218 protein-coding genes, 1 tRNA gene, 13 pseudogenes and 1 riboswitch (2 of these 233 only partly in view) are annotated in these 230,686 nt (G+C 53.6%); of the genes and pseudogenes, 99 read left to right on the forward strand and 133 right to left on the reverse strand.

From position 1 onward, the window contains the following. The 7 genes from HV334_RS20355 to merR form a co-directional block, all read right to left on the reverse strand. Positions 1 to 195, reverse strand: the 5' end (the start) of a protein-coding gene (locus HV334_RS20355) for a Dps family protein (RefSeq protein WP_000043177.1). The gene continues 282 nt to the left of window position 1, outside the view; 195 of the gene's 477 nt are visible here — the first part of the coding sequence; its start codon is at positions 193 to 195; its stop codon lies off the left edge, out of view. A gap of 114 nt (positions 196 to 309) precedes the next feature. Beyond that, on the reverse strand, positions 310 to 570 hold the full coding sequence (locus HV334_RS25390) for a hotdog domain-containing protein (protein WP_017901299.1): 261 nt from the start codon (positions 568 to 570) through the stop codon (positions 310 to 312). Positions 571 to 907: 337 nt separating this feature from the next. Beyond that, positions 908 to 1,369 (reverse strand): NifB/NifX family molybdenum-iron cluster-binding protein, encoded by a 462-nt coding sequence (locus HV334_RS20365; RefSeq protein ID WP_000626969.1) that lies wholly within the window; start codon positions 1,367 to 1,369, stop codon positions 908 to 910. Next, the gene (locus HV334_RS20370) at positions 1,344 to 1,664 is read right to left on the reverse strand and encodes a DUF134 domain-containing protein (RefSeq protein WP_001137910.1); all 321 of its coding nucleotides are present in this window, start codon (positions 1,662 to 1,664) and stop codon (positions 1,344 to 1,346) included. The genes HV334_RS20365 and HV334_RS20370 overlap by 26 nt, the downstream gene beginning before the upstream one ends. A 215-nt stretch (positions 1,665 to 1,879) precedes the next feature. Beyond that, positions 1,880 to 3,277: a DUF4158 domain-containing protein gene (locus HV334_RS20375; RefSeq protein ID WP_174501489.1), complete on the reverse strand. Its 1,398-nt coding sequence runs from the start codon at positions 3,275 to 3,277 to the stop codon at positions 1,880 to 1,882. A 2-nt stretch (positions 3,278 to 3,279) separates the two neighbouring features. Continuing rightward, on the reverse strand, positions 3,280 to 3,837 hold the full coding sequence (locus tag HV334_RS20380) for a recombinase family protein (protein WP_001162010.1): 558 nt from the start codon (positions 3,835 to 3,837) through the stop codon (positions 3,280 to 3,282). Positions 3,838 to 4,037: 200 nt separating this feature from the next. After that, positions 4,038 to 4,472 carry an Hg(II)-responsive transcriptional regulator gene (gene merR, locus HV334_RS20385; RefSeq protein WP_036991831.1) on the reverse strand — a complete coding sequence of 145 codons (435 nt, stop codon included), beginning with the start codon at positions 4,470 to 4,472 and terminating at the stop codon, positions 4,038 to 4,040. A gap of 71 nt (positions 4,473 to 4,543) precedes the next feature. On the opposite strand from merR, the gene merT reads away from it, so the two are divergent. The 6 genes from merT to merE are packed head-to-tail and all read left to right on the forward strand — an operon-like array spanning position 4,544 to position 7,691. Continuing rightward, positions 4,544 to 4,894, forward strand: coding sequence for a mercuric ion transporter MerT (gene merT / locus HV334_RS20390; protein ID WP_001294667.1), 351 nt, complete (start codon positions 4,544 to 4,546; stop codon positions 4,892 to 4,894). A gap of 15 nt (positions 4,895 to 4,909) precedes the next feature. Further along, the gene (gene merP / locus HV334_RS20395) at positions 4,910 to 5,185 is read left to right on the forward strand and encodes a mercury resistance system periplasmic binding protein MerP (protein ID WP_000735441.1); all 276 of its coding nucleotides are present in this window, start codon (positions 4,910 to 4,912) and stop codon (positions 5,183 to 5,185) included. Positions 5,186 to 5,187: 2 nt separating this feature from the next. Then, entirely contained in the window at positions 5,188 to 5,433 is a 246-nt protein-coding gene (gene merF, locus HV334_RS20400) for a mercury resistance system transport protein MerF (RefSeq protein ID WP_000654684.1), read from the forward strand. After that, complete coding sequence (merA, locus tag HV334_RS20405; RefSeq protein WP_023628935.1) at positions 5,430 to 7,076, forward strand: mercury(II) reductase; 1,647 nt, start codon at positions 5,430 to 5,432, stop codon at positions 7,074 to 7,076. Before merF ends, merA begins: the two co-directional genes overlap by 4 nt. A 16-nt stretch (positions 7,077 to 7,092) precedes the next feature. After that, positions 7,093 to 7,458 (forward strand): mercury resistance co-regulator MerD, encoded by a 366-nt coding sequence (gene merD, locus HV334_RS20410; protein ID WP_003465059.1) that lies wholly within the window; start codon positions 7,093 to 7,095, stop codon positions 7,456 to 7,458. Beyond that, a complete protein-coding gene (merE, locus tag HV334_RS20415) occupies positions 7,455 to 7,691 on the forward strand; it encodes a broad-spectrum mercury transporter MerE (protein ID WP_063255707.1) in 237 nt (78 codons plus the stop codon). Before merD ends, merE begins: the two co-directional genes overlap by 4 nt. Before the next feature lie 52 nt (positions 7,692 to 7,743). Here merE and HV334_RS20420 read toward each other — a convergent pair whose 3' ends face one another. The 18 genes from HV334_RS20420 to pcoA all read right to left on the reverse strand — a co-directional run bounded on the left by HV334_RS20420 (position 7,744) and on the right by pcoA (position 25,360). Next, complete coding sequence (locus tag HV334_RS20420; protein ID WP_000904941.1) at positions 7,744 to 8,358, reverse strand: recombinase family protein; 615 nt, start codon at positions 8,356 to 8,358, stop codon at positions 7,744 to 7,746. 60 nt (positions 8,359 to 8,418) lie between these two features. Continuing rightward, on the reverse strand, positions 8,419 to 9,636 hold the full coding sequence (locus HV334_RS20425; protein ID WP_036991834.1) for a TniQ family protein: 1,218 nt from the start codon (positions 9,634 to 9,636) through the stop codon (positions 8,419 to 8,421). After that, positions 9,633 to 10,541, reverse strand: a complete 909-nt coding sequence (locus HV334_RS20430) for a TniB family NTP-binding protein (protein WP_000393453.1) — start codon at positions 10,539 to 10,541, stop codon at positions 9,633 to 9,635. The genes HV334_RS20425 and HV334_RS20430 overlap by 4 nt, the downstream gene beginning before the upstream one ends. A gap of 2 nt (positions 10,542 to 10,543) precedes the next feature. After that, entirely contained in the window at positions 10,544 to 12,226 is a 1,683-nt protein-coding gene (locus HV334_RS20435; RefSeq protein WP_045291308.1) for a DDE-type integrase/transposase/recombinase, read from the reverse strand. Positions 12,227 to 12,400: 174 nt separating this feature from the next. Further along, positions 12,401 to 12,586 carry a TolC family protein gene (locus HV334_RS25395; RefSeq protein ID WP_249415036.1) on the reverse strand — a complete coding sequence of 62 codons (186 nt, stop codon included), beginning with the start codon at positions 12,584 to 12,586 and terminating at the stop codon, positions 12,401 to 12,403. Position 12,587: 1 nt separating this feature from the next. Continuing rightward, positions 12,588 to 13,865, reverse strand: coding sequence for an efflux transporter outer membrane subunit (locus HV334_RS20440; protein WP_249415037.1), 1,278 nt, complete (start codon positions 13,863 to 13,865; stop codon positions 12,588 to 12,590). Further along, positions 13,852 to 14,325, reverse strand: a complete 474-nt coding sequence (locus tag HV334_RS20445; RefSeq protein ID WP_016236502.1) for a cytochrome c — start codon at positions 14,323 to 14,325, stop codon at positions 13,852 to 13,854. Before HV334_RS20445 ends, HV334_RS20440 begins: the two co-directional genes overlap by 14 nt. 28 nt (positions 14,326 to 14,353) lie before the next feature. Next, entirely contained in the window at positions 14,354 to 15,064 is a 711-nt protein-coding gene (locus tag HV334_RS20450) for an ABC transporter ATP-binding protein (protein ID WP_004393997.1), read from the reverse strand. 1 nt (position 15,065) lies between these two features. Continuing rightward, on the reverse strand, positions 15,066 to 16,271 hold the full coding sequence (locus tag HV334_RS20455) for an ABC transporter permease (RefSeq protein WP_022652303.1): 1,206 nt from the start codon (positions 16,269 to 16,271) through the stop codon (positions 15,066 to 15,068). Continuing rightward, the gene (locus HV334_RS20460; protein ID WP_022652304.1) at positions 16,268 to 17,419 is read right to left on the reverse strand and encodes an efflux RND transporter periplasmic adaptor subunit; all 1,152 of its coding nucleotides are present in this window, start codon (positions 17,417 to 17,419) and stop codon (positions 16,268 to 16,270) included. Before HV334_RS20460 ends, HV334_RS20455 begins: the two co-directional genes overlap by 4 nt. Next, on the reverse strand, positions 17,416 to 18,024 hold the full coding sequence (locus tag HV334_RS20465; protein ID WP_004393990.1) for a TetR/AcrR family transcriptional regulator: 609 nt from the start codon (positions 18,022 to 18,024) through the stop codon (positions 17,416 to 17,418). Before HV334_RS20465 ends, HV334_RS20460 begins: the two co-directional genes overlap by 4 nt. A 486-nt stretch (positions 18,025 to 18,510) precedes the next feature. Beyond that, positions 18,511 to 18,945, reverse strand: a complete 435-nt coding sequence (gene pcoE / locus HV334_RS20470) for a copper resistance system metallochaperone PcoE (RefSeq protein WP_038633679.1) — start codon at positions 18,943 to 18,945, stop codon at positions 18,511 to 18,513. Between the two features lie 215 nt (positions 18,946 to 19,160). Beyond that, positions 19,161 to 20,561: a copper resistance membrane spanning protein PcoS gene (gene pcoS / locus HV334_RS20475; protein WP_006785898.1), complete on the reverse strand. Its 1,401-nt coding sequence runs from the start codon at positions 20,559 to 20,561 to the stop codon at positions 19,161 to 19,163. Then, positions 20,558 to 21,238 carry a copper response regulator transcription factor PcoR gene (gene pcoR / locus HV334_RS20480; RefSeq protein WP_001188930.1) on the reverse strand — a complete coding sequence of 227 codons (681 nt, stop codon included), beginning with the start codon at positions 21,236 to 21,238 and terminating at the stop codon, positions 20,558 to 20,560. The genes pcoS and pcoR overlap by 4 nt, the downstream gene beginning before the upstream one ends. 54 nt (positions 21,239 to 21,292) lie before the next feature. After that, positions 21,293 to 22,171 (reverse strand): copper resistance inner membrane protein PcoD, encoded by an 879-nt coding sequence (gene pcoD / locus HV334_RS20485; protein ID WP_229692861.1) that lies wholly within the window; start codon positions 22,169 to 22,171, stop codon positions 21,293 to 21,295. 55 nt (positions 22,172 to 22,226) lie between these two features. Continuing rightward, positions 22,227 to 22,607: a copper resistance system metallochaperone PcoC gene (gene pcoC / locus HV334_RS20490; RefSeq protein ID WP_000025662.1), complete on the reverse strand. Its 381-nt coding sequence runs from the start codon at positions 22,605 to 22,607 to the stop codon at positions 22,227 to 22,229. Positions 22,608 to 22,646: 39 nt separating this feature from the next. Next, positions 22,647 to 23,537, reverse strand: a complete 891-nt coding sequence (pcoB, locus tag HV334_RS20495; RefSeq protein WP_001378118.1) for a copper resistance outer membrane transporter PcoB — start codon at positions 23,535 to 23,537, stop codon at positions 22,647 to 22,649. Between the two features lie 5 nt (positions 23,538 to 23,542). Beyond that, positions 23,543 to 25,360, reverse strand: coding sequence for a multicopper oxidase PcoA (pcoA, locus tag HV334_RS20500; protein ID WP_000925242.1), 1,818 nt, complete (start codon positions 25,358 to 25,360; stop codon positions 23,543 to 23,545). A gap of 234 nt (positions 25,361 to 25,594) precedes the next feature. On the opposite strand from pcoA, the gene HV334_RS20505 reads away from it, so the two are divergent. Then, a complete protein-coding gene (locus tag HV334_RS20505; RefSeq protein WP_001023257.1) occupies positions 25,595 to 26,044 on the forward strand; it encodes a copper resistance protein in 450 nt (149 codons plus the stop codon). A 288-nt stretch (positions 26,045 to 26,332) separates the two neighbouring features. After that, positions 26,333 to 27,070: a peptidoglycan DD-metalloendopeptidase family protein gene (locus HV334_RS20510; protein ID WP_000287502.1), complete on the forward strand. Its 738-nt coding sequence runs from the start codon at positions 26,333 to 26,335 to the stop codon at positions 27,068 to 27,070. Between the two features lie 98 nt (positions 27,071 to 27,168). Here HV334_RS20510 and HV334_RS20515 read toward each other — a convergent pair whose 3' ends face one another. The 9 genes from HV334_RS20515 to silC all read right to left on the reverse strand — a co-directional run bounded on the left by HV334_RS20515 (position 27,169) and on the right by silC (position 39,217). After that, complete coding sequence (locus tag HV334_RS20515) at positions 27,169 to 28,704, reverse strand: IS66 family transposase (protein ID WP_001000406.1); 1,536 nt, start codon at positions 28,702 to 28,704, stop codon at positions 27,169 to 27,171. 49 nt (positions 28,705 to 28,753) lie between these two features. After that, positions 28,754 to 29,101: an IS66 family insertion sequence element accessory protein TnpB gene (gene tnpB / locus HV334_RS20520; protein ID WP_000609174.1), complete on the reverse strand. Its 348-nt coding sequence runs from the start codon at positions 29,099 to 29,101 to the stop codon at positions 28,754 to 28,756. A 459-nt stretch (positions 29,102 to 29,560) separates the two neighbouring features. Then, positions 29,561 to 29,746, reverse strand: a complete 186-nt coding sequence (locus HV334_RS20530) for a DUF2933 domain-containing protein (protein WP_181220836.1) — start codon at positions 29,744 to 29,746, stop codon at positions 29,561 to 29,563. A 40-nt stretch (positions 29,747 to 29,786) separates the two neighbouring features. Further along, entirely contained in the window at positions 29,787 to 32,234 is a 2,448-nt protein-coding gene (gene silP, locus HV334_RS20535; protein ID WP_181220837.1) for an Ag(+)-translocating P-type ATPase SilP, read from the reverse strand. Positions 32,235 to 32,360: 126 nt separating this feature from the next. Beyond that, the gene (locus HV334_RS20540; protein WP_000758228.1) at positions 32,361 to 32,801 is read right to left on the reverse strand and encodes a DUF411 domain-containing protein; all 441 of its coding nucleotides are present in this window, start codon (positions 32,799 to 32,801) and stop codon (positions 32,361 to 32,363) included. An 86-nt stretch (positions 32,802 to 32,887) separates the two neighbouring features. Beyond that, on the reverse strand, positions 32,888 to 36,034 hold the full coding sequence (gene silA / locus HV334_RS20545) for a Cu(+)/Ag(+) efflux RND transporter permease subunit SilA (protein WP_022630602.1): 3,147 nt from the start codon (positions 36,032 to 36,034) through the stop codon (positions 32,888 to 32,890). Positions 36,035 to 36,044: 10 nt separating this feature from the next. After that, positions 36,045 to 37,337, reverse strand: a complete 1,293-nt coding sequence (silB, locus tag HV334_RS20550) for a Cu(+)/Ag(+) efflux RND transporter periplasmic adaptor subunit SilB (RefSeq protein ID WP_115625902.1) — start codon at positions 37,335 to 37,337, stop codon at positions 36,045 to 36,047. Between the two features lie 113 nt (positions 37,338 to 37,450). Next, entirely contained in the window at positions 37,451 to 37,804 is a 354-nt protein-coding gene (gene cusF, locus HV334_RS20555) for a cation efflux system protein CusF (RefSeq protein WP_001246155.1), read from the reverse strand. A 27-nt stretch (positions 37,805 to 37,831) separates the two neighbouring features. Then, the gene (gene silC, locus HV334_RS20560) at positions 37,832 to 39,217 is read right to left on the reverse strand and encodes a Cu(+)/Ag(+) efflux RND transporter outer membrane channel SilC (RefSeq protein WP_000475509.1); all 1,386 of its coding nucleotides are present in this window, start codon (positions 39,215 to 39,217) and stop codon (positions 37,832 to 37,834) included. Positions 39,218 to 39,406: 189 nt separating this feature from the next. Between silC and silR the strand changes: the two genes are divergently transcribed. The 5 genes from silR (at position 39,407) to HV334_RS20585 (ending at position 43,421) form a co-directional block, all read left to right on the forward strand. Next, positions 39,407 to 40,087 carry a copper/silver response regulator transcription factor SilR gene (gene silR / locus HV334_RS20565; RefSeq protein WP_115625903.1) on the forward strand — a complete coding sequence of 227 codons (681 nt, stop codon included), beginning with the start codon at positions 39,407 to 39,409 and terminating at the stop codon, positions 40,085 to 40,087. After that, positions 40,080 to 41,555 carry a copper/silver sensor histidine kinase SilS gene (silS, locus tag HV334_RS20570; protein WP_032433718.1) on the forward strand — a complete coding sequence of 492 codons (1,476 nt, stop codon included), beginning with the start codon at positions 40,080 to 40,082 and terminating at the stop codon, positions 41,553 to 41,555. The genes silR and silS overlap by 8 nt, the downstream gene beginning before the upstream one ends. A 250-nt stretch (positions 41,556 to 41,805) precedes the next feature. Then, the gene (gene silE / locus HV334_RS20575; protein ID WP_000790483.1) at positions 41,806 to 42,237 is read left to right on the forward strand and encodes a silver-binding protein SilE; all 432 of its coding nucleotides are present in this window, start codon (positions 41,806 to 41,808) and stop codon (positions 42,235 to 42,237) included. A gap of 143 nt (positions 42,238 to 42,380) precedes the next feature. After that, the gene (locus HV334_RS20580; RefSeq protein WP_181220838.1) at positions 42,381 to 42,695 is read left to right on the forward strand and encodes a DUF305 domain-containing protein; all 315 of its coding nucleotides are present in this window, start codon (positions 42,381 to 42,383) and stop codon (positions 42,693 to 42,695) included. 28 nt (positions 42,696 to 42,723) lie between these two features. Next, positions 42,724 to 43,421, forward strand: a protein-coding gene (locus HV334_RS20585; RefSeq protein WP_095033700.1) for an IS1-like element IS1B family transposase whose coding sequence is annotated in 2 segments (ribosomal slippage) — positions 42,724 to 42,973 and positions 42,973 to 43,421 — 699 coding nt in all. Because the reading frame shifts where the segments join, the coding sequence is not laid out codon by codon here. Positions 43,422 to 43,431: 10 nt separating this feature from the next. On the opposite strand, the gene HV334_RS20590 is transcribed toward HV334_RS20585, so the two are convergent. The 11 genes and pseudogenes from HV334_RS20590 to HV334_RS20640 form a co-directional block, all read right to left on the reverse strand. Then, on the reverse strand, positions 43,432 to 44,079 hold the full coding sequence (locus HV334_RS20590; protein WP_181220839.1) for a hypothetical protein: 648 nt from the start codon (positions 44,077 to 44,079) through the stop codon (positions 43,432 to 43,434). Positions 44,080 to 44,550: 471 nt separating this feature from the next. Further along, positions 44,551 to 45,198 carry a hypothetical protein gene (locus tag HV334_RS20595; protein WP_181220840.1) on the reverse strand — a complete coding sequence of 216 codons (648 nt, stop codon included), beginning with the start codon at positions 45,196 to 45,198 and terminating at the stop codon, positions 44,551 to 44,553. Between the two features lie 76 nt (positions 45,199 to 45,274). Next, positions 45,275 to 47,899, reverse strand: coding sequence for a type VI secretion system ATPase TssH (tssH, locus tag HV334_RS20600; protein WP_181220841.1), 2,625 nt, complete (start codon positions 47,897 to 47,899; stop codon positions 45,275 to 45,277). A 161-nt stretch (positions 47,900 to 48,060) separates the two neighbouring features. Continuing rightward, positions 48,061 to 48,552: a type VI secretion system tube protein TssD gene (gene tssD / locus HV334_RS20605; RefSeq protein WP_003024437.1), complete on the reverse strand. Its 492-nt coding sequence runs from the start codon at positions 48,550 to 48,552 to the stop codon at positions 48,061 to 48,063. 16 nt (positions 48,553 to 48,568) lie between these two features. Beyond that, positions 48,569 to 50,233 carry an OmpA family protein gene (locus HV334_RS20610; RefSeq protein ID WP_181220842.1) on the reverse strand — a complete coding sequence of 555 codons (1,665 nt, stop codon included), beginning with the start codon at positions 50,231 to 50,233 and terminating at the stop codon, positions 48,569 to 48,571. Between the two features lie 3 nt (positions 50,234 to 50,236). Next, positions 50,237 to 50,878: a type VI secretion system protein TssL, short form gene (gene tssL / locus HV334_RS20615; protein WP_049283263.1), complete on the reverse strand. Its 642-nt coding sequence runs from the start codon at positions 50,876 to 50,878 to the stop codon at positions 50,237 to 50,239. 5 nt (positions 50,879 to 50,883) lie between these two features. Beyond that, a pseudogene (gene tssK / locus HV334_RS20620) lies at positions 50,884 to 52,219 on the reverse strand (type VI secretion system baseplate subunit TssK). Between the two features lie 23 nt (positions 52,220 to 52,242). Continuing rightward, positions 52,243 to 53,772 (reverse strand): type VI secretion system contractile sheath large subunit, encoded by a 1,530-nt coding sequence (gene tssC / locus HV334_RS20625; protein ID WP_181220843.1) that lies wholly within the window; start codon positions 53,770 to 53,772, stop codon positions 52,243 to 52,245. Between the two features lie 65 nt (positions 53,773 to 53,837). After that, positions 53,838 to 54,335, reverse strand: coding sequence for a type VI secretion system contractile sheath small subunit (gene tssB, locus HV334_RS20630; RefSeq protein ID WP_181220844.1), 498 nt, complete (start codon positions 54,333 to 54,335; stop codon positions 53,838 to 53,840). A 471-nt stretch (positions 54,336 to 54,806) separates the two neighbouring features. Continuing rightward, the gene (gene gss / locus HV334_RS20635; protein WP_181220845.1) at positions 54,807 to 56,669 is read right to left on the reverse strand and encodes a bifunctional glutathionylspermidine amidase/synthase; all 1,863 of its coding nucleotides are present in this window, start codon (positions 56,667 to 56,669) and stop codon (positions 54,807 to 54,809) included. A 153-nt stretch (positions 56,670 to 56,822) separates the two neighbouring features. Next, the gene (locus HV334_RS20640) at positions 56,823 to 59,111 is read right to left on the reverse strand and encodes an FdhF/YdeP family oxidoreductase (protein ID WP_181220846.1); all 2,289 of its coding nucleotides are present in this window, start codon (positions 59,109 to 59,111) and stop codon (positions 56,823 to 56,825) included. A 219-nt stretch (positions 59,112 to 59,330) separates the two neighbouring features. Between HV334_RS20640 and yghU the strand changes: the two genes are divergently transcribed. Next, complete coding sequence (gene yghU, locus HV334_RS20645; protein WP_103767113.1) at positions 59,331 to 60,197, forward strand: glutathione-dependent disulfide-bond oxidoreductase; 867 nt, start codon at positions 59,331 to 59,333, stop codon at positions 60,195 to 60,197. 50 nt (positions 60,198 to 60,247) lie between these two features. Here the strand turns inward: yghU and hybG are convergent, their stop codons facing one another. The 11 genes from hybG to yghX form a co-directional block, all read right to left on the reverse strand. Further along, the gene (gene hybG, locus HV334_RS20650; protein ID WP_003024459.1) at positions 60,248 to 60,496 is read right to left on the reverse strand and encodes a hydrogenase maturation factor HybG; all 249 of its coding nucleotides are present in this window, start codon (positions 60,494 to 60,496) and stop codon (positions 60,248 to 60,250) included. Positions 60,497 to 60,526: 30 nt separating this feature from the next. Continuing rightward, complete coding sequence (gene hypA, locus HV334_RS20655) at positions 60,527 to 60,868, reverse strand: hydrogenase maturation nickel metallochaperone HypA (protein WP_016157467.1); 342 nt, start codon at positions 60,866 to 60,868, stop codon at positions 60,527 to 60,529. Next, positions 60,861 to 61,349, reverse strand: coding sequence for a hydrogenase-2 assembly chaperone (hybE, locus tag HV334_RS20660; protein WP_016154490.1), 489 nt, complete (start codon positions 61,347 to 61,349; stop codon positions 60,861 to 60,863). The genes hypA and hybE overlap by 8 nt, the downstream gene beginning before the upstream one ends. Further along, entirely contained in the window at positions 61,342 to 61,836 is a 495-nt protein-coding gene (locus HV334_RS20665) for a HyaD/HybD family hydrogenase maturation endopeptidase (RefSeq protein WP_181220847.1), read from the reverse strand. The genes hybE and HV334_RS20665 overlap by 8 nt, the downstream gene beginning before the upstream one ends. Next, positions 61,836 to 63,539, reverse strand: a complete 1,704-nt coding sequence (gene hybC, locus HV334_RS20670) for a hydrogenase 2 large subunit (RefSeq protein WP_003024476.1) — start codon at positions 63,537 to 63,539, stop codon at positions 61,836 to 61,838. Before hybC ends, HV334_RS20665 begins: the two co-directional genes overlap by 1 nt. Further along, positions 63,536 to 64,714, reverse strand: a complete 1,179-nt coding sequence (hybB, locus tag HV334_RS20675) for a Ni/Fe-hydrogenase cytochrome b subunit (RefSeq protein ID WP_016154492.1) — start codon at positions 64,712 to 64,714, stop codon at positions 63,536 to 63,538. The genes hybC and hybB overlap by 4 nt, the downstream gene beginning before the upstream one ends. Further along, positions 64,704 to 65,690 (reverse strand): hydrogenase 2 operon protein HybA, encoded by a 987-nt coding sequence (hybA, locus tag HV334_RS20680; RefSeq protein ID WP_003828357.1) that lies wholly within the window; start codon positions 65,688 to 65,690, stop codon positions 64,704 to 64,706. Before hybA ends, hybB begins: the two co-directional genes overlap by 11 nt. A gap of 2 nt (positions 65,691 to 65,692) precedes the next feature. Further along, positions 65,693 to 66,811 carry a hydrogenase 2 small subunit gene (hybO, locus tag HV334_RS20685; RefSeq protein ID WP_016154493.1) on the reverse strand — a complete coding sequence of 373 codons (1,119 nt, stop codon included), beginning with the start codon at positions 66,809 to 66,811 and terminating at the stop codon, positions 65,693 to 65,695. Positions 66,812 to 67,000: 189 nt separating this feature from the next. After that, a complete protein-coding gene (locus HV334_RS20690) occupies positions 67,001 to 67,288 on the reverse strand; it encodes a DUF2623 family protein (protein WP_016154494.1) in 288 nt (95 codons plus the stop codon). An 85-nt stretch (positions 67,289 to 67,373) separates the two neighbouring features. Beyond that, positions 67,374 to 69,014, reverse strand: coding sequence for a methyl-accepting chemotaxis protein (locus HV334_RS20695; RefSeq protein WP_181220848.1), 1,641 nt, complete (start codon positions 69,012 to 69,014; stop codon positions 67,374 to 67,376). A gap of 214 nt (positions 69,015 to 69,228) precedes the next feature. Next, complete coding sequence (yghX, locus tag HV334_RS20700; protein WP_181221926.1) at positions 69,229 to 70,116, reverse strand: YghX family hydrolase; 888 nt, start codon at positions 70,114 to 70,116, stop codon at positions 69,229 to 69,231. A 155-nt stretch (positions 70,117 to 70,271) separates the two neighbouring features. On the opposite strand from yghX, the gene HV334_RS20705 reads away from it, so the two are divergent. Beyond that, positions 70,272 to 71,312 (forward strand): aldo/keto reductase, encoded by a 1,041-nt coding sequence (locus HV334_RS20705; protein WP_016154497.1) that lies wholly within the window; start codon positions 70,272 to 70,274, stop codon positions 71,310 to 71,312. 68 nt (positions 71,313 to 71,380) lie between these two features. Here the strand turns inward: HV334_RS20705 and HV334_RS20710 are convergent, their stop codons facing one another. After that, positions 71,381 to 71,884 carry a hypothetical protein gene (locus HV334_RS20710; RefSeq protein WP_016154498.1) on the reverse strand — a complete coding sequence of 168 codons (504 nt, stop codon included), beginning with the start codon at positions 71,882 to 71,884 and terminating at the stop codon, positions 71,381 to 71,383. A gap of 104 nt (positions 71,885 to 71,988) precedes the next feature. On the opposite strand from HV334_RS20710, the gene HV334_RS20715 reads away from it, so the two are divergent. Continuing rightward, on the forward strand, positions 71,989 to 72,393 hold the full coding sequence (locus HV334_RS20715) for a hypothetical protein (protein WP_137351820.1): 405 nt from the start codon (positions 71,989 to 71,991) through the stop codon (positions 72,391 to 72,393). Position 72,394: 1 nt separating this feature from the next. Then, positions 72,395 to 72,802 (forward strand): hypothetical protein, encoded by a 408-nt coding sequence (locus tag HV334_RS20720; protein WP_016154500.1) that lies wholly within the window; start codon positions 72,395 to 72,397, stop codon positions 72,800 to 72,802. A 71-nt stretch (positions 72,803 to 72,873) separates the two neighbouring features. Here the strand turns inward: HV334_RS20720 and exbD are convergent, their stop codons facing one another. Beyond that, positions 72,874 to 73,299: a TonB system transport protein ExbD gene (gene exbD, locus HV334_RS20725; protein WP_016154501.1), complete on the reverse strand. Its 426-nt coding sequence runs from the start codon at positions 73,297 to 73,299 to the stop codon at positions 72,874 to 72,876. A gap of 6 nt (positions 73,300 to 73,305) precedes the next feature. Further along, on the reverse strand, positions 73,306 to 74,040 hold the full coding sequence (gene exbB, locus HV334_RS20730) for a tol-pal system-associated acyl-CoA thioesterase (protein ID WP_016154502.1): 735 nt from the start codon (positions 74,038 to 74,040) through the stop codon (positions 73,306 to 73,308). Between the two features lie 250 nt (positions 74,041 to 74,290). Between exbB and metC the strand changes: the two genes are divergently transcribed. Both metC and yghB read left to right on the forward strand, forming a co-directional pair. Further along, positions 74,291 to 75,478, forward strand: a complete 1,188-nt coding sequence (gene metC / locus HV334_RS20735; RefSeq protein ID WP_016157474.1) for a cystathionine beta-lyase — start codon at positions 74,291 to 74,293, stop codon at positions 75,476 to 75,478. Positions 75,479 to 75,609: 131 nt separating this feature from the next. Further along, positions 75,610 to 76,269, forward strand: a complete 660-nt coding sequence (gene yghB, locus HV334_RS20740) for a DedA family general envelope maintenance protein YghB (RefSeq protein WP_016154504.1) — start codon at positions 75,610 to 75,612, stop codon at positions 76,267 to 76,269. A gap of 77 nt (positions 76,270 to 76,346) precedes the next feature. Here the strand turns inward: yghB and HV334_RS20745 are convergent, their stop codons facing one another. Next, positions 76,347 to 77,246 carry an AraC family transcriptional regulator gene (locus HV334_RS20745; protein ID WP_029139662.1) on the reverse strand — a complete coding sequence of 300 codons (900 nt, stop codon included), beginning with the start codon at positions 77,244 to 77,246 and terminating at the stop codon, positions 76,347 to 76,349. A 194-nt stretch (positions 77,247 to 77,440) separates the two neighbouring features. On the opposite strand from HV334_RS20745, the gene yqhD reads away from it, so the two are divergent. The 3 genes and pseudogenes from yqhD to HV334_RS25400 form a co-directional block, all read left to right on the forward strand. Then, positions 77,441 to 78,604, forward strand: a complete 1,164-nt coding sequence (gene yqhD, locus HV334_RS20750; protein WP_003838168.1) for an alcohol dehydrogenase — start codon at positions 77,441 to 77,443, stop codon at positions 78,602 to 78,604. 306 nt (positions 78,605 to 78,910) lie between these two features. Then, positions 78,911 to 79,738 carry a 2,5-didehydrogluconate reductase DkgA gene (gene dkgA / locus HV334_RS20755; RefSeq protein WP_016154506.1) on the forward strand — a complete coding sequence of 276 codons (828 nt, stop codon included), beginning with the start codon at positions 78,911 to 78,913 and terminating at the stop codon, positions 79,736 to 79,738. Positions 79,739 to 79,808: 70 nt separating this feature from the next. Beyond that, positions 79,809 to 79,949, forward strand: a pseudogene (locus tag HV334_RS25400) (hypothetical protein); the annotation flags it as partial. Between the two features lie 85 nt (positions 79,950 to 80,034). On the opposite strand, the gene HV334_RS20760 reads toward HV334_RS25400, so the two are convergent. Continuing rightward, positions 80,035 to 82,206: a YgiQ family radical SAM protein gene (locus HV334_RS20760; protein ID WP_141875654.1), complete on the reverse strand. Its 2,172-nt coding sequence runs from the start codon at positions 82,204 to 82,206 to the stop codon at positions 80,035 to 80,037. A gap of 199 nt (positions 82,207 to 82,405) precedes the next feature. Between HV334_RS20760 and HV334_RS20765 the strand changes: the two genes are divergently transcribed. Beyond that, positions 82,406 to 83,881: a TrkH family potassium uptake protein gene (locus HV334_RS20765; RefSeq protein ID WP_047358642.1), complete on the forward strand. Its 1,476-nt coding sequence runs from the start codon at positions 82,406 to 82,408 to the stop codon at positions 83,879 to 83,881. 16 nt (positions 83,882 to 83,897) lie between these two features. Here HV334_RS20765 and ftsP read toward each other — a convergent pair whose 3' ends face one another. The 4 genes from ftsP to HV334_RS20785 all read right to left on the reverse strand — a co-directional run bounded on the left by ftsP (position 83,898) and on the right by HV334_RS20785 (position 89,087). Next, complete coding sequence (ftsP, locus tag HV334_RS20770) at positions 83,898 to 85,310, reverse strand: cell division protein FtsP (protein WP_181220849.1); 1,413 nt, start codon at positions 85,308 to 85,310, stop codon at positions 83,898 to 83,900. 71 nt (positions 85,311 to 85,381) lie between these two features. Continuing rightward, positions 85,382 to 86,119 (reverse strand): 1-acylglycerol-3-phosphate O-acyltransferase, encoded by a 738-nt coding sequence (gene plsC, locus HV334_RS20775; RefSeq protein WP_016154509.1) that lies wholly within the window; start codon positions 86,117 to 86,119, stop codon positions 85,382 to 85,384. Between the two features lie 195 nt (positions 86,120 to 86,314). Then, a complete protein-coding gene (gene parC, locus HV334_RS20780; RefSeq protein WP_016157479.1) occupies positions 86,315 to 88,573 on the reverse strand; it encodes a DNA topoisomerase IV subunit A in 2,259 nt (752 codons plus the stop codon). A gap of 118 nt (positions 88,574 to 88,691) precedes the next feature. Then, entirely contained in the window at positions 88,692 to 89,087 is a 396-nt protein-coding gene (locus tag HV334_RS20785; RefSeq protein ID WP_016154511.1) for a YgiW/YdeI family stress tolerance OB fold protein, read from the reverse strand. A gap of 152 nt (positions 89,088 to 89,239) precedes the next feature. On the opposite strand from HV334_RS20785, the gene qseB reads away from it, so the two are divergent. From qseB to HV334_RS20810, 5 genes are all read left to right on the forward strand, one after another. After that, positions 89,240 to 89,893, forward strand: a complete 654-nt coding sequence (gene qseB, locus HV334_RS20790) for a quorum sensing response regulator transcription factor QseB (protein ID WP_181220850.1) — start codon at positions 89,240 to 89,242, stop codon at positions 89,891 to 89,893. A 3-nt stretch (positions 89,894 to 89,896) separates the two neighbouring features. Further along, on the forward strand, positions 89,897 to 91,246 hold the full coding sequence (qseC, locus tag HV334_RS20795) for a quorum sensing histidine kinase QseC (protein WP_181220851.1): 1,350 nt from the start codon (positions 89,897 to 89,899) through the stop codon (positions 91,244 to 91,246). A 348-nt stretch (positions 91,247 to 91,594) separates the two neighbouring features. Further along, positions 91,595 to 92,776 carry a DUF2169 domain-containing protein gene (locus tag HV334_RS20800; protein WP_181220852.1) on the forward strand — a complete coding sequence of 394 codons (1,182 nt, stop codon included), beginning with the start codon at positions 91,595 to 91,597 and terminating at the stop codon, positions 92,774 to 92,776. Next, positions 92,773 to 97,362, forward strand: coding sequence for a PAAR-like domain-containing protein (locus HV334_RS20805; protein ID WP_249415038.1), 4,590 nt, complete (start codon positions 92,773 to 92,775; stop codon positions 97,360 to 97,362). Before HV334_RS20800 ends, HV334_RS20805 begins: the two co-directional genes overlap by 4 nt. 32 nt (positions 97,363 to 97,394) lie before the next feature. Continuing rightward, positions 97,395 to 97,652, forward strand: coding sequence for a hypothetical protein (locus HV334_RS20810; RefSeq protein ID WP_249415039.1), 258 nt, complete (start codon positions 97,395 to 97,397; stop codon positions 97,650 to 97,652). 67 nt (positions 97,653 to 97,719) lie between these two features. Here HV334_RS20810 and HV334_RS20815 read toward each other — a convergent pair whose 3' ends face one another. Continuing rightward, positions 97,720 to 98,031, reverse strand: coding sequence for a SymE family type I addiction module toxin (locus tag HV334_RS20815; protein ID WP_181220854.1), 312 nt, complete (start codon positions 98,029 to 98,031; stop codon positions 97,720 to 97,722). Positions 98,032 to 98,334: 303 nt separating this feature from the next. Here HV334_RS20815 and HV334_RS20820 point away from each other — a divergent pair, with 303 nt between their 5' ends. Beyond that, positions 98,335 to 98,916, forward strand: a complete 582-nt coding sequence (locus HV334_RS20820; RefSeq protein WP_019077693.1) for an NAD(P)H-dependent oxidoreductase — start codon at positions 98,335 to 98,337, stop codon at positions 98,914 to 98,916. A 30-nt stretch (positions 98,917 to 98,946) separates the two neighbouring features. Next, positions 98,947 to 99,261, forward strand: coding sequence for a putative quinol monooxygenase (locus HV334_RS20825; protein ID WP_016154515.1), 315 nt, complete (start codon positions 98,947 to 98,949; stop codon positions 99,259 to 99,261). A gap of 100 nt (positions 99,262 to 99,361) precedes the next feature. Here the strand turns inward: HV334_RS20825 and parE are convergent, their stop codons facing one another. The 5 genes from parE to nudF are packed head-to-tail and all read right to left on the reverse strand — an operon-like array spanning position 99,362 to position 103,767. Then, on the reverse strand, positions 99,362 to 101,254 hold the full coding sequence (gene parE / locus HV334_RS20830) for a DNA topoisomerase IV subunit B (RefSeq protein ID WP_003024571.1): 1,893 nt from the start codon (positions 101,252 to 101,254) through the stop codon (positions 99,362 to 99,364). Positions 101,255 to 101,282: 28 nt separating this feature from the next. After that, positions 101,283 to 101,864, reverse strand: coding sequence for an esterase YqiA (yqiA, locus tag HV334_RS20835; protein WP_003024575.1), 582 nt, complete (start codon positions 101,862 to 101,864; stop codon positions 101,283 to 101,285). Beyond that, positions 101,864 to 102,691, reverse strand: coding sequence for a 3',5'-cyclic-AMP phosphodiesterase (cpdA, locus tag HV334_RS20840; RefSeq protein WP_016154517.1), 828 nt, complete (start codon positions 102,689 to 102,691; stop codon positions 101,864 to 101,866). The genes yqiA and cpdA overlap by 1 nt, the downstream gene beginning before the upstream one ends. Before the next feature lie 24 nt (positions 102,692 to 102,715). After that, on the reverse strand, positions 102,716 to 103,138 hold the full coding sequence (locus HV334_RS20845; RefSeq protein WP_181220855.1) for a DUF1249 family protein: 423 nt from the start codon (positions 103,136 to 103,138) through the stop codon (positions 102,716 to 102,718). Further along, positions 103,135 to 103,767, reverse strand: coding sequence for an ADP-ribose diphosphatase (nudF, locus tag HV334_RS20850; protein WP_016154519.1), 633 nt, complete (start codon positions 103,765 to 103,767; stop codon positions 103,135 to 103,137). Before nudF ends, HV334_RS20845 begins: the two co-directional genes overlap by 4 nt. A gap of 199 nt (positions 103,768 to 103,966) precedes the next feature. Between nudF and tolC the strand changes: the two genes are divergently transcribed. The 3 genes from tolC (at position 103,967) to HV334_RS20865 (ending at position 107,436) form a co-directional block, all read left to right on the forward strand. Next, positions 103,967 to 105,445: an outer membrane channel protein TolC gene (gene tolC, locus HV334_RS20855; protein ID WP_100250039.1), complete on the forward strand. Its 1,479-nt coding sequence runs from the start codon at positions 103,967 to 103,969 to the stop codon at positions 105,443 to 105,445. 147 nt (positions 105,446 to 105,592) lie between these two features. Next, on the forward strand, positions 105,593 to 106,270 hold the full coding sequence (locus tag HV334_RS20860; RefSeq protein ID WP_181220856.1) for a DUF1190 family protein: 678 nt from the start codon (positions 105,593 to 105,595) through the stop codon (positions 106,268 to 106,270). Positions 106,271 to 106,275: 5 nt separating this feature from the next. Continuing rightward, positions 106,276 to 107,436 (forward strand): glutathionylspermidine synthase family protein, encoded by a 1,161-nt coding sequence (locus tag HV334_RS20865; protein WP_016154522.1) that lies wholly within the window; start codon positions 106,276 to 106,278, stop codon positions 107,434 to 107,436. A gap of 87 nt (positions 107,437 to 107,523) precedes the next feature. Here the strand turns inward: HV334_RS20865 and ygiD are convergent, their stop codons facing one another. Continuing rightward, on the reverse strand, positions 107,524 to 108,312 hold the full coding sequence (gene ygiD, locus HV334_RS20870) for a 4,5-DOPA dioxygenase extradiol (protein WP_016154523.1): 789 nt from the start codon (positions 108,310 to 108,312) through the stop codon (positions 107,524 to 107,526). 147 nt (positions 108,313 to 108,459) lie between these two features. Between ygiD and zupT the strand changes: the two genes are divergently transcribed. After that, entirely contained in the window at positions 108,460 to 109,233 is a 774-nt protein-coding gene (gene zupT / locus HV334_RS20875) for a zinc transporter ZupT (protein ID WP_016157488.1), read from the forward strand. Between the two features lie 65 nt (positions 109,234 to 109,298). Here zupT and HV334_RS25465 read toward each other — a convergent pair whose 3' ends face one another. Continuing rightward, positions 109,299 to 109,475 (reverse strand): hypothetical protein, encoded by a 177-nt coding sequence (locus HV334_RS25465; RefSeq protein WP_072033368.1) that lies wholly within the window; start codon positions 109,473 to 109,475, stop codon positions 109,299 to 109,301. A 397-nt stretch (positions 109,476 to 109,872) separates the two neighbouring features. On the opposite strand from HV334_RS25465, the gene HV334_RS20880 reads away from it, so the two are divergent. From HV334_RS20880 to dsbI, 3 genes are read left to right on the forward strand one after another with little or no spacing between them, the layout of a single operon-like run. Further along, entirely contained in the window at positions 109,873 to 111,669 is a 1,797-nt protein-coding gene (locus tag HV334_RS20880; protein ID WP_016157489.1) for an aryl-sulfate sulfotransferase, read from the forward strand. A gap of 23 nt (positions 111,670 to 111,692) precedes the next feature. After that, positions 111,693 to 112,361 (forward strand): thiol:disulfide interchange protein DsbA/DsbL, encoded by a 669-nt coding sequence (locus HV334_RS20885; RefSeq protein ID WP_049283280.1) that lies wholly within the window; start codon positions 111,693 to 111,695, stop codon positions 112,359 to 112,361. Positions 112,362 to 112,375: 14 nt separating this feature from the next. Then, positions 112,376 to 113,053, forward strand: a complete 678-nt coding sequence (gene dsbI / locus HV334_RS20890; RefSeq protein ID WP_049283281.1) for a protein-disulfide oxidoreductase DsbI — start codon at positions 112,376 to 112,378, stop codon at positions 113,051 to 113,053. Between the two features lie 83 nt (positions 113,054 to 113,136). Here the strand turns inward: dsbI and ribB are convergent, their stop codons facing one another. Then, positions 113,137 to 113,790 carry a 3,4-dihydroxy-2-butanone-4-phosphate synthase gene (ribB, locus tag HV334_RS20895; protein ID WP_016154529.1) on the reverse strand — a complete coding sequence of 218 codons (654 nt, stop codon included), beginning with the start codon at positions 113,788 to 113,790 and terminating at the stop codon, positions 113,137 to 113,139. A 106-nt stretch (positions 113,791 to 113,896) separates the two neighbouring features. Beyond that, positions 113,897 to 114,046, reverse strand: a riboswitch (FMN riboswitch). 132 nt (positions 114,047 to 114,178) lie between these two features. Here ribB and ubiK point away from each other — a divergent pair. Continuing rightward, a complete protein-coding gene (gene ubiK / locus HV334_RS20900; RefSeq protein ID WP_003024618.1) occupies positions 114,179 to 114,475 on the forward strand; it encodes a ubiquinone biosynthesis accessory factor UbiK in 297 nt (98 codons plus the stop codon). A gap of 34 nt (positions 114,476 to 114,509) precedes the next feature. Here the strand turns inward: ubiK and glgS are convergent, their stop codons facing one another. The 4 genes from glgS to HV334_RS20920 form a co-directional block, all read right to left on the reverse strand. Next, positions 114,510 to 114,716 carry a cell surface composition regulator GlgS gene (glgS, locus tag HV334_RS20905; RefSeq protein WP_019077704.1) on the reverse strand — a complete coding sequence of 69 codons (207 nt, stop codon included), beginning with the start codon at positions 114,714 to 114,716 and terminating at the stop codon, positions 114,510 to 114,512. 307 nt (positions 114,717 to 115,023) lie between these two features. Continuing rightward, a complete protein-coding gene (gene hldE, locus HV334_RS20910; RefSeq protein ID WP_016154530.1) occupies positions 115,024 to 116,457 on the reverse strand; it encodes a bifunctional D-glycero-beta-D-manno-heptose-7-phosphate kinase/D-glycero-beta-D-manno-heptose 1-phosphate adenylyltransferase HldE in 1,434 nt (477 codons plus the stop codon). Between the two features lie 59 nt (positions 116,458 to 116,516). Then, on the reverse strand, positions 116,517 to 119,357 hold the full coding sequence (gene glnE / locus HV334_RS20915) for a bifunctional [glutamate--ammonia ligase]-adenylyl-L-tyrosine phosphorylase/[glutamate--ammonia-ligase] adenylyltransferase (protein WP_181220857.1): 2,841 nt from the start codon (positions 119,355 to 119,357) through the stop codon (positions 116,517 to 116,519). A gap of 125 nt (positions 119,358 to 119,482) precedes the next feature. Next, complete coding sequence (locus HV334_RS20920) at positions 119,483 to 120,784, reverse strand: inorganic triphosphatase (protein WP_181220858.1); 1,302 nt, start codon at positions 120,782 to 120,784, stop codon at positions 119,483 to 119,485. Between the two features lie 241 nt (positions 120,785 to 121,025). Here HV334_RS20920 and HV334_RS20925 point away from each other — a divergent pair, with 241 nt between their 5' ends. Together HV334_RS20925 and HV334_RS20930 are read left to right on the forward strand one after the other, a co-directional pair. Next, entirely contained in the window at positions 121,026 to 121,646 is a 621-nt protein-coding gene (locus tag HV334_RS20925; protein ID WP_016154533.1) for a TIGR04211 family SH3 domain-containing protein, read from the forward strand. 61 nt (positions 121,647 to 121,707) lie between these two features. Continuing rightward, positions 121,708 to 122,943, forward strand: a complete 1,236-nt coding sequence (locus HV334_RS20930; protein WP_047414044.1) for a multifunctional CCA addition/repair protein — start codon at positions 121,708 to 121,710, stop codon at positions 122,941 to 122,943. A gap of 52 nt (positions 122,944 to 122,995) precedes the next feature. Here the strand turns inward: HV334_RS20930 and bacA are convergent, their stop codons facing one another. Together bacA and folB are read right to left on the reverse strand one after the other, a co-directional pair. After that, a complete protein-coding gene (bacA, locus tag HV334_RS20935) occupies positions 122,996 to 123,814 on the reverse strand; it encodes an undecaprenyl-diphosphate phosphatase (protein WP_016154535.1) in 819 nt (272 codons plus the stop codon). 86 nt (positions 123,815 to 123,900) lie between these two features. Continuing rightward, entirely contained in the window at positions 123,901 to 124,269 is a 369-nt protein-coding gene (gene folB, locus HV334_RS20940) for a bifunctional dihydroneopterin aldolase/7,8-dihydroneopterin epimerase (protein WP_003828442.1), read from the reverse strand. Between the two features lie 106 nt (positions 124,270 to 124,375). Here folB and plsY point away from each other — a divergent pair, with 106 nt between their 5' ends. Further along, a complete protein-coding gene (gene plsY, locus HV334_RS20945) occupies positions 124,376 to 124,993 on the forward strand; it encodes a glycerol-3-phosphate 1-O-acyltransferase PlsY (protein ID WP_016154536.1) in 618 nt (205 codons plus the stop codon). Between the two features lie 31 nt (positions 124,994 to 125,024). On the opposite strand, the gene HV334_RS20950 is transcribed toward plsY, so the two are convergent. After that, complete coding sequence (locus HV334_RS20950; RefSeq protein WP_181220859.1) at positions 125,025 to 125,966, reverse strand: LysR family transcriptional regulator; 942 nt, start codon at positions 125,964 to 125,966, stop codon at positions 125,025 to 125,027. Positions 125,967 to 126,178: 212 nt separating this feature from the next. Here HV334_RS20950 and ttdA point away from each other — a divergent pair, with 212 nt between their 5' ends. The 10 genes from ttdA to ureG all read left to right on the forward strand — a co-directional run bounded on the left by ttdA (position 126,179) and on the right by ureG (position 134,254). Next, positions 126,179 to 127,087 carry a L(+)-tartrate dehydratase subunit alpha gene (gene ttdA / locus HV334_RS20955; protein WP_016154538.1) on the forward strand — a complete coding sequence of 303 codons (909 nt, stop codon included), beginning with the start codon at positions 126,179 to 126,181 and terminating at the stop codon, positions 127,085 to 127,087. Beyond that, positions 127,084 to 127,689, forward strand: a complete 606-nt coding sequence (gene ttdB / locus HV334_RS20960) for a L(+)-tartrate dehydratase subunit beta (protein WP_047499219.1) — start codon at positions 127,084 to 127,086, stop codon at positions 127,687 to 127,689. Before ttdA ends, ttdB begins: the two co-directional genes overlap by 4 nt. Before the next feature lie 48 nt (positions 127,690 to 127,737). Then, the gene (locus HV334_RS20965) at positions 127,738 to 129,201 is read left to right on the forward strand and encodes an anion permease (RefSeq protein ID WP_181220860.1); all 1,464 of its coding nucleotides are present in this window, start codon (positions 127,738 to 127,740) and stop codon (positions 129,199 to 129,201) included. A gap of 123 nt (positions 129,202 to 129,324) precedes the next feature. After that, complete coding sequence (locus tag HV334_RS20970; RefSeq protein WP_219916544.1) at positions 129,325 to 130,149, forward strand: urease accessory protein UreD; 825 nt, start codon at positions 129,325 to 129,327, stop codon at positions 130,147 to 130,149. A gap of 10 nt (positions 130,150 to 130,159) precedes the next feature. Next, a complete protein-coding gene (locus HV334_RS20975) occupies positions 130,160 to 130,462 on the forward strand; it encodes an urease subunit gamma (protein WP_016154542.1) in 303 nt (100 codons plus the stop codon). A 9-nt stretch (positions 130,463 to 130,471) separates the two neighbouring features. Continuing rightward, the gene (locus HV334_RS20980; RefSeq protein ID WP_016154543.1) at positions 130,472 to 130,792 is read left to right on the forward strand and encodes an urease subunit beta; all 321 of its coding nucleotides are present in this window, start codon (positions 130,472 to 130,474) and stop codon (positions 130,790 to 130,792) included. Then, the gene (ureC, locus tag HV334_RS20985; RefSeq protein WP_181221930.1) at positions 130,785 to 132,488 is read left to right on the forward strand and encodes an urease subunit alpha; all 1,704 of its coding nucleotides are present in this window, start codon (positions 130,785 to 130,787) and stop codon (positions 132,486 to 132,488) included. Before HV334_RS20980 ends, ureC begins: the two co-directional genes overlap by 8 nt. Before the next feature lie 9 nt (positions 132,489 to 132,497). Continuing rightward, entirely contained in the window at positions 132,498 to 132,956 is a 459-nt protein-coding gene (gene ureE / locus HV334_RS20990) for an urease accessory protein UreE (RefSeq protein WP_049283286.1), read from the forward strand. After that, positions 132,956 to 133,627, forward strand: coding sequence for an urease accessory protein UreF (locus HV334_RS20995; protein WP_049283287.1), 672 nt, complete (start codon positions 132,956 to 132,958; stop codon positions 133,625 to 133,627). The genes ureE and HV334_RS20995 overlap by 1 nt, the downstream gene beginning before the upstream one ends. A 9-nt stretch (positions 133,628 to 133,636) precedes the next feature. Further along, entirely contained in the window at positions 133,637 to 134,254 is a 618-nt protein-coding gene (ureG, locus tag HV334_RS21000) for an urease accessory protein UreG (protein ID WP_016154547.1), read from the forward strand. 48 nt (positions 134,255 to 134,302) lie between these two features. Here the strand turns inward: ureG and tsaD are convergent, their stop codons facing one another. Further along, positions 134,303 to 135,316 carry a tRNA (adenosine(37)-N6)-threonylcarbamoyltransferase complex transferase subunit TsaD gene (gene tsaD, locus HV334_RS21005; protein WP_003024694.1) on the reverse strand — a complete coding sequence of 338 codons (1,014 nt, stop codon included), beginning with the start codon at positions 135,314 to 135,316 and terminating at the stop codon, positions 134,303 to 134,305. 235 nt (positions 135,317 to 135,551) lie between these two features. Here tsaD and rpsU point away from each other — a divergent pair, with 235 nt between their 5' ends. From rpsU to rpoD, 3 genes are all read left to right on the forward strand, one after another. Further along, the gene (rpsU, locus tag HV334_RS21010; RefSeq protein WP_001144069.1) at positions 135,552 to 135,767 is read left to right on the forward strand and encodes a 30S ribosomal protein S21; all 216 of its coding nucleotides are present in this window, start codon (positions 135,552 to 135,554) and stop codon (positions 135,765 to 135,767) included. Between the two features lie 240 nt (positions 135,768 to 136,007). Continuing rightward, positions 136,008 to 137,753: a DNA primase gene (dnaG, locus tag HV334_RS21015; protein ID WP_019077713.1), complete on the forward strand. Its 1,746-nt coding sequence runs from the start codon at positions 136,008 to 136,010 to the stop codon at positions 137,751 to 137,753. Positions 137,754 to 137,917: 164 nt separating this feature from the next. After that, positions 137,918 to 139,762: an RNA polymerase sigma factor RpoD gene (rpoD, locus tag HV334_RS21020; RefSeq protein WP_016154549.1), complete on the forward strand. Its 1,845-nt coding sequence runs from the start codon at positions 137,918 to 137,920 to the stop codon at positions 139,760 to 139,762. A 45-nt stretch (positions 139,763 to 139,807) separates the two neighbouring features. Here rpoD and mug read toward each other — a convergent pair whose 3' ends face one another. Further along, positions 139,808 to 140,314: a G/U mismatch-specific DNA glycosylase gene (gene mug, locus HV334_RS21025; RefSeq protein ID WP_103767095.1), complete on the reverse strand. Its 507-nt coding sequence runs from the start codon at positions 140,312 to 140,314 to the stop codon at positions 139,808 to 139,810. Positions 140,315 to 140,439: 125 nt separating this feature from the next. Between mug and HV334_RS21030 the strand changes: the two genes are divergently transcribed. After that, positions 140,440 to 140,515 (forward strand) — tRNA-Ile (locus HV334_RS21030). Positions 140,516 to 140,676: 161 nt separating this feature from the next. On the opposite strand, the gene HV334_RS21035 is transcribed toward HV334_RS21030, so the two are convergent. The 11 genes and pseudogenes from HV334_RS21035 to HV334_RS21085 all read right to left on the reverse strand — a co-directional run. Continuing rightward, entirely contained in the window at positions 140,677 to 141,018 is a 342-nt protein-coding gene (locus HV334_RS21035; RefSeq protein WP_181220861.1) for a TA system toxin CbtA family protein, read from the reverse strand. A gap of 20 nt (positions 141,019 to 141,038) precedes the next feature. Next, a complete protein-coding gene (locus HV334_RS21040; RefSeq protein ID WP_006812013.1) occupies positions 141,039 to 141,356 on the reverse strand; it encodes a type IV toxin-antitoxin system YeeU family antitoxin in 318 nt (105 codons plus the stop codon). Between the two features lie 19 nt (positions 141,357 to 141,375). Next, complete coding sequence (locus HV334_RS21045) at positions 141,376 to 141,597, reverse strand: DUF987 domain-containing protein (RefSeq protein WP_001548171.1); 222 nt, start codon at positions 141,595 to 141,597, stop codon at positions 141,376 to 141,378. An 8-nt stretch (positions 141,598 to 141,605) separates the two neighbouring features. Then, positions 141,606 to 142,082 (reverse strand): RadC family protein, encoded by a 477-nt coding sequence (locus tag HV334_RS21050; protein ID WP_000811693.1) that lies wholly within the window; start codon positions 142,080 to 142,082, stop codon positions 141,606 to 141,608. A 15-nt stretch (positions 142,083 to 142,097) separates the two neighbouring features. Further along, positions 142,098 to 142,556 (reverse strand): antirestriction protein, encoded by a 459-nt coding sequence (locus tag HV334_RS21055; RefSeq protein ID WP_001548150.1) that lies wholly within the window; start codon positions 142,554 to 142,556, stop codon positions 142,098 to 142,100. 97 nt (positions 142,557 to 142,653) lie between these two features. Further along, the gene (locus HV334_RS21060) at positions 142,654 to 142,893 is read right to left on the reverse strand and encodes a DUF905 family protein (protein WP_000194654.1); all 240 of its coding nucleotides are present in this window, start codon (positions 142,891 to 142,893) and stop codon (positions 142,654 to 142,656) included. A 76-nt stretch (positions 142,894 to 142,969) separates the two neighbouring features. Further along, on the reverse strand, positions 142,970 to 143,437 hold the full coding sequence (gene ykfB / locus HV334_RS21065; RefSeq protein ID WP_001547765.1) for a protein YkfB: 468 nt from the start codon (positions 143,435 to 143,437) through the stop codon (positions 142,970 to 142,972). 22 nt (positions 143,438 to 143,459) lie between these two features. Beyond that, entirely contained in the window at positions 143,460 to 143,903 is a 444-nt protein-coding gene (locus HV334_RS21070) for a YfjS/YafY family lipoprotein (protein ID WP_181220862.1), read from the reverse strand. Beyond that, positions 143,903 to 144,139: a protein YpjK gene (ypjK, locus tag HV334_RS21075; RefSeq protein WP_001144031.1), complete on the reverse strand. Its 237-nt coding sequence runs from the start codon at positions 144,137 to 144,139 to the stop codon at positions 143,903 to 143,905. The genes HV334_RS21070 and ypjK overlap by 1 nt, the downstream gene beginning before the upstream one ends. A 40-nt stretch (positions 144,140 to 144,179) precedes the next feature. After that, positions 144,180 to 144,881, reverse strand: a complete 702-nt coding sequence (locus tag HV334_RS21080; protein WP_181220863.1) for a WYL domain-containing protein — start codon at positions 144,879 to 144,881, stop codon at positions 144,180 to 144,182. A gap of 216 nt (positions 144,882 to 145,097) precedes the next feature. Continuing rightward, a pseudogene (locus HV334_RS21085) lies at positions 145,098 to 145,787 on the reverse strand (DUF932 domain-containing protein); the annotation flags it as partial. A gap of 581 nt (positions 145,788 to 146,368) precedes the next feature. Here HV334_RS21085 and ltrA point away from each other — a divergent pair. Next, the gene (gene ltrA / locus HV334_RS21090; protein WP_001618784.1) at positions 146,369 to 148,078 is read left to right on the forward strand and encodes a group II intron reverse transcriptase/maturase; all 1,710 of its coding nucleotides are present in this window, start codon (positions 146,369 to 146,371) and stop codon (positions 148,076 to 148,078) included. Between the two features lie 72 nt (positions 148,079 to 148,150). Here the strand turns inward: ltrA and HV334_RS21095 are convergent. Beyond that, positions 148,151 to 148,282 (reverse strand): annotated as a pseudogene (locus tag HV334_RS21095) (DUF945 domain-containing protein); the annotation flags it as partial. A 91-nt stretch (positions 148,283 to 148,373) separates the two neighbouring features. Further along, positions 148,374 to 149,237 (reverse strand): GTPase family protein, encoded by an 864-nt coding sequence (locus HV334_RS21100; protein ID WP_016154552.1) that lies wholly within the window; start codon positions 149,235 to 149,237, stop codon positions 148,374 to 148,376. A gap of 1,121 nt (positions 149,238 to 150,358) precedes the next feature. On the opposite strand from HV334_RS21100, the pseudogene HV334_RS21110 reads away from it, so the two are divergent. Then, positions 150,359 to 150,928 (forward strand): annotated as a pseudogene (locus HV334_RS21110) (IS5 family transposase); the annotation flags it as partial. A 224-nt stretch (positions 150,929 to 151,152) separates the two neighbouring features. Here HV334_RS21110 and HV334_RS21115 read toward each other — a convergent pair. The 15 genes and pseudogenes from HV334_RS21115 to HV334_RS21185 all read right to left on the reverse strand — a co-directional run bounded on the left by HV334_RS21115 (position 151,153) and on the right by HV334_RS21185 (position 164,791). Next, the gene (locus HV334_RS21115) at positions 151,153 to 152,304 is read right to left on the reverse strand and encodes a trypsin-like peptidase domain-containing protein (protein WP_000323729.1); all 1,152 of its coding nucleotides are present in this window, start codon (positions 152,302 to 152,304) and stop codon (positions 151,153 to 151,155) included. A 24-nt stretch (positions 152,305 to 152,328) separates the two neighbouring features. After that, a pseudogene (locus HV334_RS21120) lies at positions 152,329 to 153,298 on the reverse strand (zinc metalloprotease HtpX). Continuing rightward, positions 153,276 to 153,773, reverse strand: a complete 498-nt coding sequence (gene psiE-GI, locus HV334_RS21125) for a heat resistance protein PsiE-GI (protein WP_016154556.1) — start codon at positions 153,771 to 153,773, stop codon at positions 153,276 to 153,278. The pseudogene HV334_RS21120 and the gene psiE-GI overlap by 23 nt, the downstream one beginning before the upstream one ends. Then, positions 153,770 to 155,485, reverse strand: coding sequence for a heat resistance system K+/H+ antiporter KefB-GI (gene kefB-GI, locus HV334_RS21130; protein WP_039185889.1), 1,716 nt, complete (start codon positions 155,483 to 155,485; stop codon positions 153,770 to 153,772). Before kefB-GI ends, psiE-GI begins: the two co-directional genes overlap by 4 nt. A gap of 3 nt (positions 155,486 to 155,488) precedes the next feature. Continuing rightward, entirely contained in the window at positions 155,489 to 155,929 is a 441-nt protein-coding gene (trx-GI, locus tag HV334_RS21135; protein WP_000786816.1) for a heat resistance system thioredoxin Trx-GI, read from the reverse strand. Then, complete coding sequence (locus HV334_RS21140; protein ID WP_045282331.1) at positions 155,919 to 157,064, reverse strand: hypothetical protein; 1,146 nt, start codon at positions 157,062 to 157,064, stop codon at positions 155,919 to 155,921. The genes trx-GI and HV334_RS21140 overlap by 11 nt, the downstream gene beginning before the upstream one ends. A gap of 79 nt (positions 157,065 to 157,143) precedes the next feature. Next, positions 157,144 to 157,755: a heat resistance membrane protein HdeD-GI gene (gene hdeD-GI, locus HV334_RS21145; RefSeq protein WP_001090779.1), complete on the reverse strand. Its 612-nt coding sequence runs from the start codon at positions 157,753 to 157,755 to the stop codon at positions 157,144 to 157,146. A gap of 89 nt (positions 157,756 to 157,844) precedes the next feature. Beyond that, the gene (yfdX2, locus tag HV334_RS21150; RefSeq protein ID WP_004118195.1) at positions 157,845 to 158,732 is read right to left on the reverse strand and encodes a heat resistance protein YfdX2; all 888 of its coding nucleotides are present in this window, start codon (positions 158,730 to 158,732) and stop codon (positions 157,845 to 157,847) included. Between the two features lie 102 nt (positions 158,733 to 158,834). Further along, on the reverse strand, positions 158,835 to 159,749 hold the full coding sequence (gene yfdX1 / locus HV334_RS21155) for a heat resistance protein YfdX1 (protein ID WP_181220864.1): 915 nt from the start codon (positions 159,747 to 159,749) through the stop codon (positions 158,835 to 158,837). A gap of 22 nt (positions 159,750 to 159,771) precedes the next feature. Then, positions 159,772 to 160,231: pseudogene (gene hsp20-GI / locus HV334_RS21160) on the reverse strand (small heat shock protein sHSP20-GI). An 87-nt stretch (positions 160,232 to 160,318) separates the two neighbouring features. Further along, positions 160,319 to 160,462, reverse strand: coding sequence for a hypothetical protein (locus tag HV334_RS21165; protein WP_181221950.1), 144 nt, complete (start codon positions 160,460 to 160,462; stop codon positions 160,319 to 160,321). After that, positions 160,459 to 163,308, reverse strand: coding sequence for a heat shock survival AAA family ATPase ClpK (gene clpK / locus HV334_RS21170; protein WP_016154561.1), 2,850 nt, complete (start codon positions 163,306 to 163,308; stop codon positions 160,459 to 160,461). The genes HV334_RS21165 and clpK overlap by 4 nt, the downstream gene beginning before the upstream one ends. Before the next feature lie 105 nt (positions 163,309 to 163,413). Beyond that, a complete protein-coding gene (gene hsp20 / locus HV334_RS21175; RefSeq protein ID WP_000350435.1) occupies positions 163,414 to 163,983 on the reverse strand; it encodes a small heat shock protein sHSP20 in 570 nt (189 codons plus the stop codon). A gap of 34 nt (positions 163,984 to 164,017) precedes the next feature. Further along, complete coding sequence (locus HV334_RS21180) at positions 164,018 to 164,299, reverse strand: helix-turn-helix domain-containing protein (protein ID WP_000643630.1); 282 nt, start codon at positions 164,297 to 164,299, stop codon at positions 164,018 to 164,020. Between the two features lie 228 nt (positions 164,300 to 164,527). Continuing rightward, complete coding sequence (locus HV334_RS21185) at positions 164,528 to 164,791, reverse strand: hypothetical protein (protein ID WP_001295708.1); 264 nt, start codon at positions 164,789 to 164,791, stop codon at positions 164,528 to 164,530. A gap of 14 nt (positions 164,792 to 164,805) precedes the next feature. Between HV334_RS21185 and HV334_RS21190 the strand changes: the two genes are divergently transcribed. From HV334_RS21190 to HV334_RS21210, 5 genes and pseudogenes are all read left to right on the forward strand, one after another. After that, positions 164,806 to 165,069, forward strand: a complete 264-nt coding sequence (locus HV334_RS21190; RefSeq protein WP_001247776.1) for a transposase — start codon at positions 164,806 to 164,808, stop codon at positions 165,067 to 165,069. After that, positions 165,014 to 165,178: pseudogene (locus tag HV334_RS21195) on the forward strand (transposase domain-containing protein); the annotation flags it as partial. The gene HV334_RS21190 and the pseudogene HV334_RS21195, both read left to right, overlap by 56 nt. A gap of 188 nt (positions 165,179 to 165,366) precedes the next feature. Then, a pseudogene (locus tag HV334_RS21200) lies at positions 165,367 to 165,609 on the forward strand (transposase); the annotation flags it as partial. Between the two features lie 230 nt (positions 165,610 to 165,839). Next, on the forward strand, positions 165,840 to 167,180 hold the full coding sequence (locus HV334_RS21205; RefSeq protein WP_008786676.1) for an IS110 family transposase: 1,341 nt from the start codon (positions 165,840 to 165,842) through the stop codon (positions 167,178 to 167,180). 28 nt (positions 167,181 to 167,208) lie between these two features. Beyond that, positions 167,209 to 168,102: pseudogene (locus HV334_RS21210) on the forward strand (IS3 family transposase); the annotation flags it as partial. 23 nt (positions 168,103 to 168,125) lie between these two features. On the opposite strand, the pseudogene HV334_RS25405 reads toward HV334_RS21210, so the two are convergent. Further along, a pseudogene (locus tag HV334_RS25405) lies at positions 168,126 to 168,260 on the reverse strand (EAL domain-containing protein); the annotation flags it as partial. Positions 168,261 to 168,304: 44 nt separating this feature from the next. Here HV334_RS25405 and HV334_RS21215 point away from each other — a divergent pair. The 4 genes from HV334_RS21215 to HV334_RS21225 are packed head-to-tail and all read left to right on the forward strand — an operon-like array spanning position 168,305 to position 173,090. After that, positions 168,305 to 169,285 (forward strand): IS5-like element ISKpn26 family transposase, encoded by a 981-nt coding sequence (locus tag HV334_RS21215; RefSeq protein ID WP_181220865.1) that lies wholly within the window; start codon positions 168,305 to 168,307, stop codon positions 169,283 to 169,285. Further along, on the forward strand, positions 169,267 to 169,479 hold the full coding sequence (locus tag HV334_RS25515) for a hypothetical protein (RefSeq protein WP_320157006.1): 213 nt from the start codon (positions 169,267 to 169,269) through the stop codon (positions 169,477 to 169,479). The genes HV334_RS21215 and HV334_RS25515 overlap by 19 nt, the downstream gene beginning before the upstream one ends. After that, the gene (locus tag HV334_RS21220; RefSeq protein ID WP_181220866.1) at positions 169,409 to 172,561 is read left to right on the forward strand and encodes a type I restriction endonuclease subunit R; all 3,153 of its coding nucleotides are present in this window, start codon (positions 169,409 to 169,411) and stop codon (positions 172,559 to 172,561) included. Before HV334_RS25515 ends, HV334_RS21220 begins: the two co-directional genes overlap by 71 nt. 34 nt (positions 172,562 to 172,595) lie before the next feature. Further along, positions 172,596 to 173,090, forward strand: coding sequence for a hypothetical protein (locus HV334_RS21225; protein WP_006809979.1), 495 nt, complete (start codon positions 172,596 to 172,598; stop codon positions 173,088 to 173,090). A 148-nt stretch (positions 173,091 to 173,238) separates the two neighbouring features. On the opposite strand, the gene HV334_RS21230 is transcribed toward HV334_RS21225, so the two are convergent. Further along, positions 173,239 to 173,936 (reverse strand): IS1-like element IS1B family transposase gene (locus HV334_RS21230; RefSeq protein WP_095033700.1). Its coding sequence is split into 2 segments (ribosomal slippage): positions 173,239 to 173,687 and positions 173,687 to 173,936, totalling 699 coding nucleotides; the frame shifts between segments, so codons are not numbered across the junction. Positions 173,937 to 174,336: 400 nt separating this feature from the next. On the opposite strand from HV334_RS21230, the gene HV334_RS21235 reads away from it, so the two are divergent. The 3 genes from HV334_RS21235 to HV334_RS21245 are packed head-to-tail and all read left to right on the forward strand — an operon-like array spanning position 174,337 to position 175,561. Further along, positions 174,337 to 174,819 carry an Hcp family type VI secretion system effector gene (locus HV334_RS21235; protein ID WP_047499203.1) on the forward strand — a complete coding sequence of 161 codons (483 nt, stop codon included), beginning with the start codon at positions 174,337 to 174,339 and terminating at the stop codon, positions 174,817 to 174,819. Then, positions 174,816 to 175,295 carry a DUF2778 domain-containing protein gene (locus tag HV334_RS21240; RefSeq protein WP_047499201.1) on the forward strand — a complete coding sequence of 160 codons (480 nt, stop codon included), beginning with the start codon at positions 174,816 to 174,818 and terminating at the stop codon, positions 175,293 to 175,295. The genes HV334_RS21235 and HV334_RS21240 overlap by 4 nt, the downstream gene beginning before the upstream one ends. Then, on the forward strand, positions 175,295 to 175,561 hold the full coding sequence (locus HV334_RS21245; protein WP_047499199.1) for a hypothetical protein: 267 nt from the start codon (positions 175,295 to 175,297) through the stop codon (positions 175,559 to 175,561). The genes HV334_RS21240 and HV334_RS21245 overlap by 1 nt, the downstream gene beginning before the upstream one ends. Positions 175,562 to 176,044: 483 nt before the next feature. On the opposite strand, the gene HV334_RS21250 is transcribed toward HV334_RS21245, so the two are convergent. From HV334_RS21250 to HV334_RS21270, 5 genes are all read right to left on the reverse strand, one after another. Further along, positions 176,045 to 176,368, reverse strand: coding sequence for a DUF1889 family protein (locus tag HV334_RS21250; RefSeq protein WP_071524484.1), 324 nt, complete (start codon positions 176,366 to 176,368; stop codon positions 176,045 to 176,047). Positions 176,369 to 176,481: 113 nt separating this feature from the next. Continuing rightward, positions 176,482 to 178,293 (reverse strand): diol dehydratase reactivase subunit alpha, encoded by a 1,812-nt coding sequence (locus HV334_RS21255; protein WP_181220867.1) that lies wholly within the window; start codon positions 178,291 to 178,293, stop codon positions 176,482 to 176,484. 10 nt (positions 178,294 to 178,303) lie between these two features. Then, entirely contained in the window at positions 178,304 to 178,732 is a 429-nt protein-coding gene (locus HV334_RS21260; RefSeq protein ID WP_016154578.1) for a diol dehydratase small subunit, read from the reverse strand. Positions 178,733 to 178,734: 2 nt separating this feature from the next. Then, positions 178,735 to 179,319 (reverse strand): propanediol/glycerol family dehydratase medium subunit, encoded by a 585-nt coding sequence (locus tag HV334_RS21265; protein WP_016154579.1) that lies wholly within the window; start codon positions 179,317 to 179,319, stop codon positions 178,735 to 178,737. Positions 179,320 to 179,330: 11 nt separating this feature from the next. Continuing rightward, positions 179,331 to 180,998 carry a propanediol/glycerol family dehydratase large subunit gene (locus tag HV334_RS21270; protein ID WP_016154580.1) on the reverse strand — a complete coding sequence of 556 codons (1,668 nt, stop codon included), beginning with the start codon at positions 180,996 to 180,998 and terminating at the stop codon, positions 179,331 to 179,333. A gap of 391 nt (positions 180,999 to 181,389) precedes the next feature. Here HV334_RS21270 and HV334_RS21275 point away from each other — a divergent pair, with 391 nt between their 5' ends. The 4 genes from HV334_RS21275 to HV334_RS21290 are packed head-to-tail and all read left to right on the forward strand — an operon-like array spanning position 181,390 to position 183,905. After that, on the forward strand, positions 181,390 to 181,818 hold the full coding sequence (locus tag HV334_RS21275; RefSeq protein ID WP_019077737.1) for a heme-binding protein: 429 nt from the start codon (positions 181,390 to 181,392) through the stop codon (positions 181,816 to 181,818). 22 nt (positions 181,819 to 181,840) lie between these two features. Further along, positions 181,841 to 183,004, forward strand: a complete 1,164-nt coding sequence (dhaT, locus tag HV334_RS21280) for a 1,3-propanediol dehydrogenase (RefSeq protein ID WP_016157511.1) — start codon at positions 181,841 to 181,843, stop codon at positions 183,002 to 183,004. 16 nt (positions 183,005 to 183,020) lie between these two features. Further along, the gene (locus tag HV334_RS21285; protein WP_016154583.1) at positions 183,021 to 183,374 is read left to right on the forward strand and encodes a glycerol dehydratase reactivase beta/small subunit family protein; all 354 of its coding nucleotides are present in this window, start codon (positions 183,021 to 183,023) and stop codon (positions 183,372 to 183,374) included. Then, the gene (locus tag HV334_RS21290) at positions 183,375 to 183,905 is read left to right on the forward strand and encodes a cob(I)yrinic acid a,c-diamide adenosyltransferase (RefSeq protein WP_181220868.1); all 531 of its coding nucleotides are present in this window, start codon (positions 183,375 to 183,377) and stop codon (positions 183,903 to 183,905) included. Here HV334_RS21290 and dhaR read toward each other — a convergent pair. Together dhaR and HV334_RS21300 are read right to left on the reverse strand one after the other, a co-directional pair. Next, positions 183,883 to 185,808 (reverse strand): dihydroxyacetone kinase operon transcriptional regulator DhaR, encoded by a 1,926-nt coding sequence (gene dhaR, locus HV334_RS21295; protein ID WP_047499188.1) that lies wholly within the window; start codon positions 185,806 to 185,808, stop codon positions 183,883 to 183,885. The genes HV334_RS21290 and dhaR overlap by 23 nt on opposite strands. Before the next feature lie 92 nt (positions 185,809 to 185,900). Then, a complete protein-coding gene (locus HV334_RS21300; RefSeq protein ID WP_016154586.1) occupies positions 185,901 to 186,998 on the reverse strand; it encodes a glycerol dehydrogenase in 1,098 nt (365 codons plus the stop codon). A gap of 561 nt (positions 186,999 to 187,559) precedes the next feature. Between HV334_RS21300 and HV334_RS21305 the strand changes: the two are divergent. Continuing rightward, positions 187,560 to 189,202, forward strand: a pseudogene (locus tag HV334_RS21305) (glycerone kinase). Between the two features lie 65 nt (positions 189,203 to 189,267). Here HV334_RS21305 and cfa read toward each other — a convergent pair. Continuing rightward, entirely contained in the window at positions 189,268 to 190,422 is a 1,155-nt protein-coding gene (gene cfa / locus HV334_RS21310) for a cyclopropane fatty acyl phospholipid synthase (protein ID WP_019077741.1), read from the reverse strand. Positions 190,423 to 190,489: 67 nt separating this feature from the next. Here cfa and HV334_RS21315 point away from each other — a divergent pair, with 67 nt between their 5' ends. After that, positions 190,490 to 191,338 (forward strand): helix-turn-helix transcriptional regulator, encoded by an 849-nt coding sequence (locus tag HV334_RS21315; RefSeq protein ID WP_047358672.1) that lies wholly within the window; start codon positions 190,490 to 190,492, stop codon positions 191,336 to 191,338. On the opposite strand, the gene HV334_RS21320 is transcribed toward HV334_RS21315, so the two are convergent. Next, positions 191,339 to 192,112, reverse strand: coding sequence for a siderophore-interacting protein (locus tag HV334_RS21320; protein ID WP_049040510.1), 774 nt, complete (start codon positions 192,110 to 192,112; stop codon positions 191,339 to 191,341). 235 nt (positions 192,113 to 192,347) lie between these two features. Here HV334_RS21320 and HV334_RS21325 point away from each other — a divergent pair, with 235 nt between their 5' ends. Beyond that, entirely contained in the window at positions 192,348 to 193,022 is a 675-nt protein-coding gene (locus HV334_RS21325; RefSeq protein ID WP_181220869.1) for a PadR family transcriptional regulator, read from the forward strand. Between the two features lie 53 nt (positions 193,023 to 193,075). On the opposite strand, the gene HV334_RS21330 is transcribed toward HV334_RS21325, so the two are convergent. Next, a complete protein-coding gene (locus HV334_RS21330; RefSeq protein WP_016154592.1) occupies positions 193,076 to 194,596 on the reverse strand; it encodes a PAS domain-containing methyl-accepting chemotaxis protein in 1,521 nt (506 codons plus the stop codon). Between the two features lie 430 nt (positions 194,597 to 195,026). On the opposite strand from HV334_RS21330, the gene ygjG reads away from it, so the two are divergent. Then, on the forward strand, positions 195,027 to 196,406 hold the full coding sequence (gene ygjG, locus HV334_RS21335; RefSeq protein ID WP_049259762.1) for a putrescine aminotransferase: 1,380 nt from the start codon (positions 195,027 to 195,029) through the stop codon (positions 196,404 to 196,406). Between the two features lie 90 nt (positions 196,407 to 196,496). Here the strand turns inward: ygjG and HV334_RS21340 are convergent, their stop codons facing one another. Next, the gene (locus tag HV334_RS21340) at positions 196,497 to 196,829 is read right to left on the reverse strand and encodes a tRNA-binding protein (RefSeq protein WP_016157522.1); all 333 of its coding nucleotides are present in this window, start codon (positions 196,827 to 196,829) and stop codon (positions 196,497 to 196,499) included. A 209-nt stretch (positions 196,830 to 197,038) separates the two neighbouring features. Here HV334_RS21340 and ebgR point away from each other — a divergent pair, with 209 nt between their 5' ends. The 4 genes from ebgR to HV334_RS21360 all read left to right on the forward strand — a co-directional run bounded on the left by ebgR (position 197,039) and on the right by HV334_RS21360 (position 203,266). After that, positions 197,039 to 198,022: a transcriptional regulator EbgR gene (ebgR, locus tag HV334_RS21345; RefSeq protein ID WP_047499182.1), complete on the forward strand. Its 984-nt coding sequence runs from the start codon at positions 197,039 to 197,041 to the stop codon at positions 198,020 to 198,022. Positions 198,023 to 198,228: 206 nt separating this feature from the next. Then, entirely contained in the window at positions 198,229 to 201,321 is a 3,093-nt protein-coding gene (gene ebgA / locus HV334_RS21350; protein ID WP_181220870.1) for a beta-galactosidase subunit alpha, read from the forward strand. After that, on the forward strand, positions 201,318 to 201,767 hold the full coding sequence (locus tag HV334_RS21355) for a beta-galactosidase subunit beta (protein WP_016154597.1): 450 nt from the start codon (positions 201,318 to 201,320) through the stop codon (positions 201,765 to 201,767). The genes ebgA and HV334_RS21355 overlap by 4 nt, the downstream gene beginning before the upstream one ends. Positions 201,768 to 201,832: 65 nt before the next feature. Next, positions 201,833 to 203,266, forward strand: a complete 1,434-nt coding sequence (locus tag HV334_RS21360; RefSeq protein WP_181220871.1) for an amino acid permease — start codon at positions 201,833 to 201,835, stop codon at positions 203,264 to 203,266. A gap of 211 nt (positions 203,267 to 203,477) precedes the next feature. Here HV334_RS21360 and HV334_RS21365 read toward each other — a convergent pair whose 3' ends face one another. From HV334_RS21365 to HV334_RS21385, 5 genes are read right to left on the reverse strand one after another with little or no spacing between them, the layout of a single operon-like run. Further along, positions 203,478 to 204,536, reverse strand: a complete 1,059-nt coding sequence (locus HV334_RS21365) for a glycoside hydrolase family 130 protein (RefSeq protein ID WP_181220872.1) — start codon at positions 204,534 to 204,536, stop codon at positions 203,478 to 203,480. After that, the gene (locus HV334_RS21370) at positions 204,520 to 206,103 is read right to left on the reverse strand and encodes an alpha-glucosidase (protein ID WP_181220873.1); all 1,584 of its coding nucleotides are present in this window, start codon (positions 206,101 to 206,103) and stop codon (positions 204,520 to 204,522) included. Before HV334_RS21370 ends, HV334_RS21365 begins: the two co-directional genes overlap by 17 nt. Positions 206,104 to 206,114: 11 nt before the next feature. Then, the gene (locus HV334_RS21375) at positions 206,115 to 206,942 is read right to left on the reverse strand and encodes a carbohydrate ABC transporter permease (RefSeq protein ID WP_016154601.1); all 828 of its coding nucleotides are present in this window, start codon (positions 206,940 to 206,942) and stop codon (positions 206,115 to 206,117) included. After that, positions 206,943 to 207,809 (reverse strand): sugar ABC transporter permease, encoded by an 867-nt coding sequence (locus HV334_RS21380; protein WP_181220874.1) that lies wholly within the window; start codon positions 207,807 to 207,809, stop codon positions 206,943 to 206,945. A gap of 9 nt (positions 207,810 to 207,818) precedes the next feature. Continuing rightward, the gene (locus tag HV334_RS21385; RefSeq protein ID WP_230851712.1) at positions 207,819 to 208,946 is read right to left on the reverse strand and encodes an ABC transporter substrate-binding protein; all 1,128 of its coding nucleotides are present in this window, start codon (positions 208,944 to 208,946) and stop codon (positions 207,819 to 207,821) included. Between the two features lie 483 nt (positions 208,947 to 209,429). Here HV334_RS21385 and HV334_RS21390 point away from each other — a divergent pair, with 483 nt between their 5' ends. From HV334_RS21390 to HV334_RS21405, 4 genes and pseudogenes are all read left to right on the forward strand, one after another. Then, complete coding sequence (locus tag HV334_RS21390; RefSeq protein WP_181220875.1) at positions 209,430 to 210,476, forward strand: LacI family DNA-binding transcriptional regulator; 1,047 nt, start codon at positions 209,430 to 209,432, stop codon at positions 210,474 to 210,476. A gap of 25 nt (positions 210,477 to 210,501) precedes the next feature. Beyond that, positions 210,502 to 211,890: a phosphomannomutase CpsG gene (locus HV334_RS21395; RefSeq protein WP_181220876.1), complete on the forward strand. Its 1,389-nt coding sequence runs from the start codon at positions 210,502 to 210,504 to the stop codon at positions 211,888 to 211,890. Continuing rightward, positions 211,887 to 212,953, forward strand: a pseudogene (ugpC, locus tag HV334_RS21400) (sn-glycerol-3-phosphate ABC transporter ATP-binding protein UgpC). Before HV334_RS21395 ends, ugpC begins: the two are co-directional and overlap by 4 nt. Before the next feature lie 141 nt (positions 212,954 to 213,094). Next, complete coding sequence (locus HV334_RS21405) at positions 213,095 to 215,113, forward strand: NADPH-dependent 2,4-dienoyl-CoA reductase (protein WP_181220877.1); 2,019 nt, start codon at positions 213,095 to 213,097, stop codon at positions 215,111 to 215,113. Positions 215,114 to 215,169: 56 nt separating this feature from the next. On the opposite strand, the gene rlmG is transcribed toward HV334_RS21405, so the two are convergent. Beyond that, positions 215,170 to 216,306, reverse strand: coding sequence for a 23S rRNA (guanine(1835)-N(2))-methyltransferase RlmG (gene rlmG / locus HV334_RS21410; protein ID WP_181220878.1), 1,137 nt, complete (start codon positions 216,304 to 216,306; stop codon positions 215,170 to 215,172). An 83-nt stretch (positions 216,307 to 216,389) separates the two neighbouring features. On the opposite strand from rlmG, the gene HV334_RS21415 reads away from it, so the two are divergent. The 4 genes from HV334_RS21415 to sstT all read left to right on the forward strand — a co-directional run bounded on the left by HV334_RS21415 (position 216,390) and on the right by sstT (position 220,687). Then, a complete protein-coding gene (locus tag HV334_RS21415; protein WP_016157533.1) occupies positions 216,390 to 216,890 on the forward strand; it encodes a M48 family metallopeptidase in 501 nt (166 codons plus the stop codon). 72 nt (positions 216,891 to 216,962) lie between these two features. Continuing rightward, entirely contained in the window at positions 216,963 to 217,961 is a 999-nt protein-coding gene (locus tag HV334_RS21420; protein WP_181220879.1) for a Gfo/Idh/MocA family oxidoreductase, read from the forward strand. Between the two features lie 270 nt (positions 217,962 to 218,231). Then, on the forward strand, positions 218,232 to 219,200 hold the full coding sequence (locus tag HV334_RS21425; protein WP_016154611.1) for a TerC family protein: 969 nt from the start codon (positions 218,232 to 218,234) through the stop codon (positions 219,198 to 219,200). A 242-nt stretch (positions 219,201 to 219,442) separates the two neighbouring features. After that, the gene (sstT, locus tag HV334_RS21430; protein WP_049283300.1) at positions 219,443 to 220,687 is read left to right on the forward strand and encodes a serine/threonine transporter SstT; all 1,245 of its coding nucleotides are present in this window, start codon (positions 219,443 to 219,445) and stop codon (positions 220,685 to 220,687) included. Between the two features lie 14 nt (positions 220,688 to 220,701). Here sstT and HV334_RS21435 read toward each other — a convergent pair whose 3' ends face one another. The 3 genes from HV334_RS21435 to uxaC form a co-directional block, all read right to left on the reverse strand. Beyond that, positions 220,702 to 221,256 (reverse strand): YgjV family protein, encoded by a 555-nt coding sequence (locus HV334_RS21435; protein ID WP_016154613.1) that lies wholly within the window; start codon positions 221,254 to 221,256, stop codon positions 220,702 to 220,704. A 206-nt stretch (positions 221,257 to 221,462) separates the two neighbouring features. Further along, positions 221,463 to 222,950: an altronate dehydratase family protein gene (locus HV334_RS21440; protein WP_016157534.1), complete on the reverse strand. Its 1,488-nt coding sequence runs from the start codon at positions 222,948 to 222,950 to the stop codon at positions 221,463 to 221,465. Positions 222,951 to 222,965: 15 nt separating this feature from the next. Then, positions 222,966 to 224,378: a glucuronate isomerase gene (gene uxaC / locus HV334_RS21445; RefSeq protein WP_047499643.1), complete on the reverse strand. Its 1,413-nt coding sequence runs from the start codon at positions 224,376 to 224,378 to the stop codon at positions 222,966 to 222,968. A gap of 473 nt (positions 224,379 to 224,851) precedes the next feature. Here uxaC and HV334_RS21450 point away from each other — a divergent pair, with 473 nt between their 5' ends. From HV334_RS21450 to yqjG, 10 genes are all read left to right on the forward strand, one after another. Further along, positions 224,852 to 226,153, forward strand: coding sequence for an MFS transporter (locus HV334_RS21450; RefSeq protein ID WP_181220880.1), 1,302 nt, complete (start codon positions 224,852 to 224,854; stop codon positions 226,151 to 226,153). A 134-nt stretch (positions 226,154 to 226,287) separates the two neighbouring features. Beyond that, complete coding sequence (gene exuR / locus HV334_RS21455) at positions 226,288 to 227,064, forward strand: transcriptional regulator ExuR (protein ID WP_047499647.1); 777 nt, start codon at positions 226,288 to 226,290, stop codon at positions 227,062 to 227,064. A 348-nt stretch (positions 227,065 to 227,412) separates the two neighbouring features. Then, complete coding sequence (yqjA, locus tag HV334_RS21460) at positions 227,413 to 228,075, forward strand: DedA family general envelope maintenance protein YqjA (protein ID WP_003024820.1); 663 nt, start codon at positions 227,413 to 227,415, stop codon at positions 228,073 to 228,075. A gap of 18 nt (positions 228,076 to 228,093) precedes the next feature. Next, positions 228,094 to 228,462 (forward strand): EnvZ/OmpR regulon moderator MzrA, encoded by a 369-nt coding sequence (gene mzrA / locus HV334_RS21465; RefSeq protein ID WP_029139667.1) that lies wholly within the window; start codon positions 228,094 to 228,096, stop codon positions 228,460 to 228,462. Positions 228,463 to 228,609: 147 nt separating this feature from the next. Then, positions 228,610 to 228,978, forward strand: coding sequence for a DUF1090 domain-containing protein (locus tag HV334_RS21470; RefSeq protein WP_016154619.1), 369 nt, complete (start codon positions 228,610 to 228,612; stop codon positions 228,976 to 228,978). Between the two features lie 33 nt (positions 228,979 to 229,011). Then, entirely contained in the window at positions 229,012 to 229,317 is a 306-nt protein-coding gene (locus HV334_RS21475) for a YqjD family protein (protein WP_003024832.1), read from the forward strand. Positions 229,318 to 229,319: 2 nt separating this feature from the next. Then, positions 229,320 to 229,715, forward strand: coding sequence for a phage holin family protein (locus tag HV334_RS21480; RefSeq protein ID WP_016157537.1), 396 nt, complete (start codon positions 229,320 to 229,322; stop codon positions 229,713 to 229,715). Continuing rightward, the gene (locus tag HV334_RS21485; protein WP_003024845.1) at positions 229,715 to 230,014 is read left to right on the forward strand and encodes a YqjK-like family protein; all 300 of its coding nucleotides are present in this window, start codon (positions 229,715 to 229,717) and stop codon (positions 230,012 to 230,014) included. The genes HV334_RS21480 and HV334_RS21485 overlap by 1 nt, the downstream gene beginning before the upstream one ends. A gap of 174 nt (positions 230,015 to 230,188) precedes the next feature. Further along, positions 230,189 to 230,581 (forward strand): DoxX family protein, encoded by a 393-nt coding sequence (locus HV334_RS21490; RefSeq protein WP_003024847.1) that lies wholly within the window; start codon positions 230,189 to 230,191, stop codon positions 230,579 to 230,581. Between the two features lie 72 nt (positions 230,582 to 230,653). Further along, positions 230,654 to 230,686, forward strand: partial view of a glutathionyl-hydroquinone reductase YqjG gene (yqjG, locus tag HV334_RS21495; protein ID WP_047499648.1) — the beginning only. It continues 954 nt past the right edge of the window; 33 of the gene's 987 nt are visible here — the first part of the coding sequence; it begins with the start codon at positions 230,654 to 230,656; the stop codon falls past the right edge of the window.

The raw sequence follows: 230,686 nt of genomic DNA on the forward strand, positions 1-230,686 counted from the left end.
GGCAGTGGCCAGCTCATTGTATTGATTTTCAAACATTAAATGTAAGCTGTTAAACATGGGGCCAGTTACATTCCAGTGATAGTAATGTGTTTTTATATACAGGGTATAGGTGTCAGCAAGAAGCCGGGACAGGCCGTCTGCAATCTCCACCCGGGATGATTCAGCAATACCAATATCAATGATTTGTTTACTCATAACTACCTCTTACACGGTTTCAGTGGAATATACGATATGCGATTATTCTTTCCGGTCTGAGCAAAACACGCCTCAAATTTTTATAATAACCAGGTACACCTGTCGTCTGTCACACTAGCGATGCGCCAGAGCAATATCCTGCGACGGAACAATGAATTTCGCCGTGGCACGTGCCACTGTCTGCTGTCCTTTTGTCAGCCATGCTTCAAGCAGGTAAATCCCCCTGCGTTGCCCAAGCAGTCTGGCACATACCATCAGTTTGTCTCCGGTACAAACGGGTGAAATGAATCTTACCGTCAGTTCAGCCGTCAGGGCTTGCACACCCTGCATGAACAAACAATGAGTCATTGCTGCATCCAGCAGGGTACTCGTCATTCCGCCATGTAAAAGACCCGTATACCCCTGATGCCTGTGATTGGCCTTGTAGTCCGCACATACAGAGCCATCCGGGTGCTCTGAAAACATTAAGTTCACCGTATCAGGGTTGTTGTCGCGGGAACTACAGACCATACAACAGGTATGGGCCTTTCTGGCATCAAGATAACAATTCATCTGTTTCTGCTCAGCGTCCGGTTGTACTGATGGGAGGCATCCGGAATTCAGTCAGCTGAGGGGCTCCCCCGGCATCATTACTGCCTCCTCCACACATTCCGGCTCCTGGTTTATACACAATACGGGTCTGATAAAAATCACCGCCCGTGATGAAATAAACTCATGAATGGCAACAGCGCCCGTTTCCGTGATGATGCTGACGCCCACCCTGGCACGCATTTTCTGCTGTGTTCCCGTCAGAGTGACAGCATTTTTTCCCTTTCGCCTCATGATGAAAGGACTGGCGTCCCTGCTCCGGCTTATTCAGTTCAGTCAGAACACGGGTATCCGGATCACACAGTTCAGTGAACAAACGACGACCACAGTCAGTCTGGTACACCGCGATCTGATGCCCCAGTAATTTACCCAGCATCCGTTCCCCGATGTTACGGACCACAACGCGGCTGACTTGCTGTTGAACCAGCAGGTCAACCAGCTTCCGTTTACCTGAACAATCTGCGCCCAGCGCGGGATTTTCTGTCCGGCTGAGCTCCACACCGCGCTCATCCACCAGGACAAGGTGACTCGCTTTGGTAAAATGATTTGCTACCCGGTCGTCATTCACTGGAATGGCTGTGATCATCTTGTGTAACTCCTTCCCTTTCAGAGTGCATTATTAAGGCCTTGCCCTGAGTGAGACAGTCCACAACCTTAAAACGGGCTGCTTTCAGGACATTGGCCAGTGTCTGCCTTGAAACCCCCATTGCAACAGCCGCTTCCTGCTGTTGCATGCCCAGTAAATCGACCAGCCGTAACGCTTCAAACTCATCTTCTTTTAAATGAACATGTTCAAGCTGGCTCATCGGTCGCGCATTGGGCTTAAAACAGGTATCCGCAGGGCGGCCACAGATGTTACGGGGAATTCTGGGTCTTGGCATGAAGGCTCCTTATTGGCATATGCTATATATACACTCATAAACTGGCATATGCAATATACTCTGCTCACCGGTGGAGAATTTTTTGCTTTACCCTGGAGTCTGTAAGTGGGCAGCAGGTCATGAGAGATGAAGAGAAAGAAAACAGATACTGTATGAGACTCAATTTAAAGTGCTGCCATAAGGGGGTCGTCTCAGAAAACGGAAAATAAAGCACGCTAAGCCGGTGGCAGCGGTCGCAATGGCCTGAACTTCCCCGCACCGACCTTGGCACTGCTGCGCCATAGGTAATCGCCGGTCAGGTTGATATGCTCCCACCCCAGCGGGGACAGATATTGCAGCAACGTGTCGTCCAGCGCCTTGCCGTGGGCACGCAAAGCACTGGTGGCACGCTCCAGATAGACCGTGTTCCACAACACGATGGCCGCCGTCACCAGATTGAGGCCGCTGGCCCGGTAGCGCTGCTGCTCAAAACTGCGGTCGCGGATTTCACCCAATCGGTAGAAGAAGACCGCCCTGGCCAGCGCGTTGCGCGCCTCGCCCTTATTCAGCCCCGCATGGACGCGGCGGCGCAGCTCCACGCTTTGCAGCCAATCCAGAATGAACAGCGTGCGCTCGATGCGCCCATACATCCGCACCTTGTCGTTGATCGCCTTGCCGGAAGCCTGGAACTGCTGTTGATGCTTGTTCTTGGCCGCATTGAACAGCTTGCCGATGATACGGTCGTGAAGGTCGATGATTTCATCAGTGACGGTGGCCATGCCCTCGATGGCCAGTGCTACCAAGGTGGCGTAACGCCGCTGCGACTCGAACTTGGCCAGGTCGGCGGGCGTCATCTGGCCGCCTTCGCGGGCGATCTTGAGCAAGCGGTTTTGGTGTACCTGCCGTTCGATGCCAGCAGGTAGGTCAAGCGCCTGCCAGGCTTTGAGGCGTTCGATGTGTTCAAGCATGTGGCGCGAGTTCGGCTTGGCGGGCGATTGGCGCAGCCACGCTAGCCACGTCATTTTGCTACCATCCTTGCGCTTGAGCAGTTCGTCCAGGCGCTGGCGATGGACAGGTATCAAGGAATCGGCCAATGCCGCATGGATGCTTCGGTTGGCACGGGTAATGGCCTCGGCGCTTGCGCGCTCGATGGCATTCATGGCGGGTAGGATGATGCTCTGCCGCCGCAGGTTTTCAACAAGGGTGCTGGCCAGCACAATGCCTTTGTCTGTTTGCAAGGCCAGTTCGGTCAATGTATGCACGGCTTGCCGGTAATGACTCATGGTGAAGGGCTTGAATCCAAACACCGTTTGCAGCTCGACCAAGTGCTCCCGCCGTGTCTGCTCGCGCTGGCCGTAATGGTTCCAGCTTTCCACCGGCACCTTGAGTTGTGCGGCCACCATGCGCAGCAGGGGCAGAAATGGAGGATCATCGACGCCCAAGAAGATGCCAGGGAATCGCAAGTAGCAAAGCTGCACGGCGAAGCCCAATCGATTCGCGGCGCCGCGACGCTGACGGATCACCGACAGGTCGGTTTCGTTGAACGTGTAGTGCCGTATCAGTTCGTCTTTGGCATCTGGCAGTGTCAGCAGACTTTCGCGCTCGGTGGCGGACAGGATTGAGCGGCGTGGCATGGTCAGTCTTCCCGCAGGTACTGGTACAAGGTTTCGCGGCTGATGCCGAAGTCACGGGCCACCAAGGTTTTCTGGTCGCCTGCCGCAACTCGCCGTTTCAACTCGGCAATTTGTTCGCTGTTCAGCGATTTCTTTCGTCCCCGGTAGGCCCCGCGCTGCTTAGCCAGCACGATTCCCTCGCGCTGACGTTCGCGGATCAGAGCGCGCTCGAACTCAGCAAAGGCTCCCATGACCGACAGCATCAGATTGGCCATCGGTGAGTCCTCGCCGGTGAACGTTAGCCCTTCTTTGACGAACTCCATGCGCACGCCCCGTTGTGTCAGCCCTTGGACGATGCGGCGCAGGTCATCAAGGTTGCGTGCCAACCTGTCCATGCTATGCACCACCACGGTGTCGCCCTCGCGGACGAAGGCCAGCAGCCTTTCAAGTTCGGGACGTTGTGTGTCCTTGCCTGAAGCCTTATCGGTGAATACCTTGCCGACTTCTATTTGTTCCAGTTGTCGATCAGGATTCTGGTCGAAGCTGCTGACGCGAACGTAGCCGATACGTTGACCTTGCAAGATGCCTCCAAAGGTAAAAATGTCAGGATGAAATCTATTACCCTTGGCTGAATGTGTCAATAAATATAAATTAATACCCTACTCTGACGTTGTTTGTGCTCAACTGTCATTTTCAGAAGGTGACTGCACGGAATATCAAGAGTCGGCTGCACAGTCTTTTCTGATCTGTGGTCGTCTCAGAAAACGGAAAATAAAGCACGCTAAGCTGTGGAAGCCCCTGCCAAGCTCGTTCCACCTTGCAACGACGCAATCAGCGGACACGAAACATTCCCCTGCCGCGAATGGCAGGCGCACACCAGGTCAGACAGCACAGCCTCCATGCGCGCCAGGTCAGCCATCCTCTCGCGCACGTCCTTGAGCTTGTGCTCGGCCAGGCTGCTGGCTTCCTCGCAATGGGTGCCATCCTCCAGCCGCAGCAGCTCGGCGATCTCATCCAGGCTGAAGCCCAACCGCTGGGCTGATTTCACGAAGCGCACCCGCGTTACATCCGTCTCGCCATAGCGGCGAATGCTGCCGTAAGGCTTGTCCGGTTCCGGGAGCAAGCCCTTGCGCTGATAGAACCGGATGGTCTCCACATTGACCCCGGCCGTCCTGGCGAAAACGCCAATGGTCAGGTTCTCCAAATTGTTTTCCATATCGCTTGACTCCGTACATAACTACGGAAGTAAGCTTAAGCTATCCAATTCAGATTCGAAAGGACAAACGTATGTCTGAACCTCAAAACGGGCGCGGCGCGCTCTTCACTGGCGGGCTGGCCGCCATCCTCGCCTCGGCTTGCTGCCTCGGGCCGCTGGTTCTGATCGCCTTGGGGTTCAGCGGCGCTTGGATCGGCAACTTGACGGTGTTGGAACCCTATCGCCCCATCTTTATCGGCGTGGCGCTGGTGGCGTTGTTCTTCGCCTGGCGGCGCATCTACCGGCCGTCAGCCGCCTGCAAACCGGGTGAGGTTTGCGCGATTCCCCAAGTGCGAGCTACTTACAAGCTCATTTTCTGGGGCGTGGCCGTGCTGGTTTTGGTCGCGCTCGGATTTCCCTACGTCGTGCCATTTTTCTATTGATCACAGGAGTTCACCATGAAAAAGCTGCTTTCCGCCCTTGCCCTCGCTGCCGTTGTTGCCCCCGTGTGGGCCGCCACCCAGACCGTTACGCTGTCCGTACCGGGCATGACCTGCTCGGCCTGTCCGATCACTGTCAAGAAGGCGATTTCCAAGGTCGATGGCGTCAGTAAAGTTGACGTGACCTTCGAGACGCGCGAAGCGGTGGTCACCTTCGATGATGCCAAGACCAGCGTGCAGAAACTGACCAAGGCTACCGAGGATGCGGGCTACCCATCATCAGTCAAGAACTGATCATGAAAGACCCGAAGACACTGCTGCGGGTCAGCATCATTGGCACAACCCTCGTGGCGCTGTGTTGCTTCACCCCTGTTCTGGTCATTTTGCTCGGTGTGGTCGGCTTGTCCGCGCTGACCGGCTATCTGGACTATGTGCTGCTGCCTGCGCTGGCGATTTTCATCGGCTTGACCATCTACGCCATCCAACGAAAACGCCAAGCCGATGCCTGCTGCACCCCGAAATTCAATGGAGTAAAAAAATGACCGAAATCACCGTGAATGGCATGACCTGCACATCCTGCGCCACCCATGTCAAAGATGCTTTGGAAAAGATTCCCGGCGTGAATGCCGCTGTGGTGTCCTATCCAGAAAGCCGCGCGCAAGTCATGGCAGACACCGCCGTGAGCCACAACCAACTGCTGGCCGCCATCGCCGCATTGGGTTATCAAGGCTCGATCCGGGTTGGTGATTTCAAAGATGAACCAAAAATCCGTGATGCACTTGAGGGCGCCGGTTTGCATATCGCCATCATTGGCAGCGGCGGGGCCGCGATGGCGGCGGCGCTGAAGGCCGTCGAGCAAGGCGCGACGGTCACGCTGATCGAACGCGGCACCATCGGCGGCACCTGCGTCAATATCGGCTGTGTACCGTCCAAGATCATGATCCGCGCTGCCCATATTGCCCATCTGCGCCGGGAAAGTCCGTTCGACGGCGGTATTGCGGCAACTGTGCCTGCGATTGACCGCAGCAAACTGCTGGCCCAGCAGCAGGCCCGTGTCGATGAACTGCGGCACGCCAAATACGAAGGCATCCTGGACGGCAATCCAGCCATCACCGTTTTGCACGGTGAAGCGCGTTTCAAGGACGACCAGAGCCTGGTCGTCCGTTTGAACGAGGGTGGCGAGCGCGAGGTAACGTTCGACCGCTGCCTGGTCGCCACCGGTGCCAGTCCGGCCGTGCCGCCGATTCCGGGCCTGAAAGAGTCACCCTACTGGACTTCCACCGAAGCGCTTGTCAGCGACACCATTCCCGCACGCCTGGCCGTGATCGGTTCGTCGGTGGTGGCGTTGGAACTGGCGCAAGCCTTTGCCCGGCTCGGCAGCCAGGTCACGATCCTGGCACGCGGCACCTTGTTCTTCCGGGAAGACCCGGCCATCGGCGAGGCCGTGACAGCCGCTTTCCGCGCCGAGGGCATCGAGGTGCTGGAGCACACGCAAGCCAGCCAGGTCGCCCATGTGAACGGCGAATTCGTGCTGACCACCGGACACGGTGAATTGCGCGCTGACAAGTTGCTGGTTGCCACCGGTCGGGCACCGAATACGCGCAGCCTCGCGCTGGACGCGGCGGGGGTCACTGTCAATGCGCAAGGGGCCATCGTTATCGACCAAGGCATGCGCACGAGCAACCCGAACATCTACGCGGCCGGCGACTGCACCGACCAGCCGCAGTTCGTCTACGTGGCAGCGGCCGCCGGCACCCGTGCCGCGATCAACATGACCGGCGGCGACGCAGCCCTCAATCTGACCGCGATGCCGGCAGTGGTGTTCACCGACCCGCAAGTCGCCACCGTGGGCTACAGCGAGGCGGAAGCGCACCACGATGGCATCGAGACCGACAGTCGCACGCTGACACTCGACAACGTTCCGCGAGCGCTTGCCAACTTCGACACACGCGGCTTCATCAAGCTGGTCATCGAGGAAGGTAGCGGACGGCTCATCGGCGTGCAGGCGGTGGCCCCGGAAGCGGGCGAACTGATCCAGACGGCGGTGCTCGCCATCCGCAACCGCATGACGGTGCAGGAACTGGCCGACCAGTTGTTCCCCTACCTGACAATGGTCGAGGGGTTGAAGCTTGCGGCGCAGACCTTCAACAAGGACGTGAAGCAGCTTTCCTGCTGCGCTGGATAAAAAAAGGAGGTTTTCAATGAGCGCCTACACCGTGTCCCGGCTGGCCCTTGATGCCGGGGTGAGCGTGCATATCGTGCGCGACTACCTGCTGCGCGGATTGCTGCGTCCGGTGGCGTGCACCCCGGGCGGCTATGGCCTGTTCGATGATGCCGCCTTGCAACGGCTGTGCTTCGTGCGGGCGGCCTTCGAGGCGGGCATCGGCCTGGACGCGCTGGCGCGGCTGTGCCGGGCGCTGGATGCTGCGGACGGCGATGAAGCGGCCGCGCAGCTTGCCGTTCTGCGCCAGTTCGTCGAGCGTCGGCGCGAAGCGTTGGCCGATCTGGAGGTGCAGTTGGCCACCATGCCGACCGAGCCGGCACAGCACGCGGAGAGTCTGCCATGAACAGCCCCGAGCGCTTGCCGTCCGAGATGCACAAACCGATCACCGGCTACCTGTGGGGCGCGCTGGCCGTGCTCACCTGTCCCTGCCATTTGCCGATTCTCGCCATTGTGCTGGCCGGCACGACGGCCGGCGCGTTCATCGGAGAGTACTGGGGTATCGCAGCCCTCACGCTGACCGGTTTGTTCGTCCTGTCTGTGACACGACTGCTGCGGGCCTTCAAAGATCGATCATGAGCGCTTCCCATTGAGACAAACCACGCTGTCGCTACGTTGCCTCATGCCGGCATCAAATTCGGCTGAGTAGCTTCTCGCCATCTGGACGTAGCTCACCCTTGGGTGAAACATGCCGATACAGGGTCTGCCGCGTGACGCCAAGTTCCTGGCACAGGTCGCCGACCTTGGTCTCTGGCTGACCCATTGCCGCCATCGCCAGCCGCAGCTTGGCGGCGGTCATCTTGAACGGCCGGCCGCCTTTCCGCCCGCGCGCGCGGGCCGAGGCTAGGCCGGCAATCGTGCGCTCCGCGATCAACTCGCGCTCGAACTCGGCCAGGGCGGCGAAGATGCCAAAGACCAGCTTGCCGGCGGCGGTCGTGGTGTCGATGGCCGCGCCGTGCCCGGTTAATACCTTCAAGCCGATGCCGCGCCCAGTCAGGTCGTGCACGGTGTTGATGAGATGTCGCAGGTCGCGTCCGAGCCGATCCAGTTTCCACACGACCAGTGTGTCGCCAGTTCGCAACGCCTTCAGGCAGCTCGTCAAGCCGGGCCGATCCTCGCGCATGCCGGATGCCTGGTCCTCGTAAAGATGTACTGGATCGACCCCGGCGGCAATCAGCGCGTCGCGCTGCAAATCGGTAGCCTGGGAGCCGTCCGCCTTCGATACCCGCATGTAGCCTATCAGCATGTCGTACCTGTCACATATACGTTCGATTATGTGACAGTGTGAGCCAGAAAGTTCTCGCCGTCAAAAACTGTCACTTAACCCGTCATTTAGTCTAAGACCTGCAAACGGCCATTCAGGCTCGTAATGTGACAAAAACTCCGGCGGGATGCCCTCCTTGGTGAACGTGGCGCGCAAACGTTCCAGGGATTCGGGGTCGCGTCGCCCGTAGGACGCCAGTGTGAACAGCAAGCGGGCCGTCTCCGGGTTGTGTCGCGCTTCAATGATGGCCTCATCGATGGCCTGGGCTGCTCGTTGCCAGTGGTTGATGGGTTCCGGCTTCGGCACCTTCGCCGGCAGGCCGTTGGTGAAACCAGTGTGCGGCTCCGTCTGAAACAGCGCGGCCTGTTCCCCGCGCGGGATCAGCGCCTTTGACTCGATCAGCGTGATGGCGGTGGCCGCCGCCTCCAGCATCTGCCACTGCACCGCCGGGGCCAGAATCTCGTAGGGACGCCACAGACTCTGCCCGGCGCGCAGCGGATGGCCGCAGCGCTCCCAGACATGGCGGATGCTCGCCGAGCAACTGCCGCAGTGCGAGAGCGGCGTGTTCAGCTCATCAAGCAGGGTGCGCAGCAGCCGGAACCACAAGCCGGCGTGGACACGCCGACGCGGCAGCTCCACAAAACCCGTCGTCAGCGCCTGCCAGGTGCGCCGGTCCATGCAGGCGATTGCGTCATCGGCAGGGCGCGGCGCAGCATCGGCGATTTCCCACTGAAGATACCGGCCGGGCATGCCCCAGTAGGACTCCAGCCAGCAGCCATGCTGCGGGCAGCTCAGCATCAAGGGGAGCTGCCAGACGAGTAGCACAGCTTGATTCGTTGGATCGTTCAGACACTGCGGACACGCCCGGCGAATCGTCTGGCTCGGTAGCCAGGCACGCCAGCGAGTGATGGACCGCACCTTGCGGGTGCGCTTGGGCAGGAGCACCGCGCATTGGAATGTATAGGTTTCCAAGGCTGCTGGTACCGAATCGTCGAGACTGTCGAGCAGCCACGGCACCCAGCCTGCAAGACTCATGCTGCGCAACCGCTCCAGCTCGACGCCACTGCGCTGGCAGAGCGCCGTCAGCAACGACAAGGATGGTGCGGTATCCAGGTCATCAAGTTGGCTGTGACCAAGATCGTGGGCCAGCAGCTCGTGCACGTCCATCTGGTAGCAGGCGGCGACCCGGTTGAGCCATGAGGACAGGGCTTCGCCTTCCTTGGGTGCCGGATGCAGTGGCCAGTGTGGCGCTGGCTTCACATCAGTTCCCGCTCGAATTGCCGCCGCCGCTCGCTGGGACCGGTGTAATCGGCCATGCTGAGCGTGCGATGGTTGATCGCTTCCTCACCGCTCTCCACGGCAGCGACGGCCGCCGCCATCAACAGGTGCGCCAGCTCGCCGATGGTGCCCTCGCTGCGCGTGAGCAGGTAGCGGGCCATATCCAGCGTGGCAATCGACGAGGGTCGCCGCAGCGGGAGCGAAGCCGCGAAGCTGGCCAGCAGTGAGCAGCAATCGTCGTTGGCCTCCCACACCGGCAGCATCATCGGCTCGAAGCGGTTTTCCAACTGGTCGTCCGAGCGGATCGCCAAGTAGGCATCGCGTGTGCCGACCCCGACCAGCGGGATGCGCAGCTCGTTGCCGAGGAAACGCAGCAGGTTGAGGAATTCCCGGCGGTTGACGCTGTTGCCGGCCAGGACGTTGTGCAATTCGTCGATCACCAGCATGCGCACGCCGACCTTGCGTAGCAGTGCCAGCGCCAATTGCTCCATTTCCGGCAGCCGTGGGCGCGGGCGCAATGGCGCGCCCATCGCGGCAAGTAGCGCGACGTAGAAGCGGATTACCGACGGTTCGGATGGCATCTGCACGACCAGTACCGGAATGTGCTCCTGGTCGGCGTCGGAGCTGGCCGGGTGGGTGCGGCGGAATTTCTCGACGATCATCGACTTGCCGTTGTTGGTTGGACCGACCAACAGCAGGTTGGGCATGCGTTGTTTGTTCGGCCACGCATACAGGGCTTCCAGCCGATTCAGCGCCTCGACTGCTCGCGGATAGCCGATCCAGCGGTCAGCGCGAAGGCGATGGATGCGTTCGTCCGCCGGAAGACGGGCCAAGCCCTGGGCCACCGGCATCAGGTGGGACAAGTCGATGATGGGATATTCTTCCACGGCTACCACTCCTCAATCTGGTCGAACGGTTTGGCAGGTGGCTGGTTGTCTGCCTGCGGGTCAGCCATGTCCGCGTCCGGTGGTGGCGTGGTTTTGAAAAGAACTGCCGTTGCCTTGAGATGCTGGCGTCGATCCGCGTCGCGCCGCGCCTTGCGCGTAGCTTTCTGCGCGGTGGACACGATTTCGCGCATCTGGCCGATCATGCGAAACAGCGCCGACTCATCCACCTGTTCGCGCCCTTGCTGCCGCAATTTCGCCAGCGCCTGTCGTTGTTCCCAGAGGGTGACAGCCGGGTGCGACAAGGTGCGGTATGGAATTTCCAGATAGTGCTGCCCCTCCGGCTCCAGCACCCAAATGCGGCTGATGTCGCGCGGGTCGCGCCGGATCAGGAACGCAGGCAAGCGGTCGCGCCGAGCTATCCACGGCTTGAGCGCATCGGCGTAGTAGTGAATGTGGTCGATGACAAAGCCGGTGCGAGTCAGAGTACGGCGAATGATGGGCAGGAAATCGACCAAAAAAGCCAAGGCGCGGGTGACGACAGCCGGTACACCGACACGCGCCACGGCTTCTGACCAGCGCGCCGCCGGCGGCTGAAGCAGGCCGTTGTGCACAGAGCCGTGATAGGTGCCCACCGCCAACGTGAGCCAGCGCTCCAGCTCACGCAATGTCAGGGCGGCCTTGTTTTCGGAATCGTAGTCCCCGCGCTGGTCAGGGTTGGAGAAGGTCGTCCCTGGCAATTCATCGTGGATCATCTGCATCGCCGTACCGATGATCCGTTCCACGATGCCGCCGTAGTGCGGCTGCCCTGGCGGACGATAGTCCAACCGGATGCCGTGCTGCTCGCAGCCACGGCGCAGCGCCTCGCTCTTGAACTCGGCCGCGTTGTCCAAGTAGAGCAGCCTGGGCTTGCCGCTCATCGGCCAATCCATTTCTATATTCAGACCCTCCAGCCAGGGACGCTTGTCGCAGGCGACATGCACAAGGCACAGGCCGACCGAAACAGATGACGGCGCTTCCAGCGTGACGACCATGCCGAGCACGCAGCGGGTAAACACGTCGATGGCGATGGTCAGATACGGACGGCCAATCGGTTGCCGGTCGCGCTCGTCCACCACGATCAGGTCGATGACCGTGTGATCAATCTGCACTTGTTCCAGTGGCGCGGTCACGGCGGGAGGCTCACCACCGACACCTTGCAGGCTGCGGGACGCATCCTGACCTTCCCGGCGGCGAGTGGCCTTGAGCGGGTCGAGGCCGGCGATCCGCAGGGCCAAAGTGTTGCGCGCCGGCACCCGTAGCTTTTGCGCTTTGCAAGCCTGCGCGACCTCGCGGTGGAACGCCGCCAGGCTACGCTTCTGCTTGGTCAGGAAGCGCTTTTGCAGCAACTCGCGGATGATGCGCTCAACTGATTCCGGCAAGCGTCCCTTGCCTTTTCCGCCGCCGGACTGGCCGGGAACCAGGTCCGTCACAAACCCAGCACCTTGCCGGGCACGCCGGATCAGGACATACACCTGCCGCCTGGATAGGCCCAGCGCTTGAGCAGCGGCATCGGCGGCTTCATGCCCAACCACTTCAAGCGCTGCCAGCGGCCCGATGATTTCGGTCCGGTGCCGGGCCTGTGCCCATGCCGCATCGGGCAGGGTGGCCACGCCCTGCTCGGCAATTGGTAATGTGTCTGACGCCATGCTCACACCTCGCTTTGGTGCACACGAGTATTGAGCATAGTCGAGATTGGTGCAGATGACTTCTGATATTGCGTGGTCAGGAGCCGACTGCACACCTGGCGTTACGCCCCGTCAATTGGTGCAGTCGTCTTCTGAAAATGACATCAACATCTGACATCAGGTTAGGGTATAGTCTTAACTGACACCACCTCCCAGGGCCTGATATAAAACAACACTATCGACTAGGCGTTGTGCCTGGACCGCAACCATATTGATCCGGATTGACTGTGCCTGTTGCTGCGCGATGAGCAGTTGCAGGTAGCTGGCCGCGCCCAGCCGGTATTGCCGCTCGACCGACTGCAAGGAGGCCTGTGCAGCCATATCAGCGGCAGCGAGGGCAGTCAAAGTTTGTGCATCGCTTTCCACCGCGCAGGGTGTCGGCGACGTTACGCAAAGACTCCAATACGACGCTCTGGTAATTGGCTACGGCGGCATCAAAAGCGGCGAGCGCCGCTCTTTTTTCAGCGGGTAGCCCTGGATTAAAAAGAGGCTGGGTGAGCTGCGCAACCAGGCCCCACACTGCCGAGCCACCACCGAACAGGGCACCGGTGGTCAGCGCCTGAGAACCAAGGTTGGCGCTCAGGTTGATCTGTGGGTAGAGCTTGGCGACAGCCACACCATAGTCTGCATTGGCCGCATGCAACAGCGCCTCTGACGCCTGGATATCCGGTCGGCGGCGCACCAGTTCTGAGGGCACGACGAGCGGCATCTCGACGGGTAGAGTGAAATCGGCCAGAGTGAAGGCCGGGATGCCACCCGTGCCTGGGGCACGACCGGCTAGCACCGCCAGTAGATGTTCGGTTTGTTGCAGTTGTTTACGCAGCGCAGGCAGTTCTGCCCGCGTTTGCTCCGCCTGAGCTTGTAGGCTCAACGCTTCATCAGGTGAGGCCTGACCGATACGCACGCGTTCATGGGCTAGGCGCAGTTGCTCATCCTGCACGCGCAAAATGGCAGTAGTGGCTTCTAGTTGCGCGGCGAGGCGTGCTCGGGTAATGGCAGCGGTTGCCATGTTGCCGGCAAGGGCCAGGCGCGCAGCATTCAGTTCGAAGCGACGGTAGTCGGCGCGAGCAGCCAAGGCTTCGAGTGCGCGCCGGTTGCCGCCAGCCAGATCGAGGTTGTAATGCACGCCAACGCTGGCGTTGTAGAGGCTGAATTGACGTGCGTCTCCGCTCAACCCTTGGCTACTGGGACTCATTTGCTGGCGCTGAGATCCCAGTGCGACATCTACCTGTGGATATTGCGTCGAGCCCGCCTGTGCGGCAAGAAGCTCCTGCGCCTGTCGCAAATTGGCGCTGATGCTCGCCAGCGTCGGGCTGACATGGAAAGCTTCGTTTATCAGTCCGTCGAGTGCGGATGAACCCAAGCTTTGCCACCATTGCGTTTCGATCGGAAGCCCTTCGACTAGACGTTGTGTTTCGCCGAACTGCGTGGGAGCGGACACGGTTCTATCAGCTACCGGTGTTGCAGTGTAGCGAGCCACATCGGGTGCGGTGGGACGCTGAAAATCAGGGCCGGCGGTGACCAGACCAGCTACCAGGTAAGTTGCCGCAAGCCGTCTTTCGAGGCTGATGGGGCGCTGGCATGTTTTAGCGTGCTCCATAAAAATGCTCCACGAAAGGTTTACGGAAAGCTTGGTGGCAGCCCAAGCAGCTTTCCTGCACGTGGGCGAATGATTGGGTCACCGCCTTGCCGTCGCTGCTCGCAGCAGCCAGCTTCATGGCCAGCGCCGCCTCGTGAGTCTGCGCGTCAAAGTTTCTGAACTTGGTCGCATCAGCGCCGAGGTAAGCAAGGATGCGCATTTTTTCAGTAAGCGGTGGCTCGGGGTGTGCAGCAACTTTTGGGGCGAGCTGAACGACCTGAACCCATTCCTCCTGCGAAATCGCACCGGTAATAGCCTGCATGTTGCGCCCGAGTTCCTGCATGATCTTGCGTAGCGCCAGTGGCTCAACCTGGGTAGCGTCACCAGCCCAAGCTGGCAACTGAAAACCCCATAAAAGCAGGCAGGCCGTAACGGTCAGGGTGATAGTTCCAAATGCGTGGCTGTGTTTGCGGTGGGTCATGAAATTCTCCTGTAATTCAATCGTTCTCTCATTCGAACTCCCGCCCTTCGCCAGCTTCCTCATGGGTCACGCCGTCGCGGATGTGGTAGATGCGCTTGAATGTGGGGATGATCTTTTCGTCATGGGTGACGACGATGATGGCGGTCTCGAACTTCCGGGCCATGTCGTTGAGGATGCGGATTACAGCCATGGCGCGCTCGGAATCCAGCGGCGCAGTGGGTTCATCGGCCAGGATCACCGGCGGACGATTGACCAGTCCGCGCGCGATGGCGACCCGTTGCTGCTCGCCACCGGAGAGTTGCGAGGGCATTGCGCGAGCTCGGTGTTGCACATCAAGCGCTGTGAGCAATTCCAGTGCCTTCGCGCGCGACTCTCCATTCGCGACGCCTGCAAGCATCGGCAGCAGCGCCACGTTGTCGGTGACATCGAGAAACGGAATCAGGTACGGCGCCTGGAAAACGAAACCGATCTTGTCACGCCGTAAGGCGCGCAGGTCGCGGACTTTCCAGCCATCGGCGTAGATCACTTCATCGCCCAGCGTCATGCGACCGGCGGTCGGTTCGATCACCGCACCCAGACACTTGAGCAGCGTGCTCTTGCCGGACCCGGAAGGGCCGATCAGTCCCACCACTTCACCAGGCGCAACATGCATATTCACGTCTCTCAAGGCAAAGACAGCGGTGTCACCATCGCCATACCGCTTGCTTAAACTTTCGATGTGTATCCCTTTGCCACTCATCTCAACCTCCAATGGCTTCGGCCGGATCGACCTTGAGTGCTATGCGAATGGCGACGAGGCTAGCTAGAACGCAGATCACGAGCACGGCAAAAAAACCGGCGACAGAATCCATTGGCGTGAGCAGGACATATTTTGGAAAAGCCGGTGCTGAAAAGGTGGCTGTGATCTTGCCGACCACGAAGCCAATCACGCCCAGGGCGAGCGCCTGCTGCATGATCATCGCGGCGATGGTTCGGTTGCGTGTGCCGATGAGCTTCAACACCGCGATCTCACGGATTTTGTCCATCGTCAGCGAATAGATGATGAAGGCAACGATGGCCGCGCTAACGATGGCCAGAATCACAAGGAACATGCCGATCTGCTTGGCCGAGGTGGCGATCAGCTTGCCGACGAGGATGTCTTCCATCTGTGCCCGGGTGTAGACCGTCAAACGCTTCCAGCGCTGGATGGATTCGGCAACCTCGTCCGGCGCATGACCAGGTTTCAGAGTGACCAGCACGGCATTGACGAACGCGTTGCTGCTCTGTGAAGCAATCACGGCATCCAGCAAACCTGGATCACCGGGTCGATTGAAGACCGGGTTGGCTTCGGTGCGACGCCGGCTTTGCCAGATGGCATCGTTGTCCTTGAGGAACTGGGCCTCCTGGGCATCTTTGAGCGGAATGAATACCATCGGGTCGCCGCTGGACGACACCATGCGCCGTGTCAGCCCCACGACGGTGTAATGATTGCGGCGAATGGCAAGACGATCTCCCAGTTTGAAGCCGGTGGCGATGTCGGCCACAGCCTCGTAGTGACCGCGCGTGATCTGGCGTCCAGCGACGAGATAAGGAGGCCATCCGGGTGTAGCCCCCAACGCACCGGGCGCGATGCCGACCACCATGGTGCGTACATCACTCTCGCCCTTGCGTACCTGCATGGTCAGGTAGGTCGCGTTCGCTGCCTGTGAGACTCCCGGCATGGCGAGAATGGCGCGATACACGTCATCGTTGAGGCTGGACGACTCCGCATAAGGACCCAGAGTATCCTTTTGCACCACCCAAAGGTCAGCGCCACTGTTGTCGAGCAACGCCTTGCCGTCGTCCACCATGCCTCGGTACACCCCAGCCATGACTAGGGTGACGCCGATCAGCAGACCCAGACCGATGCCGGTGAAGACGAATTTCCCCCAGGCATGGAGAATGTCGCGGCCGGCCAGGCTGATCATCGTGAAACTCCCGGGATATGCTCGACCACATGGATGCGGCTGCGCGCCGTCAGTGCCTTTTCGCTATAGGTCACAACCTGGTCCCCATTCTTGAGCCCTTCGCGCACCTGCACGTAACCATTGAGGTCGGAAGTGCCGAGCTTGACCGGGGAGAAATGCAGATCACCATCCACGATTTGCCAGACACCAACTTTATCGCCTTCACGCTGGACGGCAGCGTTGGGGATCAGTGGAGCGGCCGGGAGCGCCGGCAAGTCAACCGTGACTTCGGCCAGTTCACCCACTGGTGGCAAAGGTTCTGGTTTGTTATCGAATGTCACCTTGGCAAGCGTTTCCTCGGTTACCGCGTCGGCCTTGGGTTCCACCCGCAGCACGCGACCTTTCAAGGTCTGGCCACCACGCGAACGCAGGACGATATGAGCCGGCAGCCCCCCAGCCAGCCCCGATGCGCTGATCTGGTCGAAGCGCACATTGATCCACAAACTCTTGGGGTCGATCACTTCCACCACGGCCTGGCCCGCGACGATGGTCGTGCCGGGATCGGCATCGCGCACGGCGACTACACCGTCGACCGGCGCGATCAGGCGCAGATTGCTCCGCTGCGCGACGAGTGCTTCGCGGTCGGAGCGTGCCCGGGCAATATCTTCCCGAGCGGCGGATAGGGCGGCATCGGCGATCTGCAGTTCCTGCCGCTTGGTGGTGACGATTTCCTCGCTGGTCGAGCGCACCGCAAACAATTGCTCATAGCGGCGCGCCTGGGTTTGCGCGTAGGCTTGCCGGGCTTCTGCCTCGCGCAAAGCCGCTTCCGCCCGCTTGAATACAGACTCCTGTGAGCGCACCCGATCATCAAGGTCGACCGGCTCCATCTCGCCGAGCACCTGTCCGGCCTTGACCTGGTCGCCTACATGCACCTCCAGGCGTTTGACGCGCCCGGCAAACGTCGGTCCGATCTTGTAGGTGTAGCGCGCCTCCACCGTGCCGATGCCGAACAGCGCCGGTGTGATAGCCTGTGATTCCACGCTTGCCACCGTCACAGCGACCGGGGCGAGCGGCCCTGATCGCAGACCGACATAAATAAAAAGCACCAGCAAAGGAATGATGACGGCAAGCAGTGCCAGGGTGCGGCCTTGCAAGGGTAACTTTTTCATTGCGCACTCCTTATGCCACGCCGATAAATTGCAAAGACGCGCGGCGCATCGCGGTGCATACGTCCCACATCACCCGCCAACAGCGATTGCATGACCAAGCCCTGGATCGTGCCAATGAACAGCGTTGCCGCCGCCTCGTTGTCAAGCGAGGGAGACAACTCGCCGCTGGCCTTGCCTTTCTCGATGAGACGATGCAAACGTTCGCCGTAGCGCTGAATCAAGGTTTGCACCATGCGCTTGGCCGGTGTCGATTCGGCACGCTGAAGCTCACCAAACATCATTCTTGGCACGCCTGGGTGCTCAGCTACGAATTCGATATGACTCATGAACATCGCCTCCATGGCTGCCAAGGGCGACTCGATTCCTTGTGCGGATCGATCGATTCTGGCTAATAGGCGCTCTGCTACCCACTCCATGACCGCCTGCCAAATGGCTTCCTTGTTCGGGAAGTGCCGAAACAGCGCACCCTGGGTCAAGTTCATGTGTTTAGCGATAGCCGCAGTGGTTATCTCGCTTGGGTTTTGTGAACCGGCAAGCGCCACGACGGACTCGACAGTTACGGCACGACGTTCATCGGCCGGCAGATGCTTTGGATGGGTGTCCACGAGCACTCCTGGTAAGATAGTAATTGATTACTATCTTACCACAAGAGGCAACTCAAACAAGAGAAAACCCGACGTACTCGTCAATATCTAGAGTCTGCAATGGGCTTAACGTGCTTTATTTTCCGTTTTCTGAGACGTCCCCAGTATGGCAACCACGATCAGTTGTGTAGAGACATTAAAGTTGTATCCTTTAACCTGAAAAAGACTTTAAAGTTGTAAACTTTTAAAAAAAACACATACAAAACATGATACTAAGTGTGTATCACACGCTGTTCCAACATTATGCCTTGATGTTCTTGCAGGAACTGCAATTTACAGGAGGAAAAAGGTGTTTTTGTAGTTATCTGGCGTTACGTGACAGTGTTGGTCAGATACTTCCACCTCTTCAGAGTTAAAGTTTGATATATGGGAAAAAAACGCTCCCGGACGGGAGCGTAAGCCAGTGACTTCGGCGTCAAATGAGGGTCTAACAAGTGGAGCTGCGGGTTAATTCTGGGTGATCTGGCTGCGATGCTTTTCAGCCTGCTGCTGATGAATAACGGAAGATTGACCATTATTCGCCTTCTCATGCATAACAGCGGCTTTCTCATGCTCGTTCATTTCGGAAAATGATTTTGCTGTTTCGTTAGAAGCTGCTGGCTTGGATTTCATCATTTTTTTATGCATTTCAGCCATGTCCTGATGGGCAGCAGAATTGCCGTTTTGCATCATTTCATGGGACATTGCGGCCTGATCGTGACCGCTCATATCCATCATTTTCATGCTCTCCCCCTGAACTGCACTTTTTTCAGCGGATGATTGCATCTGATGGGCAGGCGCCTGGGCATTATTTACCTGGTCATGCATGTTCATTGTCTCTGCAGCCCAGGCAGATGAAGCGACAGCCATCATGGCAATAAAGGATACAAGGATCTTTTTCATGGTTGGGTCTCCGGTGTTTTCATACCCGAACAATCAATGCTTATAACAGAGAAAGCATTTGATCTCAGGGCTGGTTGATCATCACGCCAGGAACCGGGCGATTGAATTATCACGCTGTCCTGATTTATGGCTGATTATAAAAAACCGCCTCTGTTTATCGCGTGACTGAACGATGACATTTTTGTCACCTTCCGGGTTTCTCCTGAATAACGGTATTAATCCATTAACAGACGCACACTGAACACAATTTCCCGCCCCTGCTGTTCTGCTGACAGCTCGCCGCCGTGAGCATGAATGATCGACCTTGTAATTGATAATCCCAGCCCCGCGCCTTCCGTGTTGTAGAACCTTGATGAGTCTGCGCGATAGAACCGGTCAAACAAACGTTCCAGATTAGCGGGAACCTGGCCGGATATCGTATTCGTAATCATCACGTTCACACAGTCACTGTCACGCTCAAGGTGTATCGCTGTACAGGTGTTATCGGGAGAATACTTGATTGCATTGGAAAGCAGGTTACTGAAAGCACGTCGGAGCATATCGCTGTCTCCGGCAACAACGCCCTCTCCTTCAACCGTGATTGTCTTTCCTGTTTCGTCTGCCAGGGGCTCGAACAACTCACGTAATTCATTCAGTTCGGCTGCCAGATCCACATCATGTTTATCCAGCCGCAGCAGACCATGCTCTGAACGTGCCAGAAAAAGCATGTCACTGGTCATTCGTGACAACCTTTTCAGTTCTTCCAGGTTAGCGAATAAAATTTCGCGGTAATGCGAAACATCCCTTTCCTTAGCCAGTGCAAACTGCGTCTGCATCATCAGATTACTGACTGGTGTGCGCAGCTCATGCGCGATGTCAGACGAGAAATCTGACAGTTTCCGGAATGCCCCCTCCAGGCGATCAAACATATTATTGAACTCCTGCATGGTCTCAGAGATTTCCGGCGGAGCCAGATCGGGATTTAGACGCTGATCCAGGCTGTGTACAGTCATGGAGGAAGCCAGACTGGTCATTTCCCGTAACGGTTTCAGACCAATACGTGTGGTCAGCCAGCCCAGAAAAACAGAAATAAAGACCAGACCGATATTGAACCAGAACAGCCAGGTACTGAGTTTGTCCATAAACAGGGTGTGATACCCAGTATCCGTGGCAACCGTAATGATGACATGTTTGCTTTTACCCTGTTCCGGCGTCACGGCAACCCGCCGCGAGATACTGCGGTACACGGTGTTATTTTCTTCCGTCTGGATCATATAGTCGAGAATATCACCCGACTTATTAAGCAGGACCGCTGGAACAACAGAATTTTTGGCATAGAGTTCAACAATTTTTTCATTTTCCATGTTTTTTATAGAAATGAATAAACCATTGTGCCCTACCATCGCATCGTTTATTTTTTCTGATAATGACTTAATATCCGTTTTGTTCCGGAACGTCTCTGTTTTAAGAAACTCTTCGGTGAGCTGAAGTTTACCTGTCAGAAAATCGCGGTCCTGATTATCGAAATAGCCATTAAGGGTGCTAATCAGGATAAAACTTGATAACCACCATACCGTAAGCATCACCGCAGAAAAAATCAGGCTCAGGCGTGTGGTCAGGGAAATTTTGAACCTCACTCTTCTCTGATCTCCAGGACATATCCGGCACCGCGAACGGTATGGATCAGTTTTGGCTCAAAGTCATCATCAATTTTACTTCTCAGACGTCTCACGGCGACATCAATCACATTCGTATCACTGTCAAAATTCATGTTCCAGACCAGGGACGAGATAAGACTCCTGGGTAACACTTCTCCGGTGCGTTGCAGCAGCAACTCAAGCAGAACGTATTCTTTACCGGTGAGATGGATCTTCTTCCCCGAACGGATCACGGTCCGGCGCACCATATCAACGGTCATATCGGCGATGGTGCAGACTGTTGCGGCCTGCGAGCGTGCCCGGCGCAGTAGGGTTCTTACACGTGCAACCAGCTCCGTAAAATCAAAGGGCTTAATCAGGTAGTCATCTGCGCCAAGCTCCAGTCCTTTCACTTTGTCCCGCACGTTGTCCTTTGCGGTTAAAAACAGGACCGGTTCTTCGTGCCCGGACTCCCTCAGTGCGCTGATGATTTGCCACCCGTCGAGGAAAGGCAGCATCACGTCCAGTATTATCAAATCATACTGTCCCTTCGACGCGGCCCCGAGACCATCGCGGCCATTATTAAAGAGATCGGCCTGATAGCCTTCCTCAACCAGTCCCTGCTGCAGGTAACGACCTGTTTTTTGTTCGTCTTCAACGATTAAAATACGCTGCATGGTCAACTCGCTGATATGAAAGTAAAAATCTCACGCATGAGCTTTGGCTGTCCCCTAGCTGACCTGAGACGGAGCAAGCATTCCGAGCCACGCTACGGCGCCCAGAATGATAATCGCAACAACGAATTCTGTCAGGATGCTGTTTCGCATCAGGGCAACGCTGCGATCATAATTCCCTTCCCTGACCATAACTTCAAGCCGGGGCCCCAGGTGAAACCGGTTTGCTGCAGCCAGAAGAAGCATCAGAACAAACAGAGCCGTCTTGGCAAGCAATATCCTCCCCCAGGAACTGTTGAATAAGGGAGTTAAGTTACCCTCAGCAATATACAGATAGTTGACCAGCGCACTCAGGATCAGGGCTACAACAATCACCGTTCCTGCCGTGGCAAATTTTGCCAGGGAGTCAGATATCACAATGACGCTCTGTGCATTATGCTCGTTTCTGCGCATCAGCAGGATAGCAAATGCAACCAGAGCACCTGTCCAGGCACCTGCAGCGCCGAGATGGGTCAGATCGCTCAGTAAATGGAGATAGTAATGCAGACCGTCATGCATAACGGCGTGTCCTCCCCAGGCAAGTGTGGCCAGCGCCACGCCCCCACTCATCGTCATCAGCAGGCAGGACAATACTCTCTTATTAGTGTAAAGGAACAAAGCACCGAGTGTGGTAAACAGGGCACAGAGCCTGACAATCCAGCTAATACCCACATCAGTTTCTTCTATCACCATCTCGATAACATGGATGGATAATTCTCTGAGGTCAGTTACTCCACTCATGGCATTAGATACCAGGAGCATATTAATGCCAGTAAGAATGATGCCTGTAACAACAGCAAAGGTTATAAACGACCTGAAATTAGTCAGGTTATAGGTTTCATGTCTGACACCACTTATTCCATATATCTGAAAAAATGGCAATCCAAATATTACCATCAAATCCAGATAAAGAAGAAAACGAATAACAATCATAATCAGGTCGTTCATAATATTACTTCACTGTAAAGGTGTAATTACCGGTAATAGGGTGCGTATCTGAAGAAACCGCGCGCCAGTCAACACGATAAGTGCCAGCGGGTAAAGGCTCTCGCGGAATAATGACCATCGATTTAGGGTCAGCGCCTGGCGCCACTTTTGCCGCGACCGGCATCGGAGAATGTGATGACATGCCTTTCATACCCGTCATTGTTAATTTTGCACCTGAGAATTTCACGGTCAGATTTTCCGAGAAATTAAGCTGAATCTTTTCCGGGGCCGCTACGGCTGAATCAGCCTGTGGCACAGAGCTTTTTAATTCCGGATGGGCCATAGCAGAGAAAGCAACGCCCATAACGAGGCCACCTGTAAGAATGGCTTTATTTAAAATCGACATTTTATTTACCTGTTTAGTTGAGTGTTTTATATCAGTGCGTTAAAACCAGATTCTGGCTCCCGCCAGGAATACTACCTGATGGTCTTTCTCACCTTCTCTTTTCGCCATATCGGATGTTTTCCCGTAAAGTTGATTCCAGGAAACGCCTATATAGGGTGCAAACTCACGGCGTATTTCATAGCGCAGCCGGAGCCCCAGCTCTGTGTCAGTCAGTCCCCTGCCGCGACCCCGCGATTCATCATCCTGACTGTAGAAATTCACCTCATAGGATGGCTGGAGTATGAGCCGGTTAGTCAGTAAAACGTCGTATTCTCCTCCCAGACGAAGGGCTGCTTTTCCGCCATTACTGACAAAACCCGTAATTTCAGACTCAAAATTATAGAGTGCCAGCCCCTGAAAACCGACAGCAGCCCAGGTCCGGGCAGAAGCAGGTCTGAAATCCTGCCTGACACCCGCAACCAAATCCCACCATGGGCCAACCGCATGTCCCCAGAGTAACTGCGCTTCAGCCGCCTCCGTTTCCCCATTGCTTCGTTCACCTTCACTCTTTAGCCAAATCCGATCTGTGTCGCCTCCAATCCAGCTGTTAACACTCCAGCTGAAATTGTTGGTGTTATCCGACCGTTGCCATTCCAGTTGATCCAGCAGAACCAGATAATTAATCGCACTGTCGTGAATCGCATGCCCCTGTAAATTGCCGAATGCAGCCTTCCGGTCGGCATCGGTAACAGGCGGAATTGGCGTTCTGCTCTCAGTTACAATGGGCTCCATTGACGTCATCTCAGTGAAATTCTCATCTGCTGGCATCTGCATGGCAGACATGTCGTGCCCGGCGTGGGGATCTGCAGAGACGGAGCCCGCCGCAATAGAAAGCTGTGAGGTAAACAAACCGGCGACCAGAACAGGTATGGCCTTCAAATTTCTCTTCATTCGCATCATTCCTCCACCCGGACTTCACGAAACATTCCCATTTCCATGTGATAGAGCAAATGGCAGTGATACGCCCAGCGGCCAAGCGCATCTGCTGTCACTCTGTAACTGCGTTTTGTACCAGGGGGAACATCTATTGTGTGTTTACGAACCATGAAATTACCGTTTTCATCTTCCAGATCGCTCCACATACCATGCAGGTGAATGGGGTGAGTCATCATGGTATCGTTGATCAGCGTGATCCTGAGCCGCTCACCGTATTTCAGCAGCACCGGTGCGGCATCTGAAAACTTGATTCCGTTAAATGACCAGGCAAACTTTTCCATGTGGCCGGTTAAATGCAGTTCTATGGTACGGCCAGGTTCACGTCCGTCAGGATCCTCAAAGCGGCTTTTCAAATCCGCGTACGTGAGAACCTTTCTTCCGTTATTTCGAAGACCAATACCCGGATCATTTAATTTCGGAGAGACGCTCATCGCCTGCATATCAACCAGTGGGTTATCCGTTTCTGACGCAGGATGACTTTGCATACCCGGCATTCCGGCCATCCGGGAATGATCCATACCGGCCATGCTGCTGTGATCCATGGGCGCGGAGGATGTCCCGCTATCCGGAAGGTCAGCACCGTCCATAGACATCATCTCTCCGCTGTTATCCATGCCTCCCATCTGGCTGTGGTCCATTCCTGCCATATCATGTCCCATTCCCCCCATACCCATATCTTCCATGGTCAACAGAGGACGGGGATCGAGGGGGGGAACGGCAGCACTTAACCCCTCTCTCGTGGCCAGTGTCCCTCGAGCGTAACCGGTCCTGTCCATGGATTGTGCGAAGATGGTATAGGCCTCACCCTGAGGCTCCACAATGACATCATAGGTTTCGGCAACGGCAATCCTGAATTCGTCAACGGTAACCGGGTTTACATACTGGCCATCTGCAGCCACGACCGTCATTTTCAGCCCGGGGATACGGATATCGAAATAGGTCATTGCCGAGCCGTTGATAAACCGTAAGCGTATCTTTTCACCGGGACGGAACAGTCCGGTCCAGTTTTTCAGCGGGGCCTGCCCGTTCATGAGATAGGTGTAGGTGTAGCCACTGACATCCGCGAGGTCAGTCGGATTCATTTTCATTTCAGCCCACATTTTCCGATCGGCAATGGTGGCTGACAGCCCCCTAGTATTCACGTCGCGGAAAAAAGAGCCAACGGTTGGTTTATTGAAATTGTAGTAATCCGACTGTTTTTTTAATTTTTTCAGCAGGCTGTGAGGATTTTCATCGGTCCAGTCAGACAACATGACCACATGCTCACGATCGTAAGCAAACGGTTCTGGCTCCCTGGCATCGATGATAATGGCACCGTATACCCCCTCCTGTTCCTGCAGACCGGAATGGCTGTGGTACCAGTAAGTCCCGTTCTGCTTAACCTTAAAGGTGTAAACGTAGGTATCATCAGGCTCTATGCCCATAAAACTCAGCCCCGGAACACCATCCATATTGGCCGGAAGAATAATGCCGTGCCAGTGAATGGACGTCTGTTCATTAAGACGGTTTTTGACCTTCAGGGTAATGGTGTCACCTTCTTTCCAGCGAAGAACGGGCCCCGGCAGGCCTCCATTGATTGTTTTGGCCTGACGCTCACTGCCCGTGATATTGACGGCCGTTTCACCAATGGTCAGGTCAAACTGAGTACCCTGCAGGGATGCGGCAACTGGCAGGCTCAGACTGGAACGCGCATTGAAACTCCATACGCCAAGACTTCCGGCTACGCCAGAGAGGGTTAACCCCTTCAGGAAAGTTCGTCGAGACGTTTTCAACAGCATGCGCATTCCCTTATTTAAAGTATGGTTACTGACAGAATTCGAGAACCGATTTAAATTAAATTACTGGTTCATCCACTTACAATGAAATGAATCTAGCACACCTTAAGAAACAAATTCATTACAATCGTGTAATGTACATAGCTGTATTACATTTACGTCATCTTCCCCACAGGTTGATTATTTTTATATATGATCATAAGGACATCTTTTATGTACCTCAGAAGGTAATTACACATGAATATATTAATCACGACCACTGCGTTTACAGCTTTATTTTGTGGGGCAGCTTTTGCTCAGTCCAGTGATATTGCCCATGAAGCACATCGATTTGTTAATAATGCCTCAGCCGTCAGTCATGTGAATTCCTCGACGCATGAAAACTTACCGGACAGGGTTAATAAAAACAACACGCCCTCATTCTCTGAAATGAATGAACATGAAAGGGCCATTGTTGCTCATTCATTTATGAACAACAGCGCGTCCTATGCGCATCAGAAAATGATTGAGGAACATAAAAAAATGCTGTCCGGCAGTGATGCAAATTCAAAGACCTCGTCTTCTTCTTTTAACGAACTGAATGCCGGAGAAAAAGCCGCTCTCGTGCATGAGCAGGTCAATAATGCCGGTGCGGAAGCACATCAGACGCAGGCAAGAAAGCTTCGCGGGCTGTATTCGACCAGGTAACTGCAGGCGGGTTAGTGCTTAGCGTCAGGTGCGCAGCAGGGCTTTACTGACGGGTTACGTAGCAGGACATGAGCCCCATATTGCTCTGCCGTAACCTGTTTCAGTCCCGTTAATCATCACCGTCGGGCTGGTCATACAGTTCCCAGAGCTTCAGGAGCAAACGGGAAACAAGATATGTTACAAAAATGACGACCATCAACGGTGCTCCCGATTAACTGACAGATGACACGCCTCCTGAAAACCCCTAGCATACGCCGCAGTGTTCATGCTAACGGCGAATTCCAGTAAATGTATTCTACCGATGTCGTAAAAGAAAATGCCTACCTTTCAGCCACCCGCTCGGGGCTGGAATCGAACGAGATCGCTACTCTTCAGCGCTCCTTGCCTTCCCGGTTTAATCTGCGGCATTTGAAAAAAAATGAATCATTAAAACTCGTACTGCAAAAGAAAGCGGGAAAATCACGTGTCGTGGCCTATAAATTTACGTCCGGTTCATTTAATTACACGGCGTATCGTATATCAGATAAAAAGTTCTATAACCTTTCCGATACTTCCGGGAAAGGCAGTCTCGATTATCCGTTACCGGCCACAGCAAGACTCAGTTCGCCTTTCAATCCTGCAAGACTTAACCCGGTATCGGGAAAAGTGAGTCCCCATAATGGCATTGATTATTCCATGCCCATGAACACGAAAATAGTCAGCGTCATCGACGGAAAAATCACCCGGGCCGAATACAACAGTACCATGGGATATTTTGTTGAAGTAACGGGAAAAGCCGGTGTTAAAACTCGCTATCTCCACCTCAATAAAATACTCGTTACTAAAGGGGCCAGGGTTACACGGGGAGGTGCTATTGCGTTATCCGGTAACAGCGGACGTTCATCCGGTCCTCATCTGCATTACGAGCTGGTCATCAATAACAACCCTGTTAACTCTCTGGCGTTCCGGGCAGCGGCACCCGCTGATAACAAACTCGAACAGCATGCCTTTGCGCATGTCAGAGACTACGAACGATACCTGGACTGATAACGGGACCGCGACGTGGCCCCGTCTGCCGGATTAATTTTTTTTATCGTTTTCACTGTAAGCGTGCAGTGAGAACCGTATTGACGAAGTGAAGCTGGTCAGGCAGGCAGAGTAACCCGCCACGGGAGCAGAGCACCCACCCGGTTCACAGGCCAGTCGGCGATGACATCAAGTACATGATGCAGATAGCGTTCCGGATCCACGCCGTTTAATTTGCACGTCCCGATAAGACTGTACAGTGACGCACCGCGCTCACCACCATGATCCGAGCCGAAGAACAGCCAGTTTTTTCTCCCCAGACTGACCAGTCGTAGGGCGTTTTCGGCAATGTTATTATCCACCTCCACCCAGCCATCTTCTGCATAGCGGGTCAGCGCCGGCCACTGGTTCAGCGCATACCCGAACGCCTTCGCCAGTTCTGAGTGCCTTGAGAGGGTTTTCTGTTTCTCCCGCAGCCACCCCTCCAGTGACGCCAGCAGCGGCAGCACTTTTTGGTGCCGGACTGCCTGCCGTTCCTCTGCTCTTTTACCTCTGAGCTCCGACTCGATGGCATACAGCTCGCCGATCCGTTTCAGCGCCTCCTCCGTCAGGGCTGACGGGGTACGGACGTGAACATCGTGGATTTTTCGGCGGGCATGGGCCCAGCACGCGGCTTCCTTTATATGGCCGTCGCGGTAGAGCTCGTTGAACCCGGCGTAGGCATCAGCCTGCAGTACGCCACTGAAGCCTGCAAGATGGGTCTGAGGGTGGATACCTTTTCTGTCCGGGCTGTAAGCGAACCACACTGCGGGGGCCAGCGCTGATCCGGCGTTGCGGTCGTCTCGAACGTACGTCCATAAGCGCCCGGTCTTCGTCTTCTTATTGCCCGGCAACAGCACCGGGACAGGCGTATCGTCAGCATGGAGTTTGCCGTCGGTCAGGACATAGTGCTGAAGGGCTTCATCCAGCGGTGCCAGCAGACGACAACACGCATCCACCCAGCCCGACAGTACAGAACGACTCAACACTACACCCTGGCGGGCATAGATCTCCGACTGGCGATACAGCGGTGTGTGCTCTGCATACTTTGAGGTCAGCACTCGGGCCAGCAGCCCCGGTCCGGCGATCCCCCGTTCGATGGGGCGCGAAGGAGCCGGGGCCTGAACGATGCGATCGCACCGACGGCAGGCATGCTTTTCACGGACTGTCCGGATAACCCGGAAGGCGCTGCGCATCAGCTCCAGCTGTTCGGCGGCATCCTCACCCAGGTAACTCAGCGAACCACCGCACTCCGGGCAACACGGCTCAGTCGGCAGCAGCCGCTTCTCATCCCGTGGGAGTGACTCAGGGAACGGTTTGCGGGTGCGGGTCTGACGCAGCGGGCGCTGCACTGCCGGGTCATCCACCCGGCCGGTCAGCGTATCGCTTTCCTGCTGCAGCAGGTTCAGGTCAGCTTCCATTTGCGCGATACGGCGGGATACCTTTTCGGAACGACTGCCGAAGTTCATCCGGCGCAGCTTATCCAGTTGCGCCTGCAGATGGTCTATTTCGCGTTCCCGGTTGCTCAGCTTTTCCTGCAGGGCGTGGATCAACGCTTCCTGTTCGGCCAGGCGCTGTTTCAGCAGAAGGATGTCGTCAGAAGAGGTATCGTTCATAAGCCTGTATTTTACCAGGCTTATTCTGCGACAACCAGGATAAAGAGCGCTACAACATGGTCAGGGATGTCAGTAACCGCTTTGGCTGTCGCCAGTCGATACCTTCCATCAGCATCGCCAGTTGCGCCGGCGTCAGGAACACTTTGCCATCGCGGGCTGAGGGCCAGGCGAAGCGACCACGTTCCAGTCGCTTTGTCAGCAGGCACAGACCATCGCCGGTGGACCAGAGCAGTTTTACCTGACTGCCGCTGCGTCCCCGGAAGATGAAGACGTGGCCGGACATCGGGTCATCTTTCAGCGCGGTCTGCACCTTTGCGGCGAGGCCATTGAAGCCGTTGCGCATATCGGTGATACCGGCAACCAGCCAGATTTTTGTGCCTGCGGGAAGATTTATCATACCGGCCCCCGCATCAGTTCGCGCAGGACAGTGCTCATGAGTTCAGCAGAGGGATGAGTCAGTGTTATTTCTCCTCCCCGACATTTTATGTGGCAGGTAGCGGGAGGAGAGCAGGATGGTAGTTCGAAGGTTGGGAGAGAAGAGCCCGCCTGAAGCTGCACGGGTATCAGGGCAGGAAGCGACGATGAGTTTTTTCGGGGCCGACAGACCCGCCCTTCACGCTGCCAGAGCCTTATCCATTTAAAGAGCAGGTTATCATTGACGTCATGTTTCCGGGCCAGTGCGGCAATACTGCCTTCTTCTTCAAGAGCCAGCCTGACCAGTTCCATTTTGAATTCAGGGGAATAGTGTTTCCGGGGAAGTCTTTCTTTAGCGCGCATGAGGTGTCCACCTGCAAAATAAGTGGGTGCTTAAGTTACAGGATCCTGGATTCGGGACCAGACGGTACTCAGACGACGCTTACTTTTCACTTCCGTGATGTTGATGATCTCCATGCCCTCCGTGGCCGTGGAAAAGATGCATTAGCGGGCAGACCAGCAATAACAGATATGGCCAGTAACCTGCCACATGTGACCAGTGTTCGCGCAGGAGGGCAAATGCCGCGATCGCGGCGACAGCAATAAGCGCATAGGTGGTACTTTTCATACTGGACTCCTTCTGTTCGTAACTGACCCTTCACTCAGTGTTATTTCCCGAGCCTGACACTTTTCAGACGCAACGCATTCACAATGACGCTGACGGAGGAAAGAGCCATGGCCGCCGCCGCAATAACTGGCGACAGCAGTATTCCATACACAGGATAAAGCAGACCTGCAGCCACAGGCACGCCAAGTGCGTTGTAGATAAATGCAAAAAACAGATTCTGTCGGATATTTTTCATGGTGATCTCTGACAGATGACGGGCCCTGTTCAGTATCATCAAGTCGCCTTTGAGAAGGGTGACTCCGGCACTTTCAATTGCCACATCTGTACCCGTTCCCATAGCTATGCCCACGTCAGCCGCTGCCAGCGCCGGGGCATCATTTACACCGTCCCCCGCCATCGCAACCACATGACCAGACGCTTTCAGTCGGGTTATCACTGCTTTTTTGCCGTCAGGCAGAACCCCGGCTTCAACCTCATCTATTCCCAGTTTCCGTGCGACTGCTTCAGCAGTAAGCTGGTTATCCCCGGTGAGCATAACAATGCGGATCCCCGCCTGACGCAAAGCTTTAAGCGCATCCGGCGTGGTTGCTTTCACGGGATCCGAGATAGCTATCAGGCCTGCAAGGTACCCATCTGTGGCCACATAGATAACGGTAGCGCCTTCCATCCGCAACGTATCCGCAACGGCCTTTTGATTATCAATAACGATACTGTTTTCCTGCATAGCCAGTTCATTACCAATAACAACCCGTTGACCTTCAACATCGCCTGAAACACCTTTCCCCGACGGAGCATTGAAATCACTGACTGCGGGTATCATGATCCCCCTGTGCTGGGCTGCCCGGACTACAGCCATACCCAGCGGATGCTGCGAGCCTTTTTCCACTGCGGCCGCTACACGTAAAAGAGATGCTTCCCCACCCGGATTGAGACTGATAATCCCTGTCACCGTAGGCGAACCTTCCGTGAGCGTGCCTGTTTTGTCGACAACCAGCGTGTCCACTTTTTCAAGACGTTCAAGGGCTTCGGCATTCCTGATTAACACCCCGGCCTGGGCTCCTTTGCCTACCCCCACCATTATCGACATCGGTGTGGCCAGCCCCAGTGCGCAGGGGCAGGCAATAATCAGGACCGACACAGCCGCAATCAGACCGTGCGCCATCCTGGGCTCGGGCCCCCAGACAGACCAGATCACGAAAGCAACAACCGCGATAAGTATCACCAGAGGAACAAACCAGCCTGAAACGCTGTCAGCCATTCTCTGGATGGGGGCACGCGAACGCTGTGCATCAGCGACCATCTGAACAATTCGTGAGAGCATCGTTTCATCACCGACTTTCTCTGCACGGATGATAAGACTACCTGTCTGATTAATCGTCCCCCCAATGACAGGGTCACCCTTCGTTTTGGTAACCGGCATAGACTCCCCGGTCACCATCGATTCATCAACGGTTGTTTTGCCTTCGATCACGATACCGTCGACCGGAATACTCTCTCCAGGTCTGATGCGGAGCTTATCGCCAGGCAGGACATCTTCCGCATTAATATCCGTTTCATGACCGTCATGATCCAGCCGTCTGGCGGTTTTGGGGGCAAGGTTCAGAAGCGCAGTAATGGCGCCTGAGGTTTGTTCCCGTGCCCGCAGCTCAAGAACCTGTCCCAGCAGAACAAGCACCGTAATAACTGCTGCGGCTTCAAAATAAACGGCCACCAGGCCATCCATGTTTCTGAACGATGCAGGAAACCAGGAGGGGAAGACGGTTGCAATGACGCTGTAAACCCAGGCTACGCCGGTCCCCATTGCAACAAGGGTAAACATATTCAGGGAGCGGTTACGTAACGACATTCCGGCCCGGGCGAAGAATGGCCAGCCACACCACAACACGACAGGGGAGGCCAGAAGCAACTGCAGCCATGTGTTGTACTGTGGCGGTACTGTATTCCTCAAGTCGGGAAACAGATGAGATCCCATTTCGAGTACCAGAACCGGAAACGCCAGCAACAACCCCAGCCAGAAGCGTCTTGTCATGTCGTGAAGTTCATCACTCGGCCCCGTGGATGCCGTAGCTACGAGCGGCTCCAGTGCCATTCCACAGACAGGACAGCTTCCGGGACCACTGCGGCGTATCTCCGGGTGCATCGGACATGTCCACACACCTTCAGAATTCTCTTTTTCCGCCTGGTGGTGAGGCTGTTTTATCTGATCAGGGCTGACTTCGTGATGATCGTGGTGATGGTGATGGGAATGTTCACTGGCATCTTCGGTAAGATAACGATCGGGATGGGCTTTAAATTTACTCTCACAGCTGGCGGAGCAGAAATAAAGTTGATGGTCCTGGTATCGAATGCTGCTGTGCGCCCTGTCGGGCAGGATGGCCATCCCGCACACGGGATCTCTCACCTTATGCAATACGTGGCCCTCGTCCGGGGATAATGTCTGCTCAGAAGCAGTCTGGTTGTTGTGTTGCACTGCATAGTCATTTTTCACAGTAACTCTCCTTATGCATACCGAAGCATCTTCTGTCTTCAGGGTATGTCATGGATGCGATTACCACGAATATCGCCGGCACAGGAGTGCCTGCTACCGGCGTCCCGTTATCAGCCGTTCCGCTGACTATTCGATTCGCTGGAAGACTTTTTTACTTCCATCCGGTGAGAATGCGATAACATCGTAAGCCTCTTTTCGGGCTCCCATCTCCATTCCAGGACTTCCTGCTGGCATACCGGGGGTGGCGAGACCGTATATACCCGAACCAGACTGCATTGCCTTATGTATCGTTGTCGCAGGCACATGGCCTTCAATGATCAAATTACCGGCAACCGCGGTATGACAACTTCGTAGTCCTGCAGGAATAGCATGCTTTTCTTTCAGGGCTGACAGCGCCTGATCATTCATGACGTGAGTTCGTACTTCAAACCCGTCTTTTTCCATCGCTTTGCCCCACAGGGAACAACAGCCACAGTTTTCAGATTTGTACATATCAATCACTTTTTCACTCGCCATCGCGGGTAGTGAAAGGCCGAGAGCCAGCGCCATTAGAACCACTTTTTTCATACTCACCTCTGTATATTATCGATATAAACCCTGACGTCAGGGTGAATCAGTAAAGAAGGACACCCACAGGGGGTGCCCTTTCAGGTTCAGGACACGCTTTTTTTATGTCTGCGCAGCCAGATTAATTTGTAGGCGGCAGGAATAATGAACAGGGACAGCAGCGGAGCCGTGATCATCCCACCAATCATGGGTGCCGCGATACGGCTCATGACTTCTGAACCTGCACCGGTTCCCCAGAGTATTGGCAGCAGACCCGCAATGATCACCGCCACGGTCATGGCTTTCGGCCGGACACGCAGTACGGCACCATGATAGAGGGCTTCATCAAGGCCTTCCGGTGTGAACGTCTCTTTACGGGACAATTCCGGGTGCGCTTCAATGGCATGACGCAGATACATCAGCATGACCACGCCAAACTCTGCTGCCACCCCGGCCAGGGCGATAAACCCGGTTCCGGTCGCCACTGACATATGGAAGCCCTGCCAGTACAGGAACCATATCCCGCCAACCAGGGCAAACGGCAGGCTCATCAGGATCAACAGGGCTTCATCAACCCTGCGGAATGCCAGATATAACAGGATGAAGATGATCATCACCGTCATCGGTACCATCAGTTTTAATTTCTTATTGGCGTGCTCGAGTAATTCAAACTGTCCTGAGAATGCCACACTGGTCCCCGGTCTCAGTTTCACTTTCTCACTGATGGCCGTCTTAATATCGTTCACCACCGACACCATGTCCCTGCCGCGGGCATCAACATAAATCCAGCTGGCTGGCCGGGCATTTTCGGTTTTCAGCATGGTTGGTCCGGAAACGACCTTAATATCGGCAACATCGCCCAGCGTAATTTGCTGCTTCATTGGGGTCAGGATTGGCATCTCTCTCAACGCCTGCGGACTGTTACGGTAATCCTGCGGATAGCGAATGTTAATAGGGTACCGGGCCACGCCTTCAACCGTCTCACCCACCATAGCCCCACCGATTGCTGAAGAGACGAACAGCTGGACGTCGCCCACAGTCATCCCGTACCGGGAAGCTTTTTCCCGGTTAATGTCCACATCAATATAACGTCCACCTTCCAGTCGTTCAGCCAGTGCGGAAACCACACCAGGTACGGTTTTAGCGACTGCTTCGATACTCTGTGCTGTTACATCGATATCCGACAGAACAGTACCCGATACCTTAATACCTATCGGACTTTTAATGCCGGTTGAGAGCATATCAATACGGTTACGGATAGGCGGTACCCAGAGGTTGGCCAGACCCGGTAAACGGACGGTCCTGTCGAGTTCTTCAATAATCTTGTCAATCGTCATGCCTGGACGCCACTGATCCTCAGGTTTCAGTTGGATGGTGGTTTCCATCATTTCGAGCGGAGCAGAATCCGTGGCGGTCTCAGCCTTACCGGTCTTGCCAAAAACTGAGGCCACTTCAGGCACCGTTTTGATTAGTTTGTCCGTGGTCTGTAAGAGCGCAGCAGCTTCTCCAGGAGACACGCCAGGTAACGTTGACGGCATATACAACAGGTCACCTTCGTTAATCTTCGGTAAAAACTCGCCGCCCACCTGACTCAGTGGCCAGATAACAGTGAAAATGGATAAAGCCGCAACCAGCAGGGTTGTTTTTGGCCAGTGTAGTACCCTGAGCAGTAACGGGTGATACGCTTTAATCAGCAACCGGTTCAGTGGGTTACTGGTCTCAGCAGGAATTTTCCCGCGGATCCAGAACCCCATCAGAATAGGGATAACAATGATTGCCAGTATGGCTGCACCCGCCATGGAATACGTTTTTGTAAAGGCCAGCGGACCAAACAGACGCCCTTCCTGCCCTTCCAGGGTAAAAATAGGAATGAACGATAATGTGATAATCAGCAGGCTGATAAACAGCGCTGGACCCACTTCAACGGAGGCGTCAGTGATAACCTTCCAGCGGGTGGCATTATCAATCTGTTCCCCGGGATGCTGATGGTCCCACTCCTCAAGCCGTTTATGCGCGTTTTCGATCATGACGATGGCGGCATCCACCATCGCTCCGACGGCTATTGCAATCCCTCCCAGCGACATAATGTTGGCATTCAGCCCCTGGAAGTGCATGACGATAAAGGCGATACACAGGCCAAGTGGCAGAGAAATAATCGCCACCAGGGCAGAACGGACATGCCAGAGGAACAGTGCGCAAACGACAGCAACAACGATAAACTCTTCAAGAAGCTTGTAACTGAGGTTGTCAATCGCACGATCGATTAACTGGCTGCGATCGTATGTCGTTACGATCTCCACTCCTTCAGGCAGGCTTGCCTTCAGCGTGTCCAGTTTATCCCTCACCGCCGTAATGACTTCGCGTGCATTTTTGCCCGAACGCAGGATCACCACTCCGCCAGCGACTTCGCCCTGACCGTTAAGCTCAGCGATACCACGCCGCATTTCCGGTCCCATTTGTATGCGGGCAACATCACGCAGGTAAACAGGTACTCCATTTTCCCCCGTTTTCAGGACGATATTTTTGAAATCATCAATAGTCTGAAGATAACCGCTGGCCCGGACCATATACTCTGACTCAGCAATTTCAACAGATGAGCCACCGGCTTCCTGGTTAGATGAGCTAAGAGCTTGTTTTACTTCTGGCAGACTGATGCCGTACTGCGTCAGTTTTACCGGGTCAAGCTGGATCTGATACTGCTTAACCACGCCGCCTACGGATGCAACTTCAGCGACATTAGGAATGGTTTTCAGCTCAAACTTCAGGAACCAGTCCTGCAGAGAACGCAGTTCTGAAAGGTCGTGTTTTCCGCTGCGATCGACAAGGGCATATTCAAAAATCCAGCCCACACCCGTGGCATCAGGACCGATTTCAGAACTCACACCAGCAGGCAGTTTTCCCTGAACCTGATTCAGATACTCCAGCACGCGAGAGCGCGCCCAGTACAGATCGGTGCCGTCTTCAAAAATGACATACACATACGAATCCCCGAACTGTGAAAAACCACGCACGGTTTTTGCGCCAGGCACGGACAGCATGGTGGTGGTAAGCGGATAGGTGACCTGGTTTTCTACAATCTGCGGGGCCTGGCCGGGATAGCTGGTTTTGATAATGACCTGCACATCTGACAGGTCAGGCAAGGCATCTACCGGCGTGTTAATAATCGTCCATGTTCCCCAGATGCTGAGAAACAGGGCCCCCATCATGACCAGGAAACGGTTGGCGACAGAGCGCCGGATAATCCATTCAATCATCGTCGTCTCCTCAGTGCCCTGAATGCATATTTACAGGCTGGTCAGACATTGCTGGCATACTGCTTTTTGTTTTTTCAGGGTGGCGCATACGTTCCAGCGCGCCCGTAATATTGGCTTCGGAGTCAATGAGGAACAGGCCACTGACCACCACGGTATCGCCTTCATTCAGGCCGGAGCCGATGCCGGACTGTTGCTGTGATTCATGCAGAACGTGGATCTGTTTCGGCACAAACTTGCCTTCATCATCAACAGTAATCACGCGCTGTTCTTTGCCGGTATCGATAACGGCCTGGCTTGGTATCAGCAGCATCTCCTGGCTTCTGGTATTCAGTTTCAGATAGGCATTCATGCCCGGCTTGAGAAACTCATCCTTATTAGAAACCTGGAGACGGACCTGAAGCGTACGGGTTGTCTGATCCACGCTGGGAAGAATATTCCATTTTTCGACATGGAATGTTTTATCCGGATAAGCCGGTACCGAAATTTCAAACTGCGACGTATCTTTCAGCAGATAGGCGATAGATTCTGGCACTGCAGCGCTGATCCAGACCGGGTCCATTCCCTGAATCTGAGCCACCACCTTATCTTTCGAAATATTCATGCCGGTGCGCAGGTCAAATGCAGTAATGACACCATCAATAGGTGCTTTAATGGTAAAACGGGTCTGAATGCTCCGGGTAGAACGCAGTCTCTGAATATCCTCTTCCGGCATACCTGCCAGGCGAAGCCGTTCCAGAACGCCTTTAATTTGCGTGGAAGTACCACCGGTGCTGGATAACAGAAGGAATTCACTCTGTGCTTCCACCCAGTCCGGAATGGTAATATCGATAAGTGGCGTCCCCTTCTTCACATGATCGCCAATCGTCATGGGGTAGACTTTTTCGACAAACCCGTCAGAACGCGCCTGCACAATAACAAACTGATACTCGTTATAGCTGACATTAGCCGGGATTGTCTGAGAATAATTCAGCATTCCTCGCGTGACTTTTTGCGTTTTTAATCCCAGATTCTGAACCTGGGTTGGGTCGATACGGATCCCGCCACTGCTTTTATCGCCACTGTCATCAGCATATTTTGGCACCAGGTCCATATCCATAAAGGGCGATTTTCCGGGTTTATCAAATTTGGTATCCGGTTTCATTGGGTCATACCAGAAAAGCACCTTTCGTTCCGGTGCCTTTTGTTCTGTTTTTTCTGTCTTTTGTGCTGAGTTTACATACTGCCAGGCAGTAACCGATATCAGCCCCCCTGCTATGAGGCTGCTGATAATTATTGCAGCATATTTTATCTTTAAAGAAGCCATACAATTTTCCGCTAAAAAATCAAAACACCTGGCATATGCGCCTGACGGTTAACTCACACATATACCTATGTGAATGTACAGGCGCACAGGATGTAATCGCTCCGGACAGCCAATCAGGACTGCGTCACGTTAATGCTTTTGAGTAAGGAGATATTGCCCTGCTGAATAAACGAGAAATCGACATGGTTGCCTGTTTTCAGGGCATTAATAGCATCGTCTGCATTAACAAAAGTAAAGCGCATGGTCATTGCAGGCCAGCCCACCGCTGGAATTGCTTCATGCGAAATGGTGATTTTCTTAGTATTCATATCAATGTCTTTAACGACACCGGTGCCCTTGATAACTTGCTGTACCGAAGCATCACTGGCAGTATTCATATCGCCATGCTGATGTGTTTCAGCATGAAGACCGGCAGAAAACATGACAGAGAAGGCACCAAATAAAACGGCTTTAAGTGAATTACGCATTTTAATTTCCTGATTAATTAAATAAATTTACTCTACCCAACCGCCACCCAGCGCGGTAAACAGATTAATTTCGTTAACCTGCCGGGAATAGGTAAGATCGAGAATGGTTTGCTGGGTAGCGAAGAGGGAACGTTCTGCATCCAGCACTTCGATGTAACTGACAGCACCACTTGCATACAATCCTCTGGCACGCTGGAGAGTTATCTGAAGTGAATCAAGATAACGCTGCTGTGACTCAAGTTGCTGGCTAAGGCTGTCGCGCAGCGCAAGCGTGTCGGAAACATCCTTAAAGGCTGACTGAATTTTTTGTTCGTAATTAACCACCGACTGTTGCTGGCGAATTTCAGCCAGCTTCAGATTGGCTTTATTCCTGCCAGCATTAAATATAGGAATTTCAATTTTAGGGATAAAATTCCACATTCCACTTCCTGACGTAAACAGGCTGGACAGCTCCGTACTGCTTGCGGAAAGACCACTGGTCAGGGTAATGGAGGGGAAAAAGGCCGCTCGCGCTGCGCCAATATTGGCATCAGCCGCTTTCAGCTGATATTCCGCTTCCATAATATCCGGTCGCTGCAGCAAAATTTGTGAAGACAGATTTGGTGGTAATTTTACTGGTGCGATCTCCCCGCCTTTCATCCCTTTTTCTGACGGAAGTGCGCGGTACGTTCCCAGCACCAGTTGCAGGGCATTGTTTGCCTTAGCCAGATCGCCTTCTCGTTTGGCTATTTCGGCGCGGGTACTTTCGATTTGTCCCCTGGCCTGTTCAAGAGCCAGAACGTTCGTACTCCCGGTCACGAGCTGTTGCTCAACGAAAGCATAGGACTGTTGATAATTTTTCAGCGTTTCCCGCGCAATACGGAGTTGTTCGTACGCCAGTTGCTGGCTGAAATAACTTTGTGAAACGCTGGAGACCAGCAGGATGTGTACGGCCCGACGGGCTTCTTCGCTGGCAAAGTAGTTCTGGCGATCAGCGTCACTCATGTTCTTAAGTTTGCCGAAAAAATCGAGCTCATAGCTGAGTTCCAGACCCGCGTCGTACTCCTGTGTGGTCGGCTTGTCGCCTTTCAGACCACCGCTGTATGTGATCCCGGATGAGGCATTCAGCTGGGGATAACGATCTGCATCCGTGACGTTGAACTGGGCCCGGGCCTCTTCAACCTTCAGGGCAGCCATTCTCAAATCGCGGTTATTATTCAGGGCTTCAGTAATCAGCCGTGTAACCTGGGGATCGACAAAAAAGTTACGCCAGCCCGTATCCTGATAACCATTCACTGCTGGCGTCAGGCTGTTTCGGGACAGTGAAAACTGCTGGGGTACCGGTGCTGCCGGGCGCTGATATTCAGGTGCCAGAGAGACACAACCGGCCAGGATGAATATCGTGCTAATGCTGAGTAATTTTAATTTGAACATAACGCTTCTCGTCCAGGCAGACCTGGTAAATGGTTCAAATGAAGTCCAGAGTATTACCAGGGTTACTTTACAGAATGCACTCTGTTTGTCGGGTGACAGGATAATGACAATGTTGTCATTTTTGCTGTAATCCGTTGATAACGATCGTGGGCGCAATAGAATGACCTTAGCAGCCAGCCGGGGAGCAAGATGAAAATATTGATCGTCGAAGACGAAATTAAAACAGGTGAATATCTCAGCAAAGGGCTTAGAGAGGCAGGGTTCGTAGTGGATCACGCTGATAATGGTCTTACCGGATATCATCTCGCCATGACAGCCGAGTATGATTTAGTCATTCTGGACATCATGCTGCCTGATGTGAACGGCTGGGATATCATCCGGATGCTGCGCACTGCCGGAAAGGGTATGCCGGTCTTACTGCTGACGGCCCTCGGCACGATCGAACACAGGGTCAAAGGACTGGAACTGGGTGCGGACGATTATCTGGTTAAACCCTTTGCGTTTGCCGAACTGCTGGCCCGGGTGAAAACCCTTCTGAGGCGGGGAAACACGATGATCACGGAAAGCCAGTTTAGGGTGGCTGATCTCTCGATTGATCTCGTATCCAGAAAAGTCAGTCGCGCCGGAAACCGCATTGTGCTCACCAGTAAAGAGTTCAGCCTGCTGGAATTTTTCATTCGCCATCAGGGAGAGGTTCTTCCCCGTTCCCTGATTGCCTCTCAGGTCTGGGACATGAATTTTGACAGCGACACTAACGCGATTGATGTCGCCGTAAAGCGACTCCGCGCTAAAATAGACAACGATTACGGGACAAAGCTGATCCAGACTGTCCGGGGCGTGGGCTATATGCTGGAGGCCCCGGATGCATAGCAAACCTTCCAGGCGCCCTTTCTCACTCGCCCTGCGGCTGACCTTTTTTATCAGCCTGTCCACGATACTGGCTTTTATCGCCTTCACCTGGTTTATGCTGCATTCTGTTGAAAATCATTTTGCCGAGCAGGATGTCAGCGATCTTCAACAAATCAGCACTACCCTGAACCGTATACTGCAGTCCCCGGTGGATCCGGATGAAAAAAAAGTAAGCAAAATAAAGGAGTCGATTGCCAGCTACCGCAACGTTGCCCTTTTGCTCCTCAATCCCAGGGGGGAAGTGCTCTTTAGTTCAGCGCAGGGGGCGGCACTACACCCGGCCGTGAATTCCGCAGATTTTAGCGAGCACAGCCGCGCACGGGATGTCTTTCTCTGGACGGTGGAGGATCCTGCGAGACCGATGGATACCGGGTCTGAAATGAAGATGGAAACATACCGGATTATCGCCTCCTCTGGCCAGGCGATATTTCAGGGCAAACAGCAGAATTATGTCATGCTGACTGGCCTCTCCATTAATTTCCATCTCCATTACCTCGATGCGCTGAAAAAAAATCTGATTGCGATCGCCGTCGTGATAAGCCTGCTGATTGTTCTGATCATTCGCATCGCTGTCCGTCAGGGGCACCTGCCCCTTCGTAATGTCAGCAATGCCATTAAAAACATCACCTCCGAGAATCTTGATGCGCGGCTGGAACCGACACGCGTTCCCATTGAGCTGGAGCAACTGGTTATCTCGTTCAATCATATGATTGGAAAGATTGAGGACGTCTTTACCCGCCAGGCCAATTTCTCTGCCGATATCGCGCATGAGATCAGAACGCCCATCACCAATCTGGTGACGCAGACTGAAATCGCACTGAGTCAGGATCGAACCCAGAAGGAACTTGAGGATGTCCTCTACTCCAGTCTTGAAGAGTATAACCGGATGACCAAAATGGTCAGCGACATGCTGTTTCTGGCACAGGCGGACAATAACCAGCTTATACCTGACAGGGTCCGTTTTGACCTCAGAGCAGAAGTCATGAAAGTCTTCGAGTTTTTCGAAGCCTGGGCCGAAGAACGCAATATCACGCTCAAATTTAACGGGATGCCCTGCCTGGTTGAGGGAGATCCACAAATGTTCAGAAGAGCGATCAATAATCTGTTATCCAATGCCCTGCGTTATACCCCGGAGGGACAGGCCATCACCGTCTCAATAAGAAAGCAGGAGAGCTTTTTTGACCTTGTGATTGAAAATCCAGGGAAACCGATCCCTGAAGAACATTTATCAAGGCTGTTTGACCGTTTTTATCGGGTGGATCCATCCAGACAACGAAAAGGAGAAGGCAGCGGCATCGGCCTTGCGATTGTGAAGTCAATCGTGGAAGCACATCACGGAAGAGTGCAGGTGGAATCAGACGTACGCTCCACGCGTTTTATCTTATCCGTGCCCAGACTGGAGAAAATGATCCCGGAAACCCAATGCTGAAAATAAAGATGTAAATGACAAAGATGTCATTAGCCTGTCATGCAGCAAACAGAAGCCATTCGATATAATTAGTGCAACTTATCAGGAAGGCTGGATTGCTTCATCAATACCCGGCGTCAGAGTACGCCAGGAAATGAATATCCAGCCCTCTTCCGGAGAAATAAACGCTGCCGAACTTGTTTCAGTTATGGAACTGAAAACACCGGTTGTACTTCCCCGGACATCACTAATTCAGAAATGGAGAGTTATCATGAAAAATATCGTATTAGCATCTTTGCTGGGCTTTGGTTTAATTTCATCGGCCTGGGCCACTGAAACCGTGAATATCCATGATCGCGTCAACAATGCACAGGCTCCTGCTCACCAGATGCAGTCTGCTGCGGCTCCTGTCGGGATCCAGGGGACTGCTCCTCGTATGACCGGTATGGACCAGCATGAACAGGCCATTATTGCTCATGAAACCATGACGAACGGCTCGGCGGATGCGCACCAGAAAATGGTGGAAAGTCATCAGAAGATGATGGGAAATAACACGGTATCCACGACCGTCCCGTCAACGTCTTACGCGGCGATGAATGAGCATGAAAGAGCAGCGGTTGCCCATGAATTCATGAATAACGGGCAATCCGGCCCACATCAGGCCATGGCCGAAGCGCACCGCCGCATGATCAATGCAGGCTGAATGCGACGGTAGTATCCGTGCTGTTACCTTTTCCCTGATAGATTTTCCTGAAACAACGTTGCTACATTTTTGCCCCCCGTCAGGGGGCTTTTTTGTCTGACTCAGCTACACTTAACCGGTACCTGTCTGAAAGGAATTATTATATGAAAATCAAAAACACCCTTTTTGTAATATTAATGTTATCCCTGCCAGCCATTTCTGCTGAACATTCGGAAATGAAAATGTCAGATATGCACTCATCGGCATCATCACAGGAATATATGGCTGGCATGAAAAATATGCATGAAAAAATGATGGCCGCCGTTAATGAATCCAATCCCGATAAGGCCTTTGCAAAAGGTATGATCGCACACCATGAAGGGGCAATCGCAATGGCTGAGACCGAGCTCAAATACGGAAAAGATCCCGAAATGAGAAAGCTTGCGCAGGACGGTGATGCTGCCAACTTACTGATTTAGTGTATGATGGTGTTTTTGAGGTGCTCCAGTGGCTTCTGTTTCTATCAGCTGTCCCTCCTGTTCAGCTACTGACGGGGTGGTGCGTAACGGCAAAAGCACTGCCGGACATCAGCGCTATCTCTGCTCTCACTGCCGTAAAACATGGCAACTGCAGTTCACTTACACCGCTTCTCAACCCGGTACGCACCAGAAAATCATTGATATGGCCATGAATGGCGTTGGATGCCGGGCAACCGCCCGCATTATGGGCGTTGGCCTCAACACGATTTTCCGCCATTTAAAAAACTCAGGCCGCAGTCGGTAACCTCGCGCATACAGCCGGGCAGTGACGTCATCGTCTGCGCGGAAATGGACGAACAGTGGGGATACGTCGGGGCTAAATCGCGCCAGCGCTGGCTGTTTTACGCGTATGACAGGCTCCGGAAGACGGTTGTTGCGCACGTATTCGGTGAACGCACTATGGCGACGCTGGGGCGTCTTATGAGCCTGCTGTCACCCTTTGACGTGGTGATATGGATGACGGATGGCTGGCCGCTGTATGAATCCCGCCTGAAGGGAAAGCTGCACGTAATCAGCAAGCGATATACGCAGCGAATTGAGCGGCATAACCTGAATCTGAGGCAGCACCTGGCACGGCTGGGACGGAAGTCGCTGTCGTTCTCAAAATCGGTGGAGCTGCATGACAAAGTCATCGGGCATTATCTGAACATAAAACACTATCAATAAGTTGGAGTCATTACCCCCGACCAGAAGTGAAATCACTCCACGGTTGCACCCATGTCATAAACGAAGGCAAACTCCCTTTATAGGGTTTATGAACAGCACAATTATCCGACGGGTCTGGAAACAGTAATGGTAAAAATCCTTTATTCTTATAATTGCCTATCGGCCCATAAAAATCCCATCGATTCAGTGCTCGCTCTTTACTGACTAACCTTAGTCTTGACTGGTAGTCTGAGGGAAGAATTGCCCTGTAGAAGCCTAAAAGATCAGAGGTAAGATCCTCTCCGCTAAAACCACTGTCGGTATACCAACTAAAGCACCAATTAGCTTGCAAACTTTCAAACAAGCGCGCCGTCGTCATCATCATGGCCAACGCAACGCTGTTTTTCTCACATGCAGATAAACCTTGTTTGATACGCCACTTAACAAACTTTCCTGTACCAAACTGGCGATGGTATACAAACATTTTTTGGCTATAAGTGACTTCATAATAACCATCACAGCCTGATTCACCTCGTTTTATATCTATCATCAGGTTTTTGATATCACTTCCCTGTGCATGGCCTATATCTATCCATCCCAATATTTCGCTATAAACAAGCCCTGTTTTACGAGTCGATGTCCACTCAGAAGGTTCAATAATATCGTTACGTTTACTCATTATTAGCCCTTAACTCAAACTCAATACTACAAGTAGATCGGACAGAATAACGGTAAAGAACGCTTAACTGCTCCAGCCCCTCAAAACGCACCACATCCAGTGCATGCGGGCATGAAGGAATCGTTAAGCTGTAGCGGTTAAGCGTGGGCCGTGATGTTGTTAGTTCCATATTCATAGAGTTAACTCCATTTAATTAAATATATTTACGCACTTATAAAGCCATCATAATACTGACCAACACAATTTCCCATTAACTAAAAAATCACAGATAATCATCCCAATTACTACGCACATGAGGCCAGCCAAATCTCATCATAAAATACCCTAAAACAATCAATAAAATATTTCCCGCGCCCCATAAATATCGAAACGCATCGTTAGAAACAAAAAAAAACCAAATAGAAAAGGCAATGCCAAACATGCATAATATATTACCCATCAGATATGAAAAATAATACATTAAATATATTACTATTTCTCTAAACTTCCCAGACCTTCCAGAAAACATTGGCAAACCTCATTAAAAAAAACCTCATTTGTATTGTGAAGCTCAATTGCTTTTTCAAAAGGTGAAACAAGATCTTCTATCAGAAAATAAAGCAGATCCAGGTCTCCCATATCTTTCAATTTTTGGTAATGGCCAGGACTCCTTGCAGCCAGATAGCGAGATGTATAGATTGCCCTGGATACCTCCGCTCCCAACGTAAGAAGCGAGCCTATACAAGCACCTGAAAAAAATGCCGTGACCAACCGATTAGAAATAACATACCCAATTTTAACGCCAGTTAGCCCTGAGAAAATCATCCTTCCGGCACTATCCCCAACTATTTTTTCCACCATTAAAGAAAAATCCAGTCGAGAAGAAAAATCATTAATAAAAACCCCAACAACCTGACCTATCAACTCCTTATTAAACCCCACTTTATTAATAAGTCTGGCAAACCTGTATTTGTCATCTGCATTCGTTCTGTGATGTTCTGTATCCATAAAATCATAAGCCAGATATCCCATACTCACCGGAAATGATATAAGCCCTTTTGTCAAAGCAGCTATAAATCCAGAATCATCAATGTTAATAGCTTCGAGCATATCTTTGGCAAGCTCTTTAGCACCATCCATATTTAGTCCTGTTGCGCAACGCACATCCCAGTACAATATAAAACCCAGCATTAGTCTTATCTCTGGGTTTTATTTTTCACTCGTTATCAATTATCAATTCAATTCCCTCTTCATCACTCCAACTCAAAGTGAGCTGCTGAGGTTTTTGCTGCCGGGAAAGATACGTTAACAACTGCTGGCTGAGCACTGGCAAGATTTGTTGATTCAGCAGGCTATCAATATTCCTCGCCCCCGTATCCGGTAGCAGACAAGCGGCTGTCAGGGCATCAAAAAGGTTCTCAGATATCGTCGTAGTGATGCCGTAGTGACGCAGTAATCGCTGTCTAACTTGATCCAGTTTCATTTGTACAATCGTACGTAACGCAGGTTCACTGAGCGGATGGTAGATAATAGTCTGGAAGCGGGCCAGTAGCGCCGGCTGGAAATGATCGCGCAAGAGGGGGCGCAGCAGCTCGTGCAGATCGGACTCCGTGGTTTCCGGCTGTTCTTCCAGCATCTGCATCACAGCGTCGCCGCCAAGATTGGAAGTCATCAAAATAACGGTGTTGCGAAAATCAATTTCTCGGCCTTCACCATCTCGCATGAAACCGCGGTCAAATACCTGGTAAAACAGGTTTATGACGTCGCGATGCGCTTTTTCTACTTCATCCAGCAATACCACGCTATAAGGGCGTTTTCGCACTGCTTCAGTCAGGATCCCTCCCTGACCATAACCCACATACCCCGGAGGTGAGCCCTTGAGTTGGCTCACGGTGTGCGACTCCTGATACTCAGACAGATTAATCGTGATCAGCGATTTTTCACCGCCAAAGTGAATGTCAGCCAGGGCCAGCGCCGTCTCCGTTTTCCCGGTTCCGCTTGGTCCAGTTAGCAGAAAAACACCCTGTGGGCCGTTTTCCGGCGTAAGTCCTGTTTTTGATGCCCGCAACCGCTGTGCGATAGTATTTAGCGCGTAATCCTGCCCGACAACGCGGTTTCCCATCTGGGTTTCAAGCGTCAGCAAGTCTGTCTGGGAGTCCTTCATTAGTGAAGACAACGGTACACCGGTCCAGTCGGCGATCACCGTAGCTACTGTGCGCGCGTCTACATCCGGAAACAGTAAAGGATGGCCCTGCTGAAGCACACTAAGCTGTTGCTGCAATTCAATCGTTTCCGCCTGACGAGAAATATCACGGCGGCTGGTCAGCAGTTGCTCAGTGAGCGCTATTTCCTGGCCATACTGGGTTTCCAGTTCATCAAGCTCGACAAGCAGGCGATTTTCATGCTGTTCAATGCTGGCCAGCCTTTCATCATGCTGACCATTTCCTACTGCGAGGTCTGCAAGCAACGCCTGTTTTTCAATTTCAAGCGCGGTGATCTCCGACTTCAAGCGCGTAAGTGGTTCAGGAACGGTATCAAGGCATATCCGTACTCTTGCACCTGCGGTATCCAGCAGGTCGACGGCTTTGTCGGGTAATTGCCGCCCGGTAAGATAGCGGCGAGAGAGCATAACAGCGGCTTTAACTGCTTCGTCGGTGATATGAACGCCATGGTGTTCCGCGTAGCGTGATTTCAGACCACGCAGCATTAAACAGGCAGTGTCATCATCCGGTTCATCCACTTTAACCATCTGAAAACGCCGCTCCAGCGCAGCATCACGCTCAAAATACTGTTTATATTCGCTCCATGTGGTCGCTGCGATGGTTCGCAATTCACCTCTGGCCAGAGCGGGTTTTAGCAGGTTGGCTGCATCAGCTCCCCCCGCCTGATTACCGGCCCCAATGATGGTGTGTGCTTCATCGATAAAGAGCAGAACAGGAGTTGGCGATTGCTGAACGGCATCAATGATATTTTTTAATCGCTGCTCAAACTCACCTTTCACTCCAGCACCTGCCTGCAACAGCCCAAGATCCAGCGTACGTAAGGTTACTGTTTTCAGGCTATCCGGCACATTACCTTCAGCAATACGCAGCGCCAGCCCCTCCACCAAAGCGGTCTTGCCGACGCCGGGTTCCCCAACCAGAATTGGATTGTTTTTTCGACGACGAGATAGCACATCCACCATTTGCCGAATTTCATTATCACGACCAAATACCGGATCGATATCACCGGCACGCGCTTTCGCGGTCACGTCTAATGTAAATTTATCGAGCACACCTTGTAATGCGGGCGACAAAGTCGACTGGGCCAGATTTCGACCCGGTTCATCATCAGAGGTAAACTGCGCCAGAGCAGCCTCTTGCTGCCTTTCAGGACGTTCATCTGACTGGACATTTAATAGCGGCAGGAGCCGTTCCAGTTGAGTATGTCCTGCGCTCAGAAGAGGCCACAGGCCGTCACACTTCAGTAGCGAAGGCTTTCCCACCAGCGCCATCAGCAGATGCACACCACGTATCTGCGAATTTTCATCCGTTGCTGCACACAGCCACGCTTGTTGCATTAAAGAGAGGAGAACATCAGACAACTGCGGGCGGCTTTTTACGGAACGAGGCTGAACATCCAGATGCGCCAGCAGCGACTGCCAGATATTGTCGATATCCCATTCATAACGACGTGCAATGACAGTAATATCGCCCTCTCCCTGTTCCAATAGCTTCAGTAACCAGTGTTCAGGAGTGATTTCTGCATGCGCACGCGTTTGACATAACGATGCCGCCGCTTCAAGCGCCTGAGCACAATAGGGGTTGAGACGTCGTAATAACACTGCTGACTGGTGTTCCATTTGCTTCCTGACTCCCTGTATTCAGGCACGCTACCGCCCGTGGCCGTAACCCAATGCCCATAAGGTAATAGTGACGTTGATACTCTCTGCTAAATCCCCGAGCCGGATACTCAGCAGAGGGCATAAAAAAACGGATGAGGAAATCCTCATCCGTTAGTGCGTTACGCGGTGGTACGCTCGTTCCAGGCGTCAGAATGGATAATGTTGCCATCCTTGTACGTCCAGACGATCTTCTCGTAGCGCAGTTCAATCTGTTCCAGGTGGTTATGCTTCTCTTTAGCCGGATCTTTGATGTCGTACATCACAGGATTTACTTTCACCACTTTCACGTTATGCAGAGTGGTGTTGAAGTATTCCACTTCCTGACCAGCATCATTGATGCGATACCATTTGAACTCTGCCTGACGCAGGGTCTGACCAGTGGTTACAGCCTTGTACAGATACGGGCTGGAAGCATCGATTTCCTTAGTGAAAAGAAACGGGGTATGGATGCGCGTCCCGGTCAACTTACCGGTGTTGTTATCGGTAGGGATGTACAGGTTATGTTCCTGAGCCACTACTTCGATACTGCCCACACGGTCTTTCACATCAACAGAGCCCTTAATATCCGCACCGCCGTCGTCTTTCAGCCAAAGGTAGACTGGAATTGCCATAACTCTTTCTCCATTTTTACTTCGTTAATGCGTCACCGCCTTGCGGTGACGGTTCCTTCATGCCCGACACCCGACAGGCATCAGCCTGCGGTACCAGACTGATCTCTACACGGCGGTTGGCAGCCCTCCCCTCCGGCGTATCGTTGGTTTTGTAGGGACGTAATTCGCCGTAACCCTGAACAGCAAAACAGCTCTCCGCGACGTCACCGGTATCACGCATCCAGTCGCGAACAGATTCCGCGCGTTTGAGAGAGAGCTGCTGATTAGATTTATCGTCACCCACATCATCGGTATGCCCGGCGATGACTATCAGCCAACCGGGCTTGGCTTTGATATTGACCAAAGCTCGAATGAGTACTTTTGTTGAACCCGCTTTTAACGCCCATTCGCCCGTATCAAACAGCGACATACTGTCCAGTCGAACGGTATGCGGGGAGGCCACTTTCGGTTTTTCAGTTGGCAGCCAGTCGCTGATGGCGGCCTGCAAAGGCGGGATCAATCTCATCCCCTGATACAATCCCATTGAAAGAGAAAGGGGCTCACCACGCTGATACCAGCGATCAAGCCGCTGTGCATCACGACGAAGCTGTTCCTGGGCCTGAATCTTTGGCTCGGCAGGATTGCCAGTAAGATGGCGGTATAACATCAGATGATCGTTTGTGATCCTGATGAGATGTTGGTTATTGATAAAGCTGCACGTCATCGCCAGCCCGACAAAAATGCCGCATAGCAGACCGCTTACGCCCAGCGTTCGTTGAAATGCGGTCAGTGCCCGGCGGCGGGATAAAAAGGGCAACGCTAAATCAGGAAAAGGCAGCAGTACGGGCGCTGCTGATGCCGCAGGAGAAAGCGTTGTTTGAGCAGTTATATGCCGTTGCCACAGATTATTTTCGTAAACCGCTAATGAGGTGAAACACACAACCCGTAAAGCAGAGAAAAGAGGCGGAGCATGGCGTTCGGTATCGCCTTGCACCTTCTTCAGCCAGCCCAGTAAATTATCTAACCACACTGCATGTGTTAGATGAGAATGGCGAGCCGGGCGCTCTTCCGAAGAGAAAGGTGCAAAGTCGTCTAATCCCGTAGCTGACTGCACCTCTGCATCCTGAGGGGTTCGAATAAACCAACGTACAGTCTCATTACATTGAGGGGAATTCAGCCAACAGCACAACCAAAACGGCGGTATACCTGATAACCAACGCCGACTCTGGGTTACCACACGCCGCCAACTGAGTAGCATATGCTTAAGCGCATCTTCATCTTTATGCCGTTCCGGGGTCAATGCCAGCATCACGGACACGCGCATTAGAAGCCCCGGACGCTGTACAGCTATCTGACGAACCAGAGCAATAAAATGTTCCGGGGACTGGACAGATAAATACCAGCCCTGCGAACTCTCGCAAGAATCGCTACGTCCGGCAAACAATGGCTCATTGTCGCCACACACCAGCACGACAGGCCCACTGAAACTCTCCGGAGGGAGCGCAACTTCACGAGCAGAATGCTCAGGCTTCAACCGACCATACTGACGCCAGCCATAAACGATCCCTGGAATGGAAAGCAATAAAACAATGACGGTAAGGCCGCCCCGGATACCCGCACTTACTGGGCTGAATCCCCAGACCAACAGTAAAGCCAGTACGGCCGCCAGCACATAGTTAACGATCCCTCGCAACTGGGCCATGTCTTAACCCTGCCCAATCAGCTGAGCAATCTGCCCTTGTAAGACATGAGAAAATGTTAGCCACAAAGCCCCCAACGCCAGCGCGCCAACAATCCATGCCAGCCACCAGCGGCGCTTACCGCCAGAGAAGCCGGACGCACGCATAATTACTGGTGAATCGTGTTTTAACTTAAAAGGCATCGCCTGAGTTGACAGCGCTTCGAGAACATCTTCACGACGTTCATCACCCTGCTCACGATAGCGACCCACAAAACCAAGCGTGATTGCGCGATAAAAGCAGGTTAATACGGCGGTATCAGGAACGGGCTCGCGCAGTACGGTACGAATGCGCTCCCAGAGCTCTTCCCCGGCATTGGTGGTATTGAAATAGTGGGCCTGTAAGGGTGTCGCAAGCCAGGTGATATAACCGCTATCCTGCCGGTTACGGTTCAACACGCTTTCATCCAGTAACGCACATTGGGTGTAGAGCATGTGTTCAACGCTGTGCTCGCTGTACCCCAGATCACGCAATGCATTACGCGCAGAATCCACCCATTGGCAGGCCCGGCGATAAAAAGCAGCCCCATCGTCGACTTCCAACCCGCCACGTAGCTGGCTTACAGCAAGCCAGGTTGGCCAGAACACCTGATCAATATCCTTATTCATTTATTTCAATCCCTTAATACGGCGAATAACTCGAGTTGAATCTCTCCCAGCGTTCCCGGCACATAGAAGGCGCAATTACCAGCGTCCAGCATGGCCTGAGCTGCTGGATGATTAATCTCAAGAGCAAAGTATTGATTTTCCAGTCGTAACGGGATGGCTGCGGGTACATGCGTCAGCGGTTTTAACGGAATTCCGCTGAGTGCTACATTGACTACATCAGACACGTCTGCCCTGCTCCCCGCTTTACAGAGCTGTGGAAATTGCGTCAGTAGGACATGCGCAGGGAGATCTGAACGAACGGACAGGTAAAAATCAGCGCCTTCACGCAGTCGAGCATCCGACAGTGCACCATTCCAGAACTGTCTCTCCTGCGTCAGCTCAATAGCGACAACACGAGATGGCAGGCTGGCTTCCAGCAGTTCCACCAGCAATGCAAACAATGGAGGGAATACTTGCTGCGGATTTGCGTGCTGGTATGGAGGCACAACGCTGACATCATGTTCTAATGAAAAGGTCAGCAGGCTGCCCGCTAACCGCGCCAGTTCACGCCACAAAAGTTCGGGGTGACGGCCTGGGTTTTGCAGCATTTCTCTCAGTACAGGTTCCGAGCTATTAAGCGCATTCAGCAGCCAAAACAACGAAACATCTGCTACCGCAAAATCCGCCATTCGTTCGTTACTTTCACGACGCAAGGCCATCAGACGGCGACAACGGGCCTGGATGCGATGCACCAAATCACTGAGAGAATTGATTAATAAGGGGCTGGCTGAGAGTGAAAGCGATGGCGGTAAAAAATCGCGTCCCAGCTCCCATTGCCCCTGAGCATTACGAGTCAGGCAAGCTACCGGACAGGTCAGATAAGCGCTGTTATCATCGTGGGCATACCGGAGGGTGATAGCATGCCGCAGCACTGCCATATCAGTCCGTTCCTGACCAGAGAGATCCTGCACTGGCAGCCATTTGCTGCCAGCGACATGGACGGCTAACGCCGTTGCCTGACGAAAGATTGCCGCCATTAGCCGAAAGCAGCGGCAACGCCAGGACGATATCAACGCTGCTGTAACCAGTAAGATGCGATAAATCACACGCCGGAGGCAGGTTATCTGAAATACCTGTATCCACTAACGTACCGTCAGGAAAACGCACAACCAGATTAACGGGATTCAAACGGGAAACCGTTAGCGCACTTTCATCAAACTCCGCGCTGATGACGCCCCACGGTGATGAAAGTGACATATGAGCCACAACGTCGGCTACATAGGCATCCCAACGTGTCTGTTGCTGAAACTGCTGGGGAGCCAGAAAGGCCCCCTCGCTCCATAACGGGCGATAGATCTTCATCGCACCTCCTGTGCATTGTGTCGTTAAGATTTCGACTTAGGCATTTGTGAAACTAACGACAAACTGACGTCCATACCTTCAACCTGAAAATGCGGAATGGCATACAGGCGCACGCGGAAGAAGCCTGGGTTATCCTCAATATCCTCCACCACAACACGCCCGTCACGAAGCGGGTGTGAAGCCTGCAAGTCATCGCCAGGATCGGTCATTTCGGTTACCAGACTGCGCAGCCAGTTGTTCAGTTCAAGTTCAAGCAGACGGCGATCTTTGGTCGTACCTATATTTTCTCGCTGCAGGATTTTCAGGTAGTGAGCGATACGAGAAAGCAGGAAGATATACGGTAGACGTGAGTTAATCCGGCTGTTAGCCGTCGCTTCCGGTGTATCAAACAGCGCAGGTTTTTGAGCCGAGTTAGCAGAAAAGAAGCAGGCGTAATCACGATTCTTATAATAAGAAAGCGGAATAAAGCCGAGGTTGGCGAATTCAAACTCCCGGGTTTCCGGAATCATCACCTCAGACGGGATCTTCACCTGATTACCTGTCCCCAGATCGTACAGATGGATAGGCAAGTCTTTAACCGCACCACCCGCCTGTGGCCCACGGATCTGGACGCACCAGCCATTCTTGATAAAACTTTTCACCATGTTCACAGCGAAAGAGAAAGAGGCGCTGGTCCACAGATATTTTTCATGATCCGGGCCCTTAACTTCTTCAACATAGTTAAAACTACGTACCGGCACGGTATCAGGACCATACGGCAGGCGACCCAGAACACGCGGCATAGTTAATCCGATATAGCGTGAATCGTCGCTATCACGGAATGCTTTCCACTTGATGTATTCAGCTCGTTCGAAATAATCATTGATATCTTTTATGGCCGCGACTTCTTCCATATTTTCCTTCAGGAAGAATTTCGGCCCAACGGAACCAATGAACGGCATATGACAGGCAGCTGACACACCCGAAATATTGCGCAGCAGTGCAATATCCTGCGGGCTGTTATCAAATTCGTATGCTGAAATCATTGCCGCAATGGGTTCGCCGCCAGGCTGATCATATTCTTCAATATAAACATGGCGATACAACCCGCTTTGGATAAGTTCCGGCGCGTCGTCAAAATCATCACGCAGCGCATCCTTGCTGATATCCATCATTTCTACACGGACATTTTGGCGAAAATCGATACCGGTGATCATCGAATGCACACCACGCCAGAGCGATTCTTGTTTTTGAAATTCAGCATGGTGCATAACTTCATTAACCTGGTCGCTAATCTGCTTATCCAGACGAGCAATCTGCTCATCCAGCAGCGTTTTATCCAGGCGCTCTACTGGCTGCGCAGCATCCGCGAGGCAAGAGACCAGAACCTGAATAGCGGCGGTCACGCGTTCAGCCGGAGCGGCATCAGAAAGCGCTTCATCGCTCTGCCATGCATCTACATTTTTTAATGTCGAAACCGGGGAAAGATTAATTTTGTCAAAGAGGGATTGATAAACGCTGCGTTCACTGGTCGTGGTGGTCGCGACTGAAGAGGTATGTTCCTGAACAGACATCAACATATTCCTTTTATGATCCTTTACTATTCCTGCCAATTAAGCGGAGGAAACCCTGTATAACGTTAAATCTCTTCTGGCATCATGGTTGCCAGTTCATCACGCAGTTCCTGACTCAGGGCTGGATTTTTGAGGATGATTTCCAGCTCGCGACGAAAAGCAGCGTTATCGAGTAAGTTAGATTTCAGGTCGCGCAGTAAGTTACGCATAGCCAACAGAACGCGTAATTGTGGGATATTTCGTGCGACCTGTTCAGGTTCAAAATCGCGGATATTTTTAAAGGTAAGGTTAATATCGTCAGTTCTGTCATCACCAGCTAACGTATTTTTAACACTCATATTTACTACTGGTGCGAACTTAGCTAACACATCATTGAAATTATTTTTATTAATATCAACCTTTTCGCGCTCGGATAATGGTCGTTGTTCTCTACCATTACTGAAATCACCTACAGCCAAAAGTTTTAACGGCAATTCAACCTTTTTGTGAACGCCTCCGGTATGTAAATCTAACTTAATATTAACGCGTGCCGTCGGCACTTCATTCTGAAAACTGTCACCCATACGTCCCTCTCAGACCGGCGGTTCCTGCCGATATTTTACATTTCCTAACGGAGCATTTTCCAATCGCTCAACGTGTTTCTTACAACGTCATTTCTGCGGGCAGTCAACAACAACTGTTAATGACAATTAACGATTATAATTAATACGCTAACGTAATCCGACATATTACCTGAGATAAAATATGATCAATATCACTAATACACCAAATAATACATTAGTATTATTCATCTAAAAACAAAATCAAGAAAGTATATTATCTAATACAAACGGAGGAAATTGATTAACGTTGAAAACATTCATAAAAAGAATGTTTTTGAGCTATAAAATATTAATTAAAGTAATAATTGTCATTATATCCATATTCCATGTAACTTATTTAAATATATAATCATCGTCAATTTAACTACAAACAGAAAAAAGCCGGAGATATACTCTGGCTTTTCGCATTTCAATCAAGAACTCGCAAAAAGATTACTCTTCCTTCACTACAATCAGCGGCTCGATATCGCTCTCTTTTTTAATCACCAGCGACTCATCGCCGCGCAGGCAGGTCCCCCCATAGTTACCGCCTACGGTGAAGGTACAAACCTGAATATATTTACCAGCAATTTTTGGCAGACACCAAAGCTGCTGATAAATGTTCTTCTGCTCGGCAAACTTACCGCTGGTTTTATCCAGTAACTCTTCCTGATGGCTCACCAGATCGATGTTGCTGCCACAACGTCCTGCAATAGGTTTCACTGCATAACCGGTTTGCGCCAGCTCTTCATTAACAGTGAAATCAGTATCAAGCAGATAGCGGTGGTGTGGGAACAGTTGCCACAGGATCGGCAGAATCGCTTTATTACCAGGGATCACCGTCCACAGAGGTTCAAAGACCAGCACTTCCGGGCGCAGCAACACGTCGATTAAACGCACTTCCTGATTCGTATGCCCGGTACGAATTGGTACCGCAGCGTACTCCGTTTCACTGACCTCTCGCACCTGCTCAATCGCGGTTTCCCACGCCCAGGTTTTCCAGACGCAGTTCACCAGACGATCGTCCCCGTCAATCAGCTGACCAGCGTCATCCCAACGTAGCTCATCGAGGCCACGCAGAATTTTACTGTCAAACCCGGCCTGACGTAGCGCCTGCTGCATAAACTGAGCGTGGTAGTTTTCCTCTATATCTTTATCCTGCATGATGTGGACAAAAGGACGCGCGCGGCTGTGCTTCCAGGCCCCCGCCAGTTCGTTGATCAATCCTTCAGCTGGGTTGTGTCCCTGTCCTGTATAGCCCTGCTCGGCCCATCTTTCGAGGATCAAACCGGCTTCGGTATGGCACGATGCGGAATCGGCGTTGTACTCATACACCTTCAGTCCGCGTTCATCCATACAGAAATCCATACGTCCTGTAATCATATGATGCCGACGACGCTGCCAGGAAAGGCGCAGACGCGGCCAGAGGATTTTCGGGATATCGAACAGCGCCAGCAGGTTGTCATCTTTCAGCACTTTGTCGGTCGCGTGCAGATACATCAGGTGCAGCTCGTTGGTGGCTTTGATCAGCTCCTGCTCTGCACTCTCGGTAATGGTGAAGTACTGATGCGGATCCTGATTAATCACGTGGCCGTTCGCCAGCACGTAGGCTTTCTGCAGCGGATCCTGTTCATCAAGCCATTTACCGTCAAATTGCCCGTTATCTTCCAGTCGCGCGCCGCCAATTCTCAACGAGTCGTTGGCGATCTCCGGCTGCGGCAGGCTGTCACGGGTATCATCGGTCTGGATCATCCAGCCAAGGATGGTGGTGTCGTCAAAGGTATCACGCAGGGTGTAACAACCGTTTTCAACCACCATCTCCAGTTCGCGGGTCCACTGCTGTCCGGGAGGCAACGGCGTATGGAGCACGTTCTGTTCGGCAATACGGATTTTGTTTTCCAGCAACTGGGTGACGACCGCCACATGGCCGGTATCGTTAAACTCACCGCCTTTTTGCCAGATAAGCAGAGCACCGGCTACCGGCGCGCGGGGTGAACCATTCGGAAATGCCTGTAACGGCAGGATATTGTCATTCACCACTTCGCGTAGAAAGCGTAAGGAAAAGATCTCCCAGGCCATGCCCACATCGGTGAAAACCACGCCATAGTTAAGGAAGAGAAAGCGGCGTGCGAACTCTACGCACTGCCATTTGTGGCCCATGTATTCGTCGTCGATATAGCTGCGAAATGCCGCATCATCGTCGTAGTCCCGTGGGTCGAGGGAGCTGTAATCTGAAGAGTAGATTGCTACGCCGCCTGGGGCGTAGCCCAATAATGTCCCGAATGGGGCATCCTGACTGGTCGTTCCTTTGCTCATGCACCTTACCTCAAAACAATACAGCCTGAGCAGGTTGGCGTGAATTTTTCGCTCTGATTGCCTGCTCTGCGACACTAACCGGACAGAGGTCGACATCATCATACACCTCAACGCAGCGGCTGGCGCTCAGAGGCGAAAAATTCGCAGCAGGAACTACGCTTTTGTCACGGTGACCGGTACGCTTTTATACGCCGGAGTCAAACTTTGTGTGTCCACCGCATCCAGCGAAAGCAGGACATTCGCTTCTGGCAGATAAGCGCCTATTGAGCCCACCGCCATGTTGTAAATCACCACCGTCAAGCCGCACATAATGCGATCCGCACAGGGCTGGCCGCGGTCGTCCAGCGCCTGAATGTTGACCACATCTCCCTGGCTCAGACCGCGAGTCGCCGCTTCTTCAGCGCTTAAAAACACCACATCCCGACGACCGGTAATGCCACGGTAGCGATCGTTCATACCATAAATAGTGGTGTTGTATTGATCGTGGCTGCGTAGCGTCGCCAGAACCAGTGCATCGGCAGGCTGATTTTCTCGCTCTACCGCCCGCTGATGGCTGACGATAAAGTTGGCTTTACCATTCGCCGTTCGCCATTCACGGCGCGAAGCGGGCGTATCCATACGAAATCCGCCCGGCTCGGCAATACGGGCATTGTAATCGTGGAACGCCGGGATCACGGCTTCAATGGCGTCACGGATCAGCGCGTAGTCCCCGGTTAACGCTTCCCAGTTGATCGGCGAAAGCGGCAGAGTGGCGTGTGCCATGCCCGCCACAATCGCGGGTTCCGATTTTAACCAGCGGGAAGCTGGCTTCAGCGCGCCGCAGGAAGCGTGGACCATCGACATCGAGTCTTCGACGGTCACCGACTGGATCCCCGTCGCCTGAATGTCGCGCTCCGTTCGACCTAATGCAGGCAGCAGATAATTATGCTTTGCCAGCAGCAAATGCGATCTGTTCAGCTTGGTCGCAACATGGACCTGCAGATCCAAATTTTTCATCGCCGCAAAGGTGCGCTGCGGCTGCGGCATCGCCACCGCCAGATTGCCACCCATGCAAATGAGCGCTTTTGCCTCTCCCCGTTCGATGGCCCGAATACTCTCCACGCTGGAGCGGCCATGTTTACGCGGCACACGGATAGAAAAATGCGTCTCAAGGCGTTGCAGGAAGTCTTCGGATGCCGCTTCGTTGATCCCCACGGAACGGTCGCCCTGCACGTTAGAATGACCGCGCAACGGGCAGATCCCCGCCCCAGGCTTACCCATATTGCCTTTCAGCAGCAGCAGGTTTACCAGTTGCTGGACGTTCTCAGTACCGTTTTTATGCTGGGTGATGCCCAGACCATAACAAATAATAGTGGCACGAGATTTACTGTAGCTGTGTGCCAGGTCCTCCATCTGACTGCGCGTCAGGCCCGAGTCCTGTTCCAGCTCCGCCCAGTTATGCTGACGTAAGTCATCATACAGCGCTGCATATCCAGCAGTATGCTCATCGATAAACGCATGATCGAGTGTCGGTTGCTGATCCAGTAAGATCCGCGCTTCATCCATTTCGATCAGCGCCTTCATGATGCCTTTGAGCAGCGAGGCGTCACCGCCCATTTTTACCTGGTAGTAGTCGTTGCTCAGCTGCGTCGACTGGCCGGTGAACATCTCTTTCGGGCTTTGCGGGAAACTAAAGCGCTCAAGCCCCCTTTCGTTCAGCGGATTGATAGAGATTATTTTAGCCCCGCGTTTGGCAACGTCGCGTAAGGTGGTCAGCATACGTGGATGATTTGTGCCAGGGTTATGCCCGATACAAATCACCAGATCGCAATGGTCAAAATCGTCAAGTTCAACGGTCCCTTTTCCAAGGCCAATGGCCGGCGTTAGCCCTGCGCTGGTCGGTCCGTGGCACATGTTTGAGCAATCAGGAAAGTTGCTGCTGCCATATTCGCGGGCAAAAAGCTGATACAGGAACGCCGCTTCATTTGACGTTCTGCCGGAGGTGTAAAACTCAACCTGCTGGGGTGAATCATAGCTGCGCAGACGCTCGCCTATCTCCTGGAAGGCGATATCCCAATCCACCGCCTGCCAGGTATCTGATGCTGCATCGTATTTCATCGGATGCGTCAAACGACCGATATTTTCCAGCTCATAATCGCTGTAGTGCCAGAGTGTGGAAACCGGGTGACGGCTGAAAAATTCCGGTGACGCTTTTTTACTGGTTGTCTCCCAGGAGACCGCCTTAACGCCATTTTCGCACAGCTCCATTGGCGCACGGTGCCTTGGGTCCGGCCACGCACAGCCCGGACAGTCGAACCCTTTCACCTGGTTCATTTTAAACATCGCGATAATGTCGCGGGCGACAGCCTTTTGCGAAAACACCGAAGCAGTGACGGCTTTTACCGCGCCCCACCCACCCGCCGGGCCCTGATAACCGCTTACTCCTGGAACACCATTTTTCATTATTACTGCTTATTCACCGCCAATTTTTAATTGGTGAATACGGTAGCAATTTCCGTCCAACATTGATTTCCTCTTCATGGAGTACGGAGCGGGTACAATGAACGGGTTAGATTTATCTTCCCCTTTCAGCACAAAGCGACATAAAGTTCCAATCTGTTAAATTGAGTTCTACCTAACTGCTACACTGCATCAACACAACCACTCAGAAGGCAGGTCAATATGTCAGACAATACCTATCAGCCCGCGAAAGTCTGGACGTGGGAAAAATCGAACGGGGGCGCATTCGCCAATATCAACCGCCCGGTTTCCGGAGCCACCCACGAGAAAACGCTGCCGGTTGGCAAACATCCGCTGCAGCTCTATTCGCTGGGTACGCCAAACGGGCAGAAAGTGACGATCATGCTGGAGGAGTTGCTGGCGCAGGGGGTGAAGGGCGCGGAATACGATGCCTGGATTATCCGCATTGGCGATGGCGATCAGTTTTCCAGCGGCTTTGTTGAGGTGAATCCGAACTCGAAGATCCCAGCGCTACGCGATCACTCGCAAAACCCACCGGTTCGCGTATTCGAATCTGGCGCAATCCTGCTCTATCTGGCGGAAAAATATGGTTATTTCCTGCCGCAGGATTTGGCAAAACGCACCGAAACGCTGAACTGGTTGTTCTGGTTACAAGGCGCAGCACCGTTCCTCGGCGGAGGCTTTGGCCACTTCTATAACTATGCTCCGGTAAAAATTGAGTACGCTATCAATCGCTTCACCATGGAAGCCAAGCGCTTACTCGACGTGCTGGATAAACAATTGGCGCAACATCAGTTTGTGGCCGGAGATGAATACACCATTGCCGATATGGCGGTCTGGCCATGGTTTGGCAATGTGGTTCTGGGCAACGTCTACGACGCAGCAGAGTTCCTTGACGCAGGAAGCTACGCGCACGTACAACGCTGGGCAAAAGAGATTGCAGCGCGTCCGGCGGTTAAGCGTGGTCGTATTGTAAACCGCACTAACGGACCTCTGAACGAGCAGCTTCATGAACGCCATGACGCCAGCGACTTCGATACCCAGACCGAAGATAAGCGCCAGAACTAAAATAAATTGCCGGATGGCAACCGCTATCCGGCAATTTCATTCAGGATTTGTCACGCGCTGGTGACGTCGTACTCCATGCGGCGAAGTGCGTCTAACGTGGCTTTAGCTTCATCTTCATCAATGATGCTCATGGCGAACCCTACGTGCACCAGCACCCATTGCCCGACCAGCTCAGCTGTATCACCTTCACAAATCAGGGCAATATTGACATCACGTTTGATGCCGCACACTTCAACCTGCGCAAGCTGGTGAATATCTTCACCAACGGCCAGAACCTGACCAGGGACTCCAATACACATATCTGACTCCGCCCCATAGCAACCTATGGGTTATTCGACTTCAATACTTTTCACTTTCAGTGAATCGCCAGCATCAACCCGCAGACGATCGCCCTGACATTGTGGACACTGCGCATCATGCTGGGTGATTTCCACAACCTGACTGCAATCCCAGCACCATGCCTGGGCTGGCTTGTAATCAATATGCAGCTCACAACCCTGAGCCAGCGTCCCCTGACAGACGATGTCGAAACTGAAACGAACGGCGCTCTCTTCAACGCAGGAGAGCGCCCCGATTTCCAGCCAAACACCGGTTACACGTTTGACACCGTGCTGCTCTGCCTGCTGTTGAACAATCTCAACCGCGCTCTGACAAAGGGACAGCTCATGCATTTTCGCAGTTCCGACGACCCAGCAGCAACGCGCGGCGATTAAGCTGCGGCGCATTCGGATCGCTAACCGGCAGCGATAACAGCATTCGCGCGCAATCGTCAGTCAGACGCATGCCTTCTTGCGCCGACATACTGTGCGAAAGCGGCGACATCAATGAGCAGGAAAGGTATTGCGATACGCCCTCCAGTTCACCAACGGTAAAGGTCATCTCGCCATACGGCAGACGCAGTCCGATTTTTTCGCTGACTTTACGCACCGGCCAGATCTGGTCCGGTCCGGGGAAAATCAGTGCGCTGAGCATCCAGGGCGTGATAACACACCCCGTCCACTGTCCTTCAAACAGCGTAAATTCAGAGACATATACCGGCATGTTCGGATGCAGAAAAGAGAGATCGTGCATTGAACGCCGGGCAACCTCTTCAAACGCTGCCTGAATTTGCATCTTCGGGGCCGTCTGAAAACCGACAAACTCCTCAGACATGAGCCGCCTCCCGCGGGATCGCTTCAACACCTGATTCGCGAAGCGCGGCAAGAACCTGCTCAAGCGCAGGTTCAATCATCGCTTCAACCGTTGGCGTTAGTCCGATATGCGGCTCCAGCGATTCCGGAATAACACCGACTAACGTCAGCTTTTTCGGAAACTCGCCGGTGAAACGCAGGGCCGACAATACGTCGGCCAGACCAAGCTGGTGCGGTGAGATTTTGTTGATAAACAGCGCCGGGATCTCTTCATCCCGCAGGACCATCATCGTTCCTGGCGTGTTTTTCTTCGACACAATGGCGTCAGCAATGATCAGATGATCTCTGTTTGCCATATCACCGAGAAGCTCCATCCCAGCCGTACCACCGTCCAGAACATCAACAAAGTCTGGCAGGACGTACCGTTGTTCTAATGCCTCAACGATACGTACCCCGATGGCTTCGTCGGTCAGCAAAATATTGCCGACCCCTAAGACTAATATCCGCATTACAGAACCTTAACTGAGACCACTTCGTTCCCATCAACGTCCACCACATGCACCGCACATGACATACAAGGGTCGAAGGAGTGAATGGTACGAACCACTTCCAGCGGTTTGTTTGGATCGGCAATCGGCGTACCTACCAGCGAGCGCTCATACGGTCCCACTTCATCATTAAAGTTACGTGGGCCAGAGTTCCAGGTTGACGGTACTACCGCCTGGTAGTTGCTGATAATGCCATCTTTGATCACCATCCAGTGAGACAGCATACCGCGCGGCGCTTCGAGGAAACCGACACCTTTAAATTCACCCGTTGCCGGGATATCCGGTTTCACGAAGGTGGTGTGGTCGCCTTTGCCGATGTTCACAATCAGCGCATTGTACTGATCCTGCAGAACGTTCTGCAGTTCACAGCAGTGAACGGTACGGCCAATAATACGGCCCAACGTAGAGTGCAGCTGTGACACTTCGATAGTTTTACCGGTCAGCTTGGTGTAAATCGCGATGATTTCATTCAGCTTGGCATGGGTAGACTCGCGTTTGGCCGCCAGTTTACACAGCATGTTGGCCAGCGGACCCACTTCAACCGTTTTACCGTAGAAGGTCGGTGCTTTAACCCAGGAGTACTTGCCATCATCTGACCAACCGGTGTAATCAGGAACCGTTGTGCCTTCCCACGGAGCCTGCGGCGCTTCGTCTTTGTACCACGCGTGTTTCGCACTCTCCTGAATCCCTTTGATCAGGTACTCATCGGAGTGAGAGGTGATCGGACGATAGGTCGACAGATCTTCATTGGTGATGTAACCCCCCGGGAACAGGAAGCTACCGTTTTTACCGTCAGTCGGGAATTCCGGTGCGCTCAGATAGTTAACCGCACCTTGACCACGTTCCAGCCATTCAGGGTAGAACGCAGCAATCACCGCGGTATCAACCTTGTAAACCTGCTCAACGAAGTCGCTCAGCTTATCGATAAAGGACTTGATATACATCAGGCGCTCGAGGTTCAGCACGCCAAGGCCGTCGAGGTTAATTGGGTTAGCAACCCCGCCTACCGCCAGGTTCTGAATGTGCGGCGTTTTACCGCCCAACAGCGCCACAACACGGTTAGCATCACGCTGGCATTCCAGCGCCTGCAGGTAGTGAGCGACCGCAATCAGGTTCACTTCTGGCGGCAGCTGCATCGCCGGGTGACCCCAGCAACCGTTGGCAAAAATGCCTAACTGACCGCTGGCAACAAGGTCTTTGATCTTGTTCTGAACCTTAGTGAACTCTTCTGCGCTGTTCAGGTGCCAGGAGGACACGCCGTTCAGCATGGCAGACGCTTTCGCTGGATCAGCTTTCAGTGCAGAGGTGATATCCACCCAGTCCAGCGCAGAGAGCTGATAGAAGTGAACAATGTGGTCATGCGTGGTGTGCGCGGCCAGAATGATGTTACGGATATACTGTGCGTTCACCGGAACATCAATATTCAGCGCGCTTTCTGCTGCACGAACGGAAGAGATAGCGTGAGTGGTAGTACAAACGCCACAGATACGCTGCACAATCATCCAGGCATCGCGTGGATCGCGGTTTTTCACGATCTCTTCCATGCCGCGCCACATGGTACCGGAAGCCCATGCTTTAGATACCACGCCATTTTCGATTTCGCAGTCGATGCGTAAATGACCCTCAATACGGGTTACCGGATCAATAGTAATTCTCTGGCTCATGCTTTGCTCGCCTCATGACGATTTTGATCGTTTTGTTTTAAAGGAGGAAGTATCGGCAGTAGACGAATGAGTACGATGTATGCACAAATCTCAATAGCCACAAAACCAATAGAAATCAACAGTTCTTCCCAGGTCGGGAAGTAGTGGTAGCCACCACCAGGATTGAACGCCACCAACGAATAGGACAGACGCCATGTCGCACAACCCAGCAATGCGCTCAGCGCAGACAGATACAGCATGCGCGAGTCGTTACGCAGCTTAGTGACGCGCAGCACCACCAGCGGGAAGACCATCAGCACGACTTCAATCCAGAACATCAGGGAGTAAAGATCGCCTGAGAACGCATAGGACAGCTTGTCGCGATAGATCAGTTCGCCAAAGCGCAGAACCACGAAAATCGCCAACAGCACGCTGATGGTATTCGTCAGCTTGATGAACAAACTTTTCTCGTCCGGACCATTACCTTTCAGCCCGGCTTGTACCAACGAGCCTTCGAAGATGACGATCGAGAAGCCCATAATAAAAGCGGTTAATACGGAGAAAAGCGGCAACATTTCATAAGCTTGCCATAGCGGATGCACTTTATAGCCCGCAGAAATCATCAATGAACCCATTGAAGACTGGTGCATAGTTGGCAGCAACGCGCCAAGGGCAATAATAAAGAACATCACTTTGTTCAAACGTTTGAGAGAAACTTTCCACCCCAGACGTTCAAACAGAGCCGGAGCAAATTCCAGCGCCATGATGCCGATATAGATGGTCATACAGACCGCCGTTTCGAACAGTACCGAGTTCACGTTGAAGTGGCCCGGAATGTAGAAATACGGCAGGTTCCAGTAACGACCGACGTCAATGGTGATCGACAGACCACCCAGCGAGTAGCCAAACAGGCTCGCCAGCAGCGCCGGACGTACCAGTGGATGGTATTGTCCTCTGTTGAAAACATACACCGCCCACGCCAGCGCCCAGCCACCGCACGCGAAGCCGGTACCAATCAGCAGGTCAAACGCGATCCATACACCCCATGGGAAACCGCCGTTCAGATCGGAGACTGAGCCCAATCCGAAGACCAGACGTTTCACGATCAGGAGCATACACAGGACGATAAGCGGCCCAAAAATAATGACCGGTTTGCTGATTATTTTTCCGCCCAGCGGTTTAGGATCATGACTCATGATCGTCTCCTCCATCGTGATGGTCGTTTTTCGTGTTACGACGAACCAGCACGGTTAAGCCCGCCAGCGCAGCCAGGGGTAATATCATGCCCTTGTACAAGGAATGTTGAACATGTTCGGAACGCGCACCGGTTGAAAGATCATCCAGTTTCGGCAGATCCAAATCCTCGTAAGGAACGCCCGTCAGTACCATAACCTGTGTACCACCACCCTCTTTCTCGCCGTACAGATGGGGGTAATACTTCGGTACCGTATGCAGATAGGTATCGCCTGCTTTCACCGTCTGACGCGGATAGTGGTATTCGCTGCCAGGCTTCAGCGCGAGACGTTTTTTCGCCTCAGCCATCAGCTCTTCACGCGTACCAAAAATCACCGCACCGGCAGGGCACACTTCAACACAACCCGGTAAACCGCCTTTATCCAGACGCTCAACACCTTTCTGGTTACACAGTTCACATTTGTGAAGCGCACCAAACGGGTTGTTGTAGTCATACTTAGGCACATTGTACGGGCAGGCGACCATGCAGTAACGACAGCCCGTGCAGACATCTTTGTCATAGTGGACGATGCCGGTTTTCGGATCTTTCTTCAGCGCGGAGACCGGGCAAACGGAGACGCAGTTCGGATCGACACAGTGCATGCACTGCTTCTTAATGTATGCGTAGCCGTTTTCTTCCTGGTCTTTGTTGACGCCTGTTCCGCTACGCCACACCTGGATGATGTTATTGGTATACGGTGACAGTTTGTCGTTGTTCGACCAGGTCTGCTCGCCTTCCGGGTTACGCGCCGGGAAGTTGATATCCTGACACTTGGTGACACAGGCCTGGCAGCCTACGCACAGCGTCGAGTCATAGAGCATCCCAAGAGAACCAGGGATCGGCGGACGGTTTTCTGCAGCCGCATGGCTGATGGACGGCGCTGCGCCCAACAGCAATGCCCCGCTGGAGGCTGCTTTAATAAAGTTACGTCTGTTCACGGTTATTCTCCCCGTGAGTCAGCGTTATCTTTCTTCTGCTGACGCCCCAGTTCACGAACCGCCATCACGCTGACACCGGCAACCAGTCCTACTACGCCACCAAGCAGCCCAATCGCCCCGGCAGAAATATTGCCGCCTTCTTTCATATTGACGTCAGGTTTCTCGGAACGCGGTGTTTGGTTTTCCACATGAGCAAGCTGGTGAATACCTTTATGGAAACCGACACCTTCTTCGTTACAGCCGTAGCAAGGGTGACCGATAGCCACCGGCCACACGCCGCCAACATCGCAGAATTGCAGCGTTGAGCAGTTGCCGTAGGTTTCTGGTCCTTTACAGCCCAGATGGTAGAGGCACCAGCCTTCACGGTGACCTTCATCGCCAAACTCTTTAGCAAAACGACCTGCATCGAAGTGCGGGCGACGTTCGCAGTGTTCGTGAATCAAACGACCATAGGCAAATGTCGGACGGTTTTTGGTATCCAGCTTCGGCGGCTTACCGTAAGTGATGATATGCGCGACCGTTGCAAGGAAGTTGTGCGGGTTCGGAGGACAGCCGGGGATGTTGATGATGGTTTTGCCTGGCAGAACTTCCTGCAAGCCGACGGCACCCGTTGGGTTAACGCCAGCAGCAGCAACACCACCCCACGCGGCACAAGAGCCGATGGCAATGATAGCGGCAGCGCCTTCTGCGGCCCGGCGGATGTGATCTACGATCGGCTCACCGGCAACCATGCAGTAAATACCATTGTCTTTCAGTGGGATAGAACCATCTACAACCAAAACATATTGCCCTTTGTACTTCTCCAGAGCGTTATGTTTATTCTCTTCGACCTGGTGGCCGAAGGCGGCAGAGAGTACCTCATGGTATTCCAGAGAGATTGTCTCCAGAACGAGGTTTTCCACTGTAGGGTGTGTCGCGCGAAGTAGCGATTCAGTACAACCCGTACACTCCTGCGCACCAATCCAGATAACCGGTGGACGCTGAGGACGAGAAACTGATTCGGCCATTTCTGCGGCGGCTTTGCTACTGAGCCCCATGGTAGCGGCCAGTGCTGCACAAAGCTTCATGAAATCACGGCGATTGATGCCGTTCGAATTGATGAGAGAGTTATCTCCAGTCATTTTATAGTTATTCCGTTGCGAAGACCTGGCTTTTATTTTGCACCTTTCGCATGTTGCATATTGCGATCGGCGCGCCATTTACCACACTTTTTATATGGTTATGTGCATTATAATACTTCGGCGGAGCAACAAAACGAAGGCGTAGGTCAATAGTGTAATTAATTAAAGCAAGATAATACCCCTTTCGGATCAAGCTTCGAGACGATAGCCAGCCATGAAAAAACGAATTGTTGTACTGGACTGGTTCTCTTTAAAGAAATCCATAACCATCTCTTTATCCAGCCCATAGCGACGCGTGAGGATCCCCGCTTCCCACGCGCTGAGCTGTCGATCGCCCGTTTTTTCAAACATTCGATGAGAAAATCCCAGCACAAAACCGCGTTTATAATCAGCACAAAAATTGGCCGCCGTGCGTGCGCTATCCGCACTTGACGCGTTTAATCCGGCCATCAAGCCTTTTCCAAAATGGTTGTCCATGCATAACCTCCAATCGCTATATAATAAATTATATAGCGATTTTTTAAGCAAAGACCAGAGGTATCACGTACTTTTTTATGCCCGCTTAAAAGGACACCCATTCATCCTTTTTAGCGGCCGCAGACGTTTTGCTGTCTGCTGAAGGGGAAGCGGTACTGGCGGCGGCGTACTGCACATCGTTTGCTGAAAGACGGAACTGTTGTACCGAGCGTTGCAGCTCTTCCGTTTGCCGTTCAAGCGCCACAGCCGCGGCGGAAACTTGCTCTACCAGCGCGGCGTTCTGTTGCGTTACGCTGTCCATCTGCGTGATCGCCACGCTCACCTGCGAGATGCCCTTATTCTGTTCTTCTGAGGCAGAAGCAATTTGCTTCATGATAACGGTCACTTCGGTGGCTCCGCGCAGAATCGCCTCCATGGTTAATCCCGTCTCTTTAACCAGTCGAGCGCCCTGATCGACGCGACGCGACGATTCGCCAATCAGCGTCTCAATCTCTTTCGCCGCCCCGGCGCTACGGCTGGCAAGGTTACGCACCTCACCGGCAACAACGGCAAAACCACGCCCCTGCTCACCTGCTCTGGCAGCTTCAACTGCCGCGTTCAGCGCCAGAATATTGGTCTGGAAGGCAATGCTATTAATAACAGACGTAATTTCCGCGATCTGTTTAGAGCTGGCGGCAATGCCGTCCATCGTCTCAACCACTTCTGAAACCAGGCTGCTCCCTTTACCTGCCGTCTCTGTCGCCGTATCGGCAAGCTGGCTGGCTTCACGCGCGTTTTCGGCGTTCAGTTTTACCGTTGCGGTCAGTTGCTCCATGCTGGCAGCGGTCTCTTCCAGCGCCGCAGCCTGCTCCTCAGTACGCGATGAGAGATCGTTATTGCCGGTGGAAATTTCCGTAGCCCCTCGCCAGATGTTGTCACTACCTGAGCGAATTGTACTGACGGCTTCGCGCAGGCTGTCCTGCATCGCGCACAATAACGGCACCAGTTGGCCCACGCAGTTACGGCCAAAATCTTCGATTGGATGGCTGAGATCGCCCTGAGCAATCTGCTGGAACTGCTGGCGGATACGCCCCAGGGGTTTCACCATCATGGCGACGAGGTAACGGTCTGTGAAGAACAGGAGGGCAATACCGAGGACCACGGCGGTAATAATTAGCGTCCGGATGATAGACGTTTTGCCATCAACCATGACGCGCGTGGTATCAAGCCGCTCACCTGCCGTGGCGTTAAAACGTTCGGCACTGGCGCCAAATTCACGGCTCAGCGCTGGCGTAACGGTGCTGGCATGCTCCGCAAAGGCCGTAAGCGTGCCCTGCTGCGCCAGTTGCATTTGCGGAATCACCCCGTTATCCAACAGCGCCTGCCACTTCGTCAGTACCGCCGCGGCAACGTCTGGATCCATAGGCCCCGGAGACAACGTTTTCATCTCCTGGAGTTTTTTGCTCATATTCTCCAGGGACTGCTGCGCTGGTGCAAAATCAGGCGTTCCGCCGCTTATTTTGACATCCATGGCGCGACTTAAGCGCGTTACAAAGCGAAAATACTGATCGTTCCCCTGACTGAGTACCGTCATCTGATGGACAAGATGACGGTCAATATCATTGCCTTCAGATATTTTTGATAAAGAATGAAGACTGAATAAACCCACGCCCGACCAGAGCAGGCAAAAAAGTCCCAGTATTGCCAACATGACAATACGAATAGTGAAGTTTTTCAGCAAACGCATAATAATTTCCTTGCCGTTGATGAGGAATTCGCCATCAGGCGATACTTATCCTTGTTATCGGCAGGCAACAGAGAAGATATAATGCATTCTTTATTTTTTTACTTTCTTAAGTACATCTAATATTATTTACACTATATCAACATGAATGCTAATGAAATTAGCTAGCATTATTATTCAGATAATTAACCTGAAGCATTAAATAATCCATTGTTTTCTATCGCAAATATTTGTTAAACCATGCAAGAGTACGCTCCCAGGCCAAATCAGCGGCAGCATTATCATAACGCGGTGTCGAGTCATTATGAAAACCATGATTAACGCCGGGATAGATATATGCCTCATAGACTTTCTTATTGGCTTTGAGCGCCGCTTCATAGGCAGGCCATCCCTCATTAATTCGGGTATCTAATTGCGCATAGTGCAGTAATAAAGGCGCTTTAATTTTAGGGACATCTGATGCAGGAACCTGACGCCCATAAAAAGGCACTGCGCAGGCCAGTTCAGGAAAAGCAACGGCTGCGGTATTCGATACGCCGCCACCGTAGCAAAATCCGGTGATACCCACCTTTCCCGTCGCGCCTGAATAACGCTGCATAAATTCAATGGCGGCAAAGAAGTCGTTCATCAGCTTTACGGGGTCAACCTGCTGCTGCAACTCCCGACCTTTATCATCATTGCCAGGATAGCCCCCCACTGAACTTAATCCATCAGGCGCGAGTGCAATATAGCCCGCCTTCGCCACCCGCCGTGCCACATCCTCAATATACGGATTCAGCCCACGATTCTCATGCACCACCACTACCGCCGGAACTTTCCCCGTCGCTTTCGCAGGTTTAACCAGATACCCACGCACATCACCATGCCCTTCAGGTGAAGGATAAGTCATGTATTCCGCCAGGATATCAGGATCGGTGAACTCCACCTGCGTTGCGAGAGCATAATTGGGTTTCAATACATTGAATAATGCCAGCGCCGTCATACCACCGACTGCATATTTCGCAGCAAGATTGAGAAACTCGCGTTTCGTTATTTTGCCATGAGCGTAATAGTCATAGTAGTCGAGCAATTCTTGCGGAAAGTCTTTGGCAGTTAGACGCGGCATGGCAGCACTCCAGATCGATGTTTTTTTAAGCAAAGCACAGTGGTCTGTTTTTGCCCAGTTTTTCATTCCAGTGTGACCTGGTGAACGGGATATTCACCATGAACCCGCTAGAATAGAAACGTTGTTTCGAAATTCACCTGCACTAAGGAGATCTCATGGACTGGTTTGCCAATCCTGAACGTTACGAGCAGATGCTCTATCGCTACTGTGGGCGCAGCGGTTTACGTTTACCCGCGCTATCACTGGGTTTGTGGCACAGTTTTGGGCACGTTCAGGCGCTGGATTCACAGCGCGCTCTGCTGCGTAAAGCATTTGATTTAGGCATCACGCATTTTGATTTAGCCAATAACTACGGGCCGCCTCCGGGCAGCGCAGAAGAGAATTTTGGCCGATTACTGCGCGAGGATTTTGCACACTATCGTGATGAGCTGATCATCTCCACCAAGGCAGGCTATGACATGTGGCCAGGGCCATACGGTTCTGGCGGTTCGCGAAAATACCTGCTCGCCAGCCTCGACCAGAGCCTGAAGCGCATGGGCCTCGACTATGTCGATATCTTCTACTCGCACCGCGTTGACGAAAATACGCCAATGGAAGAGACCGCCTCAGCGCTGGCCCATGCGGTGCAAAGCGGTAAAGCGCTGTATGTCGGCATCTCATCCTATTCCCCGGAGCGTACGCAGAAAATGGCCGAGCTGATGCGGGAATGGAAAATTCCGCTGCTGATCCACCAGCCTTCTTACAACCTGCTTAACCGTTGGGTAGACAGCAGCGGTCTGCTGGATACGCTGGAATCCAACGGCATGGGCTGCATCGCATTTACGCCGCTGGCCCAGGGGCTGCTGACGGGGAAATACCTCAACGGCATTCCGGAAGGTTCACGCATGCAGCGTGAAGGGAAAAAAGTTCGTGGGCTGACGGAAAATATGCTGACGGAAGAAAACCTTAACAGCCTGCGTTTGCTCAATGAAATGGCGCAACAGCGCGGACAGTCGATGGCGCAAATGGCCTTAAGCTGGCTGCTGAAAGACAATCGGGTAACGTCGGTATTAATTGGCGCCAGTCGACCGGAGCAACTGGAGGAGAACGTTCAGGCGTTGGCTAACCTGACGTTCAGCGCCGAAGAACTGGCGCAGATCGATAAGCATGTCGCGGATGGTAAACTGAACCTGTGGCAGGCCTCTTCTGACAAATAGCCGTTTGTAACTCTGTGCCGGGAAGCGGCGTTAGCCTCCCCGGCACGTAACAGGGCCAGCCAATCCCTTCACACCTCTTCCGCTTTGATCTCTGGACGTTGAAATTCCGGCCACACCAGCGCGACAAGCGCAGGATAAGCCTCCAGACTGAACTCCCTGAAGCACTGGCGTAAGTTAAGCACATCCAGATCGGCATGCGGGACTTTCTCACCGCTCAGACAGCGCTTTTTTATATTGTCGTAATATTTATACACCGCAGAGTTGAGATCGCTACAACGCCGCTGTGCATCAAATAGCCCTGGCGTCTCATTTAGCTCCACCATTGTCATCCGCTTGATCGTTGAGTGGATAAAATCGATATATTCGTGATTAACGCGCCAATACCATACTGGGGTAATCGAATTCATCAGTACCGAAAAATGATCTTCCCCCTCTTCTTTACTCAGCATTTCCGGCTGGTTTTCAGAGTGCCCATTTTCTGCATATCGGTTTTTATTTGCACTGCGCATCAACAAAAGTACCCCGCAGGTAAGCAATAGCAGGGTAATAACAGAATAAAATATACTGTTCATATACTGGCTCCATTTTTTTTGATTTTAAAATTACGCCATGCTATTGTCAACGCAGCCTGGTTTATTTAGAACAACATATCATTGGCATCAAAGGATATCTCAACATGCTTCCCGAGCATCTTGTTCCCTCGCGTTTTCACTTATCCAGCTCATCTACTAATACCCGTCCCACAGATAATAGTGAAAATTTGACTCAGGGAAAGAGAACATTAAGCGATTACGAACCCGATATTTTGATTAGCTCTACAGCTAACGGCCAGGCGCGCAATATGTTATTTGAAGAGTGCGATCGCCATTTAAAAGAGCGCCTGTTTCGTGCCGCGAAAATTGAGTCCTTCACTCGCCTGCTCAATTCACTACAAGCGGAAGGCGACATTAACGCTCAAGAATTAAGTAAAATTTTATCTACAAAAACAGCCAGCGTAAATGAACAGGGCAATAAAATTTGGCTTAATTTAATTACGCGTGAGACCAGCGATCCTATTTTTTATTCTCTGGAAGAGAAATAAAATGAAAGATGTTGAGGATAATAATGTTTATTTGGCTTTAGATGACCATAAAAGCGATGAGTTTGTCTTAAAGCAAAATTTGGCCGTATTGATTGCCAATAAAAATGCGACGTTGGAAAGCGTTGCCCAGGAGATGGTCTCTATTCCCGCCGCGCTGGTGCGGATGAAATGGCAAAATCGTCGCGAAATTTATGCGCTGCAGGCTAAAGAAGAGATCTATGGCGCCGCGATTGAAGCCATTATGGAGCAGCAACCAGAACTACGGGACAAAATCATGGCCCGGCTGGAGAGCACATACCAGCATATACTCAAGCGAGAAACAGCCACCTTACGCCTGACGCGTAAACTGTCTGAAGGGAACTACGAACCCACCAGGATAACGGCAGTCGCACTGGATGAGGACAGATAAGGGCGTGTGGGGAGAGTTAAATCAGGAGAGGAAGGCCGGGTAAGGCAACAACCATTACCCGGCAATCAGGATTACTTCGCTTTCACGGTCTCTTCACCGACCAGACCAATCTTCAGGAAACCCGCCTGATGCAGCGTATCCATAACTTTCATCATGGTTTCATAATCGACGGTTTTATCCGCACGGAAGAAAATCGTGGTGTCTTTCTTCCCATCGGTCAGCGTATTTAATTCGCTAATCATGGTGTCATCCGTCACCTGATTGTTGCCAATAAACATACTCTTATCGGCTTTAACAGACAGGTAAACCGGTTTTTCCGGACGCGGCTGCGGCGTACTGGTGGAAGCCGGGAGATTCACCTTCACATCCACCGTTGCCAACGGTGCGGCCACCATAAAGATGATCAATAAAACCAACATAACATCGATAAACGGCGTCACGTTGATTTCATGCATTTCACCGTTATCGTCCAGGTTTTCATTAAAGCTCATTGCCATGGAACATTATCCTACACGTAATTTCTGCGCTGCACGTACCGGATGGGCAGAAGCGCTAGCGTTCAGGTCCAGATCGCGACTTTGCAGCAACAATACCTGTGCCGCGACATCGCCCAGCATCGCTTTATAGCTGCCAATCTGACGTGCGAAAATGTTGTAGATAACAACCGCAGGAATTGCCGCGACCAGACCGATCGCCGTCGCTAACAGTGCTTCTGCGATACCCGGCGCAACAACGGCCAGGTTGGTCGTTTGGGTTTGTGCAATCCCGATGAAGCTATTCATGATGCCCCATACAGTACCGAACAGACCCACAAATGGAGAGATAGCCCCGATGGTGGCCAGGTAGCCGTTACCACGTCCCATATGACGACCTACCGCCGCCACACGACGCTCCAGACGGAAGCCGGTACGCTCTTTAATACCTTCGTTGTCGTCGCTGCCTTCTGACAATTCCAGTTCGTTCTGCGCTTCGTAAATCAACTGTGCGCCCAGGCTTTTGCCATCGAATCCTGCAGCAATCTCATTTGCCTGGTCTAAAGAGCGGGCGTCCGCCAGCAGTTGCTGTTCACGCTTAAGGCGGCGTTTCTGAGTAAAGAACTCAAGGCTCTTACTAAAGAAGATAGCCCAGGTGACCACTGATGCCAAAATCAGCCCAATCATCACGCACTTAACCACGATATCGGCGTGCTGATACATACCCCAGACGGAAAGATCCGTCTGCATCAAATTATTACCCACTCTGTATCTCCAGGACGCAAATCACAAAATCTGAGCGTAATGATATCAAAACGACGTCGAATTGATAGTCGTTCTCATTACTATTTACATATTGCCGCACCTTTGGTTTCTTTTCCTTGCGCTTACGCAGTAAAAAAGTCACCAGAAGCATTTTGAGATTATTTTCTACTGTATGACCGTTCTGCAGGATGCGTCATCTTTGATTCATGGTAGTTTAGACATCCAGACGTATAAAAACAGGTAAGACGACATGGCAGATAAGCAACTTGAAACCAAACTCGTTCACGCAGGACGCAGTAAAAAGTACACGCTGGGCGCGGTAAATAGCGTGATCCAGCGCGCTTCTTCGCTAGTGTTTGACACCGTAGAGGCCAAAAAGCAGGCTACACACAACCGTGCTAACGGTGCGCTTTTCTATGGCCGTCGCGGAACCTTGACGCATTTTTCCCTGCAGGAGGCAATGTGTGAACTGGAAGGCGGCGCGGGTTGCGCGTTGTTCCCCTGCGGCGCGGCGGCCGTTGCCAACACCATCCTCGCCTTTGTGGAACAAGGGGATCATGTGCTGATGACCAACACCGCCTATGAACCCAGCCAGGATTTCTGCACCAAAATTCTCGGCAAACTCGGCGTGTCCACCGGATGGTTCGATCCGCTGGTTGGTGCCGATATTGTGAAGCACATACAGCCGAACACTAAAGTCGTATTTCTGGAATCTCCCGGCTCTGTCACCATGGAAGTACATGATGTTCCTGCTATTGTTGCCGCCGTCAGAAGCGTTGCGCCGGATGCGATCATCATAATTGATAACACCTGGGCTGCCGGGGTGCTGTTCAAAGCACTGGATTTTGGCATCGACATTTCTATTCAGGCTGGCACCAAATATCTGATTGGCCATTCCGACGCCATGGTCGGCACTGCGGTAGCTAATGCCCGTTGCTGGGATCAACTGCGCGAAAATGCCTATCTGATGGGGCAAATGCTGGACGCCGATACCGCCTATATGACCAGCCGCGGACTGCGTACGCTAAGCGTTCGCCTGCGCCAACATCATGAAAGCAGCTTAAAGGTCGCCGAGTGGCTGGCCAGCCATCCGCAGGTCGCCCGCGTGAACCACCCCGCGCTGCCCGGCAGTAAAGGCCACGAATTCTGGAAGCGTGATTTCACCGGCAGCAGCGGTCTGTTCTCATTTGTATTGAATAAGAAACTAAATCATGAAGAGCTGGCCGCGTATCTGGACCACTTCAGCCTGTTCAGCATGGCCTACTCCTGGGGCGGTTTTGAGTCGCTGATTCTCGCTAATCAGCCGGAACACATTGCAGCAATCCGTCCCCAAGGCGAGGTGGACTTCAGTGGAACGCTCATCCGTTTGCATATCGGTTTAGAGAATGTTGACGATCTGATTGCCGATTTGGCCGCAGGATTTGCCCGAATCGAGTAAAATTGCCATAGATGGACATATATGCAGACACTTCTGGTGGAAAAGTCTGCAATTGTTGCGTCCGGGATCAAGGCATCCCGGACAATTCAGGAGTACAATCCACACATAAACGCTGTTCCACAGGAAAGTCCATGGTAGTCATTCAAGATATTGTCTCCGCGCTTTGGCAACACGATTTTGCCGCGTTGGCGGATCCGCACGTTGTGAGCGTGGTGTACTTCGTAATGTTCGCCACACTGTTTTTAGAAAATGGCCTGCTGCCTGCCTCCTTTTTACCCGGAGACAGCCTGTTATTGCTGGCAGGGGCGCTGATCGCTCAGGACGTGATGAGTTTTATACCTACCATAGCTATTCTGACTGCCGCAGCCAGTCTGGGCTGCTGGCTGAGCTACATTCAGGGACGCTGGCTGGGCAACACGCGGACGGTAAAAGGCTGGCTGGCGCAATTACCTGATAAATATCATCAGCGCGCTACCTGCATGTTTGACCAACACGGGCTGATGGCACTGCTGGCTGGGCGTTTCCTGGCATTCGTTCGTACCTTGCTGCCAACAATGGCGGGAATTTCGGGCCTGCCAAACCGTCGGTTCCAGTTTTTTAACTGGCTGAGCGGTCTGCTGTGGGTCACCGTCGTCACCGGCTTTGGCTATGCGCTGAGCATGATCCCGTTCGTCAAACGCCATGAAGATCAGGTGATGACCTTTTTAATGATCCTGCCGATTGCCCTGTTAACCGCGGGTCTGTTGGGTACCCTGTTTGTCGTGATTAAAAAAAAATACTGTAGCGCCTGAGTATTAACCGTAGGCCGGGGTTCCCCCGGCATTTTCGCCTGATGACGTTTCGCTTATCAGGCCAGCGCTGAGCAAGTTTAACTCCCCTGCATCATTCGAATTCTGGCCGCATCCTCCCCTGGCGTTACGCCAAAGAAACGTTTGAATTCCCGACTGAATTGCGATGCGCTCTCATAGCCGACGCGCATGGCAGCCGCACTGGCCTTCATCCCGTCGTGGATCATCATCATCCGTGCTTTATGCAGACGATAGCTCTTCAGGTATTGCAGCGGCGACGTGCTGGTCACCGCTTTAAAATTATGATGAAACGCCGACACGCTCATGTTCGCTTCTGCCGCCAGCTGTTCGACATTGAGATTTTCGGTGTATTTGGTTTCAATGCGCTTTAGCACACGGCTTATCAAACTGAAATGCGTCTGGCGGCTAACCAGCGCCAGTAATGCGCCGCCGCGCGGCCCGGTCAGCACATGGTAGAGGATCTCGCGAATAATCTGTTTCCCCAGAATACGCGCATCCAGCGGTCGCTCCATCACATCCAGCAGGCGCTCAGCGGCGCAAAGAATTTCGTCAGAAAGCGTCGCGGAGTTGATCCCGCTGGCCGCCATGGCGGGCTGGAACAGCTCATCTTCCCCAATGTCCATCAACAGCTCCTGCAATTGCAGAATATCGACATTCAGGTAGATACCGGCCAGGGGAACCTCCGGCGTTGCATACGTTTCACATTCAAAGGGTAACGGTACGGTTAGCAACAGGTATTCGTTGGCGTCATAACGAAATACACGTTCATTGATATAACCAATTTTATGTCCCGAAAAGAGAAATATGATTCCTGGCTGATACATTACCGGTGTACGCGCTGCCGGCTCAGTGCCGTGCAGCAGGCGGACATCTGGCAGCAGTTCGCTGAGTTTATTTTCATTGTTTTTCAGCTGCTTAATTTTATCTGTCAGCAGAAGGCAGATCTCATCACGGTTCATAGAGCACCATTTCATCATCGGTTTGCAACCATGACATAATGCGCAGATTTATCCGTTTTCTCCAGCAGTCTGTAGAAATGGGCAAGACATCGGCAGAAATGAGCATTGAGAGCAGCGCGGCTGACGACCACAATGTTCATCATCCGGCAGACACTCTCCTGCCCTCTTTTTTTACCCACATAAGGGAACGAGCAATGAACAACTTTAATCTCCATACCCCAACCCGCATTCTGTTTGGTAAAGGTGCGATTGCTGAGCTGCGCGATCAAATCCCTCAGGATGCTCGCGTATTGGTTACCTATGGCGGCGGTAGCGTGAAAAAAACCGGTGTCCTGGCACAGGTTCAGGATGCGCTGAAAGGCCTGGACGTGCTGGAGTTTGGCGGTATTGAGCCGAACCCGTCTTATGAAACGCTGATGAACGCGGTAAAAATCGTGCGTGATGAGAAAGTGACGTTCCTGCTGGCGGTAGGCGGCGGTTCGGTGCTGGATGGCACCAAATTCATCGCGGCTGCGGCACAATACGCTGACGGCATCGATCCATGGCGCATTCTGGAAACCCACGGCAACGACGTAACAAGCGCTATCCCGATGGGCTCCGTATTAACCCTGCCAGCAACCGGCTCTGAATCTAACTCCGGCGCGGTCATTTCGCGTAAAACCACCGGCGATAAGCTGGCCTTTATGACCCCATTTGTGCAGCCGGTATTTGCCGTGCTGGATCCGGTTTACACCTATACCCTGCCGCCGCGTCAGGTTGCGAACGGCGTCGTAGATGCCTTCGTACATACCGTTGAGCAGTATGTGACTTATCCGGTAGACGGGAAAATTCAGGATCGCTTTGCTGAAGGTATTCTGCTTACGCTGGTAGAAGAAGGCCCGAAAGCATTGCAGGAGCCGGAAAATTACAACGTGCGTGCGAACGTTATGTGGGCGGCAACCCAGGCGCTGAACGGTCTGATTGGCGCAGGCGTGCCACAGGACTGGGCAACGCATATGCTGGGCCACGAACTGACCGCAATGCACGGTCTGGATCATGCTCAAACATTGGCTATCGTTCTGCCAGCGCTGTGGAATGAAAAACGCGATACCAAACGTGCCAAACTGTTACAATACGCAGAGCGTATCTGGAATATCACTGAAGGTTCCGATGACCAACGCATCGACGCCGCTATTGCCGCAACCCGCGCTTTCTTCGAACAAATGGGCGTACCGACTCGTCTGTCTGACTACGGCCTGGACGGTAGCTCCATCCCAGCGCTACTGGAAAAACTGCAAGCGCACGGCGGTACAAAACTGGGCGAACATCAGGACATTACGCTCGAGGTCAGCCGTCGGATTTACGAAGCTGCCCGCTAAGGTTTTTTCACCTCCGCCTTTCATTTTTGGGTATTTTTATTCTAAATATTTCGAGTTGCATAAAGGCAGCAAAGGAGAGAATCCCCAGGAGCTTACATAAGTCAGTGACTGGGGGTGAAACGACAAACCTGCCGGGAGCAGATTTGAACGTTGCTTGCAGCGGACCTGAAAGGGCGAGGCCCATGGATGGGTCGAGTAATAAAGCCAACGCTTATGCAGCTTGAAATATGACGAGGATAGGCCAGACTTAAGTCACACCTAACTTACCGGGGCTTGCCTCGGTAAACTCAATTCAGGGGAGGAATTATGACCGGTCCAACCATTATTAAACTACAGGATGGTAACGTCATGCCACAGCTGGGCCTGGGGGTCTGGAAGGCAAGTAACGAAGAGGTCATCACTGCCATTCATAAAGCGCTGGAAGTGGGGTATCGCTCAATTGATACCGCTGCGGCGTACAAAAACGAAGAAGGTGTCGGCAAAGCAATACGCGATGCGGGCGTACCGCGGGAAGAGTTATTCATCACCACCAAGCTATGGAATGATGACCAGAAACGCCCTCGGGAAGCCTTGCTCGAAAGCATGGAGAAACTCCAGCTCGATTACCTCGATCTTTATCTGATGCACTGGCCGGTTCCGGCGATCGACCACTACGTTGAAGCGTGGGAAAGCATGATCGATCTGCAAAAAGAAGGGCTGATTAAGAGCATCGGCGTGTGTAACTTTCAGATCAATCATCTCCAGCGACTGATGGATGAAACCGGCGTACCACCGGTGATTAACCAGATAGAACTTCATCCGCTTATGCAACAGCGCCAACTGCACGCCTGGAACGCAACGCATAAAATCCAGACCGAATCCTGGAGCCCGCTGGCGCAGGGCGGCAAAGACGTCTTTGATCAAAAGATCATCCGCGATCTCGCAGAGAAATATGGCAAATCACCGGCGCAGATTGTCATCCGCTGGCATCTGGATAGCGGCCTGGTGGTTATTCCGAAATCAGTCACCCCTGCGCGTATCGCAGAAAACTTTAACGTCTGGGACTTCCGCCTGGATAAAGATGAATTAGGCGAAATCGCAAAGCTCGATCAGGGCAAACGTCTGGGACCAGACCCGGACCAGTTCGGCGGTTAACCCCTTCTCTCCTGCCCGACCTCTCGTCGGGCCTTTACTGATTTGAATTTCGACGTAGACCACGTGCACAGATCTGCCCCACTGGAAGCCGATTGAATCGCAGCAGAACCAATTTTTCGAGCAGTATGAAGGATATTTGTCGTCACACGATCGTGAACGGGCGGATGATGCAAAACTGGCCGCATTAGCGGCCAGAATTCGTGAGGCATAATTACTGAGCACTTCTGCCAGATGGCACCTTATCCGGCCGACGGTCTTTCAGGCCCGGTAAACATTTCACTCCCGGGCATGACAGATTAGCGCCCTACTACTTTCCCACGTTTTTTGTTCGCGGCAGGCGTCTGGCGCTGATGCGCCACAGGCGTGTGCTTGGTCAACGCCGGACGAGTATGACGGTTCTGGCGACGCGCTTCGCGCATCTCTTCCAGCGTAGGCGCCGGAACCAGACATTCGCGACGACCACCGATCAGATGCTTTTTCCCCATATCTTCCAGCGCCTGGCGGATTAACGGCCAGTTGGCTGGGTCGTGGTAACGCAGCAGCGCTTTATGCAGACGACGCTGTTTATCACCTTTCGGCACCACCACGTCTTCACTCTTGTAACCAATTTTACCCAGCGGGTTTTTCCCGGTGTAATACATGGTTGTGGAGTTCGCCAATGGTGATGGATAGAAGTTCTGCACCTGATCCAGACGGAAACGACGTTGCTTCAGCCACAGCGCCAGATTCACCATATCCTCGTCACGCGTCCCAGGATGCGCAGAAATAAAGTACGGGATCAGGTACTGCTCTTTACCGGCCTGTTTAGAGTAGGTGTCGAACAATTCCTTAAAGCGATCGTAGCTGCCCATCCCCGGCTTCATCATCTTCGACAGCGGGCCTTCTTCAGTATGCTCTGGCGCAATCTTCAGATAGCCGCCCACGTGGTGGGTCGCCAGCTCTTTGATATAGCGCGGATCTTCAACCGCGATGTCATAGCGCACACCTGAAGCGATAAGGATCTTTTTAATGCCTTTCAAATCACGCGCACGGCGATAGAGGTTAATCGTCGGCTCGTGGTTGGTATCCATATGCGGACAGATATCCGGGTAGACGCATGACAAACGACGGCAGGTTTGCTCCGCACGCGGTGACTTACAGCGCAGCATATACATGTTCGCCGTTGGGCCGCCGAGATCGGAAATCACGCCGGTAAAGCCCGGAACGGTGTCGCGAATAGCTTCGATTTCATTGATGATCGAGTCTTCAGAGCGGCTCTGGATAATGCGGCCTTCGTGCTCGGTGATCGAACAGAACGAGCAGCCGCCAAAACAGCCACGCATAATGTTGATCGAGAAACGGATCATCTCGTAGGCCGGAATGCGGCTGTCGCCATACGCCGGATGCGGCACGCGCTTGTACGGCAGCGCAAAGACGCTGTCCATTTCTTCGGTAGAGAGCGGAATGGCTGGCGGGTTGATCCAGATGTAGCGATCGCCATGCTTTTGCATCAGCGCGCGCGCACAGCCTGGGTTGGTTTCGTGGTGCAGGATACGCGACGCATGTGCATACAGCACTTTATCGCCCTTCACTTTTTCGAAGGACGGCAGCAGCACGTAGGTTTTTTCCCACGGTTTCGGGCGCGGCGGCTGTACGGTTACCGCTTTCGCTTCCTGCTTTTTCGGTGCGACAGGTTTGTTGTCGGCACACGGCAAATCCTCGCCGTACGGATGCGGGATCGGGTCAATTTTGCCCGGCGTGTCGAGACGCGTGGAATCCACCCCACTCCAGCCCGGCAGCGCTTCTTTAACCATAATCGCGGTGTTACGCACGTCGCGGATCTGATCGATAGTTTCACCCATCGCCAGACGATGCGCCACTTCCACCAACGGACGTTCGCCGTTACCGAACATCAGCATGTCGGCTTTTGAATCCACCAGCACGGAGCGACGAACGGTATCAGACCAGTAGTCGTAGTGCGCGGTACGGCGCAGGCTGGCCTCAATACCGCCGAGAATAACCGGCACATCTTTCCATGCTTCCTTACAGCGCTGGGTATAGACCAGCGTCGCTCGGTCCGGGCGTTTGCCCGCCACGTTGTCTGGCGTATAAGCATCGTCATGGCGCAGTCGGCGATCGGCGGTATAACGGTTGATCATCGAATCCATGTTGCCCGCGGTTACACCAAAGAACAGGTTCGGTTTACCCAAACGCATAAAATCGTCTTTGTTGTTCCACTCCGGCTGGGCGATAATCCCAACACGAAAGCCCTGCGCTTCCAGCATACGGCCGCAAATTGCCATGCCAAAGCTGGGATGATCGACGTATGCATCGCCGGTAACCAGAATGATGTCGCAGCTATCCCAGCCAAGTTGGTCCATTTCGTCGCGTGACATCGGCAAAAATGGTGCCGGGCCAAAACAGGCAGCCCAGTACTGCGGCCAGGAGAAAAGGTCTCTGTCCGGCTGGATCAGGGATATTGCGCTCATAGTGCTTCCAAAAATGGTAAAAAAATAATCAAAGGCCGGGGATTATACGCTGTATGTCGGCAAGAAATGAAGTGGAGTCTGAGTCAGACAAGTAGAAAGTGATTTAAATTGTTAAATTTTACGACGCCCATTTTTATCATTCATAATTAACACCATGCCGGCCAGCTGAGATAACTCTTTTTCGGCGGGGGATTTTTCATTGCGACTCAACGATTCACTGCATATTTCCCAGTTACGGGTAGTTGTTCACCTGTGCGGATTTCTGGTTCTTCTCTACAGCTTCTCCATGCTGCCGCCGATGACCATTGCTCTGTTAAATAAAGAGCGGAGCTTTTTCGCTTTTTTCAGCACATTTATGACGTTCTTTACCCTCGGCGGTGGAGCGTGGCTGGCAACCAAACATGCAGGAATTCAACTACGAACCCGGGATGGCTTCGTCATTATCGTCCTGTTCTGGCTGCTGTTTTCGTTTATCAGCGCCATGCCGATGTGGATGGACGATGGCTTAAATCTCTCCTTTGCCGATGCCCTGTTCGAAGGGGTTTCCGGGATAACCACCACTGGCGCTACGGTAATTGACGACGTCAGCGCCTTGCCGAAATCGTATCTGTACTATCGGGCTCAGCTCAATTTTATTGGCGGTCTGGGGGTTATTGTCCTTGCCGTGGCGGTATTACCCCTGCTGGGTATTGGTGGTATGAAGCTGTATCAGTCTGAAATGCCAGGTCCCTTTAAAGAAGAACGCCTCACGCCAAGGCTTGCTGATACCGCACGTACGCTGTGGCTGACTTACGTCATTCTCGGCCTTATTTGTACTCTGGCCTACTGGATTGCCGGGATGTCGTTTTTCGATGCCTTATGCCACGGGCTGTCGACGGTCTCTCTCGGCGGATTTTCCACCCGTAGCGAGAGCATCGGCTTTTATAACAGCCACGCTATTGAGTTAGTCGCCGGACTGTTTTCACTGCTGTCTGCGTTTAACTTCACCCTCTGGTACGTAGCTATTGTGAAACGTACCTTTAAGCCCTTTCGTCGTAATGCCGAGCTGCGTTTCTTTCTGCTTATTGCGCTGGTTGTCACCCTGATCGCCACCTGGCAGGTCTGGCGGGCGGGTATGTACGGGATAACGGACAGCCTGGTGCATGCCTTTTTTCTGGCCAGCTCCATGCTGACAGATAATGGCCTGTCGACGGCGGATTATGCGCAGTGGCCTTCGCACACGATATTCATGCTGCTCAGCGCCAGTTTCTTCGGCGGTTGTGTCGGCTCGACCTGCGGGGGGATTAAGGTGCTGCGTTTTTTGATTATGTTCAAGCAATGCCGTCAGGAGTTACACCAGCTCGCGCATCCTCGCGCCCTGCTGAATATCAAAGTGGGCAATAACGTGGTAAGCGACCGAGTAGTGCGTTCGGTATGGAGCTTTTTCTTTCTCTACGTTTTATTTACCAGCTTTTTTATCTGGGCGCTCAATCTGATGGGCTACGATCTCTTCTCCTCTTTCGCCACCGTTGCCGCCTGCATCAATAACATGGGGCTGGGATTTGGCATCACCGCAACGACGTTTGGCACCTTAAACGAGGAGGCAAAACTTCTGATGTGCGCGGCCATGATCATGGGGCGTCTGGAGATTTACCCCATTCTGATCCTGTTCTCGCGCATGTTCTGGCGGGCGTAACGGAAACTCCGGCGCATTACGGCGCCGGGTTCACCAACATCTGTCCGATCGAACCACGATCCGCCATTTCCAGCGTCTGACTGTTAAAGTAGAACGGGAAATGAGCCCAGGAAGGTTGTCCATAGTAGACCAGTAATTCAACCTGGCCGTCGACCCAGACGGTATCTTTCCAGCCCCGGTCTTCCGGGAACGGCATTGCGCCATTCACATTACGGATCAGGAACGAGACGCCTTCGATATGAAAAGACTGAGGCATATCCGCTCGTACCGTCCAGCGCTCCCAGGAGCCCTGCTGAGCGGTAATATCCATGCGGTTGACGTCCCACAGCTGACCGTTGATGCCGGGATCGTCATCCAGACTGATATCACGGCTGCGAATCGGTGAACCACTGAGGATTTCCGTTGGCAGCAGGCGCATTGGCAGACTGTCGGTCACCAGCGGCAGGAGACCCGTCGGGCGCAGCGTCAATACCAGCGTGGAGATGAGAATACTGGAAGGCTCAAAGAATCCGCGGATCCTGTCGACAATGCTGGCCGCCTCACCACAGGTGATAGAGACCTCATTTCCGTTAGTCATATCCACCAGGATCTCACGGCGCTCGCCAGGCGCCAGCGAGAGCTGCTTCACCGAAACGGGCGCAGGTAAAAAGCCCTGATCGCTGGAAATCACATGCAGCGCGCGGCCATCGCTCATTTGCAACTGGTAACGACGCGAGTTTGAAGCGTTCAGCAAACGCAAACGCACCCAGCCGCGAGAGACTTCGACATACGGGCTTTGCGCCCCGTTGACCAGCAGCGTATCACCGACAAAACCACCGCTGCCGGGTTTGCTGTACTCCGGCGTACCAAAGTTGTCCAGACGCTTGTCCTGGATAATGATCGGAAAATCATCCACGCCGTAGTGGTTGGGAATAGACAGTGATTTACTCACTTCATCTTCAATCAGCCACATCCCGGCAAGACCGTTATAAACCTGCTGGGCAGTACGATTTGGCGTATTGGCGTGATACCACAGCGTAGCGGCATTCTGACGAATCGGCAGCACTGGTGCCCAGTCTGCATTAGGGGACATCATGCGCGCCGGGCCGCCCATCAGCGGGCCTGGCACCTGTAATCCAGCGACAGTCATCGACACATTTTCAGTCAGACGGTTGCTGTAGATAAGTTTGACGTCATCCCCTTTCCAGACGCGGATCGTCGGTCCCAGGTAGCGACCGTTAATCCCCCAGACAGGTGCGCGCGTGCCTTGCGTGAAGGACCAGTGGGCGCGTTGCAGCGTCATAAATAACGGCTGCCCCCGACGGGACTCCAGCAGCGGAGGTACGGGTAACGGTTGTTGCTGACCGGCAGCATTAGCCTTCAGCGGAACAGCACCTGCACACAGTGCGATCCCCGATGCCTGAATGAACTGACGCCGACTGAATGACATATAAACTCCATGAAAAACTGGCGATTAACACGCAGGAAATCTTTTCCTGTAACAAACCCGAATTGCGCGGATTAAACCTTACCGGCGGCTTCCCGCTCAGCAACTTCTTTATCGAGTTCTGCGATTTTTTGTTCCATCAGCGTACGGCAATGCGCTGCCAGTTCACGAACCTGATCTTTCCCAAAATGGCTAATATCTACCGGTGGCAACATCTCTACAATCGCCAGACCATTATTGAGTCGGTTGAGTTTTATCTTGTTCGAGGTAGTTGAAACGCACACCGGAATAACCGGGACACCCGCCGCAATCGCCGCATGAAACGCGCCGGTTTTAAACGGCAGCAGACCGCGACCACGGCTGCGCGTTCCTTCCGGGAACATCCAGATAGAAATACGACGTTTTTTGAAATGATTCACCACCGCCGCAATGGTGCTGTGCGCTTTGGTACGGTTGTTTCTGTCAATCAGCAGGTTGCCGGTTAACCAGTACAGCAGCCCGAAGAATGGGATCCACAACAGGCTTTTTTTACCTACCGTCACCGTCGGCGGCTGAACAATATTCGCAGCGGTAACCATGTCATAGTTGTTCTGATGATTACAAATATAGATAGCATTACCATAGTTCTGCGCGTCTGCCGGCATGCGGCACTCAACCTTCAGGCCATAAAGGGGAGCCAGGCGGCCAAACATATGACCGAACGTTGCGACGTGTTTTGGATTTCGTGGGCTGAACAGACAGTATATGCAACCGAAAATACAGACCAGAACGCAGTAAATAACAGTAATGATTAAACGAAAAATATATAGCATAACAACCTCTGAGGCCTAAGAGCCTGGCATTTTACGTCACCTGATTCATCACGCAGTATCAGGTTAGGGCTTTGTTAAGGGCGGCTCTCTGGAAAAGCGTATTGTTAATCGCAACGCACGAATAAACAACGGTTTCACGGGAATTTTTAACGTTGGCTCTCCCCGGGCTAAAACAGGGAGAGCCGGACGGTAGCGTTATTCTTCGCTGTCGCCGTGACTGGCGCGTCGAGGCGAGTCAATGTCAATGCGATCGATACGCTGCAGACCACGCATTAGCGTACCGCGACGGCCACGCTCGCCGGTCACTTTCTGCAACTCTTCAGGACGCAGTTTAATTTTGCGCTTACCGACGTGGATAGTCAGCGTGCTTTGTGGCGGCAACACGTAGAGCTGCGCCAGGCCATCTTCACCTTTCGCCGCTTCCGCTGAAGGGATATTGATAATCTTGTTCCCTTTGCCTTTTGACAATTGCGGCAAATCGCTTACCGGGAACATCAACATGCGACCGGCTTGGGTGATTGCCAGCAGCATATCGGTTTCATCTTCAATCACAACCGGCGGCATAACGCGCGAATTTTCTGGCAGCGTAATCAATGCCTTACCAGCACGGTTACGAGCTACCAGGTCGTTGAAGGTGCAGACAAAACCGTAACCCGCATCGGATGCCATCAGCAGTTTCTGATCGTCGCCTTCCATCAGCATGTGCTCAACCGTCGCGCCCGGCGGCAGCGTGAGCTTCCCGGTCAGCGGTTCACCCTGTCCACGCGCCGACGGCAGCGTAATCGGGTCGATGGCGTAGCTGCGTCCGGTCGAGTCCACGAACACCACTGGCTGGTTGCTCTTACCCTTCACCGCAGACTTAAAGCTGTCGCCCGCTTTATAGCTTAATCCCGGCGCATCAATGTCGTGGCCTTTCGCGCTACGCACCCAACCACTCTGAGACAGCACAATGGTCACTGGCTCTGACGGCAGCATGTCGTGCTCGCTCATCGCCTTCGCTTCTTCACGTTCCTGCAGCGGAGAGCGGCGTTCGTCGCCATAGGCCTCGGCATCAGCCTGCAGCTCTTTCTTCAGCAGGTTGCTCATTTTACGCTCGGAAGCCAGAATGCCTTGCAGCTGATCGCGCTCTTTCGCCAGCTCATCCTGCTCGCCGCGAATTTTCATCTCTTCGAGTTTGGCAAGGTGGCGCAATTTCAGCTCAAGAATGGCTTCAGCCTGGGTTTCAGAAATGCCAAACCGCGACATCAGCTCGGGCTTAGGTTCATCCTCATGACGAATAATTTCGATCACTTCGTCAATGTTGAGGAATGCCACCAGCAAACCTTCAAGGATATGCAGGCGTTTAAGCACTTTTTCCAGACGATAGTTCAGGCGACGACGTACGGTATCGCGGCGGAACGCCAGCCATTCGGTGAGGATCTCCAGCAGATTTTTCACCGCCGGACGACCATCAAGACCGATCATATTCAGATTGATACGGTAGCTTTTTTCCAGATCGGTGGTGGCAAACAGGTGGTTCATCACCTGCTCCATATCCACACGATTGGAGCGCGGGACAATCACCAGACGGGTCGGGTTTTCGTGATCCGATTCGTCGCGCAGGTCGTCTACCATCGGCAGCTTTTTATTGCGCATTTGAGCGGCGATCTGCTCCAGCACTTTTGCCCCGGAAACCTGATGCGGCAGTGCGGAAATCACCACCGCGCCGTCTTCTTTCGTCCATACCGCGCGCATACGTACAGAGCCACGTCCGTTTTCGTAAATCTTACGAATCTCTGCCCGCGAGGTAATGATCTCCGCTTCGGTCGGGTAATCCGGCCCCTGCACGATGTCCAGCAACTGATCCAACGTCGTTTTCGGCTGCTCAATCAGGGTAATCGCCGCTTTCGCCACTTCACGCAGGTTGTGTGGCGGAATGTCCGTCGCCATACCAACGGCAATACCGGTCGTGCCGTTCAACAGAATATTTGGCAGACGCGCAGGCAGCATCTTTGGCTCCTGCATGGTGCCGTCGAAGTTTGGCACCCAGTCCGACGTTCCCTGGCCGAGTTCACCCAGCAGAACTTCCGCATATTTAGACAGGCGGGATTCGGTATAACGCATCGCCGCGAAGGATTTCGGATCGTCCGGCGCCCCCCAGTTCCCCTGCCCGTCAACCAGCGGATAGCGGTAAGAGAACGGCTGCGCCATCAGCACCATCGCTTCATAACAAGCGCTGTCGCCGTGTGGGTGGTATTTACCCAGTACGTCACCGACGGTACGGGCGGATTTTTTAAATTTGGCGCTGGCATTCAGCCCCAGTTCGGACATCGCGTACACGATGCGACGCTGAACGGGTTTCAAACCATCGCCAATAAACGGCAACGCCCTGTCCATGATGACGTACATGGAGTAGTTCAGATAGGCGGTTTCCGTGAATTCATGCAGCGCCAGGCGCTCTGCCATATCGCTCATTAATCGTGGTTCCTCAACTTTGTACCCCTCTATTGAAGGGCAATATTGCCGCAGATACTACCCTATCTGGCGTGTTGAGTCACAAAGAAAAGGGCCACGAGTGCGGCCCTGATGGGGATTATTTGGCAACTTTGGTAATCTGTTTCACGTCGATTTCAACGGAGTTCCAGTCTTTATCCACTTCACCCTGGATTTCAACCACATCCTGCGGTGTGACGGTTACGCCGTTCCAGCGCTTGTGGTCGATATCCACATTCACCGTGCCGGTCGCATCTTTAAACACATACAGGTCGTCGGAAATACGCTCAACGATGTTCCCGCGCAGGGTAACCCAAGTGTCATCACGCAGTGATTTGGCGCTTTCTACCGTCGCGCTGCTACCATTCGGGCCGACAAATCCGCCATTTTGGCTTTGCGTGGTGGTTGTCGGTCCAGAGAAACCGCCCTGCTGCGCTGCCAGAACAGGTGCGGAACACAGTGCCATTACGGCAACCATTGCAGCTAATTTTTTCATCGTCATGTCTCCCTTTCATTTTGGTTTACGACTATTAAATAAGTTAATCCTTAACAAGTTCTTAAGGCAAAAAAAGATACTTTTTTTGCTGTACAGAGGCTGTAGTCACAAGGTTTACTGACGATAATGAGAGCGGCTGCAGGGAAGAACATATGCGTATTTTACTGATCGAAGATGACACGTTGATCGGCGACGGCCTGAAAACAGGTCTGAGTAAAATGGGATTCAGCATCGACTGGTTTACCGAGGGTCGACAGGGGAAAGAAGCGCTCTATAGCGCCCCTTATGATGCGGTGATCCTCGACCTGACGCTGCCAGGCATCGACGGACGGGACATCTTGCGCGAATGGCGAGCCAACGGGAAGCAGGAGCCAGTGCTGATTCTGACCGCTCGCGACGCGCTGGCGGAACGCGTTGAGGGTCTGCGTCTCGGCGCGGATGACTATCTGTGCAAACCCTTTGCGCTGATCGAAGTTGCCGCCAGGCTGGAGGCGCTGGTGCGCCGTGCCAGCGGCCAGGCGAGCAACATATTGCGCCATGGTCAGGTGACGCTCGATCCCGGCGCGCTGGTTGCCACGTCGGCAGATGAGCCTTTGTCTCTCAAACCCAAAGAGTTCGCTCTACTGGAGCTGCTGATGCGCAATAAGGGTCGCGTCCTGCCCCGCAAACTGATTGAAGAAAAACTGTATACCTGGGACGAAACCGTCTCCAGCAATGCGATTGAGGTACACGTCCATCACTTACGCCGTAAGCTCGGCAGCGACTTTATCCGTACCGTGCATGGCATTGGCTACAACCCTGGGTGACGCATGAAACTCACACAACGCCTCAGCCTGCGCGTCAGGCTAACGCTTATTTTTCTGATTCTGGCATCAGCGACCTGGGCCGTTTCGAGCTTTGTAGCCTGGAAGCAGACCACCGATAATGTCGATGAGCTGTTTGATACCCAACTGATGTTGTTCGCCAAGCGGCTCAGCACGCTGGATATCAGCGACGTCACCACCTCAAGCAATATGGCTCGCACGCCGAAGAAGCTCAAACACGGCCATATTGATGACGACGCGCTGACGTTTGCCATCTTCACCATCGACGGCAAAATGGTATTGCACGATGGCGACAACGGCCAGGATATTCCCTACAGCTACACCCGCGAAGGCTTTACCGATGGCCAACTCAAGGGGGACAATGACGCATGGCGTTTTCTGTGGCTGAATTCCGCTGACGGCAAATACCGCATTGTGGTAGGCCAGGAGTGGGAGTATCGAGAGGATATGGCGCTGTCGATCGTCACCGCCCAGTTAACACCGTGGTTGATTGCGCTGCCGCTGATGTTGCTAATCCTGGTGGTCATGATTAGCCGTGAACTCAGGCCGCTAAAAAAACTGGCGCAGGCTCTGCGCTGGCGCTCACCGGAATCGGAGGAGCCGCTCGATCCGAAAGGTGTGCCAAGCGAAGTACGCCCGTTAGTTGAATCGCTCAATCAGTTGTTTACCCGCACCCATTCCATGATGGTCCGCGAACGGCGTTTCACTTCTGATGCTGCCCACGAGCTGCGCAGCCCGTTGACCGCGCTGAAAGTACAAACGGAAGTGGTGCAACTGTCAGACGACGACACGCAAACGCGGGAAAAAGCGCTGGTACAGTTGCATGCGGGAATTGAACGCGCCACCCGACTGGTCGATCAGTTACTGACGCTTTCACGCCTCGACTCCCTCGACAATCTTCAGGATGTGGCGAAAATCTCGCTGGAGGAGCTTTTGCAATCCGCGGTGATGGATATCTACCATCCAGCCCAGCAGGCGCACATCGACGTGCGTTTGCAGATTAACGCGCATAACATCATGCGCACAGGACAGCCGCTGTTACTGAGCCTGATGGTACGAAATCTGCTGGATAATGCGATCCGCTACAGCCCGCGGGGTAGCATTGTGGAAGTGACGCTCAACGCCCGTAATTTTAGCGTCAAGGATAATGGTCCTGGCGTTGCGCCAGAGGTCCTGACGCACATCGGGGAACGCTTTTATCGTCCACCGGGACAAAGCGTGACCGGCAGCGGTCTTGGCCTATCGATTGTCCGCCGTATCGCAATATTGCATGGAATGTCAGCCTCGTTTGGCAACGCTCCGCAAGGTGGCTTTAAGGTAACGGTGCAGTGGTAACAATATGATTCGGAGGTTCGTCACATCGATCCTCCGAATAAGTTAAAACTAATTACCTCATACCACAAATAGAAATAACAAGAATGAACCATTATTTTTAGGTAATATTTACAACAAATAAGAACAATAATTCACTCATACAAAATTTAAATATATAAGCACACCACCCCTATATAATTCATTTACAGCCAAATAATTAAAAATAAAAATCGCGACCATGACGAATATCAACAAACATATTTAGGAACAGGTTTTTAATCATTGCTATTCTCATAATGGCGGCACATTTAATTAATAAGCACCAGCAATATAACAATCATAATTCAATATCACTCAGGTATAAATGAAATGGAATTTCGTAATCTGACACCATTCTCAGTGATGGAGTACGCCATGGAGGATATTCATGGCGTACGGTATCACGTCATTGCCATGAAAACCGGTTTTCGTATTGTGCCGGACGATGATGGCCAGTGGCGGCCTTTGCTGATGGAATATCCGACGCTGCCGTTATGCCTGGAAGATAAATTTTTCGGGGAAATGAATATCTCTCCGGTCAGACAGGAAAGTGACCTTGCTCCGCTGAAACCCGCCTGCGATATCCTCGTAAATGGCACGGCTTACACACCGGATGGTATCGCGGTGCCGGAAATGAAGGCGGGGGTATTAATACGCGCCCCATCCGGTAACGTGATACTGGACAAAAGACTGCGCATAACCGGTCAGCGTTTTTACCAACATCAGGCGTTAACCGGGCAATGGTACGAAACGGAACCAGAACCTTTCACCTCTCTGCCACTGAATTATCACTACGCCTTTGGGGGTGAATGCCGTGTGGAGGCGAACTGCGATTATGCTGACCGCATCCCGAAAGCCTATCGCCTGACAGAGACGCAACGCAGCGGACATCCTGGTCAAGATAATCTCCCGCTGGCGCACACCGTCTGCCCAGTCAATCCACTGGGGCTGGGTTATATGACGTCCTGGTATCTGCGGGCCAGCAAAGTACAGCAGGTCGAAGCCCCGCGGATTATTGCCACGGACACACCGTTCACCCTTGCGCATTTTATTGACGTTTCCGGCGATAACGCTGACTGGTCAGCCCCGGAATACCAACCTGCCGGTTTTGGTGCCACAGGCCGCACATGGCTCCCCCGGTTGCCGCTCGCCGGAACCTACAATCAGGAATGGCTGGAAAACCGCCATCCGGGCCTGCCGGAAGATTTTGATTTCCGCTACTGGAACGCGGCCCCGCATGACCAGCAAATTCCGTTCCCCCGCCCCGGAACAACGCTCACCCTGAGTGGCCTTCATCCTGATGGCGATATCACTTTTACATTACCCGCCAGTCAGGCCGGCATTTTGCTACGGATGGACTCCGGGGAGTGTATTCCGCAGATGATGTGGACCGACACGCTGCTCATTGACACAGATGCGCTGACTGTCGAACAGACCTGGCGTTATCTGTTGCCCTTTAATTCGTCAGTGCGGGTGATGGAAGCCCGTTATCACGTTGCAGGAGAACAATGATGGCGAAGAACTATATCGCCCGTCAGGACGGGCAGTGGACAGTCGTCAGCCTGACTCCGGACGTCTGTAAAACCCCGATGGGCCCCGCCACGCCACCGGTTCCTTATCCTGTCACTGCCAGTCTGGGTGATGCGGTGCTGATCGTACCGTCAGTCGAAGCGAACGGGCATCCGGTGCTGGTCCTCGGTCAAAGTTTCGTTCCCTCGACAAAAGGCGATGAGCCGGGTGTGGCGAAGGGAGTGAAAAGCGGTACGGTAGGGGATATCTGCGAGCCGCTGGAGCACAGCACCACCTTCAGAGTCACTGGAAAACCGGTTCTGCGTCACTTTGATAAGTTCTGGATGAACGCCCGTAATACCACGGGACTGATTATCGGTCAGCCGCCCGCCGCCAGTGCGCCGATCAGCCAGGCCGATCCAAAGCCAGAACCGGAAACCAAAGAAGAGCTGAACTTCTGGGACATGATGCTGATGATCGAGAGGGACAGAAACCAGGCGCAGATAGAGGCGGCCCCGGTACAGCTTGATCTGACGATTGGCGCAGCCAAAGCCTTCTGGAATCAGTTCCCTGATATGGTCACAATAATGGGCCAGGGTGCGGTGATGCAGCAGGCCGGGGAAATGCAGATGAATGCCGCCATACTTTCAGCCACGGGTCAGGACGCGCTGGGCAGAGATATGTATAACCTGGGAGCGGAGGTTCGGGAGCATGCCGGTGATTTTAACTTGGATGAGTATCGCCTGGAGATGGATAACGACACTCAGGCACTCGGCGGAAAAATTTATGACTATAGCTCTCTGGCGCTGGGGGGGTATGGCCTTGTCAGGGGCGGATTCGCGCTCGCCAAAACCCTGAGGGTTGCCAGGAAGCTTGCGAAAGAAGGGGAAAATGTCGGTGAGTTCACTGCCGATCTACTGAAAGTAAAAAATGCAGAAAATGACGCTAATGAAATGGATAAAGTGGCAGATAATGTTGTGCCTGAAAGTAACGACGGCGCCGTTGTCAAAAGTAATACCGAGGGAAATGGTGATCCAGGAGATGGTGTGTGCGGTAAAGACTGCACTCTTCCCGGCGAACCTGTGGATGCCGGAAGCGGCGATTTTCTCCAGCAGTTCAGCGTGCTTTCCCTGCCCGGTTCCCTGCCGCTCGCGCTCTCACGTTTTTACCGCTCGCAGGCGACAGGCGGCGGGATATTCGGTAAAAAATGGACCGATGAGTGGTCATGCTCGCTGACGGTTCATGGCACCCGCCTGCATTTTACCGACAATGAAGGCGTGGAGATCTGGTACCGTATCCCAAAAGACGGACTTTTTCATGGTTTAGTGAACTCCCGACAGCCGTATTACCGGCTGTCGGGGGACATGGCTAGCGAACTAGTCATGTTTGATCGCCGTTCGCAGCGGACGCAGATTTTTACCCTGACAGGAAGTGGTGCTTACCAGTTATCCACCATCCATAACCGCCACGGCAACCGGATTGAATTCATCCGCACCGGAGGCCTGCTGACTGAAATCCGTCACAGCGACGGTTACACGCTGGCGCTTGACTGGCAGAAACACCAGCTAATGAGTATTGACCTGGTGAAGCCTCAGCGTCAGCGTCTGGTGACCTGTAATTATGACAGTAACGGTTATCTTGCCGAATGTAATACCTTCCAGTTCACCCATCTCTGGCATGAGTATACGCCGGAAGGGTTTATGACCCGCTGGAAAGATACGGCCAGAACCTGCGTCGATATTGGCTATGACCATCAGGGCCGGACCATCAGCACTCAGTCAACAGAAGGGTATTACGACGACCGTTTTGTCTATAACGACGAAGAGCACTGCACCACTTATATCGACGCCGAAGGTGGTGAAACCCGCTACTGGTATAACGAAGATGGCCTGGTCACCCGCAGCCTTGACCCGCTGGGGCGGGAAGAAACCACCCTATGGGAGAACACACGGCTCCAGTCCCGTACCGATGCACTGGGGCGAGCCACCGAATACAGCTACACCGAAGAAGGCGATATCAGCCGTGTCGCCCTGCCGGGTGGTTACAGCCTGTACTATGAGTATAACGACAACGGGCAACTGGCAAAACTGACCATACCGGGCGACCTGGTCTGGCAGTGGGACTATGATGACCACGGCAGTATGGTCAGTCTCACCGACCCACATGGCCGAAAGCAGCAGTTCAGCTACAGCGAACAGGGGGATTTACTTAAACGCATTATGCCGGGCGGTATAACCTGGCAGTGGAGCCACGATGCGCTGCACCAGGTTCGTGAGACCGTTGCACCCAATGGTGGCATCACGCAGACGGAACAGGATTTTCTCGGCCGTCTGTTAAGCGTGAAAGACCCACTGGGGTTCACCACGCAGTTCCGACACAGTAAAACGCATGCCGGACCGCAGGGCAGCGTGGAAGAAATCCAGCGCCCGGACGGTGTGCGCGAACTGATGCGGCAGAACAGCGAAAAGCTGCCGGAAAGTTTTACCGATGGCGAAGGCAAAACCACCCGCTACGAGTATGGCGCGTTTGACCTGCTGACCGCAGTTATCCGGCCCGATGGCGAACGGCTGGAATGCCGCAACGATAAACTCACCCGCCTGACCGGGATTATCAATACTGAAGGTGAACATTACCGGCTGGAATACGACAAGGCCGGGCAGCTTGTCGCCGAAACCGACTTCACCGGGCGCACGCTACGCTATCAGTATGACGCCGCAGGCCGCTGCATCCGCACCACTTTCCCGGACGGCACACATCTCAACCGCCGCTATAACGTCACCGCTCAGGTGACGGATGAGGTAGTCACGCACGGCGACAGCGACCGCACACTCAGTCACACCACCTTCCGCTATGACACGCTGTGCCGCCTGGTGGAGGCAAAAAACGCCGATGCCACCGTCACGTATGAATATGACGATGCCTGCCGGGTAACCGCCGAAACGATTAATGGCCGAAGAACCGAATACCAGTACGATGCGCAGCAGGATTATGTCGCACAGCGCACCACCGCCGATATCACGGAGCATTTCAGCCGTGGAGTCATGGGCGAACTGAAAGAGTGGCGGATAGCCGGTCACGTACCGCTGACCTTTAAGCACGACCTGCGCGGTCAGGAAACCCGCCGAAACAGCGCTGCCGGATTCGACCAGCAGCAGGGTTACACACCAACGGGGATGCTGACAGAGCAGCAGCTCGGCGACCCGACTGAGTGTGACCCGCATTATCAGCATAACAACACCCTGCGCCGCCAGTGGCTGTACGATAAAGCCTGCAACCTGACGATGATATCCGACTCTCACCGGGGAACGATGGTCAACAGTCTCACGGCGAACGACCAGATTAACCATGCCACCTGGACGGGCAGTGGCAGCACCCTGATGCGGGAAGAACGCTTCACCTACGACCAGAACCTGAATATCGCCCGCCGTCAGACGTGGGTGAACGAGGTGATGGAAAGCGAAGCGCATCAGCAGCAACAGCATGGTCGGGTGGTATCCAGAGAGCACAAAGCATACCGGCATCTCACCTCGCGCATCAACCCGGAAACCGGCAAACCGGAAGACGGGCATTTTGTCAAAATCAGAAGCGAGGATGTGACCTGGAAATATGACCTTAACGGGCGTCTGATGGAGAAAGCCGTCGATAAGGGAGGCTACCGCCCTCTTCTCTGGCGCTACCGCTGGGATGCGAGGAGCCAGCTTACCGGCCTGGAGACACCGGAAGGCGAACGCTGGGTATATAAATATGACCCGTTCGGCAGACGCATCAGCAAGCGCTGTACCAGCCACAACAAAACCGGAATGGATTTTCACTGGAACGGAGACCAGTTGACCGAAGAAATACCGGTCAGCGCCGACGGTAAAGCTGACGATGAAAACGCTATCCGCTGGATATACGAACCGGGTAGTTTTACCCCACTGGCGCGCTATGAGAAAGGGCAACTGCACTATGCGGTGACGGACGCGGTCGGCCGGGTTCAGGAACTGGTAACGGAAGACGGGGAGATTGTCTGGCGCGGTAAGCAGAAACTCTGGGGCCGGGAGGAAAGCCGGAACAAAGAAGATGCGCCCACCTGCCAGTTGCGTTTTCCGGGGCAGTATGAGGATGTGGAATCGGGGCTGTACTATAACCGTTTCCGGTACTATGATTGCGAAAGTGGACAGTATCTGTGTGCTGATCCGGTGGGGCTGGCGGGGGGACTGAATCTTTATCAGTATGCGCCGAATCCGTTGGGGTGGATTGATCCGTTAGGATTGAAATGTGGTGAGGTAGAACAGCCAGAGTGGACGCCTCACAACTATAAGCATTTCCCTCCTAAGAACAAATCCTGGAAGGATATAATTAAGTCCACTAAAACAGGACCGGCAAAATATAAACCCGATGTTAATATTAAATCTGTAGAATATGATGTCTTTAATACAGGAACTTCTGTCACGAATGGTAAGCCCTGGAAGGTAAAAGACATGGGTGAAATTATTGGAGCCAGTGAGGGTAAACCATCTCAGTGGATGAGAGTTGAACTTAGCGCTGGAACAATTCATGGACATCCAATATCTATAGATGAATTCACAAGGTTAACAACACCATGAACATTGACTTCTCAATAAAAAAGGGAGAGGTCGTGTTCAGCGAACTCTCATTAGAAAAGGATATTTTACTTGACGAGCAACGAGATTCTCTTAAAGAAGATATGCTACAAGTTGAATTCCCCAATGGATATGTTCTTGATGTCGGATGGCGACCATCTTTTGATATAAACGGTAAGTTTTATATTTATCTGATAAAAGATTTTGATTGGGAAGAACCTGTTTATAGTGGAAGTGCTGGAGATATTGATTCTTTAGTATTTGAAATTAATCAGGCAATGAATAAAATTTAACGTAAAGCCGGGAGCGAAATTAAATCTTCCCGGCTTATTTTTTATTTAGTTTCTACTGTTTAGCTTACTAAACCACCGCCTCCTTAATCCCCTTCATCACCTGTCGCACCTGATAAAGTTGCTCGCGCAGTTCCTGCACTTCGTTATTATCCGCCATCAACACAATGCACCCCTGCGATATTTTCACCGTTACGCTGCGCCCGGTGTCAAAACCCGCCTCTTTCAGCCAGTCACCTTTTAAAGCAATGCTGGGATGTTGTGAATAATACCGGGCTATACCTGTTGTGCGATCTTCGTGCCGTGCTCTGACATAGCCGACTTTAAGACGGCGCTGGGTTTTGGAAATGGTCACTTCTGGCGTAGAATCGCGTTCAGCCATGATTAACTCCTGCTTAGTTAGTTGTGGTGAGCGGTGGTAATGAGAGGTTTTGATTGTGATGACAAGTTGGCCAGCCGTAACAACGCAGCTCAAAGAGCTGCAAACCCGACTTCTTCCAGCCAATTTCCTGTAAGCTAAAGCCTGTGCACGAATATGCTCTATAGTTAGCTAAGTATTAGCTGATTGCTCACTGCTAAAACCATTTTTGCTATAAACGCAAAAGACTTTGCACATTTTGCTAATTTCACCGCGTCGCTGGTAGGGGTAAAATCGTCTTCAAACGTATTTCCCTGAGGACACAAAATGAGCAACATTCTGATTATCAATGGTGCGAAAAAATTCGCCCACTCCAACGGTCAGTTAAACGACACCCTGACCGAGGTCGCGGATGGCCTTCTGCGCGACCTCGGGCATGATGTTAAAATCGTGCGCGCCGACAGCGACTATGACATTCCTGATGAAGTACAGAACTTCGTCTGGGCCGATGTGGTTATCTGGCAAATGCCTGGCTGGTGGATGGGTGCGCCGTGGACCGTGAAAAAATACATTGATGACGTGTTTACCGAAGGTCACGGTACGCTGTACGCCAGCGATGGTCGCACGCGTTCAGATGCGTCTAAAAAATACGGCTCCGGTGGGCTGATTCAGGGCAAAAAATACATGCTGTCACTGACCTGGAACGCACCGATGGAAGCTTTTACTGAAAAAGATCAGTTCTTCCATGGCGTTGGCGTTGATGGCGTTTATCTCCCGTTCCATAAAGCAAACCAGTTCCTGGGAATGGAAGCGCTGCCGACCTTTATCACCAATGACGTGATTAAAATGCCGGACGTCCCGCGTTATATCGCAGAATATCGCAAGCATCTGAACGAAATTTTTGGTTAACTGGTAACCTGGAATTAGAAGGAGTTAACCATGCTTACCGTTATTGCAGAAATCCGTACACGTCCAGGTCAACATCACCGCCAGGCGGTACTGGATCAATTCGCTAAAATCGTTCCAACCGTATTGAAAGAAGAAGGCTGCCACGGCTACGCGCCGATGGTCGATCATGCTGCTGGCGTCAGTTTTCAGACCACAGCCCCGGACTCAATCGTGATGGTTGAACAGTGGGAAAGCATTGCGCATCTTGAAGCGCATTTGCAGACACCGCATATGAAAGCCTATAGCGAAGCCGTGAAAGGCGACGTGCTGGACATGAGTATTCGTATTCTGGAGTCTGGCATTTAAGATTGTCGATTTGCCGGATAACGCCATAAACAGACGTATCCGGCTTATACTGCAATCCTCAGGCCTGGTAAGCCCAGCGCCACCAGGCATTCACGGTCAATTACCCTTCGAGATCCGCCAGGTCGCCTTTCTCCTGCAACCAGTTACGGCGATCTTCAGAACGCTTCTTGGCCAGCAGCATATCCATCATTGCGTTGGTACGCTGATCGTCTTCGTCATCGATGATGAGCTGCACCAGGCGGCGGGTATTCGGATCCAGCGTGGTTTCACGCAGCTGCATCGGGTTCATTTCACCCAGACCTTTAAAGCGCTGCACGTTCGGCTTGCCTTTCTTGCGCTTTAACTGCTCCAGCACGCCCGCTTTCTCTTCTTCCGTCAGCGCGTAATACACCTCTTTACCGAGGTCAATACGGTATAACGGCGGCAGCGCCACATAGACGTGACCGTGTTTCACCAGCGTACGGAAGTGTTTCACAAACAGCGCGCACAGCAGCGTGGCGATGTGCAAACCATCGGAGTCCGCATCCGCCAGAATACAGATCTTACCGTAGCGCAGCTGGCTCAGATCATCACTGTCCGGATCGATGCCGATCGCCACCGAAATATCGTGAACTTCCTGCGAAGCCAACACTTCATCGGAAGAGACTTCCCAGGTGTTGAGGATCTTACCTTTCAGCGGCATGATCGCCTGATATTCACGATCGCGCGCCTGTTTCGCCGATCCGCCCGCCGAGTCACCTTCGACGAGGAACAGTTCGGTGCGATTAAGATCCTGTGCAGTACAGTCCGCCAGTTTCCCCGGCAACGCCGGACCGCTGGTCAACTTCTTACGCACCACTTTTTTCGCCGCACGCAGACGACGCTGGGCGCTGGAAATCGCCATCTCAGCCAGCAGTTCGGCTGATTGCACGTTCTGGTTCAGCCACAGGCTGAAAGCATCTTTCACCACGCCAGAGACGAATGCCGCGCACTGCCGCGAAGAGAGGCGCTCTTTGGTTTGTCCGGCAAACTGCGGATCCTGCATTTTTACTGACAGCACGTAAGCACAGCGATCCCAGATATCTTCCGCCGACAGCTTCACACCGCGCGGCAGAATATTGCGGTATTCACAGAACTCGCGCATTGCATCCAGCAAACCCTGGCGCAGGCCGTTAACGTGCGTACCGCCCTGCATGGTTGGGATCAGGTTCACATAGCTTTCAGTCAGCAGCTCGCCGCCTTCCGGCAGCCAGAGCAGCGCCCAGTCCACGGTTTCTGTTTCACCGCTGAAATTACCGATAAACGGTTTTTCCGGCAGCGTCGGCAGGCCATTTACCGCTTCGCTCAGATAGTCATTCAGGCCATCCTGGTAGCACCAGCGCTGTTCACTGTTATTGACCTCATCCTTAAAGGTGATCTCAACGCCTGGGCACAGCACAGCTTTGGCTTTCAGTACGTGCGTTAAGCGCGAAACGGAAAAACGCGGGCTGTCAAAGAAGCTTTCATCCGGCCAGAAGTGCACGCTGGTTCCGGTATTGCGTTTACCGCAGGTACCGACAACCTGTAAATCTTGCACCTTATCGCCGTTCTCAAACGCGATGTTGTACACCTGCCCGTCGCGGCGCACATTCACTTCCACACGCTTCGACAGGGCGTTGACCACGGAGATCCCCACCCCATGTAAACCACCAGAGAACTGATAGTTTTTGTTGGAGAACTTACCGCCCGCGTGCAGACGACAGAGGATCAGCTCTACCGCCGGAACGCCCTCTTCAGGGTGAATGTCTACCGGCATGCCGCGGCCATCATCAATAACTTCCAGAGACTGGTCGGCATGTAAAATCACGTCCACGCGTTTTGCGTGGCCCGCCAGTGCTTCATCCACACTGTTATCAATCACTTCCTGTCCAAGATGGTTCGGACGGGTTGTATCGGTGTACATCCCCGGGCGACGGCGTACCGGCTCAAGCCCAGTGAGTACCTCAATGGCATCAGCGTTATAAGTTTGCGTCATGGTTTAAATAAGCAATTCGAATTGATCGTCAGAAACTGTGCAGTCCAAGGAAATCGACAATCGGGTTGAAATAATCTTCGAAGCCCGTGAATGCGTGGTTTCCGCCCTCAATAACTGTCTGGCGGCAGGAGGCGTAATACGCCACCGCCTGGCGGTAGTCCAACACTTCATCGCCCGTTTGTTGAAGCAGCCAGATCAAATCCGGCGCTTCCAGCGGGTCAATCTGCATGACTTTAAGATCGTAAATATGGCGTGACTCTAGCACATATTGCTGCCCCGTGTAGGGGTTCTCATTTTGACCGAGATAGTCGACCAGCAGTTCATAAGGTCGGACAGCAGGGTTCACCACCACCGCGGGCAGCATAAAACATTGCGACAGCCAGGTGGCGTAATAGCCTCCCAGCGAGGAACCGACAATTCCCAGCGACTCTCCGCCATGTTCGAGAATGATCGATTCCAGCATCTCTGCGGCCTGGGCCGGATACGGTGGCAGTTGGGGTACGATCATCTCAACGTGCGGATGATGCTCCGCCAGCCAGTTTTTCAGCAAACATGCCTTCGCCGAACGAGGAGAACTATTAAATCCGTGAAGATAAAGAAGCGTAGACATCAGTAGCCTTCTGAAGCGGTATCAGGGTGGAACCGATTACCCTGCAGACGGCGTACCTGCGTCTGCAACGTCCCGTCAGCAAAAAGCTCCAGCGTCCGCCAGCCGGGGCTGATGGTATCTAACGTGAAGTTGGAACAGTGTGGCTTAAACTGCACACAGGTCGACGGCGTCGCCAGCAGGCGGCGTCCGTTCCAGTCCAAATCCAGTTCCTGATGAATATGCCCACACAACAAATACTTGGCACGAGGATAATTCACCAGCACGTTATCCAGCTCTGCGGCATTACGCAGGCTATGCTGATCGAGCCAGCTACAGCCTGCCGGCAGAGGATGATGATGCAGAAGCAGCAAAGTATTGCGCTCAGGCGCATCGGCAAGTTTACGTTCCAGCCATTCGAGCTGAAATTCGCTTAATTCACCGTGGGGAACGCCGAACACCTGGCTGTCCAGCAACAGGATTTGCCACTGTTCACCAATAAAGACGCGTTTAGCGGGTGAGATCCCCGCGTCCTGTAGCGCGCTGTACATTGCCGGCTGAAAATCGTGATTGCCCGGTAGCCAAACGCAGGGCGCACGAAAGCTTGCGATGCCCTCAGCAAAATGCTGATAGGCCGCAGCGGATTGGTCCTGCGCCAAATCACCAGTCGCGACGATCAGATCGTATTCAGGCGACTCTGCATGTATTGCATCCAGTACGGATTGATAGCTGTCCCAGGTGTTTACACCCAGCAGCGTTTCATGCTTTTCGGCAAACAGGTGAGTGTCTGTAATTTGTAAGATCCTGACTCTGGCCTCACCAGCCAAAGGAAGGGTTAACAGGCTTTCCAAATGGTGTCCTTAGGTTTCACGACGCTAATAAACCGGAATCGCCATCGCTCCATGTGCTAAACAGTACCGTAACCAGTCGGCCAGAAACTGATTAATTTGATGCTTTTCGTCGCGTTGATGCAACTTTTTATTTGGATAATCATACAGCGCTTTGAAGCGAAAGATCTGCTGACTCGAACACACTTCGGCCACCCTCGCGTCATGATACAGGCGGACTGTCAATGACGGCAGGCTCCAGTAAGTGACCGCGGGTGCCGTTTGTTCGATCGCGACAAGCGTAGTGTATCGGGTCGATTCAACGATCGTTAACCGATATTGTGCGTTTGCTACCTGATAGCTCACTGTTTCACCGGCTGCATCATTACGTGGCAGCAGGCGGCGCAATTGCGAATAGTTGGTTTCGCACAGGCGCATCATTTCAGGGAAGTCAGGTGTGTAACGCTTCATTTTTTCCACTCAGTTTTTAACTCTTGATAGTGCAGCTGTAACCATTGCAAGGCGATGACAGAAGCCGCGTTGTCGATTTTCCCCTCTTCAACCCATTGATAAGCCTGCTCCCGGCTCACCACATGAACACGAATATCTTCGTTTTCATCAGCCAGACCGTGGATCCCGCTCGCGGTCGTGGCGTCCACTTCGCCAACTAAAATAGACAGGCGCTCACTGGTGCCGCCAGGGCTTGCCAGATAGCTCAGAACGGGCTTGGTACGTTTAACTTCCAGCCCAGCCTCCTCCATCGCTTCACGACGAGCCACATCCTCAACGGTTTCGCCCTCTTCAATCATTCCGGCCACCATTTCCAGGAGCCACGGGCTTTCGCTGGTATCAAACGCCGCGATACGGATCTGCTCGACCAGAACAACTTCGTCCCGCTCAGGGTCAAAGGGTAGCAAGACTGCCGCGTGTCCGCGCTCAAAAATTTCGCGCTTTACCTCACCGCTCATACCACCGTTAAACAGGCGATGGCGGAACCGATAAAGATCCAGTGAAAAAAAACCGCGGTATAGCGTTTCTCGTGCAATAATTTCTACATCATTTTTAGTGAAAGTCATTGGCAAGTTGTCTGGTTTACGCATTGTGCTGTCCTGAAACCAATAGTGATTAAAATGTGAATTTCAAGTTCGTTTGACTGATGTTTGAACGCCCTTGTGTTAAATTGATGCAAATTAACGCCGTATGGCACGTAACGCCAACTTTTTGAAGTGGCGGATTCTGCTAGAATCAGCAAATATTTTTACAATTTGATCAGCGCTAAATACTGCTTCACAACAAGGAATGCAAATGAAGAAATTGCTCCCCATCCTTATCGGCCTGAGCCTGTCGGGGTTCACTACTTTGAGCCAGGCAGAAAACCTGATGCAGGTTTATCAGCAAGCACGCCTGAGCAACCCGGAATTGCGTAAATCCGCCGCCGATCGCGATGCTGCATTCGAAAAAATTAACGAAGCGCGTAGCCCATTACTGCCGCAACTAGGTTTAGGTGCCGATTACACCTACAGCAATGGCTACCGTGATGCAAATGGCGTCAACTCCAACGCAACCAGCGCGTCATTACAATTGACTCAGACGCTGTTCGACATGTCTAAATGGCGTGCCCTGACGCTGCAAGAAAAATCAGCAGGCATCCAGGACGTAACGTATCAGACCGATCAGCAAACGCTGATCCTGAATACCGCTACCGCTTATTTTAACGTACTGAACGCGATTGACGTGCTGTCTTACACTCAGGCACAGAAAGATGCGGTCTATCGTCAGTTAGATCAGACCACACAGCGTTTTAACGTGGGCCTGGTCGCCATCACTGACGTACAGAACGCCCGTTCACAATACGATACCGTACTGGCGAACGAAGTGACCGCGCGTAACAATCTCGACAACGCGGTAGAACAGCTGCGCCAGGTGACCGGTAACTACTACCCGGAACTGGCTTCGCTGAACGTTGATGGCTTTAAAACCAACAAACCGCAGGCGGTGAACGCGCTGCTGAAAGAAGCAGAAAACCGCAACCTCTCATTATTGCAGGCGCGTTTGAGCCAGGATCTGGCGCGTGAACAGATTCGTCTGGCGCAGGATGGTCACTTACCGACGCTGGGTTTGACCGCCTCTACCGGCGTTTCTGACACCTCCTACAACGGGTCGAAAACCAACACCTCCCAGTATGACGACAGCAACATGGGCCAGAACAAAATCGGTCTGAACTTCTCGCTGCCGCTGTACCAGGGCGGGATGGTTAACTCGCAGGTGAAACAAGCGCAGTACAACTTTGTTGGCGCGAGCGAACAACTGGAAAGCGCGCACCGCAGCGTGGTGCAAACCGTGCGTTCTTCGTTCAACAACATTAATGCTTCTATCAGTAGCATTAACGCGTACAAACAAGCGGTTGTCTCTGCCCAAAGCTCTTTAGATGCGATGGAAGCAGGCTATTCCGTAGGTACCCGTACCATCGTGGATGTGTTGGATGCCACCACCACGCTGTACAACGCCAAGCAGCAACTGGCGAATGCGCGTTATACCTATCTTATCAACCAGCTTAACGTCAAATCTGCGCTCGGTACGCTGAACGAGCAGGATCTGGTGGCGCTGAACAATACGCTGGGTAAACCGATCCCGACTTCTCCGGATAACGTTGCGCCGCAAAATCCGCAGCAAGATGCCGCGGTGAATGACTTTAACAGCAACGGCAATATGCCTGCGGCTCAACCAACGGCTGCACGTTCAACCAGCAGCAACGGTAACAACCCGTTCCGTAACTGATGCTGATGACGGGGCTTCGGCCCCGTCTGAACGTAAGGCAACGTAAAGATCCGCCCCTTCTTCCGCATTCTCGCCTCTTCCCGCTTCAATTTCGACCAGTCATCCTCTATTCTGAGCAGAGTTACCACTGGGTCCTGGAAGACATAAATGAAACGGACAAAATCTATACATCACGCCTCGTTCCGCAAAAGCTGGAGCGCGCGCCACCTTACTCCTGTCGCTCTGGCAGTTACCGCTGTTTTTATGCTCGCGGGCTGTGAAAAGAGTGACGAAACGGTTTCGCTTTATCAGAACGCGGACGACTGCTCTGCAGCTAATCCGGGTAAAAGCGCCGAATGTACCACCGCGTTTAACAATGCGCTGAAAGAAGCTGAACGCACCGCGCCAAAATACGCCACTCGCGAAGACTGTATCGCTGAATTCGGCGAAGGCCAGTGCCAGCAGGCACCTGCACAAGCGGGCATGGCGCCGACCGGTGAAGGCCAGGCTCAGGCGCAGAATCAAAGCAGCGGCAGCTTCTGGATGCCGCTGATGGCAGGCTATATGATGGGCCGCATGATGGGTGGCGGTATGGGCGCTCAGCAGCCGCTGTTCAGCTCGAAAAATCCGGCCAGCCCGGCATACGGCAAATATACGGATGCCGGCGGCAAAAACTACGGCGCCGCAACGCCGGGTCGCACCATGACCGTACCGAAAACCGCCATGGTGCCGAAACCGGCTACCACCTCTACCGTAACCCGCGGCGGATTTGGCGAATCTGTGGCTAAACAGAGCACCATGCAGCGTAGCGCAAGCGGTACTACCACACGTTCAATGGGCGGCTGATCGTCATGGAAAGAGTCAGTATTGTTGAGCGCCCGGACTGGCGCGATAAAGCCACCGAATACGGTTTCAACTTTCACACTATGTACGGCGAGCCGTACTGGTGTGAGGATGCGTATTATAAGCTCACGCTTGCTCAGGTAGAAAAGCTGGAAGAGGTCACCGCAGAGCTGCATCAAATGTGCCTCAAAGTGGTGGAAAGGGTCATCGCCAGCGATGAGCTGATGACCAAGTTTCGCATTCCGAAGCATACCTGGGGCTTTGTCCGCCAGTCCTGGCAGACACAGCAACCGTCGCTCTATTCGCGTCTCGATCTGGCGTGGGACGGCACGGGCGAGCCTAAGCTGTTAGAAAACAACGCCGATACGCCAACCTCTCTGTACGAAGCTGCGTTTTTCCAGTGGATCTGGCTGGAAGACCAACTCAATGCAGGCAACCTGCCGGAAGGCAGCGATCAATTCAACAGTCTGCAGGAAAAGCTGATCGAGCGTTTCGCCGAGCTGCGTGAGCAGTATGGTTTTCAGTTGCTACATCTGACCTGTTGTCGCGATACGGTGGAAGACCGCGGAACGATCCAGTATCTGCAGGATTGCGCTGCCGAAGCTGAAATCGCCACTGAATTCCTCTATGTCGAAGATATTGGTCTTGGTGAAAAAGGTCAGTTCACGGATATGCAGGATCAGGTCATTGCTAACCTGTTCAAGCTCTATCCGTGGGAATTCATGCTGCGCGAAATGTTCTCCACCAAGCTGGAAGACGCTGGCGTTCGCTGGCTGGAACCAGCCTGGAAGAGCATCATCTCCAACAAAGCGTTATTACCGCTGTTGTGGGAAATGTTCCCGGATCATCCGAATCTGCTGCCTGCGTATTTCGCCGAAGATGACTATCCTCAGATGGATAAATTCGTCGTAAAGCCGATCTTCTCACGTGAAGGCGCGAACGTTTCCATTATCGAAAACGGTAAAACGATCGAAGCAGTGGAAGGGCCGTACGGCGAAGAAGGTATGATCGTGCAGCAATTCCATCAGCTACCGAAGTTTGGCGACAGCTATATGTTGATCGGCAGCTGGCTAATCAACGATCAACCAGCTGGCATCGGCATTCGCGAAGACCGCGCGTTGATCACGCAGGATCTCTCGCGTTTCTATCCGCATATTTTTGTCGAATGACTGAGAGTGCCGGGTGGTGGCTGCGTCTTACCCGGCCTACAGCACGAACTGTAGGCTCGATAAGCGCAGCGCCATCGGGCGCATTTATCATCCGACCTGCACCGACAACATACTCAAACTTCCCATCTCAATCCCGTCAACAGGAATAGTCACCGGCTCTTTGCCGTCCCAGGCACCTAATACATACAGCAGCGGCAGATAGTGATCCGGTGTCGGATTCGATAACGATCCCCCTTCATGATCGAGATAGTTCACCAGCGGGTGCTGTTCAACCGGTCCCTGCCATGTCAGGTTTGCTTTAACATATTCGTTGAATGAGGTCGCCCACGGATATGGCGTGTTCTCACCGTGCCAACGCGCAGTGCGCAGGTTATGCACCACGTTGCCGCTGGCTACCAGCATAATGCCCTCATCACGCAGTGCCGCCAGCTTGCGGCCAATTTCAAAATGCCAGGCCGCAGGTTTGGTACTGTCAATGCTCAGCTGCACCATCGGAATATCCGCATGCGGGTACATCTTGATCAGCACGCCCCATGAACCGTGGTCAAAACCCCACGCCTCTTTGTCTAAGGTAACGGGCACCGGGGCCAGCAAGTCAACCAGATGCTGCGCCAGTTCCGGTGATCCAGGAGCCGGGTAATGGGTGTCATACAGCGCCTGCGGAAAACCGCCAAAATCGTGGATTGTTTTAGGCGCTTCCATCGCCGTCACGCCCGTGCCACGAGTGAACCAATGCGCCGAGACCACCACAATGGCTTTCGGGCGCGGCAACGTTTCCCCCAGTTGCTGCCAGGCGCGGGTATAAACGTTATCTTCCAGAACATTCATCGGGCTACCGTGGCCCAAAAACAATGCTGGCATACGAGTTGAAGACATGATGATATCCTTACTGAGGGAGTCATTTTGATACCACCACAATACGCTTATTCGGCTGATGAAGAACTCAGATAACCATGATGAAGATCATCAGTTATTTTGACGATCCGGCCCGGACAGCAGATTGATAAGGAGTTTTATTTGTCGATGTCAGTACCTTTACTTCTGACTTTACTGGCAGGCGCCGCCACGTTTATCGGCGCATTTCTCGGCGTGTTAGGGCAAAAACCCTCCAACCGCGTGCTCGCCTTTTCGTTAGGCTTCGCCGCAGGGATTATGTTACTGATCTCACTGATGGAGATGCTCCCAGCCGCACTGGCTGCTGAAGGTATGTCGCCGGTATTGGGCTACGGAATGTTTATCGTTGGCTTACTGGGATACTTTGGCCTGGACCGCCTATTGCCGCATGCGCACCCTCAGGATCTGGTACAGAAAACCACGCGGCCTCTGCCCGGCTCCATTAAACGTACCGCGATTTTATTAACGCTCGGCATTAGCCTGCACAACTTCCCGGAAGGGATAGCGACGTTTGTTACCGCCAGCAGCAACCTCGAGCTGGGCTTTGGTATTGCCCTTGCCGTCGCATTACACAATATTCCTGAAGGATTAGCCGTTGCGGGTCCAGTCTATGCAGCCACGGGCTCCAAACGGACGGCGATATTCTGGGCCGGGATCTCGGGCATGGCGGAAATCCTGGGCGGCGTACTGGCGTGGTTAATTCTGGGGAGCCTGATCTCACCGGTAGTGATGGCGGCAATAATGGCAGCAGTCGCAGGAATTATGGTGGCGCTGTCCGTCGATGAGCTAATGCCGTTGGCAAAAGAGATCGACCCGAATAATAATCCCAGCTATGGGGTACTTTGTGGAATGTCGGTGATGGGGTTAAGTCTTGTCATCCTCCAGTCCATGGGGATCGGCTAATTCAGAGGGCGGATGCCACCCTGCTAATTTACAGCATCCGCTCATCCATAGCAGAACGTGAAGGACTATTCCTGTTCCTTAACCGCGCTGTTATCTTCGCCAGAATGACGAAAGAGTTTGTTTCGCGCCTCGAGTAATGCATCCCGGTCTTGCCGAAATGCCCGACAATAACGCTTCATATGGCAATAATAACCAACTGCAACGAGTGCAATTAATACAATCCAGTACCAGGCGATAAACATTCTTTTACCCTTAAAATTTAACATCATTAAACATTTAACGTTAAAATTTTACACAACCTTATTCTGACATACTCCTATAGTGGCATATTCCAGAAACAAATATATGATTTCGATCATATAAACCAGCAGCTATGCAAATAGTTAACACCGTTATAAAAAATAAAACAATGTCGACAAGATCACACTGCGCAATAATAAATATTGCCCTTAAAATAACGCACTCATACCATCCCAAAAATAATAAAAACTAGCACCTGCAAAATAATACATTTCATCAATATTAATATATTCACCATAAAAGTAGCATCAGCAATACCATTTTTTATTATATTCACATCGTAAAAACATAATATATTCAGCACTGTTATATTTAAAGATAATATAAGGAGATATATCCATGTTTACACAGTACCGAAAAACACTTCTAGCCGGAACGCTTGCACTGACGTTTGGCTTTGCCGCAGGGAATTCATTTGCCGCAGGTTTCCAACCAGCCCAGCCCGCAGGAAAATTGGGTGCGATAGTCGTTGACCCATACGGAAACGCCCCTCTTACCGCACTGGTTGAATTAGATAGTCACGTTATTTCGGATGTTAAAGTTACCGTTCATGGTAAAGGTGAAAAAGGAGTCCCAATTACCTATACCGTCGGCAAAGAATCCCTCGCCACCTACGATGGGGTTCCTATTTTTGGCCTTTATCAAAAGTTCGCTAATAAGGTCACTGTTGAATATAAAGAAAATGGCAAGGCCATCAAGGAAGATTACGTGGTGCAAACATCTGCCATCGTTAATCACTACATGGATAACCGTTCTATTTCCGATTTACAGCAAACAAACGTTATAAAGGTCGCACCTGGCTTTGAAGACCGTCTCTATCTGGTGAATACCCACACCTTTACCGCGCAGGGCGCAGAATTCCACTGGCATGGTGAAAAAGATAAAAATGCCGGTATCCTGGATGCTGGTCCGGCCGGTGGCGCATTACCCTTTGATATCGCACCCTTTACCTTTGTCGTTGATACGGAAGGCGAATATCGTTGGTGGCTGGATCAGGACACTTTCTATGACGGTCATGACATGGATATCAACAAGCGCGGTTACCTGATGGGCATACGGGAGACACCGCGCGGCACCTTCACCGCCGTACAGGGCCAGCACTGGTATGAGTTCGATATGATGGGCCAGATTCTGGCCGACCATAAGCTGCCGCGCGGATTCCTCGACGCATCGCATGAGTCCGTCGAAACGGTGAACGGCACCGTACTGCTTCGCGTGGGTAAACGCGACTATCGCAAGGAAGATGGCATTCACGTACAAACTATTCGCGACCAGATTATTGAAGTCGACAAATCCGGTCGTGTTGTCGACGTGTGGGATCTGACAAAAATTCTCGATCCGATGCGTGATGCACTGCTGGGTGCGTTGGATGCGGGCGCGGTATGCGTCAACGTGGACCTCGCTCATGCCGGCCAGCAGGCAAAACTGGAGCCAGATACCCCCTACGGTGATGCCCTCGGAGTGGGTGCAGGTCGTAACTGGGCGCACGTTAACTCTATCGCCTTTGATGCCAAAGATGACGCCATCATTATCTCTTCCCGCCATCAGGGGGTTGTCAAAATCGGTCGCGATAAACAGGTTAAGTGGATCCTTGCACCGTCTAAAGGCTGGAATAAGGCGCTGGCAAGCAAGCTGTTAAAACCGGTTGATGATAAAGGCAACGCACTGAAATGTGATGAAAATGGCAAGTGCGAGAATACCGATTTCGATTTTACCTACACTCAACACACCGCATGGCTCTCCAGCAAAGGAACGCTTACCATTTTTGACAACGGCGATGGCCGCGGACTCGAACAACCAGCGTTACCAACGATGAAATACTCCCGTTTCGTCGAATATAAAATTGACGAGAAAAAAGGGACCGTCCAGCAAATTTGGGAGTACGGAAAAGAGCGCGGTTATGATTTTTATAGCCCTATCACCTCGGTTATCGAATATCAAAAGGATCGTGACACCATGTTTGGCTTTGGTGGTTCGATTAATTTATTTGACGTTGGACAGCCAACCATCGGCAAAATCAACGAAATTGACTACAAAACAAAAGAAGTCAAAGTCGAAATTAATGTCCTGTCCGATAAGCCAAATCAAACTCACTACCGTGCATTGCTGGTTCATCCACGCCAAATGTTTAAATAATTACATTAGATTAAGGATTAATTATGTCATCTAAATGGATCACTTCATTATTTAAAAGTGTGGTATTAACCGCCGCGCTGGCCTCACCGTTTGCAGCATCAGCGTTTACTGAAGGCACTGACTATATGGTTCTGGAAAAACCAATTCCCAATGCTGATAAGACGTTAATCAAAGTATTCAGTTACGCCTGCCCATTTTGCTACAAATATGATAAAGCCGTGACAGGGCCCGTGTCAGACAAAGTCTCCGATGTCGTTACTTTCACTCCGTTTCATCTGGAAACCAAAGGGGAATACGGTAAGCAGGCCAGTGAAATCTTTGCCGTAATGATTGCCAGGGACATGGCTGCAGGTATTTCATTGTTTGACGCCAAATCACAGTTTAAAAAAGCCAAGTTCGCTTATTACGCCGCCTACCACGATAAGAAAGAGCGCTGGTCAGAGGGTAAAGATCCCGCCTCATTCATCAAAACAGGGTTGGATGCAGCGGGCATGAGCCAGGCTGATTTTGACGCGGCATTGAAGGATCCTGCCGTCCAGCAAACGCTGGAGAAATGGAAAGCAGCATATGATGTCGCCAAAATCCAGGGCGTTCCGGCTTACGTCGTCAATGGTAAATACCTGATCTACACCAAAAATATCAAATCTATTGATTCCATGGCTGAGCTTGTCAGAGAGCTCGCGAAAAAATAAACAGGGACCCGGCTATGGCTTTCATAAAAGGATCGTGGCGAGACTTACGCAATACACCGGTTGATACCCTGGTGAGATGGCAGGAACAGCGCTTTCTGTGGCTGTTGATGGCTTGCGCAATGGGTGGATTGATTATTCTGGCGCACTCGTTCTTCCAAATCTATCTCTACATGGCCCCCTGCGAGCAATGTGTCTACATTCGCTTTGCCATGCTGGTGATGGTTTTTGGCGGATTGATTGCGGCAATCAACCCCAAAAATGTTGTTCTGAAGCTCATCGGTTGTATCGCGGCATTTTACGGCAGCATCCTGGGCATTAAGTTCTCCATCAAACTTAACAGCATTCATTATGCTGTACATAACCCGGACCCGGATTCGCTGTTTGGCGTACAGGGATGTTCCACCGATCCGACATTCCCTTTCAATTTGCCTCTGGCCAACTGGGCACCGGAGTGGTTTAAACCCACAGGAGATTGCGGCTATGACGCTCCCATCGTTCCCGACGGCGTGGCGCTCAGCAGTACGCAAAAGTGGTTTGTCGATCTGTACCAGCAGTCAGAAGGCTGGTATCTGATCCCGCCTTGGCATTTTATGAACATGGCGCAGGCCTGTTTGTTGGCCTTTAGTTTGTGCTTACTGTTGCTCGTCATTATGAGCGGCGCATGGGCATTAAAGCGGGTGAGAACCAAATAATCGGAGCAAGAAACAAAAAAACCGAAGCCTGGAAGATAGCTTCGGTTTTTTATGCTTACCGCGACTAACGTGGTAATTTGCGATTAGCTTGCTTTGCGCTCATGCGCCTGACGGTAAGCCACCAGGTCTTCGATAGTAACTACCGCCATATTATGCTTGCCGGCAAATTCGATACATTCTGGCGCACGCGCCATGGTGCCATCGTCATTGGTCAGTTCGCACAGCACGCCTGCCGGTTTAAACCCTGCCAGCGTCATCAGGTCGATGGTTGCTTCAGTGTGACCACCGCGGGTCAACACTCCACCTGCCTGAGCACGCAGCGGGAAAACGTGCCCCGGACGGTTAAGATCGGAAGGTTTAGCGCCATCCTGAATTGCCGCACGCACCGTAGTAACACGGTCCGCAGCGGAAACGCCGGTGGTCACGCCTTCTGCGGCTTCAATGGTGACGGTAAAACCGGTACCGTAAGCGCTGGTGTTATTTTCCACCATCATTGGCAGATCGAGCTGTTTGCGTCGGTCTTCAGTGATGCACAGGCATACAATACCGCTGCCGTGACGAATGGTCAGAGCCATCTGTTCAACAGTCATGGTTTCTGCCGGGAAAATCATATCGCCTTCGTTTTCACGATCTTCGTCGTCAAGCACCATCACACCGCGTCCTTCACGCAGCGCAGACAGCGCAAGTTCAACACGTTCGAAAGGCGTACCAAAAGAGGAAAGTAGCGTCTGATTCATGGTAAAAAAACCTCACTAAAATTATGGTTACCAGAATCAGGGCAGTCTTAGGAGTACCGTCTAAGCGGCAAAAAAATAACGTGAGCGGGTCCATGCCCGACTGGATCGTTACTCTCTCCCATCCGGACTCTAACCGTCGGCCCCGGAATTACACCGGATCTGCTGACCTTTGAGTTTGCACCCAAAGCGCTCGCGGGCTTTCAACCTGAGTTGATTTACCGCCGGTGGGGAATTTCGCCCCGCCCTGAGAATAAGCGGGTTAACTATAACGCTATTGATTACCTTCATCAACGCCTTTGCTCGTCTTAGCTTCACACAATTCTGGTTTATGCCTGTGCCAGTTCGCACTACAATAGGCAACAACACGTACCAGTTCAGGGAAACCACAATGATTGACCCGAAAAAAATTGAGCAGATTGCTCGTCAGGTTCACGAGTCGATGCCGAAAGGGATCCGCGAGTTTGGCGAAGACGTCGAGAAGAAAATTCGTCAAACTCTGCAGTCACAGCTGACCCGTCTGGATCTGGTAAGCCGTGAAGAGTTTGATGTACAGACTCAGGTTTTGCTGCGTACCCGTGAAAAGCTGGCGCTGCTTGAGCAACGTCTGACTGAGCTGGAATCGCGTGAAAAAACGGCAGAAGTTAAACCTGCTCCCGCGATCCCGTCAGTCGATCCGCAAGAGTAAAAACGACAACGGGCCGCAAGGCCCGTTTTTTCTGTTAGTGTTCCAGTTCTAGCTTCCTGGCCTCCGTCGCCTGCTGGCAGTACAGCGCATAGCGTTTGCAAAACCAGCTACGATGTTCTTCATCCATATTCCCAGTTATCGCCTGGATATCTACGGGATGGCCCTCAGCTTGCATCCTGGCAAAACTACGGGCCAGGAAATCGAAATTGTTCATTGAATACATATTGCTGTTCATGAGCATACCCTCCAGTTATTGAATATCTGTTAAGGCCATATGCTTTTTCTAATTTCAGTATTTCCCTGGATGCGAAGTTATTCTGTACATATTGTGCGCAAACCCACTGCGTTGGTTCACAGTTTCCCACGAAATCTAAGAGGGGTCGGATTTAAGGTCAGCGTGACGCACGCTTATTGTGACGTCATGTAAAAGTAAATCGGGGGGAGAAATCCCCTCTCCCCTTATTCCTTTACTCTGGGTTGAAGAAAACCGCAGCATCAATAGCAAGAAACGTATCGAATCCAAAAGTTCGATACGTTTCCAGCATTTGTTATTTATCGCTGTCTTTTTGGATCTTCTTAATGATATTGGTCGTTGAGCAGCCATCTTCAAAGTTCAGCACCAGCACTTCACCGCCGTTCGCCCACACTTCTTTGCTGCCGGCAATATCTTCCGGCTTATAGTCGCCGCCTTTTACCAGCAGATCCGGCAGGATCCCGGCAATCAGACGCTGTGGTGTGTCTTCTTCAAAAGAGACCACCCAGTCGACGGCTTCCAGCGCGCCCAGCACGATCATGCGCTGTTCCAGCGGGTTGACCGGACGCGTTTCGCCTTTCAGACGTTTGGTCGAAGCATCGCTGTTTACCGCCACGATCAGACGATCGCCCAGCTTGCGCGCATTCGCCAGATAGGAAACGTGGCCCGCATGCAGGATGTCGAACACGCCGTTGGTCATCACCACTTTCTCACCGCGCTTGCGGGCGCTGGCTACGGCCTGTTTCAGCTCAGACTCGCTCATCACGCCAAAGCCAGTGTCGGCCCGACCGCGCACGGCGTTTTCCAGTTCAATCGGGGAAACGGTGGAAGTCCCCAGTTTACCGACGACAACACCCGCTGCGGCATTAGCAAAATAGCACGCCTCTTCCAGAGTGTTCCCCGCCGCCAGCGTCGCTGCCAGCACGCCGATCACCGTATCGCCCGCCCCCGTCACGTCATACACTTCCTGCGCCTGCGTCGGCATATGCAGTGGCGATTTGCCCGGTTGCAGCAGCGTCATACCCTGTTCGGAACGCGTGATCAGCAGCGCGGAAAGGTCGAAATCTGCAATCACTTTCATGCCGCGCTCAACCAGTTCATCTTCGCTTTTGCACTTACCGGCCACCGCTTCAAATTCAGACAAATTCGGCGTCAGCAGCGTTGCGCCACGATAGCGTTCAAAATCGGTCCCTTTCGGATCGATAAGCACCGGCACCCCAGCCTTACGCGCCAGAGCAATCATCTGCTGCACGCTTGCCAGTGCGCCTTTGGCGTAATCGGAGAGCACCAAAGCGCCAATGGAGCCCAGAGCCTGGTTAATACGCTCATGCAGTGGCTGCGGATCCACGCCTTCAAAACCTTCTTCGAAATCCAGGCGAATCAGTTGCTGGTTGCGGGAAAGCACGCGCAGTTTGGTGATCGTCGGATGAGTTGGCACAGAAACGAAGTCACATTTTACGTTCACATCCGCCAGCGTTTTGCTCAGCGCACGCGCCGCGTCGTCAATCCCAGTCAGGCCGACCAGACGCGAATTCGCTCCCAGAGAGGCAATGTTCATCGCCACGTTTGCTGCGCCACCGGGACGTTCTTCAATGGTATCAACCTTCACCACCGGAACCGGCGCTTCAGGTGAAATACGGCTGGTAGGACCGTACCAGTAGCGATCTAGCATCACATCACCGACAACCATGACTCCTGCACGTTCAAACTCTGGCAGCGTTACTTTCATTCCTGTCTCCTGAGAGATTCTCTGAGGGTCTTAAAATTTGCGCGCGATAATAGCACACTTCACTCGGCAACCAGCCACTTCTGCCAGCTGTCACGCACCAGCGTACGTTCAGCGTCGAAGTGCTCCGGCGCCACATGGCCCGGAAGTTCCTGCAATGCAAGATGATGAAGTTCATCGCGCAACGTCGTATAAGCACGGGTAAGCGCCAGCGCTTCCTGCTCATCCATAATGTCGTTTTGCGCCAGTAACTCCAGAATGCGCACGTTATCCGACCAGCGCGTCAGCTTCGGTTTTTCATGCGCATAGTGCAGCACCAGGTATTGCGTAATAAACTCAATGTCGGTGATGCCGCCTTCATCCGCTTTGATATCAAAACGATCGCGATGCTTATTGCCCAAATGGGCACGCATTTTCTCACGCATTTCGCGCACATCGGTCTGCAAGGTTTTCGCATCGCGGACGAGGGTCATGATATCGCGACGAATCGCATCAAACTGAGAGGTCAACCGTGGGTCGCCGTACACCACTCGAGCGCGCACCAGCGCTTGATGCTCCCACGTCCAGGCTTCGTTGCGCTGGTAATCAGCGAAAGCCTCGGTTGATGTCACCAGCATTCCCGCCGCGCCGGAAGGACGCAGCCGCGCATCCACTTCATACAAAATACCGGATGAGGTGCGGGTGCTGAAAAGGTGCATAATGCGCTGCGACAGACGCAGATAGAACTGTCGCCCGTCAATCTCACGCTCACCATCCGTCATCACATCCATAGGACAGTCATGCAGGAAGATCAAATCAAGATCCGAACTGTAGCCCAGCTCCCAGCCGCCCAGTTTGCCATACCCGACGACGGCAAAACCGCGCCCCTCACGCTCGTCAAGATGAGTGGGTTGCCCGTAGCGAGCGACCATCTGCATCCATGCCTGCTGGACTACCGCATCAATAATAGCTTCCGCCAGCCAGGTTAAGTGGTCGCTCACCTTCATCACCGGCAGCGTACCAGCGATATCTGCCGCGGCAATGCGCAGCAACTGCGTTTGCTTAAACTGACGCAGCGCTTCCAACTGCTGCTCTTCGTCATCTTCCGGTACGCGCAGCAAATACTGGCGCAGTTCATCACGGTAGGCATCCGTCGCGGTGGGTTGATACAAGGTGTTCGGATCCAGCAGTTCATCGAGCAACAGCGGATACCGCGCCAGCTGGCTGGCGATCATCGGCGAGTCGGCACATAACGAAATCAGATGCTTAAGCGCTCCGGGGAATTCGCTCAGCAGCTCAAGATAGGTCGTACGGGTCACTATGCCTACCAGCAGCGGTGTGATGCGCGACAGCGGGACTGAGGCGTCGTCACGCGAACAGACATCGCTCAGCAGATGCGGCATTAAGTGATCCAGCACCTGGCGTCCGCGTGGGCCAATGGTGCGTTTATCCAGCTCTTTGCGAAAATCGGCAATCAGAGACAGCACGCGCCGGCGATCGTCATCCGCCAGATGCGTCAGCACCAGCGTGGTGTCATCTTCCTGTAATGCGTCCTGCCACAGTTCACGCCACTGTTCTGAGAGCGACTCTTCCTGGGTTTCTGCTTCGTCATCGCCAATCAACTCGTTAAACACCCGGCGCACGTTGTCCATATGACTGGCCAGCACATCGGTTAGCTGCTGCCAGTCATCGACGTTCATCCCCCACGCCAGCCGCGCGCGGTTCAGTTCATCGCCTGGCAACGTCTGGGTCTGCTCATCATTGATACTTTGCAGCAGGTTCTCCAGACGACGTAAATAGAGATAGGCTGCGCGCAGTTGTTCCGCGTCGGTATCTGACAGCAGGTGCAACGCATTGATGGCGCTGAGCGTGGGTAACAGCGAGCGGGATTGCAATGACGGCTCGCGCCCACCGCGAATAAGCTGGAATACCTGCACGATAAATTCGATTTCACGAATACCGCCCGCGCCCAACTTAATGTTGTCTTTCAGACCACGGCGGCGCACTTCGCGGGCAATCATTCCTTTCATGTTACGCAGAGACTGGATCACGCTGAAATCAATATAGCGGCGGAAGACAAAAGGCCGCAGCATAGCGCGAAGCTCACTGACGTAAGTACCGTCGCAATCGCCCATAATGCGGGCCTTGACCATCGCATAGCGTTCCCAGTCGCGCCCTTGTTCCTGGTAATAATCCTCCAGCGCGGAGAAGCTCAGCACCAGCGGGCCGCTGTCGCCAAACGGGCGTAAACGCATATCCACCCGATAGACAAATCCATCCATTGTGGGTTGATCCAGCACTTTGATGAGCCGCTGGCCCATACGGGTAAAGAACTGCGCGTTATCCAGCTCGCGACGTCCGCCCTGCGTACTACCGTGCTCCGGCCAGGCAAAAATCAGATCGATATCAGAGGAAAAATTCAGTTCGCCGCCGCCCAGTTTCCCCATGCCTAAAATCAGCAGCGGTTGCGCAACACCTTGTGGATTACAGGGCATACCCCATTCACGACAGCAGGCGGCGTATAACCAGTCACGCGCGGCGACGATCAACGTTTCAGCCAAATGGCTTAGCTGCTGCAAGATACTCTCTTCCGTCACCAGCGACAGCGTCTGCGCCCAGGCGATACGCACCATGATGCGACGGCGAAACAGGCGCAGCTCACGCATCAGCGTGTTTTCGTCGCTAACGTCGACCAATGCTTGCTGTAACCAATCAGCATAGTGTTGCCATTCATCCGCCCCGGGTGGCGTGCTTTCCAGTTCGACCAGCCATTCGGGATGGGCAATAATGCTGTCGCGAAAAAAATCACTGAATGTAAGCACTGACTTCGCCTGAATGCTAAGCGAGGACTCAGATATTGCTGCTGGCAGCCGCTCAACAACGGTCGGCCAGTACTGCTGTAACGGTGAAGAGAGCTGCTTCATTTATGGATTATCCTTTGAATAGTACCGGGCAGCGGCATGTTGCCTTACCCAGCCTGCATGACGCTTCCGCCCATCGCGTAGGCCTGATAAGCGCAGCGCCATCAGGCATCCCGGCCTCACCCTGATTATCGTTTTCCGCTGTGCAGCCAGAACGGTTCCAAAGCAATCGCCTCGTTGCGGAAGTGTTCAATTTCAATGTATTGGTTAGCCGCAATGGCGTGACGTAAACCCTGCCAGGTGGCGATCCATTCCGATGCGACCTTTTCGTCGTAGTATCCCGCCAGCATCAGCATGCTATCAATATTGCGCGTCAGGCGCGGAAGTTGATCGGCGTACTGATCGCCCAGCGGCTGAGCAAAAGCTGTTTTCAGTTCAGCGGCATGGCGCGAGAGATGGGTATCCGAGAAACGCTTAAAGGAGTCGGCTATTTTACCCTGCGCCTTCGCATCAAGGAACGGCTGCCACCCTTTGGTCACCAGCCATTCGGTCAGCGCCAGCTTGGCCATCGCCGTTTGCGTGCTGTAAACCGCGGAAACGGCAGAAACGTCAGACGCAATGATCGCTTCCGACTGGGTCAGCAAATCACGTAAGTGAGCACTCGCTTTTCGCGGCACATTACCGCCAAACAGCATCAGAATGTGACGCACCAGGGCCATCGCAGCCAGCACCTCGGCTTTCGCCCCTTTGACGCCGCGCACCCACAGCTCTTCATGGTACTGCCACTGTGATAATGCCAGCTCCAGCGCCGCTTCCAACCCTTGCTCAATACTCGCTTTTGCCGGAACCTTCAAAATGCGCGTCGGTTTGAGTTCACGCGGTGCATTCCCCTGAGCCAGATGATAGCCGCGCGCCGCTTTACTCAGGCTGCCCTGGCGTAAACCGGTTTGCGATACCAGCTGGTTTGCCAGCTTCAATACCGCACGGGTATCGCCGCTTAACAGCTCCAGTTCAAGCTCACAGATAGGTTCAGCCAACTCGCCCGCTTTCACTTCCCCGAGATCGAGGGCCATTTCAATGCGGCTACCGTCGATATCAAGGTGCCATTTCTCACGGTAAAAATCGGTGCTGAAGAGCGGCTGTACCTGAGAGGCAAGTTCAGCGGGCAGTTTGCCATCAGGCCAGACTTCCGTTGGAAACAGGGAGAGATCCAACTCTGGCGCGTTTAGCGCAACGTTAAACTCCGGCCGCTGATGCAGGCCACCCGTCACTCGTCCGGCAATTTTCATGGTCATTTCGTAATGACCGTTCTCACCGCGAATACGCAGCCCCATATCGTGACCACGCAGCCACGCATCCGGCGTTTCGTAGTAGATATTCAGCAACTGGCTGGGCGCATGATGCTCTCCCCCCAGCGTATTCAGACGTTCACGTAGCGCATCTACAGCGTCACTATTGACGATAAATTTTAATTCGATTTCCTGGGCCATGGTCTTGTACTTATGGGTTATGTCACAGTTGAGAAAACTGACTGCGAACTAAGCTCGTTCTTTATGGTCAGTAGATAGTATTTTGCGCCAAATTGCCATGCAACGAGCAATTTGACGGGCGTAAAAGTTTCGAGTGGTGGCAAAAAGGACACAGATGATTCCGATTGATGTCGAATGCTTTGCGTAGAGACACTGATGCCACTACTATCGTTCCACTTTCTATGACAATAACGACAGCCTGATGCCAAAATTACGCCTGATTGGATTAACTTTACTCGCACTTAGCGCCACTGCAGTCTCTCATGCCGAAGAAAAGCGCTATGTTTCTGACGAACTGAACACCTGGGTCCGCAGCGGTCCGGGAGATAATTATCGCCTCGTGGGTACGGTTAACGCCGGCGAGGAAGTCACGCTATTACAGACCGATGCCAACACTAACTACGCCCAGGTGAAAGACAGCACCGGACGTACCGCCTGGATCCCACTGAAAGAGCTGAACAGTACGCCGAGCCTGCGTACCCGCGTTCCCGATCTGGAAAACCAGGTCAAGACCTTGACCGATAAGCTCAATAATATCGACACCACATGGAATCAGCGCACCGCCGATATGCAGCAAAAAGTGTCGCAAAGCGACAGCGTAATCGACGGGCTGAAACAAGAAAACCAGAAGCTGAGGAACGAGCTTATCGTGGCGCAAAAGAAGGTCAGCGCAGCCAACCTTCAGCTTGATGACAAACAGCGCACCATCATCATGCAGTGGTTTATGTACGGCGGCGGCGTGCTAGGTCTTGGTTTGTTGCTCGGCCTGGTTCTGCCACACATGATCCCCAGCCGTAAACGCAAAGATCGCTGGATGAACTGAATCGCCTTCTCCGCCGCACTGACATATGATTAAGGGATCATAATTTCAAAAGGAAAGTGGCGTGAAGATTTATCTGGTCGGTGGTGCTGTTCGGGATGCGTTATTAGGGCTACCGATTAAAGATAAAGATTGGGTTGTTGTCGGCGCCACGCCGCAAGAGATGCTCGACGCGGGCTACCAGCAGGTAGGCCGCGATTTTCCCGTGTTTCTGCATCCGCAAACCCGGGAAGAGTATGCGCTGGCGCGTACCGAACGCAAATCAGGCTCGGGGTATACCGGATTCACCTGTTACGCCGCGCCGGATGTGACGCTGGAGGCTGATCTTCAGCGTCGCGATCTGACCATCAACGCAATGGCCCGCGATGACGACGGCGAGATTATCGATCCGTATAACGGACGCGACGATCTGGAAAACCGTCTGCTACGCCATGTGTCCCCCGCCTTTAGCGAAGATCCATTGCGCGTGCTGCGCGTGGCGCGCTTTGCTGCCCGCTATGCGCACCTCGGTTTTCGTATCGCTGAAGAAACCATGACGCTGATGCGCGATATGAACGCCGCAGGGGAACTGGAGCACCTGACGCCAGAGCGGGTGTGGAAAGAAACAGAAGGTGCTTTAACCACCCGTAACCCACAGGTATTTTTTCAGGTCCTGCGCGACTGCGGCGCACTGCACGTCCTGTTTCCGGAAGTAGATGCCCTGTTTGGCGTTCCCGCGCCCGCGCAATGGCACCCGGAAATTGATACCGGTATTCACACGCTGATGACGCTGTCGATGGCGGCCATGTTAAGTCCGGAGGTCGACGTGCGTTTCGCCACGCTGTGCCACGATCTTGGCAAGGCATTGACGCCAAAAGCGCTGTGGCCACGCCACCACGGTCACGGTCCGGCTGGCGTGAAGCTGGTCGAGCAACTGTGCCAACGCCTGCGCGTGCCGAATGACATCCGTGATTTAGCCAAACTGGTAGCCGAGTTCCACGACCTCATTCATACCTTCCCGATCCTGCAGCCGAAAACCATCGTTAAGCTGTTTGATTCCATCGATGCCTGGCGCAAACCGCAGCGCGTGGAGCAAATCGCCCTGACCAGCGAGGCCGACGTGCGTGGGCGAACCGGTTTTGAGGCGGCGGATTATCCACAAGGCAGGCTGTTGCGTGAAGCCTGGCAGGTTGCGCAGGCGGTACCAACGAAAGACGTCGTTGAGGCGGGATTCAAAGGTCAGGCTATTCGCGAGGAACTGACCCGGCGTCGGATCGCGGCGGTGGCCGCCTGGAAAGAACAACGTTGCCCGAAAGCGTAGACAGAGCATTGCCGGATAAGCGTTAACGCCGCTATCCGGCAAGCTAGTAAAATCAGAAGAACACGACGTAAACGGCTGCCGCCACAATAAAGCGGTAAATCGCGAACGGAATAAACGAGATGCGCTTAATCAGCTGCAGGAAGGTTTTGATCGCCACCAATGCCACGATAAACGCCGTCACGAAACCAACTGCAAACATCGGAATATCTGATGCGCTGAGGAACGTCCAGCTTTTGTAGAGATCCAGCGCCGTTGCGCCCATCATCATCGGCACGGCCAGCAGGAAGGAGAATTCGGAGGCCGCGTAACGGCTTACTCCCATCAGCATACCGCCAGAAATCGTCGCCCCTGAACGAGAAAAACCCGGCCACAGCGCCAGACACTGGAAACAGCCAATCATAAACGCCTGGCGATAAGTCATATCATCCAGACCCGGCGCACGCGGCTCTTTCGGCTTCAGGCATTCTGCGGCAATCAACAGCACGCCCCCTACCACCAGCGCATACATGACGTTGATCGGGTTAAACAGAGATTTGATGATGTCGTGGAAAATCAGTCCCAGTACGACGGCAGGAACCATCCCCAACAGGATATGGCCCAGCGTCAGCCGACCTTTGCCAGTGCCTTCATGTGGGACCTTACCGAAGTGAATGCCAATCAGGCCAAACAGACGTCGCCAGAACATCACCACGACCGCCAGGATAGAGCCCAACTGGATAACCACCTCAAATGTTTTTGCGGTGTCACCCTCAAAACCCAACAAGTGACCAACAATAATCATATGGCCGGTACTGGAAACGGGTAAAAACTCCGTCAATCCTTCGACCACACCCAAAATTGCCGCCACCAGCAGCGAGTGCATATCACTCATTAATGAACCTCTAGATAGATAAACCACGGCGAAAACGAGCCGACATAAAGACCCTTTTATACCCGTTTGGTTTAGATATTATTAATTTAATTATTTTCTTTCAGATTATTGCCACGCTCAATGATAACCCCGACGTTGGCCGCACGGGCTACCGCGCCAGGTTTACTGAGTTTGATCCGCACCCATGGAGAATTAAAACGGCTAAGCAGCAGATCCGCCACTTCTTCCGCCACGCGTTCGACCAGCGCAAAGCGCCCGCCTTCCACATGATTAACAACCGTTTGAGCAATATCAGCATAGCTCAGGCAATCAGCCACATCATCGCTTTTAGCCGATTTACGGTTATCCCACGCCATTTCGATATCGAACACCAACTGTTGTTCGATCGTTTGTTCCCAGTCGTAAACACCAATAGTGGTGATTACAGAAAGTTGCTCTATAAATACAATATCCATCACGACCTGCCTGCTTTTTGGCTAACCCGGATACCACTTCCGGCGAAATATGCGTATTATCCACAGAAGTAGCGTTTTACACGACATTTTCAAAACGGAACAGCTTATGAGTGCAATCGCGCCTGGAATGATTATCTTCGCGTACCTCTGTGGCTCAATTTCCAGTGCTATTCTGGTATGCCGCCTTGCTGGATTACCGGACCCGCGTGACAGCGGATCTGGGAATCCGGGCGCGACAAACGTATTGCGCATCGGTGGCAAAGGAGCCGCCGTCGCGGTGCTGATTTTCGACGTCCTGAAAGGTATGTTACCCGTCTGGGGTGCCTATGCGCTAGGCATTAGCCCCTTCTGGCTGGGATTGATCGCGATCGCCGCCTGTCTGGGTCACATTTGGCCGGTCTTCTTCGGCTTTAAAGGTGGGAAAGGCGTTGCCACCGCCTTTGGCGCAATTGCGCCGATTGGTTGGGATTTAACCGGCGTGATGGCCGGAACCTGGCTGCTGACCGTCTTATTAAGCGGCTATTCATCATTAGGCGCTATCGTCAGCGCGCTGATCGCCCCCTTTTACGTCTGGTGGTTCAATCCCCAGTTCACTTTCCCGGTGTCCATGCTGTCGTGCTTAATTCTGCTACGCCACCATGACAACATTCAGCGTCTGTGGCGTCGTCAGGAGCCAAAGATTTGGACCAAGCTGAAGAAAAAACGCGAAAGAGACCCAGAGTGATTTTAATGTCGGATAGCGACGCAACAGCGTCTTATCCGGCGTGGGGAATGTGATACCCCTCTACCGGTTTGCCTAATCGGTGCTGGCACCACGTCGCCAGAAACTCCACGCACACCCGAAGCTTCACGCTACGATACAGCGGCTCCTGATAAACCGCCCAGATATTGGCGCTTTGCGCATAGTCCGGCAGCACGCGCACCAGTTCACCGCTTGCCAGAAACGGCTGCAGGTCCCATTCGGAACGCAGCATAATCCCTTTTCCCTGTAGCGCCCACTGCAACACAATCTCGCCGCTGTTAGAGGAGAGATGTCCCGCCACCTTGACCGACTTTCTCTCCTGACCGTTATCCAGCTCCCACACCCCGTGGGTCATATCGCGTTCTTTAGTGACCAGGCAATCATGACGACTTAATTCCTGCAGCGTTGTCGGCTCACCATATTTTTGTAAATACGTCGGCGCTGCACATAATATTCTTCTATTTTTCGTTAACAAATGCGCAATATAATAATCCGGAATCTCGTCATTAATACGAATATCCAAATCGATATTATCCTGCGCCAAATCAATTTGCCGATCATAAAGTTCAAAATGCACCTGTAATTCAGGATAGCTATGCATCAGTTCGGTAATAGCCGGTGCAATATAACTGCGCCCAAAGCCAAAGCTACAGCCGATACGAATCATCCCTGCCGGGCGTGTTTTGAGTTGCGTGACGTCATCGACCAGATGCTGATAGCCCGCAAGAATAGCCTGCGCATGTTCATAACAACGTTGACCACTCTCCGTGAGTGTCACGCCGCGCGCGGAGCGGCTTAGCAGCGTCGTCCCCAGCGTGGACTCAAGGATCTGAATGCGTTTCGTCACAAACGCGGGCGTTTGGCCCAGCGCCGCGGCGGCGGCACTGAAACTGCCGCTATGAACAATTTCAACCAGGACCTGCAGGTCTTTCGCGAGGGGATACGTGTTCAGCATGATCGGTATATCCGTAAAGTTGTTAACCGCAGTGTAATTCCCTCATGCGTATTAAACCCTGCCTTTGCGCAATTTTTATTGCTTATCTGAACATCATTCACGATCTGTTAATTGGATATTCACAGTGGCAAATAATATAAAACCACATTTTTAGTGGTAGTTTGTGGCGGAGAATTTATTTCCAGATAAATAAAAGAACTGGAGTTAACAAGATGAGCAATCAAAATAACCAAAATGCGATAACTACGCTGACAAACATTGTCGCCGATTTTACCGCCATGATTTCGACCCGCATGCCTGACGACGTCGTAGATAAATTAAAACAGCTGCGTGAAGGCGAAACTTCGCCGATGGGTAAAATCATCTACCACACCATGTTTGATAACATGCAGAAAGCTATCGACCTGAACCGTCCGGCCTGTCAGGACACCGGCGAGATTATGTTCTTTGTGAAGGTCGGCTCCCGTTTTCCGCTGCTGGGCGAACTGCAAAGCATCCTGAAACAGGCCGTTGAAGACGCCACGGTAAAAGCGCCGCTGCGCCATAACGCGGTCGAGATTTTTGACGAAGTGAATACCGGCAAAAATACCGGTACCGGTGTGCCGTGGGTCACCTGGGACATCATCCCTGATAACGACGACGCGGAAATCGAAGTCTACATGGCAGGCGGCGGTTGTACGCTGCCGGGACGTTCGAAAGTGTTAATGCCTTCTGAAGGCTACGAGGGCGTGGTGAAATTTGTCTTCGAAAATATCTCCACGTTGGCAGTCAACGCTTGCCCGCCAGTGCTGGTGGGCGTAGGTATTGCCACCTCCGTGGAAACCGCCGCCGTCCTTTCTCGTAAAGCAGTACTACGTCCTATCGGATCACGTCATCCGAATCCAAAAGCGGCCGAACTGGAACTGCGTCTTGAAGAAGGGCTGAACCGTCTGGGCATTGGCCCGCAAGGGTTGACCGGGAATAGCTCGGTGATGGGCGTGCATATCGAATCCGCCGCACGCCATCCGTCGACTATCGGCGTTGCCGTTTCTACCGGCTGCTGGGCACACCGTCGCGGCACGCTGTTGGTTCATGCTGACCTCTCCTTCGAAAACCTGTCTCACACCCGGAGCGCGTTATGAAAAAGATCCTCACAACCCCGATCAAAGCCGAAGATCTGGCCGACATTCGCGTTGGCGATGTCATCTACCTGACCGGTACGCTGGTGACCTGCCGTGACGTGTGTCACCGCCGCCTGATCGAACTGAAGCGCCCGATTCCTTATGACCTGAACGGCAAAGCCATTTTCCACGCGGGGCCCATCGTACGTAAGAACAGTGAAAAATGGGAGATGGTCTCCGTTGGCCCAACCACCAGCATGCGTATGGAAGCGTTTGAGAAAGACTTTATCGAGCAGACGGGCGTCAAACTGGTGGTCGGCAAGGGCGGCATGGGACCGCTAACGGAAGCAGGCTGCAAGCAGTTTAAAGCGCTGCACGTAATCTTCCCGGCAGGTTGTGCGGTCGTGGCGGCAACCCAGGTTGAAGAGATCGAAGAGGTACACTGGACCGAACTTGGCATGCCGGAATCCCTGTGGGTATGTCGGGTTAAAGAGTTCGGCCCGCTGATCGTTTCCATCGATACCCACGGCAATAACCTGATCGCCGAAAACAAAAAGCTGTTCGCTGAACGTCGCGATCCTATCGTCGATGAAATCTGCGAGCACGTGCACTACATCAAATAACCCTCCCGGAGAGGCGCTGCGCCTCTCCCTTTTCGTAGGGATACAACAATGGCACCTTTAGCTGGTTGGTGGCGATACCTGGCTCCGCTGGTGGTCATCGCCATTATTGCTGTACTGCCCGTCCCCAACGGCCTTGAGAGCCACACCTGGCTCTATTTTGCCGTTTTTACCGGTGTGATTGTGGGGCTTATTCTGGAACCTGTACCGGGCGCGGTGGTGGCGATGATTGGCATTTCGATCATCGCCGTCCTTTCACCGTGGCTGCTGTTCAGCCCGGAGCAACTCGCGCAGGACGGTTTTAAATTTACCGCCAAATCGCTGTCATGGGCGGTATCAGGTTTTTCAAACTCGGTAATCTGGCTTATCTTCGCGGCCTTTATGTTTGGTACCGGCTATGAGAAAACCGGGCTCGGTCGACGTATCGCGCTGATGCTGGTGAAAAAGATGGGGCACCGGACGCTGTTTCTCGGCTATGCGGTGATGTTCTCTGAACTTATCCTCGCTCCCGTCACGCCGTCCAACTCCGCGCGCGGGGCCGGAATAATCTACCCGATTATCCGCAACCTGCCGCCGCTGTATAACTCGCAGCCCAATAGCGCCAGTTCTCGCTCCATTGGCTCGTACATTATGTGGATGGGCATTGTCGCCGACTGCGTCACCAGCGCCATTTTCTTAACGGCGATGGCGCCGAACCTGCTGTTAATCGGCCTGATGAAAGGCGCGTCCCACACGGCGCTGAGCTGGGGCGACTGGTTCTTAGGCATGCTGCCGCTGAGTATTTTACTGGTGCTGATTGTGCCCTGGCTGGCGTACGTGTTGTATCCACCGGTGCTGAAATCCGGCGATCAGGTTCCGCGCTGGGCGGATACAGAGCTAAAAGCAATGGGACCGCTCTGCACACGCGAGAAAAAGATGTTGGTGCTGATGGTCGGCGCACTGGTGCTGTGGATCTTCGGCGGCGATTACATTGACGCTGCGATGGTCGGATACAGCGTAGTGGCGTTGATGCTGGTACTGCGCATCATTAGCTGGGATGACATCGTCAGTAATAAAGCCGCGTGGAACGTCTTTTTCTGGCTGGCCTCGCTGATAACGCTGGCGACCGGGCTCAATAACACCGGTTTTATTACCTGGTTCGGCAAGCTGCTGGCAAACGGGTTGAGCGGCTATTCGCCGATGATGGTGATGGTGGCGCTCATTGTGGTGTTCTATCTGCTGCGCTACTTCTTTGCCAGCGCCACGGCGTATACCTCCGCCCTGGCACCGATGATGATTGCCGCCGCGCTGGCGATGCCGGAAATCCCACTCCCGGTCTTCTGCCTGATGGTCGGCGCAGCCATTGGTCTCGGCAGCATTCTGACCCCGTATGCCACCGGTCCTAGCCCTATCTACTACGGCAGCGGCTATTTGCCGACGGTAGATTACTGGCGACTCGGTGCTATTTTTGGCCTGATTTTCCTTGTGCTGCTGGTGATTACCGGTCTGGTCTGGATGCCCCTCGTTTTACTGTAAAACCCCATTGGGGCGGCATATTGTCGCCCCTTCATCCATAAGCTTCTCATATGATCGATTTCCCGATGTGCTGAGGCATACTTTTTTGTATGCAAACACCCTCATGCTGATAAGGGAAACGCTCTGGACACGGTTGCGCACGAGACACTCACACGGGGCTGGCAGGCCGAACTGGATTTGCATTTCACCCGCACTGGGCACAACACGGTGCTCGCCTCGGCGCGTCATCATGGTCCATTGACGGTTCAGCGTCCGTTTTACCCGGAAGAGGACGTCTGCCACCTCTATTTGCTTCATCCACCCGCGGGGATCGTCGGCGGGGATGAACTACACATTGCCGTAACTCTCAACGAAAACAGTCATGCGTTAATCACCCAGCCCGGCGCGGGAAAGTTTTATCGCAGCGGTGGGCCGCAGGCGTTGCTGCGCCAACATTTCACGCTCGCGCCGCACGCCACGCTGGAGTGGCTCCCCCAGGATACGATCCTCTTTCCTGGCGCCAACGCCACTATCCAGTCCGTCTTTCACATCGCGTCGGAGAGTCGACTGCTGGCCTGGGATCTGCTGTGCCTCGGGCGACCGGTTATGCAGGAGTCCTTCAGCCACGGCACGCTGCAAAACCGTCTGGAAGTGTGGCGAAATGGGCAGCCGCTGCTGATAGAGCGCTTGCAGTTGCAGAAGGGGGAGCTGAGCGGCGTCGCGCACCATCCCTGGGTCGGCACGTTGCTGTGTTATCCGGCCACTGAAAACATGCTGGAAGGCACGCGCGAGCGGCTGACGCCGCTTGGCGATTACGCCGGGGCAACGCTTAACGACTCACTGCTGACGATCCGCTTTCTTGCCGACGACAACCTGATTGTTCAGCGCGTTATGCGTAACATCTGGCAATTTCTGCGCCCGCTTTTGACACACAAACCGCCCGTACTACCGCGAATCTGGCAAACCTAAGAGACCCCGTATGGAACTGACCCCCAGAGAAAAAGACAAGCTGTTGCTGTTTACCGCCGCGCTGGTGGCAGAACGTCGCCTGGCCCGCGGGCTGAAGCTGAACTATCCGGAATCGGTGGCGCTAATTAGCGCTTTCATCATGGAAGGGGCACGCGATGGTCAAACCGTGGCCTCGCTGATGGAAGACGGGCGTCACGTCCTGCGCCGCGATCAGGTGATGGAAGGCGTTCCGGAGATGATCCCAGATATTCAGGTTGAAGCGACGTTTCCGGACGGATCAAAGCTGGTCACCGTCCACAACCCGATCGTTTAAGGAGCGGCAATGATCCCTGGTGAATATCAGATAGCCAAAGGCAATATCGCGCTCAATCAGGGGCGGGAAACCTGTACGATCGTGGTGGAAAATCATGGCGACAGACCCATCCAGGTGGGATCGCACTATCACTTTTCCGAGGTGAACCCGGCGCTGCGCTTTGACAGGCGGGCTGCACGCGGCTTTCGTCTAAACATTCCTGCGGGCACAGCGGTACGTTTTGAGCCGGGACAAAAACGCGAAGTCGAACTGGTGCGCGTCGCTGGCGCACAAAGGATCGTGGGTTTTCGCAGCGAAGTGATGGGCGCGCTGGAGGCAAATGATGAGTGAAATTTCACGGCAGGCGTACGCCGACATGTTTGGCCCAACCACCGGCGATAAGGTACGTCTGGCGGATACCGACCTGTGGATTGAGGTGGAAAAAGACTTCACCACCTACGGCGAAGAGGTCAAATTCGGCGGCGGGAAAGTGATCCGCGACGGCATGGGTCAGGGACAAATGCGCGCGCAAGCGTGTGTGGATCTGGTGATAACCAACGCGCTGATCGTCGATCACTGGGGGATCGTGAAAGCGGATATCGGCATCAAGGACGCCAGGATCTTCGCCATCGGCAAAGCGGGTAATCCTGATATTCAGCCCGACGTCACGATCCCGATAGGCGTGGGAACTGAAGTCATCGCCGGGGAAGGCAAGATCGTCACCGCGGGCGGCGTGGATACGCATATTCACTGGATCTGTCCACAGCAGGCACAGGAGGCGCTGGTTTCCGGCGTAACGACGATGATCGGCGGCGGTACCGGCCCGGCAGAAGGAACTAACGCCACCACCTGCACGCCGGGTCCGTGGTACATCGCGCGCATGCTGCAGGCGGCAGACGCCTTGCCGGTTAACATCGGTTTGCTGGGTAAAGGCAACGGCTCAAACCCTGACGCCCTGCGCGAGCAAATCACCGCGGGCGCCATTGGCCTGAAAATCCATGAAGATTGGGGCGCCACGCCAGCCACCATCAACTGTTCCCTGGAAGTGGCAGAGGAGATGGATATCCAGGTGGCGCTGCACAGCGATACGCTCAATGAGTCCGGTTTCGTTGAAGATACGCTGGCGGCGATTGGCGATCGCACCATTCATACCTTCCACACCGAAGGCGCGGGCGGCGGCCATGCGCCAGATATCATCACCGCCTGCGCGCATCCGAATATTCTGCCCTCCTCCACTAACCCGACGCTGCCCTATACCGTCAACACCATCGACGAGCATCTCGACATGCTGATGGTTTGCCACCACCTCGATCCGGATATAGCCGAAGACGTGGCCTTTGCCGAATCACGCATTCGCCGGGAAACGATCGCTGCCGAAGATGTGCTGCATGACATTGGCGCGTTTTCCCTGACCTCGTCCGATTCACAGGCGATGGGGCGCGTGGGCGAAGTGATCCTGCGCACCTGGCAGGTGGCGCACCGCATGAAGGTTCAGCGTGGTCCGCTGGCAGAAGAAACAGGCGACAACGACAACCAGCGCGTTAAACGCTACGTCGCCAAATACACCATCAACCCGGCTCTAACCCACGGCATCGCCCACGAAGTTGGCTCCGTTGAGCCTGGCAAGCTGGCCGATCTGGTGCTGTGGTCCCCAGCCTTTTTTGGCGTAAAACCAGCGACGATCGTAAAGGGCGGGATGATCGCCTGTGCGCCGATGGGCGATATCAACGCCTCGATCCCCACCCCGCAGCCGGTGCATTACCGCATGATGTTCGGCGCACTTGGCGCGGCGCGGCATCGTACTCGGCTGACCTTTATTTCGCAGGCCGCTAACGCGCAAAACATCCCGCAGCAGCTCAATTTGCAAAGCGCCATCGCCGTCGTCAAAGGCTGTCGGACGGTGAAAAAGGCCGACATGATCCACAACGGCCTGCAACCCAATATTACCGTCGATGCTCAGACTTATGAGGTGCGCATTGATGGCGAACTAATCACCAGCGAACCGGCAGACGTTTTGCCGATGGCGCAACGCTATTTCCTGTTTTGAGGAGTGACGATGATCTACCTGACCCTACGCCTTGACCACGCCCACCGCGTCACCGCAAGCGTCACGCTACCCATTGATATGCGAGTAAAAAGCCGTGCCAGAGTGACGCTGAACGACGGTCGCGAAGCCGGGCTAATGCTTCCGCGCGGTTTGCTGTTACGCAGTGGTGATCTGCTGACCACCGAAGATGGCAGCGAGGTGATCGAAGTGATCGCCGCGCCGGAGTCGGTTTCCGTGGTGCGCTGCGCCGATCCTTTCCTGCTCGCCAAAGCCTGTTATCACCTCGGCAATCGCCACGTTCCGCTGCAAATTCTGCCGGATGAGTTGCGCTACCATCACGATCATGTGCTGGACGCCATGTTGCGCCAGTTCAGCCTGGAGGTGACGTTTGCTCAACTACCGTTTGAACCGGAAGCAGGCGCTTATGCCAGTGAATCACACGGGCATCATCACGCCCATGCGCACTGATGCATAACATCCAACAGCTGCGTCTGATGCAGCTCGCCAGCAGCGCTCTCCCGGTGGGGTCGTTTACCTGGTCCCAGGGTCTGGAGTGGGCGGTTGAAATCGGCTGGGTGAAAAGCGCCGATGACTTCTCTGACTGGCAAATCCAGCAGATGGAGCAGAACTTCTTTACCGTCGACCTACCGCTACTGGCGAGACTGTATCGCGCCTGCGAGCAGGACGATCTCGCTGCAGCACGCCGCTGGAGCGCTTACCTGTTGGCCTGTCGGGAAACCCGCGAACTACGGGATGAAGAACACAGTCGGGGCGCGGCGTTTACTCGGCTGGTCACCGACTGGGAAGCAGATTGCTCGCGGGAGTGGCGCGCGCTCTTTGTCGACAGCCAACTCTGCGGTATGGCCTGGCTGGGCGTGCGCTGGAAAATCCCCCTGACGGAGCTGGCATTAAGCCTCGGCTACAGCTGGATTGAGAGCGCAGTGATGGCTGGCGTCAAACTGGTTCCATTTGGGCAGCAGGCGGCCCAGCGTTTGATCATTGCGCTCTGCAATCGGTATGCGCAAGGTCTGGCACAGGCGCTGGCGTGTCCTGACGCCAGCCTCGGCTCCGCAACCCCGTTGGCGGCCATCGCATCTGCCCGGCATGAAACCCAATATTCCCGATTATTCCGCTCCTGAGGAGAAAAAATGAGTAACAACAAGCATCCCCTGCGCGTGGGCGTTGGCGGCCCGGTTGGCTCCGGCAAAACGGCGCTGCTGGAAGCGTTATGCAAATCCATGCGCAGCAGCTATCAACTGGCGGTGGTAACCAACGATATCTATACCAAAGAAGATCAGCGCATTCTCACCGAAGCAGGCGCACTGGAGCCAGACAGGATCGTCGGCGTGGAAACCGGCGGTTGCCCGCACACCGCTATCCGTGAAGATGCGTCGATGAATCTGGCCGCCGTTGAGGCGCTGAGCGAGAAATTCGGCAATCTGGATCTGATTTTTGTGGAAAGCGGCGGCGATAACCTGAGCGCCACCTTCAGCCCGGAATTAGCGGATCTGACAATCTATGTGATCGACGTTGCCGAAGGTGAGAAGATCCCGCGTAAGGGTGGCCCGGGGATCACCAAATCTGATTTTCTGGTGATCAATAAAACCGATCTGGCCCCTTACGTGGGCGCCTCGCTGGAGGTGATGGAGCGCGATACCCTACGCATGCGCGGCGAGCGTCCGTGGACGTTTAGTAATTTAAAATCCGGAGAGGGTCTGGAAAAAATTATCGCGTTTCTGGAAGAGAAAGGGATGCTGCGGGAGTAGAGTATTGCCCGGTGGCGCTACGCTTACCGGGCCTACAATATTATGTGCTTATGCCGCCGGTAATTCCGCCAGCGGCCAGCGAGGACGCACGGTCACGCCAAGATCCGCCGTTGCACCCGCTTTAAAACGCACCATGCCCGCGTAGGCGATCATCGCCCCGTTATCGGTGCAAAATTCCGGACGCGCGTAAAACACTTCGCCACGACGCTTTTGCATCATCTCGGCCAGTTTTGCACGCAGCGTACGGTTAGCGCTCACGCCCCCCGCCATCACCAGACGTTTAAAACCGGTTTGATCCAGCGCGCGTTTACACTTGATCATCAGCGTATCAACCACAGCATCTTCAAACGCACGGGCGATATCTGCACGCGTCTGATCGTCATTTTCGTTATTACGAATGGTATTCGCGGCGAAAGTTTTCAGGCCGGAGAAGCTGAAATCCAGACCCGGACGGTCGGTCATCGGGCGCGGGAAGACAAAGCGTTTTTCAACGCCTTGCGATGCAAGCTTTGACAGCATTGGGCCGCCAGGATAATCCAGCCCCAGCAGCTTGGCCGTTTTATCGAACGCTTCACCAGCAGCATCATCTATCGATTCACCCAGCAATTCATACTGCCCAATACCGGTGACGCTGATCAGTTGCGTGTGACCGCCGGAAACCAGCAGCGCAACGAACGGGAAAGCAGGGGGATTATCTTCCAGCATCGGCGCCAGCAGATGCCCTTCCATATGGTGTACAGGAATTGCCGGTACGCCCCAGGCGAACGCCAGCGAACGTCCTACGGTTGCGCCGACCAGCAGCGCGCCAACCAGACCAGGACCTGCGGTATACGCCACCGCATCAATCTCTTTTGCCGTCAGTCCCGCTTCTTTCAGCGCGGCCTGGATCAGCGGTACGGTTTTACGTACGTGATCGCGCGAGGCCAGTTCTGGCACTACGCCGCCGTAGTCAGCGTGTAATTTCACCTGACTATACAATTGGTTGGCTAAAAGACCTTTTTCATCGTCGTAAATGGCGATGCCGGTTTCATCGCAGGATGTTTCAATACCCAGTACACGCATGACTTGTTTTACCTCGCTCTATTACCGCGCAGTGTAGGACCAATGCGGGTTGATGTAAAACTTTGTTCGCCCCAGGAGTTCCGCTCGTGTATACTCCTTATCCTTATAAAAGTCCCTTTCAAAATCGCGTCGGTGCTTTACAAAGCAGCAGCAATTGCAGTAAAATTCCGCACCATTTTGAAATAAGCTGGCGTTGATGCCAGCGGCAAACCGAATTTATAAAGGTGAGAGTTACATGCCGGTAATTAAAGTACGTGAAAACGAGCCGTTCGACGTAGCACTGCGTCGCTTCAAGCGTTCATGCGAAAAAGCAGGTGTTCTGGCGGAAGTTCGTCGTCGTGAGTTCTATGAAAAACCGACTACTGAACGTAAGCGCGCTAAAGCTTCTGCTGTGAAACGTCACGCGAAGAAACTGGCTCGCGAAAACGCACGCCGTACTCGTCTGTACTAATCCATTGAGAGCCAAGGCTCTCAATTCAGACAGAGTTGTAGTTGTAAGGCCGTGCTTCCGGAAGGAATGCGCGGCTTGTTTTCGTTTATACGCGTCATCATTCAAGCTGCCTCTGCGTTGGCTGCAGTCGTTCCCTCCAGTCACGTACTGATGTACGCTCCTGAGGATTCGCTCCCTTGCCGTCTTGAAGCATCTTGAATGATTTTGTGTATATAAGTCATAAAAAAATAAACGGGGCATATGGCTGGACGAATTCCACGCGTATTTATAAATGACCTGCTGGCAAGAACCGACATTGTCGATCTCATCGACGCGCGGGTAAAGCTGAAGAAGCAGGGCAAAAATTATCACGCGTGCTGTCCGTTCCATAACGAAAAAACCCCCTCTTTCACCGTAAACGGTGAGAAACAGTTTTATCACTGCTTTGGGTGTGGCGCACATGGCAACGCCGTCGACTTTCTCATGAACTACGACAAGCTCGAGTTTGTGGAAACCGTCGAAGAACTGGCCGCAATGCACAACCTTGAAGTGCCCTATGAAGCAGGCAGTGGCCCTAGTCAGATAGAGCGCCATCAACGGCAAAGCCTTTATCAATTGATGGACGGCCTGAACACTTTTTATCAACAGTCTTTGATGCAACCCGCCGCTACCCCCGCGCGCCAGTACCTGGAAAAGCGAGGATTAAGTAGCGACGTGATCACCCGTTTTGCTATTGGTTTTGCGCCCCCCGGCTGGGACAACGTCCTGAAACGGTTTGGCGGCAATGCTGAGAATCGTAAATCGCTGGTCGATGCGGGAATGTTGGTCACCAACGATCAGGGACGCAGTTACGATCGCTTCCGCGAACGGGTGATGTTCCCCATCCGCGACAAACGTGGTCGAGTCATTGGTTTTGGTGGACGCGTGCTGGGCGATGCCCTGCCGAAGTATCTCAACTCCCCGGAAACCGATATTTTCCATAAAGGTCGCCAGCTGTATGGCCTTTATGAAGCCCAGCAGGATAACGCCGATCCGCAGCGCCTGTTAGTGGTAGAAGGCTATATGGATGTGGTGGCGCTGGCGCAATACGGCATTAACTACGCTGTGGCATCCCTTGGGACGTCAACCACCGCCGATCACATCCAGTTGTTGTTCCGCGCGACGAACAACGTAATTTGCTGTTACGACGGTGACCGTGCCGGACGCGACGCAGCATGGCGCGCGCTGGAAACCGCACTGCCCTATATGACAGACGGACGCCAGCTACGCTTTATGTTTTTACCTGACGGCGAAGACCCCGATACGCTGGTGCGTAAAGAAGGGAAGGAGGCCTTTGAAGCCCGGATGGAGCAGGCGCTGCCACTCTCCGCGTTTTTATTTAACAGCCTGATGCCACAGGTGGATTTGAGTACCCCGGACGGACGCGCACAGCTCAGCACGCTGGCATTACCGCTGATTACTCAGGTACCAGGCGAAACGTTGCGCATTTATCTGCGACAGGAGTTGGGAAACAAGCTCGGCATTCTTGATGACAGCCAGCTTGAACGTTTAATGCCAAAACTGGCAGAAAATGGGGCTTCCCGCCCTGTTCCACAGCTAAAACGTACGACCATGCGTATACTTATAGGGTTGCTGGTACAGAACCCGGGTCTCGCCCCGCTGGTTCCGCCGTTAGGCGCACTGGATAGCAATAAACTGCCTGGACTTGGCTTATTCAGAGAACTGGTCAACACTTGTCTGGCTCAGCCAGGTCTGACCACCGGACAACTTTTAGAACACTATCGTGGCACAAATGATGCTGCGACCCTTGAAAAACTGTCGATGTGGGACGATATAGCAGATAAAGATATCGCAGAAAAAACCTTCACCGACTCACTCAACCATATGTTTGATTCGATGCTTGAGCTGCGCCAGGAAGAGTTGATAGCTCGTGAGCGCACACACGGTTTAAGCAGCGAAGAACGCCGGGAACTCTGGACGCTGAACCAGGAACTGGCCAAGAAATAACAGAAAGACAAAAGTATTTAACGGCTTAACTGCCGAATATCGCTCGGGAAGCCCCCGACAGCCGCACGGAGAGGCAGCGGCAAAATATAAGTATGCCCTCGTTTTGCCGTTGGCGGTTTTACCGCCCAACACCAATCAAACGAATTAAGTGTGGATACCGTCTTATGGAGCAAAACCCGCAGTCACAGCTGAAGCTACTTGTCCAACGTGGTAAGGAGCAAGGCTATCTGACCTATGCCGAGGTCAATGACCATCTGCCGGAAGATATCGTCGATTCAGATCAAATCGAAGACATCATCCAAATGATCAATGACATGGGTATTCAGGTGATGGAAGAAGCACCTGATGCCGATGATCTGCTGCTTGCTGAAACCTCCAACAGCACCGATGAAGACGCGGAAGAAGCGGCTGCCCAGGTTCTGTCCAGCGTTGAGTCCGAAATCGGTCGTACAACTGACCCGGTCCGCATGTACATGCGTGAAATGGGTACCGTTGAACTGTTAACCCGTGAAGGCGAAATCGACATCGCTAAACGCATCGAAGACGGGATTAACCAGGTTCAATGCTCCGTTGCCGAATACCCGGAAGCCATCACCTACCTGCTTGAGCAATACGATCGTGTAGAAGCTGAAGAAGCGCGTCTTTCCGATCTGATCACCGGCTTTGTCGATCCGAACGCGGAAGAAGACATGGCGCCAACGGCGACACACGTCGGTTCTGAGCTCTCTCAGGAAGAAATGGATGACGATGCAGACGAAGATGAAGAAGATGACGACGACAGCAGCGATGACGACAACAGCATCGACCCTGAATTAGCGCGTGAAAAATTCGGTGAACTGCGTACTCAGTACGAAATCACTCGCGACACCATCAAAGCGAAAGGCCGCAGCCATGCTGCCGCGCAGGAAGAAATTCAGAAGCTGTCTGAAGTGTTCAAACAGTTCCGCCTGGTGCCGAAGCAGTTCGACTACCTGGTAAACAGCATGCGCGTCATGATGGACCGCGTGCGTACTCAGGAACGTCTGATCATGAAGCTCTGCGTTGAGCAGTGCAAAATGCCGAAGAAAAACTTCATCACCCTGTTCACTGGCAACGAAACCAGCGAAACCTGGTTCAACGCGGCAATCGCGATGAACAAACCGTGGTCTGAAAAACTGCACGACGTGGCAGATGATGTTCACCGCGGACTGCAGAAACTGCAGCAGATTGAAGAAGAAACCGGCCTGACCATCGAGCAGGTTAAAGACATCAACCGTCGCATGTCCATCGGTGAAGCGAAAGCCCGCCGTGCGAAAAAAGAGATGGTTGAAGCGAACTTACGTCTGGTTATCTCTATCGCCAAGAAATACACCAACCGTGGTCTGCAGTTCCTGGATTTGATTCAGGAAGGTAACATCGGTCTGATGAAAGCGGTTGATAAGTTTGAATACCGTCGTGGTTACAAGTTCTCTACCTATGCAACCTGGTGGATCCGTCAGGCGATCACCCGCTCGATCGCGGATCAGGCACGTACCATCCGTATCCCGGTACATATGATTGAGACCATCAACAAGCTCAACCGTATCTCCCGTCAGATGCTGCAAGAGATGGGCCGCGAGCCGACGCCGGAAGAGCTGGCTGAACGCATGCTGATGCCGGAAGACAAGATCCGTAAAGTGCTGAAGATCGCTAAAGAGCCTATCTCCATGGAAACGCCGATCGGCGACGATGAAGATTCGCATCTGGGTGATTTCATCGAGGATACCACCCTCGAGCTGCCGCTGGATTCTGCTACCACCGAGAGCCTGCGTGCCGCAACGCACGACGTTCTGGCTGGCCTGACCGCCCGTGAAGCGAAAGTTCTGCGTATGCGTTTCGGTATCGATATGAATACCGACCACACGCTGGAAGAAGTCGGTAAACAGTTCGACGTTACCCGCGAACGTATCCGTCAGATCGAAGCGAAAGCGCTGCGTAAACTGCGCCACCCGAGCCGCTCTGAAGTGCTGCGTAGCTTCCTCGACGATTAATCTCGCCGCATAAGCATAAACGCCACCGCAAGGTGGCGTTTTTCTTTATAGTCCCCGCCTGGCCAGGGCGTCATTCACTTCCCGATACGCCTCCACCAGTTTATCCAGAGTAATCCGACTTAACCCGCTGGGATTCGGCAAAACCCATATTTGCGTCGCGCCAATAGTCAGCGTTTGTTTTCCCCACTGCGCCCCACGCTGGCTGAGGCCCTGCTCAAATGCCTGCTTCCCAAGGATTGCGAGTGCGGCAGGCTGATACTCCTCTATTTTCTCAATGAGCTTACGGCCGCCGTTGCGCATCTCCTGTAGCTTCACTTCATTGGCTTGCACCGTCGGTCTGTCGACAAATTTAGTCACCCCGCAACGGAAGTCCAGCAAGTGTTGTGCCTCTTCGGGTTTGAGCTGGCGATCGGTAAATCCCGCCTGATGGATGACCTTCCAGAAGCGATTAGCGGGATGTGCAAAGGGGAATCCTGTACCTGCGGAAGACAACCCCGGATTGATGCCGCAAAACACCACCCGCAGCCCCGGCGCCAGTATGTCCTTAACCATAATTACTCCCATCAATACATCAGAGGAACAAGTATAACGGACTGAAAATACATTGTTTATAAAAACAGCATCCGTACGCTTATGTCTGGATTGCAACGCGGAGTTACTTTATAATCCACCGCCACGGCCCCTTAGCTCAGTGGTTAGAGCAGGCGACTCATAATCGCTTGGTCGTTGGTTCAAACCCAACAGGGGCCACCAGATAAAACAAGGAGTTAGATGAGAAATCGTCTAACTCCTTTTTCTTTGGATGCAATTTGGGTCAGGTAATGGGTCAGGTAAGGAATTGCTACCCTGCCCTCTTCATCTCGCTGCCAGCATCCCCGGATAGTGATGAAAGCCAGTAGCACTGCCTGTAATATTCACCGTACCGAATTTTTACGGCTTTGCCGCAACAAGCCAGTTGCCTGCCGTGCTCGCAGAATGTCTACAGCCCGGAGATAAGGGGATTGTTCCTGCCAGTTAAATCCCTTCCTGTCGATACGCACCAGTTCGTATTTTTCCACCAGAAAATTCACGGCATCAGCCAGCGTGATTCCGGCATCGATATGTTCCTGTATAACACGTTCCTCACTGAACGGTGTGTCGTTGAGGGTGAGACCATAGTGCTGTTTCAGCAGGCGGGTCAGTAGCATTTGCCAGACAGCCACGGATGCTAGGCAGGGCTTCGCCGCCCGCTGAGTTGTTGCAGGTAAAGTTTTCATGTTTACTCTCGTGAAGGTAATTAACTCTGAGTGGGGTAAATGGCGATGTATACGTAGCCGCAACTGCCAAGAGTATCGGCTTCGCAGGTGAAACCGTTGTGGTACAGGGTGACGCAGTGGGCGTGTTGGGGACTGAGTTCACCGGTGGTTAGCATCGACTCCATCTGGCGGATAAAGTGCGGGCATGTTTCATCCAGCTTCCGGCATTCGGTGTCACTGAACCTGCCGGTGATGCTGGCCCTGTCAGCCAGATAGTGCAGTCGGTTACCCTCCTGCACCAGACGGGCTCCCAGGCGCGGCGTGATAGCCCGCTGCAGGCCCCAGTTGATGTGGGTCATGGCGGCTCTCCTTTTATTGTCAGTTCAGGGTAATACTCATTAGGCAGGCATAAGGCCCGTTACGGTCCTGGCGGCGTTCGGCGTATACCGCGAGGACTCCTGTGATATCCGGCACATCCCTGCCGGTGTAATGGCAGACGCTACCGTGCCACTGATATTTTCCACTGCAGTAGCGAAAGATCCGGGACTCAGGATGCTGGCGGTATATCGTCATTGCCCGGCGTTTACTGATAATTTTCATGTCATACCTCACAACAGACCGTGTTCTGCGAACGAATAGATTTGCCTGCCACCGACAATCAGGTGGTCAGGGACGCGGATATCCACCAGCTGAAGCACCTGAACCAGTCGCTGCGTGAGGGTTTTGTCGGCCTGGCTAGGTGTCGTCTCGCCGGAAGGATGGTTATGCGCGAGTATCACCGCCGCCGCGTTGAAGTGCAGAGCACGTTTGACCACCTCCCGGGGATGCACCTCGGTGCGGTTAATCGTGCCGGTGAAGAGCGTTTCATGGGCAATCAACTGATTCTGGTTGTCCAGATACAACACCCGGAACTCTTCCCGCTCAAGCGCGGCCATATGCAGTCGCAGCCATTCACGTACGGCGTGGGTAGAGGTGAAGGCTACGCCGGGCTCATGCAGGTGGCGGTCCAGAGCCCTGAGCGCCCGCTGAATGAGACGCCGGTCCTGTGGCGTCATCTCGCCGGGTAAAAAGGAAAGCTGTTTCATCTGTTGCTCCTTCGGTCAGTCGATAATACGCAGAATGGCGTGAGCCTCTGGATGTTGCATGGCATACTCCCGCAGGCGGTAATAGTGTGCGGTCATCGCGTCACATTCTGTACGGCAGGCATGGTGGCTATACGCAATCAGGCAGACAGCAATACCTGCTGCTTCTGCACTCATTTGGGCATCGTTACCGTTCAGGCAGTTAAACAGACGCCATGTCTCATCGTTGTCAGGCTCGGGGGACATAAATGCGCCGCCATTGCTGAGGGTGTAGAACGACCAGATACCACCGCTGTAGCCCTCACAGAAGCGGTCCATCCAGGCGAAGATATGCGGCTCCAGGAGTAGCCACTGCGGGATAGCGCCAAAGTACTGTGGCCAGAAATCGATACGCTGTTCATCGGGTACCTGCGTGACGGTCAGTTCAAATTCGGGTTGGTTAGCGGGTGCGAGGTCGTGCTGCGTCTGTGTTGTCATGGGTATGTCTCCGTCAATAAAAACGCCAGCGGCGATGGCTGGCGTATGGGGATATAAAGTGTGTTCGGGGAGGTGAATGCGGGTAAATGCTTCGCGATCAGCGGGTGGCCGTGTCTGTACGGATGCCTGAGGTGCGGATATAGCGGTTAAGACCTTCACCGGCATCCGGCTCAAAGTTCCATGCCCGCCAGACCATCCGGCCTTCAGTATCACGAACCACCAGACGGAAGTGACTGCCCTGGTCGTCTTCGAGTGTGATATTGCTGTACGTGGTAGTGACCGCTTGCGCTTGTCTCCGGGTGAAAGGCCCCGGTGGCAGCAACACGGATTGGGTCATTTTCGGGCTCCTGATAAAAGAAAACCCCGGCAGCCTGCTAGCTGTCGGGGTGGATTTGCTGGGGAAGATACTACTATCAGTCGTTGCTGCAGTCTCCGAGAGTGGACAGAACTTTCTCAGCGTTCTTCCGGTCCGCAGTGAAGGTCCCTGCTTTGTGGTCATTGACGTAGACGTCGAACTGCCCGGCCTCAGAGATATTGCTGATGAAGTCAAACCAGGCGTTATCGCCGTTACGCCAGCCCAGGCTGGACGGAATAATGTACTGCTGGTGATCCATCACTACGGTGATAGTAGTGTCGTCATCGTGCGAACTGACCATCTTGTCATCGGCAAGGGTAAGAAAGACTGAATGCTGATAGAAACCATTCTGGTCCGGGTTCCCTGTGCAGTTGATGGTAAACGTCTTTCCGCTGGCTTCGGTCACGCTGTATTCCGTATTGCCCTGACCGTAACCCTGCTGCCAGAACCCCGGGATAGCAGAGGCATTAAAGCTCGCGAGCAGTACACCCGCCAGCATAAACCGACTTAGTGAAAGTATTGTCATTCTTGTCTCCTTTGTCGTTGTTTTATTCCTGGTTCTCAGGGTTTGAGGGTATCAGCAGTCGCCCCATCAGTTTGCCGTCATGGGCGTACTCAAAGTATTTTTCTTTGGTATACGGGTCCGTCACCTCCTGGTATTCCAGTTTGATGTTATCGGCAATACACAGCGCATTCATCAGTGGCTGGACGGTTTTTTCCTGCATATCCACGAGGTAGTAGTAACTGCCACCCTCGCAGCCATCGGGCGACTGGCGGGTACGTAAAACCTGCAAGGTGGGACCGGATAAGTAGTCAACCTGTGACCATTCTTCGCTGACATCATCCTGGTGGCTGACCACATCACTGAAACGCGGTGGGGTGAGGTCCTTAAATTTACTGATGGCCTTCAGGTCATCACTTCTGTCATCGCATGCGATGAGAAACAGAGTGGTGGCAACCAGCGCCAGCAGAGGCAGTGTTTTACGTTTCATTATTTTTTTCCTGAAATCAGACGAACCACTTTGGCAAAGACATAAATGCCCACGAAAATACCCACCGGCACGCCGACGAACGGTGTCAGCGCGACACTGGCAGCACCGGCTGCGCCACCTCCCGTCAGCAGTGCGGCAACAGTGGCAAGGGTCAGGGCCGCGAGACTGTCGGACACCCCGGTTTTGTTCAGAATGATGACGATGACAACAATGGCGATAATGGCAATAACGGGCATAGGGCTCCTCCCTGTTGCCGGGTTGATAACAACGCTTACGCTATTCTGGTGGGCTGTCGGCCGGAACAAACGTAAGCAGTGACTGCTGGATAAAGCGAAAATGGGGTAAGGACTGAATAAAGCCCGGGTCTTCAACAAGACGACACAGACTGTCGTTACGCCGGAAAGTCTCCTGCAGGGGCTGAACCAGATGGATTTCATCCAGGGAGAATACGGCGATATGTCCGTCGTGCTCTGCCACCAGATACCAGGCCTGCTGGTGGATAAGTAACCGGCAGGGAGCCAGCCGCTCACAGCGCTGCCCCTCGGCAATCAGAGTCACCCGCCTGCGCCCGGTAATGGCCTGATTCAGTCGCCAGAAAGACAATGCGCCTGATGGCGAAGGAGCCGGACTGGCGGGTGCGATTACGCAGGGAGACTCATCGCACATCAGCAGTGCGTTTACCAGACGACGGTCAAAGCCAGGGAAAAGACCGGCCATCCCGCTGCGGTGGGCAAAGATAAGCACGTCGGGCACCATCTGCGTCTCACTGCCCGCAGTGCGTAAGCGGCAATATCCGGACTGATACTCCAGGTCCAGATACATCAGCCGCTCACGAAAATCACGCCGCAGCGTGCGCACCGACACACCAAACTCAGCGGCAAGCTTACGCACACTCAGCGTTTCCCCTGCCACCAGACGGCTGATTATCAGTGACAGCCTGACAGCCAGCCGGTCATGGCGGCGTTCTGCCTGTGTCATGAGACGTTCTCCGTGAAAGTTAACTGACTGAAAATGATGTGATTACTTTAAAGAGGGGGTCGGACAGGGTATGGACACCACAGAAACTATTTTTCATTTCTGCAAAAGCCAGAGGCAGCGGGGGTTACAGGCCTTCCCTCGGTGAGTGAGGACCGTCAGCACGGTGCGATGCGGACAGGTGGTGTCCGATATTAACAAAGCAGCAACATTAAACGGTCACTGCAGTTGCGTGAGCAGGGCTTCCGCCATCACCCACAGTGCCCGGTTAAGTTTCACGTCCCCGTCGATACCGCGAACGGCACGGGTATGTGACCGTCCTCCTTTGGCATTACGGCCACTGAGCCCGCCCTTAATCAGGTTCTCCTGAATACGCTGGTACGTGGTCCACAGGTCATTGCTCTCATCCTGCCAGCGGCGAGGGGAGAGGATCTGCGATTCAGTCACCGGCTGGTGGTCTTCACCAAAGCGGTATGTGAGGGCGGCTTTTGCCAGTGCCTGCTGTGCCGGGGGTGGCAACAGCAACGACTGCATGGCATCCCGTTTCTCCTCCACCCGGTCAAAAATCCCCAGCACCTCATACGCGCCTTCAATCACCTGACTCACCACGTCCCCCTTGTGTGGCACCCGCACCTCGCCAAACGACTCACCGCAGACGAGCCCGTTCTGACAAACCGCACGAAATAGTCCCGGCAGCATCTGGTACGAACTGCTGCCATCGTGAGAGTTGAGCAGGATTATTTCCGGCACCTGCTTACCGGTTATCTGTCCCTCACGCCGTAGACGCAGCATATGCTTGGTGTGTTCGCGACGCTCCGGATCACGCACACGGGTCTGACAGGCAAAGAATGGCTGGAAGCCTTCTCGCTGCAGGCTGTCCAGCAAGGAGATGGTGGGTATATAGGTGTAGGTGCGACATGAAGTCGCTCGAAGAATTGCTTCACCCGCAAAACATCGCGGGGACAAAGCCCGCTGTTCCGTCAGCGGTAGCCTACTGATCCATGCTCGACGGGTAACTGTTGGGTCTGAAGCGGTCGGGACAACGTAGCAAGGGCTGCAAGTACCAACGCGGCTTGAGCGCTAGGCTTGATGGTATGGTTAACAGAAGTGAACTGCTCTTAAACGTCGTCAATATTAAGCAGCCAAAGGTACTGAAAGGCTGTAGCCAAAAGGCAAAGTAGCTGGATATTCCTTTTTATACTGGGAATACGCGGACAACAGAGCTACCGGCGGAGAGGCAGAACCTAACCCATCGCGTTCTTCGAACGGAACATGGTAAGTCCGTATCGTTGCCCATTCGGGCAGGGGCCCCGTAAGGGAAACTGTCGGCGGTGCGGATAGAGGAGGACTGAGAAAGCGAAGGCCATTCTGTAATCGAATGGATAGAGGTTGCGTCGCTGGGCAACATTACCTCACGCGAAAGCGGGCAAACTTCAGTCTGGTCTTTCATCACGAGAGAGTCTGGCGAACCTTTAAAGGAGGGAAAGCAAATGACGGCGCAGCTAAATAGCTCTGGTGCACCTTCCGATCAGGCGACGCACTGGCACAGTATTGACTGGGCAAGATGCCACCGCGAGGTCAGAAGGCTTCAGGCACGTATCGTGAAGGCAACACAGGAAGGCAGACATGGCAGAGTGAAAGCTCTGCAATGGCTGCTCACCCACTCGTTCAGCGGCAAAGCTCTCGCCGTTAAGCGAGTGACAGAGAATCGCGGCAAACGAACTTCTGGCGTGGATGGGGTTACGTGGTCTACGTCGAAGATCAAGCTCAAAGCAGTATTATCACTCAGGCGACGGGGCTATCGTCCTCAGCCACTGAGGCGGATTTACATCCCCAAAGCCAACGGGAAGCAGCGGGCACTGGGCATTCCCTGTATGATCGACCGGGCGCAGCAGGCACTACACTTGCTCGCGCTGGAACCGATAGCCGAAACAACCGCAGACCCGAACTCCTATGGGTTCAGGTCTGCCCGGTCAACGGCTGATGCAATTGAACAGTGTTTCAAGGCACTTTCACACACCGATTGTGCGGAATGGATCCTTGAAGCTGACATCCGTAGCTGCTTTGACGAAATATCGCACAACTGGCTGATCGCCAATATCCCGATGGACAAGGCGATCTTACGAATGTGGCTGAAAGCTGGCTACTTTCACCATAATGTCCTTTATCCAACAGCGGCGGGCACACCCCAAGGGGGGATCATATCGCCAACGTTGATGAATATGACTCTAGATGGATTAGAACACCTGCTGCGACTTAAATATCGCAGGAGTACCCGCAATCCGTCGAAGGTCAATATCGTTCGATATGCGGACGACTTCATCATAACCGGTGTGACTCGTGAAATGCTGGCAGAAGAAGTTATCCCTATGGTCGAGCAGTTTCTGGCGGAGCGGGGTCTCTCGATGTCGCCAGAAAAGACCAGGATCACGCATATCAGCGATGGATTCGACTTCCTCGGCATGAACGTACGCAAATATGGGGGCAAATTGTTAATCAAACCCGCCCCTACCAGCGTTCAACGTTTTCTGCGCAAAGTAAGGGAAGTGATCAAGGGCAATGCAATGGTGCGGCACGACATACTGATACGAAGACTCAACCCGATGCTTCGTGGATGGGCCAATTACAATCAGCATGTTGTGACGAAACAGACGTTCAGGAAAATCAGTTATGCGATATGGCTAAGCCTGTGGCGTTGGGCAAAACGTCGGCATCCCCACAAGGGCGCAGGATGGATCCGGCGGAAATACTTCCGGACCATCGGAGCCCGACAGTGGGTCTTTGCCACAAAAACCGGCAAGAAACTCAAAACCGGAGTCCCCGAGCTTCTGGAACTTTACGACATTGTCAGCACACCGATCAGGCGGCACAGGAAAATCCGTGCCGAGGCTAATCCCTTTGATCCTAAATGGGAAACCTACTTCGAAGAGCGATTGGCTCTTGCTATGCAAGGCTCAATTAAGGGGCGAACCCGGCTGATTCGGATATGGTTAGCTCAGGAACGAAATTGCCCTGTCTGCCGACAGATGATCGGTGAATCTACTGGATGGCGTCTCTACCACATGGAACGAAAGATCGATGGTGGGCGAGATACCAACAGTAACCTGATGCTGCTGCATCCGGACTGCTACCAGATAGCACGCACACGCAGATTCCAAGTTGTGAAACCGGCTCCTTCAGTGGTGCTTAGAAAGGCTTGAGCCGTGTGCGGGGAAACTCGCAAGCACGGTTCTTAGGGGAGGATGCGGTGGTAACACCGTGTCCTTACCCGACCGTTCACTACGGGATTCATGTTTGTCCTCGCTGAACACACTGGGCACCACGCGAAACAGCTCCTCGCGGGTTAACGGACGGTCACGACGAATAATGTTTGCAGCGCCAAAGCGCGAAGCCAGACGGGTCATAAGCAGACTCCTCATAACGGGAAAACAAATAAAGGGGATCCCCGTCGCATCGGCGACAGGGTCAGGGAAATAACAGGGATGGATTAAATACTCAGAAGAAGAAATCCCAGACGGCGCGGGCCACAGAGACCACGGTGGTGCGCACGGCCTGAATGACGGCCCGCACAGGGGCGGGTATCAGGGGAAAGGCACTGATGCTATCGAGTACGGCCCCGACGGTTTCACCAAAATCGCTACGAGCCTGTTCCCGGACTACCGTCGTGCGAAAGGAAGGATGGAGTTGCGACACCACCGGGCTGGTGGCCTCACGTGGCAGGCACTTAATCATCCGCTCGGCCATCACCTTAAGCCCCCATTGTAGACGGACCGACACAGCACACACCGGATGGACGGGCTGGAACAGCTCATGAAGCAGGCAGATTTTGCGGCTGATATTCTGCTTCTGCGCCGTGGACAACTGTCCCCCACCGCTGGTAGGTTCGGCCTTATCCGACTGGCTGATAACAAACAGCACCTTATGCCGGTATACCTCTCCAATCACCTGATGATAAAAATGTTCATCCACCGTCAGCGCCCGGTCATCGGCCTTAATCAGCCACAGTACCAGGTCGAGGCGAGGAAGCTGTTCGCGGTACAGCGCAGCATACTCGGTATCGCGAGCGCCACTTTCGCCCACGCCGGGCAGATCCATCAGCGTTATATAGCGGTCGCCAACCTGCAGGCGAAAGCGCAGTGGCTCACGTGTACAGGCCGCCACATCGCTGACCGGTGATACCTCACTGGCAAACAGGGCATTGCAGAGTGAGGATTTACCGGCACCGCTCTTACCCATAATGCCGATTACTGGCTCGTAATGGGTTAACTGATTTATCTGCTGCAATATACGTTCAGACACCCACTGTGGCAGGCCAGCAAGCGATTGCTGAAACGACTTCAAACCTTCAGAATTGTTCATTAGCTACTCCTCTGAAAAATTATACAAAAACGGCAGAATCGTGAGATTCTGCCGTTAATCGGGTATGTTCAGAAGAATGATATCTATCTGAAAATAATTTGAATTAAGGTAAGCGACGAGCCACGGTTGCCTGTGATCCCAGTCCCTGAGTCGTTAGGTTATTCTGATATCCCTCATCCCCAGACCAGAACAGTGGATAAGGGCAAATTGCCTGAGGGAGCTATAGGGCATTGGGCAGCAAGGTTTTATAGTTGGATGGCATCAATTTAACGGTATAGAAACATCAGCCCATACGATGACTGTCTACGTTTAAGACATAAATTCTTGCTGTTACATAAGTATTAATGCTGATTATCATCAATTTGATTATAATCATGGCACTTTATGGATTACCGTATTAAATATTCATTTTTTCCCTATAGTGATGATTCATGCTTGGTTCCCTTTCTAAGCGGCTTGAGGACTTGAGTTTGGTCCAGCGCGAGAGGTTGGCCTACATCGATTTTCGGCTCTATTTCTTCGGTGAGATCGGACGCCCTGATCTGATTGAGCGCTTCGGTGTGGCTCCGGCAGGGGCGACACGCGATTTGGCTTTGTACCGGGAAATTGCGCCGCATAACATCACCTTCGATGGTAGCAACAAGATTTATCGCATCGGGCAGGAGTTCTCACCGTTGTTCGAGCACGCATCGCTGCGCGTTCTGTCGGCGCTGTCTCTCGGTTTTGGCGATGGCGTGAACGGCTCAATGCAGGCGCTGCTACCATGCGAATCCCCCGCAGCCCTAAGCATTCCCAAGATGGATGTGTTAGCCACGATTTGCCGAGGCATCCACGCTAAGCGACCCGTCGCCATCCGCTACTACTCGATGAGCAGCGGCGAGTCCGAGCGGGTAATTGTGCCCTTTGCTTTGGTTGATACCGGCATGCGCTGGCACGTCCCTTTGATCGCAAGAGTAGAGAGTTTCGGGATTTCGTCGTCACCCGCATCGAAGCACCAACATTGCTCGACGAGGAGCCACAAGCCAACGAACGACAGGATAACGACATCCAGTGGACGCGCATCGTCGAGCTGGATTTCGTGCCGTACCCGAGCGTTGAGCGGCCCGATATTATCAAGATGGACTATCGTCGATGCTACGCTGATCCACGCGCCCAGTTCATCCAAGAACCAGGACGGCAAGCGCGACCCGGAAATGCACCAGACCAAGAAGGGGAACCAGTATTACTTTGGCATGAAGGCGCACATCGGCGTTGATGATGAATCGGGGCTGGTACACAGCGTGGTGGGCACGGCAGCCACCGTGGCGGATGTCACCCAGGTCGACAAGCTGCTGCACGGCGACGAGAACGTCGTCTGCGCCGATGCCGGCTACACCGGCGTCGAAAAGCGCTCCGAGCATGCCGACCGAGAAGTGATCTGGCAGGTCGCAGCACGCCGCAGCACCTACAAGATGCTCGATAAACGCAGCGCCCTGTACAAAGCCAAGCGCAAGATCGAGAAAGCCAAGGCGCAAGTGCGAGCGAAGGTAGAGCCCCCGTTTCGCGTGATCAAGCGGCAGTTCGGCTACACCAAGGTACGTTTCCGAGGGCTGGTGAGGAACACTGCACAACTGGTGACGCTGTTTGCCCTGTCGAACCTATGGATGGCCCGCCGACATTTGCTGGCAAGCGCAGGAGAGGTGCGCCTGTAATGCGGAAAATGGCCGTCGCAAGGTGCTCGCGACGGCTGAAAGCACCGAAATGAGCGGGTGATCCGATCGTTTTTGATCGGTTCACCGCTTTCAAAATCAGCAGTGGCTGAAGTCAGCCGGAAATACAGGGCTACTTCAGACCATCCCTAGCTAGGGCTCGTAGTTCGGCGCAAGGCTGAAGTCGCTTGGCTGCTTCGCTGTGCAGATCCATGACCCACTTTCCATCAAACTCCCGGTTGTAGTTCCACAAGCATCTCGCGAGTCTTGCCGGCCCGCTCCACTAACAAGACCACAACATCTCCAACGTTCTTGTCGTCTAGCCGGGCCTGTAATGTGGTGACGTCGTCGACGGCGATACCGTCGATGCTGATAACGCGATCGCCGGGCACGATGCCGCCTGCGGTGACCTCGACGCCGACGAGCCCGGCCCTGTGCGCCGCCGAGCCCGGCGTCACGCGCAATACGAATACGCCCTTACTGCCGGTCAGCGCCTGCAGACGCGCGTTGATCTGCTCATCCACCTCGATGCCCAGTGCCGGACGGATGTACTTGCCGGTCTTTATGAGTTGCGGCACCACGCGCATGACGGTATCGACCGGCACCGCAAAGCCTATGCCGGCCGAGGCGCCAGACGGACTGTAGATGGCGGTATTGATTCCGATCAGCCGCCCAGCCGAATCGAGCAGCGGGCCACCGGAATTGCCGGGGTTGATGGCGGCGTCGGTCTGGATCAGGTGATCGATGGCCGGGCCGCCCGCTTCTCCCGGCAACGAGCGGTCGAGCGCGGAGACGATACCAGTGGTGAGCGTCCAGTCCAGGCCGAAGGGGTTGCCGATAGCGAACACCTTCTGACCCACCTTGAGGTCGGCACTGGTGCCGACCGGCACGGCCGGCGGGCGCTTGAAACCGACGCCGATCTTGAGCACGGCGATGTCGTGCGCGGGGCTCGTCCCCACCAGCGCGGCCTGGTAGTCGCGGCCGTCGGCCAGTTTGACGGTGGCTTCGGACGCGCCCTGGATGACGTGGAAGTTGGTGACGACGTGGCCGGCGTCGTCCCAGATGAAGCCCGAGCCAGTGCCGCGCGGCACGGAGAACACGTTGCGCGTCCAGACATCGCGTACTAATTGCGCGGTGGTGATGTAGACCACCGAGGCGCGCGATTTTTCGAACAGTTCGATGGTGGTTTTCTCGTCCGCCGCCAGATCGCCACGCGCCATCACGGTGCGTTCTGCTGCCTCGCGCGGACTGAACCATGCCTCGATGGCGGGCAGAAACTGCCACAGCAGCATGAGCGCGGCAATGCAGGCGGTGATGAAGAGCCCGCGCCGGACGAAGCGGTCCGGCGCGGGGCGTTGGTACGGGTCGAGATAGGCCATGAGACGTCTCCTGTTGATGGGCAATCAGCGCCACAGCCCGCTCGGGCGCCAGCGCGGTGGGCGCGTCGCCAAAGCGGATTCCGGCAAAAAATGGGGCGCGCGGAGTGGCAACGCTGATGCTGGCCCAGGCGCCAACGTCAGCAGGCGTGCGATGCGCTCTTGCGTTGCCGGACGCGTGCGCAAGCAGGAGGGCTCGGGATTGCCCCATCCCGACCATGGCCAGGCACGCCAGGAGCGGCTGACCCGCTCGATTTTCGCCAGCGCGGACGCCAGCCCCTGCGGGTCGCCAGTCAGTTCCGCCGCAAGGCGGTCAGCGTCGAACTCACGCACGCGAGACAAGCCGAGCTGTGCGAGCAGGGCCAGCTGGGGCGATGCGGCCAATAACAATAGACCAGGCCAATAGACCTCCGCCGCGCCAACCAGCTGCGCGGGCAGGCTGAGCAGGATCGCGATCTGTCCCATAAGGGCCAGTAGGCTCGTGAGGCGACTGTCGGAATCCGCCAGCCCCATGACACGCAGATCCTCATTAGCGATGTGCGCGACCTCGTGCACGAGCACACCCGCCAGCTCGCGTGGGCTCAGGCTGCGCAGCAGGCAGGCCATCGGTGAGGGCGATCGATGCCTCCTGCTTCGATCCGGTGGCGAAGGCGTTGACGACGGCACTGGGCACATAGTGCGGCACCGGCGTGGCGGGCAAACCGGCACGGGCGGGCAGCTCGCGCAACAGGGCCCACATCTTGTGGGCTTCTTGCGGGTGCAAGGCCCGTACGCGGTACAGGCGCAAGCTCAGCGCCGACGCGGCTACCGGTTCCAGCAGCAACGCACCTGCAACGGCAAACAGCGCTAGCCACAGGCAGCCTTCCCCAAACGGCAGTCTCCCTGCTGCGGCTGCGATCCCGACCATGGTCAGGACCAACAGCCCGGTCTGCAGGCGGTTGAGCCAGCGGTGTTGCAAGAGCGCCGTGCGCGGATCACTGGGATGATGACGGGTCATGCTCAGAGGTCTCGGCGGCGCGGTCGCCGCGCTTGCGCAGCAGCCAGTAGGTCGCACCCAGAGCCAGCGTGGCGCTTGCCAGCGCGGCTATCTTTGCGGGGCTCGCGTCGGAGTCGAGGATCACGAACTTGCGGGAGAGTGCGATCAGCGCGATCAGGACCACCGTCTTGACCTGGATGATGCTGTCCCGACGCAGCGCCACGCGCACGATGGAATGCTTGAACTCCATCGCGATCAAGAGCGTCATGATCATGCCGAACACGCTCTGGAATACCTCGTGGTCCAGGGGATTGAAGGCATCTAGAACCAGCAGCGTGAAGACGATGGAGATGAGCTGGAACAGCGACACCACGATGATGACGGCGATCACCGCCGACAGCACGAGCGCGACGACCTGCTCGAAGCGCTCGTAAAAACTCATGATGGCCAATTGGTCACGTAAGACCTGAAATGGGTTAAGGCGTGTTGATTTCATGACGATGAACTCCCTGGAAAACGGCTGCTGTCGAGACGGCGGCGCATTGCGCTGATGTGTCCTTCAATCAGCTCGGTCGACATGCCAAGCGTCGACATCACCTGTTCCGCCAGCCCAATAGCTGCGGCAAAGGATTGCTGATACACGCGCACGTTGGGCATGGCGCGAAATGCATCGGCCGCGGTCGTACTTCTGCATGACACCCACAAGGTCAGCGCCGGACGGCGCTCGGCAATCGCCTGGGCGATGCGCAACGCTTGCTGGGCATGGGCGAACGTCAGCACCACCAAGTGCGCATGCGTCAAGCCGGCAGCCAGCAAGGTATCGGGCCGACTGGCATCGCCATGGAACACCGGCGCGCCGGCGGCACGCGCGGCCTCGACCTTCTGCGCGTCCGCCTCCAGCAGCAGATGCGCCACGCCGGCGTGGCGAAGAATCTCGCTGACTGTCAGGCCAAGCTCGCCCGCGCCGCAAACGATGACATGGTCTCGATATCGCGTCGTCTGCGCGGCGATCTCGACTTCTTCAGCCTGGGGTGGCTGAATGACGCCGCCGGTGCGGCTCAAGAACCGGGCAAGTACATCGTGATGGCGGATCAGTAGCGGTGCCAGGGCCATGCTGAGCACCAGCGCGACCAGCATGGGTTGGACGACGGTCGCGGGGATCAGATGCTGCTGCAAGACCGTGCCCAACAACAGCAGGGCGAACTCGCCGCCGTGCCCCAACGCTATGCCCGTGCGCCAGGCATCGAGGGCGGACAGGCGCGTCGCCCGCAAGGCCAGCGTATTGAGCAGGATCTTGACCGGTACCAGCACCACCAGCCACGCCAGCACCGCCAGCGGTGCCGAAAGAATCTGTGCTGCGTCCAGTTGCAGGCCGATGGTCACGAAGAACACGCCCGACAACACATCGCGAAACGGCCTGAGGTGGCTTTCCATGTGGTGCCGGAAGTCGCTCTCGCCCAGCACCATCCCGGCGAGGAAGGCCCCCAGGGCGGCGGATACGCCGACCGCGTGCGCAGCGGCGGCGGCAGCCACCACCACGCACAAGGAGACGAGCACGAACGATTCCTCGTGGCCCCGCCGCGCCACCCAGCCCAGCAGGCCATGCAACAGACGGCGCGAGGCGAGGGCCGCTGCCGCGAACAGCAGCAGCACACCGAATACTTCGAGCAGCACATGCTCGATCTTCGGCGACTCGCCGCGCGCCCAGATCGCCAGCAAGGCCAGCAGGGGCACGCTGGCCAGGTCCTGAAAGACCAGCACGGCGATGGCACTGCGTCCGTGGCGGGTGGTGAGCTCGCCTTGGTCGGCCAGTTGTCGGCTGACCAGCGCCGTGGACGACATGGCCGCCGCAGTGCCGAGCAGCGCGGCGCTCTGGCCGGGCTGCCCCAGCCACATCAATAGCAGGATCAGCGGCGGGGCCACGGCGATCATCTGCAGAGCGCCCGCCATCAGCACCGTCCTGCGGGCGAGCCAGAAGTCTCCGAGGGAGAATTCCAGTCCGACCATGAACAACAGCAGCGCCACGCCCAGCTCGGACAGAAAGCTCAGCGTCTCCCCCGGCGCGATCACGCCGATGACTGAGGGGCCCAGTACAACGCCGACAGAGAGATACCCCAGCAAGGCGGGCACTCTGAACGCCGCCGTCGCCATCGCCGCCAGGCTGCAAGCTGCCAGCAGGATTAGTGTAGTGCCGAGCAAGCCCTGCATCGGTCAGCGTCCCACTTGCGTCGACGTCCAGCGCACGATGTCCTGCGCGCCCATCACGCCGGCCTGACGGGCGATCTCCCGCCCACCCTGGAACAGGGCAAGCGTCGGGATGCTGCGGATACCGAACTGCGTGGCCAGGTGGGGCTCAGCCTCGGTATTCACCTTCGCCAGCCGGATCCTCGGTTCGAGCTGGTGCGCCGCTTGCTGGAACTGTGGCGCCATCATCTTGCACGGCCCGCACCATGGCGCCCAGAAATCGACCAGCAGCGGCAGATCGCTGCGCTCCACGTGGCGCGAGAACGTCGCCGTGGTCAACTCGATGGGCTCGCCCGTGAACAAGGGCTGCTGGCAGCGGCCACAGTTGGGATGTTCCGATAGCTTCGCAGTCGGTACGCGGTTGATGGACTGGCAATGCGGGCAGACAAGGTGAAGATCATTCTTCATGGTTCGCCTCCTTGGACCACAGTGAGGCTGCCTCGTTTCGGGTCACAGACAATGCCGACCAATCAACGCCTTGGAGCCAATCGTTCCCGTTTTTGCTTACTCCGGCCTCTTCCAGATGAGCAGCGATGAATGCTTCGGCCTGCATGAGCCACCTTCGGACAGCATCTTCCTTACTAGGAATCAGCAGGATTTCAGAGACGCTGCTGGCATTCAGCCCGTCCACACGGATAAGCAGAAAAATGCACCGCCACAAACGCGGCATGTCCTTCAGCAGGTCAAATGCAAAAGCGAACTCGCTCGACCGATCAATCAGCTCCTCCTGTTCCGCGATCGTTGCGACATCGGGATGCTGACTGCCAGCGAAAATATCGGCCAGCTTGAGTGTGTCATCGTGCTGATAAAATTCGAAGATTTCCTCTTCCACCATGGCCTCGGCCACGTCTTGGGCATCCGGTTCGACCGGCGCGTCCAGAGAAACGGATTCGCCAAATTGCCGGCTGCTTGCCACTTCGTTATCCAGGACGGCGAACAGATGCTTCAAAAGACCGGTGTAAGCCTCTTTTTCCCCCGGCACGGATTGCCATTCCACCTTAGCTCGGACAATCGCTTCATCCACCACGTCGCGCAGCGTCGGATAATCGCGCGGTAAATCGCCGACGGCCCGCAGATAAGCCAGCTCACGCCTTGCGACAGCCTCAAGTTTCGACAGTAGAGGCATTCGGGTCACCTCGGCCTCATGGGCGGCTGATGCGGGTTTTGCGGCAATCCGCACCTTGAGCTCGCGCAAGCGCTCGCGTCGTGCTTTGCGCTTGATTTGATCCTGAGCATGCAGTCGGTCAAAATGCTTCTTGGCCTGACGGAACAACGACTGTGCGAGCATCTGCGCGAGGGGCGTCAGCTCGTTATGTGATGCAGTAACGCTGACAATCTTTTTGCCGGGCAGGTGCATATAGCCACTGGCCAGAAATTGCCGCTTGATCTTGTCGCGATCAAGGACGATTTGAAGTCGCGCTGAATCTTTAGTGTGTTTGTCGAGCAATGGCTTGAGGGCGTGCTCGATCACATTTCCCAAAGCTCTCTGCCAAGGTTCATGAAACTCTTTGTCGATAGCTCGATAGCTATATTGTATCTGCATGTATGACTCCTTCGATGTCATTTCTATGGAGGCATGAATCGAGGATGCTCATATCCATAGATTTTGGTTTGGCACGCTCTTACCCCAGGCGCGTTTTGCGAAGACTCCAACTCAAGAACAAAAGCGTGACGCCATAGACTGCCGCATGGAAACCCAACAGCCAGCCTGCGGCCACGAATGACTCGACCGGACGGGTAAAAAATATCCACAAGACGATAGCACCAAGGATAATCGAGAGCAGTCCACTGAGGGCAAGCCAGATTTCACCCTTGATTTCCCGACGCAGCCGAACGGCGGCGGATATCTCCAGCACACCGGTGAAAATCGCCCAGAAGCCCACGCTAGCCCATAAAAAAGAAGCCAAGACTATCGTGGCGACCCAAGGAGCAACCAGGACGACGACGCCCGTAAGTATGCCGACAATGCCGCTGAACAGCAGCCAGCCCCAGCGCTCTTTTTTCTGGATATGGCGCACCGCTGCAAACAAGTTGAACGCGCCATTGACCAAGGAAAATGCGCCGAACATGATGGTCATGGCCAACAGAGCCGATTGTGGCATCCAGAACGCGAGGGCTGCAAAAATCAATGCCAAGACACCGCGCAGCACAAAAAGCCACCAATTTTGGCTCAGCGAACACAGTGCTTTGGTGGGGTCATCCGCATTGGAATTGGCGATGGTGTCTGTGTTCATGCAATATCTCCTAAAGATCTATACAAAATAAAAAATCAAACACTCATGGGACAAGAGAGGGGGCGCTATGCGCCCCCTCTCCAGCGGTTTCAGAACAACCTGGACAGTTTTGCCTTGACTTCATCGAGCCAGCCTTTTCCGCAGCCTCCCCCTCCCGTCTTTTCCTTGATTTTCTTGAGTTCAGCGTACAGGGGCTCAAAGTCCTTCCTTTTTCCATAGCCCAGCAGTTCTGCCATTTCCAACTGCTGCCGGGCTTCGTTCAACAATGTCTCCAGGCGCTCATTGGATGCTTCGCTGCGCTGACCATCTTCTACCAGGGGCTCGGCGCGCTTCAGGAGCAGCTTCGCACGCAGGACGGGCAGCGGAAGCACGCTGCGCTCCTCGACCAGCGTGCTGAGCGCTGACTGCAGCGCGGCTTTGGCTTCTTCGATCTTGCCCTGATCGATCAGCGGCACGACTGCCTTCACGGCTGCGGGATAGGACGCCAAAGGGATGTTGGTGACCGTGATCACGATTTCACTGGCCAGCAAAGCCAGCACGTGGCGAGCCTGTTGCACCTCGCCATGTTTGAGGGCATCCAGCGCCTCGTCGGTCATCGCCTCAATGGTTTCCGTGTTGGCGAACAAGTCGTGCACGATGGTGCGCACATCAACGCCGGCCAGGGCGAGCGTGGGTTCGCGCGCGACGATCAGCTCCAGCTTTCCCGTCACTTCGGCCAGCGTTGCCAATGCGCGTGCAGTGTCCTTGCCGTCAAGTGCGGCCAGCGCTGATTTGGTCAGCGACAAGGCCGAGACTGCCTCATCGAGGACTTGTTTACGTTTGTCTGCCGCCTGCGAGTCCGTTTCTTTCTGAACCTCAGGCTGTACCTCCGTGACGACTTCAGGCTTGGACTCTGGACTGACAGGAAGGCTGCTTACCGCGGCCTGTTCGTTTTTTCCTTCGTTCGTCGCATTGGGATTCGGTGTTTGCTCATTCATGGTGATATGCCTCGTATGAGATAGTGAAAATAGGCGAATCTATTGGGGCTGAATGCGAACATCGCGAGACTGACCGACAGAGCAGTCAGCCCCTTCATCACCTCAAAACAGCTTTTGGATGCGCGTCTTCAACTCGTCGAACCATCCCTTGCCGCTTTTGCCACCAGCCGACTTTTGCTCAATGGACTTCACCTGATCGAAGATGGGTTTGAAGTCCGCCTTCTTGCCATAACCCAGGATCTGCGCCATCTCGATCTCCGTGCGCACGGACGACAGCAAGGTGCTGAGCTCCTCGTTCTGCTTGGCATCGCGCCTGTCGGTCTCGGCCAGCTTTTCAGCTTTTGCCATCGCGGCTTCGGCCCGTAGCACGGGCAGAGGAAAGGCGACCGAGGTCACCACCAGCGTGTTCAGTGCTCGGACGAGTTCCGCTTTGGCGTTGTCGATCTCGCCGCTGTCGATGAGCCGTGCGGCCGACTTGATCGCTGCCGGGTACGTTGCCATCGGAAGGTTGTCGGTTTGGATTACGATTTCGCTGGCCAGATTGGCAACGATGGGCCGGGCCTTTTGCACCTCGCCATCACCCAACAACTCCCGAGACAACTTGACCGCTTTCTTTACCGATTCCACGTTGGCGTGGATATCGTGGGTGATGACGCGTACATCGACCGGCGCTAAAGCAAGTTTGGCGTCGCGTGCCAATACCAGTTCCAGCTTTCCGCTGGCCAGTTCCAGCGCAGCAAGCGCCTCCTTGGTCTTCTTTGCATCAAGGAGGGTCAAAGCCTCCTGGGTCTTGGTGAGCGCCGTGATGGCGTCTTGAGTGAGCTCGGCACGCTTTTTATCGGCTTCCCGGGCGGCCTTGTCATCTAACTGTGGCTGTGCCGCCTTGGATGCGGCAGAGGGTGCTGCAGCACCTGGGCTAGAACCTGCCGCCGATTGGGCCAGAGCCGGTCCGCTCAGTCCGACGACGACCGCCAGGGCAAGTGCGGAGAAGGTGTATTGTGGCTGTTTGATATTCATGATCTTGGGCTCTTGGTTGAAGTTAGTTGACTGAGATTTCAATCTGTTTCGGTTTGGCTTGCTCGGCCTTGACAAGCCGCACTTCCAGCACGCCGTCTTTCATGGAAGCCGTCACCTTGGTCGGATCAACGTTGTCAGGCAAGACTAAAGCTGCGCACAAAGCGGCCATACGCACGTTCGATGCGGTGGAACTTCTTGCCCTGCTCCTCTTTTTCCAGTTTGCGCTCGCCGCTGATGGTGAGCACACCGTTTTCCGCGCTGACGCGCACGGCATCCTTGGGGACCTCCGGCAGATCCAGCTTGAGGAGGAATGCGTTCTCATCCTCGCTGATGTCCGCCATTGGTGCCCAGTCCGCCGTGGTCATGGCTTCGTTGCCGGTACGGGCGCCCTGTCGCTGGGGTATTCGTCCGAACATCGTCGCCAGGCGGTTTTGCAATTCATCCAGTTCCCGGAAGGGGTCCCACGGAGTCAATGCAGACATATCGGTTCTCCTTGAACAATGCCGACGAATTGGATGACGCACTGAACAGAGCCGTCGGTTTACTCTGAATGGCACCTACTACTGTTTTCAGTTCCGAACAAGTCCTTGAGTCAATTGACGGATATCGCTTTCGTCGAGCGCTGTGCGCGCCAGCAGCTCGCGCGCACAGCGCTCCAGCACCGCGCGGTTGATGTCGAGAATCCGGTAGGCGTGCTCGAACACGCCCATCACGATGCGTCGCTCGCCGACTTCTTCTTGCGCGAGCCTTTGCCAGCGTCGCCGTGCGGCGTCTCGGTCGCCTTCGCGACATCCGGCTGCTCCGGCTCGGCCGGGGTCTGCGGTAGCTCTTTGCGTTCGAACACCACGCGTTCGGCCTTGTCGTCCCAGCGTGCGCTGGCGTGATCGCCCTTGCCGATGCTGCCACCGAGCATCTCGCGCGCCAGCGCAGTTTCCAGCTCGCTGCGGATCAGGCGCTTGAGTTCACGCGCACCGAACTCGGGTTTGTAGCCTTCTTCCGCGAAATGGTCGATCAGCGTCTGATCGAAAGTGAGCGTCACGCCCTGGCTGGCGGCGCTGCGCGCCACGCGATCGAGCTGCAGGCCGACGATGTGGCGGATCTCCTCCTTGCCCAGCGCATGGAAGACGATGATCTCGTCGATGCGGTTGAGGAACTCGGGCCGGAAGTGGCCGCGCAGCACGTCCATGACCTCGGCCTTGGTCTTTTCGTACTCCTCGTCGGCCGCCCCACGCGCCTTCAGCCGTCGCTGGATGATGTCCGAACCCAGGTTGGACGTGGCGATGATGATGGTGTTGGTGAAATCCACCACCCGGCCCTTGCCGTCGGTGAGGCGACCGTCGTCGAACACTTGCAGCAGGATGTTGTAGACGTCAGGGTGTGCCTTCTCGATCTCGTCGAGCAGCAGCACGCTGTAGGGCTTGCGCCGCACCTTCTCGGTGAGCTGACCGCCTTCGTCGTAACCGACATAGCCCGGAGGCGCGCCCACCAGCCGCGCCACGGTATGGCGTTCGCCATATTCCGACATGTCGATGCGCAACAGGGCGTGCTCATCGCCGTAGATCGATTCGGCCAATGCCTTGGCGAGCTCGGTCTTGCCCACCCCGGTCGGGCCCAGAAACAGGAAGGTAGCCACCGGTTTGCTGCCTTCGCGCAGGCCGGCGCGGGACAGCCGCACGGCATCGGCCACGGCACGGACCGCCTCGTCTTGTCCCACCAGGCGCTCGTGCAGCCGTTGTTCCAAGTGCAGCAGCTTTTCGCGCTCTTCCACCGTCAACTCGTTGACCGGGATGCCGGTCAGGCGCGAGACGATCTGCGCCACGTGTTCCGCCTTGACCTCGGCACTGCCGGAGGCCCGCTCCCGCTCCCAGTTCTCGACGAGCTTCTTGAGCTCGGCCTCCTTGGCTTCGATGCGCTTGCCGAGCTCGGCGGCCTGGTCGTACTGCTTGCGCGCGGCCACGTAATCCTGTTCACGCCGCAGCTGGTGCAGTTCGGACTCCAGCTCCTGCACGGCCACCGGCCGGGCCGTGGCCGACAGCTTGACGCGCGCGGCCGCCTGGTCGAGCAGGTCGATCGCCTTGTCCGGCAGGAAGCGCGCCGTGATGTAGCGGTCGGACAACTCGGCCGCCGCGATGATCGCGTCCTCGGAGATGCTGACCTTGTGGTGCGCCTCGAAGGTGTCGCGCAGGCCGCGCAGAATCATGATGGCCTGGGCCACCGTCGGCTCGGGCACCGTCACCGGCTGGAAGCGCCGCTCCAGTGCGGCATCCTTCTCGATGTATTTCTGGTACTCGTTCAGCGTCGTGGCGCCGATTAGGTTGAGTTCACCGCGCGCCATCATCGGTTTGAACACGTTGGCCACGTCCAGCCCGCCTTCGCCACCGCCCTGGCCGGCACCGACGATGGTGTGCACCTCGTCGATGAACAAAATCAGCTCGCCCTGGTGCTCGGTCACCTCCTTCAGCACCTTCTGCACGCGCTCCTCGAACTCGCCGCGATATTTGGCGCCGGCCACCATGGCGTTGATGTTGAGTTCCACCAGGCGCTTGTCGCGCAAGGTCTCGGGCACTTCACCCGCCACCATGCGCTGCGCCAGCCCTTCGACGATGGCGGTCTTGCCCACACCCGGCTCGCCGATCAGCACCGGGTTGTTCTTCTTGCGCCGGGCCAGCACCTCGATGGTGGTTTCGATCTCCTGCGCGCGGCCGATCACCGGGTCGAGCTTGCCGTCGCGCGCCATCTTGGTCAGGTCGCGCGAGTACTTGTCGAGTTCTGGCGTGTTGGTCGGCGTCTCAGCGCGTCCATCCTCGGCGCCCTTGCCGACCACCTTGCTGACCTGTTGGCGCAGCGCCTGCGGCGTCAGGCCGTAGCGGCGCAGCAGGTTGGCGGCCAGCCCTTCGCCTTCCTCGGCCAGACCGATCAGGAAATGCTCTGGACCGACATAAGAATGGCCGAGTTCATTGGAGGCCACGAAGGCGCGGCTGAGCGCATCCTTCACGCGCGGCGACACGCCGATCTCGCCCTCGAAGGGCTTGTCCCCGCGCTTGGCCTCAGACTCGATCTGCCGCTTGAGGTCATCGACCTTGATCTTGAACTGACCCAGGATGGTCTTGACCACGTCGCTGTCGGCCAGCGCCAGCAGCAGATGTTCGGTATCCACCTCGGAGCGGCCAAATTCGGCAGCGTGTTTGGCGGCCTCCTGCAACAAGGCTTCCGACTGTTCGCTGATGCGGCTGGCCAGCCCACTGCCGCGACGGCGCGGTGCACCCGAACCTGCGGCGGCGGGCTCGCCAAACGAGGCATCGACCACGTCATCGGTATCGGCGGCAACTGGCGTCGCGTCGTCGCCGATGCGGAAGAAGTCACTGCCGAGGAAGTCCTCGAACAGGCCGCTGCGCGAACCGAACAAGGCTTCCAGCGGCGAAACGGTGCGCTTTTGCTGGCGCACTAATTGCCGGTAATGGTCGTCGCACAACAGCATGGTGCTGTGACGACCGTTGAGATTGGCTTCCACCCGCACGGTGGCGGGTTGGCCGCAGACCTGGCATTGTTTTCTGGCCATGCTGATGCTCCTTAGAAGGTTGAAAAGGTTGAGGCGACGAGGCATCGCGAGCCGCGACACCTCGTCTCGGGCCGGGTTTTTCTTGTGACGAACGAGCCGGCGACGTCAGCCGTTGATCGGGATCGAGCGTCCCTGCTTCGGCGCACTGACCTCGCGCTTGTCGATCGTGACCGTGAGCACCCCGTTCTTGAACGATGCCTTGATCGAATCCTGGTTGGCGTCGTCAGGCAGGTTCAAGGCACGCTGAAAGCTGCCGTAGGAGCGCTCCACACGGTGGAAGCCACCTTCCTTCTTCTCCTGTTCCTGGCGCTTCTCGCCACGCACCATCAGCACGTCGTTGTCGAGGGTGATCTGGATGTCCTTCTCCTCGACACCGGGCACTTCCAGGGCAATCTTGTACTGCTTGTCGGTTTCCTGGATGTCCAGGGCCGGCTTCAGCATGCCCGACCAATCGGATGGCCACTGCGGCATGTTCAACGCCGGAAAACCGAAGCCCCGGAATGCGTCATCGAACAGCCGGTCGATTTCCCGATGCAGTTGCAGGATCGGGCTGACTGGCCCGCTCGCCGCTGGCAGGTCATTGCGCTGCACCGGCAGGGAAGAGGCGGTCTGCTGCTCTTGCTGCTCGTTCTTGAACCAGTTCCAGGGAGCCAACTTCTTGAAATCGATGTCCATGTCATACCTCCAGAAAAATTGGAAAACGAGTTACTCAAGCCCTTTGCCTGCTGCGACGGGCAGTGCGCCCAGGCGACACGGGCTGCTCGGATGACTTCTGCTGTTCACGCTTGCGCATCACCTCCTTCTTTGCTCCGGCTCGGGTCTGATCATTGATGCACTGATCGATTTCACTTTGACGAAGCCGCCACGTCCCGCCCACCTTGAAAGCCGGAATTTCCCCGTGTGCGGCGAGTCGATAAAGCGTCCGCTTGCCGACTTTCAAGTACGCAGCCAATTCATCGAGCGTGAAAATCACCTGTAGGTGCGCTTTCATCTCACCCTCTCCAATCGCGTCGCTTTGCGGTTCCGGCCAAGGAAATCCTTGCAATACTTTGTAATACTAGACCTACTATGAAAAACTTCAGGAGTCAAGAGTCAATGTGCAGCGTTCTCCCGCCCCATTGATGCAGGTCAACTGCTCAGGCAAGGCACAGGGGGGCGGCCTGATCAGGCAATGGACAGCGCCTGGCTCCTCAGCCTGCGTGTGCCACAGGCGCCTCGATCAAACACCGATCCTCACGTTGTAGCCGAGTGCCCGCAGCCCCTTGCTTGTCTGCATGTTCCTTGGCGGAAACTCGTCTGGGCGCGCCCAGACGACGATTTCCCCGAGGCTGCTCAGGCCAACGTGCGGAATTGCCCAGTCGTCGCTGCGGATCGCGTTCCAGAGTCGGGCCGAAACACTTCCGTTGCCCCAGACAACGTAGTTCAACAGTATCCGTCCGGCCAACACACCTTCCCGACACCGCCGCCGAAGGCCATGGCCCATCAAGCGGATTTTCCATGCGCCCTCAGCGCCGTACCTACAGCAAATCTTTCAAGGCCCAGGTCATTCAGGAGTGTTCTGAACCCGGTGCCTCCATCGCAAACATCGCCTTGGGCTACAGCCTCAATGCCAACCTCGTCCACAAATGGATTCGCCTGCTTACCCAGAAAACCACGGCTATCCAGCCAGCGTTCATCCCGTTGCCTTCTCAAATGCTCGGCGCGGGTTCGCATGCTCAAGCGCGCTGCTGCGATCATGAGTTTGATCCAGTCGGCCCGTAATAATGGGCACGATCCGTATGCCTATCTCAAGGATGTGCTGAGACGGTTACCGACGCAGCGAGCTAGTGAGATTGCAGAGCTGCTGCCGCATAGGTGGCATCCGGCATAGTCGCGCAAGATGGTTTGCCCGCATGCTTACGTTCAACAGCTCAAGCACCGTCCGCCCTTCGCGGGATCGTTGCCGCCAGAGCCACACGCCGAACTTTTCCACCTTGTCGTCGCCGGCCTGCGGTCTGAATCGCCACGGGTTTAACAGACACCTCAGAGTCATTTAAGATGGCTTAAAGAGAGGTGCCCATGAGCGGTAAGCGTTATCCCGAAGAGTTTAAAACTGAAGCAGTCAAACAGGTTGTTGATCGCGGTTATTCTGTTGCCAGCGTTGCAACACGTCTCGATATCACCACCCACAGCCTTTATGCCTGGATAAAGAAGTACGGTCCGGATTCTTCCACTAATAAAGAACAGTCAGATGCTCAGGCCGAGATCCGCCGTCTCCAGAAAGAGCTGAAACGGGTTACCGACGAACGGGACATATTAAAAAACTGTCCATGGGTGAAACCCCGTCCTGAGTCTCAGAAACTCCCCGGAAAAGTTGGCAGGCTAATTTAGCGAAGGAAGCAGCCGTCGGCCTTTTGGTGGTATGACCCCGTAAAAAAACATGGTTCAGGGACTGTGGCGGATCCGGCAGTGGTGACTTTGATCCCGTTCAGGAAGGTGATTTCTCCGTCGTCCCCTCCTTCGTTCATCGAAAAATGAGCAAGGAGATTTCCATGAAAAAATCCTCCCGAATGTCTGTTATCCATCCTCATGCTGCGGGCGTTGATATTGGCGCTGAATTCCACGTAGTCGCCGTTCCACCGGATGCTGACGCCGAGCCGGTCAGAACTTTTCAAAGTTTCACTGGCGACCTTCATCGGATGTCCGACTGGCTCAAAACCTGTCACATTACGACCATTGCCATGGAGTCCACTGGCGTTTACTGGTTGCCTGCTTTTGAGATCCTTGAGGCTGCGGGTTTCAATGTGATCCTTGTTAATGCCAGAGACGCAAAAAATGTTCCCGGTCGCAAGACTGATGTCAATGACGCACAGTGGCTGCAGAAGCTGCATTCATTTGGCCTTCTTCGGGCCAGTTTCAGACCTGAACACGACATTTCCGTACTCAGGTCTTATTTGAGACAACGGGAACGCCTGACTGAATACCGGGCTGCTCATATCCAACATATGCAGAAGGCGTTGATGCAGATGAATGTTCAATTGCATCATGCCGTATCGGATATTACTGGCGTTACCGGTCTTTCAATCGTCAGAGCTATTGTCAGTGGTGAGCGCGATCCTTCAGTATTGATCCAGTATCGTGATGTCAGATGTAAAAAGACGCCAGAGGTTCTTCAACAGGCACTGACAGGGAACTGGCAGCCTGAACATCTTTTTGCACTTGAACAGTCGGTGGCATTTTTCGATTTTTACCAGGAAAAAATCCGTGAGTGTGATGATCAAATCGAAACTTCATTATTGCAGCTCAGCACCGGAACTGAAGAGCCTGAAGGAGTATTGCCCTCCGCCAGACATCGTACAAAACAGCCCAATCAGCTTTCCTTTGATGTCAGGCCATTACTCTGGAAAATTACCGGAGCAGACCTGACACAGATACATGGGTTCGGACCTTATCTGGCACTAAAATTCGTTGCCGAATGCGGTACTGACATGAATCGCTGGCCGGATGCGAGCCATTTTACCTCGTGGCTGTGTTTGTCCCCGGGGAATAAGATCTCCGGTGGAAAAGTACTGTCCTCGAAAACACGGCGTTCATCCAGTCGAATTGCTGCTGCACTAAGACTGGCAGCCACAACAATTGGCCGGAGCGATACAGCGCTGGGTGCTTTTTATCGTCGATTATCATCCCGTATCGGGAAAGCAAAAGCAGTCACTGCAACGGCAAGAAAACTGGCAATACTGTTCTACAATGCCCTTAAATACGGTCAGAAATATGTCGATCCTGGCGCGGATTATTATGAAGAGCGCTACCGTAATCGCGTACTCGACGGGCTTAAACGAAGGGCAAAATCACTGGGTTACTCTCTCCAGCAAGATCCCGAGTTATGCGTGTGAACCGGGAGTTTCTCAGGAAAGCTGCGGCGTACTTCGCAAAGCTGTCCGACTGAGGTACGCCTTTATCCGTGACAACTCCTGTTGCTGGCCTGTTCGCCTGCTCTGTCGGGTGCTGGATGTTCATCCCAGTGGTTTTTACGCCTGGCTTCAGCAGCCGCATTCACAACGCCATCAGGCAGACCTGAGACTGACAGGACAGATTAAACAGTTCTGGCTGGAATCGGGATGCGTCTATGGTTATCGCAAAATCCATCTGGATCTGCGTGACAGCGGGCAACAGTGCGGAGTAAACAGAGTCTGGAGACTGATGAAACGTGTCGGAATAAAGGCTCAGGTCGGATACCGAAGCCCGCGGGCACGTAAAGGCGAGGCCAGTATCGTGTCACCCAACAGGCTCCAGCGACAGTTCAATCCGGATGCTCCTGATGAGCGTTGGGTAACGGACATAACCTACATCAGGACCCACGAAGGCTGGCTGTATCTTGCCGTTGTTGTTGATCTGTTCTCACGCAAAATTATCGGCTGGTCCATGCAATCCCGGATGACAAAGGACATTGTCCTGAACGCACTGCTGATGGCTGTATGGCGGCGTAATCCCGAAAAACAGGTGCTGGTTCATTCGGATCAGGGCAGTCAGTACACAAGCCATGAGTGGCAGTCGTTCCTGAAATCACACGGCCTGGAGGGTAGCATGAGCCGTCGCGGTAACTGCCATGATAATGCGGTTGCAGAAAGTTTTTTCCAGTTGTTGAAACGTGAACGGATAAAGAAAAAGATCTACGGAACGCGAGAAGAAGCCCGCAGTGATATTTTTGATTACATCGAAATGTTTTATAACAGTAAGCGTCGGCATGGTTCTAGCGAACAGATGTCACCGACAGAATATGAAAAACAGTATTATCAACGGCTCGGAAGTGTCTAGATTATCCGTGGCGATTCACCTTGTTCGTATAGGAAAAGCCGCTTCCTATCTAAATCCCAAGATGAAATTACGAACTCAGGGTGAAGGGGGCGTCCATCTGAGGCAATGAAGCGAGTGATCAGCTCAACGCCTAAGGAAGGTGCGAACAAGTTCCTGATATGAGATCATCATATTCATCCGGAGCGCATCCCAGAGGGACATCATGAGCCATCAACTCACCTTCGCCGATAGTGAATTCAGCACTAAGCGCCGTCAGACCCGAAAAGAGATTTTCCTCTCCCGCATGGAGCAGATTTTGCCATGGCAGAATATGACCGCTGTCATCGAGCCGTTTTATCCCAAGGCGGGCAATGGCCGACGGCCCTATCCGCTGGAGACCATGCTGCGTATTCACTGCATGCAGCATTGGTACAACCTGAGCGACGGTGCCATGGAAGATGCCCTGTACGAAATCGCCTCCATGCGCCTGTTTGCCCGATTATCCCTGGATAGCGCCCTGCCGGATCGCACCACCATCATGAATTTCCGCCACCTGCTCGAGCAGCATCAACTGGCCCGTCAATTGTTCAAGACCATCAATCGCTGGCTGGCCGAAGCAGGCGTCATGATGACCCAAGGCACTTTGGTGGATGCCACCATCATTGAGGCACCCAGCTCTACCAAGAACAAAGAGCAGCAACGCGATCCGGAGATGCATCAGACCAAGAAAGGTAATCAGTGGCACTTTGGCATGAAGGCCCACACTGGTGTCGATGCCAAGAGTGGCCTGACCCACAGCCTAGTCACCACCGCGGCCAACGAGCATGACCTCAATCAGCTGGGTAATCTGCTTCATGGAGAGGAGCAATTTGTCTCAGCCGATGCCGGCTACCAAGGAGCGCCACAGCGCGAGGAGCTGGCCGAGGTGGATGTGGACTGGCTGATCGCCGAGCGTCCCGGCAAGGTAAAAACCTTGAAGCAGCATCCGCGCAAGAACAAAACGGCCATCAACATCGAATACATGAAAGCCAGCATCCGTGCCAAGGTGGAGCACCCGTTTCGCATCATCAAGCGGCAGTTCGGCTTCGTGAAAGCCAGATACAAGGGGCTGCTGAAAAACGATAACCAACTGGCGATGTTATTCACCCTGGCCAACCTGTTTCGGGTGGACCAAATGATACGTCAGTGGGAGAGATCTCAGTAAAAACCGGAAATAACGCCAGAAATGGTGGAAAAAATAGCCTAAATAGGCTGATTCGATGTGTTTGCGGGAAAAAAATCGGCCCAGATCCGCGAAATTTTAATCAGCGAGTCAGCTTGGGAAGAAATGACCTGCTTATTCGCACCTTCCCTAAGCGAAGACGATTTAGAACAGCAATGCCTGCAATGGTTTGCTGAACAGGGCTGGGACGTGCTGCACGGGCCGGATATCGCACCGGATGGCGATAACCCGCTGCGTGCCTCATTTCATGATGTGTTTCTGCGCCCGGTAATGCTGGAGCAGCTGCAAACCATCAATCCCCATCTCCCTGTTTCCGTGCTGGAGGAGGTGATACTGCGTATCGCCCATGCGCACAGCCCGGATCTGGTCGTCAGCAATAAAGTCTTTCATCACCTGCTGCTCAATGGCGTACCCGTTGAATATAAGCATGAAGACAAGGTAATTCACGATAACGCGCTGTTAATGGATTTCAACCATCCAGACAACAACCGCTTTATGGTGGTGAACCAGGTCGCCATTCAGGGAATAAAGCAGGTTCGTCGTCCGGATATCATTGGCTATATCAACGGTCTGCCGGTGGCGGTGATTGAGCTGAAAAGCCCCATTGATGCTAACGCCGATATCTGGGCGGCGTTTAACCAGTTACAGACCTATAAAAACGAATTGAGCGATCTGTTTATCTGTAACGAAGCGCTGGTGGTGAGCGATGGGCAGAATGCGCGCATTGGCTCTCTCACGGCGGATGAAGAGCGCTTCCTGCCGTGGAAAACGGTGGCGAACGAAAATGACAAACCGCAGTTTGACTGGCAGCTTAAAACCGTCGTGCAGGGCTTTTTTAACCGTGAATTATTGCTCGATTATATCCGCTATTTTGTCCTGTTTGAGAATGACGGCAAACGGCTGATTAAGAAGATTGCCGCCTATCACCAGTTCCATGCAGTGCGTGAAGCGGTGACGGCGACGATTGTGGCCTCGACCGGTAAACACCTGCCGTTGCACAGTAATATTCAGCCCGGTAGTAAAAAAGCGGGGGTCGTCTGGCATACCCAGGGTTCCGGCAAAAGTATCTCTATGTGCTGCTATGCCGGGAAACTGCTGCAACAGGCGGAGATGAACAACCCGACCATTGTGGTGGTGACGGATCGCAACGATCTCGACGGCCAGTTATACGCCACCTTCTGCCAGGCACAGGATTTGCTGAAGCAGACGCCACTACAGGCCAACGATCGAGATGAATTGCGCGAGTTGCTTAATGCCCGTGAATCCGGCGGCATCATCTTTACCACCGTGCAGAAGTTTGCGCCGCTGGACGGTGAGCAGAGCCATCCGGCACTCAATCAGCGCAGCAACATCGTGGTGATTTCGGATGAAGCGCACCGTAGCCAGTATGGCCTGAGCGCCACGCTGGACAGACAAACGGGTGTCTATAAATACGGCTACGCAAAACATATGCGCGACGCGCTGCCGAATGCGTCGTTTATGGGCTTTACCGGCACGCCGATTGCCTCGGAAGATAAAGATACCCGTGCCGTGTTCGGTGATTATGTCTCTATCTACGACATTCAGGATGCGGTCGATGACGGCGCAACGGTGCCGATCTACTACGAATCCCGGCTGGCAAAACTCGACCTGAACCATGAAGAGCTGGAAACGCTATCCGATCAGGTCGATGAACTGGTAGAAGACGAAGAGACGGGTCAGCAGGAGAAAACCAAAGGCGACTGGAGCCGTCTGGAAAAGCTGGTCGGTTCAGAGCCGCGTATCAAACAGGTAGCGGCCGATCTGGTTCAACATTTTGAAACGCGCAATGCTGCTATGAACGGCAAAGCGATGATTGTCGCCATGAGCCGCGAGATCTGCGTGAAACTGTACGATGCCATCGTGGCGATCCGCCCGGAATGGCACAGTGAAGACGTTGAACAAGGGGCGATCAAAGTCATCATGACCGGATCGGCGTCAGATAAAGACCATCTGCAATCGCATATCTACAACAAACAGACCAAAAAACGCCTGGAAGCCCGCTTTAAAGATCTGAACGACCCGCTGAAACTGGTGATTGTGCGGGATATGTGGCTGACCGGGTTTGATGCCCCGTGCTGCCACACCATGTATATCGACAAACCGATGCGCGGCCATAACCTGATGCAGGCGATTGCCCGCGTTAACCGTGTGTTCCGGGATAAACCCGGCGGACTGGTGGTGGATTATATCGGCATTGCCAACGAGCTGAAGCAGGCACTGAAAACCTATACCGATTCAAAAGGCAAAGGACAGACGACGGTTGATGCCCGGGAAGCCTTTGCGATTCTGCTGGAAAAAATGGATGTCATTCATGGGATGTTTGCCCGTTCGGCGGGTAAGCCGGGATTTGATTACACGGGCTTCTCCCGCGATCCGCTGGCCTTCTTGCGTGATGCCGTGAACTACATTCTGGGACTGGATGACGGTAAAAAACGTTACCTCGATGTCTCGCTGGCGATGAGCAAAGCCTGGTCACTATGTAACACGCTGGATGAGGCCGAACCTTTGCAGGAAGAGTTCGCGTTTCTTTCGGCGATCCGGGTGGGGCTTATCAAACTCGATCCGAAGGCCAAATTTAGCCAGTCAGAAAAAAATTCGCTGCTGAGTAAAATTCTTGATAATGCGGTCGTCGCGACCGGCGTTGAAGATGTGTTTGCTTTGGCTGGATTGGATAAGCCGAACATAGGTTTGCTGTCGGATGAGTTCCTGGAGGAAGTGCGGGAAATGCCGCAGCGTAATCTGGCTGTAGAATTGCTGGAAAAACTGCTCAATGACGGGATTCATGCACGTTCCGGTAATAACGTAGTGCAGCAGAAGAAATATTCTGACCGCCTGAAAGCCGTACTGCTCAAATACAATAACCGGGCGATTGAAACCGCGCAGGTGATTGAAGAGCTGATCCAGATGGCGAAAGCGTTCCAGGAGGCGATGGCGCGTGATGATGCGTTAGGGCTGACCCCGGATGAAATCGCCTTCTATGATGCGCTGGCTGAAAATGAAAGTGCAGTGCGTGAACTGGGCGATGATACGCTGAGAAAGCTGGCCATCGAAGTGACATTGAAATTGCGGCAGTCCACCACCGTGGACTGGCAGGTGCGTGAAAGCGTGCGTGCCCGATTGCGTATTCTGGTGCGCCAGACGCTGCGTAAGTATAAGTATCCGCCGGACAAAACGCCGGGCGCCGTGGAACTGATTTTGAAGCAGGCAGAAGTGGTGTCGAACAGCTGGACAGTCTAAAACGTTCATCGATTATCTTGACGGAGGTGGTTCAATGTCGGTTACTGTAACAGTTGAAAAAGTAGGGGCGGCATTTGCATTGATCAAATGCCACCATAGGCCTGAAGCAGAATATGAATTTACTGGTGAGTTTCTCGGGCTTTCACACGAGCTGAAGTTTGCAGGGAAGAATTTACGAGAACTGAGAGAAACTGGCTGTTCTATTTATGGAATTTATCAGGATGAATACGGCATGACCTTACTTCCTGATCATCCCGGCATTAAACTGGCCGAAATACTAGCGGTATCAAATATAGGACTGAATAAATTTTCGGTTTACATGGGATGTCGCGAGCAAGAGATAGTTGAATTGTTGAACGGTTCAGTTTCACTGACGAAAGCTATGGCACTCCGGTTATCGCATGTAGTCGGTGGAAGTTGGTCGAAGTGGATGTTAATTCAAGAGCAGTTTGAATTACAGTTGGCACAACGAGAGATTAAAGAATTAATGATTTTGACTAATATCGGGGATGAGGTCGTTGGATTATAGTAAAACAACCATCTTTAACTGATGGGTTTGGCCTTTCCATCCATAAGAAAGGCCATCGTTGTAAAAAATAAATTACCCGCGACTGCAGCCGAAATTACGGTCCCCATCACCGACTATTTTAGTTCTTACTTTGGGTAATGACTCCAACTTATTGATAGTGTTTTATGTTCAGATAATGCCCGATGACTTTGTCATGCAGCTCCACCGATTTTGAGAACGACAGCGACTTCCGTCCCAGCCGTGCCAGGTGCTGCCTCAGATTCAGGTTATGCCGCTCAATTCGCTGCGTATATCGCTTGCTGATTACGTGCAGCTTTCCCTTCAGGCGGGATTCATACAGCGGCCAGCCATCCGTCATCCATATCACCACGTCAAAGGGTGACAGCAGGCTCATAAGACGCCCCAGCGTCGCCATAGTGCGTTCACCGAATACGTGCGCAACAACCGTCTTCCGGAGCCTGTCATACGCGTAAAACAGCCAGCGCTGGCGCGATTTAGCCCCGACGTATCCCCACTGTTCGTCCATTTCCGCGCAGACGATGACGTCACTGCCCGGCTGTATGCGCGAGGTTACCGACTGCGGCCTGAGTTTTTTAAATGGCGGAAAATCGTGTTGAGGCCAACGCCCATAATGCGGGCGGTTGCCCGGCATCCAACGCCATTCATGGCCATATCAATGATTTTCTGGTGCGTACCGGGTTGAGAAGCGGTGTAAGTGAACTGCAGTTGCCATGTTTTACGGCAGTGAGAGCAGAGATAGCGCTGATGTCCGGCAGTGCTTTTGCCGTTACGCACCACCCCGTCAGTAGCTGAACAGGAGGGACAGCTGATAGAAACAGAAGCCACTGGAGCACCTCAAAAACACCATCATACACTAAATCAGTAAGTTGGCAGCATCACCCAAATATTCTATCATTACATTGGGCTGCTCACGATTGGCGGCCAGCATCTCACCCGAAAGTGAGCCACATAAAAATCCATGATGATCAACAAAGAAAAATGCTTCAGAATTTAAAGACCACTTATATTCTTTTTTTTAATTCCAAATTACTGCATTTATGAATTTTTTATGTTTCTCGATTTCAATATTCTCCATTATACTTTCCTTTCATTTATTTTTTATATAAATCCAAATAACACATTCACATATATGTTATTTACCAGCTTACAATAACATTATTTTGGACATACTTGCGGCTTAGGTTATAGGATTTAGTCACCTCATTAACTAAAAGGCGTTTATGTAATGGCTATTCCTGCATATTTATTTTTAAAAGACGACGGCGGCGCGGATATCAAAGGTTCAGTTGATGTCCAGGATAGAGAGGGAAGCATTGAGATTCTATCTTTTGATCATGGTCTGCATATTCCGACAGACAGCAGAACCGGAAAACTCACCGGCACCAGGCAACATGCCCCCCTTAACTTTCAAAAAGAGTTCGACTCTTCCAGCCCGTATCTTTACAAGGCTATTGCCACCGGGCAGACACTTAAAAGCGCAGAATTTAAATGGTACAGAATTAACGACGCCGGGCAAGAAGTTGAATACTTCAACATGTTGCTTGAGAACGTGAAGATCGTCAGCTCCGCGCCGCATATGCTCGATATCAAAAACCCGGCGACCGAAAAACATAATCATCTTGAAAACGTAGCCATGCGGTATGAGCGGATTACCTGGAAATACTGTGATGGCAACATTCAGTTTTCTGATGCGTGGAATGAAAGATGATCCGGTGCACCTTCCATCTTAATGGCGGACAGCTATCAACATTAAGTTGCCCGGGCGTGGGTTTTTTCCCGGCGTACTCAGGAAATGCAGGGCCACACAGGAATAACCCGGCCTCGATTACAGTAGTAAAAAAAGGGCCATTGCCGCCCGGTCTTTACTACATCGTGACGCGCCAAAGAGGCGGGCTTCACTCCCGATGGCGGGATATGGTGCACGGCTTAGAGAGCGGCTCAGATCGCGATCTATGGTTTGCGCTTTATCGCCAGGATAGCCAAATTGATGATATCTCATTCATAGACGGTGTTGAGCGGGGTAACTTCCGTTTACATCCCGCGGGTAAATCGGGCATTAGTGATGGCTGCATTACGCTACCCAGCCATGCAGATTACGCAATCTTACTTGAGGCTTTATTAAGCACACCATCAGTTATGGTTACGGCTCAATTAAAAGCGTTCGGCACAATACAGGTGTACTGATGAAACCGGCCACACATGTTTTTTTATGGCTTTCTGAACTGCTCGCCCTGACAGTGGTTTACACCCTGCTTTGTTACTTCATCCCTGATGAAGCGTTTATGGCGTGGTATGAGGAAAACTATGGATTCATACAGGAAGCGCACTGGAATGACGGGTTTTCACTGATTCTGTATTTTCTGGCTATAGCCATCACTACGTTTGCGATCTGGTTTATTGCTGCTGCCAGACAGAGGAAGTGGAAAAAATCACAGGGTGAAAACACATGACGTTTACGTGTCCAGGCTCTGCCAACGTATTACCTTGTGATTCGAACATGACCACCTGACAGGTGGCTACAGCGGAAATACACCACAAACGCGCCGAAGTTATTAGGCGCGTTTTTATTACCTGTAACTTTTAACGCCCCACAATCCATACTCAAAAAATCACAAAAATTACTTTATATAAAAAAGTGTCCACCTGTTCACCTTTTGGGTTTTTATTATATTTATCATGAAATTAAGTGGTTAACATCCACTTCAGCCACGTCGATAATGTCCAGCTTGTTAGCTAAGACCAAATCAACTGAACCTGGCTGATAGCGCTCTACCTGTTTGCACCGAAATGTGAAATGAGTAACAAGAAAAACAAGTCAGGCAGGGACGGAAAGTGTTTCACGTGATAAGGCGAGAACATGCGAAAGGCAACCCCCTCTGGACGTTGCCATCCAGAGATGGAAACGTCCGTTAGAGTTTGATTCGATAGTCAGCTCAAACTAGCTCTTTGAGCTGCTCCTGCATATAAGTTGAAAAATACTCTGGGTTCTTGATAAGGATGCGGTTACCGGAGGCCACTTTTTCTGCCCATCCGGCCACTTTTTTCGTGAACTCGGGATTCCATCCCTCCTGCTCACCCCGTGCCATCACAGCTTCCGGACTTGCTGGCACACCTAAGTCATGCAAATACTTTAAGATTCCCTTAGCGGTACTTTCATCCATTGAATGGGGTACTGACGCCGAAGTGTTCATACCACCAATAAAATCCAATGCTTTCTCAATTGCTGTTGGCATGCTCTTATCCTTAAAATTAACCACGTGAGAGACACATTTATACTATGTACCCAACTCCGCCGGGATATCAAAGAGAACATCACCTTTATTTGATTTACCCCGCAGCTAAACGCTTGCGGCGGCTGTTTTCTGCACGATTAATTCGCTATCCCGGCCAAAACCAGCCCGGTCGCTACCGCATTACGCGGCCCTTCGGTACCACGGATGTTGCCCTGTCCGGCAACCACGCCGTAATGCGCCAGCGCGTCGGTGATCATCTGCGGGATTTCGAAATCCAGCGAGGAGCCGCCCACCAGCACCACAAAAGTCATATCGCGAATAGAGCCGCCGGGTGACACCTGGCGTAAAGCGCGCAGGCAGTTGGTCACAAAAACTTTCTCTTTGGCCTGTCGGCGCACCAACCGAATTTTTTCCAGCGAGGTCTGGTTATCTACCGGGATCAGCTCGCCGTCTTTCAGATAAACGACTTTGGCAAACACTGACGGACTGAGCGGTTCGCGAAAAAACTCCACCGCGCCGTTCTCGTGGCGAATGCTGAACAGGCTCTCCACTTTTGCCAGCGGGTATTTTTTAATTTCCTCCGCCAGAAACGGATCGCTTAAGCCCAGCTCGGTTTGAATCAACAGGCTGACCATATTCCCCGCGCCAGCCAGATGGACGGCTTTCACTACGCCATCGCTATTGATAATGGCGGCATCGGTGGAGCCTGCGCCTAAATCGAGGATCGCCAGCGGTGCAGCACATCCGGGCGTTGTTAACGCACCGGCGACAGCCATGTTGGCCTCCACGCCGCCGACTTCAACCGGGATGTTTAACCGGACGCTCAGCTCACTGGCAATGGCCTGCATCTGTAAGCGATCGGATTTCACCATCGCCGCAATGCCAACGGCGTTCTCCATTGAACACTCCCCGGCAATACCGCCCTGCACCTTGCGTGGAATAAACGTATCCACCGCCAACAGATCCTGAATATACACCGCGTTCATGTCGTGACCGGTCAGCGAGGCCATCAACTTACGCACTCGCTCCAGCATGCCGCCTGCATGCGTACCTGCTTCACCACGAATATCGCACACGGGCGCACAGGTGCTCATCGCCTGCATAATGGCCTGTGCGCCTTGCGCTACGTCGGCTTCACCGCCGCGCTTTTCGCCGCGGATAAAGATCTTACCCGCCGGGATCACCCTTGAGCGCACATCACCCTGCGGGGTTTTCAGCACCACGGCGGAACGGTTGCCAATTAGCGCCCTGGCGATGGGGACGATGGTTTGCGTTTCCTCGGGCGTCAGGGTAAAGAAGGTCGCGATGCCATAAGGATTCGACAGCACTCGCACCACCTGTCCTGGGGCCGCCACTTCCACCGCCGCCAGCACACCTTCCGGCACCTTCTCCAGCAGGGTGACTTCATCTACCACCGGCATTGTTCGACGCAGACGATTGTTCACCAGCACGCCATCATCTTTTTTCAGGATCGCCGCCACCACGTTGACCCCGCGATCCAGCGCCTCATTGATAAACCAAACCGCCTCGAGGAAATCCCTCTCCTCACCGACCAGTGGGATCCAGCCCTGGGCAAACCGATCTTCACTCAACGCCGCCAGCTTCTCCACGGCGATGGTAGTTCCCATTCCCACGCCAACGCCGCCGGGCGTTTGCGGGTTATGCCCAATCATTGTTGATTCGGTAATGATGGTTTCAGTGATGGTTTCCATCGCCACATCGCCAATCACCGGTGCTGCCTCGTTGATGCAGATTTTCGCTACGTCCTGAAGCGACCACGGGGTGTTATTCAGCGCCTGCTGCAGGGAGGCCACCACCCCGGCAATATTGTCCCGTGTACCTTTCATACCGGTCGTGGCGACAATCCCGCTGGCGATAAACCGGCCATGCTGCGCCAACGCCACTTCGGTGGTGGCGTTGCCGATATCAATCCCTGCAATTAACGGCATACAACCTCCGTCACTGGCTGCCTTTACGCAGCTTGTTTCTCTGCTGATACACCTCTGCCGACTCGCGGACAAACCCGGCGTTCACCGTGGCATGCCAGGTATGTTCCAGTTCATCGGCAATGGCCTGAAGCTCGGCGAACGAAGAACGAAACGGCCGCAGCGCGTTGTAAATTTCAAGAATACGGGCATCCGGGATTGCTATAAGCTCCGCCGCACGACGGAAATTACGCGCCACGGCGTGACGCTGCATCTGTTCGGCAATCTGCGCCTGGTACTCCAGGGTTTGCTGAGAAATACGCACATCCTGCGGACCTACGCGGCCCGCCAGCACATTCTCAAGGGTAATCTCGGTTAGCGGTTTGCCGGTAGGAGTCTGGATTTTCTCCGGGCAGCGGGTCGCTAATGGATAATCCTGCGCGGTCATAATGTTGTCGTTCATGGTCATTCCCTTACGAGTGCAATATGCAGCGTGACAGGCGCAGCATCCTGCACCACGTGTTTGGTCTCTTTGATATGAAACAGCGCGGCCTTGGCCATAAATTTGGGGCGTACCATCTGGTCATTAACCACTGGCACTGGCGAAGGCGACTCTTTACGTGCATAGCGCGCGGCGTTTTTACCAATCTGGCGATAGGTTTCCAGCGTCAGCAGCGGAGCCTGAGAGAACAGCTCAAGGTTGCTCAGAGGCAGCAGATCGCGCTGATGAATCACCGTGGTTCCTTTCGACTGGATACCAATCCCGATGCCAGAACCGCTGAGATTTGCCGCATCCCATGCCATAAATGAAACATCCGAGGTGCGCAGAATCCTCACCACCCGTGCATGCAGCCCCTCTTCTTCAATGCCGGCAACCAGCTCTTTCAAAATCGCTTTGTGCGGCATATCAATCAATGTTTTGTGCTGATACTTATCAAAGGCGGGGCCGACGCCTATCACGACTTCATCCACGCGTTCGTCCGCTTTAGCCGCCTCGCCTTCACTCACCTGCAAGGTGAAAACCGGCTTACGTTCAGTTGTGCATTCCACTGTGTACCGCCTTATTCGATCGAGCCGGGCTGAACCACGCCCGCAATATTTTTAATTTCAGCCCAACGTTCAGCAGAGATGCGATAGCCGGTGCCGGGTCCCTGATAGTCGTTGATGTCATTAACGGCGCTGACGACGTCGAACTGACGATCCAGAATGGCCGACGTTTGCAGGTAATCACCAGTAACACGCTGCCTCAGCATGTTGAGGATATTGCTGGCGATGTCTTCGAAGCCGCTGGAACTCAACGCGCCGACGATATCCAGCCCGGTGATATTGCGTTTCATCATCTCTTCCACGGCAGCCAAATCTTCCACCACATTGCGCGCGGGCATATCTTTGCTGCCGTGAGCGTAAGTGGCGGCCTCCACCTCTTCATCGCTAATCAGCGGCAGGCCCAGTTCGCGGAACACCGCCTGAATGGCGCGCGCGGCCTTATTGCGGATGGCGATTGTCTCCTCTTCCGTGACCGGACGCAGGCCCCCATCAACCATCAGATCGCGTTGCAGAATGTTGTAATCATCGAAGTCTTCAGCGTCGAAGTTCGACCCGGCAAACATGTTGTCGTAGTTCGGTACCGCGCTATAGCCGGAGAAGATAAAGTCGGTGCCCGGCAGCATCTGCATCAGGGTGCGGGCAGTACGACGAATATCGGAGTGGGAAAAGGTCTGGTCATTGGCGGAGGCCACTTCAAGGTCGAGCATCGAGGCAATCAGGTTTTCCGCCAGCACCGCGCGAATCCCCGACGGCACAGCGCCGGTCATGCCGATACAGCTGACCGCGCCGTTTTGTAACCCCTGTACGCCCGCGCCTTTGGTGATAAAAATGCAACGCGACTCCAGATAAAGCATCGATTTACTTTCGGAATAGCCCATCAGCGCTTCCGAGCCGGTGCCGGAGGTGTAGCGCATCTTCAGGCCACGAGAAGCATACGCCGAGGCAAGAAACGCTTTTGACCACGGCGTATCATCGCCATCGGTAAACACCGATTCCGTGCCATATACCGACACCGTTTCGGCGTAGCTGGTTAGCCCGCGCATTCCCAGTTCCAGCTCCGTGGCCTCTTCAACGGAGCATTGCGTCAGCACGCCGGGGCGACCGCATTGGGACCCCACCAGCAGCGCCAGGGCGTTAAACGGCGCATAGCGGGCGATCCCGACCGTTGTTTCCTGTTCGGAAAAGCCACGGATCCCCGCTTCAGCAGCGTCGGCAGCAATCTGTACCGGGTTATCTTTCAGGTTGGTCACGTGGCACTGATTGGAGGGGGTGCGTCTGGCGCGCATTTTTTGCAGCGCCATCATCATCTCCACCACGTTCATTTGCGCCATCACCTCCACCGCTTTCGCCGGGGTGATGGCAGTCGTAATGGCAATGATCTCTTCCCGACTGACGTGGATATCCACCAGCATTCTGGCGATCTCCAGCGCGTCGAGCTGCATGGCACGCTCGGCCTCGGGCACGTTAATCGCGTAATCGGCAATGAACCGGTCAATCATGTCGAACTCGGCGCGGCTCTTGCCGTCCAGCTCAACAATACGACCATTTTCCACCTTCACCGACGAAGCCGGATCGTAAGGGCTTTCCATTGCGATCAGCCCCTCTTCAGGCCATTCGCCAATTAGCCCATCCTGATTTACAGGCCGCTGGGCAAGCACTTCGAATCGTTTTGATCTTCTCATAGTTTATGGACTCAAAAGATAAAAAATAGGGACGCCGGGCCGTATTGCCGGGGACACAACACCCGGCATTCGCCTTTCATCAGCAATAGCCGAACTCTAAATGAGCAGGACAATAAAAAAATAAAATTAATTTCGTTCCAATTTGGCACGTAATAAAAAACCATCGTTTCATATTGAAACGCGGCTCAGGAATATTCACCGTGAATTGTGACGAGGTTAAATGATCATTATCAATAAACGCCACAACAGGAAACTGAACGTAATATTTTTGAAATCCCCACCCTATTGACTTAATAACGCGGGGCGAGAAAATAAGATAAAGCCAATGATAAAAATAGCTGTTGCGCGATATTTTCGTGACCTCAGCCCTACAACCTTTTCAGGAGAGACTGTGAATAAGAGCCAACAAATCGCCACTATTACGCTGGCGGCTGCAAAGAAAATGGCGCAGGCCGTCGAGGCTAAAGCGCTTGAAATCAACGTTCCGGTGGTGTTTTCCGTGGTGGATCACGGCGGGAACACGCTGCTAATGCAACGTATGGACGACGCGTTTGTCACCAGCTGTGATATCTCTCTTAATAAAGCTTATACCGCCTGCTGCCTGCGACAGGGTACCCATGAAATTACCGATGCGGTACAACCAGGTGCCTCTCTATATGGCTTGCAGCTCACCAATCAACAACGAATTGTTATTTTTGGCGGCGGTTTACCTGTCATATTAAACGGCAAAGTAATCGGTGCCGTTGGCGTAAGTGGCGGTACCGTCGAACAAGACAGATTATTAGCAGAAACCGCATTGAATTGTTTCTCTGAATTATAATTTAAATCTAAGAAGGTATATTATGAGCTATCGTATGTTTGATTACCTGGTGCCAAATGTGAACTTCTTTGGCCCCAATGCTATTTCCGTGGTCGGCGAACGCTGCAAACTGTTGGGCGGTAAAAAAGCGCTGCTGGTCACTGATAAAGGTCTGCGGGCGATTAAAGACGGCGCGGTAGATAAAACCCTCACACATCTGCGTGAAGCCGGTATTGACGTCGTGGTTTTTGACGGCGTTGAGCCAAACCCCAAAGACACCAACGTGCGCGACGGCCTGGAGGTCTTTCGGAAAGAGCATTGCGACATCATCGTTACCGTTGGCGGCGGTAGCCCGCATGATTGCGGTAAAGGCATCGGTATCGCGGCGACTCACGAAGGGGATCTCTACAGCTATGCCGGAATTGAAACCCTGACCAACCCGCTGCCGCCGATCGTTGCGGTGAATACCACTGCCGGGACCGCCAGCGAAGTCACCCGCCACTGCGTGCTGACCAATACCAAAACCAAAGTGAAGTTTGTGATTGTCAGCTGGCGCAACCTGCCGTCGGTCTCCATTAACGATCCGCTGCTGATGCTCGGCAAGCCAGCCCCACTGACTGCGGCCACCGGGATGGACGCCCTGACCCACGCCGTGGAAGCCTACATTTCCAAAGATGCCAACCCGGTCACCGACGCTGCCGCTATCCAGGCGATCCGCCTGATCGCCCGTAACTTGCGTCAGGCCGTGGCGCTGGGCAGCAACCTGAAAGCTCGCGAGAACATGGCCTACGCCTCCCTGCTGGCGGGTATGGCCTTCAACAACGCCAACCTCGGCTACGTTCACGCGATGGCGCATCAGCTTGGCGGTCTTTACGACATGCCGCACGGCGTGGCGAATGCCGTACTGTTGCCGCACGTGGCACGCTATAACCTGATCGCTAACCCGGAAAAATTTGCCGACATCGCAGAGTTTATGGGCGAAAACACTGACGGACTCTCCACCATGGATGCCGCCGAGCTGGCCATTCATGCTATTGCCCGCCTCTCCGCCGACATCGGTATTCCGCAGCATCTGCGCGATCTGGGCGTCAAAGAAGCCGATTTCCCGTATATGGCGGAAATGGCGCTGAAGGACGGCAACGCCTTCTCCAACCCGCGCAAAGGGAACGAGAAAGAAATTGCCGAGATCTTCCGTCAGGCATTCTGATAACGCAGGGGGCGCAATGTCACTTTCATCACCGGGCGTACATCTGTTTTATCACTCACGCTGGCAGGGTACTCGCGTGCTTGATGAGCTGTGCTGGGGACTGGAAGAGCAAGGCGTTCCCTGCCGGGCAATCTGTTGCGACGATCATGACTGCGCGCTGGCGCTCGGCAAACTGGCGGCCAAAAGTTCGGCGCTGCGCGTGGGTCTCGGTCTCAACGCCACCGGAGATATTGCCTTAACCCATGCCCAGTTGCCCGAGGATCGGGCGCTGGTCTGCGGGCATACCCGCGCCGGGACAGCACAGATCCGCACGCTCGGCGCCAATGCCGGTCAACTGGTTAAAGTTCTTCCCTTCAGCGAGATAAAATAAATGTACCGCATCTATACCCGAACCGGCGATAACGGCACGACCGCGCTGTTTGGCGGCAGTCGTATCGATAAAGACGACATCCGCGTTGAGGCCTACGGCACGGTGGATGAACTGATTTCCCAGCTTGGCGTCTGCTATGCCAGCACGCGCCAGGCCGAGCTACGCCAGGAATTGCACACTATGCAGAAGATGCTGTTCGTACTGGGGGCGGAACTCGCCAGCGATCAGAAAGGACTCACACGCTTAAAACAGCGTATTGGCGAAGAGGATATTCAGGCGCTGGAGCAGCTTATTGACCGCAATATGGCGCAAAGCGGCCCGCTCAAAGAGTTTGTTATTCCGGGGAAAAATCAGGCATCGGCACAACTGCACGTTGCGCGAACCCTGACGCGTCGGCTGGAGCGGATCCTCATCGCGATGGGCAGAACGCTGACGTTACGCGATGAGGCCAGGCGTTATATCAATCGACTGTCGGATGCGCTGTTCTCGATGGCCAGAATCGAAGAAACTACTCCAGATGTTTACGCTTAAACTGGCTGGCATCAATGTCGTACTGCTTCATCTTACGCCACAAGGTGGTGCGACCAATATTCAGCAGTTGCGACATCTCCTGAACACGCCCACTGGTCACGCGGGCGGCATGGATAATCGCCTCTTTCTCGATGGCGGTAAAGGTCAGGCTGGCGGGCAGCAGTGAAGACGCCGTCTCCAGACCAGGACGTTCGGCAAACAGATAATCCGGCAGATTGCTCAGCCGAATATGGCCGTTATCGCTGCTGATGGCGATGTTTTCAATAATGCTGTTCAGCTCAAAATCATTACCCGGCCACGAATAGGCCACCAGTTGTGCCAATGCGTCGTCGTCGATCTTCAGGCTGGATGAAAAGCGTTTTTTCAGGCTATTCAACCGCGTATAAATCAGCGATGGAATACTGTTACGCCGCGCCCGCAGCGGCGGGATAACGATCTCAAAAGAGTGCAGCGCGTAATACAACTGACGGCTAAAGCGGTTTTGCTCCACCAGATTCGCGAGATCAACCGTGGTGGTGGCGATCACTTTGACATCCACCGGAATCAGCCGCCGGGCATCCAGGCGTGTTAAAACCCCCTGCTTGATCACCTGCAGCAACGCGGATTGTAACTCCGGCGCCAGATATTCAATTTTTTCCAGAAACAGCGTGCCGCCGTTCGCCAGTTCAAGACGGCTTAGCCGCCCGTTTTCATCATCAGTGGGCGCACTGCCCATAAAATCCTGCCCCAGTACGCTGTTGGCATACAGCTGGCAGTTCACGGCGATATACGGCCCGCTGGCGCGTTCGCTTTCATTGTGAATGGCCTGACTCAATAGCTCTTTACCGACGCCCTCTTCCCCGCACAGCAGGATCGGGAAACTTCCCCTCGCCGCCTGACGACCGAAATGGATCAAGCGTCGGGTTTCTGGATCGTCTGTCGACATCTGCTCAAAGGTGTGGCTCACCTTGCCGAGCTGGCTGGTCATCAGTTGACGCATTTGCTCCACCGGATGCAGCAGCAGGATAAAGCTGTTGCCCTGCTCTTCAACAATCGGTTTCAGGGTGATGACGGCATCAATAAACTGGTGCTGGCTTTCAAAGGTGACTTCGACATGATTCAGGCCGCGGGCATGTTTGATCGCCCGACGCAGCAGCATGGGGAGATTGAGCAGGTCGTTAATATTCTTCCCCTGGCTGGCCTGCGCGTCGAGATGCAAAAGCAGCGCCGCGCGCGCATTGAGGAACTGCAATACGCCCTGTTCGTTCCAGGCCATCACGCCATCATCCATACTCTCCAGCAGCCCGTACATCTGGTTCAGATGGCGGTTGGATTCAGCCAGCAGGCTGTCAGTCAGCAATGAGTTGCCGACTTCTCTGGCAATCGCCAGCGTCAGGGATAAATCAGAAACGCACTCATGCTCTACCAGACAGCACAGCGAGATGGAGCCAAACAGTCGACCATGGTTATCGAATACTGGCGTAGAGCAGAACGACCACGGATGCAACGCCTGTTTAAAGTGTTGATCGCCAGAAGTTTTTGTCGGCTGCCCCGGCATCGTCGCCAGCGACAACGCGCAGCTGCCAATAATGCTTTCTGCACAGTAGCTGCCGTCGCGAAAACCGAGCTCCGCCAGTTGCTCCACCGTCTGCGGATCGCCGCAACGGCTGAGAATACAGGCCGATTCATCCAGAATTAACAGCGCGCACGGACGGCCGTCCATAAACTCCCAGGCATCTTCCAGCGCGGCCTGAGCAATCGTCAGCAGCGCCGTTTTGCGACGACAGATCGACTCAAAGGTCAGGCCCTGCGCCTGATGCGGCGCCTGCCAGGTTTCCCGCTGCATAAACTTGCTGCAACGATGCCATGACTGGGCAATGACCGAAGAGACTTCCTTCCCAATGTCCTGAGTGTGCGTCGTCATATCCCTTTCCGCTGTTTTACCATAGACAACCCCTCCGGCAGAGACTGTCAGAGGGGGGAGAAGATGCCGGATAAAAACTTACCGACGACTGATTAACGCGCCAGCCACTGCTGTCCCAGCAGGTCTGCCGTCAGTATCGCGGCATGTACGCTCTCAGGCGTCACCGGGAACGGCATATTGTGGATGGTTTCACCTTCCGCGCAGGTCGCTTTGGCCACGGCCATGATCTTGCCGTCAATGTCGTCTTTCACGCCCATTTCCGCTAACGTTACCGGCAGGCCTACTTTCTGACAGAAATTCAGCACGGTTTCGATCTCTTCCATCGGGCTGTTTTGCAGCACCAGCTGCGCCAGCGTACCAAAGGCGACTTTTTCACCGTGGTACAAATGGTGACACTCTTCCAGAATCGTAAAACCGTTGTGGATAGCATGCGCCCCTGCAAGACCGCTGCTTTCAAAGCCGATGCCGCTGAGGTAAGTGTTCGCTTCGACAATACGCTCCAGCGCATCGGTCACCACGCCAGCCTGCGCGGCAAAGCGTGCCTTTTCGCCTTCCGCCAGCAGGGTATCATAGCACAGGCGCGCCAGGCTCAGCGCCGCTACGGTGGACTGTCCGCCCGCCATGCTGGTCGCTCTGGCGTCATAACAGGCTTTCGCTTCAAACCAGGTTGAGAGCGCATCGCCCATCCCGGCCACCAGCAGGCGTACCGGCGCTTTGGCAATGATTGCGGTGTCCATAACCACCATATCCGGGTTTTTCGGGTAGATCAGATACTCTTCAAACTCACCGGCTTCGGTATAGATAACGGACAGCGCGCTGGTTGGCGCATCGGTAGAGGCGATAGTCGGGATCACCACCACCGGTAGCTTCTGGTAGTAACCAATCGCTTTGGCGGTATCCAACGTTTTCCCGCCGCCAATCCCAACCACGCCGCGGCAACCGTGCTGTTTCAGAATGGCAATCAGGCGATTAATTTCAATATGGCTGCATTCACCGTTGAAGCGTTCCGCGTGGCAGCTAATGTCGTGGCTGTGCAGGCCATTGAGTACCTTCTCTCCCGCCAGCTTCATCACGAAGTCATCCGCAATCACGAAAAAGCTGTCCGCCAGATTTTTAGCATATTGACCAAATAAGGTTGAAGCGTCAGGGCCCTGGAGATATTTGGCTGGAGATTGAATAACTTTTAGCATTCCTTTCATCCTCAAATAAGTACATGTTTTTACATGGTGAGCCCTGGCGTTAACCTGTTTGGCCTGTTGCCTTCGGCAAAAACAGGAGGTACCGGAGCGATGCAATAACTGTATGGCGAGGCGTGAACAAAAAAATCTTTCGTCATTTTGTTCTGATATGAAACAGATAAAAACGGCGTGCGTTCCATTCTGGAACACTTATCCACAAAAATGATAAGGTTTGCGATCCCGATCCGTTCATTTACCCCCAAATCTCCGGCAAACACGAAGCTCAGTTCCTCTTTTACTCATGCAGTTGTATTAAAACCGGCAAAAAAAGGCTGGCTGCGCCGTATGAGCGGTGCTGATCGCAGGAGAAAAAAGTCGAGCGAGCTCGCATTATGATCATTCCCCGCTTTTTTAAGTTTCATTTCGGAACAAAAAACAGCGTCAGCGTTCCGTAATGAAACTCATTTTAGCGTTGTTTTTTTCCACGCTGACTTCGCCAGAATCTCTTCATTGCCTCCGCACCATGATCCTACATTCGGGGGTTTGTCTTTCACTCAACCTCGAGGAGCCGTTATGTCTCAATTCTTTTTTAACCAACGCACCCATCTTGTGAGCGACGTCATCGACGGGGCGATTATCGCCAGCCCATGGAATAACCTGGCGCGTCTGGAAAGCGATCCGGCCATTCGCATCGTGGTCCGTCGTGACCTTAATAAAAATAACGTAGCGGTCATTTCCGGCGGCGGTTCGGGACACGAACCCGCGCACGTTGGGTTTATCGGTAAAGGCATGCTAACCGCTGCGGTCTGCGGCGATGTTTTCGCCTCCCCGAGCGTGGATGCAGTACTGACCGCCATTCAGGCGGTGACCGGTGAGGCTGGCTGTTTGTTGATTGTGAAAAACTACACCGGTGACCGTCTTAATTTCGGTCTCGTCGCCTTGGCTATAACGTTGAAATGCTGATTGTCGGCGACGACATCTCCCTGCCGGATAACAAACACCCACGTGGCATTGCGGGAACTATCCTGGTGCATAAAGTCGCAGGCTATTTTGCCGAACGCGGCTATAACCTCGCCACCGTCCTGCGTGAAGCGCAGTACGCAGCCAGCAACACCTTTAGCCTGGGCGTAGCCCTTTCCAGCTGTCATCTGCCGCAAGAAACCGACGCAGCCCCTCGTCATCATCCGGGTCATGCGGAGCTGGGTATGGGCATTCACGGCGAACCAGGCGCATCGGTTATCGACACCCAAAACAGTGCGCAAGTGGTGAACCTGATGGTGGATAAACTGCTGGCCGCCCTGCCTGAAACCGGTCGTCTGGCGGTGATGATTAATAATCTTGGCGGCGTTTCCGTGGCCGAAATGGCCATCATCACCCGCGAACTCGCCAGCAGCCCGCTGCACTCGCGTATCGACTGGCTAATTGGCCCGGCCTCGCTGGTCACTGCGCTGGATATGAAAGGCTTCTCACTGACGGCCATCGTGCTGGAAGAGAGCATCGAAAAAGCACTGCTCACCGAAGTGGAAACCAGCAACTGGCCGACGCCGGTCCCACCGCGTGAAATCAGCTGCGTAGCGTCATCTCAGCGTAGCGCCCGCGTGGAATTCCAGCCTTCGGCAAACGCCCTGGTGGCCGGGATTGTGGAGCTGGTCACCGCAACCCTTTCCGATCTGGAGACTCATCTGAATGCGCTGGACGCCAAAGTCGGCGATGGCGATACCGGTTCGACCTTTGCCGCCGGCGCGCGTGAAATTGCCAGCCTGCTGCATCGCCAGCAGCTGCCGCTGGATAACCTTGCCACGCTGTTCGCGCTGATTGGCGAACGTCTGACCGTGGTGATGGGCGGTTCCAGCGGTGTGCTGATGTCAATCTTCTTTACCGCCGCCGGGCAGAAACTGGAACAGGGCGCTAACGTTGTCGAAGCGCTAAATACGGGGCTGGCGCAGATGAAGTTCTACGGCGGCGCAGACGAAGGCGATCGCACGATGATTGATGCGCTGCAACCGGCCCTGACCTCGCTGCTCACACAGCCGAAAAATCTGCAGGCCGCATTCGACGCCGCGCAAGCGGGAGCCGAACGAACCTGTTTGTCGAGCAAAGCCAATGCGGGTCGCGCATCGTATCTGAGCAGCGAAAGCCTACTCGGAAATATGGACCCCGGCGCGCACGCCGTAGCGATGGTGTTTAAAGCGCTGGCGGAGAGTGAGCTGGGCTAAGATGTAACAAGGAGCGCTTCTCAGGTATTTACTGCCTGATGGCGCTTCGCTTATCAGGCAGAACGTTAACGATAAACGCGGATCCCGCCCTCTACGCCGCGACTAAACAGCACCTGCCAAAGTTCAATATCTCTGGCGCGGAAAGCCCCGGCGCAGGCGCATAAATAGTAGTTAAACATTCTTCTGAAGGTGGCGGAATAACGTGATGACAGCTCCGGCCACGCTTGATTAAAGCGCTCGTGCCACGCCATCAGCGTTTTATCGTAATCGCTGCCAAAGTTATGCCAGTCTTCCATCACAAACCGTGATTCGCTGGCTTCGGCAATATGGGAGATCGCCGGTAAGCAGCCGTTCGGGAAAATGTATTTATTGATCCACGGATCGACGCTCATCCCTTTTTTATTGCTACCAATGGTGTGTAGCAGGAACAGTCCGTCCGGTTTTAAACAACGGTCGGCGATGCTGAAATAAGTGTCGTAGTTTTTTGGCCCGACGTGTTCAAACATCCCCACGGAGACAATGCGATCGTAGTGTTTATCGAGGTCGCGATAATCCTGCAGCAGAATCTTAACGTCCAGTCCTTCACAGCGCTGCTGCGCCATTTTTTGCTGCTCTTTGGAAATGGTGACGCCTTCCACCGCCACGCCATAATGACGCGCCGCATATTCCGCCAGCCCACCCCAGCCACAACCAATATCGAGTAAACGCATGCCCGGTTTAAGTTGTAGCTTCTCACAGATCATTTTTAATTTGGCATTTTGCGCATCGTCTAATGTGGTTGCGTCTTTCCAGTAAGCGCAGGAATATTGCATATGCGGATCAAGCATCAGTGCAAAGAGATCGTTACCAATATCATAATGTTCTTTGCCGACAATCCACGCGCGGCTCCGCGACTGCAAATTAAACAGGCGTGCGCTGGCAATACGTAAAATATCTTTCAGGTTACCCGGCATCTGCTGATCAAGTTTTGCTTTCAGGATTTTGCAGAACAGAATATCGAGCCGCTCGCAGTCCCACCAGCCTTCCATATAGCTTTCGCCAAGCCCTAACGAGCCTTGTTGCAGTACCCGTTTAAAGAAACCGGCATGATGAAGTTGAATGTCCCAGGCGCGGGAGCCATTAATCCTGATATCCGCTTGCGAAAGCAGCTCTTTTCCCATTCGGGTCCAGTTATCATTTGTTTCATTGACGATGACAGCATCTGAACAAAGCGAGTTCATGGTATTTACCAAAGGTGGGCTAAAAATTCTTACGCAAGATTATTATGGAAAACAGAGTGTATGTATTATGATCCGCGGACAAGATCTATCGAGCAGCGGACACACCATCGGGAGCATTGACGATTTATTTATGGAAACTCTCGTGCAAAAACAGTGGAACTCCTTCCCGGATAACTCCATGACGGAACTGCCGCAGGATGTTTACTTTCGCTCTTATGTCCTGGAAGCCAATCATCATGTTCCACAGCATTCACACTCTTTTATGCAGTTTCATTTCGCCCGCAAAGGCAGTATGCGTATTGATGTTGCCGGCAAGTGCTGGATAATCCCGGCGCATTATGGCATCTGGATCCCGAATAATACGGAGCATGCGGTTTGGGCATTGGATGATGTGTATTTAGAGAATCTGGATATTAAACCGAGCTTTCTTGAAGAGAGCATCAATGAATGTAAAGTGGTGGCTATCAGTGATTTCGCCAGAGAGTTTATTCATTACGCCACGAATTTAATTTCGGGCCATTATGATAGCCAGTCAAAAGAGGGCAAGCTGGTTAGCGTCCTGGTCGACATTATTCTGCAGCTTCCGGAAGTCGCTTTTGTATTACCCTGGCCGCAGGATCGCGAATTAACCAAAGTTTGCCGAACAATACAAGAATCCCCGGCGCTGGAGCATTCGGTTGAATACTGGGCGCAGCATCTGGGTATGTCTGCCCGTACCTTTTCACGCCATTTCAAAAAAGAAACCGGATTGCCTTTCAGCGTCTGGAAGCAAAAAATGCGTATTCTGGAATCCGTATTAATGCTGAAGAAAAATAAAAGCGTGACCGCCGTGGCGCTCGACGTAGGGTATTCAAGCACCGCGGCATTTAGCTACGCATTCCGCCAGGCGTTTGGCGTTCCGCCATCTAATTACTGATTAACGACGCTGATGCCAGTAAGCCGCTGCGCGAACAAGTTGCTGATCGAACGCCTCGGTTTCAAAGCGAGCACTCAGGTTTTTGACCACCTTACCTTCGCCGGTAATCCAGATGTAATAATCATCTGCAGGTACGCTTAGCTGCGATAAGTGTTCATTCACCGCCTGTTCGTCATGGCCGATAAACCACTGAATAGTAAATCCGTCGAGATGGGCAAAATAGTCCTGGTACGCGGCATCCTGCACACTTACCAGCGCCGTGACGTTCGGACGTACCGCTAAACGGCTGAGCGACTCCAGGCGTCGGCGCAGCGCAGGCATTCCCGATTCATCACACACGTAAACCTGATACGCATAGTCCTCTGGCACCACCAAAGAACCGCGCGGTCCGCCTACCGTCAGCTTGTCACCCTCGCGGGCATTCATCGCCCACGTACTTGCCACGCCACCGTCATGAATATAGAAATCCAGTGCCAGCTCATGGCGTGCTTCGTCATACAACGGCGTGTAATCACGGGATATCGGACGCACACCGTCAGCCCAGACAATACCTTCATCGGTGACAACCGGCGGCACAAAGTGGCTGCCCGGTTCAGGGAAAAAGACCTTGGTATGGTCGTCAAAGCCGTGTGAGCTAAAACCATCCAGAGCGTCACCGCCCAGTACAATGCGCTGAAAACCCGCGCTGATACGTTCGACGCGCAGGACGGTAAGTTCCCGAAAACGCAGTTCATTGCGAACGCGCTGCGGGTAGCGTGAGGTGTTTTTTGTCATTTTTTCGCCTTCGGAAGATAATACGATATATCTAATTTAATTTTTAAATGATAATGATTGCTAATCAGAAAGATTGCAAGCACTTTTTTGATATAGTCGCCTTCTGATTAACCGGCTAACGCAACCCCTTTAAAACAGATAAAAATCATTAACTTAAACAAAAAACATTTTATTGGCTTGCACCAAAACAATATTTAGATATAAATTAGATATATCTAAAACACATCAGGAGACGATGATGCAAAACCATCATGAAGGTTGCTGCAAGCATACAGAGCACCAACACGAAGGCTGCTGCAAGGGTGAAGGACGTCACCACGAAGGCCGCCACAACGAACACCATGCAGGTTGCTGCAAAGGTGAAGAACATCGCCATGAAGGCTGCAACAAAGAACATCACCACGAACAGGGGTGTGGACACCGCCACGGTCGCGGCGGCGGTCGTCGCCAGCGCTTCTTCGGTCACGGAGAATTACGCCTGGTCATTCTGGATATCCTGACCCGCGACGCCAGCCACGGCTATGAGCTGATTAAAGCGATTGAAACCCTGACTCAGGGCAACTATACCCCGAGCCCGGGCGTCGTCTATCCGACGCTGGATTTCTTGCAGGATCAAGAGCTGATCACCATCAGCGACGAGGAAGGCGGGCGTAAACAGATAGCGATCACAACCCAGGGCCAGCAGTGGCTGGATGAAAACCGTGAGCATCTGGAACATATCCACGAACGTATTAAAGCCCGCTGCGTGGGTTTTGAATTACGCAAGAATCCGCAGATGAAACGCGCGCTGGAGAACTTCAAAGCCGTGCTGGACCTACGGGTCAATCATGGTGATACCAGCGATGCGCAGATCAAAAAAATCATCGGTATTATCGATCGCGCTGCGCTGGATATTACTCAACTGGATTAATCTACAGAGCAGGCGGAACGCGTTCACCCTGCGTTCCGCCTTTATCGTTAATATTAATGCAGCACCGTGACTGCATCTTCCAGACGACCAGCGCGATGTTTCACCATCGCGGAAATCTGGGCACTCTCTTCAACCAGCTCGGCGTTTTTCTGCGTAATGTTGCTTAATTCATTCACTGCGCGAGTCAGGCTCGAAAGACCATCTGACTGTTCCAGCGTTGAGTGACTGATTTGGGCGATCAACTGCGTCACGTTTTGCACCTGCGCCACAATATCATCCATCGTGCGCCCTGCGGCGTGAACCTGGTCAGATCCGGACTGCACCTTATCGGCGCTGGCATCAATCAGCTTGCGAATATCATTGGCTGCACTGGCGCTGCGGCTGGCAAGATGACGCACTTCTCCCGCCACCACGGCGAACCCTTTCCCCTGCTCACCCGCCCGTGCGGCTTCAACAGCGGCGTTCAGGGCCAGAATATTAGTCTGGAAAGCAATATCGTTAATCAGCGTGGTAATGGTGCCGATCCGCTGGGTGCTGTTGGCGATATCATCCATAGTTTTGATGACGGTATCCATCGCCTCGCCGCCGTGCGTCGCCGCGCTGCTGGCTGCAATGGAGAGCTTGTCGGCCGCGGCGGCGGTCTCTGAGTTTTGCTTCACCGATGCCGCCATCTGATTCATAGTGGTCACCGTTTCCTGCACGTTCTCTACGGTCTGCTGCGTATGCTTGTTTAAATCATCGCTGCCTTTCGCCAGCGTTTCGCTGTCGCTGCGCACACAGCTCACCTGACTGGAGACATCATGGATGAGCCAACGGCACATTAGCCCCAGTTGCCCCACCGCTCGCAGCATCAGGCCCAGTTCATCACTGCGGTTAAGATGTGACACGCTGTTTCGTTCACCGGTCGCCACTTTTAGCGCCTGACGAGCGACATTCTCAATAGGACGCACAATCTGCCATTCGAAAATAGCCGTTCCCAGCATCATCACCAGCGCGCTTATCAGTAGTAACGGCCATTCGGCGCCCATTTGCTGCAATGCGGCTGCCAGTACGATAAACATAATTGCCATTACGCTGCGCACTCGCCAGCGAATCGGCAGCGCCGGGAGTTTACCCAGCCAGCCTTTGCGTACCACCAGTCCTTTATGGATACGTCGGTTGCAACGCCCTTCATTCAGCGCTTTATATAAAGGCTCTACCGCCGCAATCTCCTCGTCCGTGGCCCGGGTACGAATCGACATATATCCGGTGACACGACCTTCCCGTACCATCGGCACCGCATTGGCCCTTACCCAGTAGTGATCGCCATTCTTACGTCGGTTTTTCACAATCCCGCTCCATGGCTCGCCCTGTTTCAGGGTGTACCACATATCCGCAAACGCCGCTTTTGGCATATCCGGATGACGAACCAGATTGTGCGGCTTATCGAGCAATTCATTCAGTTGATAGCCACTGACCTGGACAAAAGTATCGTTCGCGTGGGTGATATAGCTTTGTAAATCGGTGGTCGACATGAGGGTGATATCATCATCCAGCGGTGTATTTTGCTGACTAACGTAGGGATGAGAAGACATGATTGCGTCCTGTGCAGGTTATCTGGTTGTTAACTCTTTCGGCTTATGTTATTTCGGCGATAATTTTTTTATCTTTAGTTGTTAAATTTGATTTAGATCGCAATTTGCGATTAAACCTCAAAATCTGTACGCATTCTAATCCATTGATTTAAAATACTTTCATTCAGTAACTATTCAACTGCACTTCTACCAACGCACCGTCACAGTGCAAACATTGCTCACTTTTAGCGCAGAAAAGTGCTTTTCCGATCTGTTTTCGCGGTCTTAACCTGGGCAAAATGCCAGCAAATGTTAAACATCAGCATTAAATGTTGCATGAATGAGATATTTCCTGGTGTTTATCCCGATTTTTGCTAAGCGCGCCGGAATGGCGCAATCACTGCAATACTTAAATCAGTATCATGTGATACGCGAGCTCCGGGAGCATATTTTGAACAGGTTACCTTCCAGCGCATCGGCCCTGGCCTGCAGCGCACACGCACTGAATCTCATCGAAAAGCGCACGCTTGATCATGAGGAAATGAAATCATTAAACCGAGAGGTGATTGAATACTTCAAGGAGCATGTCAATCCGGGGTTCTTAGAGTATCGAAAATCTGTAACTGCAGGCGGGGATTACGGAGCCGTAGAGTGGCAAGCGGGAAGCCTGAATACGCTTGTCGACACCCAGGGGCAGGAGTTCGTCGATTGCCTGGGTGGATTTGGAATTTTCAACGTGGGGCACCGTAATCCAGTCGTGGTTTCCGCCGTACAGAATCAACTCGCGAAACAACCTCTGCACAGCCAGGAGCTACTTGACCCTCTGCGGGCCATGCTGGCAAAAACCCTCGCCGCGCTGGCGCCAGGTAAACTGAAATACAGTTTTTTCTGTAACAGCGGGACCGAGTCGGTTGAAGCCGCTCTGAAGCTGGCGAAAGCGTATCAATCGCCGCGCGGTAAATTTACGTTCATTGCCACCAGTGGCGCATTCCACGGCAAATCACTGGGAGCACTGTCCGCCACGGCTAAATCAACCTTCCGCAAACCCTTTATGCCGCTGCTGCCGGGTTTCCGCCATGTGCCGTTTGGCGATATTAACGCGATGCGCACCATGCTCAGCGAGTGTAAAAAGACCGGTGACGACGTCGCAGCCGTGATCCTCGAACCTATCCAGGGTGAAGGGGGCGTGATCCTGCCACCGCAAGGGTATTTGCCCGCCGTGCGTAAACTTTGCGATGAGTTTGGCGCGCTGATGATCCTTGATGAAGTGCAGACCGGCATGGGTCGTACCGGCAAAATGTTCGCCTGCGAGCACGAAAACGTGCAGCCCGACATTATGTGTCTGGCCAAAGCGCTGGGCGGCGGCGTGATGCCAATTGGCGCAACCATTGCCACCGAAGAGGTGTTTTCCGTCCTGTTCGACAATCCCTTCTTGCATACCACCACGTTTGGCGGCAACCCGCTCGCTTGTGCGGCTGCGTTAGCCACCATTAACGTCCTGCTGGAGCAAAATTTACCGGCTCAGGCGGAGCAGAAAGGCGATATGTTGCTGGATGGTTTCCGCCAGCTTGCGCGGGAGTACCCAGACCTGGTGCATGATGTACGCGGTAAAGGCATGCTGATGGCAATTGAGTTTGTCGATAATGAAATCGGCTACAACTTTGCCAGTGAGATGTTCCGCCAGCGGGTACTGGTTGCCGGCACGCTAAACAATGCAAAGACGATCCGTATCGAACCGCCGTTAACGTTAACGATCGAGCAATGCGATCTGGTATTGCGATCGACGCGCAAAGCCCTGGCAGCATTACGGGTGAGCGTTGAGCAGGTGTAATACAGGTCGGATGGCGCTGCGCATCTCAGGCTTACGGGATCAAATGTAGGTCGGCTAAAAGCGTAGCCGCCATCCGGCAATTAGCACAACTTAAACAATCCGCACACCCGCAGGCATAAGGCGTTCTGGCGTCAGCAGCACGCTTTCGCTGCCATCGTCCGTCTCAGCGCACAGCAACATGCATTCTGACGTTTCCCCGCGCATTTTGGCCTTTTGCAGATTACACAGCACCACCACCGTTTTCCCCATCAACTCCTCTTCGCTGTAATAAGGCACCAGGCTGGTCACGGTTTGCAGCGTACGCTCTCCCACATCCACCTGCACGATATACAACTTATCAGCATTGTCATGGCGCTTTACCTGTGCGATTTTTCCAACACGTATTTCCATTCGGGCAAAATCAGCAAATGCGACGGTATCCATTGTGTTCTCCTTTGGTAAAATTTTACTAAATACTAGCAAAATATTTTCTTGGCATGGTTCTCAAAAGCGGGAAAATGACGTAGTCATCACACTCTGAAAGCCCAGTTTTACCCCAGGGATGTCAATTAAACGTACTTTTTTTACTGAAAACAGATGAATAGATAAGCACTTCATTTACAATGCGCAGGTAACTCAGGGAAAAGGCAAACATGGCAACACTTAAAGACATCGCAATCGAAGCTGGCGTGTCCCTGGCGACAGTGTCCCGGGTTTTAAACGATGACCCCACGCTGAATGTAAAAGAAGAGACCAAGCATCGCATTCTGGAGATCGCGGAAAAACTGGAGTACAAAACCAGCAGTGCTCGTAAAAACCAGACCAGCGCGCTCGGCCCCCAGCATATTCTGGCGCTCTACAGCTACCAGCAGGATTTGGAAATCAACGATCCTTACTATCTCGCGATCCGTCACGGAATAGAAACCCAGTGTGAGAAGCTGGGGATCGAACTGACCAACTGCTATGAGCACAGTGGGCTGCCGGAGAGCAAAAACATTACCGGCATTCTTATTGTCGGCAAGCCTTCTCCGGTTTTGCGTAATGCGGCAACAGCGCTTACCGACAACATCTGCTTTATCGATTTCCATGAACCCGGCAGCGAATATGACGCCGTCGATATCGATCTGGCCCGCATCAGTAAAGAGAGCATCGACTACTTCATCGCCCAGGGCGTCACTCGCATTGGCTTCATCGGCGGTGAAGACGAACCCGGCAAGGCAGATATCCGTGAAGCCGCGTTTGTCGAATACGGTCGTCTGCAGCAGGTCGTTTCTGAACAGGACATCTATCGCGGCGGTTTCTCCAGTTCATCAGGGTATGAACTGGCCAAAAAAATGCTGGCGAAAGCCGACTATCCCGGTGCCCTGTTTGTGGCTTCAGACTCGATTGCTATTGGCGTTCTGCGCGCCATTCACGAGCGTGGCCTGAACATTCCGCAGGACATTTCGCTGATTAGCGTTAATGATATCCCGACAGCGCGCTTCACCTTTCCTCCGCTTTCCACCGTTCGCATCCATTCAGAAATGATGGGCAGTCAGGGCGTCAACCTGCTGTTTGAGAAAGCCCGCGATGGGCGTGCGCTTCCTCTGCTGGTTTTTGTTCCCAGCAAGCTGAAACTGCGCGGCACCACCCGCTAAAATCCCCAGTAAACACGCCCGGTTTCTTCTGATGCCGGGCGCGCATTGTCATGCATTATTTTCTGCGCCCCATTATTTTCGTGATCCAGTTAAAGTAAATCACCTCACTCGCTATATTTTAGTAAAACTTTTACTAAAATCACCATCAATTACACTTACTCACCATTACAATGAATGGTTCCGATTTTTCTCCACCGGGAGGCCTTATGAATCGCTGGGAAAACATTCAGCTCACCCACGAAAATCGACTGGCGCCACGCGCATATTTTTTCTCTTATGACTCCGTTGCGCAGGCTCGCTCGTTTGCCCGCGAAACCAGCAGCCTCTTTCAGTTGCTAAGCGGTCAGTGGAATTTTCAGTTCTTTGAGCATCCGCTGCAGGTGCCGGAAATCTTTACGTCGCAGTTGATGAATGACTGGGGCAGCATCACCGTCCCAGGCATGTGGCAGATGGAAGGACACGGCAAACTGCAGTATACCGACGAAGGTTTTCCTTTCCCGATTGATGTCCCCTACGTTCCGACCAATAACCCCACCGGAGCCTACCAGCGCATTTTCTCCCTCAGCGAAGGCTGGCAGGGCAAACAAACGCTGATTCAATTTGATGGCGTAGAAACCTACTTCGAAGTTTACGTGAATGGTCAGTACGTTGGTTTCAGCAAAGGCAGCCGCCTGACGGCTGAATTTGATATCAGCGCGGTGGTGAAGACCGGTGACAACCTGCTGTGCGTTCGCGTAATGCAATGGGCTGATTCCACTTACGTTGAAGACCAGGACATGTGGTGGTCGGCGGGAATTTTCCGCGACGTCTATCTGGTAGGCAAACAGGCGACCCATATTCAGGATTTTACCGTTCGCACCGAGTTCGATGATGACTATCGCGACGCCATCCTCACCTGCGACATTGCGCTGGAAAACCTGGCTGCCACGCCAGCGATGGCGTCGCTCGAATACACCTTGTTTGACGGTGAGCAGGCGCTGCATAGCGGCGTGATTAACAATCTGGCAGTAGATCAACACACCCTCACCGCTTTTAATTTCAAGGTTAGCGCGCCGCAGCAGTGGTCAGCGGAATCGCCGTATCTTTATCATCTGGTGATGACGCTGAAAGATGCCAACGGCAATCTCCTTGAGGTCGTGCCACAGCGGGTCGGATTCCGCGATATCAAAGTTCGCGACGGTCTGTTTTACATCAATAACCGCTACGTGATGCTGCATGGCGTTAACCGCCACGATAACGATCATCTTAAAGGCCGTGCGGTTGGCATGGATCGCGTTGAAAAAGATCTGCTGTTAATGAAGCAGCACAACATCAACTCCGTGCGTACCGCCCATTACCCGAACGATCCGCGCTTCTATGAATTGTGCGATATCTACGGTCTGTTCGTGATGGCCGAAACCGACGTTGAATCTCACGGCTTCGCCAATATCGGCGATATCAGCCGGATAACCGACGATCCGCTGTGGGAAAACGTCTACGTTGAGCGCATCGTGCGCCACATCCATGCACAAAAAAACCACCCGTCGATCGTCATCTGGTCGCTCGGCAACGAATCCGGATACGGCTGTAACATCCGCGCCATGTATCACGCCGCGAAAGCGCTGGATGACACGCGTCTGATCCATTACGAAGAAGATCGTGACGCCGAAGTGGTGGATATCATCTCCACCATGTACACCCGTGTGCCGCTGATGAATGAGTTTGGCGAATATCCACATCCTAAGCCGCGCATCATCTGCGAATATGCTCACGCCATGGGCAACGGTCCCGGCGGGCTGACGGAATATCAGAACGTCTTTTATCAGCATGACTGCATTCAGGGACACTATGTCTGGGAGTGGTGCGATCACGGGATTCAGGCCAAAGATGACGACGGCAACGTCTGGTACAAATATGGCGGCGACTACGGCGACTATCCGAACAACTACAACTTCTGCCTTGATGGCCTGATTTATTCCGATCAAACCCCGGGGCCGGGTCTGCAGGAGTACAAGCAGGTGATTGCGCCAGTAAAAGTACGCGCACAGGATCTGGCTCGCGGCGAGCTACGGGTAGAAAACAAACTGTGGTTTACCACGCTTGACGACTACACCTTGCATATTGAGGTTCGCGCCGAAGGAGATACGCTTTCTGCTCAGCAGGTAAAACTGCGCGACGTCCCTCCTAATAGCGATACCCTCGTGCAATGCACACTGCCGGAACTGGATGCGCGCGAAGCGTTCCTCAACGTCATCGTGACGAAAGATTCCCGCACGTTATACAGCGAAGCCGGGCACCACATCGCGACTTATCAGTTCCCGCTGAAGGCCAGAACGGCGGCTGCCGTACCGTTTAGCCAGCAAAACGCTACCCCTCTGACGCTGGAAGACAGCCGCCAGAGCTGCACCATACGCGGTTATAACTTCCTTCTGACCTTCTCAAAACTGAACGGTAAGCCCATTAGCTGGACCGTTAACGGTGAGGAGCTGATTACCCGCGAGCCGAAGATTAATTTCTTCAAACCAACCATTGATAACCACAAACAAGAGTTCGAAGGCCTTTGGCAACCAAATCATTTACAGATTATGCAGGAGCATCTGCGCGATTTTGCCATTGAGCAAACCGATGACGCGCTGTTGATAACCAGCCAGACGATTATCGCCCCGCCGGTATTTGATTTCGGTATGCGCTGTACCTACCGCTGGCGGATTGCCGCAGACGGTCAGTTGAACGTGGAGCTTTCCGGCCAGCCTTACGGCGAGTACCGGGACATTATTCCGTGCATCGGCTTCACGATGGGCATCAACGGCGATTTGGGGCAGGTGGCGTATTACGGACGTGGTCCCGGTGAAAACTATGCCGATAGCCAGCAGGCCAACATCATCGATATCTGGCGCAGCAGCGTGGATGAGATGTTCGAAAACTATCCGTTCCCGCAAAACAACGGCAATCGTCAGGACGTGCGCTGGGCAACGCTAACCAACCGCCACGGCAACGGTCTGCTGGTGATTCCGCAGCGCCCTGTCAACCTGAGCGCCTGGCGCTATACGCCAGAAAATATCTTTGCCGCACAGCACTGTAATGCGCTGCAGCGCAGCGATGACATCACCCTGAATCTGGACCACCAGGTGCTGGGCTTAGGCTCCAACTCGTGGGGAAGCGAGGTGCTTGATTCCTGGCGCGTCTGGTTCCGTTCGTTCAGCTACGGCTTCACGTTGTTGCCGGTTTCCGGTAGCGAATCTAGCGCTCAAACCGCCGCCAGCCGCGTCTTTGGTACCGGGTTCTTTTCCACGAATTTGCACAGTGAGAATACAAAATGAGGATCATCGACAACTTAGCGCAGTTCCAACAAATTTACGCATCCGGGAAGAAGTGGCAGCGCTGCGTCGAAGCGATTGAAAATATTGATAATATTCAACCAGGCGTCGCCCACTCTATCGGTGATTCCCTGAGCTATCGCGTGGAGACAGACTCCGCGACCGATGCACTGTTTACCGGTCATCGTCGTTATTTTGAAATCCATTACTACCTGCAAGGACAGCAAAAAATAGAGTATGCCGCCAAAGAGGATCTCCAGGTGGTTGAATATTATCGCGATGAAACCGATCGCGAATATCTGAAAGGCTGTGGAAAAACCGTAGAAGTGCGCGAAGGACAAATGGTTATTTGTGACAACCATGAAGCCTATCGTTTTATTTGTAATAACGCAGTGAAGAAAGTCGTACTCAAAGTCACCATCGAAGATGGTTATTTTCATAATAAATAAAAACACAGGCGGCGCCGACGTTGCGCCGCCAGTACCCTATAATAATCAGGAATCGGAGATGTGCTATGTCTGATACCAAACGTAATACCATCGGCAAGTTCGGCTTACTTTCACTCACCTTTGCCGCGGTTTATAGTTTTAATAACGTTATCAACAATAATATTGAGCTGGGTCTGGCATCCGCACCGATGTTTTTCCTCGCGACGATCTTCTACTTTATTCCGTTCTGCTTAATCATCGCTGAATTTGTTTCGCTGAATAAAAACTCCGAAGCCGGTGTCTATGCTTGGGTGAAAAGTTCGCTGGGCGGACGTTGGGCATTTATTACCGCCTATACCTATTGGTTCGTTAACCTGTTCTTTTTTACCTCGCTGTTACCCCGTGTTATCGCCTACGCCTCATATGCTTTTTTAGGCTACGAATACATTCTGACACCGTTCGCAACCACGGTGTTAAGTATGGTGCTGTTTGCCTTCTCCACCTGGGTTTCGACCAACGGCGCAAAAATGTTAGGACCGATTACTTCGGTCACCTCCACATTGATGCTGCTGCTGACCCTGTCCTACATCCTGCTGGCGGGTACTGCGCTGGTTGGCGGCGTACAGCCTGCTGACCCTATCACCGTAGACGCAATGATCCCGAATTTTAACTGGGCCTTCCTCGGTATCACCACCTGGATCTTTATGGCGGCAGGCGGTGCGGAGTCGGTGGCAGTGTACGTCAACGACGTCAAGGGCGGGTCAAAATCGTTCGTGAAGGTCATTATCATTGCCGGGATTTTTATCGGCGTGCTCTATTCCATCTCCTCGGTACTGATCAACGTCTTCGTGAGCAGCAAAGAGCTGAAATTTACCGGTGGTTCGGTACAGGTATTCCACGGCCTGGCGGCATACTTTGGCCTGCCGGAACTGATCGTTAACCGCTTTGTCGGCCTGGTCTCCTTTACCGCGATGTTCGGCTCTCTGCTGATGTGGACCGCAACGCCGGTGAAAATTTTCTTCTCTGAAATTCCGGCGGGTATTTTCGGTAAAAAAACCGTCGAACTGAATGAAAATGGCGTTCCGGCCCGCGCAGCCTGGATTCAGTTCCTGATTGTTATCCCGCTGATGATTATCCCAACGCTCGGCTCCAATACCGTGCAGGATTTAATGAACACCATCATCAACATGACCGCCGCCGCATCGATGCTGCCGCCGCTGTTTATTATGCTGGCTTACCTGAATCTGCGCGCAAAACTGGACCACTTACCGCGCGACTTCCGTATGGGCTCGCAAAAAACCGGCATTATTGTGGTATCGATGCTGATTGTCCTCTTCACCATCGGGTTTGTTGCCTCGACCTTCCCGACCGGCGGTAACTTCATGACCATTATTTTCTATAACGTCGGGGGGATTGTTATTTTCCTCGGTTTTGCCTGGTGGAAATACAGTAAATACATCAAAGGGCTAACCAAAGAAGAAAAAGCTATTGAGGCGGCTCCCGCGTCAGATATTAATTAAAATATTAATAACGATTAGAGCGGTCTGTTTTCTTGCTCACCTGAAATACAATGTGAAATTAAATATACAGACTTGCAGGGCATTTATTGCCCTGCTCTTCTGTTGTGTACTTTCATTATTTGCAGCAAAGATTCGTCCACCAGCGGCCGCAACGTGTGAATCGCCCCCCCAGCCAGAAGGAGGTTTAGCAACCCAGGACACTCTGCGGCATTTATTTAACCCCCAGATGCCGCCACAGTTTGTCCAGCGGCATTGTCGCCAGCGCCACGCACTCATCGGCGGCGCCGTACCAGACGTGCAGCGTCTCATCGCGGATCAGCGCCCCACAGGTGAACACCACATTGCCGAAGAAGCCTTCGCGCTCGTAGGGCGCATCTGGCTCCAGCAACGGTACCGGTGATTTCGCCAAAATATGGGTCGGATCGTTGAGATCCAGCAGCAGCGCGCCGAGGCAGTAGTGCTGATCGGCATCCACACCGTGGTAGATCTCCAGCCAGCCGCGATCGGTTTTTAATACCGGCGCGCCGCCGCCTGATTTACGGCAGTCCCAGGCATCGCCGGACCGTCCCAGCAGGTGGCGATGGTTGCCCCAGTGCAACATATCCGGCGACTCGCAGATCCAGATTTCCGGATGACCGAAGTGGCACGGGGCCGGACGGGTCAGGGCGTGATATTTACCGGCGATCTTTTCCGGGAAAAAGCAGACGTCACGGTTGTCCGGGCAGAGGATCAACCCTTTTTTCTCCACCGTGACAAAATCTTTGGTCACCGCCAGCGCGGTAGAAATCCCCAGCGACGACACCGCCGAGTAGTTGATGTACGCGATATCATCGATGCGGGTGATCCGCGCATCTTCGCAGCCGAACTCTTCATATTGCGTATCGGCGATGATAAACGGCTGGCTGTCAATCCGGAAGTTCACCCCGTCGCGGCTGCGCGCCAGGCGCAGATGCGACATGGAGGTCAGCCACACCCGCGCCGGATCGCTTTTCAGCACGATCACCCGCGGATCGCTGAAATCATAGCGTTCATCGCGACGATCGAAACTCGCGGTGGCCTGTACCCAGCCCGCATCGGTTTTTTCCAACAGCGGTACGACACGCTGCTGCGGGTCGGGATTGATCACGCTTTCCGCCACCCGCAGCAGCAAAACGATCTCCCCGTCACACTCCGTTACGCCAGCATTGAAAACACAATCGACCTTCCTGCCGGGCAGTGAAGGCGTCACGTCCGCCGGGGTAATCAACGGGTTTTTACTGTGCCTGTCCATGTACTCTCCTTTTGATCAAACATTGATTCTTGCCAATCCATTGCGCGTCCTCTCCGTACAGCACTTCAGCCTCAATCTCCTGCCACGGATTACGAACGGGCGCACCAAAGTTGATGGCGACCCAGACCTGCTCCGCCGCCGTCGAACGGGTAAACCAGACGCATTCGTCAGTGAGGTTAAGCGAGTCCTGCTGTCCCTGATGCAGCGCCGCAACGCAGCGGCGCAGGGCGATCAGCAGCCGGTACTGATGCCAGAACGATGTCTCATCCTGTTGCTGGCGCTCCGCGTTAATCAGGGCGATATCGCCGCCGACGGGCATCCACGGCGCGACGGAGGAAAATCCGCCAAAGGGGGCGTCGCGCCAGGGCAGCGGCGCACGCGAACCATCCCGCGAATGTTCAATAGCCAGCGCCAGTGCCTGCTGTGGGCTGCTGCCTGCGGCAAGGGCGGTGCGGTAATGGGTTTTTCCCTGAATATCAAAAAGCTGCTCTGCCGTTTGCGGACGGTAGTCGGTCACCCCCAGCTCTTCGCCCTGGAAGATAAACGGCACGCCGCTCACCGTTAGCTGGAGCGCCAGCACTGCCAGCGCCCGCCCGGTATCGCGCTCGTTTTCGCCAAAGCGGCTGATCATCCGCGACATATCATGGCTGGAGAAAAACAGCGTCGGTAAACCCGACTGCGCAGCCAGCGTGGTTTTTAACTGGCTGAAAAGACGGGAAACATCAAAGGTTTTCTGGCTGCCGATATTAAAATTAAACACCACGTCCATCAGCTGCGGGCTTTGATAGCGGCTGAGCACGTCAGGGTCTTCGCTGCCGATTTCGCCAATCAGGAAATAGTCCCCCTGCGCCCGAACATGGGCACACAGCCGTTGCAGCGTCTCCGGGAGTCGCGGCTGATTGATGTCAAATTCATGGCGCTGCTCGCCGTTCTCTTCCGGGTTATCAGGCCCAATGCCGTCGGTAGTAAGAAAGTTGATGACGTCAAAGCGAAAACCGTCCACCCCCTGCGTAACCCAGAAATCCACCACCCAGTAAATTTCCTGTTCCACCGCGGGGTTGGCCCAGTTGAGATCCACCTGACCGGGCGCGAATTTATGGTAATAAAACTCGCCGGTGTCAGGCTCCGCGGTCCACGCGCTGCCGGAAAAGAAAGAACGCCAGTTATTCGGCTGGCGGCGAAAAAGGAAATAATCACGATAGCGGCTGTCCGGATTATTCCACGCATCGCAAAACCAGGGATGTTCTGAGGAGACGTGATTGACCACCAGATCGATAATCACCCGAATGCCTCTGGCGTGGCAGCCGTCAACCACCCGGCGAAAATCGTCGAGAGTGCCGAAACGGGCGTCAACGGCGCAGTAATCGCTGATATCGTAGCCGTTATCCACCAGCGGAGAGGGATAAAACGGCGTGATCCACACCGCACCGATGCCCAGCGCCTGCAAATAATCCAGCCGGGAAATCAGGCCCGGAAAATCGCCCAGCCCGTCGTTATTGCCGTCGCAAAACGAAGGCAGATAAATTTGATAGCAGGTACACGCCTGCCACCACGGTTGCTTTTTCACCGTCACGTTCCTTATTTCAGTGATAACGACATGCCTTCGAGGAAGTATTTTCTGAACAGAATAAACAGGACAACGATTGGCAGCATCTGCACTACCGACCCCGCCAGCACCGGTCCCAGGTAGATGCCGTAGGATTTGCTGAAGGTGGCGAGCAGCACCGAAAACGGCATTTTGTCCACTTCGCGCATCACGATCAGCGGCCAGAGGAAGTTGTCCCATGAGCTGGAAAAGGTGAACAGCGCGACAATCGCCAGAATGGATTTATTCAGCGGCATCATCACATGCCGCAAGATCCCCCACAGGCTGGCGTGATCGAGCCTTGCGGCATACAGGTAATCATTCGGCGTGCCTTTAAAGCTCTGCGAAACCATGAAAATGCCCCAGGCGCTCATCGCATACGGCAGGATCATCGCCCCGTAGCTGTTGATCAGCCCCAGTTCACGCATCAGGACAAACTGTGGAATGATGAACATAAAGACCGGGAAAACCATCTGCACAATCAACAGGTTGCGAAACGCATTTTTGCCGCGAAACTCGGTTTTCGCGACGGCATATCCCACCAGCATTGAGGTCAGCGTGACGCAGACGGTGATCGTGAGCGACACGAACAGCGAGTTAACCAGGGTGCGCAAAAAAGGTTTGTCCGCCCGGTTGCTGTTATCGAACAGAAAAGCGTAATTCTCCAGCGTCAGATGACCGGAAAACAGCCCGGTCGTGTAGATTTGCGCCGTCGGTTTCAACGAGGAGATCACCATCCAGATAAAAGGATACAGCCAGGTGAGCGCCAGCAAAAACATCACGGCGTGAATGAGCAGCGTTAAAGGAGTCAGTTTCTTCATTCACACAATCTCGATATGTTTTTCGAATACTTTGCGGAAGACCCAAATGGCGAGGAAACTGCATGCCGCAACGATAATCGACATGGTCGCCGCCCAGGTTGGCTTCATTTTCTGGAACGCCACTTCATACATCACCACCATCGGACTGGTGGTGCTGTTGAGCGGCCCGCCGCCGGTGATAAGATACGGCTCGGTAAAGATGCTGAACGCCACGGTAATCGCCAGCACCATCACCATCACGATTTGCGCGTTCATCATCGGCAGGGTAATCGCCCAACTTTGCTTAAACCTCCCGGTTTTATCCAACTGCGCCGCGCTGTAAATATCCGCGGGGATCGCCACCATCCCGGAATAGAGAATCAGCCCGTAATAACCGACGAATTTCCAGGTAACAATTAACGCAATGGATAACATGGCGCAGTCAGGGTTGGTAAACCAGGGCACAGAGATGCCGAAACTGGCCTGTAAAAATTGATTGACCGGCCCGTATTCGCTGAACAGTTTTGAAAAGACGATGGAATAGGCCACCCCCGAAGAGATATTCGCCAGTAAAAAGCTCAGGGCAATAAAACTTTTCCCGTACTTAATTTTTCGTAATCCCGCGGCAAACAGCAGCGAGGCAAGAAAGACAATCGGGATATACCACATTAAAAAACGGCACACGTTCCACATCGATTGCCAGAATAACGCGTCATGAAACACGCCAATGATATTCTGTAATCCGCTAAACGTCGGCGTGCCAATAAATTGCCAGTTCGTCATGCTGAGCACGACCAGCCAGCACAGCGGATAAAACCAGAACAGCAACGAATAACCGATCCACGTGGAGGCCAACAGGCCTCCGGTGCGGGATTCATATCCAGCCATTTTTTCCCCTTATTTCGCCAGCAACGTGTTAATTTCCTGCGCGGATTTATCGAGGGTGGCTGCCGGATCGGCGTGGTTGAAAATGACCTGCTCCAGCATCTGCGTCATGCTGCGCTGAATCTCCGTGGTTTGCGTAGTGGCCGCTGGCGGCAGCGCGACGTCCACGTAAGATGCGATCGCCTTCTCCAGCGGGTTTTTCTCAAAGTAATTCACAAACAGCGGATTACTCATTAAATCACTGCGTGCTGGCGGCATACCGGTCAGCTCCAGCCAGCTCCGGTCGTGCTCGGCGTTGTTAAAGACCCACTGAATAAACGCCCACGCCTGCGCTTTGCGCTTGCTGGAACTGAAGATCACCACCCCTTTGCTGTCGCCGAACGTATACGGATGCGCGTCGCCTTTCTCGGTGAGCATCGGCCCAATTTGCAGCGTTTTGAGGATCTCCGGATACTGCTTGTGATAGCGAGCGATATCCCACGGACCGCGCGCGGACGCCAGCACCTGTCCGGTCGCTAACGGATCGTCGGCGGCGGTGAAGTCGTAGCTGCTCCACTTGCTGTTAAAGACTTTCCCCATAAAGGTCAGTACCGCCTGTCCGGCAGGATCGGCAAACGTCGCCTGATGACCCGCGAGGTAAGGTTTACCGCCGTTTTGCGCATAATAAAGCGGAATAAAATCGAACCAGCGTTCCCACCAGTTTTTCCCGGCGGTCATCTGGATAACATAGCCGTTATTATCCGCCGCCCGGCGCTCTGCCAGCTGATAAAGCTCATCATAACGGGTCGGAACATGATCAAAACCATACTGCTTGAGTAAATCGCCCCGCCACCACCAGACGATAGGATTAATATAGATTGGCAGAACGTGTTGCTCGCCGTTTAATTGCCAGGCAGGAATAATTTTGCCCATCTGTCGGTTATTAACGAGTTCATTAAAACCACTCATTTTAGACAGGTCTTCAAGCTGACCAATTTCCACCAACTGGCTGGCAAAACCGATAAAGATATTACTGGAAATATCGGGTTCCGTGCCGGAAGCCAGCGCGTTCATTATTGCCTCTTCAGAACTGCTGGCGGCAGGAATGGGCGTAAATTCGACCGGGGTATGCGCCGGGTCTTTATTCCATTCTTTAACCATAGTATTCCAGAAGGCTTCTTCATTTTCGTTTGGTGCCACCCACATTTTAATTGGCGTTTTTGCTGTCTCTGCGGATTTTTTATCATCCGGACCGCAGCCAGAAATACAAAATGCGAATAGTACACAGGCTGTTAATTTAGGGAGGGTGCGAATAAGTACCCTCCGCAACGAAAATGAAACTTTTAGTCAATTAAATTCAATCACTTACATAGGCGTTTTTTTGCGTTTGGTGACTTATTCGCACCTTCCTTAGCTAATTTTACAACTCTCACGATAACTCTCCATTTACTTTCAATAAGTATTGATTTACCGCTACCCTGCTATTGAATGGAGCGTAAATTAACACCCCCTTTTTATGTTTAACGTTAAACAAATCACAAAACGATTTTTGTTTAACGTTAAACTTTGCATCAACGTTCAACGCAATGGACGATAGAAATAAATAATTCACGCCAATATATAAACCCAACAAATATATTAAAAATGAAAATAAACGTTAATGATAATAAAGATAAGAAACGTATTACGATAAAATCATTGGCCAAGATTATGGGTATTTCCCATACCACGGTGTCGAACGCATGGAATAATCCGGAAAAATTATCTCCGGAGCTGCGCCAGCGAATTTTGCAATATGCCAGCGAGCTTGGCTTTCAGGGACCGGACAAGCTGGCGCGCGCGCTGCGTACCGGCAAATCTGACACCATCGGCGTGATATTCAACGACTCTATGAGTTACGTGTTTATCGATCCCCACGACATTGCGCTGATGCGGGGGATCGCCGTCCAGTGTGAAGAACAAAACGTCAATCTGGTCTTGATCCCTTTGCGTAAGCGGCAACAGACGCCGCTCAACACCCTGGTTGATGGCTATATTCTCAACGCCACGCATAACAATGCGGCCATGATCCAGCACGCGCTGGCTCATGGGCGTCCGGTGGTCACGCTCGATTTTCAGTTTCCCGACCATAGCAGCGTCTCCATCGATAACGCCTGCGCCATGCGCGATATTGCCCGCTATCTGGCCGATAAAGGTCATCGACATTTCGGCATCATCGCCTTTCCGTCACAGCCCTCAGCGCAGGGAATGTGCGATCTGACCGCCCCCGTCACCGGCGACAACCTGCTGATGCTCTCCCGCGTGAATGCCTGCCGGGAGGTTTTCCAGCAGCGCGGCTTCGCCCTTGATACGTGCTGGCTGTATCAAACCCGACACGATGAAGAACACGGCGAACAGGCGGCCAAAGCGTTACTGGAAACCCATCCGGAGATCACTGCGCTTATCTGCCTTTCCGATCGCTTCGCCGTCGGCGCGATCCACTACTGCCAACGGCAGCAACTGGCGGTTCCGCAGCGGGTTGCCGTTACCGGTTTCGATAATCTCGCCGTTGAGATGGCGGGAATACGCCTGACCACCATCGCGCAAGACGCGGAAAAGAAAGGGGAAATGGCCGTCAAATTGCTGCTCACCAGAGGACCGGTGACCCACTATGAATTGCCTTACCAGCTCATCATTCGGGAGTCAGCCTGACTCATTAATTACACAAGAGTAGATTATGGATGAACTAACCTGTTTTAAAGCCTACGACATTCGCGGTGAGGTTGGCGTCAACCTGACGCCGGATATTGCCTTTCGCATCGGTCGCGCTTACGCCGCCTGGCGCCATCCGCGCCGGGTAGTGATCGGCGCCGACATTCGCCTTAGCTCGGAATCGTTAAAATCCGCCGTGACCGACGGGCTGATTTCCAGCGGCGTGGATGTTATCGACATTGGTCTGTCAGGCACCGAAGAGATCTATTTCGCCACCCGGGAACTGCGTGCCGACGGCGGCATTCAGATAACCGCCAGCCATAATCCGGCGCAGTACAATGGTATGAAGCTGGTGCGCGAAGAGGCGCGTCCGATCAGTAACGACAACGGCCTGCTGGAGATAAAAGCGCTGGCAGAGCGCAACGACTTTGCTCCGATCGTCCATCGTGGCAGCCTCATCCCTTATGATAATCGCCCCGCCTGGATTGCCTGCCTGCTGCGCTTCCTTCAGCATCCGCCGACTCGCCCGCTACGTATTGTGACCAACGCCGGACATGGCACCGTCGGGCCTGCGCTTGACGCGATCGCCGACGGACTGGCCCGTGCGGGCGTTCAGATTGAGTTTATTCGCCTGCACCATCAGCCGGACGGTCATTTCCCGGCGGGCGTGCCGAATCCGATGCTGACGGAAAACCGCCTCATCACCCAGCAGGCGGTTATCGAGAATCAGGCTGATTTCGGCATCGCCTGGGACGGCGATTTCGATCGCTGCTTCTTCTTTGATGAGTGTGGCCGCTTTATTGAGAGCTACTACCTGGTTGGCCTGTTCGCCGAGCACTTCCTGCAACGCTCCATAGGCAGTCACATCATTCTGGACCCGCGCCTGACGTGGAATACGCTGGACGTTGTAACTCGCTGCGGCGGAATCCCGGTCATCAGCAAAACCGGGCACGCCTTTATCAAAGCGCGGATGCGCCAAGAGGACGCGGTCTACGGCGGAGAAATGAGCGGCCACCACTACTTCCGCGATTTTGGCTATTGCGACAGCGGGATGATCCCACTGGTATTGCTGCTGCAAATTATCGGCAGCGACAGCCGTCCACTGTCGGCGTATATCGAACACGCCCAGGTGCGCTTTCCGGTTTCCGGCGAAATCAATCTGACGGTGGCCGATCCGCAATCGGTCATGCAATCCATCGCCGCTCACTATCTGCAAGCCGGCGGCCTGCGTGACGATTGCGATGGGTTGAGCATCGACTTCGTTGACTGGCGCTTCAACTTACGCGCGTCCAACACCGAGCCGCTGCTGCACCTGAACGTGGAAACCCGCGCGGATACGGCACTGCTGGCGCGCAAAACCGATGAACTTTTAACGCTGATTGCAGCCTGGGATTCTGACAAGGAGAGGTTATGACCGCGCTAAGCCTGAGCAATATTCATAAAGCCTGGGGCAAGAACACCATCATTGAAAATCTGTCGCTGGAGATCGCCTCCGGGGAGTTCATTGTACTGGTTGGCCCTTCCGGATGCGGGAAATCCACGCTGCTGCGGATCATCGCCGGACTGGAAATCCCCGACGGCGGTAAACTGGTGATGGGGGAAAAGAGGTCACCAGGCTTGCGGCGGGCAAACGCAACCTGTCGATGGTGTTTCAGTCCTACGCCCTCTACCCGCATATGACCGTCAGGGAAAATCTGTCATTCGGTTTACGTAATATCAACACGCCCGCCGCCGAGATTGATAAGCGGGTCGCTCACGCCGCCAGCATGCTGAAGCTGGAAGAGATGCTGGACAGGCTGCCGCAGAATCTGTCCGGCGGGCAGCGCCAGCGCGTGGCGATCGGGCGTTCTATTGTCCAGCAACCGGAACTGTTTCTGTTTGATGAACCGCTGTCTAACCTGGATGCCGCGTTGCGGGTCGGGATGCGCCAGGAGATCCAGCAGCTGCATAACACCCTGAAAAACACCATGATCTATGTAACGCACGATCAGGTGGAGGCGATGACGCTGGCCGATCGCATCGTGGTGCTTTACAAGGGAAAAATTGAGCAGGTGGGCACGCCGCTGGAGCTGTATAACACCCCGGCAAACCTGTTCGTCGCTGAGTTTATCGGCACGCCGAAAATTAATGTTCTGCCAGCGGTATGGCGTGAAGGCGCGCTGCATATCGCCGATAACCTCGTCTTCCGCCTCACCCGTCAGCCCGTAGGCGTTAGCGACGGGGACAAACTGTTTGTCGCCATCCGCCCGGAGCATATGCAGTACCAGCAGACCGGGGATTTCACATTGCAAGGTCGTACCCGGCTGTGTGAATTACAGGGCGACTCCACGCTGGTGTGGTTGGATCTGGCCGGCCACCCCGTGTGCCTGAAGTCTTTTCAACAGCTTAGCTTCATGCCGGATACACCGCTTACGCTCACCGTACAAGAGTCGCACCTGCACCTCTTTGACGGTCTGGGTAAACGACTGGCGTTCTGACCCACTTGCCCTTGCGTCCGCAGGGGCATTTTTTGAATCCCATCACAATCACGGCATTCCCCTTTTCCCTTTTACGCGGCGACGGCTAAATTATTAACTCATCCGACCACATAACAATAATTTTACATACTGGACACCTTTATGAGCTATCCGTCGCTGTTCGCCCCGCTCGATTTAGGCTTCACCACGCTTAAAAACCGCGTGCTGATGGGTTCAATGCATACCGGGCTGGAGGAGTATCCCGACGGTGCAGAACGGCTGGCCGCGTTCTACGCCGAACGCGCCCGTCACGGCGTAGCGTTAATTGTGAGCGGAGGTATTGCGCCTGCGCTTTCCGGCGTGGGGATGGAAGGCGGCGCGATGCTGAACGACACCAGCCAGCTTGCACATCATCGCGTCATTACCGACGCCGTGCATGACGAAGGCGGCAAAATCGCCCTGCAAATCCTGCATACCGGGCGTTACAGCTACCAGCCGCATCTGGTGGCACCTTCTGCCATTCAGGCGCCAATCAACCGCTTTACGCCGCATGAGCTGACGCACGATGAGGTGCTGCAGTTGATTGAAGATTTTGCCCACTGCGCTCAACTGGCGCGGGAAGCGGGCTATGATGGCGTCGAAGTGATGGGCTCGGAAGGCTATCTCATCAACGAATTCCTGACTCTGCGCACCAATCAGCGCAATGACGAATGGGGTGGCGAGTATGCCAACCGCATGCGTTTTGCCGTGGAAGTGGTGCGCGCGGTACGCCAGCGTGCCGGTAATGACTTTATTATTATCTTCCGCCTGTCGATGCTCGATCTGGTGGAAAACGGCGGAACCTTCGACGAAACCGTCCAACTGGCGCAGGCGATAGAAGCCGCAGGGGCGACCATTATTAACACCGGTATTGGCTGGCATGAGGCGCGTATTCCCACTATTGCCACCCCGGTGCCACGCGGTGCGTTTAGTTGGGTGACACGTAAGCTGAAAGGGCATGTGACGATCCCACTGGTCACCACCAACCGCATTAACGATCCTCAAGTCGCCGATGACATTCTGGCCCGTGGCGATGCCGATATGGTGTCGATGGCCCGTCCGTTCCTCGCCGATGCCGAACTGCTGTCAAAAGCGCAAACCGGGCGAGCGGATGAGATCAATACCTGTATCGGCTGTAACCAAGCCTGCCTGGATCAGATCTTCGTCGGCAAAGTCACCTCTTGCCTGGTGAATCCGCGCGCCTGCCATGAGACCAAAATGCCGATCGTTGCCGCCACTGTGCCGAAAAATCTGGCGGTTGTCGGAGCAGGTCCTGCAGGCCTCGCCTTCGCCATTAATGCCGCCGCACGCGGTCATCACGTGACATTGTTTGACGCGCATAGCGAGATTGGCGGGCAGTTTAATATCGCTAAGCAGATCCCCAGCAAAGAAGAATTCTATGAAACCCTGCGCTACTACCGCCGGATGATAGATGTGACTGGCGTGTCGCTGAAGCTGAATCACTTTGTCAGCGCACGCGATCTGTACCCCTTCGATGAAGTGATCCTCGCCAGCGGGATCGAGCCACGCATGCCACCGATCGAGGGGATCGCGCATCCTAAAGTGCTCAGCTATCTCGACGTCCTGCGCGATAAAATGCCGGTGGGCAAACGCGTGGCGATCGTTGGCTGCGGCGGGATCGGTTTTGATACCGCCATGTATTTGAGCCAGCCCGGTGAGCCCACCAGCCAAAACATTGCGGAATTCTGCGTGGAATGGGGGATCGACACCAGCCTGCAACAGCCTGGCGGCTTACGCCTGGAAGGCCCGCACTTATCCCGCAGCCCGCGCCAGATAGTGATGTTGCAGCGCAAAGCCAGCAAACCGGGACAAGGTTTAGGGAAAACGACGGGCTGGATCCATCGCGCCACCCTGCTCTCACGCGGCGTGAAAATGATCCCGGCAGTTAGCTATCAGAAAATTGATGATGATGGGTTACACGTCGTGTTGAACGGCGAACCGTTGATCTTTAACGTGGATAACGTGGTGATTTGCGCCGGACAAGAGCCGCGCCGTGAACTGGTTGATCCACTCCACGCGGCAGGTAAAACGGTACATCTGATCGGCGGCTGCGATGTGGCGATGGAGCTGGATGCCCGACGCGCTATTGCCCAAGGGACGATGCTGGCGCTGGAAATTTAACAGTATGTATTTCGTAGGCCGGATAAGGCGGTCACGCCGCCATCCGGCACACACGATTAGCGGCGGCGACCGGTTTTGACCGCTTTCAGTACCACGAATTTATTATTGGTGGCGATGGTCACGCAGTTGCCGAAAATCTTCTTCAGCTTGTGGAAGTAGTCAAGGTGACGGTTAGCCACAATGTACAGCTCACCGTTGATTTTCAGGCAGCGACGAGCGTGGTGGAACATCTCCCAGGCAATGTTATCCGTCAGCGCGTGCCTCTGGTGGAACGGTGGGTTGCACAGCACGGCGTTAAAGCGGAACGGTTCGACGCCCGACAGCGCGTTGTTGATCATAAACTCACAGCGATCCAGCGCTTCAGGCATGTTACTTTCCACGTTCAAGCGGCTTGAAGCCACCGCCATCGGCGATTCATCAACAAATATCACGTTGGCTTCCGGGTTCTTCGCCAGCAGCGTCATACCGATGACACCGTTACCACAGCCGAGGTCAACAATCTCCCCTTCGAGGTTTTCCGGCAGATGCTCGATAAAAAAGCGCGCGCCGATATCCAGTCCGGTACGGGAGAAGACGTTGGCGTGGTTATGGATAGTCCATTCGGTACCTTCCAGCTTCCAGCTTAGCGTTTGCGAGGCAGCGGCCAGCTCAGGTTTGCTGAACGTACAGTTGATTAAACGGGCTTTTTTCCACGCCAGCGTCGTGGTGGTTGGACCCAACACTTTTTCGAACAGCTCCAGCGTCGAGGTATGCACGTCACGCGCTTTTGCCCCGGCGATGATACGCGTTTGCGGCGTTACCACTTCGCGCAGCGCGCGCAGTTGCTGCTCCAGCAGCGCCATGGTTTTTGGCAGCTTAATCAGCACCACGCCCGGCGCCTGCGGGTAGTCAGCCGTACTGTCGAGGAACTTGACGCTCGACTCGGCAATATCGTTATGACGCAGGTTCTCGCGTGTGGCAAGCTCGCTGAGATAGGAGTCGCCAATGCTGTACGGCGAATGTTGCGCCAGCGCACAGCCCAGCGCGCCAAAGGTATCATTCAGGATTAGCACCGGGCCGCTAATCTCGGTATCGTCCAGCTGTTGCAGCAGATATTCATCTGCCGCTTCCCACGCCAGCAGCGGGTTAACGTCATCCGTTTCCGGGAAACGTTTAAGTGACAGCGAACGGAAACCGTTGTCTATGTGGCTCATCGGCCCTCCTGAATGGTAAAATTTCGGCGTATCCCTGAAAAGGGTGCGTGAGTATACACTTTTTATGATTGGCATGGGCAAAGATGAACCAACTAACTTATCTCCAGGGCTACCCAGAGAATTTACTTTCTCAGGTGAGAACGCTGATTGCTGAACAGCGTCTGGGCGCAGTGCTGGAGAAGCGCTATCCGGGGACGCATGATTTCGCGACCGACAAAGCGCTCTGGCAATATACTCAGGATCTGAAAAATCAGTTCCTGCGTAATGCCCCGCCGCTGAATAAAGTCATGTATGACAGCAAGATACACGTTCTGAAGAATGCGCTGGGGCTGCATACCGCCGTATCTCGCGTGCAGGGCGGTAAGCTAAAAGCCAAAGCGGAGATCCGCGTTGCCACCGTGTTTCGCAATGCCCCTGAACCTTTTTTACGCATGATCGTCGTTCATGAACTGGCGCATCTGAAAGAAAAAGAGCACGACAAAGCGTTTTACCAGCTGTGCTGTCATATGGAGCCTCAGTATCATCAACTGGAGTTCGATACCCGCCTGTGGTTAACGCAACAATCGTTAAAGCAAACTGCGTAGTCGCGCACTGGCTTTGTCTTCAGAGCATGCTAAATTGACGAAAGGATCCCTTTTCGCAGCCTGAAGGCCATTATGATACGTTTCGCAGTAATTGGCACAAACTGGATCACCCGCCAGTTTGTCGATGCCGCCCATGAAACCGGCAAATATAAGTTGACCGCGGTCTATTCCCGTAGCCTTGAACAGGCGCAGACCTTCGCCAACGATTACCCCGTCGAGCATCTGTTTACCTCACTGGAAGCGATGGCGCAAAGCGAGGCGATCGACGCCGTCTACATCGCCAGTCCAAACTCCCTGCACTTCCCGCAGACTGAGCTGTTTTTGCGGCACAAAAAGCATGTTATTTGCGAAAAGCCGCTGGCCTCAAACCTGGCGCAAGCCGAAGCCGCTATCGCCTGCGCGCGCGAAAATCAGGTCGTGCTGTTTGAAGCGTTTAAGACCGCCAGCTTGCCTAACTTCCTGCTGTTGCAGCAATCTCTACCCAAAGTCGGAAGAATCAGGAAAGCGTTTATTAATTACTGCCAGTACTCCTCGCGTTACCAGCGCTATCTGGACGGTGAAAATCCGAACACGTTTAATCCGGCGTTCTCAAATGGCTCGATTATGGATATCGGTTTTTACTGCCTGGCCTCAGCGGTTGCGCTGTGGGGTGAGCCGCAAAGCGTTCAGGCCAGCGCCAGTCTGCTGGAAAGCGGCGTAGATGCCCACGGCGTGGTGGTGATGAATTACGGTGATTTCAGCGTCACACTCCAGCACTCAAAAGTAAGCGACTCGGTGTTAGCCAGTGAAATTCAGGGTGAGCAGGGATCGCTGGTGATCGAGCATATCTCCGAGTGTCAGAAAGTGTGCTTCGTTCCTCGCGGGGGGAAAACCCAGGATCTGACGACGCCTCAGCACATCAATACTATGCTGTATGAGGCAGAGGCTTTTGCTCATTTGGTTGAATCCGGCGAAGTGGATCACCCCGCACTGGCCGTCAGCCATATCACCGCCAAACTGCAAACAGAGATTCGCCGCCAGACCGGCGTGATTTTCCCGGCAGACGAAGCGGTAATATCGCTGACTGCGTAAAAGTATGTAAAACGAATGTTGCAGGCCATTGACTGAATGCATGGCCTGTAATATTTTGTAACCCGCAAAGGGGAGTAACTTCGTTGTCGGTTGATCGTCATTACGATGTGTGAAAAACCACATCCGGTCGCCGGGCGATAACAAAGGAATACGCCATCGTATTCCTTTGTTGTTGTAAGTGAGACCTTGCCGAATGGCAAGGTCTATGCATAAAAAGCAGCGGCTAACGTCATTCGGCGTTGGCCGTTTTTTTATGCATGGGGAAATACAATGAATACTGTCGGCACACCGTTGTTATGGGGTGGCTTCGCTGTCGTGGTGGTAATTATGCTGGCCATCGACCTGCTGTTGCAGGGTCGTCGTGGCGCGCATACGATGTCAATGAAGCAGGCTGCGGCCTGGTCAATCGTTTGGGTAACGCTGTCGTTACTGTTTAACGCCGTCTTCTGGTGGTACCTGGCACAAACCCAGGGCCGCGCCGTTGCCGACCCACAGGCGCTGGCGTTCCTTACCGGCTATTTGATCGAAAAATCGCTGGCAGTAGATAACGTCTTTGTCTGGTTGATGCTGTTCAGCTACTTCTCCGTACCGCCTGCGTTGCAGCGTCGGGTACTGGTGTATGGCGTGCTGGGAGCCATTGTTCTGCGTACGATCATGATCTTCGCCGGCAGTTGGCTTATCACCCAGTTTGAGTGGCTGTTGTACGTGTTTGGTGCATTCCTGCTGTTTACCGGCGTAAAAATGGCGCTGGCGAAAGAAGATGCTTCCGGTATTGGCGACAGGCCGTTAGTACGCTGGCTGCGCGGTCATTTGCGCATGACCGATACCATCGAAGATGAAAAATTCTTCGTGCGTAAAAACGGCCTGCTGTTTGTTACGCCGCTGATGCTGGTGTTGATTCTGGTTGAGCTGAGCGACGTCATTTTTGCCGTCGACAGTATTCCGGCTATCTTTGCCGTCACTACCGACCCGTTCATCGTGTTGACCTCAAACCTGTTTGCTATTTTGGGTCTGCGCGCAATGTACTTCCTGCTGGCGGGCGTGGCGGAGCGTTTCTCCATGCTGAAGTACGGTTTGTCGGTCATTCTGGTGTTTATCGGTATTAAGATGCTGATCGTCGATTTCTACCATATCCCGATCGCTATCTCGTTAGGCGTGGTATTTGGCATTCTGTTTGTGACGCTGATTGTGAACGCCTGGGTCAACCACCAGCACGATAAAAAGCAACAAATACAGTAAGTTTCATCTGCTAGCTGAAAAGCCCGACAGCACACTGCGTGCGTCGGGCTTTTTGTTTATCATGTCAAAATAATGTTAACTCAAAGTTATAAAATATGATCTCGACGCGAAATCCAGGATATTTCGCTTCCAGAACCCTGTTCTTTCCTTATACTCAGCCATGCAAACATTTGCCTCATCCTGAAAGATGCGTCTACAGAACGCACAAAGGCAGGGCAACAACACAATGAAAGGATTACTACATGACTACGCAACGTTCATCGGGGCTATTCTCGCGCCTGGCGCAAGGGAGCCTGGTTAAACAAATTTTGATCGGTTTGGTTCTGGGGATTTTACTGGCACTGGTGTCAAAACCTGCGGCAGAAGCCGTTGGTTTACTGGGTACTCTGTTCGTCGGCGCGTTAAAAGCCGTCGCGCCAATTCTGGTTCTGATGCTGGTAATGGCTTCTATCGCCAACCACCAGCACGGGCAAAAAACCAATATCCGCCCAATCCTGTTCCTCTACCTGCTCGGAACATTTTCCGCAGCGCTAGCGGCCGTTGTCTTCAGCTTCGCTTTCCCATCGACACTGCATCTTTCCAGCAGCGCCAGCGATATCGTACCGCCGTCCGGCATTATCGAAGTGATGCGTGGCCTGCTAATGAGCATGGTTTCTAACCCAATTGATGCACTGCTTAACGCCAACTACATCGGCATCCTGGTTTGGGCCGTCGGTCTGGGCTTTGCGCTGCGTCACGGTAATGAAACGACCAAAAATCTGGTCAACGATATGTCCAACGCTGTTACCTTTATGGTGAAGCTGGTGATTCGTTTCGCGCCGATCGGTATCTTCGGCCTGGTCTCCTCCACGCTGGCAACCACCGGTTTCGCCACGCTTTGGGGCTACGCGCAGCTGCTGACCGTGCTGGTAGGCTGTATGCTGCTGGTGGCACTGGTGGTCAACCCGCTGCTGGTATTCTGGAAAATTCGCCGCAACCCATATCCGTTAGTGCTGGCCTGTCTGCGTGAAAGCGGCGTGTACGCCTTCTTTACCCGTAGCTCCGCGGCAAACATTCCGGTGAATATGGCGCTGTGTGAGAAGCTGAACCTGGATCGTGATACCTATTCGGTGTCTATCCCGCTGGGAGCTACCATCAATATGGCTGGCGCGGCGATCACCATTACCGTGTTGACGCTGGCGGCGGTGAATACGTTGGGTATTCCGGTCGATTTACCGACGGCGCTGTTACTGAGCGTGGTGGCTTCGCTGTGCGCCTGCGGCGCATCGGGCGTGGCGGGAGGTTCTCTGCTGCTGATCCCACTGGCATGTAATATGTTCGGTATCCCGAATGACATCGCCATGCAGGTCGTTGCCGTTGGCTTTATCATCGGCGTATTGCAGGATTCCTGTGAAACGGCGCTGAACTCTTCTACAGACGTCCTGTTTACCGCTGCGGCCTGCCAGGCTGAAGACGAACGTCTGGCAAATAACGCCCTGCGCGGCTAATCTCTGCCCCTCCGTCACCGGACGGAGGGGTTCTCTTCTTGTACGCTTTTTTCAATTTTGAATGGATCAATTCCGCGTTTTTGCATCCGCCGGAAGCGAATAATGTTCAGGCCGTTCATCACCAGAAAACTACCTTCGATCATCGTCCCACCAATCGATCCCAACCAGAAATTATGGATAACCCAACAGGCGGTCGCGCACCACATTACGCAGCGCACGGTCAGCCCCTGGCAGCGAAACAGCGCCCAGGTGCTGGCCAGCGTGCCGATAATCGGCAACAGCTCCATCGCATGCTGTAATTTCGCCAGCCCGAGAACCAGGGTGAGGATAATAAAAACGGTCATTACCCACAGTTTGCGGGTATGCATCGAGACGAGTGTGCGGATGGTGTTTAGCTCTGCACTCATTCCCGCAGGCCAGGCGCCCATCAGAAAAAAATGCACGCCAATGGTGGCGCTGTAGACGGCAAGTTGCAGCCGGAACCGGCGCTCATCTCGATTGAAAAAGGTGGTAATGCCGATCAAAAAGGCGATGACACCTACGCCCTGGGCCAGCCAATACGCGGTCATGGGAGATCCTTGTGAGGAAACGCAAAAACAAACGGCGCTCCATATTATGAAACGCCGTTTTTAAAATCCACTCCATTTCGATTACCCAATAGATTTCGTGCTACCGCAAGGCGGTAAGTTCAGACATCCCCGGGAGCTTACTGGAGTAAGTGACCGGGGTGAATGGACGCAGCCAACGCGGCTGTCACGCGAAAGATGAAGGGTAATTACAATGTTACGCCGCTTTTAAAGATAGCCAGTTCCCGGAAATCGTTGCGCTCGTTGCAGGTTTGCTTGCCATTGGCGAACTCAACGATCGTATCGACAAACTCGCTCAGCAGCTGAGGCATCGCTTTACCGTGGATCAGCTGTCCGGCGTCAAAATCGATCCAGTGTTTTTTCTTGGCCGCCAGCTCGCTGTTGGTCGCAATTTTCACCGTCGGCACAAAACCGCCGTACGGCGTACCGCGGCCGGTGCTGAACAGCACCATATGACAGCCCGCGCCCGCGAGGGCACTGGTAGCAACCGCATCGTTACCCGGCGCGCTCAGTAAGTTCAGGCCGTGTGTCTTCAGGCGTTCGCCGTAGCGCAGTACATCCACCACCTGGCTGGAGCCCGCTTTTTGCGTGCAGCCCAGAGATTTATCTTCCAGCGTGGTGATCCCGCCCGCTTTGTTGCCCGGCGATGGATTCTCGTAAATCGGCTGGTCGTGAGCAATGAAGTACTGCTTAAAGTCATTGACCATGGTCACCAGCTTGCCGAAGGTTTCTTCGTCACGGCAGTGGTCCATCAGCAGCTGCTCGGCACCGAACATTTCCGGTACTTCAGTCAGCACGGTGGTGCCGCCGTTGGCAATCACGTAGTCGGAAAAACGCCCCAGCATCGGGTTGGCGGTAATACCAGACAGGCCGTCAGAGCCGCCGCATTCCAGACCAAACTTCAGCTCGCCCAGCTTACCCGGCTCACGCTTATCGTTACGCATCACGTTGTACAACTGATGGAGATGTTCAATCCCCGCTTCCACTTCGTCTTCCTGATGTTGGCAGACCATAAAGTGAACACGCTCAGGATCGTACTCGCCTAAAGTTTCGCGGAAGGCATCAACCTGGTTGTTTTCACAGCCCAGGCCGACCACCAGCACCGCACCCGCATTCGGGTGGCGCACCATATTTTGCAGCATGGTACGGGTGTTGATGTGGTCATCACCCAGCTGTGAACAGCCGTAGGTGTGACTGAAGAGATGCACGCCGTCGATACCCTCGGCGTCGTTGGTCTCTTTCAGAAAGCGGTTCTGCATCTGACGCGCCATAGCGTTGACGCAGCCGACCGTCGGCAGGATCCACAGTTCGTTGCGCACGCCGACCTCGCCGTTGGCGCGACGGTAGATCTGTACGTCGCGATCGGCGGGTTGAACAAGCTCTGCCTGAAAATCAGGGTGGTAGCTATACGTGTCCAGGTCGCTCAGATTCGTGCGCGTGTTGTGAGCATGAATATGCTCACCCGCCGCCACGTCCACCAACGTATGACCGATTGGCAAACCGTATTTAATGACGTTTTCGCCTTGCGCAATATCGCATAAAGCGAATTTATGGCCACGAGAAACCGCTTGGCGCAGGATTACCGCTTGCCCATCAACGGTGACTTCGGTTCCTTCAGCCAAATCAGCGAGCGCTACCGCGACGTTATCCAGCGTATGGATCTTGATGTATTGCATACCTTCACCCAGGCCTTAGTTCAGTTCAATGGCGAAATAATCACGCGCATTGTTGAAGCAAATATTTCTGACCATTTCACCCAACAGCTGGATATCTGCCGGCGCTTCACCTGCAGCAACCCAACGGCCAATCATCTGGCACAGGATGCGACGGAAATATTCATGGCGCGTATATGACAGGAAGCTACGGCTATCGGTCAGCATGCCGACGAAACGGCTCAGCAGACCGAGCTGGGCCAGCTGCGTCATCTGACGCTCCATACCGTCTTTCTGATCGTTGAACCACCAGCCGGAACCGAACTGCATCTTGCCCGGCATACCTTCGCCCTGGAAGTTGCCGATCATGGTGCCCAGCACTTCGTTATCGCGCGGGTTCAAACAGTAGAGAATAGTTTTCGGCAGCAGGTTCTGTTCGTTCTGCTTGCTCAGCAGTTTGGACAGCTCTTCGGCCATCGGGCGATCGTTGATGGAGTCGAAGCCGACATCCGCGCCCAACAGTTTGAACTGACGCAGGTTGTTATTACGCAGTGCGCCGATATGGTACTGCTGTACCCATTCACGACGCGCGTATTCCGCACCGAGGAACACCAGCACCGCGGTTTTAAACTGGGCAACTTCATGCTCGCTCAGCGTTTCACCCGCCAGGCGGCGTGCCAGAATGCTATCCAGTTCAGATTCGTTAGATTCAGCAAACAGCACCACGTCCAGCGCGTGGTCAGAGACTTTACAGCCGTGAGCCGCAAAGTGATCCAGACGTTTGGTCAGCGCAGCTTGCAGGTCGCTGAAGCGGCGGATATCCGTGTCAGACACCTCACCGAGCTTCGCCATATAATCATTAAAGGTCGCCTGCTCAATGTTAAAGGCTTTATCCGGACGCCAGCTCGGCAGCACTTTCACATCAAAGCTTCCGTCTTTAGCAACGGCCGCGTGATGCTCCAGAGAGTCGATCGGGTCATCGGTAGTACCAACCATTTTCACATTCATCTGCTGCATGATGCCACGCGCGGAGAATTTGTCCTGCGCCAGCAGTTCGTTGCACTGGTTCCAGATTTCGTCAGCCGTTGCCGGAGACAGCAGCTTACCTGTAATACCAAACGGGCGACGTAATTCGAGGTGGGTCCAATGGTACAGCGGGTTACCGATTGTGTGCGGAACCGTGGCGGCCCAGGCGTCAAACTTCTCGCGATCGGACGCATCGCCGGTACACAGGCGCTCAGCGACGCCGTTAGTACGCATCGCACGCCACTTGTAGTGGTCACCCTTCAGCCAGATGTCATACAGGTTATTAAAACGGTAGTTTTCCGCGATTTGTTGCGGTGGCAAATGGCAGTGGTAGTCGAAGATTGGCTGGTCTTTGGCGTAATCATGATACAGACGGCGGGCAAATTCGGTGTCCAACAGGAAATCTTCAGTCATAAACGGGGTCATTATCGTCTTCCTCTCAGCGAGTGCGTCAGATTGCTTATGTTTTGATGTTGACAAAGTTATCACACCAATTTCCATACACTGAAGATATTTTCGTGAGTTAGATCAACAAATGGCGACAAAAAAATTACTCTCAAAGAGGTAAACCTCGCGCCAAGCCGCACCAGCACTGGCTTTGCTGAATCGAAATAATGACCACACGAAGATTCACACTTTTGTGATGGCACTCACCTTTTAAAGCTGTATGACAAGTTATCTTTTTGCCGTCGCAATACATAAGCCGACGGAATGCAAATTACCGATGTATCACCATCGGATTAACCGGTACGGAAACCGAATTAGCACAAATATTGACATGGCAGAGTTCGGGGAGTACCGGCTTTTTTTTCGGTTACCCCCTCGTAAAAGAACATCCTCCTCCCTGAACTGGAAGATGACCGCTCGTTCGCGGACATAACAAAACGATGAGGTTTTACATGCGTAAAATTAAAGGGTTACGTTGGTACATGATCGCACTGGTGACGCTTGGCACCGTGCTGGGTTACCTGACACGTAACACTGTGGCGGCAGCTGCGCCAACTCTGATGGAAGAGTTACACATCTCCACCCAACAGTATTCCTATATCATCGCAGCGTATTCTGCTGCTTACACCGTAATGCAACCTGTTGCCGGCTACGTGCTCGATGTGCTCGGCACAAAAATTGGTTACGCGATGTTCGCCGTTCTGTGGGCCGTCTTCTGTGGCGCGACCGCACTGGCTGGTAGCTGGGGTGGACTGGCGCTGGCGCGAGGCGCAGTCGGTGCCGCTGAAGCTGCGATGATCCCTGCGGGTCTGAAAGCCAGTTCTGAATGGTTCCCGGCAAAAGAACGTTCAATCGCCGTGGGTTACTTTAACGTCGGTTCCTCTATCGGCGCGATGATTGCTCCGCCGCTGGTCGTCTGGGCTATCGTCATGCACAGCTGGCAGATGGCATTCATTATTTCCGGTGCCCTGAGCTTCATCTGGGCCATGTGCTGGTTGGTATTTTACAAACACCCACGCGACCAGAAAAAACTGTCTGATGAAGAACGTGATTACATTCTGAATGGTCAGGAATCACAGCATAAAAACAGCACCGCCAAGAAAATGTCTCTCGGTCAGATCCTGCGTAACCGCCAGTTCTGGGGCATCGCGCTGCCGCGTTTCCTGGCAGAGCCGGCCTGGGGTACCTTCAACGCTTGGATCCCGCTGTTCATGTTTAAAGTCTACGGCTTTAACCTGAAAGAGATTGCGATGTTTGCCTGGATGCCGATGCTGTTTGCTGACCTGGGCTGTATCGTAGGGGGTTACTTACCGCCGCTGTTCCAGCGCTGGTTCGTCGTTAACCTGATCGTTTCCCGTAAAATGGTCGTCACCATGGGCGCATTGCTGATGATTGGCCCAGGGATGATCGGTCTGTTCACCAGCCCGTACATTGCTATCGCCCTGCTGTGCGTCGGCGGCTTTGCTCACCAGGCGCTGTCCGGTGCGCTGATCACGCTCTCTTCTGACGTATTTGGTCGTAATGAAGTGGCAACCGCGAACGGTCTGACCGGTATGTCCGCATGGCTTGCAAGTACGCTGTTTGCGCTGGTCGTTGGCGCGCTGGCTGACACCATCGGCTTCAGCCCGCTGTTCGCCGTACTGGCGGTATTCGACCTGCTCGGCGCGTTAGTCATCTGGACGGTATTGCAGAACAAATCGGCCAGCGAGGTCGAGTCAGCTTCGCAAACTGGCGATCCCGCTGCGCAAAGTTAACCAGACACGATTTAACAAGGTTATGTAATGCTAAGCCGCCAGTCATCTGGCGGCTTTTTTATCGCCGCGAGTGGAGCCGTAATCGCAAAAGTGGTATAACAAATAGAGTCTGCCGTATCATGCCTGGAGCGCATATGGAAATCACCGAACCACGACGTTTGTACCAACAACTTGCCGCTGATCTGAAAGAACGCATTGAGCAGGGTGTCTACCTGGTGGGTGACAAACTCCCCGCCGAGCGCTTTATCGCCGATGAAAAAAATGTCAGCCGCACCGTGGTTCGTGAAGCGATTATCATGCTCGAGGTTGAGGGCTATGTTGAAGTGCGTAAAGGATCGGGGATCCACGTCATTTCAAACCAACCCAAACACTATGTCGCGCCAGATGAAAGTCTGGAATTCGCCAGCTACGGTCCGTTTGAGCTGCTCCAGGCTCGCCAGCTCATAGAAAGCAACATTGCTGAGTTTGCCGCCACCCAGGTGACCAAACAGGACATCATGAAACTGATGGAAATTCAGGAGAAGTCGCGTAACGAAAAAAGCTTTCGTGACTCCGAGTGGGATCTCCTGTTCCATGTGCAGGTCGCGCTGGCAACACAGAACTCTGCCCTGGCCGCGATTGTTGAAAAAATGTGGACTCAGCGTATTCACAACCCCTACTGGAAGAAGCTGCACGACCACATCGACCTGCGCACGATAGATAACTGGTGCGACGACCATGACCAGATCCTGCGGGCGCTGATTCGCAAAGATCCACACGCCGCCAAACTGGCAATGTGGCAGCATCTTGAGAACACAAAGCAGATGCTGTTTAACGAAACCAGTGATGATTTTGAATTCAACGCAGACCGTTATCTTTTTACCGATAATCCCGTCATTCATCTCGATACGGCAGCTAACGGCGCAAAATAAACAATCTTAACGATGCAGGCGCGACAAAGCGCCTGTTTCTGACGCTTGGTAAGCATTAGGTATAAAGTGTCAGCCTGTGTAAATCCTCTCGCCTCCCTCCATTGCGATAAGCAAAATCACAGTGCAACACCCGTAATTTCTATAACGGACTACGTTGACCTTTGTTACAATTAGTTGTTATTTGAATTTTTGTGTTTGAGAGCTTGCTTACTTCACAACTTTACAGGGAATAGTTCAGGCCGTGAATTTGTGTCAGACCGCGATCCATGTAAAAAACACCAATAAAATTGCGGCGTTACAAACTCCAGAATACCGGCATGACGACAACCGATTCTCCAGGAATATTGAATGGAACTACTGACTCAATTATTGAATGCTTTATGGGCTCAGGATTTTGAAACGCTGGCCAATCCCTCCATGATTGGCATGCTCTATTTCGTACTGTTTACCATTTTGTTTCTGGAAAACGGACTGCTGCCAGCAGCCTTTTTACCTGGCGACAGTCTACTGGTACTGGTCGGCGTACTTATCGCTAAAGGCGCGATGGGTTTTCCGCAAACGGTACTGCTGCTCACCACCGCGGCCAGCCTGGGTTGCTGGCTCAGCTATATCCAGGGGAGATGGCTGGGAAATACCCGCACCGTTCAAAACTGGCTGTCTCATCTACCCGCGCACTACCATCAGCGCGCACATCATCTGTTCCATAAGCATGGCTTGTCTGCCCTGTTGGTCGGTCGCTTTATCGCGTTTGTCAGAACATTACTGCCGACCATCGCAGGATTGTCCGGTCTGAACAATGCGCGCTTTCAGTTCTTTAACTGGATGAGCGGACTGCTTTGGGTTCTGATTCTCACAACGCTTGGCTATCTGCTGGGCAAAACGCCAGTGTTTCTCAAATATGAAGATCAGCTGATGTCTTGTCTGATGCTGCTTCCCGTGGTGTTACTGGTGTTTGGTCTGGCAGGTTCACTGGTTGTGCTTTGGAAAAAGAAATACGGGAACCGAGGGTAAATTATGCTGAAATCATGCATAACACTCCGACGACTGGCCTGGACGACTACTTTTATGCTGTTTATCGGCGCGCTGCTCCTGACCTGGTCGGTCATCCGCCAGCAGGAGTCAACGCTTGCCATTCGTGCTGTAAACCAGGGAGCCACCATGCCTGATGGCTTCTCTATCTGGCATCACCTGGACGCCAACGGCATTCGCTTTAAAAGCATTACTCCGCAAAATGACGCGCTGCTGATCACCTTTGATTCCAGCGCGCAAAGCGCAGCCGCAAAGGTCGTGCTGGACCGAACGTTACCGCACGGTTTCGTTATTGCTCAGCAGGATGATGATAATCAGGCGGTACAGTGGTTATCCCGCTTACGTGATACCCCGCACCGTTTTGGTTAATCTCCAGGAATCTGAATTAGATCACTCACTTTGGTGATTTCATCATTTAGCGCCTATGATTAATAAACTGGGTTTATGACCCATTGCTTTATTATTCTGGAGCATCGGCCAAAGCCACAAGGTCGAATCACAATGGAAGGTTCAAGAATGAAATACCGCATCGCTTTAGCAATTAGTCTTTTCGCTCTCAGTGCCGGCAGTTACGCCTCCACCCTCTGTCAGGAAAAAGAACAGGATATTCAGCGGGAGATAAGCTATGCCGAAAAGCACAACAATCAAAACCGCATCAATGGTCTGAACAAAGCGCTGAGCGAAGTTCGGGCAAATTGTACTGACAGCAAACTGCGCGCCGACCATCAGAAAAAAATCGCCGAGCAGAAAAATGAGATAGCCGAGCGTCAACGTGATTTGGCCGAGGCGAAGCAAAAAGGCGATGCGGATAAGATAGCCAAGCGCGAACATAAGCTTGCTGAAGCTCAGCAAGAGCTGAAAGAACTCGAGACACGCGATTACTAAGTACGGTAACTAGCCACTCAACTGGAGAAAACTATGTCGAAAGATAATGCTACGGAAAACCTGCGCGCTGAGCTGAAATCTCTTGCGGATACGCTTGAAGAAGTACTTAGCTCCTCTGGCGATAAGTCGAAGGAAGAGATGAGTAAAATTCGCAGCAAAGCCGAACATGCGTTACGCGAGAGCCGCCATCGTCTGAGCGAAACCAGCGATGTGATTGCCAAACAGACCCGTGAGGCCGCGGCAAAAGCCGATAACTACGTACGCGAAAACCCATGGACAGGCGTCGGCATTGGCGCTGCAGTCGGTGTGGTACTTGGTGTACTGCTGTCGCGCCGTTAATAATGGCAGACTCTCAACACGCACAAGGTCCAGGCAAAGGCGTACTGGGTATTGGACAGCGGATCCTGACGATTCTCGTTGAGATCGTAGAGACGCGGCTGCGGCTGGCCGTCGTTGAGCTGGAAGAGGAAAAAGCCAATCTCATCCAGATCCTGCTGATGCTTGGGCTGACCATGCTGTTCGCGGCGTTTGGTCTGATGAGCCTGATGGTGCTTATCATCTGGGCCATAGACCCGCAGTATCGCCTGAACGCCATGATTGCCACCACCGTTGTGCTGTTGCTTTTAGCGCTTATCGGCGGGCTATGGACGCTGAGTAAAGCGCGTAAAACAACGCTGCTACGCCATACGCGCAATGAACTCGCTAACGACAGGCAGGCCCTGGAGGATGATGCATAATGAGCAGTAAAGTCGAACGTCAACAACGTAAGGCGCAACTGCTTGGACAGATCCAGCAGCAACGGCTGGATCTGTCTGCCACTCGCCGCGACTGGCTGGAAGCCACCGAAGTTTACGATCGTGGCTGGAAGACGCTGCTGAACCTGCGTGGCTGGGTGTTGGTCGGAAGCAGTATTATGGCGGTTCGCACCATTCGTAACCCGAATCTGCTGGTACGCTGGGCTAAACGCGGCTTTAGCGTGTGGAGCATCTGGCGTCTGGTTAAATCGACCATCAGACAACAGCAACTGCGCGGCTAATCACCTCTCCTCCCCCTAACCTCAAATTTTTTGAAAATTTCTGACAGTTTTCCTTGCTAACAATTGTCATTAGCCGCGTTTATGATTCTCTCCATCGACAGCAACGACGCGCTCTGCGACGTCGTTGCACAAAAAAACACAATAAGCCGCCTGAGTGGTTTCCTGGAGAGTATGATGAAGAAATTAGAAGATGTTGGTGTACTGGTAGCGCGCATTCTGATGCCAATCCTGTTTATTACCGCAGGTTGGGGAAAAATCACCGGATATGCGGGTACCCAACAGTACATGGAAGCCATGGGCGTCCCAGGATTTATGTTACCGCTGGTTATCCTGCTTGAGTTTGGCGGCGGTCTGGCCATCCTGTTTGGTTTCCTGACCCGTACTACTGCGCTGTTCACCGCGGGCTTCACGCTGCTGACGGCGTTCCTCTTCCACAGCAACTTTGCGGAAGGTGTGAACTCTCTGATGTTTATGAAAAACCTGACCATCGCAGGCGGCTTCCTGCTGCTGGCTATCACCGGTCCGGGCGCATTCAGCATCGACCGTGTACTGAATAAAAAATGGTAAGCGAGCTATACTAAACGCATCAAAAAGCGAGGAGACATCTCCTCGCTTTTGCTATCTGAGGAGGCGAAAATCATGGGACAACTCATTGACGGCGTATGGCATGAC

It is taken from the genome of Citrobacter sp. RHBSTW-00944 (assembly GCF_013615435.1).
Taxonomy (GTDB): domain Bacteria; phylum Pseudomonadota; class Gammaproteobacteria; order Enterobacterales; family Enterobacteriaceae; genus Citrobacter; species Citrobacter braakii.

Bases quoted from the DNA above. Each gene is read 5' to 3' on its own strand.
- HV334_RS25390 (WP_017901299.1), bottom strand. From the start codon at position 570: ATGACGAGTACCCTGCTGGATGCAGCAATGACTCATTGTTTGTTCATG.
- HV334_RS20365 (WP_000626969.1), bottom strand. From the start codon at position 1,369: ATGATCACAGCCATTCCAGTGAATGACGACCGGGTAGCAAATCATTTT.
- HV334_RS20370 (WP_001137910.1), bottom strand. From the start codon at position 1,664: ATGCCAAGACCCAGAATTCCCCGTAACATCTGTGGCCGCCCTGCGGAT.
- HV334_RS20375 (WP_174501489.1), bottom strand. From the start codon at position 3,277: ATGCCACGCCGCTCAATCCTGTCCGCCACCGAGCGCGAAAGTCTGCTG.
- merR (WP_036991831.1), bottom strand. From the start codon at position 4,472: ATGGAAAACAATTTGGAGAACCTGACCATTGGCGTTTTCGCCAGGACG.
- merT (WP_001294667.1), top strand. From the start codon at position 4,544: ATGTCTGAACCTCAAAACGGGCGCGGCGCGCTCTTCACTGGCGGGCTG.
- merP (WP_000735441.1), top strand. From the start codon at position 4,910: ATGAAAAAGCTGCTTTCCGCCCTTGCCCTCGCTGCCGTTGTTGCCCCC.
- merF (WP_000654684.1), top strand. From the start codon at position 5,188: ATGAAAGACCCGAAGACACTGCTGCGGGTCAGCATCATTGGCACAACC.
- merA (WP_023628935.1), top strand. From the start codon at position 5,430: ATGACCGAAATCACCGTGAATGGCATGACCTGCACATCCTGCGCCACC.
- merD (WP_003465059.1), top strand. From the start codon at position 7,093: ATGAGCGCCTACACCGTGTCCCGGCTGGCCCTTGATGCCGGGGTGAGC.
- merE (WP_063255707.1), top strand. From the start codon at position 7,455: ATGAACAGCCCCGAGCGCTTGCCGTCCGAGATGCACAAACCGATCACC.
- HV334_RS20420 (WP_000904941.1), bottom strand. From the start codon at position 8,358: ATGCTGATAGGCTACATGCGGGTATCGAAGGCGGACGGCTCCCAGGCT.
- HV334_RS20435 (WP_045291308.1), bottom strand. From the start codon at position 12,226: ATGGCGTCAGACACATTACCAATTGCCGAGCAGGGCGTGGCCACCCTG.
- HV334_RS25395 (WP_249415036.1), bottom strand. From the start codon at position 12,586: ATGGCTGCACAGGCCTCCTTGCAGTCGGTCGAGCGGCAATACCGGCTG.
- HV334_RS20440 (WP_249415037.1), bottom strand. From the start codon at position 13,865: ATGGAGCACGCTAAAACATGCCAGCGCCCCATCAGCCTCGAAAGACGG.
- HV334_RS20445 (WP_016236502.1), bottom strand. From the start codon at position 14,325: ATGACCCACCGCAAACACAGCCACGCATTTGGAACTATCACCCTGACC.
- HV334_RS20450 (WP_004393997.1), bottom strand. From the start codon at position 15,064: ATGAGTGGCAAAGGGATACACATCGAAAGTTTAAGCAAGCGGTATGGC.
- HV334_RS20455 (WP_022652303.1), bottom strand. From the start codon at position 16,271: ATGATCAGCCTGGCCGGCCGCGACATTCTCCATGCCTGGGGGAAATTC.
- HV334_RS20460 (WP_022652304.1), bottom strand. From the start codon at position 17,419: ATGAAAAAGTTACCCTTGCAAGGCCGCACCCTGGCACTGCTTGCCGTC.
- pcoE (WP_038633679.1), bottom strand. From the start codon at position 18,945: ATGAAAAAGATCCTTGTATCCTTTATTGCCATGATGGCTGTCGCTTCA.
- pcoR (WP_001188930.1), bottom strand. From the start codon at position 21,238: ATGCAGCGTATTTTAATCGTTGAAGACGAACAAAAAACAGGTCGTTAC.
- pcoD (WP_229692861.1), bottom strand. From the start codon at position 22,171: ATGGTAATATTTGGATTGCCATTTTTTCAGATATATGGAATAAGTGGT.
- pcoC (WP_000025662.1), bottom strand. From the start codon at position 22,607: ATGTCGATTTTAAATAAAGCCATTCTTACAGGTGGCCTCGTTATGGGC.
- pcoB (WP_001378118.1), bottom strand. From the start codon at position 23,537: ATGAAGAGAAATTTGAAGGCCATACCTGTTCTGGTCGCCGGTTTGTTT.
- pcoA (WP_000925242.1), bottom strand. From the start codon at position 25,360: ATGCTGTTGAAAACGTCTCGACGAACTTTCCTGAAGGGGTTAACCCTC.
- HV334_RS20505 (WP_001023257.1), top strand. From the start codon at position 25,595: ATGAATATATTAATCACGACCACTGCGTTTACAGCTTTATTTTGTGGG.
- HV334_RS20510 (WP_000287502.1), top strand. From the start codon at position 26,333: ATGTATTCTACCGATGTCGTAAAAGAAAATGCCTACCTTTCAGCCACC.
- HV334_RS20515 (WP_001000406.1), bottom strand. From the start codon at position 28,704: ATGAACGATACCTCTTCTGACGACATCCTTCTGCTGAAACAGCGCCTG.
- tnpB (WP_000609174.1), bottom strand. From the start codon at position 29,101: ATGATAAATCTTCCCGCAGGCACAAAAATCTGGCTGGTTGCCGGTATC.
- HV334_RS20530 (WP_181220836.1), bottom strand. From the start codon at position 29,746: ATGAAAAGTACCACCTATGCGCTTATTGCTGTCGCCGCGATCGCGGCA.
- HV334_RS20540 (WP_000758228.1), bottom strand. From the start codon at position 32,801: ATGAAAAAAGTGGTTCTAATGGCGCTGGCTCTCGGCCTTTCACTACCC.
- silA (WP_022630602.1), bottom strand. From the start codon at position 36,034: ATGATTGAATGGATTATCCGGCGCTCTGTCGCCAACCGTTTCCTGGTC.
- silB (WP_115625902.1), bottom strand. From the start codon at position 37,337: ATGGCTTCTTTAAAGATAAAATATGCTGCAATAATTATCAGCAGCCTC.
- cusF (WP_001246155.1), bottom strand. From the start codon at position 37,804: ATGCGTAATTCACTTAAAGCCGTTTTATTTGGTGCCTTCTCTGTCATG.
- silC (WP_000475509.1), bottom strand. From the start codon at position 39,217: ATGTTCAAATTAAAATTACTCAGCATTAGCACGATATTCATCCTGGCC.
- silR (WP_115625903.1), top strand. From the start codon at position 39,407: ATGAAAATATTGATCGTCGAAGACGAAATTAAAACAGGTGAATATCTC.
- silS (WP_032433718.1), top strand. From the start codon at position 40,080: ATGCATAGCAAACCTTCCAGGCGCCCTTTCTCACTCGCCCTGCGGCTG.
- silE (WP_000790483.1), top strand. From the start codon at position 41,806: ATGAAAAATATCGTATTAGCATCTTTGCTGGGCTTTGGTTTAATTTCA.
- HV334_RS20580 (WP_181220838.1), top strand. From the start codon at position 42,381: ATGAAAATCAAAAACACCCTTTTTGTAATATTAATGTTATCCCTGCCA.
- HV334_RS20590 (WP_181220839.1), bottom strand. From the start codon at position 44,079: ATGAGTAAACGTAACGATATTATTGAACCTTCTGAGTGGACATCGACT.
- HV334_RS20595 (WP_181220840.1), bottom strand. From the start codon at position 45,198: ATGGATGGTGCTAAAGAGCTTGCCAAAGATATGCTCGAAGCTATTAAC.
- tssH (WP_181220841.1), bottom strand. From the start codon at position 47,899: ATGGAACACCAGTCAGCAGTGTTATTACGACGTCTCAACCCCTATTGT.
- tssD (WP_003024437.1), bottom strand. From the start codon at position 48,552: ATGGCAATTCCAGTCTACCTTTGGCTGAAAGACGACGGCGGTGCGGAT.
- HV334_RS20610 (WP_181220842.1), bottom strand. From the start codon at position 50,233: ATGGCCCAGTTGCGAGGGATCGTTAACTATGTGCTGGCGGCCGTACTG.
- tssL (WP_049283263.1), bottom strand. From the start codon at position 50,878: ATGAATAAGGATATTGATCAGGTGTTCTGGCCAACCTGGCTTGCTGTA.
- tssC (WP_181220843.1), bottom strand. From the start codon at position 53,772: ATGTCTGTTCAGGAACATACCTCTTCAGTCGCGACCACCACGACCAGT.
- tssB (WP_181220844.1), bottom strand. From the start codon at position 54,335: ATGGGTGACAGTTTTCAGAATGAAGTGCCGACGGCACGCGTTAATATT.
- gss (WP_181220845.1), bottom strand. From the start codon at position 56,669: ATGAGCAAAGGAACGACCAGTCAGGATGCCCCATTCGGGACATTATTG.
- HV334_RS20640 (WP_181220846.1), bottom strand. From the start codon at position 59,111: ATGAAAAATGGTGTTCCAGGAGTAAGCGGTTATCAGGGCCCGGCGGGT.
- yghU (WP_103767113.1), top strand. From the start codon at position 59,331: ATGTCAGACAATACCTATCAGCCCGCGAAAGTCTGGACGTGGGAAAAA.
- hybG (WP_003024459.1), bottom strand. From the start codon at position 60,496: ATGTGTATTGGAGTCCCTGGTCAGGTTCTGGCCGTTGGTGAAGATATT.
- hypA (WP_016157467.1), bottom strand. From the start codon at position 60,868: ATGCATGAGCTGTCCCTTTGTCAGAGCGCGGTTGAGATTGTTCAACAG.
- hybE (WP_016154490.1), bottom strand. From the start codon at position 61,349: ATGTCTGAGGAGTTTGTCGGTTTTCAGACGGCCCCGAAGATGCAAATT.
- HV334_RS20665 (WP_181220847.1), bottom strand. From the start codon at position 61,836: ATGCGGATATTAGTCTTAGGGGTCGGCAATATTTTGCTGACCGACGAA.
- hybC (WP_003024476.1), bottom strand. From the start codon at position 63,539: ATGAGCCAGAGAATTACTATTGATCCGGTAACCCGTATTGAGGGTCAT.
- hybB (WP_016154492.1), bottom strand. From the start codon at position 64,714: ATGAGTCATGATCCTAAACCGCTGGGCGGAAAAATAATCAGCAAACCG.
- hybO (WP_016154493.1), bottom strand. From the start codon at position 66,811: ATGACTGGAGATAACTCTCTCATCAATTCGAACGGCATCAATCGCCGT.
- HV334_RS20690 (WP_016154494.1), bottom strand. From the start codon at position 67,288: ATGGACAACCATTTTGGAAAAGGCTTGATGGCCGGATTAAACGCGTCA.
- HV334_RS20695 (WP_181220848.1), bottom strand. From the start codon at position 69,014: ATGCGTTTGCTGAAAAACTTCACTATTCGTATTGTCATGTTGGCAATA.
- yghX (WP_181221926.1), bottom strand. From the start codon at position 70,116: ATGCCGCGTCTAACTGCCAAAGACTTTCCGCAAGAATTGCTCGACTAC.
- HV334_RS20705 (WP_016154497.1), top strand. From the start codon at position 70,272: ATGGACTGGTTTGCCAATCCTGAACGTTACGAGCAGATGCTCTATCGC.
- HV334_RS20710 (WP_016154498.1), bottom strand. From the start codon at position 71,884: ATGAACAGTATATTTTATTCTGTTATTACCCTGCTATTGCTTACCTGC.
- HV334_RS20715 (WP_137351820.1), top strand. From the start codon at position 71,989: ATGCTTCCCGAGCATCTTGTTCCCTCGCGTTTTCACTTATCCAGCTCA.
- HV334_RS20720 (WP_016154500.1), top strand. From the start codon at position 72,395: ATGAAAGATGTTGAGGATAATAATGTTTATTTGGCTTTAGATGACCAT.
- exbD (WP_016154501.1), bottom strand. From the start codon at position 73,299: ATGGCAATGAGCTTTAATGAAAACCTGGACGATAACGGTGAAATGCAT.
- metC (WP_016157474.1), top strand. From the start codon at position 74,291: ATGGCAGATAAGCAACTTGAAACCAAACTCGTTCACGCAGGACGCAGT.
- yghB (WP_016154504.1), top strand. From the start codon at position 75,610: ATGGTAGTCATTCAAGATATTGTCTCCGCGCTTTGGCAACACGATTTT.
- HV334_RS20745 (WP_029139662.1), bottom strand. From the start codon at position 77,246: ATGAACCGTGATGAGATCTGCCTTCTGCTGACAGATAAAATTAAGCAG.
- yqhD (WP_003838168.1), top strand. From the start codon at position 77,441: ATGAACAACTTTAATCTCCATACCCCAACCCGCATTCTGTTTGGTAAA.
- dkgA (WP_016154506.1), top strand. From the start codon at position 78,911: ATGACCGGTCCAACCATTATTAAACTACAGGATGGTAACGTCATGCCA.
- HV334_RS20760 (WP_141875654.1), bottom strand. From the start codon at position 82,206: ATGAGCGCAATATCCCTGATCCAGCCGGACAGAGACCTTTTCTCCTGG.
- ftsP (WP_181220849.1), bottom strand. From the start codon at position 85,310: ATGTCATTCAGTCGGCGTCAGTTCATTCAGGCATCGGGGATCGCACTG.
- plsC (WP_016154509.1), bottom strand. From the start codon at position 86,119: ATGCTATATATTTTTCGTTTAATCATTACTGTTATTTACTGCGTTCTG.
- parC (WP_016157479.1), bottom strand. From the start codon at position 88,573: ATGAGCGATATGGCAGAGCGCCTGGCGCTGCATGAATTCACGGAAACC.
- HV334_RS20785 (WP_016154511.1), bottom strand. From the start codon at position 89,087: ATGAAAAAATTAGCTGCAATGGTTGCCGTAATGGCACTGTGTTCCGCA.
- qseB (WP_181220850.1), top strand. From the start codon at position 89,240: ATGCGTATTTTACTGATCGAAGATGACACGTTGATCGGCGACGGCCTG.
- qseC (WP_181220851.1), top strand. From the start codon at position 89,897: ATGAAACTCACACAACGCCTCAGCCTGCGCGTCAGGCTAACGCTTATT.
- HV334_RS20800 (WP_181220852.1), top strand. From the start codon at position 91,595: ATGGAATTTCGTAATCTGACACCATTCTCAGTGATGGAGTACGCCATG.
- HV334_RS20805 (WP_249415038.1), top strand. From the start codon at position 92,773: ATGATGGCGAAGAACTATATCGCCCGTCAGGACGGGCAGTGGACAGTC.
- HV334_RS20815 (WP_181220854.1), bottom strand. From the start codon at position 98,031: ATGGCTGAACGCGATTCTACGCCAGAAGTGACCATTTCCAAAACCCAG.
- HV334_RS20820 (WP_019077693.1), top strand. From the start codon at position 98,335: ATGAGCAACATTCTGATTATCAATGGTGCGAAAAAATTCGCCCACTCC.
- HV334_RS20825 (WP_016154515.1), top strand. From the start codon at position 98,947: ATGCTTACCGTTATTGCAGAAATCCGTACACGTCCAGGTCAACATCAC.
- parE (WP_003024571.1), bottom strand. From the start codon at position 101,254: ATGACGCAAACTTATAACGCTGATGCCATTGAGGTACTCACTGGGCTT.
- yqiA (WP_003024575.1), bottom strand. From the start codon at position 101,864: ATGTCTACGCTTCTTTATCTTCACGGATTTAATAGTTCTCCTCGTTCG.
- HV334_RS20845 (WP_181220855.1), bottom strand. From the start codon at position 103,138: ATGAAGCGTTACACACCTGACTTCCCTGAAATGATGCGCCTGTGCGAA.
- nudF (WP_016154519.1), bottom strand. From the start codon at position 103,767: ATGCGTAAACCAGACAACTTGCCAATGACTTTCACTAAAAATGATGTA.
- tolC (WP_100250039.1), top strand. From the start codon at position 103,967: ATGCAAATGAAGAAATTGCTCCCCATCCTTATCGGCCTGAGCCTGTCG.
- HV334_RS20860 (WP_181220856.1), top strand. From the start codon at position 105,593: ATGAAACGGACAAAATCTATACATCACGCCTCGTTCCGCAAAAGCTGG.
- HV334_RS20865 (WP_016154522.1), top strand. From the start codon at position 106,276: ATGGAAAGAGTCAGTATTGTTGAGCGCCCGGACTGGCGCGATAAAGCC.
- ygiD (WP_016154523.1), bottom strand. From the start codon at position 108,312: ATGTCTTCAACTCGTATGCCAGCATTGTTTTTGGGCCACGGTAGCCCG.
- zupT (WP_016157488.1), top strand. From the start codon at position 108,460: ATGTCAGTACCTTTACTTCTGACTTTACTGGCAGGCGCCGCCACGTTT.
- HV334_RS25465 (WP_072033368.1), bottom strand. From the start codon at position 109,475: ATGTTTATCGCCTGGTACTGGATTGTATTAATTGCACTCGTTGCAGTT.
- HV334_RS20880 (WP_016157489.1), top strand. From the start codon at position 109,873: ATGTTTACACAGTACCGAAAAACACTTCTAGCCGGAACGCTTGCACTG.
- HV334_RS20885 (WP_049283280.1), top strand. From the start codon at position 111,693: ATGTCATCTAAATGGATCACTTCATTATTTAAAAGTGTGGTATTAACC.
- dsbI (WP_049283281.1), top strand. From the start codon at position 112,376: ATGGCTTTCATAAAAGGATCGTGGCGAGACTTACGCAATACACCGGTT.
- ribB (WP_016154529.1), bottom strand. From the start codon at position 113,790: ATGAATCAGACGCTACTTTCCTCTTTTGGTACGCCTTTCGAACGTGTT.
- ubiK (WP_003024618.1), top strand. From the start codon at position 114,179: ATGATTGACCCGAAAAAAATTGAGCAGATTGCTCGTCAGGTTCACGAG.
- glgS (WP_019077704.1), bottom strand. From the start codon at position 114,716: ATGCTCATGAACAGCAATATGTATTCAATGAACAATTTCGATTTCCTG.
- hldE (WP_016154530.1), bottom strand. From the start codon at position 116,457: ATGAAAGTAACGCTGCCAGAGTTTGAACGTGCAGGAGTCATGGTTGTC.
- glnE (WP_181220857.1), bottom strand. From the start codon at position 119,357: ATGAAGCAGCTCTCTTCACCGTTACAGCAGTACTGGCCGACCGTTGTT.
- HV334_RS20920 (WP_181220858.1), bottom strand. From the start codon at position 120,784: ATGGCCCAGGAAATCGAATTAAAATTTATCGTCAATAGTGACGCTGTA.
- HV334_RS20925 (WP_016154533.1), top strand. From the start codon at position 121,026: ATGCCAAAATTACGCCTGATTGGATTAACTTTACTCGCACTTAGCGCC.
- bacA (WP_016154535.1), bottom strand. From the start codon at position 123,814: ATGAGTGATATGCACTCGCTGCTGGTGGCGGCAATTTTGGGTGTGGTC.
- folB (WP_003828442.1), bottom strand. From the start codon at position 124,269: ATGGATATTGTATTTATAGAGCAACTTTCTGTAATCACCACTATTGGT.
- plsY (WP_016154536.1), top strand. From the start codon at position 124,376: ATGAGTGCAATCGCGCCTGGAATGATTATCTTCGCGTACCTCTGTGGC.
- HV334_RS20950 (WP_181220859.1), bottom strand. From the start codon at position 125,966: ATGCTGAACACGTATCCCCTCGCGAAAGACCTGCAGGTCCTGGTTGAA.
- ttdA (WP_016154538.1), top strand. From the start codon at position 126,179: ATGAGCAATCAAAATAACCAAAATGCGATAACTACGCTGACAAACATT.
- ttdB (WP_047499219.1), top strand. From the start codon at position 127,084: ATGAAAAAGATCCTCACAACCCCGATCAAAGCCGAAGATCTGGCCGAC.
- HV334_RS20965 (WP_181220860.1), top strand. From the start codon at position 127,738: ATGGCACCTTTAGCTGGTTGGTGGCGATACCTGGCTCCGCTGGTGGTC.
- HV334_RS20975 (WP_016154542.1), top strand. From the start codon at position 130,160: ATGGAACTGACCCCCAGAGAAAAAGACAAGCTGTTGCTGTTTACCGCC.
- HV334_RS20980 (WP_016154543.1), top strand. From the start codon at position 130,472: ATGATCCCTGGTGAATATCAGATAGCCAAAGGCAATATCGCGCTCAAT.
- ureC (WP_181221930.1), top strand. From the start codon at position 130,785: ATGAGTGAAATTTCACGGCAGGCGTACGCCGACATGTTTGGCCCAACC.
- ureE (WP_049283286.1), top strand. From the start codon at position 132,498: ATGATCTACCTGACCCTACGCCTTGACCACGCCCACCGCGTCACCGCA.
- HV334_RS20995 (WP_049283287.1), top strand. From the start codon at position 132,956: ATGCATAACATCCAACAGCTGCGTCTGATGCAGCTCGCCAGCAGCGCT.
- ureG (WP_016154547.1), top strand. From the start codon at position 133,637: ATGAGTAACAACAAGCATCCCCTGCGCGTGGGCGTTGGCGGCCCGGTT.
- tsaD (WP_003024694.1), bottom strand. From the start codon at position 135,316: ATGCGTGTACTGGGTATTGAAACATCCTGCGATGAAACCGGCATCGCC.
- rpsU (WP_001144069.1), top strand. From the start codon at position 135,552: ATGCCGGTAATTAAAGTACGTGAAAACGAGCCGTTCGACGTAGCACTG.
- dnaG (WP_019077713.1), top strand. From the start codon at position 136,008: ATGGCTGGACGAATTCCACGCGTATTTATAAATGACCTGCTGGCAAGA.
- rpoD (WP_016154549.1), top strand. From the start codon at position 137,918: ATGGAGCAAAACCCGCAGTCACAGCTGAAGCTACTTGTCCAACGTGGT.
- mug (WP_103767095.1), bottom strand. From the start codon at position 140,314: ATGGTTAAGGACATACTGGCGCCGGGGCTGCGGGTGGTGTTTTGCGGC.
- HV334_RS21035 (WP_181220861.1), bottom strand. From the start codon at position 141,018: ATGAAAACTTTACCTGCAACAACTCAGCGGGCGGCGAAGCCCTGCCTA.
- HV334_RS21040 (WP_006812013.1), bottom strand. From the start codon at position 141,356: ATGACCCACATCAACTGGGGCCTGCAGCGGGCTATCACGCCGCGCCTG.
- HV334_RS21045 (WP_001548171.1), bottom strand. From the start codon at position 141,597: ATGAAAATTATCAGTAAACGCCGGGCAATGACGATATACCGCCAGCAT.
- HV334_RS21050 (WP_000811693.1), bottom strand. From the start codon at position 142,082: ATGAAACAGCTTTCCTTTTTACCCGGCGAGATGACGCCACAGGACCGG.
- HV334_RS21055 (WP_001548150.1), bottom strand. From the start codon at position 142,556: ATGACAACACAGACGCAGCACGACCTCGCACCCGCTAACCAACCCGAA.
- HV334_RS21060 (WP_000194654.1), bottom strand. From the start codon at position 142,893: ATGACCCAATCCGTGTTGCTGCCACCGGGGCCTTTCACCCGGAGACAA.
- ykfB (WP_001547765.1), bottom strand. From the start codon at position 143,437: ATGACAATACTTTCACTAAGTCGGTTTATGCTGGCGGGTGTACTGCTC.
- HV334_RS21070 (WP_181220862.1), bottom strand. From the start codon at position 143,903: ATGAAACGTAAAACACTGCCTCTGCTGGCGCTGGTTGCCACCACTCTG.
- ypjK (WP_001144031.1), bottom strand. From the start codon at position 144,139: ATGCCCGTTATTGCCATTATCGCCATTGTTGTCATCGTCATCATTCTG.
- HV334_RS21080 (WP_181220863.1), bottom strand. From the start codon at position 144,881: ATGACACAGGCAGAACGCCGCCATGACCGGCTGGCTGTCAGGCTGTCA.
- ltrA (WP_001618784.1), top strand. From the start codon at position 146,369: ATGACGGCGCAGCTAAATAGCTCTGGTGCACCTTCCGATCAGGCGACG.
- HV334_RS21100 (WP_016154552.1), bottom strand. From the start codon at position 149,237: ATGAACAATTCTGAAGGTTTGAAGTCGTTTCAGCAATCGCTTGCTGGC.
- HV334_RS21115 (WP_000323729.1), bottom strand. From the start codon at position 152,304: ATGGCCTATCTCGACCCGTACCAACGCCCCGCGCCGGACCGCTTCGTC.
- psiE-GI (WP_016154556.1), bottom strand. From the start codon at position 153,773: ATGAAATCAACACGCCTTAACCCATTTCAGGTCTTACGTGACCAATTG.
- kefB-GI (WP_039185889.1), bottom strand. From the start codon at position 155,485: ATGCAGGGCTTGCTCGGCACTACACTAATCCTGCTGGCAGCTTGCAGC.
- trx-GI (WP_000786816.1), bottom strand. From the start codon at position 155,929: ATGAAGAATGATCTTCACCTTGTCTGCCCGCATTGCCAGTCCATCAAC.
- HV334_RS21140 (WP_045282331.1), bottom strand. From the start codon at position 157,064: ATGCAGATACAATATAGCTATCGAGCTATCGACAAAGAGTTTCATGAA.
- hdeD-GI (WP_001090779.1), bottom strand. From the start codon at position 157,755: ATGAACACAGACACCATCGCCAATTCCAATGCGGATGACCCCACCAAA.
- yfdX2 (WP_004118195.1), bottom strand. From the start codon at position 158,732: ATGAATGAGCAAACACCGAATCCCAATGCGACGAACGAAGGAAAAAAC.
- yfdX1 (WP_181220864.1), bottom strand. From the start codon at position 159,749: ATGAATATCAAACAGCCACAATACACCTTCTCCGCACTTGCCCTGGCG.
- clpK (WP_016154561.1), bottom strand. From the start codon at position 163,308: ATGGCCAGAAAACAATGCCAGGTCTGCGGCCAACCCGCCACCGTGCGG.
- hsp20 (WP_000350435.1), bottom strand. From the start codon at position 163,983: ATGGACATCGATTTCAAGAAGTTGGCTCCCTGGAACTGGTTCAAGAAC.
- HV334_RS21180 (WP_000643630.1), bottom strand. From the start codon at position 164,299: ATGAAAGCGCACCTACAGGTGATTTTCACGCTCGATGAATTGGCTGCG.
- HV334_RS21185 (WP_001295708.1), bottom strand. From the start codon at position 164,791: ATGGGCCATGGCCTTCGGCGGCGGTGTCGGGAAGGTGTGTTGGCCGGA.
- HV334_RS21190 (WP_001247776.1), top strand. From the start codon at position 164,806: ATGCGCCCTCAGCGCCGTACCTACAGCAAATCTTTCAAGGCCCAGGTC.
- HV334_RS21205 (WP_008786676.1), top strand. From the start codon at position 165,840: ATGAAAAAATCCTCCCGAATGTCTGTTATCCATCCTCATGCTGCGGGC.
- HV334_RS21215 (WP_181220865.1), top strand. From the start codon at position 168,305: ATGAGCCATCAACTCACCTTCGCCGATAGTGAATTCAGCACTAAGCGC.
- HV334_RS21220 (WP_181220866.1), top strand. From the start codon at position 169,409: ATGACCTGCTTATTCGCACCTTCCCTAAGCGAAGACGATTTAGAACAG.
- HV334_RS21225 (WP_006809979.1), top strand. From the start codon at position 172,596: ATGTCGGTTACTGTAACAGTTGAAAAAGTAGGGGCGGCATTTGCATTG.
- HV334_RS21235 (WP_047499203.1), top strand. From the start codon at position 174,337: ATGGCTATTCCTGCATATTTATTTTTAAAAGACGACGGCGGCGCGGAT.
- HV334_RS21240 (WP_047499201.1), top strand. From the start codon at position 174,816: ATGATCCGGTGCACCTTCCATCTTAATGGCGGACAGCTATCAACATTA.
- HV334_RS21245 (WP_047499199.1), top strand. From the start codon at position 175,295: ATGAAACCGGCCACACATGTTTTTTTATGGCTTTCTGAACTGCTCGCC.
- HV334_RS21255 (WP_181220867.1), bottom strand. From the start codon at position 178,293: ATGCCGTTAATTGCAGGGATTGATATCGGCAACGCCACCACCGAAGTG.
- HV334_RS21260 (WP_016154578.1), bottom strand. From the start codon at position 178,732: ATGAACGACAACATTATGACCGCGCAGGATTATCCATTAGCGACCCGC.
- HV334_RS21270 (WP_016154580.1), bottom strand. From the start codon at position 180,998: ATGAGAAGATCAAAACGATTCGAAGTGCTTGCCCAGCGGCCTGTAAAT.
- dhaT (WP_016157511.1), top strand. From the start codon at position 181,841: ATGAGCTATCGTATGTTTGATTACCTGGTGCCAAATGTGAACTTCTTT.
- HV334_RS21285 (WP_016154583.1), top strand. From the start codon at position 183,021: ATGTCACTTTCATCACCGGGCGTACATCTGTTTTATCACTCACGCTGG.
- HV334_RS21290 (WP_181220868.1), top strand. From the start codon at position 183,375: ATGTACCGCATCTATACCCGAACCGGCGATAACGGCACGACCGCGCTG.
- dhaR (WP_047499188.1), bottom strand. From the start codon at position 185,808: ATGACGACGCACACTCAGGACATTGGGAAGGAAGTCTCTTCGGTCATT.
- HV334_RS21300 (WP_016154586.1), bottom strand. From the start codon at position 186,998: ATGCTAAAAGTTATTCAATCTCCAGCCAAATATCTCCAGGGCCCTGAC.
- cfa (WP_019077741.1), bottom strand. From the start codon at position 190,422: ATGAACTCGCTTTGTTCAGATGCTGTCATCGTCAATGAAACAAATGAT.
- HV334_RS21315 (WP_047358672.1), top strand. From the start codon at position 190,490: ATGATCCGCGGACAAGATCTATCGAGCAGCGGACACACCATCGGGAGC.
- HV334_RS21320 (WP_049040510.1), bottom strand. From the start codon at position 192,112: ATGACAAAAAACACCTCACGCTACCCGCAGCGCGTTCGCAATGAACTG.
- HV334_RS21325 (WP_181220869.1), top strand. From the start codon at position 192,348: ATGATGCAAAACCATCATGAAGGTTGCTGCAAGCATACAGAGCACCAA.
- HV334_RS21330 (WP_016154592.1), bottom strand. From the start codon at position 194,596: ATGTCTTCTCATCCCTACGTTAGTCAGCAAAATACACCGCTGGATGAT.
- HV334_RS21340 (WP_016157522.1), bottom strand. From the start codon at position 196,829: ATGGATACCGTCGCATTTGCTGATTTTGCCCGAATGGAAATACGTGTT.
- ebgR (WP_047499182.1), top strand. From the start codon at position 197,039: ATGGCAACACTTAAAGACATCGCAATCGAAGCTGGCGTGTCCCTGGCG.
- ebgA (WP_181220870.1), top strand. From the start codon at position 198,229: ATGAATCGCTGGGAAAACATTCAGCTCACCCACGAAAATCGACTGGCG.
- HV334_RS21355 (WP_016154597.1), top strand. From the start codon at position 201,318: ATGAGGATCATCGACAACTTAGCGCAGTTCCAACAAATTTACGCATCC.
- HV334_RS21360 (WP_181220871.1), top strand. From the start codon at position 201,833: ATGTCTGATACCAAACGTAATACCATCGGCAAGTTCGGCTTACTTTCA.
- HV334_RS21365 (WP_181220872.1), bottom strand. From the start codon at position 204,536: ATGGACAGGCACAGTAAAAACCCGTTGATTACCCCGGCGGACGTGACG.
- HV334_RS21375 (WP_016154601.1), bottom strand. From the start codon at position 206,942: ATGAAGAAACTGACTCCTTTAACGCTGCTCATTCACGCCGTGATGTTT.
- HV334_RS21380 (WP_181220874.1), bottom strand. From the start codon at position 207,809: ATGGCTGGATATGAATCCCGCACCGGAGGCCTGTTGGCCTCCACGTGG.
- HV334_RS21385 (WP_230851712.1), bottom strand. From the start codon at position 208,946: ATGGTTAAAGAATGGAATAAAGACCCGGCGCATACCCCGGTCGAATTT.
- HV334_RS21390 (WP_181220875.1), top strand. From the start codon at position 209,430: ATGAAAATAAACGTTAATGATAATAAAGATAAGAAACGTATTACGATA.
- HV334_RS21395 (WP_181220876.1), top strand. From the start codon at position 210,502: ATGGATGAACTAACCTGTTTTAAAGCCTACGACATTCGCGGTGAGGTT.
- HV334_RS21405 (WP_181220877.1), top strand. From the start codon at position 213,095: ATGAGCTATCCGTCGCTGTTCGCCCCGCTCGATTTAGGCTTCACCACG.
- rlmG (WP_181220878.1), bottom strand. From the start codon at position 216,306: ATGAGCCACATAGACAACGGTTTCCGTTCGCTGTCACTTAAACGTTTC.
- HV334_RS21415 (WP_016157533.1), top strand. From the start codon at position 216,390: ATGAACCAACTAACTTATCTCCAGGGCTACCCAGAGAATTTACTTTCT.
- HV334_RS21420 (WP_181220879.1), top strand. From the start codon at position 216,963: ATGATACGTTTCGCAGTAATTGGCACAAACTGGATCACCCGCCAGTTT.
- HV334_RS21425 (WP_016154611.1), top strand. From the start codon at position 218,232: ATGAATACTGTCGGCACACCGTTGTTATGGGGTGGCTTCGCTGTCGTG.
- sstT (WP_049283300.1), top strand. From the start codon at position 219,443: ATGACTACGCAACGTTCATCGGGGCTATTCTCGCGCCTGGCGCAAGGG.
- HV334_RS21435 (WP_016154613.1), bottom strand. From the start codon at position 221,256: ATGACCGCGTATTGGCTGGCCCAGGGCGTAGGTGTCATCGCCTTTTTG.
- HV334_RS21440 (WP_016157534.1), bottom strand. From the start codon at position 222,950: ATGCAATACATCAAGATCCATACGCTGGATAACGTCGCGGTAGCGCTC.
- uxaC (WP_047499643.1), bottom strand. From the start codon at position 224,378: ATGACCCCGTTTATGACTGAAGATTTCCTGTTGGACACCGAATTTGCC.
- HV334_RS21450 (WP_181220880.1), top strand. From the start codon at position 224,852: ATGCGTAAAATTAAAGGGTTACGTTGGTACATGATCGCACTGGTGACG.
- exuR (WP_047499647.1), top strand. From the start codon at position 226,288: ATGGAAATCACCGAACCACGACGTTTGTACCAACAACTTGCCGCTGAT.
- yqjA (WP_003024820.1), top strand. From the start codon at position 227,413: ATGGAACTACTGACTCAATTATTGAATGCTTTATGGGCTCAGGATTTT.
- HV334_RS21470 (WP_016154619.1), top strand. From the start codon at position 228,610: ATGAAATACCGCATCGCTTTAGCAATTAGTCTTTTCGCTCTCAGTGCC.
- HV334_RS21475 (WP_003024832.1), top strand. From the start codon at position 229,012: ATGTCGAAAGATAATGCTACGGAAAACCTGCGCGCTGAGCTGAAATCT.
- HV334_RS21480 (WP_016157537.1), top strand. From the start codon at position 229,320: ATGGCAGACTCTCAACACGCACAAGGTCCAGGCAAAGGCGTACTGGGT.
- HV334_RS21485 (WP_003024845.1), top strand. From the start codon at position 229,715: ATGAGCAGTAAAGTCGAACGTCAACAACGTAAGGCGCAACTGCTTGGA.
- HV334_RS21490 (WP_003024847.1), top strand. From the start codon at position 230,189: ATGAAGAAATTAGAAGATGTTGGTGTACTGGTAGCGCGCATTCTGATG.